The following is a 230,686-nucleotide window of genomic DNA, read 5'->3' on the forward strand; positions in this document are numbered from 1 at the left end:
CATTCAGCAGTGGGAGTTTTGGCTATCGATGGTCTGCTTTGTCGGCGTGGCCGTGCTGGGCGTGATCCCCGGAATAGGCCTCGCCATCGTGCTCGCGATCGTCGAATTCCTGTGGGACGGCTGGCGGCCACATTCCGCCGTGCTGGGCCGCGCCTCCGGCGTGAAGGGCTATCACGACATCACGCGATACCCGGACGCGCGCCAGATCCCCGGACTGGTGCTGTTCCGGTGGGATGCGCCGCTGTTCTTTGCCAATGCCGAGTTCTTCAAGGAACGTGCGCTGGATGCGGTGGCGAAATCTCCGACGCCGGTGCGCTGGCTGGTGGTCACGGCCGAGCCCGTCACCAGCGTGGACGTGACCGCGGGCGATATTCTCGCCGAGTTGGACGAGGCGTTGCACGCACAGAAGATCGAGCTGTGCTTTGCCGAGCTCAAGGACCCCGTCAAGGACAAGCTGAAGAAATTCGGCCTGCTGGCGCAACTCGGCGAGAATAACTTCTTCCCCACCATCGGCGTTGCCGTTGCGCGCTACCTCGAGATCAATGCTGACGTGACCTGGGAGGACTGGGAAGACCGCGCCGAGGCCTAAAGCGCGATGGGTTCAATCGTCAGCGCGCTATAAGCGCTTTTGTTTGAGCATGATCTCCGCGCAAACGCTTCGCGTTTGTCGCAGGGAAAACCGCTTCGCACTTTTCCGGATCATGCTTCCCAGCCGTCCGGGCGCATCACCACATCGTCTGTCGCGCGCGCTCCGGCCATTCCCGATCGTATTTTTCGCCGCCGACCGTGTGCTCGCTCATCTCGGCGAGGATCTGGCCCGGCGTCGGCAAGACCTTCGGATCGACCCGCTTGTCCGGATTCCAGAGATCGGAGCGCACGATCGCGCGCGCACACTGGAAATAGATCTCCTCCACATGCATTACGATCACCGTGCGCGGTGCCTTGCCTTCCATCATGAAGGAGGCGAGCAGCTCCGGTTCGGCCGTGACATAAGCGCGGCCGTTGACGCGCAGCGTGCTGCCTGAGCCCGGAATCAGGAACAGCAAGCCGACGCGGGGATCGCGAACGATGTTGCGCAGCGAATCGCAGCGATTGTTGCCGCGGCGATCCGGCATCATCAGCCTCTTCGCATCATGGATGCGCACGAAGCCCGGCAGGTCGCCGCGCGGCGAGCAATCGAGCCCTTCGGGGCCTGCGGTCGCAAGCGACACGAACGGCGACTTCTCGATGAGCACACGATAGAGCGGCGTCACGTGATCGGCGACCTTCACGGTCGACGCGTCGTTCGGGAAGCCGTAGATCGCCTCAAGCTGCTCGACCGTTTCGATCACCGACATTCGTGCCGTCTCCTTTTGGTTGTTATTCGTCCCAGCGTTCGCCCTTGATGATGCGGACAAGCTGTCGCGCATGATAGTCGGCGGTGCCGGAATTGACGATGGTGAAATCGGGCGTCGACGTGCCCTCGTCGACGGTGCGGGCCAGCCGCTGCTCGAGAAGGCCGTCGCTGCTGCGCGCCCGCATTGCGAGCCGCGCGGCCAGCACATCCGGCGGCGCCGTGACTAGCACCACGACAGCATTGGCATAGTTGCGGCGCGCAGCGGCGATCACGGTACGCGAGACGTTCGCGATCACGGTGCGCCCGGCGCCGATATCGTCGTTGATCGACCGCGACAGCGCGTAGCGATGGCCGTGCGCTTCCCAGTGCATGGCGTAGTCGCCGGCGGCTACCGCGCGCTGGAAGCTCTCCGCGCTGACCTCCTCATTGTCCTCCGACGCCGAGGCCTGGCGGGTGATCAGCCGGCGCGGAAACACGACATCGCGATCATCGCCACAGGCCGCCTTGGCGAACCCCAGCAGCGTATCCTTGCCGGCGCCGCTCGGGCCGACCACCAGGATCAGCCGGCCGGGACCGATTCCGGCGCGCCGATCGGCGACGACGGATGCATCGGTCATGCGACCCTCCCTCCCTCGCGCCAGACGCTGCGCACGACAGGCAGATCGCGCGCAACGTGCACGCGGATCAGGTCGGCGCGCCGGCCGACCGCGATCTCGCCGCGGTCGGTGAGCCCGACCGCTTCGGCCGGCGTCTTGGTCACGGTGCGCACGGCGGAAGCGAGATCGATCGCCGGCACATGCCGTGGCAGCTGCAGCGCCGCCATCAAAAGGCTGGACGGGATGTAGTCCGACGACAGGATATCGAGCATGCCCTCATTGGCGAGATCGACGGCCGCGATGTTGCCGGAGTGCGAGCCGCCGCGCACCACATTCGGCGCGCCCATCAGGATGTCGATGCCGGCGGCGTGCAAGCCTCGCGCGGCTTCCATCGTGGTCGGGAACTCTGCCACCGCGACCTTGTCGTTGACGGCGTCGACCACGTTCTCATCCGTGGTGTCGTCATGGCTCGCCAGCGGGATCCGGTATTCATGCGCCAGCGCGACGATCGCGCGGGTGTTCGCCACCGCATATTCCTTCTGATAGGCGAAGCGCCGTGCGAACAGCACGTCGAGCTGGGCGTCGGTCATGCCGCCGCCCTTGCCGCGATAGTAGTCGCGCAGCTTGACCTCGTCGCGGAACTGGCGCTGGCCCGGCGTGTGGTCCATCAGCGACATCAGCCGCACGTCCGGCCGGTCGATCAGCTCCTTGGCCTCGGCGACCACGTCCGGCATCGGGACCTCGCAGCGCAGATGTAGGAAGTGATCGGCGCGCAGCAGATTCTCCTCGCGCGCCGCCGCGATCGCCGCCGCCAGCACGCCGGCGCGGCCGTCGACATCCTCGGCGCCGTCCTCGCGCCAGACCCGCAGCGAATCCAGCACCGTGGTGATGCCTGAGGTCGAGAGCTGCCCGTCATAGGAGATCACGGCCGCGACCGGATTCCAGAACACCTTCGGCCGCGGCACATAGTGCATCTCGAGATGGTCGGTGTGCAGCTCGATCAGCCCGGGCATCAGGAGATCGCCGCCGGCATCCTCGGCGGCCTCGGGCGCACTGCCCTCGTCGAACTCGGCGATCTTGCCATCAGCAATCGCGACCCAGCCCTGCTCGATCACGCGATCGGCGAGGACCAGCCGGGCGTTGCCGATGATGGTGTCTTGCTTGGCGGTCATTTCAAACGGTCCTTCAGGCAGCAGCCGCGAACGAGGTCACATCGACGATGCGGTCGGCAATCAGATGACGGATTTCGTCGTCATGGACAATGGCGACCATCGCGACGCCCTTGGTTTTCTTCTCCGCGATCAGCTCGACCACCACGGCGCGATTCGCCGCATCGAGCGAAGCGGTCGGCTCGTCCAGCAGCAGGATCGGCAGGTCCGAGATGAAGCCGCGCGCGATGTTGACGCGCTGCTGCTCGCCGCCGGAGAAGGTCGAGGGCGGCAGGGTCCACAGCCGCTCCGGAATGTTGAGCCGGCGCAGCAGCTGGCCGGCGCGCGCGCGGGCCTCCTCGCGCGCCACGCCGTTGACGATCAAAGGCTCGGCGACGACGTCGATCGTCGCCACCCGCGGCACGGCGCGCAGGAACTGGCTGACATAGCCGATGGTCGAGCGGCGGATGCTCAGCACCTGGCGCGGCTCGGCGGTGGCAAGGTCGACAACCATGCCGTGATGGCGGATGCCGATCCGGCCGCTGTCGCAGCGATAGTTGCCGAAGATCATCTTCAGGATGGAGGATTTGCCGGCGCCCGACGGGCCCGACAGCACCACGCACTCACCCGGATCGGCGTGGAACGAGACGCCGCGCACCACGGGCAGTTCGACGCCGCCCTGCAGATGCATGGTGAAGGTCTTCTCGGCGTTGGCAAGTTCGATCATCGCGGTCATTGGCACGCTCATGGCGGAAGAATCGAGGAAACGAGCAGCTGCGTATAGGGCTCACGCGGATCGTCGAGCACCTGGTCGGTGAGGCCGGTCTCGATGACGCGGCCGCCCTTCATCACCATCACGCGATGCGAGAGCAACCGCGCCACCGCCAGATCGTGGGTCACGACGATCGCGGCAAGCCCGAGCTCGCTGACGAGGTTGCGCATCAGGTCGAGCAGGCGGGCCTGCACCGAGACGTCGAGGCCGCCGGTCGGCTCGTCCATGAACACCAGCCGCGGCTCAGTGACGAGGTTGCGGGCGATCTGCAGCCGCTGCCGCATGCCGCCGGAATAGGTCTTTGGCGCATCGTCGATGCGGCCGGTATCGATCTCGACCCGCTCCAGCCAGGTCGACGCGGTGTCACGGATGCGGCCGTAATGATTCCAGCCGACCGCCATCAGCCGCTCGCCGACATTGGCGCCGGCCGAGACGCCCATGCGCAGGCCCTGCGCCGGGTCCTGGTGCACGAAGCCCCAGTCGGTGCGGAACAGGAAGCGCCGCTCGGCCTCGCCGAGTTCAGCGAGATCGCGCAGCACGCCGTCGCGCATCCGGTAGCACACCCGGCCCGCGCTCGGCGCGAGCTGCGCCGAGAGCAGCTGCAGCAGCGTCGACTTGCCCGAGCCGGACTCGCCGACGATCGCCAGCACCTCGCCGGGATAGAGCGCGAACGAGACGTCGCGGCAGGCGGCAAGCCGGCCGTAATTCTTGGCAAGCCCTTCGGCCACCAGCAACGGCTCGTCGTTGTCGAGGCTCGCGAGCTCAGACATGCGCCTTCTCCTTGTGCGGCGCTGCGCTCTCGGTGCCGTGATGGCCGGCGGCTTGGCGCTGCTCGCAGAAGTCCGTGTCGGAGCAGACGAACATCCGCCCGCCCTTGTCGTCGGTGACGATCTCGTCGAGATAGGAATTGTCGGCGCCGCACAGCGCGCAGGGCGCGTTGAAGCGGTAGCGCGTGAACGGGTGATCCTCGAAGTCCAGCGACACCACGGTGGTGTAGGGCGGGATCGCGTAGATGCGCTTCTCGCGGCCGGCGCCGAACAGTTGCAGCGCCGCGCAATTGTCCATCTTCGGATTGTCGAATTTCGGCGTCGGCGACGGGTCCATCACGTAGCGTGCGTTCACCTTCACCGGATAGGCGTAGGCGGTCGCGATATGGCCGAAGCGCGCGATGTCCTCGTAGAGCTTGACGTGCATCAGCCCGTATTCGGCGAGCGCGTGCATGCGCCGCGTCTCGGTCTCGCGCGGCTCGAGGAAGCGCAGCGGCTCGGGGATCGGCACCTGATAGACCAGCACCTGTCCGGCATGCAGCGACGCCTCGGGAATGCGGTGCCGGGTCTGGATCACGGTCGCGTCCGTGGTCGAGGTCGTGGTCGCGACACCCGCGGTCTTGCCAAAGAATTTGCGGATCGAGATCGCGTTGGTGGTGTCGTCCGAGCCCTGGTCGATCACCTTCAGCACGTCGTCGGGACCGAGGATCGCGGCGGTCACCTGCACGCCGCCGGTGCCCCAGCCATAGGGCATCGGCATCTCGCGGCTCGCAAACGGCACCTGATAGCCGGGGATCGCGATCGCCTTGAGGATCGCGCGGCGGATCATCCGCTTGGTCTGCTCGTCGAGATAGGCGAAATTGTACGTCGGCGCGTTCATTCCGCGGCCTCCTGCATTTCCACGGCCTCGTTGGCTTCCGCGAACTCCTGCCGCAGCTTGCGCAACAGGCCGAGCTCGGACTGGAAGTCGACATAGTGCGGCAGCTTGAGATGCTCGACAAAGCCGGTCGACTGGACATTGTCGGAGTGCGACATCACGAACTCCTCGTCCTGCGCCGGCGCCGCCGCCTCCTCGCCGAGCTCACGCGCACGCAGCGCGCGATCGACCAGCGCCATCGACATGGTCTTGCGTTCGCTCTGCCCGAAGGCGAGGCCATAGCCGCGGGTGAAGCACGGCGCCTCAGTCGTCGAGCCCTTGAACTGGTTGACCATCTGACACTCGGTCAATTCGATCGAGCCGAGCGGCACGGCAAAGCCCGCGTCCTCGGCGAAGAACTCGACCTCGACCTCGCCGAAGCGGATCTCGCCGGCGAACGGGTGATTGCGACCGTAGCCGCGCTGCGTCGAGTAGCCGAGCGCGAGCAGGAAGCCCTCATCGCCGCGCGCCAGGTTCTGCAGCCGCAAATCGCGATCGGCCGGAAAGCTCAACGGCTCACGCGTGAGGTCGCCGACCGGCGTGTTGCTATCTGCCTGCGGCGAGGATTCGATCAGACCGTCACGGCCGAGAATGTCGGTCACCCGCGGCGTGGCGGCCTGCGAGGCCTCCGCGGTCGCCGGCTGCTCCGGCACAAAGCCTTCCGCGAGCTGCGGATCGAGCAGGCGATGGGTGTAGTCGAAGGTCGGCCCCAGGATCTGGCCGCCCGGAACGTCCTTGAAGGTCGAGGAGATCCGCCGCCGCACCTGCATCTCGCCGGTGTTGACCGGCTCGGTGGCGCCGAAGCGCGGCAGCGTGGCGCGGAAGGCGCGGACCAGGAAGATCGCCTCGATCATGTCGCCGCGCGCCTGCTTGATCGCGAGCGCCGCGAGCTCGCGGTCGTAGAGCGAACCTTCGGTCATCACGCGATCGACGCCGAGCGCGAGTTGCTCGGAAATCTGTGCCAGCGTCACCTCGGGCACCTCGCGGTCGCCGCGCCGCTCATGCGCGAGCAGACGATGGGCGTTCTCGATGGCGCGCTCGCCTCCCTTGACGGCTACATACATCGCTCACACTCCGCTTGCGATCAGCCGCGTGGTGCGCGGGATCGCCACAATGGCATCGTCATGGACCAGCACGACATCGATGCCGCGCGGGAACAGGGCTTCGTTGATCGCAAGCCGCTGGAACAGGTCGCGCGGCTTGATCATCGCCTGCAGCACGGCGCTGCCGTCGATGCCGGGCCCTTTCAGCTCGAAGGCCGGCCCCTGCGACAGGCTGTCGACCTGCAGGATCAGCGTGGTCGACCGGTCAGGATATTCGCTGCTGCCGAATGCAAAGCGATCGAGCGCCGGCAGGCTCGCGGCATCGCCGATCAAAGCGAAGCTCGCGATCGAGGAATCGGCCACCACCGGCGCGCTGGCGTGAAACTTCAGCCAGCGGGCGACGTCCGGCGTCGCCGACATCGCAGCGTCAAGCCAGATCGGCGTGTCGTGATCGAACAGCGTCAGCGCGATCGCGGCCGAGCCGCGCATCATGCCGGCGGGCGTTCCGACGCTCGCGGCGACGCGCTGCACGCTGCCCGGGCGCGCCATCGCATCCATCACGGAACGGAAAGTCGACTGCGCCGACAGCACCTTGTCGGCAAAGCCCGCGGGCATTTCGGCAATCGTCGTCATTGCATCATCCCTCACCGCGCACCATCGTGTAGAAATCGACCCGCGTCGCCGCGGTTTCCGCTGCCTTGCGGCCGCGTTCGGCGTTCATGGCGACGCGCAGCGGCGCGATCACCTTGGCCTCCACCTCGCCGGACAACTCCGCCGACTGCACCATGGCGTCGCACAGCGCGATCATCTGCGCCTTCCGCGCGTCGCGGCCGAGCGTGTAGCCGAAGCCGACCTCGCCGGTCGCAAGCCGCACCGCCGCGCGCGACACCGTCGCCTCGCCGAGATTGAATGGCGCACCGTCGCCGCCGATCCGCCCGCGCAGCATCACAAGGCCGTTTTCCGGCTCGCGCAGGTTCTCATGCGCGGGCACCGCGATCGCGGCCAGCCTGCCTGCGATGTCCGTAGCGGCGGCGTGCGCCAGCACCATCATCGCGGCCTTGCGCTGGGCCTGTTTGCTGTTTGGTCCGGTCGAACTCATGGTCGAACTCATGGGCAAACCTTTGGGCAACCTTGCTTGCATCAAGTTGTCTATGATACTAGACAACTTGATAGCGGAGCGCCATGACTGTTTCGTGACAAACCAAAGATTTCTGGTATCACCGCGCCATGAGCATGCAGGAAAGTTCCGGCGTCGCCTTGTGGCGGCAGGTCGCCGACGGCATCGAGCGCGGCATCGCTGACGGTCGCTTCGCCGCCGGCGAAAAGCTGCCCGGCGAGATGGAGATCGCCGAGACGTACCGGGTCAACCGGCACACCGTGCGGCGGGCGCTCGCCGCATTGGCCGAGCGCGGCCTGGTGCGCGCGGAACGCGGCAGCGGCACCTATGTCGAAGCCCAGCGCCTCGCCTATCCCTTGCGCTCACGCACGCGATTTTCCGAGATCGTCGGCGCCGGCGGTCACGAGCCGCGCGGCCAGCTGATCGATGCGAGCAGCGACACCGCCAATCGCGAGATCGCGCGCGAGCTCGGCCTGAAGATCGGTGCGCCGCTGATCCGGATCGAAGCGGTGCGGCTCGCCGACCGGACGCCGATCTGCGTCTCCACCACCTGGCTGTCGGCCGAGCGGTTTCCCGATGCCGGCAGCGTGTTCGCCAACGTCCGCTCGATGACGAAGCTGCTCGGGCATTACGGCGTCAAGGACTACCACCGCGCCTCGACCCGGATCACCGCGGCGATCGTCGATGCGACCGACGCCGCGCGACTCGACCTGCCGCTGGGACGGCCGGTGCTGGTGGTCGACGCAACCGACGTCGACATGCTGGACCAGCCGCTGGTGACCAAGCGCTCGCGCTTCGCCGCCGAGCGCGTGGAGTTTCTGGTCGAGAACGGCTGACAATCCCCTTTGTAATCCGAACTAAACGGTCGAGCCCTGCAAGGCCCGATGTCTTGTTACACACGCCCACCACGGCCAGTATGAACGTTGGTCGTCGTCAGGTGCCCGATATTGCCTCGCTGCGCAACCACGGCTCATCCATGAGCCGATCGAGCACCCCCCAGGTAAAAGCCCGGTACGATCCACTGCCCTCAGCGCGAGATCGACCAGCACGGTATCGCGCACTTGGCCCGCGCGTGTTTGCGGCTCCTTCAAGGACATGGCGGGGCTCCGACTGGCGTGCGGCCACGTCGCGGCCGGCGAACGATAGACAAAGCAGCCATCAGCTCCTGCCGGGAAGCGGTTGCGGGAGTGGTTGCGGACGCTGGATTCCTGGCCGCCCAGGTCTCGGAGGCCGAGTGACCGGGCGGTGGCCTGGCCGGCGCCATCCGTGCCATCCCGCCGGACCACCCCAACCCATGCCGCGCCTTGAACCAAAACCACACCGATACCAACCGCCGCCGCGCCATCCCCTGCTGTACCAACAGTAGCGGTGGCCCCTCCAGGTGAATTGGACAGTTTCCGCGAGACGAAGCTCGTCGGCGGCCTGGCGCAGACCCAGCGGCGCAATAAGGCCGGCCTGCGAACGACCGCTGGTCGCCGTGATCGCCACCGAAGCAATCCCAAGTGCTAGGCCCCATAGAAACAATTTGCGCATGATTTTCTCCCGGCTCCTGGCTGCGCGGAAGGGAAGCGACCGCGGAGCCGAACGCCGCAGCCAACCTCATCGCTGGCGATCCGCCCAAGGACCGATGCTGTTGCGCACTGATCCCCACGCAAGTCCGCAGCGTATTAGGCCGCCACAAGATCGGCGACTAGGCAGCCTTGGCCTGAGTTGCGGCTGCGAGCGCGTCGCGAAGGTGCTGCTCCTTCTTTTCATCGAGCGAGGTCGTCAGGACGATCCCTCCCGCATCCTTGATCGCATTGAGAACCTTGTCTGAGGTCATGGACTTGATCAGCAGGAACAGAACGGCATCTCCCGATTTCACCTTCGACGCGAGATCCTTCATGAACTGGTCTCTGATCCCGAAATCGGTCAGCGCACCGCTCAAAGCGCCTGCGCCGGCTCCGAGCGCCACGCCGAGAAGGGGATTCAGGAATACCATCCCCAAGAGCAGTCCCCAGAAGCTGCCACTGGCGGCGCCGGTCATGGTGGTGTTCACGAGCTGATTGAGCTTTACAGCGTCCCCGGTTTTGACTGCGATCACGGCATCGCTGATCGTGATCAGGTACTCGCTCTGAAGCTTGAGTATTTTTTGCCGAACTTCCTCTGCTTTGACTTCGGATGGGTACACGATCGCAACGAGATCTGACATTGAACACTCCCTGATGGCTCGAAGTGCTGCCCCTATTCCGCGCGTGATGCACGGCCGAAACTTAGCATAGACCCGAAAGTCTCTTGCCGCGCATGCAGGCAGCTTCACAATCCCGAGATGTTTTTAGCGCTCGGTGCAATTGAGTAAGCGACATTGTCGCATGTGTCTCGAACAAGGACTCGCCGCAAGCCTGTGTGCCGCGCCCTTCTGAGTTCGACCCGTGCGACCAAAAAGCCGTCGCGGGATCGGCCGGATGACAAATCCTCATCCCGTGCTGACTTCAGGGCGCCGCTGCTTTAGGTTGATTGGTTCAATTGTCGGTGCACTGCGAAGAGAGCACGCATGTCGACGGCGATCTCGGTCCTCGGTGGAGTTGGTTTGTTCCTGCTTGGCATGAGCGTCATGACCGCCGGCCTCAAGGGACTCGCCGGATCCAAATTGCGGACAGTCCTGAGCAAGGCAGCAGCGACCCCGCTATCCGGGGCGCTGTGGGGCGCCATCGTGACCTTGATCGTGCAATCGTCCAGCGCCACGACGATGACCACCATCGGTCTGGTAAGCGCGGGCGTGCTGACCTTTCCACAAGGGCTGGCCCTGGTGTTCGGTGCGAACGTCGGAACCACGGGAACCGGCTGGCTCGTTGCGCTGATCGGCGTTCGCGTCTCCCTCACGGCCGCGGCGCTCCCGATGATTTTCGTCGGCGCATTGATCAAGCTGTTGGGCGGTGGCCGTGTATCCGCAGCGGGAGCAGCCCTTGCGGGGTTCGCGCTGGTGCTGTTCGCGCTGACGACCCTGCAGCAGGGCATGGGAGGACTAGCCGAACGGTTGCACCCGGCGGACTTGCCGGCCGTTCTCGGCGCCACCTGGTGGGCCGGCTTGTACGGGGTGCTGGCGCTGGCCGTCGTCGGACTGGTGATGACCGCCGTGATGCAATCGTCGACCGCGGCTATCGCGGTGACGCTCTCGGCACACTATGCTGGAGCCATCGGCCTAGACCAGGCATGCGCACTGATCATTGGGCAGAACATCGGAACGGCGACCAGTTCCGCCATGGCGGCAATCGGCGCGAGCAGCACCGCCAAGCGATTGGCCTTGGCGTACATCCTGTTCAAGCTGATTGCGGCGGCTATTGCGCTGGTGCTCTTCCCCGTGACCATTCCCCTTCTGGTCCGCGCCTCAGACAGCATTGGTGGTGTAACGCTGCTTGCAGCCTATCACACCGCCTACAACGTCATCGGCGTCCTGGTGCTGCTGCCTGTGATCAATGGCTTTACCCGGTTCGTCGAGCGCATCCTGCCCGAACGAGGCTCACCGCTGACCAGGTGCCTGGATCCGGCAGCGCTCGCGACCCCGATCGCAACCGTCGAGGCAGTGCGACGCACGGTCGCGCGCGCGCTTGAAGCGATGTGCGGATCATTGGCGACAGCACTGTCAACAGCGAGTCAGGACGCCTCCGTCCCGGCGAGAAACACAGTGCCAGCGGGGGAAGCTGCCTCTGCCCTGCGCCAGGCGCAGGAGTTCATATCAGAAGTAAGTGGACCTCCTGAATCGCAGAATGAGCAGCGGCGGCTCACCAGCACGGTACATGCACTTGACCACGCGTCTCGCCTGGCCGAAACCTTCGGCGAGGAAATCGAACTCGGTCGGCTCCCCAGCGGCTCCCAGGACATGCGCGCGGTGGAACTCTGCGTGGAGGCCATGCGTAGCGCGGCATCGCTCGCCGCTGAAGTCGCTGTCGTGCCCGACGCTTCCGATTCCGCCAGAAAGATCAAGCCGAGAACAGCGCCGACGCGGTCGCACCACCCAGGGAAGGCACTCGCCACAGCCGGGACATCGACCGAGCAGGCCCTTGCGCATCTGGAACACTGCGCGAAAGCACTCGGCGAAGTGCGGAGAGACCACCGCAAGGCCACGCTCGACTCTGTGGCGGATGGAACGACGATCGCGGACGACGCAATCGCTCGCGTCGATACCGTACGGCGCCTTGAAACGCTCACGCATCACGCCTGGCGCTCCCTCGCGCATCTTCACGGTCGCAGCGCATAGTGCGGTACAAAACTCGAGGCGTCCCGCAAGAGCAGGGCGAGGCAAGGTTCTACACCACGGCACGCTGGCCGATGATCGCAAAGCGCAGCTTGCTCGAGATGAAGTCGATCGCGGCAACCGCGATCAGGATCATCAGGATCAGGAACGATACTTTCTGCCACTCCAGCACGCGGATCTGTTCGGCAAGCTGCAAGCCGATGCCGCCCGCGCCGACGATGCCGATGATGGTGGCCGAGCGGGTATTCGACTCGATGAAGTAGAGCACCTGCCCGGCGATCACGGGCAGCACCTGCGGCAGCAGGCCGAAGCGGATCTCGTGCAGCGCGTTGCCGCCGGACGCGCGGATGCCCTCGACCTGCTTGCGATCCGCGGCCTCGATCGCCTCCGAGAACAGCTTTCCGAACGCACCGAAGTCCGACACCATGATTGCGAGCACGCCCGCGAACGGGCCGAGGCCGACGACGTTGATCCAGACCAGCGCCCAGATCAGCGTATCGACGCCGCGGATCGAGTCCAGGAAGCGGCGCACCGGAAAGCGGATCAGGTTCGAGGGGATGATGTTGCGCGCCGCCAGCAGGCTGACCGGGAGTGCCAAAACCGCGGCAAGCGTGGTGCCGAGCACCGCGATCGACAGCGTCTCGCCGAGCGCCTGCATGTAGAGCGGGAACGACGAGCCCGGATTCGGCGGGAGCATCAGCATCGTGATCCAGCCGAGCTGGCCGAGGCCCGCGATCAGCCTGGACGGCGAGAAATCGAGATCGACCAGTCCGAACACGAAGATCGCGAGCGCCGCCACGATCATGGCCGGCATCGCCAGCCGTGCCGATGTGGGACGTTCGAAGACGTCGGGGTACTTCGCGCGCAGTTCCGCGGTGTCCGGCCTCGGCATCTGGCTCATCGACGGGTCTCCTTGCCGAACAGCCGGCCGCGCAGCCAGCCGGTCGAGATGTCGATGATGAAGACGGTGACGATGATGGTGATGAGGATGGCGCTGACGTCGGAATAGTAGAACTTGCGGATCGCGACCACCAGCTCCTGGCCGATGCCGCCGGCGCCGACGAAGCCCATCACCGACGCCTCGCGGACGTTGATCTCGAAGCGCAGCAGCGCATAGCTGGCATAGCCGGCCGAGACCTGCGGCAGCACGGCAAAGCGCATGCAGGACAGCCAGCTCGCGCCGGTGGAGCGGATGCCCTCGACCGGCTTCATGTCGGCATTCTCGACGATCTCGGCGAACAGCTTTCCGAGCGCCCCGGTGGTGTGGATCGCGATCGCCAGCACGCCGGCCATCGGCCCGAGGCCGAACGCGATCACGAAGATCAGCGCGAACACGATGCCGGGGACGGTGCGAGCGAATTCCAGCAGGCGGCGGATCGTGAAACGTACCCACGGGCCCGGCGACGTATTCTGGGCCGCGAAGAAATTGAGCGCGAAGGCGAGCACGGCACCCGTCAGCGTGCCGACATAGCTGATCAGGATCGTCTCGCCGAGCATCTTCAGCCACTTATGCCAACCCCAGAACCATTCGGCGGGATCGGTCCAGACCCGCGCGCCGGAATCCAGCGTCAGGATGCGATCGAAATAGCTGACGAAATTGCCGAAATAGGTGAACAGCGTGCGCAGGTTCACTTCCGCGCCGAACGCCGCGATCACCAGCACCGCACAGAATGCCGCCGTTGCCAGCGCGGCCTTCAACCGCTTGCGTGCGACGGACTTGCGGTAGGCGTCCCCCAGCGTCGCCAGTTGCTGCGCTGGAAGAATGGATACGGCGGTCGCCATCGACGCGTGCCAGTCCGGTTCGGAGTTGAGTGGAGAGAAAGGGCCGGGCTATACGCCCGGCCCTCGTGACGTCAGGCGTGCGATCAGCTCGCCTTCTTTCGCAAACCGTCGACGAACTTGATCAGCTCGGTGGTGCCGTCCCAATCCTTGGTGGTGGCGGGATGGAAGCCCTTCTTCTGACCGTCGGACAGACGGTCGAAGGCGGCCTTGTCCTTGGTCGGGGCGTCGAAGAAGGCCTTTGCGATCGCGGCCTTCAGGTCCTCCGGAAGATCGGTGTTGTACGCATAGGGGCCGTTGATGATCAGCGCCGACTTGTGGATGATGCGGAAATCATCCTTCTTCATCGCCGAGCCGTTGGCATTCTTCAGCATGCCCTTGGTCAGCATCTGGGCGAGCGTGGAATCATCCTCGTTGGTCCACTGGTTGGCGGCCACATCAACGGTTCCCTGCGACAGCGCCAGGACGGCATTCTCGTGGCTGCCGGTGAACACGACCTTGCCGAAAAAGCCTTCGGCGTTCGCGATGCCCATCTTGTTGAGTTCGAAGCGCGGCACGTTGTTGCCGGACGTCGAGTTCGGATCGACCAGGCCGAGATTCTTGCCTTTCAGGTCCTCGACGGTCTTGTACGGGCTCGACGCCTTGACGAAGAACACCGAGTAATAGCCGGTCGAACCGTCGGCGTTCATATCGTTGGCGAACGCGTCGGTCTTGACGCCGGTCAGGCGCGCGCGAGAGAACGAGGCCGAGCCGTAGCTGGCGATCTGGATGTTGCCGGCTCGCTGGCCTTCGATGACGGCCGCGTAGTCGTTGGCGATGCGCAGTGTGACCTTCACGCCGAGCTCCTTCGACAGATACGCCACGAACGGCGTCCAGCGCTCGGTGACGCCGGAGGCGTTCTCGGCCGGCACCACCGCGAAGGTGAGCTCCGGATACTTTGCCTTCCAGTCCTGCGCGGAGGCCGAACCGGCAAATGCCAGCGCGGCGGCGCCAGCCAGAATGATGCGACGAGTGAACATGACTACCCCTCTTTTGTTGTAGTTGCACCTGTTGGCCGGGCAAAATGCCCGGCCTCCCAGATTGAAAAATGCGCGACGCTCAGGCCGCGGCTGCGGTGCCGAGTGCCGACGCAGTTGCACCGTCGGGCGCGGGCAGCGGTGCTGCGCCGATGACGTCATTGGCCTCGAGGTCATAGAGCTCGCGGGCGATATGGTCGGTGAGCGCCGCGGGGGCGCCATCGAACACCACGCGACCTGCGGCCATGCCGACCAGGCGGTCGCAATAGGTCCGCGCCAGGTCGAGCGAGTGCAGATTGCAAAGCACTGTGATGCCGAAATGCTTGTTGATGCGCAGCAGCGCGTCCATCACGATCTTGGTGTTGCGCGGATCGAGCGAGGCGATCGGCTCGTCGGCGAGAATGATGTCGGGCTCCTGCACCAGCGCGCGGGCGATCGCGACGCGTTGCTGCTGGCCGCCGGAGAGCTGGTCGGCGCGCTGTGCCGCCAGCTGGGCGATGTCGAATTGCTCGAGCGCCGACAGTGCGAGCGCCCTGTCCTGCTCCGGCCAGACCTGCGCCAGCGAGCGCCATGACGGAATCTGGGCCAGTCGGCCCATCAGCACGTTGGTCAGCACATCAAGGCGGCCGACCAGATTGAACTGCTGGAAGATCATCGCCGAGCGCGCGCGCCACCGCCGCAGTTCCTTGCCGCGCAACGCGGTGACGTCGGTGCCCTCGAACAGGATACGGCCGGAGGTCGGATCGGCGAGACGGTTGATCATCCGCAGCAGCGTCGACTTGCCGGCGCCGGAGCGGCCGATCACGCCGACAAAGCTGCCCGGCGCGATCGAAAAGGACGCGTTGTCGACTGCGGCTTTCGTGCCGAAACGGCACGTCAAACCTTCCACCACCAGCATGTAATGCTCCAACCGCGCCTCGTTGGGTCATCGCTATCCCCGGCGTTTTACAGTTATGTGACGACAGCGCTGCGGTGCGGCGATCGTCCACACCCCTCCCTTGTCGCTCCCTTGCCGTCATCGCAACGTCATGATGTTGTCATCAAGCATCCCGATGACGAGCGCGCATCCCCCGGAAGCCCAAGATTCTTGAAGATTTGCGGAGGCCCTGATGGCCGGAAAAACACTCTCGGTTGTGCCGACCGTCGACCCGACCGCGTCGGTCCGTGAGAGCAAGCTCGGCAAATATACCGAGGTCGGCGCGCGCACGATCCTGCTTGAAGTCAGCATGGATGACTATTCCTACGTCGTGAACGACAGCCAGATCACCTACACCTCGATCGGCAAGTTCTGCTCGATCGCGGCGATGACCCGCATCAACCCCGGCAACCACCCGATGCATCGCGCGACTCAAGCGCATTTCACCTACCGCGCCAGCGCGTATTTCCCCGGAGAGAGCGACGACACCGACTTCTTCAACTGGCGACGTGCGCATCACGTGCATATCGGCCATGATGTCTGGATCGGGCACGGTGCGATCCTGTTACCAGGACGGAACATCGGAACCGGCGCTGTCGTCGCCGCCGGCGCGATCGTGACCAAGGACGTTCCCGCCTACACCATCGTTGCCGGTAATCCGGCGCGGCCGGTGAAGCGGCGCTTCTCCGAGACGATCGCCGACCGCCTCGCCGCGCTCGCATGGTGGGACTGGGATCACGAGACGCTCCGCCGCGTCCTGCCCGACTTTCGCAAGCTCGCGGTCGAGGAATTCCTCGACAAGCATGAGGCCGAGGCCGTATCCCAATCGCAAGCCAAACAACGGAGCGCCGCATCGTGACGGACATTTTCATCGAGGGCGGGCGCACGCTGGTTGACGGCGCCCTGGTCGAGACCTCGCTGCGGACCGCAGGCCGCGACATCGGCGCGCTCGACGCCGAGCAGGGTCGCGCCGTGCTTCACATCGATGCCAGTGGCCTCCTGGTGCTGCCCGGCATCATCGACCTGCATGGCGATGCGTTCGAGCGGCAGATGATGCCGCGCCCCGGCGTCGACTTCCCGACCGACGTGGCGCTGATCGACAGCGACCGGCAGGCGATCGCCAACGGCATCACCACCGTGTTCCACGGCACGACCTGGTCGTGGGAGCCCGGCCTGCGCAGCGCGGAGAATGCGCGCAAGCTACTCGATGCGATCGAGGCGCTGCGGCCGCAGCTCGCCGCCGACACCCGCCTCCACCTGCGTCACGAGACCCACAATCTCGAGGCCGAGGCCGAGATCATTCAATGGCTCGGTGAAGGCCGCATCGACCTGTTCGCCTTCAACGACCATAGCAACGTCAAGCCGAAGAAGCGCAACCAGCTGGCCGAGCGCACCGGGCTCTCCGTCGAGGCCGTCAACGACATGCTCGACCGGATCGTGGCGCGCCGCCCCGAGGTGCCCGCCTCGATCGCGCGACTGGCCGCCGCCGCGCGCGCGGCCGATATCCGCATGCTCTCGCATGACGACAACAGCCCGGCGATGCGCCAGGAGTTTCGCGCGCTGGGCGCTGTGATCGCCGAATTCCCTGTCAACGAGGAGACCGCGCGCGACGCCGCGGCGGCGGGCGATTTCATCGTGTTCGGCGCGCCCAATGTGGTGCGCGGCGGCAGCCATACCGGCTGGACCAAGGCATCCGACATGATCGCACAGGGCCTCTGCTCGGTGCTGGCGTCGGACTATTACTATCCGGCGCAGCTGCTCGCGGCGTTCCGCCTCGCCGCCGACGGGATCCTGCCGCTCGCCAGGGCCTGGGACCTGATCTCGTCGGCGCCGGCCCGCGCGGCCGGGCTCGCCGATCGCGGCGTGCTCGCCGCGGGCCGCCGTGCCGACATCATCGTCGTCGACGACAAGGCGCCGCTGCGGCCGCGCATCATCGCCGTAATAGCGGCCGGACGGCTGGTGCATCTGGCGGACGCGAGCTGCCTCGTTCATTCACTCGCGCCGCGCAAGACGGTTGCGGCGGCGTAGCCCAGTCCCATGGCCAGCACTCCGCGCTACGCGATCTATTATGCGCCGTCACCCGACAGCGTCCTGCACCGCTTCGGTTCGACACTGCTCGGTTACGATGCGGTGTCGGGCGACGACCTGCCGTTTCCCGAAGGCGTGACGCCGGACTGGCGCGAGGTCACCGAAGATCCGCGCAAGTATGGATTCCACGCCACGCTGAAAGCGCCCACCGCGCTCGCCGACGGTCGAAGCGAGGCCGAGCTTCTCGATGCCTGTGCCGCCTTCGCCGGCCGCGCGCAGCCCATTCCGGTGATCGAACCGGTGGTCGATGCGATCAGCGGCTTCATCGCGGTGATCCCGGCCAGCCGCTCGGATGATCTGCAGCAGCTTGCCGCCGATTGCGTCACCGAATTCGACGCGTTCCGCGCGCCGCTGACGCCGGAAGATCGCGCGCGCCGCAGGCCAGAGAAACTCACCGCGCGGCAGTGCGACTATCTCGACCGCTGGGGCTATCCCTACGTCATGGAGGAGTTCCGCTTCCACATGACGCTGACAGGGCGGCTGAGCGACGAGCGGCGCGGCCCGATCGTGGCGCAGCTGCGCTCACGGTTCGCGGCGGTCGACCTCGCGCGGCTCGCAATCGACCGCATCGCGCTGTTCAAGCAGACCGACAGCGCATCGCGCTTCCGCATCATCGGCAGCTGGCCGTTGCGGGCGTAGCGCGCGCTATTCCTCCGCCCGGGTGCGGGCGATGATCTCGGCGGCGCCCTTCTCCAGCAGCTCCATGCCCACGGCGCGGCCGAGTTCGCGCGGCCGGTCCGCGGGTCCGCGCCGCGTCACCTCGATGAAGCCGGCGCCGGCCTCGTCAAGCACGGAGGCGCGCAGCGTCATCTCGCTGCCCGCGAGCGTGGCGTGGCCGGCGATCGGTGAATTGCAATGACCGTTGAGCACCCACAGCACCTCGCGCTCGGCCTCGGCGGCGAGCCGCGACGGCACGTTGTCGATCCCGGCAAGCCGCGCACGCGTCGCCCAGTCGGTCTCGACGCATTCCACCGCGACAATGCCCTGGCCGACCGCCGGCGGCATCTCGCCGACCGAGAAATCATGCGCGATGCGCGCGGTCATGCCGATGCGCTCCAGGCCCGAGCGCGCCATCACCAGCGCATCCGCCGGCCCCACGTCGCCGCCGCCGGGCAGCCGCTGCTTGTCGCCGCGATCGAGCTTGGCCACGCGCGTGTCGGCGGCGCCGCGATAATGGATCACGGTCGCTTCCGGAAACAGCCGGCGCAGATAGGCGGCGCGGCGCACGGCGTTGGTGCCGATCATGAAGCCCTTGCCGCGCGCGGCGCGCAGCGTTTCCAGCGACAGGCCGGGACGCAGCACGAGGCTGTCATTGGCGGCATCGCGCGCCAGCATCGCGGCGATGACAAGACCCGGCGTCTCCTCGTTGCCCGGCACGTCCTTCAGCGAATGCATCGCCGCCTGCAAGGTGCCGGCACGCATGGCTTCGCGGATCTCGGCGACGAAGGCGCCGCCCTTGCCGCCATGACGCAACAGCTTGCTGGTCTGGTCCTGGTCGCCGCGGGTCTCGAACTTGACGATGTCGACGGCAAGGTCCGGCGCCGAAGCGCGCAGCAGGCGTGCGACCTCATCCGTCTGCGCGAGCGCCATCGCGCTCTTGCGCGTCCCAATCCGCAAAACCTGTCCCGACACGAAAGCTCCGCTACGCGTGATCATCAACGGTGGGGGATTAGAACAAAAAGCCAGTCAAAACAACGGTTTTTGCCCCTCTTTGGCGACGCTCAGACGAGCTCCTCGACAAGCTCCACCCCGGCCGCGCGCATCGCCGCGGTGGCGACGGCAAGCGAACTGCCGAGATCGATGGCGCGGCAGCCTGCCAGCACGACAATAGTCTCGAAACCGAGCCGGCACGCATCGAGCGCCGAATACTGCACGCAATAGTCCGTGGCGAGCCCCGCCATCACAATGCGCTTGAGGCCGCGCTCGCGCAGATAGCCGGCGAGCCCGGTCGGCGTCTTGCGGTCGTTCTCGAAGAACGCCGAATAGGAATCGATCGCGGCCCGGAACCCCTTGCGGATCACGAGCTCGGCCCGCTCGGTGGCGAGGTCAGGATGAAACGCGGCGCCCGCGCTGCCCTGGATGCAATGATCCGGCCACAGCGTCTGCGGCCCATACGGCATGGCGATCTCGGAGAACGGCGCCGCGCCCGGATGCGAGGTCGCAAACGAGCTGTGGCCGGCCGGATGCCAGTCCTGGGTCAGCACGACATGGTCGAACCGGCCGGCCAACCGGTTGACGACCGGCACGACGGCATCGCCGTCCGCGACCGCCAGCGCGCCGCCGGGGCAGAAATCGTTCTGCACGTCGATGACCAGCAACAGATCGTCGGGCGCAATCTTCATCAGGTGCCGATCCGCAACGATGCGCGCAGCTTGCGCAGGCAGGCGATCACCGACAGCGCGGTGATGCGGCCGGTCTTCGGGTTCTCCGAGGGAATGTTCTCGATCATCATCGAGAACCGCGCGGAATCTGAATCGACCTCGATCCGGTGGGTGTTGCGGGTCACGGTCGGATCCGCCCAGATCTCGACCCTCGTGCGGTCGGGGCCGATGCCGGCCAGCGACAGCGCCACCGCGACGTTGAGGTTGGCCGGAAAACCCTTTGCGGCGTCGCGCGCACTGCCCTCGAAGATGCGCAGCGGCTCGGTGATGCCTTCGATCCGGATGTTGTTCTCGACCAGATGCGGCGCGCCGACGAGGCCCGCGACCGGCTTGCGCGTCACCAGCCTCGCCGAATGGATGGTCCCGATCGCCGCGGCGGTCACCGCATCGAGCCCGATCAACGCCCCGGTCGGCACGATGATCTGGCCGCCATGGGTCTTCGCGAGATCGACGAGGTCCTCGTTCTGCAGCAGCGCGCCGACGCTGAGCACGACCGCGGTCTTGCCGCGCTCGACCACCGGCGCCACGATCGAACGGACCAGTTTGCTCGGCGCGCATTCGACCACGATGTCGGCAATCTCGGCCAGCTGCTCGATCGGCACCAGCTTCGGCGCAGACTTGAGCTCCGCCACCCAGCCGCGATGCTTGTCCGGGCTGTTCGCCGACACCGCAACCAGCGCGAGGCCCTCGATGCCCTGATCGAGCGCCTTGACGACGTCGGTGCCGATCGCGCCGAGGCCGGCGACCGCAACCCGTGTCCTTGTCTTGCTGTCAGCCATCATTTCCCGCCGGCGAGCATCTTGACCAGGCGATAGAGATACTCTTCGCCCTCGTAGAACGACTTGACGAGCACGCGCTCGTCCTTGCCATGGATACGGTTGTCGTCGACATCGGCGGCCAGCCCGGAGTGGCCATAGGTCGGAATCCCCGCGTTACGCAGATAGCTGCCGTCGGTCGCGCCGGTGCTCATGACCGGAACGATCGACGCATCCGGCCAGAACTCCTTCGACAGCTTCTCGATCGAACCTATGATCTCCTCGTTGAGGGGCGACGGCGGGCTCAGCACGGCCTTGCCGGTCGGAGCCACCGCGATCTCCTTGTCGGCGAGCACGCGCTCGATCGTCGCCTGCACGCCCTCGACCGGCTCGCCGGGCAAGATCCGGCAGTTCACCTTGGCGGTCGCCAGTTGCGGCAGCGCGTTGATGGCGTGGCCGCCCTCCAGCATGGTCGCGACGCAGGTGGTGCGGAGCTGCGCATTATAACCCGGATTCTCCGACAATCGCGCCAGCGCCGCCGGGTCGGGCTGCGGCGCCAAAATGGCCTTGATATCGTCGGCATGCGACGTGTCGACCTCGGCGGTCTTGGTGAAATAGATCCGGGTGGTCTCGTTGAGGTTCATCGGGAAGCTGTAATTGGAGAGCCGCACGAGGCCTTCGGCGAGATGATAGATCGCGTTGTCCTTGCGCGGCAGCGACGAGTGGCCGCCGCGATCCTTCACCGTGAGCTGGTAGCCGATCGAGACCTTCTCGCTGGTCTGCACGCTGTTGCGGATCGCCTTGCCGTTCTTGAGGCCGACGCCGCCGCCTTCATTGAGCGCGAACTCGGCATCGATCAGGTCGCGGTGGTTCTTGATCAGCCACTGCATGCCGAGGCCGTTGGCATCGAGGATCTCCTCGTCGGTCTCGAGCGCCACGATGATGTCGCGATCGGGCTTGTAGCCCTCCTTCTTGTAGCGGATCAGATTGGTGATGAAGGCGGACGCCATGTATTTGTCGTCGCTGGAGCCGCGGCCGTAGAAATAGCCGTCCTGCTCGGTGAGCTTGAACGGATCGACCGACCAGTCCTCGCGGTTGGCGGGGACGACGTCGATATGGGCGACCAGGAGGATCGGCTTGCGCGCGCCGGAACCGCGCAGCCGCGCCACCAGATTGCCCTTGTGCGGCGCCGGCGAGAACACGTGCACGTCGGCCTCGGGGAAGCCAGCCGCGCGGAGCCGCGCGCCCATCGCCTCCGCTGCCTTCTGGGTATCGCCGGTCGCGGTGGTCGTGTTGATCTCGACCAGCTCCTGGTAGATGCCGCGGGCGAATTGCTGCTGCTCGGTCAGCCCCTGCGCCGCAGCGCCGGCTGCCAGCAGCGCCGGCCCGAGCGCTGCCGCGAGCCGCAGCGATCGAACCGTGTCTCTAGCCTTGTGCAACATCATGCTCTCCCAGAATTCCGCCACCTGATTAGAGCGAATTCAGACAGGCGACATGCGCTTTGGCAAGACGGCGAGCCCTTCAATTTCCGCGCGCATGCTCCGCGGTTTCGCGCACGCTATTTGCAGTCCTTATTTCGAATCCTTGGCCGCGATCACCTCGATCTCGACCAGGAATCCGGGATTGGCGAGCGCGGCGACGCCGATCACCGAGCGCGCCGGCAGGTTCGGCTGGCTGCCGCCGAAGAACTGGGTGTAGCCCTCCATGAAGGCCTTGAAGTCCATCGGCGCGGATGCGTTGTGTACCAGGAATACCTGCATCTTGACGACGTCGCCCATGCCAAGGCCCTGGCCTTCCAGAATGGTCTTGATGCGGTTGAGCACGCCGACGGTCTGCGTCTTGGTATCGCCATAGGCCTGCGGGCTTGACGGATCGGCGTCCTTGTTGATCGCCGGCGGCACCTGGCCGCTGACATAGACGGTCGTGGTGTTGCCGGTGACGGTCACGGCCTGCGCGATCGGGAATGTCGAGTTGGGAATCGGATGCCTGACCACATCCGCGCAGGCGACCGTCGCCACCGCGGATAGCGCCGCGCCCAGTGTGATACCGATGAATTTCATCAAACTCTCCCCGAGTGTTTTTGTCAGCGGCGGGCGTCCTGGACATCCTTGGTCGTCACCGCGTCCTCATAGTTGTTGCTGAAGTGCGTCCGCAGATAATTCACAACGGCGGCGATCTGACCATCGGTCATCATGTCGCCGAACGCCGGCATGCCGCGGCGGCCGTTGATGACCAGGAAGACCGGATAGCTGCCGGCCTCGAGATTCTTGTTGCCGGCCAGCGACGGGTAGCTGCCCGCCCCGCTGGCGCCCGTCGCATCCGGCATGTGGCAGCCCTGGCACACATTGGCGAACAGCTCCTCGCCGGTCATCTCGACGAAGCGGTAGCCCGAAGAGAAGGTGCGCTTGCCCGCGCCGCTGTCCTGCCCAAGGGCTGCCGTCGCCCACAGCAGCGCCAGTCCAGCGACGACGGATGTTGCGGTCCGCATCATCATGTCTTCACCACGCGTTCGTGCAGCCGGGAGATGACGTCGAGCGCGGACAGGATGGCGCCCTCCTGCCAGGCCGGCAGCTGCGAGGCGTGCTCGCCCGCCAGCACGATACGGCCGTCGATCTGGCAGAGATTGCGGTAATGCTGCGCGCGGGTGGCTTCGGTCCATTCGCCGGCGCAGCCGAGCGTGAACGGCACGCGATGCCAGGCCACCGCGACGCCGTTCTCGAATTCGTTCCTGTACTGCGGATGGATCGCGGCGCCGAACTCGACCGCGCTGGCGACCCGCTCGGCCGGCGTCATCGCGGTGAACTCGAACGAATTGGCACCGCCATACATATAGGCGCCGAGCAGGATGCCGCGGCCGCCGCGGTTGAAGCCATAGTTCGGGTAGGCGATCTGCCGGATCGGCAGGTCGGTGTAGCTGATGCCGCCATAGATCGCGTCATCCTCCTCCCAGAACCGCCGCTTGAACTGCAGGCCGATCTTCACCGAGGCTGCATAGGGCACGGAGTCGATCGCACTCTTCATCGGCGCGCTGACATCGACCGGCAACTGGCTCAGGATCGGCAACGGGATGGTGCAGATGCACCAGTCGGCGGTGGCCTGCTGCACCGTCGATGGACTGGCGGTGTCGACATAGCTCACGGTGACGCCGGAGCCGTTCTGCTGGATCTGCGTCACCTTGGCGCCATAGCGGATGAGATCGCCGACCTCGCGCGCGAACGCCTTGCCGATCATGTCCATGCCGCCGACCGGCTGGAACATGGTGGTCTGGAAATCGTAGCGCGCAAAGGTCTGCAGATAGCGCCACATCCGCGACCGCAGCAGCTCCTGCAGCGGGATCGGCTCGCTGGGCAGCGGATCGCCCATCAGGCCGCCGCCGGGATCGCGCGCATAACCGCGGAACTCGGCCGACACCAGGTTGGCATTGTACTTGTAGTCGCGATCCAGCGCGCCCCAGTCGCGCAGCGACTGCAGCAGGATCTCCTGATCTTCCTTGCCGACGGTCTCGTCGAGCCGGCCCTGCTGGGTGATCTTTGCGAGCAGCTCCGAAACCCCGCCCTGGAAATCCGCCTTGATGCTGCGAAAGCGCTGCGGCTTGCCGCTGAATGCACGCGTCGCGTGCAGATAGGCGTTGTGATTGAGCTGGATGAAGGGTTCCAGCGTCACATTGAGCCGGCGGCAGTAGTCGAGCAGCGCACGGTGATGATAGGGAATCCGCCACGGGCCGGGATTGAGATAGAGCCCCTGCTCGAACTGGCTGGTCTGCCTGAAGCCGCCGAGCTCGACAAAACTGTCGCCGCCGCGGATCGACCAGTTGCGGCCGCCGGCGCGGCTGTTGAATTCGAGGATCTGGACCTTGTAGCCGGCCTTGCGCAGCTCCAGCGCCGCCGTCATCCCGGCAAGCCCCGCGCCGAGAATCAGCACCGAGGCGCCCTTCACATCGCCTGCGAGCTTCAGCGGCCCCTTGTAAGCGGATTCGGACGCGAAGCCGAGGCTCGTCATCGCGTGATACATCGCCGAACTGCCGGCAATGGTGCCAATCAGCGCCAGCAGATCACGCCGCCTGATCACAGATTCGTTCTGCACCCGCGCTCACCCAGCCGCTGACGTCGATGGCGAAGGGAAACGGTTGACGCGATCCGTGTCAAGAAAGGGCGCACGCTTCCACATGCACCCACACGCGCTTTTGATGCATCACGCGACCGCCACGTCACACCACGCGCTCGCGATGCACGCGCCGGCAATCCATTTCGAAGTCGAGGCCAACCACCGGCGGCCGGTCGAAATGCCAGGTCAAGCCGTTGCGCAGCACGCCGCGGCGGCCGAGCTCGCTTTCGAGCACCGGATAGGCGTCGTGCACAGTGTAGAGCTGCACCGCGGTGGTGTCCTGCCAACGGCCGCCGAACGCGCTCATCCGGCGTTCCATCTCGTCGGCCACGAATTTCGCCTTCGCCAGCAGGCCGGCCGGGCTGGTGTCGCCGAGGGCTACGGTATGATCGCGATAATTGGCCTTGCCCTCGACCGACTCGCCGCTGCCGGCGACGACAAAGCTGGCTGGTTCGTCCATGGCGGCCGGCACCGTGTAGCAGAAGGCGTGGAAGCTCGGCTCACCGGGCGGATCGAGCTTCGGACAGACATTGCTGCGCGCCACCGGATTGACGCCGTCCCGCATCGCACCCCAGGCCACGAGCGTCTTGATGTAGATCTCGTTGAAGGCCCTGAACCCGTCCTCGGTGAACGGCGCCGGGGAACGCAGTTCGCAGGCGCCAAATGACGTCAGCGGACGACCCGCCGCTTTGATGATGTCGGCAATCCTTGCAAAACCCGCGCCCAACGGCACCGGTTCAGAGAACCTGACGCGCTCGATGGCAAAGCCGGGCAGCGCAGCGATGCCGCAGGAATACTGGCTGACGCCGGGCATGAAGCGGTAGCCGCCGTCGGAAGCCTCGATGGTGTTGGTCATGGTGCCTCGTGAACACGGTGATGGGGCCGTCGCGATGACGCCTCGCTTGATTTCACCACAGCTGTCGTCCCTGCGAAAGCAGAGACCCATACTCCGCGGCCGAGGTTGTTAAAGGGACTCGTCATTTCGGCGTCGTGAAACAATGACGATCGGTGGTTATGGGTCCGTGCTCCGTGCGCAATTGCGCACTAGGCAGGGACGACACTGAACTTGTTGCACGACCACCGGTGGAAGGGCTCCCTTCCCTCTCACCGTCGTCCCGCGACGAGCCGGGCGGTCGTCGGCCGACAGCGATCGTCAGTCGGCAGGGATGAAGTGGAGTGTGCCTGCCCGGCGCGTCGGCTTGCCGGTGTCGTTCGTATGATTGACGCCGTCCATCACAGGCACCTCGGGGAAGTCGAACGGGCTTACACCATCCAGGCAGGCCACGTTGACGGCATACAGGTTCTGGTTCGATCGCCGTTGATGATGGGTGTAGATCCCGCAGCGCGAACAGAAGAAGTGCTGCACCGATCCGGTATGGAAGCGGTAGCTTGTTAGCGCATCCTCGCCGTGCAGGATCTTGATCCCGCCCATTTCGGCCATGGCAACGACGGCGCCCCGCATCCGGCAGTAAGAGCAGGTGCAGCGGCGGATCGAATTGAAGCCGTCGCTGAGCGTCACCTCGAAACGCACCGCGCCGCAATGGCACTGGCCAGCCCGAACACCCATGTCGCCCGTCATGTTGCTGCGTCTCCTGTCCAGATCGCCTCTGCGCCCGGTCTAGCCGGGCGGACGAGAAGGTCTCAGCGACGTCAACGCGCAGCAAGCCCGCAGTTCGCGCGGAACCGCGCAGGAGCATGATCCGCCAACTAAGACTGATCTCAATCCGAACGTATCGTCAGGATCGGCGCCGGACAACCGATCAAAACTCGCGCATGATAGGAGAAAAACTCACGCGAGGGCTCGATGCAAATTTCTGACAGGGCTAGTGCGACTTGGCAACGTAGGGGCAGCCGCCCTCATCGAGCGGACGGAAGGCCTGGTCGCCCGGCACCGTCGCGAGATACTCGTAGAGGTCCCACTTGCTCTTGGACTCTTCCGGCTTCTTGATGCGCATCAGATACATGTCGTGCACCATCCGGCCGTCCTCGCGCACGAGGCCGTTCTGGGCAAAGAAATCATTGACCGGGGTCTTGCGCATCTGCGCGATCACGGTCTCCGAATCGACCGAGTTGGTCGCGGCGACCGCCTTGAAATAGTGCCGAAGCGCCGAGTTGACGCCGGCCTGGTAAGCGGTCGGCATCGCCCCGTGCCGCTTGAAGAACTCCTGGGCGAACACGCGCGTCTCCGGCGTGCGATCCCAATAGAAGGAATCGGTGAACAGCAGATCTTGCGCATGCGCGAGGCCAAGCGCGGGCACGTCGGTGAGCGTCACCTGCAGCGCGACGACCTGCATGCTGGCGCGGATATTGAACTCGTCGGCCTGCGACACCGCGTTGCGGAAGTCGGAACCGGCATTGGCAAGCGCCAGGATCTTGGCGCCGGACGACTGGGCCTGCAGCAGGAACGACGAGAAATCGGCGGTGTCGAAGGGATGGCGGACCGCGCCCAGCACCTTGCCGCCGGCCGATGTCACGGCCTTGCTGGCATCGCGCTCCAGCGCCTGGCCGAACGCATAATCCGCCGTCAGGAAGAACCAGGGCGTGCCGCCGCGCGCAACCACGGCCTTCGCCGTCGCGTTCGAGGAGGCGTAGGTGTCGTAAGTCCACTGCACGCTGGTCGGCGAGCATTGCTTGCCGGTGAGGTCGGACGAGCCGGAGCCCGAGATCAGAAACAGCTTCTTGCGTTCGCGCGTCACGGTCTGGATCGCGAGCGCCACCGCGGAATTGACGCCTTCGGCGATCACGTCGACACCCTTGTTGTCGATCCAGTTGCGCACGATGCCGGTCGCCACATCAGGCTTGTTCTGGTGATCCGCCGAAATGATCTCGATCTTGCGTCCGGCGACCGTGCCACCGATTTCCTCCGCGGCCATCTGCGCCGCGATCACCGATCCCGGGCCATTGCCGTCGGAATATTGCCCGCTCATGTCGGTGATGATGCCGACCCGCAGCACGCCATCCTCCGCTCGGGCAGCGCCGGCCGCAAATGAGAGACACACGGCAATTGCGACCAGGACATGCGAGCGTTTCGTGATGGACATTTCGTTCCCAGGCGTTTCGACGTTTCGGACGATCTCCTGAAGCAATCAGGGATCGCCGACAACCCCGTCGCCGGCATGGCGCTCTGCGATTCCGCTCAGAAATTCCGGGAGAAGGAACACAGCTCGACTGCCAGCACGCTCGCGTTTCCGATCGTACGAACGCCGCGACGAAATTTCGCCGCGGCGTGCGCTGAATCATGCGAATGGATAATGCGTGGTGGCGTCGGGATCGCCTCAGCGCTGCTGCCACAATTGCCGTGCCAGAACGCCGGCCTTGCGTTCGATCGCCTCGGCGGCGTCGAGACACATGTCCTCGCGATAGCGCGAGCCGACGATCTGGACGCCGACCGGCAATCCCTCATCGAGACCCACCGGCACCACGGCCGCCGGCAGCCCCAGAACGTTCATCGACGAAATGAAGCGCAGGTCGTTCCAGAACAAATCCTTGACGCGCTGATCGCCGCCGAGATCGGCGTTGACCTCCGGCGTCTTGCGCACGGTGGTCGGCATCAGCACCAGCGGATACTGCTCGAGGAACGTCATCCAGTTCCGGATATGGCGCGAGCGCTCGGCGATCGCCTTCATGTAGCCGGCCTGGTCGAGCGGGTTGGCCAGCGCCATGAAGCCGCGGAACGTCTTCTGGAAGTCGGCGCTGGTGGTCGCCAGCATCTGGTCCTGCTGCAACACGCGAACCTCGGTCATGATCAGGTCGCACCAGAGCTGCCAGACCTTGTTGAGGTCGGGGACCTCGACCTCGCTGACCGCATAGCCGGCATCGGCGAGATGATCCGCCGCCTTGCGCTGAAGCGCAATCACGCTGCGATCGGTCGCCATGTCCTCGGGGATCTTTGCGAGCGCGACCTTGATCGGCCCGGCCGGCTTCGGCCCCGTCAGCGGCGCCGGCACATACCAAGGATCGCGTGGGTCGCGCTTCGCCATCACCTCGAGGCCGAGGCGCACGTCGGCGACGTGGCGCGCCAGCGGCCCTTGCGACGACATGAACTGCGCCATCAGCGGCCGCTCCGCGGTCGCGCTCGGATTGAACGCCGGGATGCGGCCCTGGGTCGGCTTGATGGTGGCGATTCCGTTGCAATGCGCCGGCCAGCGCAGCGAGCCGCCGATGTCGTTGCCATGCGCGATGGTGCCGATGCCGGCCGCGATCGACGCGCCGGCGCCGCCCGACGATCCGCCGCAGGTCACGTCGGCATTCCAGGGATTGCGCGTCAGGCCATGCAGCGGGTTGTCGGTGAAGCCGCGCAGCGAGAACTCCGGCGTGTTGGTGAGGCCGATGATGACGGCGCCGGCCTTCCTGAGATTGGCCGTCACCGGCGAGTCGCCCGGCGCGATGTTGTCCTTGAATGCCACCACGCCGTTCGAATTGGCCTGGCCCTCGACGTCGATGTTGATCTTGATCGTGACCGGCACGCCGTGCAGCGGCCCGACGGCGCCGCCTCCGCGCTTGCTCGCGGCCAGCGCCTCGTCCGCGGCCTTCGCCGCCTGCATCGCAGACGCGCCGAGATCGACCACGACGGCGTTGAGCGCCGGATTGGCGTCCTGCATGCGGTCGAGATGGGCGCGAACCACCTCCTCCGACGTCACTTGGTTGTTTCGGATCGCCGCGGCCGTGTCGACGGCGGACCAGTGCCAGATCGGTGCATTCGTCACGTGATGTTCTCCCATGATGGTCAGTGCTTGTTGTTGGTTCAGTCTCGCGGGTCGATCGGCGTCAGCTTTGATGCACGCGCCTCGATCAGCTCGGCCACTGCGAGACAGACGTCTTCCCGGAAGCGGCCGGCGATCACCTGCACGCCGACCGGCACGCCCTCGGCGGTCCCGGTCGGTACGACGACCGACGGAAAGCCGAGCGCGGGCACCGCAAGCAGCGGCCGCTGCGCGTCGAGCAGCGCGCGGACCACCGCCGCGTCTTCCTGATCCTGATCGAAACGGAACGGCAGTTGCGCCGAGACCGGCAGGATGATGACGGGATAGCGCTCCTGGAACAGCTGCCAGGCCCGCACGATCGCCAGCCGCTGCTCGAAGCAGGCGAGCACCTGATCGCCGTCGAGCTCGGGCGCGTAGGCGATATGGCACTCGAGATTGTAGCGGCTCCGATCGTCGCCGAACTTGCGGATCATCGGCGCCAGCACGCGCCGCTCCTCATTGATGACGAGGCGATGCCAGAGATCGGCCGCCTCCGCGAGCCGCGGCGGCACGGTCTCCTCCACGGCAAAGCCGGCCTCCGCGAGCCAGCGCCCGGCAGCGCGCACCGCCGCGCTCACCTCCGGCGCCTCGTCGCCGAACGGCGCGGGCGCGACCGCGACACCGATCGGACGCTTGAGCGGCGCACCTTGCAGGGGCACCGGCAGCCATGTGCCGTCGCGCGCGTCCGCCTGGGCCATCGCGGCAAGGCCGAGCCCGAGATCGGCGACCGAGCGGGCCAGTGGCCCCTGCACCGACATCATCTGCGCGGTGATCGGACGATCGCTGGTTGCCGACGGATTGAACGCCGGAATCCGCCCCGGCGTCGGACGCAGGCCGGCGACGCCGCAGGCGTAAGCCGGATAGCGGATCGAGCCGCCGAAATCATTGCCATGCGCGATCGCGCCCATCCCGGAGGCGACGGCCGATGCGGCGCCGCCGCTGGAGCCGCCCGGCGTCAGCCGACGGCTCCACGGATTGTAGGTCGCGCCGTGCAGATCGTTGTTGGTGAACCAGCGGTGCGAAAAGGCCGGCGTGTTGGTGCGCCCGACAATGACGGCGCCCGCCTTGCGAAGATTCGCGACCACCGGGCTGTCCTCGGTGGCGATCACCTCGCGGAAGGCCACGACGCCATTGGTGGTGGCGCAGCCGCGCTGGTCGACATTGACCTTGATCGTGACCGGAACGCCATGCAGCGCGCCGAGCTCCGCGCCAGACTTCACCGCGGCATCCGCCGCGTCCGCGGCAACCAGCGCTTCGTCGCCGAGCACAGCGACAATGGCGTTCAATGCCGGATTGACCTCGGCGATGCGATCGAGGCTGGATCGCACGGCTTCCCGGCTGGAAATCGCGCGCGTCGCGATCGCACGCGCCAGATCGACGGCCGACCAGCTCCACAACTCATTCTCGCGCCGCGTGTCCATTGTCGTTTTCTCCAGGGCGTGATGCAGCAGTCGGCCGATGCGGTTCAATCGAGCCGCAACGGCTGATGAAAGACGGGCAGATCGATGCGCCGGTCTTCCGCGGGAACGACCACCGCTTCGGCGCTCAGCACATGATCGAGCATCACGCGCCGGGCGCGCGCGGCATTGCCGGAGCGGAACGCGGCCAGCAGACGCTTGTGAAACTCGATATTCTCGCAGGTGAAGCTGGATGCGAATTCCTGCACGCCGAGCTTGCCGATCAGATGCCTGATGGCTTCGTTGACGAACCGGCACATCAGGCCGAGCAGCGGGTTGGGACAGGCCTCGATCAGGATGTCGTGGAAATCGATCTCGGCGTGGCGATGATGTTCCCAATCGGCATCGCCACGGGGATGATGCTCCTGGGCCGCGATCGCCTTTTCCAGTGCGGCGAAATGCTCCGCCGTGAGGTGGCCGACCACGCTGAAGGCGAGCTCCGGCTCGATCAGCCGGCGGATCTGGTAGATTTGCGCGGTAGAGACCGACTGGAAGTAGAAGTAGTTGCTGAGCAGGCCGACGATCCGGTTGATCGACACCGGCGCCACCCGCGCGCCGCCGCCGGGTCCGGTGGTGTTCTGCACCAGCCCCTGCACCTCCAGGGACTTGAGCGCCTCGCGGATGGTCGAGCGGCTGCAGCCGAACATCTCGATCAGCTCGCCCTCCTGCGGCAGCCGGTCGCTCGGCTGCAAGCCGGCCTGGAAGATGTGGCTGCGGATCAGGTCGGCGACGGCGTCCGAGCGCTTGCGCTTGATCGAGGCGCGGCGCGAAGGGTCGAGGGACGGGAGAGCCGATTTATCCATTTTATAATCATAAATAGGTCGGGCACGGTATGGCAAGACGTTTCCGCCGGCCGCCCGGGCTACATCGGTCAATAGTCCCGTTCCAGAAACGCAGAAATCGACGCTGCGGACTCGGGATCGATCAACATCTGATGCCTAGAATGCCACGGCAAATTCCAATGAGGCCGGCATGACAGGCGACGAAGTTCGAGATCAGGCTCAATCCGGTGGCGGCGTGGGACTGTCCGACGAAAACCTTGCGCTCCACCGAAGCGCCATCCAGAGCCGCATTACGTTTCAAGGCCTTGCGACCCGGCCATTCGAGGGGCTGTCGTGGGACTACTTCCTCGCGGATGTCGAGCTGGAAGCGCGCGCTGCGCGCATCGGGATGCGCGACACGACCATCGGGTCGTACTGCGACACCATACAGTTGCTGCCTGCGGCCGCGATCGTCCGCCTGGATGCAGCGCTTTCCGTCTACTTCCTGCCTCCCGAGCCCGAGAGCGAGGCTCACGTCGATTACCTCTTGCGACCGCTGGACGCCGCGACGGCAAAGCGGATGCGGCAGCGTCGGCATGCCGTTCACGCCATGCAGGCCGTGGCGCAACAGCAGGAAGAGGCCAGAAAAAAAGCGGCTGCGCCGGACGAAGAACTCAAGTCGCAATATTGGCCGTGTCCGCATGCGGCGCTGAGTACCGAGCCCGACGACTTCCTGCTCTGGATCAAGGATCAGACGCCCGACACCTGGCACGTCATCGTCGACAGCTGGGATCACAACAGCGACGATCGGGATAGCGTGATCGAATGGATCTTCGAGCAGCCGAACTGCGACCTCGGCACGGCCGCGCAATACTTTTTCATCGCGGCATTGGGGCTCGCCAACGAGGAGCCGGCGCAACTCAGTTCCGGCTATCGGCGCAAATGGCATCTCATGAAGCGCGTGGCCGACACTGGCAACGCGGACATTATCTGCGCAATGAATTGCAGCCCTCAATTCAGCCGTCCGACGTCCAATACTACGACGAGTTGGTGGCGCGCCGGGAGGCCAGTGGTCGTCCGCTGCCGTGGACAGTGCCGGGACCGAAACTGCGCCGGTTTGGCGGACGGCAGGCGAATTCAGCGTATTTCTACGAGGACTGCCATTTGAGGCTGGGCTTTACGGCTTGGAAACAGCAGCGCGAGCAATTCGGGTGCGGCAGGGACTTTCCGCGCTGTTGCCAAGAATGATCACGCCTCCTCAATTCGACAGGCGCTGCGCCTCGAGGCCGCGGCTGTAACGCGACATCGCAAAGCAGAACACGAAGTAGATCACGCCGACGAACAGCGTACCCCCAGGTCGCTTGGCATCGCCCCGAGGCAAAGCGCCTACGCGGTCAAAGGGCGACCGGACGCTGGACGATGGTGATGACGAGGAGCCCGCGGAACCGAGGCGGCGTCTCGCTTAAAGCGGACTATGGTTCACGGTGTGGCGCATCTGGCGACAAAAGCCCTCCACGAACTGCGCGAGCGCCTCGAAATTGACCAGCAGCCTTTCGGCCTGCTCCCGGTCAACCGAACCAGGGGCAAACGATTCCGCCAGACGCCGCTGGCGATCTGCGCGATCCCGGCAGGCCGCGGCCCTGCTTTCGGCAAACTCCAGTTGCTCGCGTCGGCGGCCGAGCTTGTCTTCTTCCTCAAGCAGCCGCCTGTTGAGCATCGATCTCGTGTTGGTTGGAACGTCCGGGCGCTTCAGCAGATCCAGATAGTGGTCGATGTTTGCGCGCGCGGTATACTCGTTCACGTATGTGCCTCCCGCCAGTCGCAGTCTCGGTCGGCGAGGCTTGGCTTCAACATTCAGGAGTTGCTCGATCTCCGCCAGGAGTTGGCGAAGCTCATCGGTCGAAAACCCTTGCAGGGCATCGTGGACCTGGTTTCGGGTACTCTCGGGATAGGAGGCGTTGTCTTCGGCCATTGGCGTACGGCAAAAATCAAAGTAACGCCCTGTCAGGGCCGAACCAAATCAACAAATCAACGGCAGCATTTGCGTTCAGTCCAGATCGAACGATGCCCGCGCGAACAATGATTTCTGTCATCGCGCGCGCTCGCGAATCCAATGGCGCTCAAGATAAGTTACGGGCGGAACATCGCCTAGTGCACTCTGTGCCAGCCGCGCCTTTGCGCCAACCATCGGCCAAGTCTTGGTTGCCGCATCGTTAAAGCCAGAACAGGCCGCTCCAGAAATCAAAGCAGACGGCCGCGGATGCGAACAGGCCGGCATCGAAGGATGCAGCATGTGAGGGAGGCAAGCGACGGAGAATCCGGACCGCTCAGCCGTGCGCGCGCTGCGCCTCGAGGCCGCGGCTGTAGCGCGACATCGCAAAGCAGAACACGAAGTAGATCACGCCGACGAACACATAGACCTCGACGCTGAAGGCCTGCCAGGCCGGATCGACGATCGCGGTCTTGGCGGTGGTCAAGAGATCGAAGATGCCGATGATCAGGACCAGGCTGGTGTCCTTGAAGAAGGCGATGAAGGTGTTGACCAGCGGCGGGATGACGTGGCGGATCGCCTGCGGCAGCACGATCAGCGCGTTCTTCTCCCAGTAGGACAGCCCGAGCGCGTCGGCCGCCTCATATTGTCCGCGCGGCACCGCCTGCAGACCGCCGCGCACCACTTCCGCAAGGTAGGCGCCGGCATAGAGGATGAAGGCGATCTGGGCGCGCAGCAGTTTGTCGATGTTGACGCCGTCGGGCATGAACAGCGGAAACATGACGCTCGCCATGAACAACAGGCTGATCAGCGGCACGCCGCGGATCAGCTCGACATAGAGCACGCAGAGCGAGCGGATCGCCGGTAGCTTGGAGCGGCGGCCGAGCGCGACCAGGATTCCGAGCGGGAAACCGAACGCCAATCCGAAAGTCGCCAGGATCAGCGTCACCGGCAGCCCGCCCCAGCGGTCCTGCGTGACAAAGGACATGCCGAGAAAGCCGCCCCACATCAGGCACCCGATCGCGATCAAGGCCGCAGCCCACAGCAGGAACAGCTCCTTGCGCCAGAAGCTGCGGCGGCTCGAGACCACGAACAGCGCAATGAAGATCACGACCGCGAGCGCCGGCCGCCACTGCTCGCTGAACGGATAGGTGCCGAACAGGATGAAGCGGTACTTCTCGGGGATCACCGCCCAGCAGGCACCGACGCCGCGCAGCGCGCGGCAGGCGCTGGTGTCGTTGCCCGAGACGATCCAGACCGCGTTGGCGATGCCCCATTGCCAGAGGCCGATGCACGCCTTGCCGAGCACGAACAGCAGCAGCAGCGTCATGATGCTCGACGTCACGGACGCGAACAGGTTGGCGCGCAGCCAGGCCACGATCTGGCCACCGAGCGTGCGCTGCGCGCGACGCCGGCCGATCGGCAGCGGATCCTGCGGGAGATGTGCGACCGAGCTCATGTCAGCGCTCCACCAGCGCGATCCGCGCGTTGTACCAGTTCATGAACAGGCTGATGCCGAGGCTGATGGTGAGGAACACCATCATGATCAGCGCGATCGACTCGATCGCCTGTCCGGTCTGGTTCAGCGTGGTGTTGGCGATCGAGACGATGTCCTGGTAGCCGACCGCGACCGCGAGCGACGAATTCTTGGTCAGGTTCAGATACTGGCTGGTCATCGGCGGGATGATGACGCGCAGCGCCTGCGGCAGCACGATGTGTTGCAGCACGAAGCTGCGCTTCAGCCCGAGCGCCTTGGCGGCGTCCGACTGGCCGCGCGGCACCGCCTGGATGCCGCTGCGCACGATCTCGGCGATGAACGCCGAAGTATACGTGACGAGCGCGATCAGCAGCGCGAAATATTCCGGCGCCAGGGTCAGCCCGCCGACGAAGTTGAAGCCGCGCAGCTCGGGCAGCATGACGCTCCAGCTTGCGCCCAGAAGCCACGACACCAGCGCCGGCAGCGCGATGATGAGGCCGAGCGCGTAGGGCCAGACCGGCCGCGCCTTGCCATCGAGCATCTGCTGCGCGATCAGGCGGCGCCTGACGATGAGGAAGACGATCACGCCGGCGACCAGCGCAACGAGCGTCCAGCCATTGGCCTCATGCAGCGGCACCGACGGCAGCACCAGGCCGCGGTTGGACAGATAGACCCCGTCGACCGGCTTCCACGCCTGGCGCGCCGCCGGCAGGCCCTGCATCAGCACGTACCAGAACAGGAGTTGCAACAGCAGCGGCAGGTCGCGCAGCACCTCGACATAGACGGCGGCGAGCCGCGCCAGCAGCCAGTTCGACGACAGCCGCGCGATACCGACCAGCGTGCCGATCACGGTCGCCAGCACGATGCCGATGACCGCGACGCGCAGCGTGTTGACGACGCCGACGATGAACGCGCGCAGATAGGTGTTCTTCGGCGTGTAGTCGATCCAGCTGTCGGCGATCGGCATGCCGGCTTCACGGCCGAGGAAGGCAAAGCCGGTCGAGATGCGCCGCACCGAGAGGTTATGGACCGCGTTGGACCACAGCCAGGCGACGACGGCGACTGCGATGGCGACCACCAGGATCTGCCAGAACAGGCCCGCGACGCGGGGATCGCTGAGCGAAAGCCGCCAGGGCCGGGCGGGAGGGCGTTTCGGCGTCGATGTCGTCACAGCACAAGGACCCCAGTGAGAAGCGATCTTCTGCCATGCGCAAGAGCGTTTTCGAGCGAAGCCTGTCCCGGACTTGATCCGGGATGGATACCCGGTTCGCGTGAAGAAGACGCGTCAACCTCAAATCCTGCGCGCGTCATATGTTGCACCAATTTAATATTTGTGCAACATATGTTTCATGGCCCAGGCCCAGCCGAAACCATCGCCCCTGAACGAATTGTGCAGCGCACTGCCGTCGCTGCCGATGCGCTTGCAGGAGGTCGGCCGGTTCGTCGCCGCCAATGATTACGACGCCACCACCCGCTCGATGCGCGAGCTCGCTTCCGTCGCCGGCGCCGATCCTGCCTCATTCACCCGTCTTGCCAAGGCGCTCGGCTATTCCGGCTGGGACGAATTGCGCGCCGCACTCACCGAGGCGCGCCGGCCGGCGCAGGGCTCGCCGTTCTCCGGCCGCGCCAGGAGCCGCCGCGCCGGGCCGAATGCCGATGTCAAACTGGTGCACGACAAATTGGAGGCCGAGGCCGCGGGCCTTGCGCGGATTTCAGCGAGCGCGATCGCGGAAGCCGCGCGTGCGCTGCACTCCGCTGACAGGATCTGGATATCGGGGTTTCGCAGCTGCCGCAGCGTCGCGGAACTGCTGACCTATCAGCTTCGCCTGTTCCGCCCCGATGCCGTGCAATTGGTCGGCGGCTCCGGCCCGTTCGATCTCGACCACGGCGCCTTCCGCTCAGGCGACGCCGTGGTCGTGATCGGCTTTGCGCCCTACACCCTGGTCAGCGTCGAGACGGCGCGCGCGGCGCATCAGGCGCGTGCTGCGCTGATCGCGATCGCCGACACCATCACAGCTCCGATGGCCGAAGGCGCCGATCATCTGCTGCTGTTCGAGGCCGCCTCCTCCCCCGGCTTCTTCCCGAGCCTGACCGGCGCGATCGCAGTCGCCCAGTCGCTGGCGGCCGTCGCTTTCACGCTGGGCGGCGCGAGCGCAAAACGCAAGCTGGAGGAGACCGAGGGCCGGCTTGCCGAGATGTCGCAATATTTCGTCGAGAAAGGATGACTGTCATGGCAGCCAACAAGAGCCGCGTGATGCATCGCAGCCTGCGCGAGACCCCGCCGAAAGCGGTCGGCGGCGACGGCGTCTGGCTGATCGCGGAGGATGGCCACCGGATTCTGGATTCCTCCGGCGGCGCCGCGGTGTCCTGCCTCGGCCATCAGCATCCGCGCATCCTGGCCGCGATCGCCAAGCAGGCTTCGAAGATCGCCTATGCCCATACCGGCTTCTTCTCCTCCGAGCCCGCGGAAGAGCTCGCCGAGCGGCTGGTCGGCCACGAGCCCGGCGGCCTCGGCTATGTCTATTTCGTCAGCGGCGGGTCGGAGGCGATCGAGGCCTCGATCAAGCTGGCGCGGCAATATTTCATCGAGCGCGGCGAGCGGAAGCGTGCGCGCTTCATCGCGCGCCGCCAGAGCTATCACGGCAATACGCTCGGCGCGCTGTCGGCCGGCGGCAATGCCTGGCGCCGCGAGCCCTACGCGCCGCTGCTGTCGCCCTCGTTCAGCCATGTCACGCCGGCCTTCGCCTATCACGAGAAGCGCGACTACGAATCGGAGGCGGCGTTCGTAGCGCGCCTTGCCGCCGAGCTCGAAGCCGAATTCCAGCGGCTCGGCCCCGATACGGTCGCGGCGTTCATCGCCGAGCCCGTGGTCGGCGCCACCGCCGGCTGCGTGCCTGCGCCGGAGGGTTACTTCAAGGCGGTGCGCGAGATCTGCAACCGCCACGGCGCCCTGTTGATCCTCGACGAGGTGATGTGCGGCATGGGCCGCACCGGCACGCTGCATGCCTGGGAGCAGGAAGGCATCTCGCCCGACATCCAGGCGATCGCCAAGGGCCTCGGCGGCGGTTATCAGCCGATCGGCGCGATGCTTGCCAGCGGCACCATCGTCGACACCGTGCGCAACGGCTCCGGCGCGTTCCAGCACGGCCACACCTATCTGGCGCATCCGCTCGCCTGCGCCGCCGCGCTCGAGGTGCAGAAGGTGATCGCTGAGGAGAAGCTGCTCGACCAGGTCAAGGAGCGCGGCCGCCAGCTCGAGCAGCGGCTCACCGAACGGTTCGGCAATCATCGCCATGTCGGCGACATCAGGGGCCGCGGCCTGTTCTGGGGGCTCGAGTTGGTCGCCGACCGTGCCACGCGGCAGCCGTTCGATCCCAAGCTGAAGCTGCATCAGCGGATCAAGTCCGCGGCCTTCGCCGGCGGGCTCGGCTGCTATCCGTCGGGCGGCACCGCCGACGGCCAGCGCGGCGATCATGTGCTGCTCGCCCCGCCCTATATCGCAACGTCCGGCGACATCGACATGATTGTCGAACGACTAGGCGCCGCGGTGGACAGCGCGCTGAAGGATATCGGTCACGGAGCATGATCCGGAAAAACGGGCACCGGTTTTCCCGCGACAAACGCGAAGCGTTCGCGCAGGGATCATGCTCAAACGTTAGGAGGAGGAGGAAAACATGCTGAGGGGTATCATCACTCTAACCGTTCTCGCCGCGGGCATCGCGGGCGCAAGCGCCGCGACGCTCGACACCGTCAAGCAGCGCGGCACGCTGGTGTGCGGTGTCTCGACCGGCTTTGCCGGATTCTCGGCGCCGGACTCGCAAGGCAACTTCAAGGGTCTCGACGTCGACTATTGCCGCGCGCTTGCCGCCGGCGTGCTCGGCGATCCCGCCAAGGTGCGCTACGTCGCGCTGACCGCGCAGAACCGCTTCACCGCGCTGCAGTCAGGCGAGATCGACGTGCTCTACCGCAACTCGACGCAGACCTTTCTGCGCGGCACCACGCTTGGGCTGCGGCAGGGACCGGTCAATTTCTACGACGGCCAGGGCTTTGTCGTGAAGAAGGACCTCGGCGTGAAGGAGCTGAAGGAGCTCAAGGGCGCCACCGTGTGCGTCGCCCAGGGCACCACGCATGAAGTGACGCTCGGCGACTACGGCCGCGCCAACGGCATCGACTGGAAGCCGCTGGTGTTCGACCGCGTCGACACCATGTACCAGACCTTCTTCGGCGGCCGCTGCGATGCCATGACCCAGGATGCTTCCGCGCTCGCCGGCGCGGTCGCGACCGCAGCCCCGAAGGCCGATGACTACGTCGTGCTGCCGCAGACCATCAGCAAGGAGCCGCTCGGTCCGTTCACCCGCAACGGCGACGAGGTCTGGAGCGACATCATCACCTGGCTGCATTACGGCCTGATCGAGGCCGAAGAGCTCGGCGTCACCCAGGCCAATGCCGACGAGATGGCGAAGTCGCAGGTCCCGGCGATCCAGCGCCTGCTCGGCGCGTCGGGCGATCTCGGCTCGCGCCTCGGCCTCGACAACAAATGGCTGCTCGCCGCGATCAAGGCCGGCGGCAATTACGGCGAGATCTTCGAGCGCAATGTCGGCAAGGCCAGCCCCTTGAAGCTCGAGCGCGGCCTCAACGCCACCTGGAGCAAGGGCGGGTTGATGTACGCGATTCCGTTCAAGTGACCGAAGTTACCTCGCCCCGCCTGCGGCAGGGGTGTCCGGGGAATGATTCACTGTGTCGCGGTGCATGCTCGGCAGGACCGAGGCAAATCGGTCTTTTCTGGTTGTCGAGACACAGAGGGCCGAGCATGCGATATCGCGGTAGCATTTTTGGAAGGCTGCTTGAACCGATCAATCGACGGCAGTTTCAGACGGTTGTGGATCGTCTGGACGGGGATGCCTACGACAAGTCGTTCAGGAGCTGGGATCATCTGGTGGCGCTGATCTATGCCCAGCTTAGCGGCAACAGCAGTCTGCGCGGGGTGGTGACTGGCTTCAACGCCAATTCGCAGCATCACTATCACTTGGGAACCGGCAAGCTGTCGCGCTCGACGTTGTCCGATGCCAATGCCCGCCGTCCGATCGGCATTTTCGCGCAAACCTTTGCGGCGCTGTCGGCGATGGCGCGTCGCCAGCTGCGGAGTGAAGGCATGGAGATGGTGCGTCTGATCGACGCCAGTCCGATCCCGCTCGGCAAGGTCTGCAGTTGGGCGACGTGGAACGGCCGCATCCGCGGCATGAAGCTGCATGTCGTCTACGACCCAAGGAGCGATGTCCCGACCTGCGTCGAGATGACGGCCGCGAACGTCAATGACATCGAGATCGGCCGACAGACCCCAATCCAGCCCGCCACCACCTATGTGTTTGACAAGGGCTATTGCCGTTTCGACTGGTGGCAGAAGATCAATGATAGCAAGGCTTTCTTCGTTACCCGGGCGAAGACGAGCATCCGTCTTCGCTCGCTCAGGCATCGCGCCATCCGCAAGCGTAACGGGGATGGCTTCGAAATCCTTGCCGATGACGAGGTGAAGCTCACCAGCAAGGGCGATTCGCGCCTTCCAATCCCGCTCCGCCGCATCAAGATCAGACGCGAGAAAGGCGGCAAGATCACACTCCTGACCAACGACCTTGCCCGTAGCGCCGTCGAGATCGCCGCCCTCTACAAGAGCCGATGGCAAATCGAGCTGCTGTTCCGCTGGATCAAGCAGCATCTCGATATTCGCAAGTTCCTCGGCGCCAACGACAACGCGATCCGCCTTCAGGTGCTCGCTGCGATGATTGCCTACCTGCTGCTGCGCATCGCCGCTCACACCAACTGCATCAAAATGCTCCCGCTCAGGTTCGCCGAACTGGTCGGCCAGCTCCTGCTCACGCGTCGATCCCTCGCTGCCATCGACAAACCTCCGCCCATCAACCCCAGCCGTCGGAAATCAACCATCTCACCTGACCAGATGGAGCTCCGCTATGCCTGAATTTCCCCGGACACCCCTGCGCCTGCGGGGAGAGGTCGGATTGCGAAGCAATCCGGGTGAGGGGGCGCCTCCGCATACCCTCCTCTCACCTGTTACGACGATAGAGCCCCTCACCCCAACCCTCTCCCCGCGAAAGAGCGGGGAGAGGGAGAGCAAGAAACATCGATGCGCATCACCCTGATTCACGCCCTGAAACACTCGATCGTGCCGATCGAAGCATCGTTCGCACGGCATTGGCCGGAGGCGCGGCTGATGAACCTGCTCGACGATAGCCTGTCGGCGGACCTCGCGCGCGACGGCAAGCTCACCGAGCGCATGACCGGGCGATTTCTGACCATGGGCCGCTATGCGGCAAGCACCGGCGCCAATGGCATCCTGTTCACCTGCTCGGCGTTCGGGCCGTGCATCGAGGCGGTGGCGCGCGCGCACGCGCCGATGCCGGTGCTGAAGCCGAACGAGGCGATGATCGAGCAGGCGGTGGCGAAGGGCAAGCGGATCGGCCTGCTCTCGACCTTCCCGCCGACGCTGGTGTCGATGCCGCCGGAATTTCCGCCACAGGTCACGCTGGTGCCGAAACTTGCCGATGGCGCGCTGGCAGCGCTCGACCGCGGCGACCGCGCCGAGCATGACCGCATCGTCGTCGAGGCGTCCAAGGAGCTGCGCAACTGCGACCTGATCGCGCTCGCGCAGTACAGCATGGCGCCGGCGGCCGAGCGCGTCGCCGAAGTCACCGGCCGCGAGGTGCTGACGACGCCTGATAGCGCGGTGCTGAAGCTAAAGGCGATGCTGGGGGTTTGATCTCCGTCATTGCGAGCCACCCGGTCGGCGCGAAGCGCCGCCGGATGACAGGCTCCGCGAAGCAATCCATTTCACCGCATACGCGGATCGATGGATTGCTTCGTCGCTTCAGCGCAAAATTGCTTCGCAGTTTTGTCGCGAGCTCCTCGCAATGACACAAGGTCGCGGCTCACGCCCCCGCGTCGTGCACGTTCAGATCGACGCCTTGCGGATCCCTAATCGTCGACACCGTGATGAGCGAGATCAGCGACAGCACCGCGATGTAGACGCCGACGCGCCAGGACTGGCCGTAGGTGCCGATGATCCATTGCGCGATCATCGGCGCGAAGGCGCCGCCGAAGATGGCGCCGAGCGCATAGCCGATCGAGACGCCGGAATAGCGCACCTTGGCCGGAAACAGCTCGGCATAGAGCGCCGCCTGCGGGCCATAGGACAGGCCGAGCGCGATGGTGAGCCCGACCGCGCTGACGAAGAACAGCAAGAGGTTCTTGCTGTCGATCAGGAACCACATCGGCACCGCCCACAGCACCATCAGGGTGTAGCCGATCTGGAAGCAGCGCACGCGGCCCATTTTGTCGCCGAGGATACCGCCGAGCAGCGTGAAGATGAACCAGCTCACCGCCGCGAGCGTGCCGATCAGCAGCAGCTGCTCCGACGGCACCTTCAGCGTGTTGGCGCCGTAGCTGATGATGAACGCGATCAGGATGTAGCCGGCTGCATTGTTGGCCATGAAGATCAACGCGGTGCGCAGGATCTCCTTGCTGTGATTGCGCATCAGCTCGCGCAGCGGTGCAGAGGATTCCTTGTGCCGCCGCTGCATCGCCTGGAACACCGGAGACTCTTCGACCGTGCGGCGGATCACGATGCCGACGACGATCAGCACGATCGACAGCAGGAACGGAATCCGCCAACCCCATTCGATCATCGCCTGCTTGCCAAGCGTCGCGGTGAGCACCCACAGCACGCCCGTCGCCAGGATCATGCCGAGCGGCGTGCCGATCTGCGGGAACGAGCCGAAGAAGCTGCGCTTGTCGACGGGCGCCGATTCCACCGCCATCAGCGCCGCGCCGCCCCACTCGCCGCCGGCCGAGAAGCCTTGCAGGATGCGCAGGAGAATAAGGAGTGCCGGCGCCCAGGCACCGATCTGCGCGTAGGTCGGCAGCAGGCCGACCAGCGCGGTCGCCGCCCCCATCAACAGCAGCGTGACGACCAGCATGTTCTTGCGCCCGAAGCGGTCGCCGAGATGGCCGCAGACGATGGCGCCTAACGGGCGGAACAGGAATGAGAGGCCGAGCGTCGCGAACGAGACGATCTGCGCCAGCAGCGGATTGTTCGCGTTCATCGGCGCGAAGAACAGCGCGCCGAACACCAGGCCCGCCGCCTGGGCGTAGACGAAGAAGTCGTACCACTCGATGGTGGTGCCGACGAGCGTTGCAGTGAGGACCTTGCGCTCCTCATCCGACAGTTCAGCGCCGCGCGAGCGCGCGGACAGTTCGATGGACATGTCGCCTCCCCCAAAACCCGTTCTTGAACCTGTTCTTGGCCGCGCGGGCGTGGTTGGCGGCGATGCGCCTGCCCCGCACGGATGCTGGGCCCGGGATTAGCAGAGGTTTCCGCACCACACGAGCAAAATAGTTGCAGCCGCAACGATATTCGGCGAATTGTGCTTTTGGCCCCGGTTCCCGACCCCGCTACCTCGACCGCGATCGGCGGGCAGCTATCCCGAAACGCCGATTGTGCATCGCAGCAAGATCGCTACGATGCGAGGATTCCCAAGAGGTTGCTAAGTGTCTGACATCAATGCCGATGCCTGGGTTTCCTCAGGCCACCGCCCGATGGGCTTTCCGGAATTCGTCGTCGTCATCGCCTCGATCATGGCGCTGAACCCGCTGGCGATGGACATGATGCTGCCGGCGCTGCCGAACATCCGCTCCGCGTTCCAGATCGCCGACGCCAACCGCCCGCAGATGGTGCTGTCGATCTTCCTGGTCGGCTTCGGCGTCGGCCAGTTCGTGATGGGCCCGCTGTCGGACCGCTTCGGCCGCCGCCCGGTGCTGCTCGGCGGCATGACCGTCTACACCATCGCCGGCCTGCTCGCGATCATGGCGCCCTCGTTTGAGACGCTGCTGCTGGCGCGCGCGCTGCAAGGGCTCGGCACCGCGGCGACCCGCGTGATCGCGACCTCGATCGTGCGCGACTGCTACGCCGGACGGCGGATGGCGAGCGTGATGTCGCTGGCGATGATGGTGTTCATCGCGGTGCCGGTGATCGCTCCGTCATTCGGCCAGGCGGTGATGCTGCTGACGCACTGGCGCGGCATCTTCGTGCTGCTGATGATCTACGGCGTGATCGCGCTGGCCTGGAGCGCGATGCGGATGCCGGAGACGCTGCCGCTGGAATTGCGCAAGTCGCTGGCGATCCCGGAAGTGCTGTCCGCGTTTCGCCAGACCGTCACCAATCGCCAGACGCTCGGCTACGCGCTCGCCGCCGGCGGCGTGCAGGGCTCGCTGTTTGCCTTCGTGTTCTCCTCGCAGCAGATCTTCACCGAGATCTTCAAGCTCGGGCATTACTTCCCGGTCGCCTTTGCGGCCTGCGCGGTCGGCGTCGCGATCGCCGGCTTCCTCAATTCGCGTATCGTCGGCCGCATCGGAATGCGCGTGATCTCGCACGCCGCGCTGACCGGCTTTGCCGTCGTCGCAGGCGCCCTGCTGCTGGCGGTGAAGACCGACACGCTGTCGCTGCCGCTGTTCATGGTGCTGTCGGGCCTGATGATGTTCGCGTTCGGGCTGATGATGGCGAATTTCACCGCGCTCGCGATGGAGCCGCAGGGCAAGATCGCCGGCACCGCCTCCTCGCTGTACGGCACGATCACGACGCTGCTCGGGATCGGCGTCGGCACCACGATCGGCCAGGATTACGACGGCACGCTGGCGCCGTTCGCGACCGGCTTCTTTCTCTGCACGCTGGCCGCGCTCGCCGTCGTCTTGGTGACGGAGAAGGGCCGGATGTTCCGGCCGCATCATCATCCGATTTGATCTTCGTAGCCCGGATGCAGCGCAGCGCAATCCGGGACGCTGTTACCTGCGGCACGAACCCCGGATTACGCGGAGCCTGTCATCGGGCGCGCGTTCGCGCGACCCGTTGGCTCCATCCGGGCTACAAATCTGACTGGTTGCATCACTGTAGCCCGCATGAGCACAGCGATATGCGGGACCACTGCTCCCGGATATCGCTTCGCTCATCCGGGCTACGATTCTGAGATCGCGTCAGGCTTCGCGAGTCCGTCCGACGCTGCTTTGCGCCCGGGCGGGCGCCACCGCATGCCGTCGGGTCGCCGCAAATCCCTCCATCCCCAGCTGCCACTGCAGGCCCACGATCGCGCCCTTGGTCGGCTGCAGCAGCGCCAGCGCGCTGAACAGCGTGAAGGGCAGCCAGATCGCCAGTTGCAGCCAAGCCGGCGGCGCGTAGTTCATCTCGAGCCACAGCAGCGCCGGCACCACGACGTGGCCGACCACGACGATCACGAGATAGGCCGGGAAATCGTCCGCGCGCTGCGGGGTGAAGTCCTCGCTGCAGACTTCACAGTGATCGGCGACCTTGAGGAAACGGCCGAACAGATGGCCACGCCCGCAGTTCGGGCACTTCATGGTGAAGCCGCGCCACATCGCCTTTGGCAGGGAAACCGTCTCGGTCATCGTCGTTTTCCTTTCGCCGTCGTCCTTGACCTGATCTGGATGATCCATACAATATGCATTCGAGCACCTACAATCAAAGACAAAGCGTCGAATTGCATGGATTGGATCCCTACAGTTTCGGAATGGCACGGCCCGATGTTTCTGCGCATCGTCGATGCGCTGGCCGCCGACATCGCGAGCGGCCGGCTGGTGCGCGGCCAGCGGCTGCCGACCCATCGCGCGCTGGCGTCAGCGCTCGATATCGATCTGACCACGGTGACTCGCGCCTATGGCGAGGCGCGGCGGCGCGGACTGCTCGACGCCCGTGTCGGCCAGGGTACGTTCGTCTCGGAGACCACCGCGCGCGCCGCGTCCGACCTGCCCGCGCCCGTCAACATCGACCTGTCGATGAACCTGCCGCCGCAGCCGGTCGAGGCCAATCTCGACCTGCGCATCGCGCAGGGACTTGCGACCATCCGCTCCGAAGCCGGGTTCTCCGCCTATCTCGGTTACACGCGTCCGGGCGGCACCACTGCGGAGCGCGAGGCCGGCGCCGCATGGCTCGCGCCGCGCGTGCCGCAGGCCTCGGCCGACCGCATCGTGATCTATCCGGGTTCGCAGGCGATCATCTTCAACACGCTGTTGGCGCTGACATCGCCGGGCGATGTCGTGGTGACGGAGGCGTTGACCTTTCCCGGCATCAAGGCCGCGGCGGCGCGGCTCGACGTCCGCCTGGTCGGTGTCGCGATGGACGCCGAGGGCGCACGGCCCGACGCGCTCGACGAGGCCTGCCGCAAGCACAAGCCGAAGGCGGTCTATCTGGTGCCGACGCAGCAAAACCCGACCACGGCGACGATGAGCGCGATCAGACGCAAGGCGGTCGCCGATATCATCAGCAAGCGCGGCTGCGTCCTGATCGAAGACGACGTCTACGGGCCGCTCGAACCGCAGATGGCGCCGATCGCTACGCTCATTCCGGAGCGCACCTACTACGCCGCGAGCATCGCAAAATGCATCGCGCCGGCCCTGCGCGTCGCCTATCTCCTGGCGCCCGATGCCGCCGCCGAGCAGCGCATGCGCGCCGGCATGCAGGCCACCATGCAGATGCCGCCATCGCTGATGGTCGCGCTGGTCACGCAATGGCTGCGTTCCGGCGTCGCCGCCGACATCATCCGCGCCATCCGCAACGAGGCCGCGGCGCGCCAACAGCTCGCGGCCCGCTTCCTCAAAGGCGTCAGCTATGCGGCGCGGCCGGCGAGCCACCATCTCTGGATGCCGCTGCCGAAACATTTCGACGGCACCGACCTGCTGTCGCATCTGATGCGCAACGGTCTCGCCGTGGTCGGCGAAGACGCCTTTGCGGCAGGCGATGCCGCGCCGCGCGGCCTGCGCGTGTCGCTGGGTGCGGCACGCAACCGCGCCGAACTGAGCCAGGCGCTGCAGGTGTTGTCGAATGCGGTGCGCACGCCCGTCGGCGCTACCCAAATCGTATAATTCCGGCGATCGCCGGGAATAAACTCGCCCCAAAATGATTATGGTGCGCGGGAGCGCGCGCCGCTAAAACTCTGCGCTCAGGGCATCAGGCAGGGGCAGGCTTTTCAATGTCGTGCGGGTATGATCGGGCAGTCCACCGTGCTGTGCTGTCGCTTCGCGGAGCAGTGACCGCGATCGGTTGTCTTGCAGTTGTCATATCAGGCGCGGCGCGCGCCTCCGATGCCCCTGCCCCGGTGCCGGAAAAACTCGAACGCATCACCGCATTCTTTGACAACGAGGTTGCGACAGGAAAAATTCCGGGCGCAGTCATCCTGATCCAGCAGCACGGCAAGCCGGTCTACCTGAAGACCTTCGGCTATCGCGACGTCACGACCAAGTCGCCGATGCGGCCCGACACGATGTTCGCGCTGCATTCGATGACCAAGCCGATCACCAACACCGCCGCGATGATGCTGGTCGACGAGGGCAAGTTGTCGCCGCAGGATCCGCTGTCGAAATACATCCCGGCCTTCGCCGACGTGAAGGTCGCCATCGAACCGGACGGTGGAAACGATCCGGCCAAGGTTGAGCTGGTGCCGCCGATCCGGCCGGTGACCATTGAAGATGTCATGCGGCACACTTCGGGCATCACCTACGAATATATCGGTGCCGACTGGATCCAGAAGATCTACCGCGCAGGACATCTGTTCGACGGCAAGTTCGACAACGAGGAATTCGTGGCGCGGCTGGCCAAGCTGCCGCTGTCGCGACAGCCCGGCACGCTGTGGCGCTACGGCCATTCCACCGACGTGCTCGGCCGGGTGATCGAGATCGTCTCGGGCAAGACGCTCTATCAGTTCGAGAAGGAGCGCCTGTTCGATCCCCTGAAGATGAACGACACCAGATACGTGCTCGATGCGGAGACCGAACGGACAAGGCTCGCCGAGCCGCTGCCCTCGGACACCATCCTGATCGAGGGCGAGAACGACCGGCGCGCGCATCCGGAATGGGAATCCGGCGGCGGCGGCCTGGTATCGACCATCCTCGATTATGCGCACTTCGCGCAGATGCTGCTCAACGGCGGCGAGCTGGACGGCAAGCGCTATCTCAACCCCGCAGCCTTCAAGACCATGACGACGGACCATATCGGGCCGGGCTCCGGTGTCGGCCGCGACTACTGGTACTTTCCCGGCGACGGCTTCGGCTATGGCTACGGCATCGCCGTGCGCACCGATCCCGGCATTGCCAAGCCACCACCGCCCGGCTCGATCGGCGAGTTGAAATGGGACAGCGGCAGCGGCACCTATTTCGGCGTCGATCCGAAGCTCGACATGATCTACATCATGCTCGAGCAGACCCAGAACGAGCGCCAGCGCATTACGCCCGCGTTCCGCAAGCTGGTCTACGACGCGTTCAGCCCGGATTGAGTTCCCACCGTCATTGCGAGCGCAGCGAAGCAATCCATGTCTCCGCATGGGGATAGATGGATTGTTTCGTCGCTTACGCTCCTCGCAATGACGCGGAAACCTTCCCGCCTTACGACTTGCGCCGAACCGGTTCCTGCCTGCGCCGTGCTGCGGCCGCGATCAGGCTCGCGGTGCATTCGTCGCAGACGAACGCACACCCGTCCGTAAACAGGCCGACCCGTGCATCGAGGCCGATCGCATCGTCGTCGACGATCCCATCGATGATGCCACCGCGACACACGCATTGGTGGTGCGACGCCAATTCCCGTTCCATGACGCGCTCTCCAGCCGTCGCAGCTTCCTCTCCGCTGCTTCCCTCACGCTATATACTATCGTATATATCGTGACGACAAGGCAGGCGGGTGAACAATCCGGTCGGGAACCCTGCAGACAACAACCATCGACCGGAGACGATCGCCAAGAAAATCCTGCCTGGTCCAACCAGGTTCATCGAGGAAACGCGATCATGATAAAAAACAATGGCGCCGCGGGACGTCCGCGCGCAACGGGAGAACTGCTCAAGATCCGCCGCGCATCGCTAGCGGCCATCATCCTTGCGCTCGGTGCGGCCGGCGCAGTGCGCGCCGAAACAGCTGCGGTCGGCGTTCCCGACAAGAGTTTTCCGGAGAGCGTGACCTCGACTTCCGACGGGACGCTCTACGTCGGCAGCTTCAACCATGGCGGCGTGACGAAGATCTCGGGCGGCAAGGCCGAGCAGCTGGTCAAGCCGGGCGCCGCCGACAGCCGCTCGACGCTGGGCGTGCTCGCCGACGAGAAGAGCGGCACGCTCTATGTTTGCTCCAACGACATCAGCGCTATGGGCGTGGCGGGGCCGAGCGACACCAAGGGCGCCTGGCTGAAGACCTTCGATCTCAAGAGCGGCGCGCCGAAGGGCAGCTTTGCCTTGAGCGATCCGAAATCGTTCTGCAACGACATCGTGGTCGGTGCCGACGGCACCGCCTATGTGAGCGATTCCTTTGCGCCGTTCGTCTACAGCCTGAAGGCGGGCGGCACGGCGCTGGCGACGTTCGCGACCGATCCGCAGCTCGCGCCCGCCAAGGACGGCGTCGGGCTCGACGGCATCGCGATCGGCGCCGACGGCAATCTTTACGTCACGACCTTCATTCCGGCAAAACTGTTCAAGATCGAGATGAAGGACGGCAACGCCGGCGCCGTGACCGAGCTGAAGCCGTCGCGGCCGCTCGACCACGCCGACGCGTTGCGGGCGCATGGCGGCGGCTTCCTGCTGATCGAGGGCAACGGCAAGCTCGACAAGGTCACGGTGAAGGGCAGCGAGGCTACCATCGACACCATCAAGGATGGCCTCGCCGAGCCGGTCTCGGTGACGCAGGTCGGCGATGTCGGCTGGGTCGCCGAGGGCAAGCTGTCCTACGTGATCGGCGACAACAAGGGCAAGGACCCCGGTCCGTTCAAGCTGACGCCGGTGGCGCTGCCGAAGTAGCGACGGGCTGGGTTACGCTTCGCAGCAAACTCGGTGTATCTCCCCGGCTTGCGGGGTCGAGACGAGCGAAGCTCCCTGTTAGGTCGGGTCGCATTGATAGATGCGATCCGACTCCTCACGGCGTTCGTGCTTAAAGGCCGCGCCGTACTGGATGCCTGTGCGGGTATGGCACCGGAGAGATGAGAGCCCGCGGCTCCCTCCAACACGTCGTCCCTGCCTAGTGCGCAATTGCGCACGGGAGCAGGGACCCATACTCCGCGGCGGACCTTGTTGAAGGAATTCGTCGTTCCAGCATCGCCCAGCAATTGGCATTTGTGGTTATGGGTCCCTGCTTTAGCAGGGACGACCATGCCGGCACGATTTCTGAATAATGGAAAAGTACCACTGATTTGCCCGACGAGTCAAGTTGCCGTGTCCGCCGGTGTCAGTAGCTCGTGATCTGTCGCCTGTTTGTAGCTCGTGAAGTGTCGTGTTTTCGGTGCTCCGGAACAAGGGGGGCACGATGGGCACGGCATCCATTCACGAGGGTGTACGACGGATGCGGTTTTCAGATTTGCTGGATCGGACGGAGGCGAAGGAACTGACGCAGGAGGCAGCTTCGGAGGTTCTTGGGATCAGTGTTCGGACGTTTCAACGCTGGGCGGAGCGCTATGAGGCGGAGGGCGACGACGGGCTTGTCGACCGCCGGCTGGGGCGTCGTTCGCCACGGCGGGCGCCGGAGGAGGAGCTGGAACGGATGCTTGCGCTGTACCGGGACAAGTACGCGGACTTCACGGTGAAGCACTTCCACGAGCAGATGCAAAAGCGGCACGACTATGTGCTGGGCTATACGGTGACGAAGCTGGCGCTGCACGCGGCGGGGCTGGTGCGGAAGGCTCCGAAGCGTTCGGCGCACCGCAAGAAGCGGCCGCGGCGGCCGCTTCGGGGCATGCTGCTGCACCAGGACGGATCGCGCCACGTTTGGATCGAAGGCCTGCCCGCGAGGGACCTGATCGTCACGATGGACGATGCGACCAGCGAGATCTACTCGATGGTGCTGGTCGAGGAAGAAGGAACGGCCTCGACCTTCCAGGCCTTGCGCGAAGTGATTGGCGAGCATGGCCTGTTCTGCGCGCTCTACACCGACCGCGGCAGCCATTATTTCCTGACCCCAAAAGCTGGCGAGAAGGTCTCGAAGACGCAACAAACCCAGGTGGGACGGGCTTTGTCGCATCTTGGGATCGAGCATATCGCAGCCTATTCGCCGCAGGCGCGCGGGCGCTCCGAGCGGGTGTTCGGCACCTTGCAAGACCGGCTGCCGAAGGAGCTGCGGCTTGCCGGGATCACGACGGTTGAGGCTGCCAACGCGTGGCTGAAGGCGCATTACATCCCCGGGCACAACGCCGCGTTTGCGATCAAGCCCGAACAGGAAGGCACGGCATTCGTGGCCGACCGGCATGAGGCCTGGCGCGAGGCGCTGTGCGTGATCGAGGAGCGAACCGTCGCCAACGACAATACCGTTGCATGGAACGGTCGGCGGCTGCAGTTGCCGCAGAGCCGGCTCAGACCTCACTTCGTCAAGGCCTTGGTGCGGCTCCATGAGTATCCCGATGGCACCGTCAGCGTGTTCCTTGGACCGCATCGATTGGCGAGGTTTGCGCCTGACGGACAGCAGATCAGCCCCGACGCGCTTCAGCCTGGCGGCGTGCTCGGAGCCGTCAAGGACAAGCCCTGGCGGGCGCGCAAGCGCGCGTCCTTGACCGCTCCTGCGCGCGCCGCCGTCGAGAAAGCGCGGGTCGGGACGGAGAAACGGGCTTCAAGTCGAACAAAGAAACTCACCCACAGGGCTAAAACCGCCACAACAGCCGTGGCATGATCAATCAGGGAAAGCCGTCCCCGCCTTCCGGCTCCCCTGCAAATCAGACACGAAGGCGACAGATCACGAGCTACAAAAACACGACATCTTCACCCGCTACGGACAGTTGCCGTGTCCGCCGGCAGCCACCGGCTCCTTTGCATGGGGTTGTTTTCGATATTTTGGCAGTGCGCCCCTGCGTCTCGGCACCGATGCGGTCGCCCCGCCGTCACCACGTCATCCGCTAGATCACATAGAACCCGTGCGTGCCGTCGCGGCGCAGCTGCTCGACGAGGCCGTACTCCCAATCGAGATAGGCCTGCATCGCCTGCTCCGCGACGCCGGTGCCCTCATAGGGTCGCCGGTAGCAGTGCGCGGGATCGGGCCGCGGCACGATGCGCGGCGGGCCGACTTCGAGCCGGCCGTCATAGCCGCCGTCGAGCACATAGACCTCCCAGCCCATCTGCGCGAGCCAGGACGCCGTCATGTCGGCGCGGATGTTTTTGTCGTCGCTCAGCACGATGCGCGCGCCGCGCACGGGCGCGGCCATGTCGATTTCCTGCACCAGCTGGCCGCCGGCATAGTGGCGGAAGCCGGCAAGGTGACCGGTCGTGTATTCCTCGGCATCGCGCACATCGAAGCGATACAGCGTACGGTGTGCGTCCTCGTCCAGCGCAGCGAGTTCATCGATCCCGATGTGACGGACGCCGGCGCGATAGGCGACGTCGCGCGCATTGTCGCCTGCGCCCTCGAACGGAGCAATGCCGCCGCGCTTGCCGGCGCCGTGCTCGAGATCGTGCTTCGCCAGCGTCCAGCCGATCGTGCCGTTGCGCAGCGCCCGCACCTTGTTGGGCAGTCCGGCATTGATCAGCGACTGCGTGCCGATGATCGAGCGGGTGCGGCCGGCGCAGTTGACGATGATGGTGGTGTCGGGATCCGGCGCCGCGCCGCCGGCCCGCAGCAACAGCTCGGCGCCGGGCACGCTGACCGAGCCCGGGATGTTCATGGTGGCATATTCGTCGAAGCGACGGACATCGAGGATCGCGATGTTGGCCTTGTCCGAAATCAACGCGGCGACCTCGTCAGCACTCAGCGACGGCGTGTGCCTGCGCGACTCGACCAGTTCGCCGAACGCCTTGGCGTAGGAATTGACATCCTCAAACACCTCGTAACCGGCCGCCTTCCAGCCTCCTAAGCCGCCGGCGAGCGCGGCGACATTGCCGTAGCCCAGCGCCATCAACTGCTCCACGGCGGCAGCGACCAGCCCCTCGCCATTGTCATAAAGAACGATCGGCACGTCCTTGCGCGGCAATCGCAGCTCGGCTTCGAGCGCGATCCGGCCGGCCGCCATGTTGGCGGCAAACAGCGGATGGCCGGTGGCGAATTCCGCCTCATGCCTGACGTCGAGCAACGCGATCTCCCGACGCAGCAGCAGCGTTGCGCGGATGTCCTGGGGCGTGACGGAAGCAAGTGTCATGGAATGCTGGCCTGACAGAAGAAAACGGCAGGCTTGCTCTAGGCCGAAATCACGCCTCGTCAATAGCTTTAACCGGCCCGCAACCCCGATCTTCACGAGCGGGGGTCCGGGGAACGAAAGCCCGCCATCCCGCTTTGCTCAACCGGGATGCACTTGCTACGTTCCCAATCGGCCCCGTTGGCGCCCGATCAGGCCTTCCGGACAAGAGAAGGTAGCGGGGCCAGCCTGAAGTTCTGGGAGGATGACCATGAGATCCGTCGGAAATGAACCCTTGTCGCGTCACGCCCTCGCCTTCGTGCTGGCCGGCGGACGCGGCAGCAGACTTCAGGAGCTCACCGACAAACGCGCCAAGCCCGCGGTCTATTTCGGCGGCAAGTCGCGCATCATCGATTTCGCGCTATCCAATGCGGTGAATTCGGGCATCCGCCGCATCGCGGTGGCGACCCAGTACAAGGCGCACAGCCTGATCCGGCATCTGCAAGGCGGCTGGAACTTCTTCCGGCCGGAGCGAAACGAGAGTTTCGACATCCTGCCCGCAAGCCAGCGCGTCTCCGAAACGATGTGGTATGTCGGCACGGCCGACGCGGTCTACCAGAACATCGACATCCTCGAAGCGCACGGCACCAAGTACATCCTGGTGCTCGCCGGCGACCACGTCTACAAGATGGATTATGAGATCATGCTGAAGCAGCATGTCGAAAGCGGCGCCGATGTCACGGTCGGCTGCCTTGAAATGCCGCGGGCTGAATCCAGCGCCTTCGGCATCATGCATATCGACGAGACCGGCCTGATCCAGTCCTTCCTCGAGAAACCCGCCGATCCGCCACCGATGCCCGGCAAGCCCGACAAGTCGCTGGCCAGCATGGGCATCTATGTCTTCAATTCGGAATTCCTGTTCGACGAGTTGCGCCGCGATGCCGTTGACCCGAACTCGGCCCACGATTTCGGCAAGGACATCATCCCCTATATCGTGAAGCACGGCCGGGCGATCGCGCATCAGTTCAACGATTCCTGCGTCCGCTCCGGCGACGATCCCCGCTCCTACTGGCGCGATGCCGGCACCGTCGATGCCTATTGGGGCGCCAATATCGATCTCACCGACGTGGTGCCCGAGCTCGACCTCTACGATCGATCATGGCCGATCTGGACCTATGCCGAGATCACCCCGCCTGCCAAGTTCGTGCATGACGAGGACGGACGACGCGGCCAAGCGGTGACCTCACTGGTCTCGGGTGCCTGCATCATCTCGGGCGCGTCGCTGCGCCGCTCCCTACTGTTCACCGGCGTGCACGTCAATTCCTACGCCAATATCGAGAATGCGGTGATCATGCCCTATGTCAATGTCGGCCGCGGAGCACGGCTCCGAAACGTCGTGATCGATCGCGGGGTGAGGATTCCGGAAGGGCTCGTGGTCGGCGAGGATCCCGAATTCGACGGCAAGCGCTTCCGCACCACCGAGAGCGGCATCACGCTGATCACGCAGTCGATGATCGACAGGCTGGGGACATGACGCCCATCCGCGTCCTCGCAGTCGCCTCTGAAGTCTACCCGATCGTCAAGACCGGCGGCCTTGCCGACGTGGTCGGCGCGCTGCCGGCGGCGCTGAAGCAGCACGGCGTCACGACGCGGACGCTGGTGCCCGGCTATCCCGACGTGCTCAAGGCGCTGGCTTCGGCGGAGACGCTGCTGCACTGGCCGGAATTTTACGGCGGGCCGATCCGCGTGCTGGGCGGCACGCATGATGGCCTCGATCTGTTCGCGCTCGACGCGCCGCATCTCTATGCGCGCCCCGGCAATCCCTATGTCGGCCCGGACGGACGCGACTGGCCGGACAACGGCATCCGCTTTGCCGCGCTGTCGCGGATGGCGGCGGAGATCGGCCAGGGCGCGATCACCTCCTTCGTCCCCGACATCGTGCATGCGCATGACTGGCAGGCGGGCCTCGCACCCGCCCTCCTGCATTATGCCGGGCAACCACGGCCCGGCACGGTGATGACCGTGCACAACCTCGCCTATCAGGGCCAGTTCTCGCCGGACATGCTTGCCGCGTTCGGCCTGCCGGGCGAATCCTACGCGCTCCATGGCGTCGAATATTACGGCACCATCAGCCTGTTGAAGGCCGGCCTGCAATTCGCCGACCGCATCACCACGGTGTCGCCGACCTATGCGCGGGAGATTCAAAGCGACGAGGGCGGCATGGGGCTCGGCGGCCTCCTGCGCGAACGCGCCGATGTGCTGAGCGGCATCCTCAACGGCATCGACATATCGGTGTGGAATCCGGCCACCGATCCCGACATTGCGGCACGCTTCAGCGCCGAGCAGCCGGCGGAGCGCGCGGTGAACAAGGCAGCGCTGCAGCGGCGCTTCGGGCTTGATCCCACGCCGGATGCGATGCTGCTCGGCGTCATCAGCCGGCTGTCATGGCAAAAGGGCCTTGACCTTCTGCTCGAGAACATCCCGACGCTGCTCGGCGAAGGCATCCAGCTCGCGCTGCTCGGCAGCGGCGACCGCGACCTGCAGGACCGCTACGCCGCGCTGGCGCGCGACAACCCCGGACGGATCGCGGTCGTGATCGGTTACGACGAGGCGCTGGCGCATCTGATCCAGGCCGGCGCGGACGCGCTCGCGGTGCCGTCGCGCTTCGAGCCGTGCGGCCTCACCCAGCTGTGCGCGCTGCGCTACGGCGCGGTCCCTGTTGTCGCCAATGTCGGCGGCCTTGCCGACACCGTGCTCGACTTCGACGAAGTCGCGATCACCGGCGATGCGCCGACCGGCGTCAAGTTCGCACCCGTCACCTCGGATGCGCTCGCCCACGGCTTGCGCAAGGCAAACCTGCTGTTCAACGACAAGGTGACATGGCGCCGGCTGCAGCAGGCCGGCATGGCCACCGATGTCTCCTGGCACAATCGCGCCGGCCGCTACGCCGCGCTCTATCGCGAGCTCGCGACGACGCGGCGCTAGAGCACAATCCGGAAAAGTGCCAACCGGTTTTTCCGCGACAAAACGCGAAGCGTCTTGCGCTGAGATCAGTTCAGCAGATCGCAGGACGCGATGCGGTTGATGTCGGCGAGGCGCCGGTCGGGATTTCCCTTGAGATCAAGGCTTGCGACGAGATCGAGCAGCCGGCCATAGGCGCGGTCGGCGACCGCGACCGGCAGCGGCTCCTCGTCGAAGGTTTCGACGTAGTTGCCGACGAGTCCGCTCAGCAGCCGGCAAACGCCGCGTTGCTCCGGGTCGTCCTTGCTCAGAATCTCGAGTTTTTGCTGGAAGGTCCTGAAGGTTCGCAACCCATGGGGCTGTTGCGAAAGCCAATTGTGCAAATCAGGATACAGATCGGTCATATCAGCCTCTTCAAAATGGAGAAGAAGCTACCGGCTTATACAGCTCATCACGGTTCCGCGCCATCGCGATTTTTGCATGCATCCTCTGCCCTGCCGCGCAGGCCGTGTCATTGGACTGGCACGTCCTGCGATTAAAGTCGCGCGAGGGCCGGCAAGATCCTGTAGCGCGCGATCTCGTGCGGATAGTCGCCGCGATTGGCGAGCAGCACGATGCCGAGCCTGCGCGCCGGCACCAGGCCGACATAGGCTGAGGCGTTATTGAGACCGCCCGGCTTGTCGATCACGGTGATGCCGTCCAGCCGCACATGCTCCCATGCCATCGCCTGGCCGAACTTTTCGTCGACGCGAAAACTCTCCCGCTCGGTCATCTGCAACGCTGCGCGCAATTCGGGATCGATCACCGCGCCGTCGAGGCAGGCGCCCAGCAATATGCCGAGATCGCGCGCCGATGAGAACATCTGGCCGGTGCCTGGAAAATCGTAATAGCGCTGCTGATTGCCCGGCGGACCGATCGCCGTGCCGTCGTGGGAGTAGCCCTGAACCACGCGCTGCATCAGCTCGGGCGCCATCCTCGCGCGGTTGTCCTCGCTGCGGTCCGGAACGAAGGTCGACGTCATTCCGAGCGGATTGAGGATGCGGCTCCCGATCAACGTCGCGATCGGCATCTCATAGCGCCGCTCCAGCACCAGCTGCAGCAGGACATAGCCGGCATGGCTGTAGATGCGCTGCTTGCCCGGCTGCTCTCCTGCCGGCGGCGTCCACGCGTTGAGCATCGCGATGAACTGATCACGGCTGAAGGTCCCGACCGGCCATGGCGGATGATCGGTCGGCAGCAGCAGCCCCGACGTATGATTGACGAGTTCGCCGATGGTGACGCGGCTGACGTAGTCGCCGTTGAGCTCGGGCAGATACTTGCCGACCGGATCGTCCAGCCGCAATTCGCCGCGCTCGGTGCCGAGCGCGACCAGCGTCGCCTCGAACAGCTTGCGCAACGAGGCAAGGTTGAACAGCGTGTCCGGGGTGACCGGCCGCTTCGCTGAGTCATCAGCGAAACCGTAGTTGAAGAACGCGACCCGGCCCCCGGCATAGACCGCCGCGGCGAGGCCGCCCGGGTCGGTCGCGGTCGCGGTCGGCGCGAGTTCCGTCGTGACGATGTCCCTGATCTGCGCGTCCATGTCGGAATCCGCGCGCGCTACCCCAAGCACGCTACCAGCGACCACGAACAGGACGGCCGCGATCCGGACGGTGAGCCATTGTCTCATGAAGAACGAAATCGGCACGATGTTGCGATGCGACCTGCAGACAATCTGTTCACCATCGAGAGATGGCGACATCACGATCCTAGCGGTGGAACCCAAGCGTCCGAATTCACGATTACGCGTCTTGCGCCGTTACCCGCCCGGCTGGGGACGGGGCGGCCCGATCGCTGTTCCGGTGGTCACTTCCGGAAGCCGCGATCGCGACCGCCCTCCCACTCCAGCCACGGTGCGGGAACTGCAATCGAACTAAAAAATGCAGGACGTTTGAAATGACGGGAGTGGGCTTCGACGAAACGGCAAGATCGGCGCTTGCCGATCGGGCCAAGGATATTTCTGACTTCGTCACATTCCGCTCCCAACCGGGGACGTTTCTTCCTAGCAACAATTCGTCAATCGAAGGTTGCATAAGCCGATCGGATTCGATTTTCAAGACACGGTCGTCCGCGACGTTTTGTCCTGTTCCAGATGCCGGATGCGCGCGATGACTGTTTAACCATTGGTTAACCATCGATGCGCGGCGCGACACCTATTTGGCGCGCAAGCGGACGATCGACCGCGGCAACGACGCCAACAGCAGCACGAGGCAGACGCACAGAAGCACGATGTCCTTGAACAGGAACTCGCCGGCCAGGTTCCAGGCCATCGGATCGGTCGACAGGCTCCATTTGACCACCCCCGGCGTCGTGAAGAAGAACGACCACGTCACCGCGAAGGTGAAGACGCCCATCAACGAGCCGATCGCCGAGAGAAGCGGGCTGAACGCGCCGGCGACGAGCAGCGCCGCAATGCCGAACTCGGCCACCCCGAGCACATAGGCCTCGCCCCGGAGACCGAACACCGACAGCCACGAGATGAACGGGCTGTTGCTGATGAACTGCGCGATGCCTTGCGCCGACTGCAGCGTGAATTTCTGCATGCCGAACGACACGAAGATCACGACCATGACCCAGCGCAGGATCGCGAGCGCTCGATAAGACCCCTCGCCCTGTTCGGCGATGTTGAACGACAGATTCATGTGGTTGTTTCTTCCCTCGCTGCGGAGCCACCATCGGCCGCTGTCGCGGCGTTCGTGGCAAAACTACGCGGCGCGCCGCGCGTGCGTTACGCGCGGGACAACGTCTCGGCCTTCACGATGATGTGCAGACGAGATGAGGAATAATCGCTGCGAGAGATGTCTTCGGCGCGAAGCCGCAGTGCGCGCCGCGTCGGCCTCACGCGCGCTGGCGCAGCGGCCGCGCGGCGTTCTTTGCCGGCACCGGCATGGTGAAGCCGTACAGGAACAGATCCACCACCATGTCGGCGAACTCCCCTGGATCGATCCCGCCCTTCGGATCGTACCAGGTGTGGCTGAAGTTCAGGATGCCGAACAGCATCATGCTGTAGATCTTCTTGGTCCGCTTGACGATCTTGCCTTCCTTGTCGAGCTTGACCAGAAGATCCGAGACCGTGTCGACGAGTTGGCGCTCCAGCGCCTTGATCGCATCCTGCTCGGTCTCGCCGAGGAACGAGAGGTCGTTGAGGATCACGCGCTGCTCGTCGCTCGAACGCGCATTCAGCGCGACGATGGCCTGGATCGCGGCGCGGAACTGCTCCAGCGTCGTCGCCTTTTCGGCCATCGCGGCTTCGACGTCCGCGATCATCTCGCGGATATGGGCGTCGAGGATCGCGAACAGGATCGCTTCCTTGGAATCGAAATAATGGTACAGCGCGCCGCGCGACAGCTTGCAGGCATCCGCAAGGTCGGCGATCGAGGCACGCATGTAGCCCTGCCGCGCGAACAGGCCGCAGGCAGTGGTGAGAATGTTCCGCTGAATCTCGTCGTAATTCTCTGAGCGCGTCCGCGCCATTGCCGTCTCTCTCGTGCACCATCGGCGCCGCCGGAATCGGGCGACTGCCTCTCTCTATACTACCGCCGCCTCACGCTCTCCTCCCCTTTGCGGGCACCATCCACCAGAACTCTTCGATCGCCCATGATGACGCGACCTGCGTCAAAAAATAATTTGAACGACCGGTCGGATTATATTAGACTGCGTTCCATCAAGCAAGCGGATTGCGCACGCCGGGAGCAACCCGGCGGCATCGCGGGAGGTTGCGCGTGGATTCTCAAAGGATCGATGCTGTCGTGATCGGAGCCGGTGCCGGCGGGCTGTGCGCCGCGGCGCGCCTCGTCCATGGCGGGCTGCATACGCTCGTCGTCGACGACAAGGACCGGCTCGGCGGGCGCGCCTCGACCGAGGAGATCGACGGCTTCAAGGTCAATATCGGCGCGATCGCGATCGAGTTCGGTGGCGTGTTCGAGGAAACCTTCAACACCATCGGCGCCCCGCTCGACATCCGCGCGCCGGAGCCCGCGAGCTCGTTCTTCATCGACGGTAAGGTGATCGATGTCGGCCGCGGCGGCTGGTCGCTGCTGCTCGGGCAGCTCACAAAACAGGCCTCACGCATCCTGGAGAAATTCGCCGACGCCCGCTCCGGCAACCTGCCCGACGGGCGGCAATCGACCGAGGACTGGCTGAAGGGCTACACCAGCAACGCCACCGTACACGCGCTGTTCCGCAATCTTTGCGCGGCGATCTTCGCCTGCAACGCCGCCGAGCTGCCGGCCCGCGCCTTCCTCACTTATTTCACCAGCAAGGGCGCCTTCAAGAAATTCGGCTTCTGCCCGCAGGGCACGATCGGGGTCTGGAACAGCCTGGGCAGCGCGATCAGGCGCAACGGCGACATCTGGCTGGAAACGCCGGCGACCACGATCCACACATCAGACGGCCGCGTCGAAGGCGTCACCGTTCTGCGCAATGGTGAACTGGTGCGGGTCGACACCGATCTCGTCATCAGCAATGCCGGGCCAAAGGCCACCGTCGCGCTCGCCGGCAGCGAGGCGTTCCCGGCGGATTATATCGCCAGGGTGAAGAACGACCTTCGCCCGGCCGCCAACATCGTCATCAATGTCGCGAGCCGCGAGCCGCTGATCAGTCATCCCGGCATCGTCACCTTCGGCAAGACGCGCCGGCTCTGCAACATGGCCAACCTCTCTGCCACTTGTCCGGAATTGGCGCCGCCCGGCTGGCACCTCTATGTCGCCTATGCCGTGCCGGTGCCCGCGCTCGGCGATTTCGATGCCGACGCGGAGGTCGCGCTCGCGCTCGAGGATCTTCGCGAGCAGTTCACTAATTTCGACCAGGCCAAAATCCTGTCGATCCGGGTGATGCGCGACGACTGGCCGGCGCAACGCAGCTGCGCCGGCTACGATCTGCCGCGCGAGACCGGCATCGAGGGCCTGTGGTGCGTCGGCGATGCGGTGAAGCAATATGGCAATGGCGGCACGCAAGCCTGCGCCGAGACCGCCAAGATCGTCACCGACGCGATCCTCGCCGCACGCCCACGCTTATCGGCAGGCCGGGTCTGAGCACGATGCCGACGACCATCCCGCATCCGATGCCGCAAGCAGCGCCGCAGGCCGCGCCGGCGCAGGATGGCTTGCTTGAATTCCGCAACATCCGGATCGTCTACGACAATGCGATCGAGGCGATCCGCGACGTCTCGATCGCGGTGCCCGAGGGCAACATCGTCGCCCTGCTCGGCTCCAACGGCGCCGGCAAATCGACGCTGCTGAAGGCGATGTCCGGCATCCTCTATACCGAGGAAGGCGTGATCGAGAACGGCAGCATCCGCTTCCGCAATGACGAGGTGCATCGCCTTGCGCCGGACGAGCTGGTCCGCCGCGGCATCGTGCAGGTGCCGGAGGGCCCGCCGCGTGTTCGCGGCGCTCACCATCGACGAGAACCTGCAAATGGGCGGCTACACCAGGACCAGCGCCGAGGCGCGCGAGCGCCGCGACAAGGTGTTTGCGCTGTTTCCGCGGCTATATGAGCGGCGCGACCAGATCGCCGGCTACATGTCCGGCGGCGAGCAGCAGATGCTAGCGATCGGCCGCGCGTTGATGACCGATCCCGTGCTGCTGGCGCTCGACGAGCCGTCGCTCGGGCTCGCGCCGCTGATCATCGACCGCATCTATGAGGTGATCGTCCGGCTGCGCGACGAACTGAAGATGACGGTGCTGCTGGTCGAGCAGAACGCGCAGCGCGCACTCGACATCGCCGACTACGGCTACATCCTGGAGACCGGCCGCGTCGTGCTCGACGGCACGGCAGCGAGGCTCACCGCCAACGAGGACGTCCAGGAATTCTATCTCGGCGTCTCCTCCACCGGTCGCAAGAGCCTGCGCGACGTGAAGCACTACAAGCGCCGCAAGCGGTGGCTGTCGTGACCGCGCTGCTCACGGTCGAGAACCTGTCAAAGCGCTTCGGCGGCCTGCAGGCAGTCGCCGATGTCAGCCTGCGCGTCGCGCCCGGCGAGATCTGCAGCGTGATCGGTCCGAACGGCGCCGGCAAGACCACGCTGTTCAACATGATCTCGGGCGTGCTGCGGCCGAGCGGCGGCCGCATCAGCTTCGACGGCATCGACCTCTCGACGATCTCGCCGTGGAAATTCGCCGCCGTCGGTATCGGCCGCACCTTCCAGAATCTGGCGCTGTTCAAGCACGGCACCGTGGTCGAGAACATCCTGACCGGCCGCCACACCCATCTGCGCTCGACCGTGCTCGATGCGGTGTGGTTTTACGGACGTACCCGCAAGGAGGAAATCGCGGCACGGCAACGCGTCGAGCACATCATCGAATTCCTCGAGATCGAGCACATCAGGGACGCCGTGGTCGGCATGCTGTCCTACGGCCAGCAGAAGCGCGTCGAGCTCGCCCGCGCGCTCGCCTGCGAGCCGAAGCTATTGCTGCTCGACGAGATGGTCTCCGGCATGAACCAGGAGGAGACCGAGGACATCGCGCGCTTCGTGCTCGACATCCGCGACGAGCTCGGCATCACTGTCGTGATGATCGAGCACGAGATGCGCATCGTGATGGACATCTCTGACCGCGTCCATGTGCTGAATTTCGGCCGCAAGATCGCCGAAGGCACACCTGGTGAGATCAGGCGCGATCCGGCAGTCGCGGAGGCCTATCTCGGCGGCCAGCGCGCTGACGCGATGTCAAAGGCGGGCGCGTGATGTCGACGCTGGACAGCCTGCGCACCGCTCATCCGCCGCTGCCAGCCAGCGCCGCACGCAGTGTGCCCGCAGCCGGCATCGACGCGTTGCAGGCTACGCTTGCGGATGCCGCCATCACCATCCCGCAATTGCTACGGCAGCGCGCCGCGATGCACGGCGAGGCGCAGGCGCTGCGCGAGAAGGACTACGGCATCTGGAATCCCTATTCCTGGCGGCACTATTACGACACCGCGCGCGCGGTGGCGCTCGGCCTGCTCTCGCTCGGCATCAAGCCTGGCGACCGGATCGCCATCGCCGGCGAGAACACGCCGGAATGGTTTTACGCCGACCTTGGTGCGCAGATGATCGGCGCGGTGGCGGTCGGCATCTATCCGACCAATCCCTGGGTCGAGCTGCAATATATCGTCAAGCATTCGGGCGCCCGCATCGTCGTCACCGGCGACCAGGAGCAGACCGACAAGGTGCTCGACGCGATGGCCAATAATGGCGGCCTGCCGGACCTCGAGGCCATCGTCTGCGTCGACATGAAGGGCCTGCGGCATTACCGGCAATCGGAGCTGATGTCGTTCGCCGCATTGTGCGAGCGCGGCAAGACCTACGCCCAGGAGAATTCGGAGGCCGACGCGACGCTCGACCGCCTGATCAGCCAGGGCGCGCCCGACGACGTCTGCATCCTCGTCTACACCTCAGGCACGACCGGCCCGCCCAAGGGCGCGATGCTGACCCATCGCAATCTCGTCTACGCCGCCTATGCCTACGCCAGGACCGTCGGCATTGCCGACAAGCCGTTCGAGGCGGTGAGCTATCTGCCGCTGTGCCACGTCGCCGAGCGCTGCTACGGCACCGTGACCCATCTGGTGCTCGGCGGCACCGTGTCCTTTGCCGAATCGATCGACACGGTCGCGATCAACATCCGCGAGATTGCGCCGACCTTCTTCGTCGGCGTTCCGCGCATCTACGAGAAGCTGCAGCAGGGCTTTCTGTTTCGCCTCGGCGAGAGCGGTCGCCTGCGCCAGAGTTTCACCAGGGCCTGCCTCGCCTGGGGCCGCACGCTGTCCGACCGTCGGCAGGCCGGCAAAGACAATTGGCTCGATCGCGCCGCCTACGGGCTGCTCTATCTCCTGATGTTCCGCAATTTGCAGCGCCATCTCGGCTTCGCCTACAGCCGGCACCGGCTGTGCGCCGGCGCCTCGATCTCGCCGGAGACGCTGCGCTTCTTCGACATCATCGGCCGTCCGGTGTCGCAGGGCTATGGCCTCACCGAAAGTGGCGGCGTCGCCTTCATCCAGACCGAAAACCATCACCGGATCGGCGGCTGCGGCGTGCCGCTGCCGCAGACCGAATGGAAGTGCGACACCGACGGCGAGATCCTGCTGCGCAACCCCGGCGTCTTCAAGGGCTACTTCCTCGACGAAATGGCCTCGACCGCCTCGCTGGAGCCCGGCGGCTGGCTGCGCACCGGCGACATCATCGATGTCCTCGACAATGGCGAGATCGCCGTGGTCGACCGCAAGAAGGCGATCATCATCACCGCTGGCGGCAAGAACATCGCCCCGTCCGAGATCGAGAACGCGCTGAAGGATTCCGAATTCATCAAGGAAGCGATCGTGGTCGGCGAGGCCAGGAAGTATCTCGGCGCCATCATCCAGGTCGATTACGACAATGTCGGCCGCTGGGCGCGCGAACGGGCGCTCGCCTACACCAACTACAAATCGCTGTCGCAGCTTCCCGAAGTGAATGAGCTGGTCGGGCGCGTCGTCAACGAGACCAACAAGCGGTTCGCCCGGGTCGAGAACATCAGGCGCTTCGCCATCCTGGAAAAGGAGCTCGACCATGACGACGGCGAGCTGACCGCCACCCAGAAGGTACGCCGCGCCATGATCGAGAAGAAGTTCGCCCGCGAGCTCGCCATCATCTACCGGGCGGAGGGCTGAATGCAGTATCTCATCCAGCTGCTGATCTCGGGGCTCGCGATCGGCGCGATCTACGGGCTGATCGCGATGGGCTTTGCGGTGATCTACAAGTCCACCGGGCTGGTCAATTTCGCACAGGGCGAGATGACCATGATCACCGCCTATATCGCCTGGACGATCTCGACCACGGTCAGCGGCAATGTGTTCGTCGTCGCGGTGGGTGCGATTCTCGCCGCTGTCCTGCTCGGCCTGATCATCGAGCGGCTCGTGATGCGGCCGATGCTGGGCGAGCCGGTATTCGCGACCGTGATGGTCACGATCGGGCTCGCCGTGATCCTGCGCTCCGCCATCAACTTCATCTGGGACGCCTATCCGCACGGCCTCGACATCGGCATGGGCCGCGGCATCGTGCATCTCGGCGGCATCGGCGTGCGTACCGGGCAGATTGCGGTCATCGCGACGCTGCTTCTGCTGATCGCCGCGATCTGGGCGTTCTTCCGTTACAGCAAGGTCGGGGTTGCGATGCGCGCGGTCGCAGCCGACGATCGCACGGCGCTGTTGATGGGCATCAGCGCAACAAGAGTTCATGCGCTGGCCTGGGCCGCGTCTTCGGTGATCGCCGGCATCGGCGGCGTGTTCTTCGCGCTGTCTTATGATCTATCGCCGGCGATGTTCCAGCTCGGGCTGAAGGCGTTTCCGGCCACCATCCTCGGCGGCCTCGACGCCGTGCTCGGTTCCGGCCTCGGCGGCCTCCTGATCGGCATCACCGAAAACCTGGCCGGCGGCTATATCGGCTCCGGCATGAAGGAGGTCGCGGGCTTTGCCATGATCATCATCGTGCTGATGATCCGCCCGTTCGGCATCTTCGGCGAACGCGACATCGAGAGGGTGTGATGCGCACCGGCGATTACAAGCAGAGCTACGGCGAACTGGTTGCGCTGATCGATTCCCCGCCGGTGTGGCTATGGTCGGCCGTGTTGCTGCTGGCGCTGATCACCGCTCCTTTTGTGCTGAACTCCTACGCGCTGTCGTTCCTGATGATCATCCTGATCACGGTCACCGGTGCGCTCGGACTCAACATCCTGACCGGCTACACCGGCCTGATCTCGCTCGGCCATGTCGGTTTCCTCGTCACCGGTGCCTATGCCTATGCGGTGCTGGTCTCGAAGTACCACATGCCGCCGCTGGTCGGCTTCTTCGGCGCCGGCGTGGTGCCGGCGCTGGCGAGCCTGATCGTCGGTGCGCCGTCGCTTCGGCTCAAGGGACTTTACCTCGCCATCACCACGCTCGCCTTCTCCTTCATCATCAACACCGTGATCCTGGAGATGCGCTGGCTCACCAACGGCGCACGCGGCATTCAGGTGCAGCGGCCCGAGATCCTCGGCATCAGCTTCGACGGCGACGCGGCCTTCACCTATCTCTGCCTCGGCATCGCGGCACTGACGCTGTTCGCCACCCTCAACATCCGCCGCGGCCGGGTCGGCCGCGCCTTTGTCGCGATCAGGGACAACGACACGGCGGCGCGCGTCATGGGCATCAACCTGCATGCCTACAAGCTGTTCGCCTTCGTCACCTCGGCGTTCATCACCGGCATCGCCGGCGCGCTGTACGGCATCTATCTCTCCTTCGTCAGCGTCGAGGGCTTTCCGTTCCTGCTCTCGATCGAGGCGCTGGCGATCCTGATCGTCGGTGGACTCGGCTCGGCGCTCGGCGCGGTGCTCGGCACCATCCTGATCGTGCTGCTGCCGGAGGCGACGCGGCTCGTCTTCAGCCTGTTCAGCGCGCAGATGGATGCGACCTTCACGACCGGCGCGCAGGAGCTGAAGAGCATGCTCTACGGCCTCGTCATCATCCTGTTCCTGCGCTTCCAGCCGCGGGGGCTGGTCGGCGCCTGGCACGACATCAGGCGGGCCTGGGTGCACTGGCCGCTGCGCTACTAATCAAAAAAAGACGCAACACCATGAGGAGGAGACAATGATCAAACACCTGGCGGCGGCCGCGCTGCTGCTTTCCACGGCCTGTCTCGCGACCGGCCCGGCTACTGCCGCCGATCCCGGCATCACCGACAGCGAGATCCTGATCGGCGACGTGGAGCCGCTGACCGGCCCGCCGGCGCTGCTGGGCGTCGCCGCCTCGATCGGCCACAAGATCGCGATCGCCGAAGCCAACGCCGCCGGCGGCATCAACGGCCGCAAGATCAAATATGTGCTGGAGGACGACGGCTACGTCACAGCGCGAACCATCCAGGGCGTCAAGAAGGTGATCGACGTCGACAAGGTCTTCGCGATGCTCGGCATCTCCGGCTCGGGCCAGTCGATCGCTGTGATGCCGGTGCTGGAGAAGTCCGGTATCCCGACCGTGATCGACGTCGCGCCGGTCAAATTCCTGTGGGAGCCGGCGCGCAAGAACGTGTTCGTGGTCGGCCAATCCTACGAGGAGGGAATCATCCATCTCGTCAACTTCCTCGCCGACAGGAACCCCGGCAAGAAATGGGGCCTGATCACCCAGGACGACGATTACGGCATCACCGTGCGCGACGGCTTCGATTCCGTGGTCAAGGCCAAGAAGCTGAACGTCGTCTACAGCGGCAACTACAAGAAGGGCCAGCAGGACTTCTCATCCGACATGCTGCAGCTGAAGGATGCCGGCGCCGAGGTGTTTTTGGCCGGCGGCATCATCGCCGAGAATATCGCGATGACAAAGGAGCTCGAGAAATTGAACATCAAGCCGGTGACCGGCATCTTCTGGCCCGGCCGCATCGAGCCGGTGCTGAAGCTGATGGGCCCGGCGGGCGATGGCATCTACGCGGTCGACTATGTCGAGCCATTCGCCGGCGCGGCGGGCAAGGCGTTCCTGGAGAAGGCCAAGCCGCTGGTGTCGGAGGCCGAGTTCAAGGGCATCAACCGCTACACCATGACCGGCTATGCCGCCGCGAAGGTCTTGATCGCGGCAATCGAGCGCTGTGGCAAGCAGCCGACCTGGGCCTGCACCATCTCGGAACTGGAGAAGACCAAGAATGTCGAGACCGGCGTGATGGCGCCGATCAGCTTCGGTCCCGGCGTCCGCTTCTCGAACCAGAAGCTGCAGATCATGCAGGCCGATGCCGCGACGCTCAGCTTCAAGCCGGTGAACTAGAGAGATGAAGGTCCTGATCGTCTTTGCCCATCAGGAGGCGCGGTCGTTCAACGCTGCACTGCTGGCGCGGTCGGTGGCGGAACTGACCGCGCTCGGGCATACGGTCAGGATCTCCGATCTCTACGCCATGCGGTTCAACCCGGTAGCGACCGCCGAAGACTTTGGCGCGCGGCGGTTTCCCGACCGGCTGCAATATGACCGCGAGCAGAAATACAATCTGCAGCACGGGGCGCTCAGCGGCGACATCGCCGCCGAGATCGAGAAGCTGCTGTGGTGCGACCTCCTGATCTTGCAGTTTCCGCTGTGGTGGTTCTCGGTCCCCGCCATCATGAAAGGCTGGATCGACCGCGTGTTCGTCAACGGCGCAATTTACGGCAGCGGCCGCCGCTACGACACCGGCGGCCTTGCCGGCCGCCGCGCCATGGTCGTGACCTCGACCGCCGCCTATCCCGGCATGTGCGCGCCCGACGGGCTGGTCGGTGCGCTCGATGTGGTGCTGTGGCCGATCCAGAACGGCATGCTGGCCTATGCGGGCTGCAAGGTGCTGCCGCCGTTCGTGTCGTATTCAGTGAACTTCGTCGACGAGGCCACGCGGCACCGCTATCTCAACGACTATGCCGAACGGCTGCGGCGGCTCGAGACCACCGAGCCGCTGTTCTTCCACCCGCTCGCGGATTTTGGCGAGGACTGGCGGCTGAAGCCGGGCATTGCGGCGCAGACTGTCGGCCAGGGCGCTCGTGCCCAGAAATGACATGACCCGGACGTAGGTCTGCTCCCTCGCCCCGTTCTTACGGGGAGAGGGTTGGGGTGAGGGGCCGCATCCGCAGACGCGCTGCCAGAAACGCTCGTGGAGACTCCCCCTCACCCGGATCGCATCTCACGATGCGATCCGACCTCTCCCCGCAAGCGGGGCGAGGTAAGAAAGAGCGCCGGCGTCACATCCTTTTCGCCACTTCCTCCAGCATCACCTCGGTGGCGCCGCCGCCGATCGTCAGCACCCGCGCGTCGCGCACCATGCGCTCGATCGGGGTGCCGCGCATGAAGCCTGAGCCGCCGTGCAGTTGCAGGCAGCCATGCACGACCTCGTGCAGCACCTCGGGCGACAGCGCCTTCACCATCGAGACCTCACGCAGGCAATCCTGCCCGGCCGCCGCGAGCTCGGCGGCCTGATAGGCCAGCGCCCGCGCCGCCGCCGCCTTCGCGGCAAGCTGGGCGAGCTTCAGCCGCACGCCCTGCTGATTCCAGAGCGGGCCGCCGAATGCCTGCCGCGTCTTCACGTAATTCGTCGTCAGCTCGATCGCCTTGGCGGATTCGCCCGCGCAGATGCCGCCGATGCAGATGCGCTCGTTCTGGAAGGTCTCCATGATGCCATAGAAGCCCTTGTTCTCCTCGCCGAGCAGGTTTTCCGCCGGCACGCGCACGTCCTGGAACGCGATCTCGGCGGTGTCCGAGCAGAGCCAGCCATGCTTGTCGAGTTTGGTCGCCGTGATGCCCGGCGTGTTGCGCTCGACGATGAACAGCGAGATGCCGCGGCTGCCCTTGGCATGCGGGTCGGTCCGCGCGGCGACGATCAGGATGTCGCCATAGACCGCGTTGGTGATGAACATCTTTGCGCCGTTGATCACCCAGCTGTCGCCGTCGCGCCGCGCCCGCGTCTTGAGGCCTGCGACGTCGGAGCCCGCATCGGGCTCGGTCACCGCGATCGAGCAGACCGTCTCGCCGCGGATAATCGCCGGCAAATACTTCTGCTTCTGTTCCGGCGTACCGCGCAAGGAGATGTGCACCGCCGACATGTCGGTATGCACGAGGATCGACGAGGTGAAACCGCCGAAGCTGGAGCGCCCCAACTCCTCGGCGAATACCATCGAGGCCAGCGGCCCCATGTCGGTGCCGCCATGGTCGACCGCGTGGCGCATGCCGAGAAAGCCGAGCGCGCCCATGCGGCGATAGATCTCGCGCGGGATCTTGCCGTCGCGCTCCCACGCCTCGGCATGCGGCACTACTTCCTTCTCGACGAAGCGGCGCACCTGCTCGCGCAGCATGCGCAGCTCCTCGGGCAGATTGGGCTGCTCCGAAAAGTGGAACTCGGCCTCAGTGAGCTGGCGCGGATCCGACGTCATGACGTTCATTGTGGCGCCCTCTCATGGCCGATGTGAAGATGGTTGCGCAAAAAAGCTGCCAGCGATGCGATCGCCTCGCGCGCCTGCGAAATCTCCGGGAACATCTGGAAGACGTGGATCATGCCGTCCCACACCTGGAGCTTGACGTCGACACCGGCAGCCTGCGCCCGGGCGGCCAGTTCCGTCGCATCGTCGCGCACGGTCTCGCGGTCGCCGACCTGCACCAGCAGCGGCGGCAGACGGGTGAGATCGGCATAAAGCGGCGAGGCCAGCGGATCGCGGACATTGCCGTCCTTGCCAAGGTAGTTCTTCGCCAGCGCCAGGATCATCGCGCGCTGGTGGATCGGATCGGCCTCGGCCCTGCTCTGATAGCTCGCGCCGCTCGCGGTAAGATCGGTCCAGGGCGACATCAGCGCGGCGGCGGCGGGCAGCGGCAAGCCACGGTCGCGCGCCGCCAGCATCGCGCACAGCACGAGATTGCCGCCGGCCGAATCCCCGGCGAAGGCGATATCCGCCGGATGCAGCCCCTGATCGCGCAGATATCGATAGGCAATCAGCGCATCCTCGAGTGCCGCGGGGAAACGATGCTCCGGGGCAAGCCGGTAATTGATCGAGAGCACGCGGCAGCCGGATGCATCGGCGATCCGTGCGGCCAGGTCGCGATGCGACGCGACCGAGCCGATACGGAAACCGCCGCCGTGAAAATGGAGGATCACCTTGTCGCGCGATGCGCCCGTCGGCACGAGCCATTCGCCGTCGACCCCGCCGGCGGCGACCGGTTGGCGCGTCACCGGCACCGAGCAGCCGGCAAAGGCGGCGTCCCAGTCGTCGCGCATCTGCGCCACCGATGTATCGCGGGTCCAGCCGCGATAGATCGCGCGCAAACGCTCGATCGCGCGATCGACCGGCGTGATTGCGATATCGTCGTCCGCGCTGCCCATTTCAGCCGCCGATGCCCATGCCGCCGGAAACGCCGAGCGTCTCTCCGGTGATATAGGCGGCCTGGTCGGAAGCCAGGAACAGCGCGGCAGCCGCGACCTCCTCCGGCTCGCCGAGGCGGCCGAGCAGCGTTGCGCCGGTCATTGCCTGCAGGATTCTGTCGCCGCCCTTTGCCACCGCCTGCTCCAGCATCGGCGTGCGGATCGGTCCCGGCGCGATCGCGTTCGCAGTGATGCCATAGCGTGCATTCTCCCGCGCGATGCTCCGGGTGAACGAGATCACGCCGCCCTTGGCCGCGGAGTAGACCGCGCCGCCCTTTGAGCCGAGCCGCGCCGCTTCCGAGGTGACGTTGATGATGCGGCCAAAGCGCGCCGCGTGCATCGCCGGCAGCGCGGCGTGGGTGCAGGCCAAGACCGAGGTGAGATTGACCGCGATCAGCCGCGCCCAATCCTCCGTCGTGGTATCGGTGAAGAAGGCGTGCTGATCGATGCCGGCATTGTTGACGACAATGTCGAACGGGCCGTCCTGCGCCATCACAGCCTGCACTGCCGTGGCATCGCTGACGTCTAATCCTGCAACGCCGGCGCCGGTCTCGCGCGCCAGCTCCGAGGCCGCGGCGACATCGAGATCGGCGATCACAATCCTGGCGCCCGCGCCGGCAAAGCTGCGCGCGATCGCAGCACCGATGCCCCGCGCGCCGCCGGAGACGAAGGCGCGGCGGCCATCGAGACGTCCGAATGGCAAGGTCGCCACCTCAGCGCCCCGTGAATACGGGCTGGCGCCGCTCGATCACCGCGGCGAGGCCTTCGCGTGCATCGGCCATCCCCGAGAGTTCGGCGACGGTGCGCGCCTCTTCCGACAGGCACTGCTCGATGCTGGTGCCGGTGCCGGCCCAGATCAGCCGCTTGGTCGCCGCCAGCGCCTTCGGCGCGCCGGCCGCAAGCTCGCGGGCCAGCGCGAGCGATGCATCGGCGAGCTCGGCATCGGGCACGACCCTGGTGACGATGCCGATCTGCAACGCTTCGGCAGCCGGGATCACCGGGTTGGTCAACAGGATCGACATCGCCCGCCGCAGGCCGACCAACCGCGACAGCGTAACGGAGACGCCGGCATCCGGCGCCATCGCCACCCGCGTCGCGCCGGCGAGGAACTTTGCCGATTCCGCCGCGATCACGATATCGGAAGCGCAGACCAGGCCGAAGCCGCCGCCGCCCGCCGCAAAGCCCTGCACCGATGATATGACCGGCGCCTCCAGCCGCAGCAATCCAGTCACCGCATTCTGCAGATACGCCGTCGCCTGACGGATATAGTCCGGCAGCTTCTCGCCCTTGGAGGCGAAGGCGCGGACGTCGCCACCGGCGCAGAAATTGGTACCCTCGCCGCTCAGCAGCACGACGCGCAGATCGGAATGACCATGACAGACCATGATGGCATCGCACAGCGCGCGGAGCAGCTCGACACTCATGCCGTTGGCCGCATCGGGGCGGTTGAGCCGCAGCCGCGCGATGCCGTCGGTGATGTCGAGCAGAACGGGGCCCTTGTCGATCATGGCGTGTTTTCCTCTAGACCAGGAACGAGAGCGTGTAGATCGCCTTGTCGTTGTTGACGAGGATGACCTTCTTGGCGGCCATCCGCAATTCGCCATCGACATGGCGCAGCCGGTATTCATTGCGCGCCGCCCACAGCGTGTCGTCACGCAGGCTCGATTCGAAGATGAGGCTGTTGCTGGCGACCGCGATGTCGCCATCATCAGGCTGGTCATCCATCAATTCGATATTGGAGATCAGCCGGCGCAAATTCGACTGCGGCGTCTGGGTGAAGTGCTTGCCGGTCATCAGCTGCCGGACGCGCAGCGCGATCCGCGAGCGGTTGTCGTAGATGATCGACATCTGCCGTTCCGGGTCGATGTCGGCGCCGTTGGCCGGCACCCAATAGACGCCGTCGTCGGTCCAGAGCTTTTCCCAGGCCTCGTATTGATGCTCGTCCTGCAGCCGCGCCTCGCGATAAAGGAAGGCGGTGATGGCGCTCATCAACGTGGCGCTGCTCTCGCGCGACAGCATCAGCTAGGCTCCATCAACTTGCGATAATGGGTCCAGATGCCGCGCGACGGCACCTCGTCGGTGACGTGGCCGACCGTGAAGCCGAGTTCGTCCTGCCGCTCGCGCTTCTCGCCGCGGCCGAGGAAGATCCACTCGGGATTGCGCGCCAGCACGCCGCGATGGCAGCGCTCGTACATTTCGGAATCGTCCGCGAGCAGGAAACCGGCTGGGCCGACCGAGCCCATGGTCTGCTGGCGCAGCCTTCGGTTCAGATCGGGCGCTCCCTTGAACTGCAACGCGGTGACGTGCTGCACGCTGTCGTCGACGCCGAGCGGCTGGATCACGAACATCTGGATCTCGGCGATGAACAGGTTCGGGAAGATCATCACATGCGGCGTGCCGTCGATCATGATCTCCCGCGCGGCGGTGTCGCCATGGGCGGCCTTCATGCGCGCCGTGTAGTCCGGCAGCCGGTCCTCGCTGGTGCCGAACCAGCTCATCGGTGCATCGCGCTTGCGGAACTCGGGTCGCAGGTCGATCTCGGTATGGCCGTTGCCGTAGTCGCGCGTCAGCGCGGTCGAGGCGCCGCCATAGAGTTTGCCGATCATGCTGTCGGCGACGCCGAAGATCGAGGTGTGCACGAAGGCCGGGTGATAGCCGTCACACTCGTTCTCCAGGATGAACTTCCAGTTCGCCTTGACGCGATGCTTGAGGAAGCCCGCCGTGATCTCGACCTCGCCCTCCGGCGAGGTGCGCACCAGGCGATCGATGGTCTCGGCGGCGCCGCCGAGATGCTCCTTCAGCGTCGGGCCATCGGCCGCGAACGAGCCGAACACGAAGCCGCGGTAAGACTCGACGCGCGTCACCCGCCCGAGCGCGAGCTGCGACTTGTCCTGCCCCTCATAGCCGTCGGGGAAGGCATAACCGACCAGGCGGCCGTCATTGGCAAAAGTCCAGGAGTGGAACGGACAGGTGAACGCGCGGGCATTGCCGCGGTCATAGGAGCAGACCTGGTTGCCGCGATGCGAGCAGCGGTTGAGTAGCAGATTGACCTTGCCCTGCTCGTCGCGCGTCATGATCACGGATTGCGGGCCGATCGACTTGACGACGTAGTCGTTGGCGTTCGGGACCTCGCTCTCATGCCCGACATAGACCCAGGTGCGGTACCAGATGTTCTTGAGCTCGGCCTCGAAGATGTCAGGGTCGGTGTAGAGCGATCCGTGCACCCGGTCGGGCCGGATCAGCCGCTCCCATGGCGGGACGCCGGTCATCATGTTCATCGCTCCGTCTCCCTCGCCGGCCGCTTGCCGCGGATGTCTATCGGCCATTCAATAATAATCCGAACGACCGTTCGGTGAATTAATAGCATGAGCGCCATGGACCGGCAAGCTTCTTCGTGAGCGTCGCCGCTGGTCGCGGAAGGCGTGCAACGATGCATCCCGGCGGCGGTCGGCGACGAAACCACGCTAGCCCTGCGCCGCACCACCGTCGCGCTCGCCACCCGCGATCTGCTGCAGCATCGACTTCGGCGTCGTCGCAAGCTCGATCTTGAGCTGGTCGCAAATCGCCCGCCGCAGCAGGCGCTCGATCTCGGTCGCAGCATTGGGATTAGCCGCCCGTGCGTGCTCCCCGCTCGCCCAGAGCAGAAGTTGCCCCAGCCGCCGGTCGCCATCGTCGCGCAATGCCTCGATCGCGGCAACGTCGGACGGGCCGCCCTGGATGCGCGGCGTCGAAGGAACCTCCGGATGCGTCATGCTGCCGGCCAGTCGCTCGACCATCGCGAAAGTATCGTCCTGCAGACGCACTTGCTCGAGCAGCGGCCCGGCCTTCCAGTCGGCTGCGAGCTTCAGCCCGTTCAGCGCGTAGACTGCAGAGAACACCTGCCCGCGAACGAAATCGTCATTGCTGTTCGGCACGACGTGGCTTTGCAGCGCATCGATTATGCCGTCGATCAACCGCTCGAAGGATGCACTCATGCCGCGGCCTCCAATGCGCGCTCGAAGGCCCGCACGATCGAGGGCATCTGGCTTGCCATCACCGCAAGCCGCATGTCGTTAAAACGATCGACCTCGAAGGCGCGCACCGCGCACATCTGGATCGCGGCTGCCTGATACAGCGCATAGGCCTCATAAAAGGCAAGACTCTTGTCCGAGACGACAATGCCGGAGGCACGCTGATAGAGATCGATCACCTCCGCGCGCTCGAGCACGCCATAGAGCTTGCGGCTCCTGGCGTTGAAGGTCGGCATCAGCGCCCAGGCCAGATCCTCGTGGGGATCGCCGAGATGAGTCAGCTCCCAATCCAGAATGGCGGCGATCCGCCCCTGGTGCTCGATGAAGTTTCCGATCCGGTAGTCGCCATGCACAATGGCACGGCGCGGCGGCTGCGGACAATTGTCGCGCAGCCAGCGCCCGCCCCAATCAAGCAGCGGATAATAGCGCGCAGTGGGACGCGCGAGAGAAGCGCGCCAGCCGGCGATCGCACGCAGCTCGGCGCGTTCCCCGCCCAGCTGCAGCGAAGCAAATGGGGTCGAGCCCGGGTCGATCCGGTGCAGCGACGCGAGGATCTCGATGAACTGCCGGGCGACCGCGCGCTTGTGGTCCGGATCGAGTTCGCTCGCCGCCCAGGGCGCCGGCACGTCGCCCTCGACATGCGCGCAGATGAAGAACGGAAAGCCGATCTCGGCGCCATCCTGTTCTGATGACACCAACGCCGGCACCGGTACGCCGCTGCCGGCCAGCGACTGCAGCGCATAAACCTGGGGCAGCACCGAGTAAGGCGCAAACAGCCCGCTCGGTGGACCGACGCGCAGGATCAGTTTGCGGTCGCCTTCAGCCGCAGTGCGGGCCACGAACGCATAGGTGATCCAGGAGAAACCCGATGATTTGCGGCCGAAGCCGACAATCTCCGTCCGGCTCCCGGATATCCGCGACAGATGCTGCGCCAGTGCGGCCCGCACTGTATCGTCATCCACCGCGACCGGGCGAACAGGCTCCGGCGCGGCCGGTGCATCATCGGATCGTTTCGCAGCCTCCTGCATCAATTGACCGACCTCGTATAGCCTTGCCACTTCTCCTCGCGCAGCGCCGACTTCATGATCTTGCCGGAGCCGGTCAGCGGCAATGGCTCGAGGCGGATATCGACAGAACGCGGGCACTTGTAACCGGCGATCAAGGTGCGGCAGTGCGCGATCACCATTTCGGAATCGAGACTCCTGCCGTCCTTCGGCACCACAATGGCGTGCACCGCTTCGCCCCATTGCGGATCGGGCACCGCGATTACGGCGCATTCCTTGACGTGCTCGTGCTGGAAGATGGCGTTCTCCACCTCGCCGGAATAGACGTTCTCGCCGCCCGAGACGATCATGTCCTTCAGTCGGTCGACGATATAGACAAACCCGTCCTCGTCCATCCAGGCGCCGTCGCCGGTGTGCAGCCATCCGTTGCGCAGCACGCGCGCGCTTTCCTCAGGCTTGCGCCAATAGCCGAGCATCACGCCGGCGCCGCGGATCGCGATCTCGCCCACCGTCCCGCGCGGCACCTCATTGCCCGCGGGATCGATGATGCGGATTTCAACGCCTGGCGCTGCCCGCCCCGCCGATTTGCGCTTGCCCGCCAGCGGCCCTTCCAGCGCGTGATACTCCCACGGCAGGATGGTCGCCAGCGCTGCGCTTTCGGTCATGCCGTAGCCCTGGTGAAAGCGCCAGCTCGGCAGCACGCGCATCAGCTTGACCAGCAGCGCGTCGGGCATCGGCGAGGCGCCATATTCGCAATCCTTGACGCTGCTCAGATCATATGTGCCGAAGGATGGATGATTGAGCATCATGTTGAGCATGGTCGGCACAAACAGGCAGTAATCCACCTTGTGCTCGGCGATGGTCTTCATCGCGAGCTCGGGCTCGAATTTCGCGATGGTCACGTGCGTGCCACCGACCAGGGTCAGCGCGATCATCGGCGAGGTGCCGGCCAGATGGAACATGCCGGCCGAGTGCAGATACCGGGTATCTTCACGGAACCGGAGCGCATAGATCCAGACCAGCGATTCATAGATGATGTTGGCATGTGACAGCATCACGCCCTTGGGAAACCCGGTGGTACCGCCGGTGTAGAAGATGCCCGCGAGATCGTTGTAGGCGCCGGAGGCGTCCTCGATCGGCGCATGCGCTATGAGCTCGTCATAGCTTTGCATACCGTCGGGCACTTGCCCCTCATCGAGATAGACCATTGCGCTGAGTGATTTTGCGCCGCGCAGCGCGGACGCAATCTCGGCGAAGGCCTTGTCGACCAGCAACAGTTTTGGCGTGGAATCGTCAATCGCATAGGCGTTCTCGGCGACCGCCCAGCGCGTGTTGAGCGGCACCGCGACCGCGCCAGCCCAGGCGACGGCATAGAGCGCCTCGATATAGAGGTCGCTGTTGTGCGCGAGGATGGCGACGCGATCGCCGGCATCGACGCCGAGCCGTCGCAGCCCGCCCGCGGCACAGGCGACGCGATGGCCGATCTCCTTCCAGCTCCGCGACCGTCCGGCGTGGATGGTGCCGGGTGCGTCCTTGCGCAATTGCACCGCCGCGATCAGCGCCTGCGTCAGCTTCATGTTTCCTCCACACCGTCATGCGGCCGCGCACGCCTGCGGATGTTTCCGTCACGCATGAGGCCGATACGCCGTCCGTAGATTCCAGTTGATAATCCGGACAGACGGTCTATTATTGCATAGCGGATGCGAGGGGTAAAGCCTTTCAAGGCTTCCATCGCCGGATCAACCAGCCCCGCAAAAGAGGGCGTCATGGGAGGGGAAGATGCGGAAGCCAATCGTCACGCTTGCGGTGTGGGCGTTCGCGCTCACCGGCGCGCTCGGAACGGCGAATGCCCAGAAGGCCTATGGCCCGGGGGTCAGTGACAGCGAGATCCTGCTCGGCGCCAACGCGCCCTACAGCGGACCGGCATCGATCTATGCGAGCTTCCCGAAAACGATGCTCGCCTATTTCACGATGCTGAACGAGAAAGGCGGCATCAATGGCCGCCACATCAACTTCCTGACCCGCGACGACGCCTATAGCCCGCCCAAGACCGTCGAAGTGACGCGCGCGCTGGTCGAGAACAACAAGGTGCTCGCGATCATGGCGCCGTTCGGCACGCCGACCAACGCCGCGATCCAGAAATATCTCAACAGCAATGGCGTTCCGCATCTGCTGGTGCAGAGTGGCGGCACCCGCTGGAACGATCCCAATCAGTTCCCCTGGACGACGCCCTACTCGCCGACCTACGTCAACGAGTCCCGGATCATCGCGCGCTACGTGCTGCGCGAGAAGCCGGATGCCAGGATCGGCGTGCTGCTGCAGGCCGACGACATCGGCAAGGACTTTGTGCTTGGCCTGAAGGAAGGGCTCGGCGCCAAGGCCGACACCATGATCGTCAAGGAGGCGATGTATCAGTCGACCGAGCCCACGATCGATTCCCAGATCGTGAACCTGAAAGCATCAGGCGCCGATACGATCCTGATCGCCGCACAGAACAAGTTCGCCTCGATGGCGATCCGCAAGATCCACGAGCTCGGCTGGAAACCGCTGATCTTCCTCGGCTCGACCGCGAATTCGATCGCCGGCGTGCTGGTGCCGGCAGGCATCGAGGCCTCCACCGGCATCCTGACCACGACTTCCTACAAGACGCCGAACGATCCGGCGTGGGCCAATGACAAGGGCATGACCGACTATCTCGCCTTCGCCGCGAAATATATGCCGGGGATGGATCCGAACGACGTGATCGCGGTGACCGGCTACACCACGGCCCAGCTCGGCGCGATCATCCTGCAGCGCTGCGGCGACAACCTCACGCGGGAGAACGTGCTGAAGCAGGCCACCAATCTCAGCGGCATCGAGCTGCCGATGCTGCTCCCGGGCATCACGATCCAGACCGCGCCGCAGGACTACGCGGCGATCACCGAGCGCCGTTTCGCCCGCTTCGACGGCAAGACCTGGGTGCTGTTCGGCGACATCGTGGGCGCCGGCCCGGCCAAGGACTGATCCCGCGCTACCCATCCGACCGAACCGGCTCAAACACAAGGACAAGAACAATGCTGACAGCCCAGGACGATCTCATCGGCCACCAGACGCCGCAGCCGTTTGCCAAGGCAGGCGGCGGCGATGCAAGGTTCACCGAACGCTACTGGTACACCGCGCATCCGATCGACGGCAGCGAACTGCTGATCGACATCGGGCTCGGCTATTACCCGAACCGCAACGTGATCGACGGCTTTGCCGGCATCACCATCGGCCGGCGTCAGCACAATTTCCGTGCCTCGCGCCGGCTCGGGACCCGTCCGCTGGAGACGGAAGTCGGCGGGCTCAGGATCGAGATCGTCGAGGGTAACAGCCTGCATAGGATCTCGCTCGCCGACAATCCGTCCGGCATCAGCTTCGCGCTCGAATTCAAGGCGAGCTTTCCGGCGGCGCAGGAGAAGCAGAATTTTCGCGAGCGCAACGGTGTCGTCGAGGAAGACCTCGCGCGCGTCTCGCAATTCGGCCGCTGGCGCGGCTGGATCGTCGCCGACGGCAAGCGTTACGAGATCGAGCCCGAGCTGTGGTGGGGGCAGCGCGACCGCTCCTGGGGCCTGCGATCCGAGATGCGCACCGACGAGACCAGGCCGCCGGTCGCGACCCATCGCAATTTCTTCTGGACCTGGTCGATGTTCCAGTTCCCGGAGTCGGCGCTATCGATCTTCATCAAGGAGCGCGCGCCGGGCAAGCCGCATTACCTCTCGGGCACCGAGTTCCACCGCGAAGCCGACGGATCGGTGTCGCATCGCGAGGTGACCTCGCTGGAGCACAAGATCGAGTGGGCTGACGATCCGCTCGGTCAGACCATCGCGTCGGCCGACTTCACCTTCACATTCGATCGCGGCGAGCCGCGCCGCGTCAGGATGCATGGACTGCCGACGCGATTCTATCTGAAGGCCGGCATGTATGGCGGCCTGCAAGGCTGGACCCATGGCGACGACCGCGGCGAGAGCCATGCCGGGCACGACATCTGGAACCTCGACGATGCGGCGACGCGCGCCATCGCACGGACGCTGTCGGATCATGTCGTCCGGCTCGAGAGCGGCAACGAGACCGGATTTGGCATCAGCGAATACGGTGTCGCCGCCGGCTATCCGCTCTATCCCGGACCACAGAAATTTCCAGCGATGTGATCGGAATGGACGGGCAACGCAAGCGCGTCGCGGAAGGCAGCGAATTCACTTGCGATCAATGGGACAATCAGGCAGCCGAGGCGCTGGTCTCGCTCGAGACGATCGCCCCGCTCCGCTATCGCAGCCGCTTCGGCGACGGCAATCTCAATGGCCGGTCCTATGGCGGCCAGATCCTTGGCCAGGCGATGATGGCCGCGACCCTCAGCGCGCCCGAAGATCGTCCCGCCGCGATGCTGCAGCTCCTGTTCCTGCGCGGTGCCGATCCCGGCCGCCGCATCACGTTCGACGCGCAGGTCCTGCAGGACGGTAAGCGGTTCTCCTCACGCCACGTCGTGGGCAGCCAGGGCAACGGGCGCACGGTCCTGAGCGCGCAGGCCACGTTCTGCGCAGCGCAACCGGGTCCGCGGCACGCAGCGCCATTCACCCCCTCAGAGGATCCGGAAAGCCTGCCAGATCTGACCATGATCCCCGACGGGCTGATGGCGCAGTTGCGACCGCTCGGTCCTTATTCCCAGCACATCAAGCCCAGCATGGATTTCCGCATCCCCGAGATCGAACGTCAGCTCTCGGCCGCGACGGCAGAGCCGCGCCTGCGCTTCTGGATCAGATCCAGGCAGCCGCTCACCACTGCTTCTCGCGCCCAGGCCGCGGTGTTCGCCTATCTCTCGGACTGGTGGCTCAACTTCTCCAGCGTCGGCGGCCATCTCGGCGATCTGCAGTCGCGCGCGCCACTCTATCTGTCGAGCCTCAACCATTGCATCTGGTTTCATCGCGTATTTTCGCCTGACGCCTGGATGCATGTCGAAACCGAGAGCCCATGCGCGGATGGCGGCCGCGGGCTGTCGATCGCGCGCGTCCACGACCGTGACGGCGCGATGCTCGCCACCGCGATCCAAGAGACGCTGATGGTCCATCCAGAGGGCGATGCGTAGACGCCACGACGGTTGAGCTGATGCCGCGATCGCGGCTTAGTTGCAGTGCCGAGCTACGGCAAGTTCCACCCGGTGTTGAATCCTGGCAACACCGGCCAACAAAATGAACAAACGTTCAGCTTAGCTCGATCGCGACCACGACTGTGCCGCATCCCTGTCAAATCCTGCCTGCGGGTGGCGCAACAAAAACACTTTGGGGAAAACCTACATGCAGCAGGCACCGCTGGCCGCACGGAGTGCGGAATCGTCTGGATATGTTCTCTACTTCCAGCTCGCCAGCAACGGCACGAGGCGCGCGTGCAGTCTGACGATCCAGGCGGAAAGCGCCAACGAGGCGGCGCGGATATTTCGCGAGAACTGGGGCACGATCGAATCCATGGCCCGCGACGGCGTGAGCACGGGAGTGGTCGGCAAGACGCCGATCAGCCTGGCGTTGTCGTGAGGCGCATCGCGCGGCCTACGGCGAACCGTACACCTGAGATGTGACAGGACGACGGCTGCAGCCTTAGGCGACGATCGCACGGCCATTTGACGCGCAGACGCGACAAGCAGGTCACGAGGTTCAGGGCTCGCGCACACGCGCGAGCCCTGTCGTGTCTTAGAATGATTCAAATCCATTCCGGTTAGAGAGATTCAAGTCTGCTCCGGTTCTTTTCGCGCACGCCGACTGCTAGAGGCGCGCCGTGAACGAGTTCGCGTGAATCGGAAGTCCAAGAGTGCCTGTGAATGCTGATGGCCGGGTTGTCGGCGACCGTCGAAATGCCGCCGACAAGGGCCGCACCCATCTGCTGATCGGCGCAGCATTCCTGCTCGCCGATGTCGCCTCCGTGGCGACGCAGGCAAACGCCCGATCGAGCGTCCCGTTGCCGCCTGTTTCGGTCGACCAACCGACGCCGAAGCGCAAGCCGGCCGCCGCGGCAAAGCCGGCGCAGCGAACGCTGGCTGCCGCCGCGGCACGGCAGCGCAGCCGGAATGCCCAACCGGCGCCGCCGACACCGTCGGAGCGCGCGGCAGCTGCCGCCGCGGCGCTCAACGAAGCCAAGCTGCACTACCGCGCGATGCCAAGCCCAACCACGCTGCGCAGCGGCGGCTCGCCGCTGGACACCTCGCAGACGGTCAACGTTGTGCCCGAGCAGGTGCTGAAGGATCAGCTGCCGCGCAACCTCGACGATGCGCTCGCCAATGTCAGCGGCGTCACCCAGGCCAATACGCTGGCCGGCACCCAGGATGCGGTGATGCGCCGCGGCTTCGGCGACAACCGCGACGGCTCGATCATGCGCAACGGCATGCCGCTGGTGCAGGGCCGCAGCCTCAACGCAGCGGTCGAAAGCGTCGAGGTGCTGAAGGGCCCGGCGTCGCTGCTGTACGGCATCATGGATCCCGGCGGCATCGTCAACACGATCAGCAAGCGCCCCGAGCTCTACCAGCATGGTTCGGTGACCCTGCTCGGCTCGACCTATGCCAACTCCAGGACCGGAGCCGACGGCACCATCGACATCACCGGCCCGATCGGCGATGGCGGACTCGCCTATCGCTTTATCGGCTATGGCGTGAGCGAGGATTACTGGCGCAATTTCGGGCGCCATCGCGAAATGCTGGTCGCACCGTCGCTGGCCTGGTACGGCGAGAACACCACCGTCCAGCTCAACTACGAGCACCGCGAATTCATCACGCCGTTCGACCGCGGCACCGCATTCGATTCCGTGACCAAGGCGCCGCTGGCGATCCCGGCGACGCGCCGGCTCGACGAGCCCTTCAACAACATGTGGGGCACCTCCGACCTGATGCAGGCGTCGGTCGAGCACCGGCTGAACCAGGACTGGAAGCTGTTCGCGGCCTACAGCTACAACACCGAGACCTTCAGCGCCAACCAGCTTCGCATCACCGGCGTCAACGCCAAGACCGGCGTCGAGACCCGCAGCAATGACGGCACATGGGGCTCGCTCAGCAATGCCAGCTACGGCACCTCCTATCTGCAGGGCAATGTCTGGCTCGGCAACATTCGCAACGAGGTGCTGTTCGGCGGTGACGGCCAGTACCGCACGATCTACCGCGACGACCTGATCCGGCAGGCGACGCCGAGCTTCAACTTCTACAATCCGATCTATGGGCTGATCACGCCGGGGACGACGGTGTCCGCCGCCGATAGCGCGCAGACCGACAAGCTCGGCCAGTGGTCGCTGTTCTTCCAGGACACGCTGCATCTGACCGAGCGCTTCGCGCTGGTCGGCGGCGTACGATACATGGATTACGACCAGCTCGCCGGCAAGGGCCGCCCGTTCATCACCAATACCAATGTCTCGGCCGACAAGGTGCTGCCGCTCGGCGGCGCCATCTTCAAGCTCACCGACCAGGTCTCGCTTTATGCGAGCTACACGCAATCGCTGAAACCCACCTCGACCATCGCGCCGCTTACCGGCGGCGTCGTGATCGGGTCCAACATCGCGCCCGAAGAGGGCACCCAGTGGGAGACCGGCGTCAAGTTCGACTTCAACAAGCAGATCTCCGGCACACTTGCGCTCTACGACATCGACAAGAAGAACGTGCTGGTTTCGCAGCTCAACGCCACGACTGGTATCGTCGAGTACCGTACGGCAGGCAAGGTTCGCTCGCGCGGCGTCGAACTCGACGTCACCGGCAGGCTGACTGACAATTGGAGCATGATCGGCAGCTATGGCTATACCGACGCACGCGTAACCGAGGACCCGACGCTCGCCGGCAAGGCCCTGCAGAACGTCGCGCTGAACACCGCATCGCTCTACCTCGTCTATGATTTCGGCACCACCCTGCCCGGCCGGCTTCGCCTCGGCGGCGGCGCGCGCTATGTCGGCGACCGGCCGGGCGATGCCGCGAACAGCTTCGTGCTGCCGGCCTACACGGTCGCTGACGTGTTTGCGACCTACGAGACCAAGGTCCAGTCGTTCTCGGTCATCTACCAGTTCAACGTCAAGAACCTGTTCGACACGGTCTACTACCCTTCGGCCAACAGCATCCTGACGGTCGCGATGGGCGACGCGCGGCGCTTCTCGCTCTCGGCGACGGTGAAATTCTGATGAGTGACGTTTGGCGCCCAATCAAGGCTGCACTGCTGCAGGTCCATTCCCTGGTTGGCCTCGTGCTGGCGCTGCTGTGGGCCGTGGTCGGCCTCACCGGCGCGACGATGGCCTTTGAGGATGAGATCGAGGCCAGCCTGAACAGTCGGATGATGCACGTCGAGGCCAGTGCAGCCCGGCGGCTCACGCCGGACGAGTTGATCGCGCGGCTGGCGGCGGCGGGCGATTTCGGCAAGGTCTCGGCCGTGACGATGTCGAGCGATCCATCGGCCGCGGCCCGCATCCGTTTTGCTCGCAGCGAAGGCGGCACGCGGCCGTCCTCGGTCTATGTCGACCCCTATGATGGGCACGTGCTCGGCTCGCCGCGCGGCGAGGACTTTTTCGCAACCGTCCGCAAGCTGCACCGCTGGCTGCTGTTGCCGGGCGACGGCAATGGCATCGGCCGCAAGATCACCGGCTCAGCCGCGATCTGCCTGATCGTGATGCTGATCACCGGCCTCGTGCTGCGCTGGCCGCGTCGTGCGCGCAGCGTCAAGATGTGGCTGAAGCCGAATTTGGGACTGCGCGGCCGCGGCCTGCATCGCTCGCTGCACGCCGTGATCGGGACCTGGGTGCTGCCGGTCTATCTGGTGATGACGCTGACCGGCCTGTGGTATTCGTTCGAGTGGTACAAGGCCGGCGCCAACTGGCTGTTCGCGCGGCCTCAGGCCACGGCAAACGCGATACAGTCCAAGCCGCCGCGCGGCGGCGCCGAGAGCAAGGGTGAAGCTAAGACCGAAGCGAAGGCCGAGGCAAAGCCGCTTGCCTTCGATCACGCCTGGTCGGCGTTCCTGCAGCAGGAGGACAACAGTTACGGTAGGGCCCTCCTGACCATGCCGGCCGGCGCGGGCACGGCCGTGCGCGTGCGGTCATGGCCGCGGGACTCGTCGCGCGAGGCCGTGCGTGACGAATTCCGTATCGATGCCCTCACCGGCCGCGTCATCTCATCGGATCGCTACGCCGACAAGACGTTTGGCGAACGCGTCCTCGCCAGCGTGCTCGACATCCACCGCGGCGCCATCCTGGGATGGCCCGGCAAGCTCGCCTTCATGCTGGCCGCCGCCATGATGCCGCTATTCGCCGTGACCGGCCTGCTGCTTTATCTGTCCCGTCGCAGGCACCGGCGGCTCGCGCGGCAGCCGGTCGGCCACCTCGTTCCGGGCGAATGAAGCCGTTCTATCAATTTGTCTCTCAGCCGAAATCGCACGCCGCGAGCCGGACACGTAACTCGGCGTCCGTTTCGGCCGCGAGCTCAAGCAATCCACGATAGGGATCGCCCGATATCCCGAGCACGGTAGCGAACGCAGGCTCGGTCTTGAGACCGCCCGCCCTCAATTCCCTGACGGCTCGCCGCAGCCCTCCATCATCAAGCGCAAGCAGCCGCCGTTCGACCTTGAAATGGATCCAGCCTCGTTGTTGCTCCACCAGACGCAGATCACCGTACAGTTCGAACGGCCAGCCATCGCACACAAAGCGCGCAATCACCGGCCGCGTTCCCGAGGTCCACCGGAAGAGGACGAAATCATCGCACGCTTGATAGTGAGCCCAAACGATGTCCGCGAATGCGTTCGGGTCGGACGCATGGCAGACGATATCGATGTCGCTGCCGGGCACGGCGAGGCCGAGCGGCAGCGTTCCGACGATACGGGGATCGAACGGCTTCAGCAGTTCCATCACGGCGGAGCTGGTGACGGCGGATGCGTAGTGCCCGACAGTCATCGCGTGGCATGCCCTCAAGATCGCAGCGACGCATTACCACACGGGCGTGGAACGCGCGAACCTCTGCAAATGGCGGGCTCGAGGGGAAGCGGGCCTAAAAAAGTCGCGGGGCGATCTCGACCGCGTTACCGTGGTCGAAAATCGCCCCGCCAAGGCGGACAGGCAAGGCTGCTCGCGCGCCAGCCTGTCCAGCCGATGTCGGAATGATCCGTTCGATCGATTAGCCGAACTGGTTCATCGTGTTGTGGGCGCCGCCCGCCTTGAGGGCAGCCTCACCGGCGAAGTACTCCTTGTGATCGTCGCCGATGTCGGAGCCCGCCATGTTCTGATGCTTGACGCAGGCGATGCCCTGACGGATCTCCGCGCGCTGCACGTTCTTGACGTATCCAAGCATGCCCTGCTCGCCGAAATACTCCCTCGCGAGATTGTCGGTCGACAGCGCAGCCGTGTGATAGGTCGGCAGCGTGATCAGATGATGGAAGATGCCGGCGCGCTTGGCCGAATCCGCCTGGAAGGTACGGATGCGCTCGTCGGCTTCCTTCGCCAGCGGCGTGTCGTCGTACTCCGCCTTCATCAGCTCGGCGCGGTTATACTTGCTGACGTCCTGGCCGGCTTCCTTCATCGCGTCATAGACCTGCCAACGGAAGTTGAGGGTCCAGTTGAACGATGGCGAGTTGTTGTAGGCCAGCTTCGCATTCGGAATGACCTTGCGGATGCGATCGACCATGCTGGCGATCTGCTCGATATGCGGCTTCTCGGTCTCGATCCACAAGAGGTCGGCGCCGTTCTGCAGCGAGGTGATGCAGTCGAGCACGCAGCGATCTGCACCGGTGCCGGGACGGAACTGGTAGAGGTTGCTGGGCAGACGCTTCGGACGCATCATCTTGCCGTTCTGGTTGATGATGACGTCGCCGTTGCGTGCGTTGGCGGCCGTCACTTCCTCGCAATCAAGGAAGCTGTTGTACTGGTCGCCGATGTCGCCGGGCTTGTGGCTCACGGCGATCTGCTGGGTCAGGCCGGCGCCGAGCGAGTCGGTGCGGGTCACGATGATGCCGTCTTCGACGCCGAGCTCGAGGAACGCATGGCGGCAGGCGCGGATCTTCGCGATGAACACCTCGTGCGGCACGGTCACCTTGCCGTCCTGGTGGCCGCACTGCTTCTCGTCGGAGACCTGGTTCTCGATCTGCAGGGCGCAGGCGCCCGCCTCGATCATCTTCTTGGCGAGCAGATAGGTCGCCTCGGCATTGCCGAAGCCGGCGTCGATGTCGGCGATGACCGGCACGACGTGGGTCTGGAAGTTGTCGATCTTCTCGATCAGCGCCTTTTCCTTGGCCTTGTCGCCTTCCTTGCGGGCCACATCGAGCGCGCGGAAGATATCGTTCAACTCACGCGAATCCGCCTGACGCAGGAAGGTGTAGAGCTCCTCGATCAGGGCCGGCACCGAGGTCTTCTCGTGCATCGACTGATCCGGCAGCGGGCCGAACTCGGAGCGCAGCGCCGCGATCATCCAGCCGGAAAGATACAGATAGCGGCGGTCGGTATTGCCGAAGTGCTTCTTGACCGAGATCAGCTTCTGCTGGGCGATGAAGCCGTGCCAGCAGCCGAGCGACTGGGTGTACTTGGTGCTGTCGGCGTCATAGGCCGCCATGTCGGCGCGCATCAGCGCAGCCGTGTAACGGGCGACATCCAGACCGGTCTTGAAGCGGTTCTGCAGGCGCATCCGCGCCACGGCTTCGGCGGTGACGCCGTTCCAGGTGTCCTTGCCCTTGAGCAGCGCTTCGGCCGCCTCGATCTCGCTCTGATACGAAGCCGGTCCCTGGATGGCCCGGTCGCTGATCCCGCGCGGTTGGAAGTTCATGTCCGTGATCCCTTCGGTGACGAAATAACTGCACCATTTGTGACGCGCGGCGTCATCGGGAGCTAGACCTGGCGCGGAAAACTTGTCATAACTTACAAGAAACCGATGTATTGTTGTAAGAATCTTACAAACCTTGGATAAGGCGATGGTAACCTCAAGCGCCCGTTCCGTTTTCATGGGCCCGCGGCTACGCCGGCTGCGGCGCGACCTCGGGCTGACCCAGGCCGACATGGCCGCCGATCTCGAAATCTCGGCCCCCTATGTGGCGCTGCTGGAACGCAATCAGCGCCCGGTGACGGCCGACATGCTGCTGCGGCTTGCCCGCACCTACAAGATCGATCTGGCTGATCTCGCTGGCGATGGCGGTGCCGATCACACCGCCCGCATGCAGTCCGTCTTGAAGGAGCCGATGTTTGCCGACATCGACATCCCCGCGCTCGAGGTCAGCGACCTCGCGGTCAGCTATCCCGGAATGACCGAGGCGTTCCTGCGCCTCTACACCGCCTATCGCGAAGAGCAGCTGGCGCTTGCGGAGCGCAGGGCTCCGGACATGGCGATCGCTTCACCGGGCCAGGAGAACTTTGACGCCAACGATCCCGTTGCGGAGGTCCGACGTTTTCTCGCCGCGCGCCGCAACAATTTTGCCAGCCTCGACGATGCCGCCGAGCGGCTCGTCCACGAACCTGCCGGGCCCGCCGGATTTATCGAGCGGCTTCGGGAGCGACATAAACTCCAGGTCCGCTATCTGCCGCCGAACGTCATGCTGGGTTCGATCAGGCGACTGGACCTTCATCGCAGACAATTGCTGCTCGAGGACTCGCTCGATACCGCGGGGCTCAATTTTCAGCTGGCCAAGCAACTTGCCTATCTGGAACTGGAAAACGAGATCGGCGCCGCCGTCGAAGCCGGCAAGTTCACGACCAAAAGCGCCGAGCTGCTGGCGCGCCGTGCGCTTGCGGCCTACGCCGCCGCCGCACTCATCATGCCGTATTCGGTGTTCGCGAAAGCGGTCGAGGCCCGCCGCTACGATCTGGAGGCGCTGGCGCGTCAATTCGGCACCAGCTTCGAGCAGGTCGCGCATCGCGTCACGACCCTGCAACGGCCGGGTCTCGAAAAGGTCCCGTTCTTCCTGATCCGGGTCGATCCGGCCGGCAACATTTCCAAGCTGCTTGACGGCGCCGGCTTTCCGTTTGCAAAGCACGGCGGTGCATGTCCGCTATGGTCAGTGCACGACATCTTCAAGACGCCGCGCCAGATCGTCACCCAATGGCTGGAACTGCCCGACGGACAGCGGTTCTTTTCGATCGCCCGCACCGTGACCGCCGGCGGCGGCGCGTTCGGCGCCATCCGCGTCGAGCGGGCGATCGCGATCGGCTGCGCCGCCGAACATGCGGGCCAGTTGATCTACACGCGCGACGGACAGGGACCGAATGCCGACGAGCCGACGCCGATCGGCGTCGCATGCCGGGTCTGCCATCGGCCGAGATGCGCGGCGCGGTCGGCGCCGCCGATCGGACGCGAGATTCTTCCGGACGATTTCAGGACCTCGAGCGTGCCGTTCGGCTTCTCGGCGGATTGACGAAGTCGATCACCCCTGCGGCCGGTTCGCGTCATACAGCACCCGCACGCGGATCGTGCCGTCAATCGCTCTCAAATCGGCCAGCAATCCCTCGCCCTCGCCGCCGACAACGTCGGTCTCGAGCACGACATAGCCGACTTCCGGATCGGTCTGCAGATATTGCGCCAGGATGTTGATCCCGTGCCGGGAGACCGCGTCGTTGACCTGGCGCATGACGCCGGGAACGTTGCGATGAACATGGATGAAACGGGTGCCGGTCGGTCGCGCCGGCAATTGCACCTGCGGAAAATTGACCGCGCCGAAGGTCGACCCGACATCGGAATAATCGATCAGCTTGCGTGCAACTTCGCCGCCGATCCGATCCTGCGCCTCTTCCGTCGAACCGCCGACATGCGGCGTGAGGATGACGTTGGGAAGACCTTGCAGCGGCGAGACAAAGCGCGCCTCGTTCGACACCGGCTCGACCGGAAACACGTCGACCGCGGCACCCGCCAGCCGGCCCCCACGCAGTGCGCTCGCCAGCGCATCGAGATCGACCACGGTGCCGCGCGAGTTGTTGATCAGATAGGCCTCAGGCTTCATCAGCTGGAGCTGGGCGGCGCCGATCATGTTGGCGGTGGCCGGCGTCTCCGGCACATGCAGCGATACGACGTCGCTGGCTGCGAGCAACGCGTCGAGCGATTCGGCGGGCTCGGTATTGCCATGGCGGAGCTTGTCGGTCTGATCAAAATAGATCACGCGCATGCCCATGGCTTCGGCGAGGTTCGACAGCTGCGAGCCGATGTTGCCGTAGCCGACGATGCCGAGCGTCTTGCCGCGCACCTCGCGGCTGCCTTCGGCGGACTTGTCCCAGCCGCCGGCATGTGCGGAGACCGAACGCGGAAAGATCCGGCGGAACAGCATCACGATCTCGGCGATGGTCAGCTCCGCCACACTGCGGGTGTTGGAGTATGGCGCGTTGAATACGGGGATTCCCAGCTTCCGCGCGGCGTCGAGATCCACCTGATTGGTGCCGACCGAAAAGCAGCCGACAACGAGCAATCGGTCGGCGGCCTCCAGGATGTCCGCGGTCAACTGGGTCCGCGAGCGAATTCCCAGCATGTGGATGCCCGACAGCGCCTGCCTGAGTTCTTTTGGTCCCAGCGCCTTGGGCAGACGCTGCAGCTCGGTATAGCCGTTCGCCTCAAACATCCGGGCCGCGGATTCGTTCACGCCCTCCAGCAGCAGCACGCGTATTTTGGTCTTGGGAAGCGACAGCATCATCGAGATCCGGATTCGTAAGGTTCGGGCAGATCCTGCCACGAGCGCAGTTTCGACGGATCGCGTGATAGCATGGAAAACGGTCGCGTCAGAAGCCGCCGTGGGCTGCCCGCTCTGCGATTCCCGATGAAGCCTCTCGATCCGCGCATCCAGGCACGGAGCGGGAACCCGTTCATCAAAGATCCTGGCCAATTCGCCGGCAGAAGCCGCGTTTGCGGCTCCTGGGGCGCTCGAACGCCTGCTCCGGCTCACGGGCCGGAGCTCCATTCGTGCTCAGCGTGGCGCCGAGGGCTATTGTCTGGAGCGGCGGGTTCGCTTCCTCCCCGTTCCGGCGCCGCAAGCCTGCGGCAGTCTCACTGGCAGGGATACCGCCGGCCGTCCTTTGCCTGGAACGTATTCGACGCCGCATCGTACGAGCGATAGCGCTGGGCGCAGGACGCCGCGTGCTGCTGGGCGGCGGCAGCTTCCTGCTGCGCGGCGGCGTTGGCTGCGCCGGCCGCGATGACGCCGCCGATGAGGCCACCGACCAGTCCGCCGACGGCAGCGCCGCCGCCATTGTCATAGCACTGCCCGTAACGGCACCAAACCTTCTCGGTCAACGATGGCACTGCCGCCGCAACGCCGGTACCGTGCTGCAACGGAGCCGAAATGGCGGAGGCCGAAAACACCACGGCACCGGTGGTCGCCATCAAAACAACTTTCACAAAGCGAGCCCTGCGCATCATATCTCCTGCTTCATTGCTGTGGGCGCAGGCCGGCACCTGCGTCCCGATTCCCTCGACTTGGATGAACTCGTCTGGTTCCGGACCGGACGACACCCGGACACGCGCGGCCGGTTACAATTCGCGCGTCAGCCCGCTTCACAGATGGGCGAAGTTCATTGGCCGGCCGCGTTCACGACGCGGCAGAGGTTATCGCCGACACCTGGAGCCAACTGTCCCGGCGGCAAGCTGAAGATCGCATCGACGCGGCTGCCTTTGCCGTCCTTGCGGACGACGACTTGCAGCGTTTGTGGGCGGCCGGATCCGGTGGTGTCCTGCTGGGTGGTCAGCGTGCCGAGTTTCTTGTCGACGTTCACACCGACAAAGCCCTCCGCCAGAACGGCGCGGGACACCTTGTCGAGGGCGGCACCGGGATTGACCGACGGGAAGATCATCCAGGTCTTGTGCGTCATGCCCGTTACCATGGGAACGCCGGTGCTCTGGACGTGATCTGCGCAACCATCGGCCAGCGCAGGCATGGACGAAAGAACTGTAAGCGCGAGTACGCAAGTAATCCTTGTAAGCATGCTTTCATAACCCGTTTGAGTTGGTCGTGACGATTTAGGCCAAATGGGCTACGAGTCCATGGACGACGTCGCATTCCGGATGCAGGCGTTCGGATTGTGGCTAGAGCAGTCGATCGCGAATGCTGTGCATCCGCTGGTGCTCTCGAACGTTGGCGCGGCGGATTGAATCGGAACGTTCGCGCGATGCCGGCGAGCGGATGAGATCAAATGTCAGCTTTCGCGGCTCGATTGCGCGACCTGGATATTCTGTTCGCTATTCGGATATTGAAGAAATTGTGAGAAAGGGCACGCGACCCGAAATCACCAAAGCTGTGCTAGTGTGGTGATGCGGTCTATGCGTGTGGCGGACGCCCTGAACAGCGGAAAACCGGTCTGATGGATCGGGCAATCCGCGAAACAGCAATCATCCGATGGTTGGGATTTGATGGTCGAAGACGTACTCGCTGCACCTCCCACGCGATCGGGATCTTCGTTCGAAGAACTCCTTGAAATGCTCCACCCCCACGGGATCAATGCGCATTCCTCGCCGCGGCCTGACGAATCGTTTCGCTGGCATGCGGACATAGCCATCGGCGCGGAACTTGACGTCGTGCGGGCCGATCTGTCGGCCGGTTGGGATTGGCGCTATTCTTACGAGAAATCTGCCGGAGAGCTTGCAATAAGCCTGCTGAATGCCGGCCAGGCCGAAATGCTCATCGCAGGAAAGAGCATCCAGCGGACCCCCTCCGAGATCGCCATCGTCCCCCTTCCGACGATGCAAGCGCAGCGGGTCGAAGCGGTCGATGGACGATACTCAAGCGTCACGCTCACCTTGCATACGGGCCTAGTTGCCAAGGTGCTGTCTGCGACGTTCGGGAGCACGGCGCTGGAAGATCTCAACCTAACGCCGATCGTCGACTTGTCGACCGGCGTTGGACAGACCCTTCTTCAGCTTGTCCGCACGAGCACCACCGGTCTGTATGACGGGATCCTGGTACGCTCTCCGAAAGCCAGCGCGCTGCTATCGGAAGCAGCCATACAGCTCATCCTTGAGAACGTTCCTCATCGGTTGACGGACCGGTTGAGCCGCCACCCGCGGGATGCGCCGCCGCGCTACATCAGGCGTGCGGTCGAGTATATGCGGGCCAATCCGCATCTGCCGCTGACGATCTCGGATATTGCCGCAACGGTTGGGGTCAGCAGCCGGTTGCTGCAATTGGGCTTTCGTAAAATCCACGGCACGACGCCGGTCGCCTATCTGCGACAAATTCGGCTGGAGGCCATCCACGACGAACTGTCGCGACCGGAGAACATGCTCCCGATCAGCGAAGTCGCGCTGAAGTGGGGTTTTACGCATATGGGCCGTTTCGCTGCGGTGTACCGCTCGGCCTTCGGCCTGTATCCGTCCGATACGGTCCGGCGCGCGCGAGGTTTCTTAAGCTAGGCAGGCGGTTGTCGAGCCAGGCTGCGGCGGATCAGCAAATAGCCGTCCCAGACGCCTTGTCGAATAAGTGCGTTCGCTCAAGATCGAGCGCGACGTCGATGACATGATCCGGTTCCGCGGCGACGCCGACCGGCATTTGCGCCGTGAACGCGAATGGGCCGACGGTCCCGATCACCAGAGTGTGCGGCCCGAGCGGCTCCACGTCTTTCACAAGGATTCGGACGGAAGAGCCTGTCGATGCGTCTTGCCGCAACACATGGTCGGGCCGGACGCCGAGCACCACGGGCTTGCCGACGCTGCCGGCATAGGCCGCCTCGCGTGACTTCGGCACTCTCAACGCAGTGCCCGACGGCTCGGTGAAAATGAGCGCGCCGTCGCGGGCGACTAGCTCGCCATGGATGAAATTCATGCTGGGCGCGCCCATGAAGCCGGCGACGAAGAGATTGCTGGGCTTCTCGTAGATCGTGATCGGATCGGCCGCCTGCTCGATGCGGCCGCGGTTCATCACCACGACGCGGTCGGCCATGGTCATGGCTTCGACCTGGTCGTGCGTGACATAGACGATCGTCTTGGCGAGACGGCGGTGCAGCGCCTTGATCTCGGTCCGCATCTCGATGCGAAGCTTGGCGTCGAGATTGGACAATGGCTCGTCGAACAGAAACACATCCGGGCTGCGCACGATGGCGCGGCCGATCGCCACGCGCTGGCGCTGCCCGCCCGAGAGCTGTTTGGGCCGGCGCTGCAGATATTGTTCGAGGTCAAGCACGCGCGCCACGTCATTGACGGCCTTCTCGATGCTGGCGCGCGATTCGCCCCGCACCTTCATGCCGTAGCCGATGTTCTCTCCGACCGTCATATGCGGATAGAGCGCGTAGTTCTGGAACACCATCGCGCAATTGCGCAAGCCAGGACGCAATTGCGTCACGTCGCGATTGCCGATGCGGATGGTTCCGCTCGTCACCGCCTCCAGTCCTGCGATCATGCGCAACGTCGTCGTCTTGCCGCAGCCGGACGGGCCGACAAGCACGACAAACTCCTCGTCGGCCACGTTGAGGTCGAGCCCTTCAATGATCTTGTAGGGCCCGTATGCCTTGCTGACATTCTCGATCTCGACGTGCGCCATGGATTCCTTTTCCGTCCCTTCATCGACGGCAAGTAAAGTCCCGGACGATGCTCGCGCATCATCCGGGGACGTCTCACTGGAAAGCTAGTTCTTCGGCGGAAGGCCCATCGCCGCGCGATAGGCCGCGAGCTGCTTGGCCCGGCCGAACTCGTCGGTCAGCCGATTCCACTCCTTGGCCATCGCGTCGAGCGCCGCCTGCGGCGTGGTCTGGCCGGCCAGCGCCTTGCCGAGCTCGATCTCGACCACCTCGGTGTAAGAGAAGTAACCGGGCAGACGCATGTCGAGCGCGACGTTCTTGGCATTGATGGAGTCCGATTGCGCGCCGAGATATTCCTTGGCCTCTTCCGGCGAGAAGATCTTGCTCCACAGTTGCAGATTGGCCGTGTGCGATTTGCGATAGGGATTGACGCCGCTGCCGCCGGTGATCGCCGCCTGGCCCGACACTTCAGGACTTGTCAGTGTCTTGACGAAATCCCACGCCGCCTTCTGGTTCTTGCCGGCCTTCGGCACCGCGATCTGCCAGCCGCCGAATGCCATGAACGGGCCCGGAAGCACGCTCGGGAACTTGTCCCACTTCTTGGTCTTGGCGTTCCAGATCTCGTCCGAACCGGGTAGCATCGCCGAACCGACCTTGCCCGAGATCTTCGATTGCTTCGGGTCGGCGGCGATGACGCCGGTGTCGCCCCAGCCGATCGATTCCGCAACCTGGCCGCCGGCCACGGCAGCGTTCACCTCACCGAACGAGAAATTCAGCGCGTTGGGCGGCCCGAGCTTCGATGCCCTGATGTATTCCTCGAGCCCCTTCACCCAGCCCGGATTGTTGATCTGCGCGTCCATCGTCTCGGGATCGAAGAACATCGCGCCCGGATAGTTCGGATTGTTGGTGTAGGCCGCCGCATGGCTGAAGAAGAACCAGAACTGCTGACCGCCGCGGCGGAAGGCTTCCGCCGTTCCCCACAGCCCCTTGTCGGGCCGCTGGAAGAACTCGGCAATGTCGAGATACTGCTTCCAGGTCTTCGGCGGCGCGAGGTCGTAGCCGTATTTGGCCTTGAAGGCGTCCTTCTCCTTGGGATCGCTGAACAGGTCGGTGCGGTAGGTATAGGTGTGGACGTCGCCGTCCATCGACTGCGAGTAGATCTTGCCTTCCCACACCATCAGCCGTTCGCGATAGGCCGGCTCGATATCGTCCCAGTCCTTGCCGGACTGCATCTCCTTCGGCATCTCGCTGAGATAGGGCACGAAATCCGGCAGCCAGGCCGGCGCGAAGCTGACGAGGTCGAACGTCGCGTCCGATGCGGTGAGCGACGTCGCGATCTTCGGATAGATCTCGGACCATGGAAACTCCACGACATTGACCTTGCCGCAGGTCTTCTTCGCCCATTCGTCCGCGCCGAGCTTGAGCGCAGAGGCGATATACGGCCCGGTTTGCGACGCCACCGTCAGGGTGACGCCGGTATAGTCCGGGCTGCAGGCGGCATTCGCCTGGCTCGCGGCACAGGCCATCGCGAGCGAGGTGGTCAGCATCAGGAACGTCCGTCGCAACATCGTCTAGTCCTCCCTACAAGGTTTTTTGCTATTTGATGGCCCCGAGCAGCAGGCCCGACCGCATCATCCGGCTGAGCAGGCCCGCCATGATCATCATGGGAACGATGGCGACGAGCGCCGCAGCCGATATCGCCCACCATTCGTCGCCGCGCTGGCTGTTCTGTCCCGCCACCAGGATCGGCAGCGTCTGCCATCTGGAATTGGTCAGGAACAGCGCGAACAGAAACTCGTTCCAGACGAAGGCCAGCGTGATCATGAACGTCGCCAGCAGCCCGTTCATCGACATCGGCACCACGATGCCGAAGAAGATGCGCCAGCTCGGCACATTGTCGACCATCGCCGCCTCCTCGACCTCGATCGGCACAGCCTCGAAGAAGTCGCGCATCAGCCAGACGACGATCGGCAGCGAGAAGGCGACGTAGCAGAGCGTCAGGCCGACAAAGCTGTCGATCAGCTGGAAGCCCAGCCGCCCGATCTCGCTGTAGAGCAGATACAGCGCGAAGGCGGTGACGATGGGCGGGAACATGCGCTGGCTGACGAACCAGAACAGGATGTCCTCATTGCCGAGGATCGGTCCGGGCAGCGGCAGGCGGTTGGCGGCGACGGCCACGATCAGCGCGATCGGAAAGGCCAGCAACAGGGCCTGCGGGCGGGTGAACCCGAACGTCGTGTTGAACAGCAGGTAGCCGCCGAGCGCGAGCAGGAAGAACGCGAGGCCCGCGCCGAAGCGGACCTTGAATTCGAAGCGCACCAGCGCATAGGCCGCCATCGCGCCAATCGCCGTGGCGATCGCTGCCGCGGATAGGCCAACGATGGTCGAGTTCAGGAAGGTCCGGAAGAACTCGCCGCGGATGCCCTGATAGAGATCGATGAAGGGCTGCAAGGTCGGCGTGAAGTCGATGAACGGCAGATAGGTCGGCCCGCCGACGACGCCGGGCGGCGTCTTGAATGCGGTCACCACCACCCAATAGAGCGGAAACACCGTGATCAGGCACCAGATGAGAACGCCGGCCGCGACCAGGCGGCGGCGCCATGGCGACAGTCCCGTCAAGCCCTGGCCGCTCATCGGCGCTTCTCCAGATGCGGCCGCAGCAGCGCCAGATAAGTCACGCCGATGATCGTGATCGCGATCAGGAACAGGAAACTGAGCGCCGATGTGTAGCCGAGATTGAACTTCTTGAAGCCTTCCTGATAGGCGAACAGCGTCAGTGTCTCGGTGTCGACGCCCGGCCCGCCGCCGGTCATCACGAACACCGTGTCCATGATCTTATAGCTCTCGATCAGGCGGATGAAGACGACGGCGGCCGAGATCGGCAGCATCATCGGAAAGGTAATGCCCCAGAACTGCTGCCAGGCGCTGGCATTCTCGAGCTCAGCGGCCTCGTAGACATCTTCGGGAAGCGTTTGCAGCCCGGCTAGCATCATCAGGATGACGAACGGGGTCCACTGCCAGACCTCGACCGCGATGATGCAGGCGAGTGCCCAATGTCCATTGGTAAGGAACGGCAGGTTGACCAGGCCGAACTTCGACAGGAACTGATTGAGCGGTCCCATCGTCGGATTGAAGATCATGCGCGCCACCAGCGCGACCGCGACGGGCGCCAGCAGCATCGGCAGCAGCAGGGCGACGCGGAACAGCCGCTCACCCGGCACCCGCGCATTCAGCGCCAGCGCGACGCCGAACCCGATCGCGTATTGCAACCCGACCGCGATCAGCGCAATCAGCGTCGTGGTGAAGAGCGCATTCCAGAACCGCGGCTCCTGCAACAACGCCGCATAATTGCCAAGCCAGACGACGCGCGGCGGGATCGGCGGAATCAGGCGGTAGCTGAGCAAGCTCGTGGTCAGCGAATAGATCAGCGGAAAGATCGAGATCGCCAGCACGACGAGCACCGCCGGCCAGATGAAGACATGCTTGATCGGATCATTCCGCATCATCGCAGCATCATCCCCTCAGCAGCGCTTCGATCTCCACGCGCCGCGGCATCGCGGGCGCGGTGCCCGGCCGGGTCACCGAGATTCCCGCCGTGGCCGAACCGAACCGCGCGGCCTCGAGCGGATCGACGCCGTCCGCGAGCGCCGCCGCGAAGCCGCCGACGAATGCATCGCCCGCGCCGGTGGTTTCGACGACCTTGCCGGACGCGAAGGGCGGCACGTGCAGCGAGCGATCCCGCGCATGGAATAGCGCGCCGCGTTCGCCGAGGGTGATCAGCGCGGTCCCGGCGCCTTTGGCCAACAGGGCGTCGCCGGCGCGGCGGGCGCCGGCGAGGTCGCCCACCGCGATGCCTGTGAGCGCTTCGGCCTCGGTCTCGTTGGGAACGACATAATCGCACAGCGCAAACAGGCCATCGTCGAATTGGATCGCCGGTGCCGGATTGAACACCGTGATGCTGCCGGCGGCGCGCGCAATCTCGAGCCCGCGCCGCGCTGCATCGACCGGCTGCTCGAGCTGCGTCACGAACACGCGGCTGTCGCGGATCGCGTCCGCCACCGCGTCGACATCGGCCGGGCCGATACCGCCCGCTGCACCCGGCACCACGATGATGGCGTTGTCGCCGCGCGTCTCATGGACATAGATAAACGCCGCGCCGGTCGGCGCATCCGCGGTCCTCGCCACGCGCGGCCGGATTCCCTCGGCCTCCCAGGTCCTGATCGCAAGCTCGCCGAAGGCGTCGCTGCCGATCCGCGAGATGAAGCTCACGCCGGCGCCGGCCCGCGCGGCCGCGACAGCCTGGTTGGATCCCTTGCCGCCGGGCCCCATCGCGAATCCCGAACCGGCGATCGTCTCGCCGATCGCCGGCATGTTGCCGGCGCGGAACGCCAAGTCGACGACGAAGACGCCGAGGACGGCGACGCCACTCTTGCTCATCTCGTCACTCCCCGTCCGGCCCGATCACGCCCTTGCTGAACAGGAAGCAGCCATAGAAGCGCCGCTCGCCCGTCGCGATCACGCAATAGGCCGTCTTGGCCTTCTCATAGAAAGCGTGGCGCTCGACGCCGACCAGCGGCCAGGACCGTCCCTCCGCGCGATCGATCGCGGTCTGCACCTCGCGCTGCACGGGTGGCACTTCCTGAGCCTGGCCGACAATCTCCATGCGGCTGGCCGCATCGTCGACGAAGGTGTCGAGCGGCATCACCGAGAGGATCGCCTCAACCGCCCTGGCCGCGTTGACATTGTCGATGCGCAGCAACCGGCCGAGAACCGTCTGGCGCGCGATCGAGTCGGCCGGAAAATTGGTGTCGCACACCACCAGACGATCACCATGCCCCATCGCCCGCAGGGCGTAGAGTACGTCGGCATTGAGCAGTGGATCGATGCCCTTGAGCATGTTGCGTCCTTCCCTTGTGTTCAAACTCGCCGGACTCTGACGGTCCGAACCCCATCGATATCACCGCGAGGTGACGTCGCTAGTCACCGTACGGAATCCAGATGTTCTTCACCTGCACCGCGTGGCGGAGCAGGATCGGGCCCTCGCTCGCGGCCTTGTCGTACCAATCGAGCGCGAGGCCATGATCGACCAGAGTCCGCTTGAGATTGCCGGTCGACAGCCGCTCGGCGGCCGCTGAGGCGTCCTGCGATCCGAATGCCCAGAGCGCGTCGACATCGTCGTGCTCGGCAAGCACCTTGACCAGTTCGCTGTGATCGCCGGTGACGATGTTGACCACGCCGCCCGGCACGTCCGAGGTCTCGAGCACCTGGTAGAAGTCGGTCGCGGCGAGCGGATGCCGCTCGCTCGGCACGGCGACGACCCGGTTGCCCATCGCAACTAGCGGCGCCACCAGGCTGATGAAGGCGAGCAGCGGCGCCTCGTCGGGACAGGCGACGCCGACCACGCCGATCGGCTCATGCATCGCGAGCGCCACGCCGCGCAGCGGCGGTGCGTGGACGGATCCTTCGAATTTGTCGGCCCAGGCGCCATAGCTGAACAACCGCTCGATGCTCGCATCGACTTCCGTGCGCGCCTTCGCAGCCGACACGCCGGTCATCTCGGCGATGCGCCGGGCGAATTCGTCGCCGCGCGCGGAAAGATTCTCGGCAAGGTAGTAGAGGATCTGGGCGCGATTATGCGCCGTCGCCCGCGCCCAGGACTCGGCGGAGCGCGCCGCGGCCACCGCATTGCGGATATCCTTGCGATTGCCCTCGCCTGCCTCGCCGAGGCGCCGGCCCTTCGGCGAGAGCACCGGGCGCGAATAATTGCCGTCCGGGCGCACCTGCTTGCCGCCGACGAACAGTTTTGCCGTCCGATCGATTGGCGGCACATCGAATCCGGCACTTGCGCCAAAAGCCGTCGGCAGCGTCGATGCCTTGGCCCGCGCCTTGCGCCCGCTCCAGGCCTTCGGCTTGAGATACTCGTACATGCCTTCACGGCCGCCCTCGCGGCCGAAGCCGGACTCGCGATAGCCGCCGAAGCCGACGCTGGCGTCGAACAGATTGGTGGCGTTGACCCAGACCACGCCGGCCAAGAGCTTCGGCGCGATATCGAGCGCCAGACCGATCGTCTCGCTCCACACGCTGGCGGCAAGGCCGTAGCGCGTGTTGTTGGCGAGCATCACGGCCTCGTCAGGGGTGCGGAACGTCATCGCCACCAGAACAGGGCCGAAGATTTCTTCGGTCGCAACCGTCGAGGATGGATGCACGTTCCAGAGCAAGGTCGGCGGATAGAAACATCCTTCCGCCGGGATGGCACCGGACGCCTGATATTTCTCGGCGCCTTCCTTCACCCCGGTCTCGACCAGCGACTTGATCCGTTCGAGTTGTACCGGTGCGACCACCGCGCCCATGTCGATCGCCTTGTCGAGCGGCATGCCGACGCGAAGCGTCTCCATGCGGCGGATCAGGCGCCGGCGGAAAGTCTCCGCGATCCCCTCCTGCAGCAGCAGCCGCGAACCGGCGCAGCAGACCTGGCCCTGGTTGAACCAGATGGCATCGACCACGCCTTCCACCGCGCCGTCGATATCGGCATCGTCGAACACGATGAACGGCGACTTGCCGCCAAGCTCGAGTGTCAGCGATTTGCCGGTGCCCGCGGTCGACTGGCGGATCAGCCGTCCGACCTCGGTCGAGCCGGTGAACGCGATCTTGTCGACGCCGGGACTTTCGACCAGCAGCGCGCCGGTGGCACCGTCGCCGGTCACGACGTTCAGCACGCCCGGCGGCAGGCCGGCTTCGGCCGAAAGTTCGGCGAACAGCAGCGCGGTGAGCGAGGTGAACTCCGCCGGCTTCAGCACCACCGTATTGCCCGCGGCCAGCGCCGGCGCGATCTTCCACGCCAGCATCAGCAGCGGAAAATTCCACGGAACGATCTGCCCGATCACGCCAACCGGCACCTGATCGGTGAATTCGCGCTCCTGCAGCTGCGCCCAGCCGGCGTGATAGAGGAAATGGCGCGCAGCGAGCGGCACGTCGAGATCGCGGGTTTCCCGGATCGGCTTGCCGTTGTCGATCGCCTCCAGCACGGCGAACAGCCGGGCGTGACGCTGCAGCATGCGCGCCAACGCATAGAGATGACGGGCGCGGCCGTGGCCGCCAAGCTTCGCCCACGCTGTCTGCGCGGTGCGCGCGGCGCTGACCGCCGCCTCGATATCGGCGGCGGCGCCCTGCGCGATGCGCGCCAGCGTCTTGCCGGTGGCGGGCTCGGTCGTCGTGAGGCGTTTGCCGGCATGCGGCGCCGTGAACTTGCCGGCGATGAAATGCCCGAAGGTGGCGCCATGCCGCGCCAGCCAGGCGCGTGCCTCGCCGTCCGCCTCCGGCGCGGGGCCATACTCCATGGTCTCGAAATAGCTTGCGACGCTCATCGCTGGAGTCTCATCCCACAGGGTGGCGGTTGAAAGCCGAGTAGTGGCCGGTCACGTGATGCTCGAGCTGCCGCTCGATATCGGCGAGCAGGCTGGAGGCGCCGATACGGAACAGGTCCGGCTCGAGCCAGTCGCGGCCCAGTTCCTCCTTCATCAGGAACTGATAGTTGAGCACGTCCTTTGCCGTCGAGATTCCGCCGGCCGGCTTGAAGCCGATCTGGTAGCCGGTACGCTCCTGATAGACGCGGATCATCCGCAGCATCGCGAGCGTCACCGGCAGCGTCGCGTTGACGCCTTCCTTGCCGGTGGAGGTCTTGATGAAATCGGCGCCGGCCATCATGCAGACCATCGACGCCTTGGCGACATTGCGCAGCGTCTTGAGATCGCCGGTGGCCAGGATCGTCTTCAGATGCGCGTCGCCGCAGGCGGCGCGGAAATCCTGCACCTCGGCGTAAAGCGCCCGCCAATCGCCGGTCAGCACATGCTCGCGCGTGATGACGATGTCGATCTCCTGCGCGCCGTCGCGGACCGACGCTTCGATCTCCTTCAGCTTCAGATCGTGCGGCACGAGGCCTGCGGGAAATCCGGTCGAGACCGCGGCGACCGGAATGTCCGATCCGCTGAGCGCTTCGACGGCCGTCGCCACGAACCGATGGTAGACACAGACCGCGCCGGTATGCAGCTCACGGCCGGCAAAGCCGAGCCGCTCGAGAAGGTCGCCGCGCACCGGCGCTTTGGCCTTGGCGCAGAGGCGCTTCACCCGTTCGGTCGTATCGTCGCCATTGAGCGTCGTCAGGTCGATGCAGGTGATCGCCTTGAGAAGCCACGCCGCCTGCGCGTCCTTCTTGACCGTGCGCCGGCCCGGCAGGCTCGCAACGCGGCGTTCGGCGGCCGACAGATTGATCCTGATCTCGTCGACCCAATCCATCTCGAGCGCGCGGCCGCTGTTGCGCGGGAGCTGATGCCCGCCGCCCGGGGAAGGCGACTGCGCGGCCAATGGGGACGGATTCTGCATGAAGACGCTCTGCGTCATGGAGGCGCCGTGCGTCCTAGCGAATCGACGAGATCGCCAGATAGACTGAATGTGTCGATCGCAACATGTGATCCTCCCCTGACCTTGCCGCGGGGTTTGCCGACTGCCTGAGGACGACATCGTCCCCGACCTTCGATCAGCCCGCCGGACTGGATGTTATTATTGTAACAAATCGACGTTGATAAACTCACAACATTGTAAGATCATTGTCAATCGGATAAGCAAGCCCGGCGATCAAAATGGCTGAAACATCGAACGCACGACCAAGCGAGACGCGCGTGCAGCGCCTGCAGAGGCTGCGCCGCGCCGTCGAATCGAGCGGCACGCTGCATCTGAAGGACGCCGCCGAGCTCCTCAAGGTTTCCGAAATGACGGTCCGGCGCGATCTCGCCGGGCCGGACGCCGCGCTGGCGCTGCTCGGCGGCTACGTCGTCAATGCGGCGTCGCCGACCGGGGTCAAGTACACGTTCGAGCAGGAGATCGATCAGCACACCCAGGACAAGCGCCTGGCCTGCCGGTCTGCCGCGGCCTCGATCAAGGAAGGCGATACGATCTTCATCGATTGCGGCACGACGATGCAGTCGCTGGCGGACTGCCTACCGGAGGACCTGCCGCTTTCGGTGATCTGCTATTCGATGAACGTGGCGTCGATCGTCACGCGACGGCCGGCCACGCAGGTGATGCTGATGGGCGGCCTCTACCATCCGTCGTCGCAGTCCTTTGCGTCGGACGACGGCCTATCCTATCTGCGGCGGCTCGGCATCAACAAGGCCTTCATCTCCGCGGGCGGCGTGCACTGGACCCGCGGCGCGAGCTGCTCGAATTTTCACGAGGTCGCCGTCAAGCAGGCCGTCATCGAGACCGCGATGGAAAGCATCCTGGTGATCGACGCCAGCAAGCTCGGCAGCCTCAAGTCGGCGTTCTTCTCCGATATCGGCGCGTTCTCGCGCATCATCGTCGGCGGCGCGGCGTCAGCGGACATGCGCAAGCACTTCCGTAGCCTTCCCGTCGAGTACGTGACCAGCGCAACCTAATCCGAGCGGGGGCTGGCACGCCCGGATCAGGCTGCTCACGATGCGCGGGCTCGCGGGACCACGCATCGCACTCCTGCGGCTCAGTTGCAGGCAGGCTTCGCCTTGTTGCAGGCGTCGGTCAGCTCCGGCGGCGGCTCCTTCTTGAACACCGTCTTGTAGGATTCCAACACGTTGGACTGCGTCACCGGCAGCGACTGCACACCGATCCAGCCCGGCGTTTCCTTGCCGAGCAGCGCGTTCATCATGGCCATCGCTTCGGCGACACCCTGGTCATAGGGGCGCTGCGATCCGGTCGCCTTCAGCGGGCCACCCTTGGCGATCTCGATCGCCGATTGCAGGCCGAGATCGACGGTGGCGACCGGAATGTCGATGCCCTGCGCGCGCATCGAGCTCAGCGTATCGAGCGCCGGCTGGTCCCAGACCGCGAACAGGCCCTTGATATCCGGATTGCCGGTGAGGAAGTCGCCCGCGATCTGCGACACCTTCGGCGGGTCGGTGAAGTCGACCTGCTTCATCTTGATGTCGGGACGATTCTTCTGCATCCACTCACGGACGCCCTTGGTGCGCTCGTTGGTGCTGAAATAATCGACGCCGAAATTGACGAGGCCGATGGTGCCGCCCTGCGCGACGCAGGACGCCAGGATCTGGGCCGCGATCAGGCCGTTGCCCTGGCTATCCGCCGAGATCATGGAGGCATATTCCTCCGGATGCTTCAGGCCGGTCGGGATGCTGTCCATCAGCACGAGCTTGATGCCGGCCTTGGCGATCTTCTTGTAGGTCGGTGCGGTCGCCGTGAAATCGACCGGGATCGAGATGATGCCATCCGGATGCTGCTGGATGGTGTTCTCGATATCGGCGATCTGCTTGTCGACCTGATATTCGGCGGACGCGACGCCGGTGACGGTCACACCGTACTTCTTCAGCGTATCGGTGATGCCCTGGATCTGCAGTTGCGCCCAGTCGAGATTGACGGTCTGCATGGAGATGCCGACCTTGAAATGCTTCTCCCTGATCTTGGCGGCATCGGCGTCCGACAGCGCCAGCACTTCGGGCGAGGCGGCCTTCTCGCCGTGCGGCCCCTGACCGACGATCGATTTCGGTCCAAGCGTCGCGAGATCGACGCCCTTGACGCAGGTTGCAGGCACTTCGGCGCGAGCCGAGGCGGCGATCGAAATGGCCGTCGCCGCGATCAACGCGGTCAGCGGCAGGGTTTGTCGCAAGATCGGCTTCATTGTTTCCTCCCGTTTTGGTCGCCGATTGACCGGAGGCCGGCGACCTTGCCCCTACCCTTGCAACGCCTGACCTTGCGGCCCATGCGCTGCACCGTCGTGCTCTAGCGTTTCGTGAAGGCGACCGCGGCCACGATGATCGCTCCCTTGATGACGAGCTGCAGCGGCGAGCTGACGCCGAGCAGCACGAGGCCGTTGTTGAGTGTGCCGATGATGAGGCTGCCGAACAGCGTCCCCAGGATGTAGCCGCGCCCGCCGAACAGGCTGCAACCACCGAGGATCACGGCGGCGATGACGTCGAGCTCCATGCCCTGCACGACGTCGGGCCGCGCGGCGTGCGAGCGCGCGGACAGCACCAGCGCCGCAAGCCCGGCGAGCGCGCCGGTCAGCACAAAGGCCGCGGTCGTTACCCATTTGGTGTTGATACCGGAATACAGCGCCGCGGTCGGATTGCCGCCGACCGCATAGATGCGGCGGCCGAACACGTTATAGTGCAGCAGCAGGATGCCGACGATCATCGCCGCCAGCGTCCAGGCGATCGGAACCGGTATGCCCAGGAACGAGCCTTCGCCGAAGATCGCAAAGTACGTCTCGTTGGTGATGATGACAGGCTTGGTATTGGTTACCATCATCGCCAAACCGCGCGCCATGCTCAGTGAACCCAGCGTCACCAGGAACGACGGGATCGAGAGCTGCGTGGTCAGGATGCCGTTGAGCAGCCCGACCAGCGCGCCGGTGCCGAGCCCGGCAACAGAGCCTACGATCCAGCTATTGTTGATCTGACTCATCGCGAGCGCCGCGGCCATGCCCGACAGCGCCAATGTCGATGCGACCGACAGATCGATCTGGCGCGCGATGATTACAAAGGTCATGCCGACCGCGATGATCGAGACCAGCGTGGTCTGGCGTCCGATGTTCAGGAAATTGTCGACCGACAGGAACCAGGGCGAGGACAGGCTGAACACGACCAGCAGCACCACGAAGGCGATGTACAGCATGTAGGGCCGCTCACCCCGCAGCAGATTCTGCAGCAGCTTGCGGCGTCGATCGGATCGGGTCGACGAGGCGACGAGGTTGGGCGCGGTCAGTTCGGTCATGCGGGCAGCTCTTGCAATACGCCTTGTTCGGAAGCCTGGTAGATCTGCAGCAGATGATGGAGCTCTTCGGCATCATCGATCTCCCCGCGCAGCAGCGTTCGCGCCACGCGTCCATCGACGATCACGGAGATGCGGTCGCAGAGCTCGATCAGTTCGACGAGGTCCGACGAGACCACCAGGACGCCGGTGCCGTCGCGAGCGGCATTGCGGATCACGCCGTAGATCTCCTCGCGCGCGCCGACGTCGACGCCGACCGCCGGCTCGTCGAGCAGCAGAACGCGCGGCCGCGGATCATTCCATTTTCCGAACACGACCTTCTGCTGGTTGCCGCCGGACAATGTCCTGACCAGGCTCGAAGCGCCTTGCGCCTTCACCGACAGCCTCGCCACCGCAGCGTCGGCACGCCGGGCGGCGGCGCGCTGCTGCATGAAGCCCCAGCGCGAGAAATGCGGAATCCGCGGCAAGGTGATGTTGCGCTCGATCGAATGATCCAGCACCAGGCCCTGCAGATGCCGGTCTTCCGGCACCAGCGCGACGCCATGGTCGATCGCATCGGCCGGGCTCCTCGGCAGCCAAGGCCGACCGTCGATCTGGCATGTGCCGCTGTCGACCGGCCGAAGGCCGAAGATGGTCTCCAGAATCTCGGTGCGTCCGCTGCCTATCAATCCGGCAAGGCCGTGGATCTCACCCTTCATCACGGACAGTTCGACGGCCGACAGGCGATCGTTCGACACGCGCGACAGCGACAGAACCGGCGACGGATCGAATGAACGCGCAACTGCAGGTTCAGCGCGCGACGCCGCGGGCGCCAATCGATCGGTGCCGATGATGGAGTTCACCAGCCGCTTCATGTCGGTCTCGGCGGTGACGAACGTGCCGGCATTGGCGCCGTCGCGGAGCACCGTGACACGCTGCGAGATCTCGAACACCTCGTTGAGCCGATGCGTCACATAGATCACGCCGACGCCGCGGCGCGTCGCCTTGCCGATCGCGTCGAACAGGATACGAACTTCATCCGAAGTCAGGGACGATGTCGGTTCATCGAGGATCAACAGGCGCACCTCGCCCATCAGTGCCTTGGCGATCTCGGTCATCTGGCGGTAGGCGAACGGCAGCGAGCCGACTGCTGCCTTGGTATCGAGGGGAATGCCGAGCTCGCTCAGGAACGCCCCGGCCCTGGCCATCAGTTCGCGCTTGCGGACAAAGCCGAACCGCGTACGCGGCTCGCGGCCGAGCAACAGATTGTCGGCGACGCTCAGCGACTCGACGAGACTGAGGTCCTGATAGACGACGGCGATGCCTGCCTCGCGCGATCTAGCCGGACTGTCGAACGTAGCTGGTTTGCCGGCGATCTCGATCGTGCCGCTGTCGGCCGCGTGGACACCACTAAGGATCTTGATCAGCGTGGACTTGCCGGCCCCGTTCTCGCCCAGCAGCGCGTGCACCTCGCCGGCCCGGACCTCGAGGTTGACGTCGCGCAACGCCCGCACGCCGCCGAAGCGTTTGTTGATGCCACCGACCATCAACAGCGCCGTCGACGGCCGAGGCTCGGCTGCGATCGAACCGGACAATTCCAAATTTTCCTCCCGTCGACCGCGCGCGGCGCTGGTACGATGGTGACATATTGTTATTTTTGCAACTTATCTTGTTATAATTCTATCACATCGGCCGACCTGTCAATGGGAGATCGCGCCAGCGGGCGCTCGAATTGAAGGCGGCGATCGGATCCTGCACCGCCATACGTGCGGCCGGCCTCCGCCAAGCACGATGGCAGCCGGAAGGTTGTGCTAAGCTGCAATTGCTCTCTTCATCAAAAACCAACTCCGGTGAATCACGATGAAACTGAGTGCTGCGATTGCCATCGCCCTGATCTCGTCTTGCCTGCCCGCCGCGGCGCAGCAAGCCGGTGCCGATCTCTACGCGCAACGCTGTGCGCAATGTCACGACAGCAGCAACGCGGCTGTTCGCGCGCCGAGCCGCACCGCGCTGCAATCCAGATCGTTCGACGAGGTGCTTGGTGCGATCACCACGGGCCCGATGGCATCCTTCGCGCAGGGACTGGCCAGCGACGAGCGGGCGGCGATCGCCTCACTCGTCACCGGAAAGGCCGCGTCGCTCGTGCCAACCGAGAGCGCAGGCCAATGCGCGCAGAACGAGACCGGCTTTCCGCAGCCGATCGATGGGCCGCGGTGGAACGGTTGGGGCACGGATATCAACAACAGCCGGTTTCAGCCGGCGGCAATGGCCGGCCTCGCGCAAGACCAGGTCCCGCGGCTGCGTCTGAAATGGGCGTTCGGATTTCCTGACACGTCGAACGCCAACGCGCAGCCGGCCGTCGTCGGTGGCTTGCTGTTCGTCGGTGGCGGCGACCGCAAGGTCCACGCCCTCGACGCCAAAACCGGCTGCACGCGCTGGGAGTTTCCGACCGAGGCGCCGGTGCGGACGGCCATCAGCTTTGCCCCACTGGACAACGACCAGTCTGCCATCTTCTTTGGCGATGTGCGCGCCAACGTCTACGCCCTGAATGCCGCGACCGGCAAGCTGATCTGGAAGAGCAAGGTCGACGATCATGTGGCCGCCCGGATTACCGGTGCGCCAGTGTTCTATTCCGGCGTCGTCTATGTCGGGGTTTCATCGATCGAGGAGGCTATCGGGTCTCGTCCCACCTACCAGTGCTGTACGTTTCGCGGCAGCGTCGTTGCGCTGAAGGCCGAGACCGGTGCGCAGATCTGGAAGGCCTATACGATTCCCGAGGCACCGCATCCGACACGGGCGAACGCCCTCGGGACCCAGCTGTTCGGTCCGGCCGGCGCGTCGGTCTGGTCCGCGCCGACGATCGACGTGCAGCGCCAGGCGCTCTATGTCGCGACCTCGAACAGCTATGCCGATCCGGCAACCGACACCAGCGATGCCATCCTCGCGTTCGATCTCGCGACCGGCCGAATGCTTTGGCACCAACAGGCCACACCGAAGGACAGCTTCGTCGTTGCGTGTTTCGGCACCGATCAGAGCAATTGTCCGGAAGACCGCGGCCCCGACCATGATTTCGGCCAATCACCGATCCTGGTGAGCCTGCGTAACGGACAGCGCGTGCTGGTGATCGGCCAGAAATCCGGCGTGGTCCACGCGCTCGATCCCGACCACGAGGGCAAGATCCTGTGGCAGACGCGGATCGGCAAGGGTGGCGCGTTGGGCGGGACCGAATGGGGTTCCGCCGCCGACCAGGACCGAATCTATGTCGCCAATTCGGACGTACGATTTCTCAGGGACGGCACGCGACGTCTGAATTCAAGCGAAGGTGGCGGCCTGTTCGGGCTCGATCTTGCGACCGGAAGGATCGCGATGCAGGTGGCGCCGGTGGCCTGTGGCGACCGCCCCCAGTGTAGCCCCGCTCTCTCCGCGGCGGTCACCGCCATTCCCGGCGTCGTGTTCTCGGGCGGCGTGAGCGGCTTCCTGCGCGCCTACGCGACCGATGACGCACGGCTGCTCTGGGAAATCGACACCGCCCGCGACTACGCCACGGTCAACGGCGTTGCGGCCCATGGCGGCGCCATGGACGGACCCGGCCCGGTCGTCGTCGACGGCATGCTGTACGTCAATTCCGGCTACGCGCAATGGAGCGGCCTGCCCGGCAACGTTCTGCTGGCCTTTGAGGTCGGCAACCCCTGACGGGTATTTGCGCCGGCAAGCTGAGCACTACTCGCGGCGGGCTATTCGTGCTTTGATGTCGGACAGGATCAGCCGAGAGGTCCGAAGGGAGACCGTGTGGTGCTTGGTGACGTGCTACGCATTTTCACGTCAGGGGCCGCTTCCCTCGCGCGCTCCAATGGTCCCGAATCGCCGATATCAGGGACCGGCGTCCCGAAATCGACCGACATGGCAGCCGCGCTTCAAATCGATGCGCATGTCGTTGCGCACGAAAAACACAGAAACTATAAGTGCTTGAAAGAATGGTCGGAGTGGCAGGATTCGAACCTGCGACCCCTGCGTCCCGAACGTAATCAGCGACCGAAAAAATCAACAAAAGCAACGAAGCTCGATCCGGATTGACCACTTTTATCGCTGTTCGTTCACGGTGTTTCGGTGGTCAATCGGTGGTTGGCGAAGTTTACTTCCGAACAACGAGTAGCAGATTTTTACTCCGCGGGTTGCAGGTTCGAATCCTGCACTCCGCGCAACACGGGTGCAACACGGCACTTCGTGATTTGTTCTACCGAAAGTCCGGGTGACGGTACCGAATTTGGGTCGGCTGCGGTGTTTGGACCCATACTCAACCGCTGATTGAAGGGTTAGTCTCGCGCCCAGGTGGTAATTTTTACCACCCCAAACCCCTAGGGAGGAATTTGCATGCCCTCCGTACTCGCAATAGGCAAGGTTGAGATTAAGAGCTTAAACCGAGAGTTTGGGATTGAGAGTGTTCCCGTCCCAACAATGAGAAAGGACGACCAGGTACTTCTGACCCCGCACATAACCAACGGTGGATCTGGTCCCGACAGAAAGGGACCCCTCTATTGTGCGTTCATTCATGAGAAAAAGGACGGCGGTTTCGAAGTCATGGCCTACGACATTCAGGCGGGAAGATTCGACGTAACTATATTTGTTGATTGGTGTGTATTGCGCGCCTGATTTGCGCAGACGCTGGAAATAACAGAACGCCGCCGGGACATGTATTTCGAGCCCGGCGGCGTAGCTTTCAAATCTAGGGCCTGCGGAACTGCTCGATCAGACCGTCGAGATCCGCGATACCCGACTCTGACGGATCCTCCTCAAGATCAGCGCCGCCGAAGGCTAGAGCGCCGAACCCAGCGAGCGAGGGCTCGGAATCTCCGTCCGAGACGTACGATCCTGCGCGGCTTGACACCGTGACGCCCTCCCCGTCGTCCAACCAAGGATCGTCATACCCGTTGGGGACATTGAGCTCGAGATCCTCGTCGCCGCTGAGCTCGTCCAGCACCGCCATGAGCCGCTCGATCTCGTCCGCGACTAAATGACGGGCGGCAAAAACAGCACGTGCCGCCGCGATCTGCTGCTCTGTGTAGATTCCCAGGAACGATACAGTCCTACCGTCGGGATCGAGGGTCGGGTTCACGACCGACTCCGTCTCATCGTGCGAGATCGGAGACGTCAGTAGCCGCTCGATTTGGTCGGCAGCCTCGTTGCGGGCACGTCTGAGGGCCGCGATCGCATCTTGGAGTCGTGGAGAGAGGCCGGCGAGAATGAACGCTGGGAGGCGCTCGCAGGCCTCTGGAGAGGGACTCCGAAAGGGACGGTTCATGGGTAGTTGCTCACTGGTTCGGCTTTCGACAGCCATCGCCGGTACCGGACCGGCAGCCGGGGGGTCGAAACCAGCCAGTGAGAAAGAAGGCCGGCTGCCGCCCCCTGCGATACTTTTCCGACCGGGACTCCTCGCTGGCGCTGGGAGGACGTTGACCGGATGCTGTCCGGCAAGACGCCTTCGGACACTACCGAGTATGCGATGCAAGGAGCGCTCCAGATGGCAGAAATGGCCAGAAAACGGCGCGAGGAACGGCTATCGAAATCAAAGAGCGGGCTCGAATGGAAAGCCCGCCGGACGAACCGGAAGGGCTCCGATAGCGTCACATGATGCCGCCTCCGCCGCCAGACCCGCCTCACCTGCCGCCCGGCCCAACGACAGCAGATGACAGCCAGCCGCTGCTGGAGCGTCTTCCCACTGACCTTCTCTCGAAGGTCGCGGAGGAGTTTGGCAATCGGATCCGGCGCCGGCGATCGCCCAGCCGGAAGCGGCTTAGGGGGGAGTGAGCTTGCGCTTCCGGCCTTGCTTTCGCTGCTCCTCGATCACGGCAATCATTCGCTCCGCATTATCGTCGGGCTTCGAAGCGTTGCGCTGCTGGTACCGTTCTCTGATTTTCCGGGCGAGACGCTCGCCTGGCGAAAGCCTTGGCTCTGGCGGTGACGGACGCGGCTCAGGCTCCGGTCGACTATGGCGCGCCGCGCGCCATTCATCGATCCGCTCGAGGTCGAACATGCCGGTGTCCGGATCGGCGGGCGGGAAGCCGCGCTTCAACAGATTGGGTAGCAGTTCGTTGAACCGGGCAAGCGTGAGATGCAGCCGGCGAGCGGCTTTTTCTGGGGGCACGTCACCAGGGTCGATCCGAAAGCGAATATCTGAACTCTTCACCATGCAGAGCAGTCTATCGACAATCACGACACGCGATAGAGTTGTCGCGGCATCCCTTCGAAAGCGGGTTGCCCTCCACTGGAAGCTGCGGTTGGATGCGATCGTTTCGCGGGGAGGTCAGCATTGATATGTTTCTGCTTCAAACGTGGCGCGAATGGCCTAAAACGCAATCCACTGAGGCCTCACGCTCCCAGACAATGAGAGAAAAAATGAATCTGGACAAGTTTAAGCCGGTGATTGAGTCGTACACTGTTGAGAAGACCATCGAAGTTGTTTGGGACCATCCGGACGGAACAACCGATCGCTTTCGAATAGAAGCGCTCCGCAATCACGAAACTGGCAAATACACCACGACGGTGTATCGTGACACCGACATTGTCATTCAACCTTCCACATTGGACGATCATGTCGTCGATCCGAGGAACGGAAGGGTTTGGGTGAACGCACAATTCCCCTGGACGCAGCGCGACACGGCCGATGCAGCCATAGAGCAATGTCTTTCACTGATTGAATGACCCGTGCTGCTTTTCGAGAGAGCAGGATTGTTCGACAGGTGCTTTGGATATGCCGCGCAGGATCGTCTCGAAAGCTGAACTAGCGGCCCTCCCGGGCTACGAAGCCATATCCGGAGGTCGAGGCTACTACTTCGATTCGCCTACCGGCCGGTGCGCTTTCATCGGCAGCATGCCCGGCGATGAATGCCACATGCATGATCGTTGGGGCATCATCAATATAGCGAAATGTAGGGACGAAATTTCGCGCGAAGGCGCAAGACCGCAGTTTAGCGTCATAGACGACGGGCTCAAACAGAACATCGCGGGTTACGAATACGATCAATCGGTGGTTGATGCCATGACCGTCGAGCGTCGAGACGAGCCCGTACTATTCATCATTGCCGGCGATGGCATCTGATCGATGGTACGCATCGTATCCGCCGCCGAATTCAAGATGGCTTAAGAGATGTGCGCCTCTTCGTATTGGCGCCCACTGTCCTACGGGACGCACGAGTCCTGTTTGTTCGGCAGCAAACCGACGGTAGCTGGAAACAAGAGATCGGAATGAGCGATGCGGACCTGGATCGCGAGATCCGCCTCGCAGAAGAAAATGTTGAGAAGTTTGTGAGACCTCACGACGAACCGTGATCTAACTTCAACAAGGGTATCTGCTGACTGACTTCAGCACGCCGTTGTCCCGTTGCGCATTGAGTCAAAGCGCCCCTCTAGGCCGCGTTCGAATGACGTATCACCTGCTGAGGTTCTGGCTGACCGTCGATGTCATCCCAACGATCGAAGGATCGATCAACGCCGGCTATATTCATCCCACAGAACCGATATAAACCGACGAGGCTGCGCAACTGACGCCTCCGAACGAACATCGCGCGACGATCGACGAGGCCAACAATCCACTCCTCGTCTGACCCAAGGTCGGCAGCATACCTTGCACAGGTCGCGATCATGACCTCGACGGTCACTCCGTCGTGCCCGTAGATTTCCTCGGAGCACCAACAGAGCTGGGCAAGTTTCCGTCGTTCCTTTTCCGAGAAGATGTACCCCTTCGGCTTCCGCAGCATGCTAGGCAGAAACTCCCACTCCTCCCACGGAGTCCAGTCCGCATCGGGCAAGTCGTGGAGTTCGCGCGCGATCGCCAGAAATGCGCTGGGATCCTCGCTGCGTTTAAAAGCATCGGCATAGATCGGCATCGAGCGGCTCCAAGATAAATGGAAACGCCAAACTCAACGAGCACTGTGGACAAGTGATTCGAAAACCTGGGGACAGCCTGAATCCGAACGAGCCAAATCGCCAGAAGCATCAAGGCGAGATCACAGTAAAAACCCTGTCGAAAACAAACGATAAAGATTGCGGGGAAGAATATTGGGTCTCGCAGAAACGCGACGAATCAACCGTTTCGCTTCAGATCCGCCGGCCTAACTCGTCGGGCCACGCGTGTATAATCCGCGTCGTGATGGAATCCGTCATCACGGTCGTGACCTGCGCGAAACCTCCAACGAAGCAGCAATCGCCGTTCTTTAGATGCGGGTTTTCGCGCTGGAGTTGGAGCACGGCCAGGCCGTCGACCTCGGGATCGATCGCATCGGGATGCTTGCTCCGTAGCCGCCCCTGGACGAGCTCCAGCAGGCGCTGATCGCACGGCAGCGGCACGAAGCCCGGCGAGGTCCGTCTGCGACCAGGGCGCGCCATAACGGTGCCTGGCATGACGAGGTGCACGACCGGCCGGCTCGCGGATGCGCTTGGCCCCCTGCGGTCGGGCGAATGGGCGTGTCGACGGTGCGATCCTCCTGAATTCACGGTCGTGCATCCGCCGTCCAATGGAAACGATAACCAGTGTTCGCGACAGAAGTCCAATTCGGCTGAAAGTTACGATTACACGGAAAACTCACCGTTCCTGCAACATCCGCAGCGGCTGAACCACTGTAGACCTTACCGGTTGCACCGCTAGTCGGGCTATAGAGCGTGACGGTAGGTGTAGAAACCAACGACGGTCGAAACGGCACCGAACACCACTCACTTGTTGACGCTACTGGCGGCAAAATGCGCTCGGAACCAACGTCGGTTATGGTGCCGACCGCCGTTCCAGCCGCCCAACTTTTTTGAAAACGAGTACGACACACGTCAAGCATTTCGCTTGCACGAACGCGCTCAAAACCACCGACCGAACCAACACGAAGATCAAAACCGGTCAACCATAGAGCATTACCGGACGTTCCCATAAACGCCGCTGTTCCAGTAGTTGAATTTACCGCGTTGACGTTTTGCCACGTGCCAGCGCCGATTTGCCAATTGCTAGCTGAAGCAAGGCAGAAATTCACAATCATGCCGCCTGCGTTGGTAAAATCCCACGCACCGGCGGTTTCCTGCGGTATGGCAATGCTAAATGGCGTCCATGTATTTGCTGCTGCGATTGTGACCGCGCCGACGATTGAGCGCGTTGCGGCAAAATTCCTGATCGCTAGACCATAGGTACCCGTGATTTGGGACGCCACCCATCCGGTAGCGACGACCTCCATGCCCGCCGACCTAATCGAGGGATGCTGGACTACCGACTGAAGAAGCTGCCACTTCGTAAGGAGGGTGATTGCCACCGTTGCCCCGGATCCGGTTCTCAGCCAACTAAGCTGCCGACGCGCTCTTTTCCGCCAATGCCGCAATCCGGGCCTTCTCGGCCTCCCGCTCGATGCGCGCGTAGTGCTCCGCGATGGTCGATTTACGTGCGTTCCAAGTTCTGCCGTTCTTGAAGCCAGGAAGCAGGTGGTTCTCGAGCAAATAGAACGCTTGCCTTTCGCTTTTGCCGATGAATTCGCCAATCGCCTTGGCTCCCGACAGCAAGTCATCCGACATGATCGTCATCGCGGTCTCCTTAAGTGGGTTGAGTCCATCTTAGTTACGATGGCTCTGCCATTTGATGGCGTCAGGATGTCCGAGGAGCTGCAGGATGCGATCCGCGCCTGGGCCAGCACGCAGGATGATGATCCACCGCTCGCCCCGGCCGTGCGCCGGCTGGTGGAGATCGGACTGAAAGCCAACACATAGCGCCCCTCACCTGTAGAATCGCCGTCGATTCGCAGGAGTGCCTAATGACACCGCAAACGTTCAGCGCCGGGCGACGTCGTGAGATTTCGCGCCTATACGCCGTGCTGCAAAAGCCGATTACGCGACCGGTACCCGCACTTGCTATACAAACCGATGTTCTAGTTTGTGGAGAGTGGGTCGACGTTGACTACGGCGGAGTGATCCGGCGAGGCGTCGTGACCGGGCGTCTTGAGCTCGTCCGGCGCGCGCCGAAAGATGCATATGCCGCGCGGTGGACCGACCATACCGACGAGGCTGATCTCCTGCGCGAGTGGCCGTGAGCAGAATCCGGCCATCACCGACGACACGACGCTACGCCTCGGCGGCCGAAATGTCCCCGGTCACGGCCAGTGCAGGGAAGAAGGAAGGACGCGACCATGAATGACAAGACGCAGAGCGACAAATCGATTGTTGCCTATGGTTTTAAGGACATCGGCGTTACCGGTGACGGTAATTACGCCAAGGTCGTACTGCTGGCCAAAGACCTCAAGACCGAGATGCCAATCCACATGGCGGCTGATCTCGTCGATAAGTTGCTACCGCACCTGATGAACCTAGCCGCAGAAAGCGAACGGCGCCGCAATGAGGGCACCAACCCGGCGAGGGTATTTCAAATCAAGCAGGGTGATGTTGGACAAACCTCCGAAGACAGCGTGATGTTCAACTTCAAGACTCCGCAGGGCCAAGATTTTCGATTCGAGATGGACAAGATCGGCGCAAAGCTCATCTGGGAGTCGCTCGGCGTCATTCTCGGATTGATCGAACAGCGGAGCGGTCCGATCGACAAGCCGACGCGGCAATAACTCCGAGTGACCTACATGAATGATCGCATGCCGCTATTCCCCGATGAGAAAATGATTGCGGCTGCGGTCATGGGCTCCGCGCGCGCCAAGGACTGGCCAGCGAAGGCGCGTTACCTCGAGGACAAGCACGGCCTGCCGGCGATCGATCCGCTCATGGGCGGGCGTTATTGGCCTGCGGTTGTCGACTTCTTCAACACGCGCCACGGACTGACGTCCAAGACCGCGCCCGTATCATCCAGCATCCGCGTCGTACCGCCGAAGCCAGACCGTAAGGAATAGGATCATGGCAAGGAATTTTGGCCCAAAGCGCCCGCGAGACGAGCTGATTCAGAAGTTCAAGAACCAAGTGAAAGCCCTCGATGCGTCGGCGGCAAGCTACGATGCTGGAGAGCATTGGGAAGCGGAGCGCTTGTCGTCAGCTGTCTTCACCTTGGTATATGACCACGGAAGCATCGCTTCGCTGCTCAGCCAGCTTGGAGTGAAGGATGAACTCGGGTTTGTTTCGTCCGGGGGTGTCAATACCAGACATGGCCTGGGGGCGCCTGACATCGCGTTCCCGTCCCTATTGATATTCGAGGCCGGCCCCGGCGGCCGTGGATTCGTACCTCAGCTTGGAGACGGCCCACGACTAGGATCCGGGCCCCCAGACTATTCCCGCATTCCGTTTGAAGACTGGTGGAAGAACCAATTGATCTATCTGCAAAAGGTAGGCGGACAATTGAATCGCGAGCGACTCGTGTGCTCGTTCCGACATCGAGATGGTGGCGGCCACGTCGGCGCCCTCTCCGACGGGACGTACATTCACCTCAAAGAGGGTAGCGGCTGGCAGTACCACCATGATGATGGACGCGTTGAGCCCATGCCAAACATCATTCCTGCTTTAATGCGTCAAGTGGCGTGGGAAGTCAGGCAGACGCTGAAGCAACTTAGTGGCGACCTTGATGTCTAAGCATAGTTTTATGATGTGAGACCCAAGAGGATCATGGGCGCGATTCTTTCCTATTTTGGGTTGGCAGCAACCGGCGTGATGGCCTGGTTTGCGGCAGAGTTTATTGGGCGGCCGATCAGGAGTTTCTTTGACTTGCGGATGGAGGTCCGCCGTCAAATGCTGTTCCTCGCTAATGTCCCGACGGAATTGCCGAAGCCATTCGTCACTCTCGAAGACCGAAGCCGCAAGAGATACGACGACATGGTATCGGCTCGGCGGGAAAAGAGCCGGACGCTTAGGGAGCTTGGCGCACGCATGCTGGCGCATGCTGAGGGCGAAAGATTTGCCCCACTAGTACTGCGCAAATTTGGCTATGACGCGCACGGAGCCGGTAGCGCCCTCATTGGCCTGTCGAGCAACTTGAGCACGCACAGCGACGAGCGGGCTAAATTCAGCATCGCCGTCGGCAAGACGCTTCGCTTCCCCGACTGAAAAAGCCCGCGCCGGTACATCCGCGGCGCGGGCTTGGGGGACTGGCACCGGTCACCGATTTTGGATAATCGGCCCGGGCTGCTGGTGTTGTTGCCATCACCGCCAGCTGGACGGCCCGACGGAAGCGATCTTCGTCGAGATGAGGCGCGCCGACCATCACGAAAGCGCGCGCTCACATTCAGAATTCCTTCACGGGATCGGCAACACCGGCGCGCCGAGATTGGTACCGTCCAGGATCGCGAACCAGTCACCGTGTGGCGTATTGGCCTGCAAACTGTAGTCGATCCAGATAATGACCCAAGGGCCCGCGGTTTCCGGAATGAGATCCTCCTTGATCGTCATGGTCGAGCGATAGGCGATCTCCCGGTGAAACTCATAGCGGACCTGCACGCCGTATTGCGTGAATGATGGATAGTCGCGTAGCCCGGTCTTCGGAGTGATCAGAAGATTGCCGCCGGCGTTGCCGTTCTTTGGCCAGACGAACAGGGTCTTGTGCTCGATGATGCCGTCGCCGACCGCGGCGTCGATGATCTCCTTCATCTGCTTCCAGGGCGAGCCCCAAAAGTACGGGTCCGCGAGTTTGCTTTTCAGTCCATAATTTTGAGATCCGAGCCCGGCTTTTTTGGCGAGCTGCTCCAGCATTGTTGCCGCGTCAGTCGGGCCAGCAAAACTCGTTGGCGTCGCCTTCATCACGGCGGCTTGGCCGCCCGCAGTCGCCAGCACGTGGAATGGGCAGTCCGGCATCGCCTTCATGTCGCCCCAGGCCTGCTGGATATTGCCGATGAAGACCGTCGACATGCCGTTGATGTCGTCGCCGGCGTCGACCTGCACCGAATAGTTGTAGTTCGGATGAATTGCCGTGCCGTAGGTGGACAGCGCCTTGATATGTTGCAGGGACAAACCCCTTAGCTCTAACTGGAGCTCGCTCTGATCGTAACCGCCGGCGCGTAGGATTCGCGCCGAGGTCCGCAGCGCGTACTTGCCGCGCTCCTTGAACGCGATGGTGCCGGCCTGCCCACCGGAAAACGTCACATCGATGTAGCGCCGCGTGAACATCAGGAGACTCCCGGTTCGAACGAGCCGATCAGTGTCTTCCAATCCGCGCAAGCGGGATGATCACGGGGTTCTTCTCCAGCCTTGCATCCGTACGTGAACGGCGGCGCACTCAAATAGTCCTCCACCGCTCGATCGTGCTCAGAGGGAGCGAAGCTATACAAAAAAATATAGCAGCTGGCGCGCCCCCTCCAATTGGGCATGCATGGTCTTTATCGAAGGGACGAGATCGGCAAGCGCCATCACGGCGAGTGAGCACGTGAGCGTCAGTCCCGAAGCCTTGAGGTTGGTGAGCTTGGCTTCTTCCTGAACAACCAGACTCTCCGCCAATTTCCGTACAGCGCCGGCCTCGGCGCGGTCGGCCAAACGCCGATAGGTCGCGATGGTGTCATGAGCCTTGTCGATCTCGGCAAGCACAGCCCCGAGTTGCTCCCGCACCTCGCGCTCACACGCTTTCGATGGATGAGCCGCGTTGTCGGCCATCAGACCATCCCCGTATTCGAATTCTGGACGTTGTTGTAATCGGACAGACGCCTCATGATGCCGTCACCGTAGGCGCTGGGATCGGCCCCGCGCGGGACCGTCACGTGCATGTTCTCGACATGCGTCTGAGTGCTGCTCGAATTGTCGATCGAGCTCTGGTCACCCCCGCGGATTAGCGCGCCGCGCTCGCCGAGGCCAAGCGCGCGCCAGTTGTCGAACGAGCGCTGGTTGCCGGTCTGGCCCGAGCCAACCCGTTGCCGGTCGGGATGACGACCCTCGGTCGCGACGTCGGCGCGTCGCCGGTCGGGACGTTGCTAGAGTCTCCCCTAGCAGCCGCCGCCGCTTCTGCGGCGATCGTGCTCTGGTGCCAATGATCCCATCGCACGGCGAGGCCAGGCTCTGCAGTGCCCGGCGCAAAGAAGGTTTCCATTCCGGGGGAGCCGGTGCCACCGCGGCCGCCGTACTCGGACCTAAACCTAAATTTGCCCGAGGCGCGCTCCCGCTGAGCGAGTCCCGCCGAGGCATTGTCGGTCGCGTAGTTCGATAGGTTTGCGCCCGCAAGCGCGTTGACGAGACTTCGCTCCAGGATCGTGCGGTGAGCCGGATTTTCCAGCGCGCCGCGGCCCTTGTTGCCCGGATCGTAATGACCGCCTCGCTCCATGCGGTACCAGCGCGCCTGCGTCTCCAAGTTTGTGCCGCGCACGATCGCCCGGTTCATCATCGATTCGATGACGGATTGGGTTCCGTTTGGATTGCGACCCTGACCGCCGGTCCTCAGGGAAGGCTCTTCGTACCGGTTCACGTACTCCAGAACCGGCAACAGCCGATCACATCCCATCTAAGGTATTGAAATAACAATCTTTAGTTTTCGCCCCGTCGAGCAGCCCACCAGTCAGCCCACAAATGAGAACCACTCCAGCGCGAGCTGGCGCGCCGAGGTCACGCCGCCCGGGTTGACCCAGGAGAAAAGAAGTCCGTCTGTCAAACCAATGGCTTAGAGCCTTATTCTGGGCAAACTTCGGCGGAAGTCTCTGGTTCGCTGGGTTGTCGAGGATCAATCAGGTGTGGATTAGGGTCGTAGCCGTCGGAGTAATCGGCCTGGTAGGAATGGGCGCTGTTGCAGCCTTGGGGAGGAATCCCGCGCCAGCACATCCATTTGCCTACCCGGTGGCGGAGACCTCGAGTAAAAGCGACCGTCTACCGCTGAAGCCCGCACCCGCGACAGATGTGGCTGCCGTCGAGAACGAAGTCGCGCCAGCAAACGAGGTTGCTGCCGTCACAACGGGTGCTTCAGCTTCGGCAACGATCGCTGCCCCAGCAGCCCGCCCAATAGCTGTCGCGCCCGGTCCGAACGATCGATTGAAGGCGCCGGCCAAGATCATTTCTCGACATTGGCATGATCCTGCGGACACCAAGTACAAATCAATGCCGAATGCGAGTAGCGGAAGCAGTTCGCCAGTTACCCGCCCCGAAGCGGAGAAACAGGTTGGCGAAGTTAAGAACTGCAGCCAGAGCGGGCTGGACACTTTCCTGCGGTCGGTCAATCTGAAGCCGCGCTGCGCTTCCTAGAGAGTCATGAAGAACGGCCTCCCCGCGGGGGAGGGGCTCACCGGCGGCGTCTTTTCCTGGGACTTGCGGCAGATCAATAGGAGCTTTTGCACAAGTTGTAAGTTGACGCGCAGCACTGGGGCAGGTCCGAGACCGAGGTCGAGCCATGAGTACTGTCCCTCTGGACGTTGAAAGAAAATGCGAACAGCGGTGGGCCGCCAGGCGTAAGCAGCCGGTCCTAGCGGGAGCACCTGAAAGGCACTGGTCCGAAAGCCCGATTGAACCGCCCGCTGGGCATACAAAGGCTGAGCAAGAAGCTGTTGATTTAACCCTTCAGCCCACGAAGCAGCGACTATCGGGGCCAGCTGAAATCCCACCGCCGCGACAAAACATTTCGAGCCCGGCGGCGTCACCCAAGCCGGATTCTGATTAATGGAACAGCAACGTCGCTTGCATAAGATGTAGTCCACTCGCTGCAGGACGCTCGAAAATGACCGAGTACGTCATCAGGGAAGTTGGCCTCCGCCAGTGGCTCGTGTTTGCCGATCGGCGAAGCATCGCTTTTTGCGCCGACGAAGATGAGGCGGTGAAAGTCATGACCGAACATAGCGCGCGCCGCCGTCGACCACCTGAAACAATGGAAACTGCGCCAAGGGAAAACCCGCCGGTGTGAACCGGCGGGCTGCATATGACAGGTGGCTCAATTGTGGTTGCAGGCGACGGTGTTCGTCGTCACGCCGCCGCGAGGTTGGCTGCCGCAACGGCCATCGCTTGTCGCAGTTGATAATGCCGTCCGGGCCGATGGTGTCAGTGACCGGCCATTCGTCGCCTGCGTCTTCCACCTCGTTCGCGTACTGGAGAACGGCAGCGATGCCGGCGATAGTCGTGGGTATCGTTGACGCCAGCTCCCACGCAGCATCCATCGCGGCGTAACAACAGGCCTCGTTATGGTCTCGGGCGGCGTAGTAGGCGTCTGTGCCGCGCTCCGCCCAATCGTATGGTTCGATGGAAGCCAAGTGGTCCGCCGAGGCCTGACGATGTTTGGGAATGCTGGATCAACGGAAGCCTCGGCGACTCCGGCTGATCCACTGAGCGCTGAGCCGGCAGCACCCGCAATCATCTGCAGGCCGAACCTTCGGGTTATCTGGGTCATTCCATGCTCCCGTGTTGCCAATCCTGCGACCCGATCTGCTCGAGTAGGCCGTCCAGATCCGCGATGCCGGTCTCGAACCCCTCCTCAAGGTCGCGGGCATCACCGGCCGCCCAATGGGTCTGGCTGGCCCATAGGAGGCTGCCGAGGCTCGGCTCGGAGCGCGCTTGGTCCTGCTCGGCGTCGACCTCAAATGTCTCTTCACCGAGACGCTGGCGGGAGGCGTACCGCTGGTCCAGCATGCGGTCGAAGGTGCCGAGGTCCATTTCCCGGTCGTCACCACGGCCGCCCGCGCCGCGGCGTGGCGTTCGTCTTACGCCAACATCACGATATGTGAGGAACAGGCTTTCTCAAAATGGCAGGGCTGCCTCAGCGCAGGTGCCATCTCACCGGGGTTTTGCGGGCCGCAAGTTCCTTGCAACCATCTCTGTTCAGGATCATTGTTCCAACATCACCGGCCAAGGCTTGCCGTAGGCGTCGGTGGCTGAGAGACCAATAGCGCTCCCGCCTGCATACCAGGGAGGGGAGCGCATGACCGAGCTCCGACTTTCCAAGCGAATTGATCCTCTCGATAAGAGCGTCTGCGCGGAAGCTGAGCGGCTGCGAAAAGAGGCGCGCGGCACCCCACCAGGAGTCGAGCGCGACCGGCTTATTCGGCGGGCGCGGCAGGCTGAAGCAGCCTGCCGGATGACGCGATGGCTGGCTTCACAGGAGTTACAGCCACCAGCCTGAGAGCGTGACGTTCGTGAGAATGCTGCAGGGCTCGCAAAGACCTGTTCGCGCGACAACGAAACGGCCCCAGCACTTCCGGGGGCCGTGGAGGCCAGTGCCGGGGCCGCTGCCGACGCAGCCCTATCCTGTCTCGCCAGGCCGATTCGCAAAACCGGCATCTGATAGCTACCTTCCGGGCATGCCAATCACCCGGAAGCCGCTCGAGATCCCGCCGGCGGTGGCCCGGCAGTTCGTTGCGGACATGCGGCCATATCACGCCGAGCAGGATGACATCCGCCGCGACCGGATCGCAGTCGACACCAGGCACATGCTACTAGAGTACACGCCGGCCGGCACGAAGCCGCGGCTGAGCGAGGTGAACGAATTATTCGAGATAATGAGAGGTGAACGAATTATTCGAGATAATGAGATGAATCGAGGGCTCGCAATATTCGCTGCGGTGCTGGGATTGTCGTTTCTCGTCTTCGTCGCACTCGATTATGCGCCAGCGCTTCTCGGCTGCCCCATCAAGGGAAATCTAAGCGCAGCCGGCGAGCGGACATATCACCTTCCGCGGCAGATGTACTATTCGCAGACACGGATCAATTTGTTTCGCGGTGAGCGCTGGTTTTGCTCGGAAGCAAGTGCGCTTGCAGCCGGATGACGCAAGGCGCGGATCTAGCCGACACCCAACCCCGCTTGAGCAAGCGTCCACCACGCCTCTGTTGTGCTCATCGGCACCGACAGTATTCTAACGGGACCGCCTCTGGCAGACAACTTGCGATGCGTGCGTGAATCGTTCGGCCACCAGCTATTCGGTGTGCCGAACTCAAACATTCGGAGCACGCAAATGAATATGCATCCTCGTTTTGAGACAGCCCGCGAAAGCACGGTACGAGAATTGACGATCAGCAAGATACTGGCTGATCTCGTCCGCACCCTCCAACTGATCGAAGCTGAGATCGCGGCCGAAGAAGAACGCGCGAGGATTTTCGACCGATCCAACGTGAGGTATCCGATTTTTGCAAAGTCGCTGAACGATCGGCGCGACAATCTCAGGGTGACCATTGCCGCACTTGAACAGCGTCTCACCGAGAGAGACTCAGCACCACACAGCGTCGCCGACAAGGACGAAACTCAGCGCCGCATCGTAGGCGTGTTCAGGGCGTTGTGACCCGCTGCCTTCAAGTCATCTATTGAGAGTCGACCGTTTGCCGCGGCTTCGAGGATCTTGGAAGCAACGTGCGTCCTGACGCCGGTTTCAAAGACGGAAATGTTCTCGCAAACTTCCTCTAGCACCGCTCTTAGCAGCGTGGTCGTTTCGGCGTCGAACATGCGTTTCCCTCCAATTGGAGATTGATGCTGAACTCCGCGCGAGCGGAGTATGTTCGCTCGGCGGCGATCGCCACGCATTCCAGTCTGGGCCATGAAATCCCAACTCCGAGAGGTTGGCACTTGTCCGCCAAGGTTTTGTGACACGCGTGTTCATCGTTGCGCTCCCAAGGCCGCTTCAATGCCCTTGAAAAAACTACGCCGTCGGGCTCGAAATACCGCGTCCCGGCGGCGCCTGTCACTGAGCCCCTTAAATCCCTCAGCGAAAACACGATCTAGCAGCCATTCACCCGCACATTTGTGAACCAGATCACACCCCCCCGTAAGAACCCGGCCCTTTACACCGGCCAAGAGGTCAAGAAGATATGGGGGTAGGTGTCAGCTAGCTTTTAGCCACGAGCGCTTGGGTACATGCGAAGAACCGATTCAGCACTGTGTTTGATGATCGGAGCCGTTATATGGCTTCTTCCAATGCTGCAGTCTGCGAAATCCGCTGAGAACGAAGCCAACAATACGCTGCGTACGACACATTCGACCTACACAATTTCAGAAACACCCGAACATGAATACACGCAGTGCCTGTTCCGCAACGGCGAGCGCCTCTTCTGTTCGACTGCAGGGGGTGTTCTCTATTTCGGCGAACCGGTCAAAACTAGAAGCTACACTCTCTTGCCAATTTCCGATTCTTGCGGCGGTAACGGTTGCCCTCCGCGGGCCGTTCGACTCGTTGTCGAACGGGGTTCAAAAATAACGGTCAAAAATGTTGTAGAAGATTGTTATTGGTGTGAGCTAACTGTCCTCCATACAAACGCTCGAACCGACACGGCGACCTTCAAGATCGGCAATAAGCAGGGTTATCGGCTAGCTGGGCGTTTTCGAAGAGGCACGCTGTCAGTTCATCGCTCGAAGATCACCTCGAAAATCGACGCCAGAACATGCAGCGATTTGCATGCGACGATAAAAGCATGCGCGTCCAGTGAAACACGACCTTGCTTCAATCCATACAACTCGTCCGCCAGCGGCAACCGCATGATGCTTTCTATTGAAAATGACCATCCCAGTTTTTCGAGAAGCGCTTTCAACGAAACGTGCGACAACATTTGCGGTAGCGGAAAGGAAATTACGTACCGGCAATTTTCAAGCAAGTTCTGCCGTGGGTGAAGGCGCGCGCCGCCACAGTGGGAGCGAACAGCCCCCAGCACTTCGGGGGCCATGGCCAGTGTTGGAGCCGCTGCCGCGCAACCGCTCCTGCCCCGCCAGTTCCATTCGCGAAGCCGGGCCCGCTGAAGCGTGATGAGAATCGAGGCCCATACTCGGTACCCGTTCGCACATGCAGAAGGGCACGAAGCGGCTTGCCAATGTACTCAGGCGGTTCCGGGCTTAACCAGTGACGACCCCATAGAATTCCGGCTTGTTCTCCACCGTTGGTTGCGGAAGGATGCCGTTTGAGACCGGGTAGACCCTGACGCATGGCTTTGATTACATGCGAGTTGTGGAAAATCCATTAGCGATCGGGCGCGGGTTGCAGGTTCGTATCCTGCCGGGATCGCCACGACTTATGCCGATAAAATAAGGGTTTCGTGCAGTTTCGGCTTCGTTCCAGCGCCCGTTTTCATGTTGCAAGGCGCTGCGACTCCACACCAGCAGAATCAACACGTTTATCAGCCGCTACAAATCACTCCGCGCAACATGGGCGCAACACGGCGGTTTAGCGTTTGTTCTGAAAATGGGGCGCAATCAAAAGCGACCCCAGCGCGGGCGCGCCGGGGCCACCACTAAGCTCCCGGTCGAGGGCGCCACCTGTCCGGGAGCAATGAAGGGACTCATTGGCCCGGCCACTTGTTCCTGAAACATGGCAATGCAGCATAACAAGGATGGCGGCCCTGGCGCGGGGAACGCCAAGGCCGCTCTAAACTCCCGGTCGGGGGGCAACCTATCGCGGGAGCTTATGATGACTCCCGGCATTGCCGCTTGTTCCTGGTGCGTCAGCCCACCCGCAGATTTTCGGCGGATGTTTTTCCGCGATTGTCCTTCGCTTCGTAGCTGACTTTCGCGCCCTCATTTAGGCTGCTCAGGCCCGCCCTTTCGACCGCGGAAATATGCACAAAAACATCCTTGCCTCCGTCATCGGGCTGGATGAATCCGTAACCCTTCGTCGGGTTGAACCACTTCACAGTACCTGTAGCCACAGACAAAACCTCCTTTGGTCCTAGTGCGGGAAACCTAAGCGCTGAGCGTCATGTCCCGCAAGGACAAAGACGCGTGGAGAAACAGCCGTTGGCAAATCAGCAACCAAACTGGCCCTTAAAAAATAGCAACTCGGGCGGGGGCACTGACGTTTGCTCGCGCTTGGGAAATTTTCAGGGCCCAGGTTTTGGAATGAACGCCGCCGGGCGCATATTTCTGAGACCGGCGGCGTATTTTCTGGCTGGCCCAGCGGTTAAACGTCGGGCGTCACCGTGTCGATGCCGAGCGAGCCGAGCACGCCGCGGGCACGGTCACGCTCAACACCGTGCTCGAGATCCACCACGCGACCGCGACGCAGCCAGGCCACTTTCTGACGCTGTTCGATGGGCGCCGCGGCGGCATTGAACTGCTCAATCGTCATGCCGGTATCAATGTGAACGCTCTCGCGTCCGGCCTCGACTGCCGATGTTGCCACGCTGATCGCGTCCTCCAACTGGGCGATGTCATCGATCAGCGAGCCATGCACTTCGCGCAAAACCTTCTCTTTCAGCACGGCTAGATGGCTGTCAGCCACACCCGTCAAAGCGAGCGCTGCCTCGATGATGGCCGCGCGGACCTGCGGATCGAGGTTCTCTGCCCTGGTGATCTTGTCGCGTTCGACCTGCGGCAAACCGCGCAGCCATGTCCGGAGTTCCATCTTCGCGATGGCCCCTGCCGCGTCGGCTGGATCGGCCTTCGGAAGTTGTAGACGAGCGCGCATGCGGTCGAGCTCCTGCTTGGCTCTCGAGATCGCGCGGCGCCCCTGATGAAATACGGGCACGGCATGGTGCAGGATGTGATCGCGGTACTGATCCTGTCGGCCCTGATCGGTGTATCGATTATCCGCATGAAGCTGTTTGCCGATGTTCTCGGCGAGATCGACAGACGACAAGGCGTCCAGGCAGCCCTTTTCCAAGCGCTCGATGGTGGAGTCTGGCTTTGATGTCAGCGTCCACATCCGGATTGTCGCAAAACTCTAGTTCTGGGTGGTCCAAAGTTCGGTCTCGCTACAGCTCATATTGCTTACAACGATGTTCCAGCGAGGGCCCACTTAGACGGTCCGGCCTCTTTCGGTCTTCTTTGCTTTGCTCGTTCTCTCACAGACGCGCTTTATGAGCGATCGAGACAGGGCTTCGAAAGTCTGAAAGCGCTCTATTTTGTGAACCGCGCGCGTGTCTTCAGAAAACCGGAATACCCGACTTTTGAACGAAAGCGACGCCGACGGCAATAATAAATAGTCCAGGACTGCCTCGTTGTTCTCCCCCATCCTTAGCGCAACTACCCATCCCTTCGGCCATCGCACGCGACTACTCAACAACCAGCGTATCGGCTCGCGCCCATATTTGCGCCATTTAGCCACACGGAAGCAGATGTTCACGGCGTTATCTATCCGTAAACATTCGATCGACAGATCAAGTTTGGCGTTCCTACCCGCCCCCTCAAAGGCGTCCCGAAGACGGTAGGCATTCTCGAGGTGGAAATTGACCCACTGTCTGTGCTCGGCGAGTTTATCCAGGCGGCCTTGGTTGCCGGTGTAGCCAATCAACCGATAGATATTTCGAAGGGTGCCAAAGTGATTCAAATATGAGGTGAGTGAAGGTAATCCGGAGCTTTCATCAATAATCGAAGCATTGAGCTTGCCTTTCTTCATCAGAACCTTACGGAGGCGCACCAGCATCTCCTCCTCGGAAATGCAGACTTGACGCTCCTCCATCGCCTTTTTTACTCGCAGAAATGTGTCACACTTGATGATTGGCTCAATCGAGTCATCACTTCTAACCCAGAGTTCTCTGGGATTGCGCGTTCGCTTCGCCCCTAGTTTCTCGGTACAGCGATTGTAGATGAAGTTGCCGATATAAGCTTCGTTATGAAGAATTACGCCTATCGAACTCGAACGCCATCGGCTCCCTCGGTTCGTGAGGACGCCTCGTCGGTTAAGCTCTCGCGCAATTCTCGCCTGCGATTTGCATCGTAGATATTCATCGAAGATCCATTTAACGACGGCGACTTGATCTCGCGAACCTGGCCCAAGTTTTACACGGTCGGTGGTAAGAGACTTCCGCTCACCGCTATGCAGAACTCCTTTCGCCCTACATTTGTCGTCAACGAGCCGTCTCTCTAGCCCATAAGGTGCTGGGGCACCCATCTTGAACCCGCGATTTGCCAGGCGTAAAGCTCCTGCAAGAACCTTGACTGATAGCTCCCGGCTGAACTCCGCCGCCATGACCCTCTTGATATTCTTGACAATGCTCGAAAGCAGGCCTCCGTCGTTATCGAATTGCTCGGCGCAATAGGCAACGTTGATGCCGGCCCTTCGGCAGATGAATTCGTAGTGCGCACTCTCATCTACGTCTTGAAAGCGGCCCCAGCGGCTGACATCGAAAATTAGCAAATGACCGAAGTCCGTGTGACCAGTCTCGACGTCATTGATCAGTTCGGTTAAGCCTGTTCTATTCTCGATTTTGAGACCGCTTTCCCCTTCGTCACGATAGGTGCGAACGATCCTGAGTCTGTGGAGTTCGGCATAGGCGGCGATTGCCACCGCCTGATTTTCAATTGAGTATTGCTGGTAATCGGTGGACATGCGGACGTACTGTGCCGCGCGATAAATCTTCTGCGACTCGGGTACCCGATCCCTGTGTACAACGAGAGACCTCGCCATGGTGCGGCCCTCCGCGCGCGGCGGTAATCCTGACTACAGCCCGACGCAAGCGATAAAGCTCGACAGCGCCGCCCCTGGGTTACAGTCATCATAGGGACGGTCAGGTGCGCTGTCGTATCGACAGCGTGTCACCGCGCGCCCTGCGCAGCAGCCGGCTCATCCTCAGCCATAACCACGTTCAACGCAGCCACTGCTGCGCGAACCTCCTTGCCGGCCATGCTCGGCGCATATTGGCCGCCGAATCCCAGATAACTCGCCGATCTCGCCAATCCTACCGGGATCGCCAGCATTTGTGCCGATAAAATAAAGGTCTGTTGCAGTTTCGGCTTCGTTCCATTGCCCGTCTCCGTGTTGCAAACCGTCGTCAACCGATATCAGTAAAATCAACGAATTACCGACGCCTACGGATCACTCCTTGAGCGCGACACGACAGTTCGATTTTCGTTCAGGGTGCTGGATGCAAAACACCGCACAGCGACAGAATCACTTCTGGGAGCGGGTGCCAGTACTATGTCGCGGGCAGGCACGCCGTGACCGCTGGCCTCAACCCGATCTGCGGCAACTTTCTTCATCACGCAATCGAATGCATGTTGAAGGGCGCGATGGTGAAGACGATGACCCTTCAGGAATTGAAAAAGCTCCGCCAGGGCTTGCCGCAGCTCTGGCAGACCTTCAAGTCCGATGTTGGCGATCCTGACCTCTCCAAATTTAATGTAGCCGTCGTCGCGCTCGATAACTACGAGGATCTCCGATATCCCGACGATGCTCTGAAGAACGTCATGGAGTCGGTGATCATAGACGCGTGGGCAACGACAATTAAGATTGGGCACGCTTAGCGACGCGCACATCTTGAATGTCATTGAACCAAGGACGCACGGCATCCGCCTTATCGGTGGTTCTATTTGTCTAGAGAGGGACTTGGCGTTGTATCACTACGCGTGGGCAGTCTCGGATATTCGATCTTGGGCAGTTGCCCAGTTAGCGAATTTAGAAACGCGACAATGTCGTTTTCCTCTTTATCGCTGAGCTTCGCGCCGAGCTGGGTCTCACTCATCACGCCAACCGCTTGCTTAAGGGTCCAGGCTTGGCCCGAGTGGAAGTACGGGGCCCGCAACGCGACGTTGCGCAACGGCGCGGCGCGGAAAACGTACTCATCGCTGGCTACCTTGGTAACCGCTAAACGGCCCTTGTCGGCGGATGGAAGCAGCGTTCCGTCCGGCCTTTCAACCACGCCGAACGGGAAGTAATCCTGTCCACCGACGTTGATTCCATTGTGGCAAGACGAGCATCCTTTTTCCATGAATAGCTTTAGTCCTGCCTTCTGCTGATCATCGAGAGCATGCTCATCGCCCTTGAGGTACTGATCAAACGGGGCAGCGGGTGTAATCAGAGTCGCTTCGAAAGCCTCGATCGCCTTGGCGGAATTGTCAAAGGTGACGGGCCTCGCCTCGTTCGGGAACGCTTTCTGGAACATGACGACATAGTCGGTCATCGAATTCAACGTATTGAGTACCCTGTCCGGCGTGGCATTCATTTCGACACTCGCCTGGATGGGGCCGGTAGCTTGCTCCTTGAGATCTGCCGCGCGCCCATCCCAGAACTGCGCCACGTTGAATACTGCGTTATAGACGGTAGGTGCCCGACGTGGACCCCGCTGCCAGCCATGCCCCACCGACGTTGGACCGGCATCTACGCCGCCCGCGCCAAGGTTATGGCACGTATTGCAGCTAATGATCCCGCTCGCCGATAGCCTCGGATCGAAGAACAGTGTCTTGCCAAGTTCGACCTTTTCGTGGGTGACTGTGTTGTCCTTTATCGCAGGAACGACCGAAGGAATCGGTTTGAATGCCTCCTTGGCAGCGCTCATCAAATCGTCAGTTGCGCCAGCTGCCGAGGAGACCAGCACCCCAACGCCCAGAACGCACAGCTTGTAGACGAGGGAAAGCTCTCGTATCGTTGACTTCTTCATTGCTTGCATCACCAATTTCATAGATGCCGGAAACGGCCGAAAAGCTGCACGCGGGCCCCTCCAGGAAAGGCACAGCTCCACCGGAAGCAAACGTCGCAACGCAGCTCTCGAAGCCGCCGGCCACCTCGCGTGCCACCGACGAACAATGAAGAGGCGGTCAACTACAGCGGTTATGATCCAGGATCGCCGAACACGCAGCCTCATTAGCCCACCGCAGCACTTTCTGCCGGTGCAAAGACGTCTGCGAGAGATCTGGGTCGTCGAAGCTGTTGATATTGTCAAAGCAATCCATCCGATTTTCCTCCCCCAGATCTGGGCAAATCAAGCCGGACCTGTCAGTCTAGCTAGAGACCTTCCCATGCTGTGATCCTTAGCTGTCGACAAGCTGACGAGCCCCGGAACAATTCACAATGTAGGTCTTGCAACTTTCGTGTAACGCCGTTCGGGTTTTTCAAGCGGGTCGACGGCAAAACTACGCGGCAACTGAGCGAGCGCAACGCCGCCATTAAGAAGCTCAATCTCATGATGTCCCTCAAGGCACCGGCCTTGAAGGCGAATAGCTGAGCGGCGGCTGTCGCGGTGTTCGCGCAATCGGATGGCGGTAGCTTGATAGCTGAGTAGCAGCGAATGTTGAGGAACGTCGCATTGAGCCGGCGACGTCCGGCTAGTAGGTAAGCGGACTTCGCTCTCCTAGGTGGGCGTGCGCCGTTCGCGCTCAGCCCTATTTGCAGCCCTGAGCCGCTCTCCAATGTGCTCAGAGATATCGCTCATCTCAGCCCGCAACTCGGCTTCGGAAATATCCTGCTCTTTGGCAGCCTCGACAAGGCGCTCAGTGAGTTCCGCAACATCCTGCGACGCGCCGGGAGTCCGATACTGCTCGACGGCGTGAACGCTATTCTCGATCCAGAAGTCGATAAATTCCCGGGCTTTGCTCACTGTATTCCCTTTAACCAAACTAGTGGCCCAGCGTTAACGCCAGTAACGAAACGGAGCAAGGCCGTCTTAGCGGCGTCGGTATATACCAAGGTTTGACGGAGGCGAGAGTTAGGAAGTGACAATCGAACGGCGGATGGCCGATGATTGAACGCGATCAGAAACAAAGGAATTGCCGCAATTGCGACGGCCAAAAGCCAAACAGAACGATTCCTGCGCTGAAAATAAACTCGCTCATGGCAACCCTTCGCCTCGGACACACTCTGCCCTAAAGAACCAGACTAGTTATGCGTCGCGCATAATCCATCGGCCATAACAGGTTGTCCTTCCGCACTTCACCTCGATTAAATCAAACAGATCGGAATCTGCGACATTCATGAAATCTCGACCCACCGCAAGTGCCACGAGAGATATCGAGGTGGCTTGAGGGAGTTATCGGCGCAGCCAGCGGAACGTTGTCAGCACCGCTGTCCGCTCTGCTCTCGGTAAGCCGGCCGTTGGTAGGTTCCAGGTTGAACGTGGCACGCACCAATCGGTAAGCAGCCGCCCCAGACGTTCAGAGCAGTGAATGAAAGCGAACGCCCCATGGAACCGGACTGGCGCGTCATAATTGCCTCGCTCGGTTACATCACGGCTCCAGGAACACGTCAGCGGGCGATCATGAGGCGGCCAAGCCACGAGCAAGGCGGCCGGATCCAACGGCGAACCTCCAAAGGGGTGACTGAAACTGGCATTTTTCTAGCATGTTGGTCTGGGTTCATCTCGACGACATCCCAACCGGGGGCGCCCTTCGTGTACATACCGTCCCCCTTCCGAGATGATGACCTCGAGAACATGCGAGCGACAATCCGCTGCGCTCGATTGGCCAACCTGATCACGGCCACGTCGGGCGGGCCCCTTGCGACGCCACTTCCGCTCTTGCTCGATGAGAGCGAAGGCGAGCACGGCACGCTGTACGGGCACCTTGCGAAGCGCAATCCGCAATGGCGCATCGCCACGATCGGAGATGCGATGGCGATCTTTACTGGCCCGGAAGCTTACGTGACGCCATCCTGGTATCCCAGTAAACGACAAGCTGAGCATGTGGTGCCGACATGGAATTACATCGCGGTCCATGCCCATGGGCCGATTGAGTTCTTCGACGATCCCGATCGCCTGCTCGAGATCGTGACGCGCCTGACGAATATCCATGAAACGTCACGTGCGACGCCTTGGGCCGTCAGCGATGCTCCCGTGGATTTCATTGCCGCCCAGTTGCGTGAAATCGTCGGCGTGCGCATCCCGATCACCAGGGTCGAAAGCAAGCGCAAGATGAGCCAAAATCGCCCCATGCCTGACCGCATTGGTGTCGCCACCGGCCTAGCCGCGAGCAAGCTGGCACGAGACCAAGAAGTTGCACCTCTTATCCTGGTTCAGGACTGAGACGATCATATGCATGACCGTTGTCAAGAGCGGCGGTCGACACGCAGCTCTCACGGGATCCAGCAGCAATAGTTAGCCGCTACGCCGCTCAAGGTATTTTTGCCTTGTGGCATCAATGGTTGCTCGCGCCAGATTGGAAGAGTGAATGTTGAGCATTGGCTGCAGTCTTCTCAATCGGAAGCTGTTCAACGCTCCCGAGCTTCGACTAGCAACTCAGGGTATCGAGAAGCCCATTCGCCTCACCAGAATTGCGACCAATACTCACGAATGAATCAGTCGGCTCGGACTTATCGCACCTGGTAGACTCTTGTCCGCATTCTGACAGAGGCACAATCTCATGTCAGGTCCAGTACAGCGCGCATAGCACGCGTTCAGACCTTCCAAAGCCCGTTCGGCCTTGATCGTCGGCTGGCATGACCATTGCTTCAAGTAAATCGATCCAGAAATAGGGCCACAAAAGCAGCAATGCTCATGCTCTGCGCCCCCATCTCGCCTCAGAATAACGGTCCGCCCGCTCAGCTCACTAGCGCGCGTTGTTCCGCTGACCACTCTGTCCGACCATACCCACCAGGATCGCACCGAACACGTAGACCAGCAAACAGCCAGTCTCGAACACGTTAATATCGCACGATTACTTGTCTAGGTTCACGCATGAAATCCGCCGTTGTATTCGACTGGAATGGCACGCTGCTCGATGATGCCAATGCCGTGCTGCAAACCATCAATGCTATTTTGAGCCGCTTCGGTCGATCAGCCGTCGATATGCACCGACTTCGAGAGGAGTTCGAACTCCCTCTTTCGGTTCTTTTCCGCAACCTAGACATGTCGGAAGATGAAATCGAAGTCGTGCATAGTAACGACAGCGCCATTTTTCACGACGCCTACGAATTCTTGGCGCGCAACGCTGCCTTACGTAAGGGGGCACGAAACGTCTTGCTCGCCCTTGACCAGAGATCCGTTCAAACCGTCATTGTCAGCAATCACATTATTGCACCGATTCGCACACAAGTGAGAAGACTCGGAATCAAGACTCACGTCACGGATATTTTGGCATTTGAGAGCCGCGCAACCCAGTTTAGGAGCATGAGCAAGCAAGAACGGCTGCGTTTGTATATGCAGGCCAACGATCTATCCCCAGAAAGAACCGTCATCGTAGGCGACATGCCAGTTGAGACGGAGATCGCCCGCAATCTCGGTCTTATCAACGTGTCAATCACGGGGGGATTTGTTTCCGAAGCGCGCCTGTGCGCCGCGGGGCCTGACTACATGATTCACGACCATCATGAACTATTACCGGTTTTGCGGAAGCATTGCATTGTTCAGAGCAGTTAAGTGACCACAAGAACATAACTGAAGATCCGCGGCTGGCCCGCTGCTGCTATCCGCTTCGTCTTCGCGATCCGGTGATATTCGAGGTCGGAGATCGAGTTCCTTCACTCGGTCGAACCGACGGCTCAGTCCGATAAGTCGCGTCAAATATCGCGATCCGCTTAGTGCGATCCGGCTACACGTTCGGTCTTTCGCCTGGCATGATGCTTGCTGCAGATCATTCGCGAACCGAGAGGCGAGGAAGAACTGCAAGGTCTTGGAAAATCAACAGGAGCACAACGGCTTTGATCGATGACGTCATTCCGGGCACCGATGTTGTGAAACGTGCGGCGCGCATCGGTGCCGAAGTCAACAATATCAAGCTATCGGGCGATCTACCGGACCACACGATCGCTGCGATAAACAGCTTGTTGCTCGAGCACAAGGTGATCTTCTTTCGCAATCAAGGACATCTCAACGACGCCGAGCAGGAGCGTTTTGCCGCTCGTCTCGGAAAGCTAGTGCCGCATCCGATGCTCGGTGCTACCAAGGGGACGACGTCGCTCCTCGAACTGGACTCCACTCGCGGCGGCGGTCGCGCCGATGTTTGGCATGCGGATGGAACCTTCGCCGAAGCCTATCCCAAGGTTTTAGTCTTGCGAGCCGTTGTAATGCCAACGTTCGGAGGCGATACCGTTTGGTCGAACACAGCAGCCGCTTATCTTGATCTGCCGCCGCCGCTACAACGCCTTGCCGAGGAGCTATGGGCCGTTCACAGCAACGTTTTCGATTACGCTGGGATCGCGCGCGTCCGTGACATCGACAAGAAACACTTTGACGATGTGTTCACCAGCAGGATTTTTGAGACTGAGCATCCCGTGGTGCGCGTCCACCCCGAGACAGACGAGCGGACGCTAGTGCTCGGCGCCTTGGTGAAGCACTTTGTTGGGGTGCCCAAATATGACGGACAAAAGCTGTTCGAGCTGTTCCAGTCTCATATTACCGCGCCCGAAAACACTGTGCGGTGGAACTGGTTAGAGGGCGATATCGCGATATGGGATAATCGCGCAACACAGCATTACGCCGTCAACGATTACGGGGACCAGCATCGCGTGGTACGTCGGGCCACGATCGATGGTGACGTGCCCGTCAGCGTGGATGGCAGGAGAAGTGTGACGCGCCTGAAGTGACCGAATAGGTGTCCGCCACGACCAGCGCTCTCGCATCCGAAAATGGACAAAGCCTGGCTACCGGAGTTGTTTAGGGCGGACGTGGGAACGCTAAACGATATCTCAACTGTCAAAACAAACTCAGCAGCCTAAGTTGACATCGCAATTATTTAGCGTCCTGCGAAAGATTCGATAAGCATTGACCATCACTTCCCTTCGCCGGCGGCCGGTACGTGCCCCTCACGTTTCAGTTTAGAAAACCCTCGATCCGTGGCCATAAAGCGCGCCAACATGGGGGCGATGAGCTTAGTCGGTTCAACCACTTGACCACCTTCACGCGTAAGGGCTTCTGCATATGCAATGAGATCACGATGCACGGCCGCCGGCAGCTCCGTACTCACTTTGACCGGCTTGTCGTCGGGAAGCTCTCCTAACTTGAGCTTTGGCATGTTCTCACCTTCCATACGGCGCAAGTATGAGGTCACGATTGACCAGAACACGAACCGGAAAGCCAGGTCGCACGGTCAGGGTAGGCTGGATGCCGAGACTACGGCGAACGACCTGCTGTCCGGTTTGATTCAGTGAGTCGGAGGCGCCGTGACGCAACGCTTGGATAATCGCGCTGTCGTTGCTGTTTGTGTCGGATCCCGCGCCTACTTCCGTCGCAACAGCTAGAAGCGTCGATAGTGCCGCAGCCTTGAATAGTTCTGCCCAGTGATTGTCGACTTGGTCTTCCAGACCCGCATAGCCAGCCTTATCAGCGCCAGGCTGCCGCTCAAGAACGATAGAACGCCCATTCGGCATGATCAGCCGCGTCCAGACCAGCAGGACGCGCGACTGGCCGAATGAGACCTGATTATCGTACATACCGATGAGACGCGCTCCCTGGGGCACAAGCAGAAAGCGGCCTGTCGGCGTGTCAAAGATATTCTCGGTTACCTGCGCTGTGACCTGGCCTGGAAGGTCTGATCGAATCCCGGTGATTAGGGCTCCCGGAATGACCGTCCCAGCCTGCACGATGTATGGTGAAGCCGGGCGGCTGATGCGGTCCGGGCTGACCGTGCGACGGTCCACAGACGCGTTCGCGAAGGCAAGCTTCCGGTCTTGACCGTTCTGTGCCAATCCGTCATCGCCAGAGCTCGTCGCGCTCGGAGACGCGATGCGGTCGGTTCCAGCGGCCACAGCGGCGGGCGCGCGCATTTCGCCGCCATTGTTCGCAGCGAACAAGCGACTGATGCGGGCTGCTTCGGTCTCTTGGTCTCGGCGCTGCTGTTCGGGATCAGAGCCGATGGTTGGCGACTGCCCCTGAGCAGCAAGGATCGGCCGCCCCAGGTCTCCTGGGAGCGGCGGACCGAGCTGCGGAGCCGCTTGGCGTGGAGTGTCAGAGTAGTCCTTCGGCAGAGCCGTGATCCCGTCGGCCACATTATGATGGTCTGTGCTGTAAAGCTCCTCGGCCGCCTGGTTTAGGGGGCGGTTACTTTGCAGCGCCCACAACACAGTTCCGCCAATGACGAGCATGACAACCGCGCTCCCTCCGGCCAGGACCTTCCGTGACAACCGTGTCACGCGCGGATGCTCCGCTCTCAAGCGGAAACTTCCGGATCGCCCGTCTCGTGCCTGCTGCGGAGCCGCCTGATCGCGATCGTTTCCGACCTCGGTATTCATGACGACGGCCTCCCATCTTTCCTGACAATCCTGACTTTCTGCTGGTGCTCACCGCCGAGCCGCAATTCGGCAGCCGCAAACAGCCGATCGACGATCAGGACGTTGCCGTAGGCACGGTAATTGGCGAGTTCGGTCATGCCGTCTGAACCGATGATAAAGAGTGGTGGCATCTCGCCTTGCACGATGCCTTGGGGGAATTCGACATAGACCTTACGGCCGTCGTCATAGACAGCCAGCGGCCGCCAGGGCGGGCTGTCGCCTTCAATTGCGTAGCGGGAGATGCGTTGCGCCGGCTCCGGAAGCAAGGGTCTCAGAGCGACTGCACGCGATCGTTCGCGCACTGTTTCCGGATAGTACCAGGCAACCGATGGCATGTATGGCCGCTCGCGTGAGCGGAGCTCGATCAGGTAGGTGCGCCGGTCAGTATTGACCACCAGATTGGTCTCGAGCGATGCGCGGGTCGGCTTGACCAGGACATGGACCCTTCGCGTATCGCCGCTTCCACTCTCGGTATCGCCCACGACCCAGCGCACGGTATCTCCGGCGGCGATCGGTCCAGATCCCGTCAACTGCTCTCCCTCCTCAAGCGCGATATCCGTAATCTGCCCCGGTGCGGCGTAGATCTGATAAAGCGCCCCGGGACTGTAGGCGTAGATTTGCGCAGCGTTGAAATACCCCCGCTTGCGCGGTTCGACCCGGGCTGCGCTGTTTGCCGTCTCAATCCGGCTGATGGGTTCAGGCGCTTCCTTCCCGGCCGCCTTGCCGCCGAGAGCCGGCTTCCAGAGGGGCGGAACGTGTAGCGGTTGCGACTTGTCGTCCAGAGGCGCTGGCGACGCTGGCATCGAAGGAACTTCCGCATCATAGCTGATCTGTGGCGGTATGTAGGTCGCGCACCCACCGAGCGCTGACGAACAAAGCAGTAGAGCGGGTAGAAATGCTCTCTTCGCGGTCACCAACTCGGGCCAAGCCGAATTGAGCTTGCTTTGCTGGAGAGAACGTTTCGAATGAACGTCAGACGGCGTCTTGGTCACTGACTCAACTCCTTTGACCAGTTGATGGCGCGGACGTAGACGCCAAGGGGATTCTTGCGCAGGCGTTCGGCATCGCGGGGTGTCTCGATCACGATCGAGAGAATTGCAGTCCAGCGCTCGGTCGAGCTCAACGAGCCGTTGTCGTAGACGCGCTGGGTCCAAGCGACCCGAAAGCTTTCCAACGACGCGCGAATGACGCTCGAGACGTCCACGGAAATTTGGGCCTTGCCCAGCTTGGCAAAGGGGTCATTGTTGCGCGCATAGTCGTTGAGCGCAGCAGCACCACGATCGGTCGTAAAATCATAGGCCCGGAGCCAATTTTGGCGCAGAACGATGCCGTCGGCCGGTAGGCCTCTGACATCCTCTATAAAGCGCGCTAGATGGTAGGCGATCTGCGCATCAGTAGGTTGATAATCGATGTTGGCCGGCGCCACCCTTTGGGCCTGGCCGAGATGGTCCACTTCGACCACCCACGGCGTGATCGAGCCTTGGCTCGATTGCCAAACGAGGCTACCCGCGAGACCGGCTGATAACATCAAGCAGCCGAACGCCATCAAGCGCCAGTTCCTGGCCTGCACGCGGGCAGATCCAATGCGTTCGTCCCAAACCTGCGCTGCCTTTTGGTAAGGCGTGATCGGCTCGGGCATGCGCCCGTAGTGTACGGAAGGTCGCTTGAACATCGATAGTTGCCCTTGAGATCAAGTAATCGTTTTCGAGTTGTTCGGTGTCCGCGTTTCAGTCGGTCGCGCAGCGGCTGGCGAAGGCGCAGTGGCTAAGTGTCAGCGCTCTCCTTCAGACAAATCGACGGAAGAGCCGCCGCCACCGTGATCACCTGAGCGGACCGTGTGGCTGACTGCCGACGCACCGTGCCGAACAGTCTCGGCACGCGTCATGCGCCGCGCCCAATCGGGCTGCCCTTCGGCCGAAGCGCTCGCGCCCTGCGCGCCGGCTTCCCCACCTCCGCCGAGCGCAGCCGCTGAACGACGCAACGGGCTCATCGCAGCGGTAGCGCCGGCCTCCGCGACACCGGCAAGGCCGCCGCTCCGATAGGCCGCTGATGCTCCGCTCATGGCAGCGCCGCCACTACGCGCGGCGCCAGCGATCGCGCCGCCAGCGAGACCAGCACCGCCGGCGGCGAGGCCTGCGCCGGCGGCAACAATACCGCCAGCGGCAAGGCCCGTTCCAATCGCCGCACCGGCGCCGAGTTGCGGTCCGCCGGACACCAGGCCGTTGGCGATTCCTGGACCGAAGATGCCCAAGCCCAGCAAGGAGAGCGCCGCAAGCACCAGTGTCATCGCGTCTTCGATGGTCGGCTGATTGCCACCAAAGCCAGCGGTGAACTGCGAGAACAGGGTCGATCCAATGCCGACGATGACGGCCAAGACGAGGACCTTGATCCCTGAGGAGATGACGTTGCCCAAGACCCGCTCCGCCGCAAAGGCGGTCTTGCCAAACAGACCAAATGGGATGAGCACGAAGCCAGCCAGCGTTGTGAGCTTGAACTCGATCAAGGTGACAAAGAGCTGGATCGCGAGAATGAAGAAGGCGAGCAACACCACGACCCAGGCGAACAGGAGAACGACGATCTGGACGAAATTCTCGAAGAAGCTGATGTAACCCATCAGGTTAGAGATCGAGTCGAGCAACGGTCGGCCGGCGTCGAGCCCGACTTGAGCGATCTTTCCAGGTCTCAGAAAATCGGATGCGGACAGGCTTGCGCCCGATGCTTTCAGTCCAAGACCGGCGAAGCTCTCGAAGACGATGCGCGCCAGGCTGTTCCAATTGCCGATGAGATAGGCGAAGACCCCCACGAAGAGCGTCTTCTTGACGAGGCGCGCGATGATGTCCTCGTCAGTTCCCCAACTCCAGAACAACGCGGCAAGCGTGATGTCGATCGCAGCAAGGGTCGTTGCGAGATATCCGACATCGCTGCCGAGCAGCCCAAAACCGTTGTCGATATAACGCGTGAACGTTTCCAGGAACTGGTCGATGATCCCGGTACCGGTCATGGCCTGCTCGCCTCAGGTGCCGCCAGGTTCGGATATCCCTGCGGAATTCGGCTTTGATCCTTTGGGATGGGTATCGAGCTGGACGAATCATCGTGGCCGGAAGCTATGGCGCTGTCCTTCTTGCCAAAGAAGCGACGCCGGTTTTCGTCCCAAACGCGCTTACAATGCCGATAATCCGCTGCTTCCTCAGGAGTAACGCTGCGGCAGCCTGCGAGGTCGAACTTGGCTGCATCGGTCGCCTGCGCCGCCCTCGGTGCCGGCGGAGAATCGTCTCCGCCACGCAGTCGGATCGTGCAGGCAGCGACGACCACCAGGCCGATTGTTGTAAGTAGCGACAGGGCCTTGAATGCCTTTACGTCGGTCATCAGTGAAACATCTGCACGTTGGAGGATTGATAGCCCTGCCCCGGTGTCAGGAACCGCCGAAGCTGCTCTCGTCCTTGATCTTGAGCCGAGGCGCGCCGAGCGGCCTCAAGGCTCTGCGCCCTGCCCTGCGCCGCGGCGGCCGCCGTGAGATCGGCAAGTTGTTGCGCTTGAGGTGCGAGGATCTGGTTGCCGGCCTGTGTTGCCTGCAGGGTGCCGCTGGCACTCTGGCTCGACGTTACGAGGGCAGACGTCTGGATGCGATTGTTGTCGAGGTTGCCAACGATGCCGGCCTGGACACGAAGCGCGTCTTGCGTCGCTGCATAGGAATTCTGCCATCGCGATTGGAGCGTTGGAGATCAGCAACTGGCTCGACTGGCTGCTGGTGGCCGGCGCGTAGCTGGTCGAGAAGGCGCGGTCGATCTGCTGCACGTCGTAGGCGATGCGCTGGGCCTGGGCCAGCAATTGCTGGGTCCGCTGGATCGAAGATTGCAGTTGCTGCAGCGACGAATACGGCAGGTTGGCCAGATTTTTCGCCTGATTGATCAGCATCTGTGCCTCGTTCTGCAACGAGGTGATCTGATTGTTGATCTGCTGGAGCTCCCGCGCGGCCGTCAGGACATTCTGGACGTAGTTGTTGGGATCAAAGACGATCAATGCCCGTGCAGGCATCGTAACGCCAAGCGATAGAGCGATGGTGCCAGCAGCCAGCAATGAGCCAAGTCCCCTCATAGCGATTTCTCCAGATTGACGAGATTGGGGATCAGATCCGTCGCCCATGCGACGCCACGGTGTTGAAGCCAGGCCGGCACGAAGCCATCAGATCCATGCTCAGCCAGGAGCCGCGTGACGTTCGCTTGGTCAGTCTTCGAAGCGGCGGCGGTGAAGGCGAGTGCCACCTCGCCAAGCCCGAGCTCAAACATACGGTTGCCGCGACGAGACTGGCAGTAGTAGTCGCGCTTCGGTGTCGCGCGGCTCAGAAGCTCGATCTGGCGATCATTGAGGCCGAAACGGCGGTAGATGGCAGTGATCTGCGGTTCGATCGCCCGTTCGTTCGGCAGCAACAAGCGTGTTGGGCAGCTTTCGATGATCGCGGGCGCGATCGCAGAGCCATCGATGTCCGAGAGCGACTGTGTGGCGAAGATGACGGACGCGTTCTTCTTCCGAAGCGTCTTCAGCCATTCCCGGAGCTGCCCCGCAAAATCCTCGTCATCGAGGGCAAGCCAACCCTCGTCGACAATCAGGAGTGTCGGCCGGCCATCGAGGCGATCACCAATACGATGGAAGAGGTACGCCAGCACGGCCGACGCCGCACTCGTTCCGATCAAGCCTTCGGTCTCAAACGCCTGGACCGACGCCTCGCCGAGACGTTCGAATTCGGCATCGAGCAAGCGCCCGGAAGGTCCGCCCAGGCAGTATGGTTGCAGGGCGCGCTTCAGGGAGTTCAATTGAAGAAGGACTGACAGGCCCGTGAGGGTGCGTTCCTCTCTCGGTGCCGAAGCGAGAGATGTTAGCGCCGACCACAGATGATCCTTGACCTCAGGGGTGATCTCGATCTTTTCCCGTGCCAGGATCGCGCCGATCCATTCCGTGGCCCATCCGCGCTCGGAAGGATCATCAATCCAGGCCAGCGGCTGCAGGGCGACGGGTTGTTCACCTCCGTCGGACAATGCGCCGCCGAGATCATGCCAGTCGCCACCCATGGCGAGGGCGGCCGCTCGAATCGAACCACCGAAGTCAAACGCGAAGATCTGCGAGTTCGGATAACGCCTGAACTGTAGCGCCATCAGCGCGAGCAGCACCGACTTGCCAGCACCTGTCGGTCCCACCACAAGGGTATGACCGACGTCGCCAACGTGGAGCGAGAATCGGAACGGCGTCGATCCCTCGGTCTTGCCGAACAACAGAGGCGGGCCTTTGAAGTGGAGGTCCCTCGCCTCGCCCGCCCACACGGCCGACATCGGAATCATATGCGCAAGGTTGAGGGTCGAGACCGGCGGCTGCCGCACATTGGCGTAGACGTGCCCGGGCAGACTGCCGAGCCAGGCTTCGACGGCGTTCACGGTCTCGATCATGCAGGTGAAATCTCGGCCCTGTATGACTTTCTCGACCAGCCTCAGCTTTTCATCAGCAGTGTTGGGATCGCGGTCCCAGACAGTGATGGTCGCCGTAACAAAGGCTTGTCCGATCTGATCCGACCCCAGTTCCTGCAACGCCGCGTCGGCATCAAGCGCCTTGTTGTGGGCGTCGGTATCAAGCAGCGTCGATGCCTCGTTCGTCATGACCTCCTTGAGGATGGCGCCGATGGACTTTCGCTTGGCAAACCACTGCCGGCGAATCTTGGTCAGCAGCTTGGTGGCGTCGGTCTTGTCGAGCATGATCGCCCGGGTCGACCAACGATAAGAGAATGGCAGGCGATTCAGGTCGTCCAGGATCCCCGGGGTCGTGGCGCCCGGAAAGCCCACGATCGTCAGGACCCGCACATTGGCCGAACCCAGCATCGGCTCGAGCCCGCCGGTCAGCGGCTGGTCGGCCAACAGCGCATCGATGTACATAGGAATCTCGGGCACTCGAACCCGATGACGCTTGGTCGAGATCGTCGAATGCAGATAAGTCAGCGTATCCTGATCATCGAGCCAGGCGCATTCTGGCATGAACCCTTCAAGGAGACTGAGCACGCGGTTGGTTTGGTCGACAAACCCGCGCAGCACCTCCCGGGCATCTGCTCCAACGGTGCGGTCGCGACCTTCATAGAGCAATCGCTCCGCCTTAGCCGCTCCCTCCTCGGGAGGCAGATAGAGGAGGGTCACGAAGTAGCTGGACTCGTAATGCGCCCCCGCCTCCTCGAACTGAGCCCTGCGTTCCGCGTCGACCAGTGCGGAAGCGACGTCCGGAAAGGAGGCAGGTGGGTACGCCCCCGCAAAGTGACGCTGCGCCTCGATGAACACGGCCCAGCCGGATCCGAGGCGACGCACGGCGTTGTTCAGACGGCCGGCAACGGCGACGAGTTCGGCCGGCACTGCACTATCCAGGTCGGGTCCGCGGAACTTTGCTGTCCGCTGGAATGAGCCGTCCTTGTTCAGGATGATTCCCTCGTCGACAAGGGCTGCCCAAGGCAGGAAGTCGGCAAGACGTGTATTGGAATGGCGATATTCGGCAAGGTTCATCATGACCAAGAGCTCAGAGGTTGAGATGACCGGGAATGCGCAGATGTCGGCGCACCACATCGACAAAGGCGGGATCGCGCTTGGCGGCCCAGACGGCGGCCATGTGGCCGATGAACCAGAGAACAAGACCCGCGATCCAGAGCCGCAATCCCAGCCCAAGGGCTGCCGCAAGCGTGCCGTTGACAATCGCAACCGACCGCGGCGCGCCGCCCATCAGGATTGGCTCGGTGAGCGCACGGTGAACGGGCACGACAAAGCCTGTAACCTGATCACCCATCAGATCACCACGCCGCCGCCGAAGGAGAAGAACGACAGGAAGAAGCTCGAGGCGGCAAACGCGATCGACAGACCGAACACGATCTGGATCAGCCTGCGGAAACCACCTGACGAATCCCCGAACGCGAGTGTGAGCCCGGTCACGACGATGATGATGACGGCGATGATCTTGGCGACCGGACCTTCAACCGACTGCAAGATCTGATTGAGTGGCTGCTCCCACGGCATGTTCGAGCCAGCCGCCCACACTGGTGCTGACGTCAAAAGCACCGCGCCGAAGGCGACCAGCGATGCACCTCGAAGAAAGCGAAATTGCTGACGCATGTCAGTCTCCTGCTGATGAAAGGTTGTAGTCACCGGCGGCCCCAAGGCCCGTGACTATGGTGAGTTCAGCGAGGCGACGATCACCGCCGCGACCCGCAAGCACAGCAACGAGATTGATGGTCTCCGCGATCAGGGCGCGCGGAACCGTGATGACCGCTTCCTGGATGAGTTGCTCGAGCCGCCGCAGCGCGCCGACCGCGCTGCCCGCATGGATAGTCCCGATGCCACCGGGGTGACCGGTGCCCCAGGCCTTGAGCAGGTCGAGCGCTTCGGCACCGCGAACCTCGCCAACCGGAATGCGATCCGGACGTAATCGCAGCGATGAGCGAACCAGGTCGGAAAGCGTGGCCACGCCATCTTTGGTCCGCAAAGCTACAAGATTGGGCGCCTTACACTGGAGTTCGCGCGTATCTTCGATCAGCACGACCCGATCGGAGCTCTTCGCGACCTCGGCCAGGAGTGCGTTCGTCAAGGTTGTCTTGCCGGTCGATGTCCCGCCGGCGACGAGGATGTTCCTCCGTGCGGAGACCGCGTCCTTCAGGGTCCTGGCCTGCTCCGAGGTCATGATCCCCCTGGCGACGTAGTCGTCGAGTGTAAACACGGCCACGGCCGGTTTGCGGATAGCAAAGGCCGGTGCCGCAACGACCGGAGGCAACAGGCCTTCGAAGCGCTCACCGGTCCCAGGCAATTCGGCCGAGACCCGCGGCGAGCCGGCATGCACCTCCGCACCTACGTGGTGCGCTACCAGACGAACAATGCGCTCGCCGTCCGCCGCCGACAGAGTTTCACCTGTGTCGATCAGGCCATTCGACAACCGGTCGATCCACAACCGCCCATCTGGATTGAGCATCACCTCGATGATCGCATCGTCTTCGAGGTAGCCGGCAATCGCAGAGCCAAGCGCGCTGCGCAGCATTCGCGCGCCGCGCGAACTCGCTTCCGATTGAATGGAATGGATTGCCATCGTTCGTCCCCCGAATGAGGACGCCCAAAGAGCACCCTCAGATGGGGATGATTAGAAAAGGCACCAATGCACCTGGCGCAACAAGCGCTTTCGGTGATCGTAGGCTGGCGTAGAAAAAGGAAGAGTGCGAACTGGCATTTGACGGCTACTTAATCGTATCCGTTCGTCTTGAGTTGTTGCTCACCACTCCGCATCGTCATCCGCGGGCATGAGGATGACCGAATCCTCATACAGCCCAACTGACCCGACAGCGTAGGTAACATCCGCCTGCTTGAAGACGAGGATTGAACTTATCCACGAAGCGATGGATCGGCGCCAGGGCACCGCGAACCAGACCAACGTCGCGATCTGCAGTGCTACGTTGAGACCGAACGCGACTTGATAAGCTTGGACGGACCTATGGCCATCATTCATGGACCATTGTTCCAGGACCAGACCTGTCGCGTATTGGGCCAGAAATGCCCAAACAAAATGCAAGACGTTCAACGCCCCATTGGCGCGACCGGCAAGTTCCGGCGGATAGTAATCCGCTATCACCGCGAAGCTGACCACGGTTGCCGTTCCGACGATCGCGACGACGGACCAGGGCAAGATGGACGGCAAAGGCACGCGCAGGATCAACGCTAACTCCGCTGTGATAAACAGTATTGCGACCATCGCTAATATTGTCTCGGCCCCGAGACTTCTTCGTTTAATGTAATGAACAATCGTACCGAACAACCAGGCCCCGCCGCTAAGTATGATCGACATCATGAACAGCTGTCCTACGAGGCCCGCACGATCGAGACCTTCCACGTCCATCAGCCATGGTGAGGCCCACAATCCCTGCAGAGACCAGGCCGAACCAACGCACGACGCCGACAGCGGGGCAATACGCCAGAAGCGTTTATCGCCGAAAACCGCGCTAAGGTTGGCGGACATTGACGGGGTCGAAGGGACAATAGCTCGCTCGGGAACCACGACATAGATGAGCATGGCCGTCGCAGCGGTCGCAGCCGCCAAGATTTCAAAGAGTTGGCGCCAGCCCATCCAGGCGAGTAGATACTCGGCGGGAGCCGTGGCGGTTACCGCCCCCAGTGATCCGAGCATCACCATGTAGCCATTAAGCAGGGCCGATCGTTCTCTGGGGAACCAAAGGACTATGGATTTTAGGCCCGCCGTCAAAGCCGCTGCCACGCCCAGCCCAATCATCGCGCGTGCGATCAAGAATGACAGGAAACCCGTGGATACCGCGAACAATCCAGCGCCCACTGCTGCGAGCACGAGCAGCGCACTCTGGACGCGACGCGGACCAAACCGGTCCAGCAAAATGCCAACTGGGATCTGGACCGCCGCGAGAACAAGGAAATAGACCGACGTAAGCAGCCCGAGGTCGGCGGTCCCAAGCCCGGTATCCGAGCTGAGACGACCGGCAATCAAGGCGTTGATCGTTCGAAACAGATACGAAAGATAGTATCCAGCAGCAAACGGGAAAAATACGCGCGCCGTAAGACGCCATGCCCCTAGAATTTGCATGCTGGCCCTTCTTGCTCCTCAGCTCATTCGAGCCGATAGCGCGTCCAGCTTTTTAAGGGCTTGGCTAAATTGCTGCGATCGTGGGCTGGCGTAGAAAAAGAAGGACCGCCGAAATGGTCTATGTACACGGTTCAATCAGGTTTGCTCGGCCGGGTTCTGACGGCGGATATCTTCTGGAATCTCGCGTAGAAAGCTTTGCCCCTTTTGCAAGCGACGCCCGAGCGCCTCGACGAATCCTTCAAAGCGTTCCCTACCCTTTGCCTGCGCGGCCGCCTGCGCATCGTTGGGTAGCGGCGGCGTGATGGTCAGCCAGAAACGGATGAAGAGGGCCAAGGTCTCGGCCGTCAAACCAACGTCACGCTCCAATCGCTGCATCTGACGGGACAACCGGTCGAGGCGACGGGTAAACGCTGCCTCCCGCCTGTCCGCGCCGTCCGGTGACAGAAATGAAGCGACGGCCGCTTCCACGATCGCAGACCGGGAAAGCTTCTTGCGATCGGCGAGCTCCGAGATCTGTTTCAGAAGCTCTGGCGGGAAATAGACATTCATCCGGTCGCGCATATCGCCTCAGAGCTCCATACCGTCATTCGGGTCCATGGCGACCTGACGGGCGACGCCGCGCATCTGTTGGCGCATGAGCCGGGACTGGCGGGCCGCATCCTCATCATCGTCAAGAACCGCGGCAAATTCCTCCGCCGGGGTCGGCTCGCTCGTCTCCTTGGCGATCGCAACGTGATCGGGGAGTTCGGGCTCACGACGGAGACCGCTGTTCTCCGTGTCTTCCTTTCCTTGCCCCCTGTCGATTGGAGGCGGTGCCGGCTTCAGCGTTCCAAGCGTCGACCATCCGTCCGTTCGCGAAGATCGACCGGATGACGCCGGATCGGGCGGCGGCAAGACCCGCTCAGTAAACCGCGCATCCTCATAATAGCGGACCTTCTTCGCCCGGATCGGCGGCGTGCCCGCTACCATGACGATCTCGTCCATCGGCGGAAGCTGCATGACTTCGCCCGGGGTCAAAAGCGGCCTCGCCGTCTCCTGGCGCGAGACCATCAGGTGCCCCAGCCAGGGGTTCAACCTATGACCGGCATAGTTTTTCATGGCCCTCATCTCGGTCGCGGTACCGAGCGCGTCGGACACACGCTTGGCGGTCCGCTCGTCGTTGGTCGCGAAGCTGACGCGGACGTGGCAATTGTCGAGAATCGCGTTGTTCGGCCCATAGGCCTTCTCGATCTGATTGAGCGACTGCGCGATCAAGAAACTCTTGATGCCGTACCCCGCCATGAAGGCAAGCGCGGACTCGAAGAAATCAAGCCGACCCAGCGCCGGGAACTCGTCGAGCATCATCAGAACTCGATGCCGCCGGTCACGGGCGTGCAAATCCTCGGTCAGGCGCCGACCGATCTGGTTCAGCACCAGGCGGATCAGTGGCTTGGTCCGCGAGATATCGGAGGGCGGCACCACGAGGTAGAGCGTCGTTGGGCCGCAATCTGAGATCAGATCGACGATCCGCCAGTCGCACCGGCAGGTCACGTGGGCCACCACGGGGTCGCGGTAGAGCCCGAGAAACGACATTGCGGTGGACAGAACGCCGGAACGTTCGTTCTCGGATTTGTTGAGGAGTTCGCGCGCGGTCGAGGCGACGACCGGATGAGCACCTTGCTCGCCGAGGTGCGGCGTGGTCATCATCGCCCTCAGAGTCGCCTCGATCGGCCGCTTCGGGTCGGACAGGAAGGCGGCAACGCCAGCCAAGGTCTTGTCCGACTCGGCATAGAGGACATGGAGGATGGCGCCGACCAGGAGCGAATGACTGGTCTTCTCCCAATGGTTCCGCTTGTCGAGCGAGCCTTCCGGGTCGACCAGGACGTCGGCGACATTCTGGATGTCGCGAACCTCCCATTCCCCGCGCCGGACCTCGAGCAGCGGATTGTAGGCTGAGGACTTTGGGTTGGTCGGGTCGAACAACAGGACGCGGCCATGCTGCGAGCGAAAGCCCGCGGTCAGTTGCCAGTTCTCCCCCTTGATGTCGTGAACGATGGCCGAGCCGGGCCAAGCCAGCAGGGATGGGACGACAAGACCGACGCCTTTGCCAGACCGGGTGGGCGCAAAACACAAGACGTGCTCTGGTCCGTCATGCCGGAGGTAATCGCGGTCGAGTTTACCGAGCACCACACCATCCGGACCGAGAAGTCCGGCCGCTCGAACCTCTTCCGGATCAGCCCAGCGCGCCGAACCATAGGTCTCGACATTCTTGGCTTCACGCGCGCGCCACACCGACATGCCGATCGCCACCGCGATCGACACGAAGGTCCCTGACGCTGCGATGAAGGCTCCCTCGACAAAAACCTGTGGCGCGTAGGCGTCATAGACGAACCACCACCAGAAGAAGATCGGCGGGTAGTAGATCTTGAAGCCCAACAGCTCGAACCAGGGTCGCCCAAGCTCCGGTTGCCAGGCAAGTCGCCAAGCCGTCCACTCGGTTGCTCCCCATATGGCCAGCAAGACGATCAGACCGACCACGATCACCTGCCCCCAAAGGATTTTGGTTCCGGACATCCCGACGACCCTTCCGCAACTGGATTGGTGAGATTGCTAGAGACCGAGGTCGCGCTTCCGACCAAAGCCCCATTCGATGCCACCGCCGTCCTTCACGACACCGGTGACGTGTTGGCCGAGTCTCCTTTCGAGTTCGCGCGACCAGGGCACGAGTTGGAAGCCGAGCCCATTATCGATCATGGCGAAGCGTCCCGAGGCGAGCGTCAGCCGCTGGCGATACGTGCCCGCCACATGCTCCCCGGAGGCAGCGTTCACGTGAGGCAGGCGAGTGTCGGCCGAAACCTTTGCTGCCACTTCGTCCAGCTCGCGCCAGCGCAACGTGTTCAGGAGGTCGCGCTGCAGGATGACGCGTTGGCCCTGCCGCCGCGCCAGGCCCTCCTGAACCAGATGCTCGGTACGGGCTTCCATGGCGTCGCCGGTCTCGCGGCCGAAACCGCCCATGGCGAGCGGCATGGGGTCGCGTTCAACCAGCCGGTGGTCGAGCCAGGTTGCCCCTCGTGCCGTGATCTGGCTACCAAGATCGAGATCGGAACGGATCGCCAGCACTATGGTCGGCCACCGATCGCCGGCTTGACCGAAGCGTCTGACCTCAACGATGCCGCCGATCGGCGGTGCGTGGTCGAAAGCTTCGAGTCCTCGGAAGCGCACGTGGTGAGCGCGTCCATCTGTTCCGTCGATCAGGGCGTAGGCCTCGCCGGTCAGTTCGTCATGCAATCCACGGTCGATCAGTCGTCCGATAATCTGGGACATCGGCTGTCCACCCTCGATGACGAAGTCGGCAACGCCGCGCGCTTCCCCACGCTCGGTAAAGGCGCGGTGCATGGTCTTGATGATGTCGCCACGCATGCCGAGGTCGCGCAAGCTCCGCTCGGCCTCGAGGCCTACCATCCATTCCCCTGGTGCGGCGGATGCGGCGAGCCCCATCTTCTCCAGGTGCTGAAGGCGACCGACCATCAGGCGCCGGATCTCGGGATCGGACCTGCCGGGATTCTCTGGGCGAAGGTCGATAGTGCCGGTCTCGTCGGCCGCCAGCCGGATCTCCCGATCGAGCCGCGTCCATCGTTCCGCCGTGACTTCCCTTTCCAGCGAATTGCGGATTTCGTGCTCCGGTTTTGGACCCAATTCGAAGGCGACCAGTTCCTCGGCGCGGGAGCGCAGGCCTTGGCTGATGTAGTCGCGGGAGATCACGAGATCCGCCCCCTCCACATCTACTCCCCGAACGAGAAGGTGGACGTGAGGGTTGTCGGTGTTCCAATGATCGACAGCAACCCAATCGAGCCGCGTGCCGAGATCGGTCTCCATCTGCTTGGCGAGATCCCGGGTGAAGGCCTTCAGGTCGGTCATCTCGCCGGCGTCCTCGGGAGAGACGATGAACCTGAAATGATGCCGGTCGTCCTTGCACCGTTCTGCGAAAGCCAGGCCATCAGCACGGTTGCTGCCGGCATCAAACATCTCGGCCCGCTCACCACTCCGGGTCACGCCGTCGCGCTTCAGATACGAGAGGTGGGCGGTCAGTGGTGCTGAGCGGAAAGCTCGCCCTTTGTGCCGGACCACGCGCGCTTTCAGCACAACGCGCCGCGTCGAGCTGAACAATCTTGCGCGGCTAAAGGCGAAGCGTCCACGGCCAAACGTCGAGCGCCCATGAGCCGCCGAACGCCTGCCGGCGACGGTCTGACCCGAGGTATGTCCGGCTTTCTTCGCCGCCCGCAGCACCTGGTTGATGAAGCTCTTGGGCTTCGGCGCGCGTGTACTGCGGATGCGCCCAGGCCGAATTCGCAGGTCGCTATCGCCTGCGGTCATGACCGGGCCTCGAAGAACGCAGCGAGACCTAGAGTGCCGAAAACATGTTTGAATGTTCTGGGGAAAGTCTTAGGCGCGGCACGCACCCCGACCGACTGGCACGCCGGAACCCAAGCCATGTCAATGGCTTGTGGTTCGACCGGTGAGCCCCTTTTATCTCGCCTTCCTAATCGGGCGTTCAAAGTCAACTCATTCCTACGCCTTTTTTCGACTCGTCGCACTTCAACCATGACGGACTCCCTGCATCGACAACGCACAAACGTCACCACACCGCGCTTGCGGTTGCATTCACCAGGCGGGGTCCATGCGTTCCTTCGCGTTCAGCACTAGGCCGTCGCATGCTCTTCATCAGATTCGTAAACAGGGCTGTCCAAGCAGTCCGGCGCTCTCGCCCTCGAAGGGCGGCAGCAGGCAAGAGATAGCGGACATTCCCCGTTTCGCGCACCCGCCAGGGGACGCTCACCGCACGCGGATCTCTAATTTCGTTCCTCCCTCAACATGCCGGGCGCAAACCCAGCGCTAATCCGTCGTCGCCCGCACCGCGGCTACCGTGCAGGTTTCAACCGCAGCCGCTGCGTGACTTTGGCGCCAAAACCAACGTGGAAATCGGTCTCGCTGCCCCACATTCGGTGCAGAATGCTTGCGGAGCTTGCGCGCGACGGCGGTGATCGCGCACAGCATGCTCGACCGTTTGGCGATCCGCAGGCCCCACGCTCGCGGTGCCGACCATGTCCTGACCCGCAGCAGCAGGCTTGCGGCCGGCTCGCGCACTGCGACGTCACCCAGTTTGCTGATGCGCCCTTCGTAATCGATCGACGTGCCGGACTGTTGCCGCCTCGGCGCCAAACCAAAATGCTCACCTGCCGTTCGCGATCTGGCAAAGCGCCAAGGATCATCGACGCCGACCTTGTACGACAGGGCAGCAACGGGACCGACGCCGGGAACCGTCATCAGGCGCCCCGCCACACATCATCACGCTGGACGACCTGGAGCAGCACACAGTGCAGCCAATCGTACCCCTCTAGGATGGCGCGACGCACATCCAACATGGCCTCGATGGTGATTACGAAGATCGGATCGGTGCGCTCGATCAGCTCGCGGACGCGCGCCTCAAAGGCGCCACGGGCAATCGCTCCAACGAGCAAAGCATAGGCCCGCAGCGCACCACGAATGTGGTTCTCGAGGTCGCTTAGTTTGCGCTTGAGCAGCCTTTGGCTGGTCAGCAGCGTGCACATCTTCTGCATGTCGATGTTCTTGACATGAACGGCGCGATACCAGTCCGACCGCATCATCCGCCCGATGCCGCGCGCGTCATTCCGGTCGGTCTTATTCCGCATTGTCGACAAGCTGCTCTCCGAAGCCGTTGCGGTACTTCGCGAGTTGGTCTCACGCGCGCAAGACACCACGAACGAGTCGTACGATGACCGCCATTCGGTTGATACTTGGAAGAGCGAGGAATGCCGCGCCGCGATAGAGCGCGCCGAAGCAGTGATTGCGAAGGCGGTAGCTGCCATGGCAGGGCCCCGCACAGAGTAGGAGTTCGCCGAGTCGACGCATTGCCGGCCGAGGCCGCTAGTCTCGTCAAGACATGACGTCATGTGCAGCCCCCGGACGCACATGTCGTGCCTGCCCATTGCTCTCGCTCCTCCACCGATTGCTTGCTGAAGCGAGCCATTGTGGTCATCGTAATGCCCTCGCGTCCGATCGAGCTACAAAAACGCCAGTACGCCTGGGGGCCATCTGCGTAACATCGCGCGGCGAGATTGCGATCGTTGCGTAGCGCGAGAGCATGAGCGCTGTCGGCCTACTTCGCGCTTCCATCTGGTCAGTTCGCTCAACGAACAGCGTCGCGGCTGCTGATGACCTCCAGCTCGCGGTACACGACGGTGGCGGTTGGATGCCAAGCAAATTTGCAAGCTTTGCCACATATGCTCGCGTCTCGTCAGGTAAAGCTGCTCCCGCGAGATGTTCTTCGTAGCGAGTTGGTCCCGCGTTGTACGCAGCAAAGGCACCACGCGAACCGTAGCGGTCGAGCAATTCACGGAGATACGCCGTGCCGGCCAGAATGTTGTCACGCGGATCGTACGGATCGTTCCCTAGATCATAGCGTTGGCGCAGTTCCGCCCAAGTTGACGGCATGACCTGCATCAGTCCCATTGCGCCCTTGGGCGACTTGGCGTGCATGTCTCCAGCAGTTTCGATGCTCAAAACCGAGCATATCCACCGGGCCGGGATCGCAAAGCGTTGTGAGGCTTCTTCGATGAAGGCCGAAAGCGTGTGGGTGGTTCGACAGATCGCTGGGAGCGCAGCGGACCCGTTTTGGGCCAGAGCGGTCGTGTCAGATGCGGTCAGAGCAAGCAGCAGCGACACGACCACCCAAACAGGTACACCTGACCGAGCCAAGCCTGCCGTCGTGCTCGCGCCCGTGCAGCGTAAAGCCGCTTCGCGCCGATCATTTGGACCACCGCTGGGCGCGTGAGGCTTGCCAGCGTTGGCTGGGACGGAGGAACGGTCCCGCAACCAATTTAACCGAGGAATGGCGGGATGAACACGTAGAACACGCACGGTTACTCCTCCCAGGTCCAGACCGGGAGCGCACCGCCGATCACCGCCGACGCCGGAAGAAATCCAAAATATCGGCCGTCCATGGAGTCGTCCGACTGCCAATTCATGAGAAAGAGCTCGCCGTCGCCGACGACGCGGCAGCCCTGCCATTTGGGCAGCGGCCGGCCGCGTCCGTCGCGATCCTTCGCCTCGCCCACCGCAACATCATCCACCAAAATCGTCCGTCCGCTTCTGCAGACCGTCTGCCCGGGCAATGCCAAGATCCGCTTAAGCATGGGGACGCCGACCGGCAGATAGCCGTTCAAATCGAGGAGGGTCGCAAGCGGCTCCGGCGGCTGAACGGCGACCAGCTCGGTGACATGGAAGCGCTTCGTCGGTCGTAAGCTGTAAAGACCGATTGGCACGCTTGCTGATGCATTCCAAATATAGAGTGGAAGTGGCTCCAGGACGATCGTCGCGATGAGCGCGGCAGCGACCGCAAGCATCGTGGTCAGCGTCATCAGGCGGCTCGTCATCGCATCACTCTGCGACGATGGAGCCAGGCCTGGTGGCGTGTTTTCGTGTATGGACGCGGGTTTTCGTTGACGGACAGACGGTTATGAACATGATGCCAATGATCGGGAGCGACGTCAGCCGGATCGATTCCAAGCGCCTCGACGGCATCAACCATCTGCAACACTCGCTCGACCTTCGGCCAGCCAGAGAGCCGCAGCACGATCTCTCCGCCGGGCCTCACATACGGTACGGTCGAGCAGCGCTGTCCCGGTGCGACAGCGCGCAAGATGTCAATCCGCGACATGATCGTGCCAAAGTCGTTGGATGTCCAACGGACGAAGGCAAAGATGCTACCCGGTGCAAATGATAGGACACGCCGGTGACGATCAAGCTTTCGTTCCTTGACAATACGACCGAACCGAATGCGGTTTTCGATACGCTTCTCGAGCCACAAAACTTCCACTTCCGTGAGATCGTTCATGCCGCCGCTCCCTGACGCTCGAATCGGGAACGATATGCTTTGGGCTGAGCGAACCGCGTGTGTCTCTTCTGAGGGTGAGCAGACCTGGCGGCCTGACGTTGCCAGTCAGTTCCCATGAAAGTTGAGGCCTGGTCCGCCAGAAAGAAGCCCAAGTATTTATGGCTAGCAGCAGTACTGAGCTGTGCCTCCTTGCATGCTGCGCTACGGCGACGATGCCGCGCAACGATTCGCGGCTGGAGCGCACCGCGCATTCCAGCCGTCGGCGACGAAGTCGAACGATGGACTTGCACGCGGGGTTCGACGTGTCGCTGGATCCGAGACGATCTAGAAAGTCGACCAATGTCCAGGCCCATTTCGGATTGGCGCCACGGCGCCATCAATCCGGGCAAACCGGTCGCATCGGAAGCATCACCAAATGCGGCGACGAACTGACGCGGGCGATGCCGCAAAAGGCGGCCATCACGATCCTGACCAGCATTCCCGACAATTTCAAGCCGCGTCTCGGGAGCCCGTAGCTCGCCGGGAAAAGGGGTCTGAAGTGCGCAGCGACACCGGCGGCGGTGCGCTGAGGATTTGCTAACGGACATGGCCTAGCGCCGCTCTTTACCCGCATAGGGAATTGGCGCACGCCGTTTTGCGGGCAGTACGGTGCCGACACCAGGATCCGAGGTCGACTTCTTCTTGCCGAGTTTGGCCCATGCTGTCAGGTCAGCTACTGAATAGACCACGCGTCCGCCAATCTTGTGATACTCGGGACCGGTTCCGTAGGTTCGGTGTTTCTCCAACGTGCGGCCGGACAAACTCAAGAAGCGCGCGGCTTCGGACGTGCGTAAGTAACGCGGCTTATCCGTGTTCGGATCGGACATTTGAATAGCTCCGTCCTCCTTTGGAGCGCGTACGAGGTTCGCCGCGCGTCGACTGCCACGATCGCGGAGTAGAGGTGCTTAGGGGGATGCCGAAGATGATGCGGTGATTTTCGACACCCCCATCGAAGGCGCTCGCCTCAGAAGCCTTGCAATAGCCGGCGATTATCAGGGCGAGGCTCAGCTCCTCGGATGGTCCGATTGCGAGGAACCGTGTCTTGCGCGGCCGGGATGCGTTTTTGCCGAGCAGCGCTCCGGCGATGATTCGATAGACGCTCATCGCAGCAATGAGCGGCGAGCGCTCGGATAACAGCAGCACGTTGCAGAGGGCGAGCTGCCGCTATGGGAGCGTCGGCCGTCTGAGATGTCATGCCGGCGAAGTGGGCCTCGACGCCGGTACACGCTTCTACAATCGCAATTCCTCGTGACGCCGACGTAGCAGTATTCCGCGGCGCGCGACCTGAGATGATCGAGCAATATTTCCGCAGGACCGTGGCACGGTCATGCTCGGAAGCAAGAGTGAGACGCGACGTGCGGCCACACTCAGCTGCTATCTCTTGAATGATCCGCTCGGATCGAGGCCGTGCCCTGGCACCGGCTTGCCAATCGATCGAATCCTTATGGAAGCAGATGGCTCAGTCAGATTGACAGAAATTGCAGCCAGTCCGCCGATGTGAAAGCCAGAGGGAGGGGGGCCGCGGTCGGAACTCAAGGCCGACACCCGCGAATGAGGTAAAATCGAACCTTCGATCATTCGGCTCATCTAGGAAAATTGTGACCTTCGTGCTACATATTCCTTGAATATGAAGCATGAAGACGTCAACAATGCCTACTCCACACAATCCTCCCGCTGCGGTACGGCGCGCGCTGCGCAAGCTTGGGGCGGACATCCATGACGCCCGTCGACGCCGACGGCTGCCGATGGCGGTCGTGGCCGAGCGCGCCTTCACGTCCCGGTCGACCCTGCAAAGGGTCGAAGCTGGTGATACCAGCGTCAGCATCGGCATCTACGCTGGCGTGCTGCAGGCGCTCGGCCTGCTCGACGGCCTGGGTCAGGTCGCCGACATCAGCAACGACAGCGTCGGCCAGGCCCTCGCCAGCGCGCACCTTCCCAAGCACGTCCACCTCAAGCGGCCAACCGGACCATCCCACGATGGCTGACTTCGAGGTGCACATCGATCTGGACAGCCGCACGCGCCCGATAGGGTTGGCGAGGAGCAATCGCGTCAGAGGCGCGGAGACCATCCTCTTCGAGTACGACGCTGCATGGCTTGAGGATCCGGATCGCTTCTCGCTGGAGCCGGCACTTGCGCTGACACGCGGCGCATTCGCTCCTCCTGCCCGACTAGCCATCTTTGGCTCCATTGGCGACTCGGCGCCGGACACCTGGGGCCGCCGTCTCATGCAGCGCGCCGAGCGCCGCCTCGCCGAACACGAGGGCCGTGCCGTCCGCACCCTCGCGGAAAGCGACTACCTGCTAGGCGTCGCCGACGAGAGCCGGCTGGGCGCGCTCCGTTTCCGCTGGGTTGGCGACGGTGTTTTCCAGGCGCCGACCCGGGCCGGCGTTCCTGCCCTGATCGAACTCGGCCGGTTGCTCCAAATCACCGAGCGGATTCTCCGGGATGAAGAAACAGATGAGGAACTCCAACTCATCTTTGCCCCCGGCTCTTCGCTCGGCGGCGGGCGTCCGAAGGCCTCAGTCATTGACCAGCATGGTCGCCTCTCGATCGCCAAATTCCCGAAGGAGACCGACGACTATAGCATGGAGACCTGGGAAGAGATCGCGCTGCGGCTCGCTGGCCAGGCAGGTATCGCCACTCCGCAGCACGAGCTGATCGACGTCGGCGGCAAGCCGGTCATGCTGTCGCGGCGCTTCGATCGTGACGGTACGATCCGCATCCCGTTCCTGTCGGCGATGGCGATGATGGGCGCCAAAGACGGAGAGCGCGGCAGCTATCCGGAGATCGTCGATGCCCTTGCTCAACACGGCGCACAAGGGAAAACGGATGCCCATGCCCTTTATCGGCGTGTCGTCTTCAACGTGCTGATCTCCAATGTCGACGATCACCTCCGCAACCACGGTTTCCTGTGGCTGGGAAAGGCAGGATGGTCTCTCTCGCCGGCATACGACCTCAATCCCGTTCCAACTGATCTCAAGGCCCGCGTGTTGTCGACGAACATCGATCTGGACGAGGGCACCTGCTCGCTCGATCTGCTGGAGGCCGCATCGGAGTTCTTCGCACTCACGCTGCCGCAGGCCCGCGCAATTATCAAAGAAGTCGCGAGCGTGACGGCAACCTGGCGCGAAGCCGCCAAGGGGGTCGGCGCCCGCCCGGCCGAAATCAACCGCATGGCCAGCGCCTTCGAGCACGATGATCTAAAACGGTCGCTGGCGCTGTGACGAGAACGTTCCTTCACAGCTTCAAGCCAGCGACAGTGGTCAGATCACCGGCGGCCGACAAAGCTCGAGGCAGCCGACATCAAGCGCTGGTCGCGATCTGCAAGGGCGATGCGGCGACCGCCTCGCTCGAGGCGAGCCGTGTCAGGGACCCTGCAGCCGGCCACGTCATCCCTCGGCTGGGCGCCCTCGCAGCCTGTCTCATGTCAACACGCTGGCGCCGCGTGAGCGCCTCTGGTTCGGGAAAACGGGCCTGATCGTCATTGACGGCGACAATGGCGCCGGCAAACCCGGCTGAGCGCCCGCCACGTCGGCGCGACCGCCGGCGCCAAGCAGATCGCAGGGCCTCTCAGGCCGCCGCGAAGCGCCCCGCGGATCAGCGGGGCGCCAGCACTCGGCTAAGTTACTCGCGGTTCTTGCGCGGCCGCGACCAGAGAAGCGTGTAGCCTTCGCCGCCTTCGTCGTCGAACAAGTTCGCGTAGATCGGTGCATTGAACGAGGGGTCGTCCAGCTTGAGCGATAGGTAATCGCGGCCCTCTTCGGAACGCTTCGACCAGGCTGCGCCGATCTCAACTCGGCCGACATAGACCCGGTGGCTCGGTGCATTCTCGCCGGAGCGGTTGGTTTCGGGGACGATCCGGATGCTCCTGGCCTGGAGCGAGAGGGTGACGATCTCGCCAGTGAACTCGTCGTTGCCGGTCTTCTTGAAGGTGCCGATGGTCGCCATGGTAGTTCTCCTTGATCTGAAGTTTTCCGAGCCCGCACCTTGCGGTCTCGATGGTGATCGACAGGCCGGAGGCGATCGACGGCGCACCCCGAAGGGGCCTGACAGCAAAGGAGCAACTTTCTTGGCTCGCGCGAGGAATGACGGCGCAGCCGGCAGGGGAAGAAAGTTATGACGCCGCTGTTGCGCCATAGGCGGTCGAGGCGCAGCCGTCCTTCGGGCAGATCCATCCATCGAAGAGGCCGTTTCGTGCGCTCGATCCGAACAGAGCTGGCATCAAGGACAACGTGACGAGGCCGAGTCCCGCCGAGAAGCAGGCCAACGAATTCAGTGGTGATTGGCTCTTTGTGCTGCCAGGCGCAGATTTCCGATTCCGCGATCAACGCCTCGGCCCTACGCTCGGGCTCACAATAGTCGCCGGCCGTATCTGTGATCCGCTGCTATTTGGTTGATCGCTCACAACGGTCGCCGCGTATCTATCTCCTGCGGCAATCGGTCAAGCCGCGACGCTTGGGCTGCTCTGAGTGACGTATCAATGACGAGGACGGCGAGAGCTCCAGCTGCGTGATCCAGTCAACCTCACGCGATGTGACGTTATCAGCCCATCACCGAGCACCTTGCCCCGCGGGTCCGGGCGCGGTCACTCGCAGGGCTCGGCATCGACAAATCCAGCCAGAGCGTGGCCGCTCAATGGCAGCGGCCGGGCGAGCGATCACCTTGCCGAAAACACGCAATTCCCTGCGGCCTGTGCCACGTGCGCATTCTGTCGGAATACAAGCGCGCTTCATGTCTGAAACCCGCCCGCGACTGTCTTCGAAAGCCACATTGCGTAAAAACGACGCGGGAGCGCCCCTTCTATAGTGCTGGCCCAAATCCTGCACCGGCTCTCTGCGCCAGGAAGTTTGACGACGGCAACAAGATGGGAGTCGCGTTTGGGCCTCGATCCGTCAATCGACAATGCGGTTGCCGCACCCGAGGTCGTTTGTCCGCACCACGCCGGGAGAACGCAAGACGTTCCTGCTTGCCACGACCTCGCACGGCATCGGTCATGCGACCGGACAACTGCTTTCAGAAGAGGGTCGGCGTATCTTCACTTGCATGCGGCACCCCTTCGGTGGCGGGCGATGTCGGTGGGATTCGGAGACAGACAACCCTGTCCGCGTAACTCCAAGCATTCGTCGGACGGTGCGGCGGGCCATCGTCAAGGCCGCGGAACGGCTTGCTGGCGCACCGCTACACTTATTGAGCCGCGACGCGGGCATTTCGCCATAGACACCGGACCGTACGCGGCAGATGCCGTTGATGGCGTCATTCGAAAGCTGGATGAGGCTGCTCCATGTCAATCTGCCTGGCCTACCCCTCCTCCCGCAAGACCTCTTTCCCGAGTTCGAGGCGGCTTCGGTAATGATCGTCGACATGGCTTGATCAGCAACCTGGCCGTGCGCAACGGTTTCCCGGCACCGCCATTGCCTCCCGCGTCAAGGCTGACGGTTGCCTGCTCACCCTGAAGCAAGGCGTCAATACATGATCGATGAACTGGACCTGCGAACCTTCACGCCACATCCGCAACGCGACGCTGTGCTCGGCGAAGTGCACGCGCGCCCTTTTACGCGCCTGGTTTCGCCCTTCAGCGTGATCCACTTCGCTTTTCTTGCACAGGGCGAGGCGGCCTCAAGCGATCGCTGCCGTTTTATCGATTTTTGCCTCGAGCGTAATCTTGCGCCGCCTGAGCAGTCGGCGAAACTTCATCAGATTGTCATCGGGCCCGCTACGCTACGATGGGAGCAGCATTCGGAATTCACAACATTCACCTGGATCTGGACCAACGCAAATTGTTCTGCCGCAGACCGATTTGACAAGGTTGATGGTACCGTCCGATCGCTGATCCGCGCGTTGCGTCAGACCGGGCAGTTGCTGGTCGCGATCAGGCTAGAGGTCGAGCAGGACGCCTCGCCGACCAGACGGGCCGAACAGATTTTTGACAAGAACAGCCTGGCCATGGTTGCCACAAAGAGCGGCGCAGGCGTAGCGGCCTCAGACTTCCGCGTAGACGAAAAAGGCTTCACGAAAATCCTAGTCTGCGACCTCGGGTTGACGTCGCACGATCTCGGAGCGCTGGTGCAACGACTCCTGGAAATCGAGACCTACCGTCCATTGGCGCTTCTTGGCCTGTCGGCGGCCCTTGAGCTTGCACCATCTGTTGATCGTATCGACCGCCGTCTTGTTGAGGCACTCGAGAAAATGCAAAGCGGTGAAGGGCTGCAGTTCAACAACCATCTGCTTGCCGAGCTGACAGCGCTGGCCGCATCCTTCGAAAGAGGCGCGACCGGCAGCCTGTTTCGCTTCGGCGCCAGCAGGGCCTATAACGAGCTGGTCCAATCGCGACTGTCCATCATTGAAGGCACCGATGTCTCGGGCTATCCAACCTGGTCGTCGTTTCTGGCGCGCCGCATGGCCCCGGCGATGCGAACCTGCGCGACCGTGGAGGATCGTCAGGCGACTCTCTCGGTCAAGCTCGCGCGTGCCGCCGATCTGTTGCGAACTCGGGTCGACGTCGAAATCGAACGACAGAATCGTGACCTGTTGCAGGCCATCAACGAGCGCGCGAGACAGCAACTTCGGCTGCAGTGCACGGTCGAAGGATTGTCGGTCGGGGCGATAGGGTACTATGTGGTCAGCCTGTTTAGCTATCTTGCCAAGGGCGCGCATGATGTCGGACTGCGAGTAGAGCCCTCGTTCCTGACCGCAGCCTTCGTGCCGATCGCGGTCGGCGTCATCTGGCTGGTGAGTTATAATGTCCGAAAGCGACACCTCAAGCACGACGACGCGCCCTCGGTGGCTTGCGACTAGAGCTCCTTGAGGGGATCGGTGCGTCCGTCCGGCGAAGCTCGCGTCGTCGTGCTGCGACGCTGCCGCAAGATCGCGGCCGCCTCCTGCGCAAGGTAATGCCCCGCCCGGACCAGCCGGGCGAGGCATCGTGGATCGGGTCAGTCGCCGTTGCGACGGGTCGGACGGGACCAGATCAGGCTGAAACCCTCACCTTCCTCGTCGGCGAAGAGGTTGGCGAAGATCGGAGCGGTGAAGCTCGGATCGTCGAGCTTGAGGCTCAGATAGTCGCGCCCCTCGTTGGAGCGCTTGGACCAGCCGGCCCCGATCTCGGCCCGGCCCACGTAGATGCGGTGGCTCGGAGCGTTGTCGTTGGAGCGGTTGGTCTCGGCGACGATACGAACGCCCTTGGCTTGCAGGCTCAGGGTGACAATCTCGCCCTGAAAATCGTTGCCCACCTTCTTGAAAGTACCGATGTTAGCCATGTCACTTCTCCTGTTGTGTTTCGAGCCCGCGACCACCGCGGCCTCGATGGCGATCTAAAGGCCGAGGACGATCGGCGACGCACCCCTTGCGGGCCGGAGCGCAGCGGAGGACGCCGTTGTGGCGACTTTCTTGCCTCGCGAGGAATGGGCGAAGCCCAGGGGAAGAAAGTCGCATCAACGGCGTTGCGGCTCAGACGATCGAGGCGGAGCCGGTCTTCGGCCAGATCAAGCCATCCAAGAGGCCACGTGCGTCCGCGGGCTGGATCGCAAGCTCGGGAGACGACTTGGCAAATCTCGGTTGGGCTGCACAAGAGGTTGGAACGACTCGGCGAACAAAGAGAAGCAACCTGCCGCAAAGGGCGGTGTCGTCATGAGAGAACAATCGAGAACGAATCAACGTGCCAAACGACGAGGTGGGCCGGACCGAGATCGGCGCAGCCTGGTCGAAGCGTTCCGAAGAGGGTCGCGATATCTCTCGCTCCAGTCACTTGCCCCCCGTTCAATACGACGATCCCGCGCAACCTTTTCGATGAGGAAGGTGACGAGGGATCATCCTTCGCACGTGGCGGCCATGAGAATGGGTTGAGACTGTTGCTCCACCAGTTCAGGCGGCTCCAGCAGGCGGGTCTTCGCAAGCAGGAACAGTCACCTGCGTCCATGTCGCGCCGCCAACGCAAAACGCGTCAGCAGCCCGATCTGCTGCAAGCGGGAGCACCAGGTGCGACGAAGAGGGCCATGCCGCCACTGACCGCCCGGCAGAACAAGCCAATGCATGATGTGGTAACAACAAGACCAGGCGCGAGCATGGTGGCGGCTTCATCCGGATGGGTGACGATCGCGTCTTGCACCACCATCGCAAGCCGCAATTTCGGATACAAGGCTGGACGCGCCGGGGTGCCAGGCGTCCAGCTCCGCTCGATGGTTTGAAACAGACGGCGCTCATGCGCCGCCGAATTTCCAGACGGGGATGCCGAAACGCCTCGCCTTGTCGGCGAGGTTGTCCTGGATTCCCGAACCCGGAAAATGCATGACGCCGATCGGCAAGAGCTCGAGCATGGCATCATTGCGCTTGAAGGGTGCCGCCTTGGCGTGCTTCGTCCAGTCGGGCTTGAAGGCGATCTGGGGCACCTTGCGGGTCGTCGCCCATTTGGAAGCGATCAGTTCGGCCCCCTTGGGTGAGCCGCCATGGAGGAGGACCATGTCAGGATGCTTGGCGTGGACCTTGTCGAGGCGATCCCAGATGAGGTGGTGGTCGTTGAAGTCGAGCCCGCCGGTGAGTGCGATCTTTGGTCCTGCCGGCAACATGACCTCGGTCTGGGAACGGCGCTTGGCAACGATGAAGTCCCGGGAGTCGATCATGGCTGCCGTGAGCGTGCGGTGGCTCACCAGCGAGCCCGACCGAGGACGCCAGGACGAGCCGGTGTGAACCTCAAATTGCTCCATCGCCTGGTCGCGGAAGAGTTCCAGGCAATTTCGGCGCTCGATCAAGGTGATGCCCTCCGCCGTGAGGCGCTCGAGCTCAACCGATCGCACCTCTGACCCATTCTGCTCCCGCTGGCTCTTGTGCTGCGCTTGTTCATTGTCGTCGAGCTGGCGTTCGATGCGATCGACGGCCCGATGGAACAGATTGACGGTTGACCAGAGGAGTTCGCTGAGATCCGGTTCGAGCCGTGTATTGCTTAGCGCGGCAACCATGGCGTCGAACATATCGACGATGGTAGCGGCGATCATCTGGCTCTCGGGGAGAGGTCTTGGATCTGGCTGATCGTCGAAGGGGCGATAGCCGAAGAGCTGCAATTCGGTGAGGACGTGTTCGGTCGGAGACGGGGCGTGCGTCGATTCGATGTCGTCGTGGTCGGTCATCGCAAGAGATCCTTTTGGCGGAGCGGCCGCGCCCATCGCGGCCTTCGTGGCGATCACTCAGACGGCGGGCGGAGCGGGCCAGAACCCGGAGCGGCTTGTCCGCCCAGGCCCGCAGGGCGCGGGCGGTAGCGCAGGGCCGAAGCGGCAGCGGAGGATGGCGAAGACCGGCTATTTTGCTTCGCGATGCAAAGCGCGCTCGCCAAGTCGCGATCATGTCTTCTCATTGCCTGCGCGCGGCGGAAAATAGCCGGACGCAGCCATTGCCGGCCCGGGCCGCTCGCCGTCCGATCGCCCACTAGAAGGCCGAAGGTCGCGTCCTCTCCGCCAATTGAGTTCGGCTATGACCGATCTTTCGCCATCGGTCGAATTACCGCGACTACCCGGCCTCGATCGTGGACGAGCGCAGGAAGCGGGCGGCATCGTCAGGAACAAGTTGAAGCCGCAACGCTGCCCGGAGAGCCTCAAGGCCGAAGATTTGCAGATCTTCATTGAAGTCGCCGAGCCGAGGCGACAGCGAGATCGCTTCGACGCCGGCCTCCTCCGCGCGCGCCGGGTAAGGATGGCCCGTACGGCGTCTCCGGCGGCATCAGCGTCACGGGCGATATAGAGCCGACGCAAGCCAGCCGGCAGCAACATGGCTGAGAGATGATTGGCCGAAAGCGCAGCAGCCATCGGCAAGGTCGGCAGGACGCAGCGCAGCGACAGCATGGTCTCGATGCCCTCGCCGGCAGCAAGCACATCATCCACCAGGCCGAAACGAACAGCGTTACCGAGCAGGTCGCCCATGGCCCGCCGTGGGGTGTCGATGGGAGCCTTGCCGAGCCGGATGCGATCAAAGCCGTCCGGATCGAGCCAGGTGCGATGCACGCCGCAGATCCGGCCATCAAGATTTGTGACGCTGGCTATCATTGCTGGCCATGTCTCCATCGGCAAATGCTCGTCCGGTCGATAATAGCAACGTGGATGGAAGCGCAAGCTGCCGCCATGGTGGATACTGACCATTCCGCGACGCCGCAAATAAGCTTCGACCACCGTACCGTCGATGGGGCTGGACATTGCAAACAGGCGACGGGCGGCTTGCTGCGATCCAGCTCGCGCTGCTGGACTGTCGGCTTTCGGGGCGGGTTGCTGCTCGCAACGAGGTAGCGTTAGAAAGCGTCTTGCCTCCTCGGCCACCTCGCGAAAATCTCGCAAAGCCATACTTTCGCGGATGATGTCGAGCAGGTCCCCATGTTCTCCGGTGGCGGCATCGGTCCACTTTCCGGCGGGCCCCTTCGTCGATTCCTGGAGCCGCACGAACAACGAGCGTCCTGGCGTGTTGCGGACGTCGCCAACCACCCAGTATCGCCCCACCCGCTTGCCATTGGACAGATAGTGTCGACATACGCCCTCGGCCTCGCGTGCGAGGCGGCGTACCAATTCTGAGACATCGAAGACCATCACGCGCCCTCCCGCTCAACGAAACGGCTCAAGACGAGTTTGCTTAAGAGGATGTCGCGCGACGGCGACGGCTTGATCTTCCAAACGGCGCTTGCCATGTCAGCTTCTCCGAACCGGGCGGCCGGGAGCCTCTCTCTCGGCCTCCAACCCGTTTGCGGACAAGCCTGTCAGGCTCTCGCTCTGGCTTTCGGCGGCAAATGGCGTTCGTTGGCGGCTGCCGCGCTATCGGAAAAACCAGGTCGCGCCATTCAAATCCCGGATCGGATGACACTCAAAATGGCCGGCGGCGATACCAGAGGCCGTTATGTTGACGGCCCCTGAGCCAATACGCTTGCGTGGACGCGAAGCCGAACGCGCGAAGGCGGTTCGTGGCGGCAATTGTATGAGTCAGCCGATCGTGTTGGCGCGAAAAGCCAGATATTCCGGATGTCGTCGTCGCAATCTTACTCGCGGGTCTCAATCCCGCGGGAATCCGAAACCGCCAGGACCTGTCCGCCGCGATGGACATGACGACGAGAAAGCAACGCCCATCACCTGTGAATCGAAAGCGTAGACGTACCAGGCCGGAGACCTGGATCTCCGGCCTGGCTGACATTACGCCGCCCGGTCGAGCAACTTCTTGGCCTTGGCCTCCATGTCCAGGCGGACATCTTGATGCGGCTTGTCACGCGCGACGGCGGTGATGCCCTGCACGAAGTCGAAGATGCTTTCAGGCGGGCGGCCCTCCTCCGCCAGCACTGCGTCTATCACCTTGCCTGTCTCGGCCTTGGAGAAGCCGCGGCGGCGCAAGAACTCGGTGCGATCCTCGTCACTGCGTGCCACGATCCGCTCGCGAGCGGCCTTGATGCCGTTGATGAAAGGCATGGGTGAGGAGTTGGCGAAGTTCGACAGCGCCGGGGCTGCCTCGTGAGCAAAGCGTGCGGCTGCGTATTTGGAATGGCGGATGGTGATCTCCTCGAAATCTTCCACGCCCCACAGATTGCGATTCTGGCAAACCGCACGAAGATAGAAACTCGCCATGCCGAGGGTCTTCGCACCGACTTCCGAGTTCCAACAATAGAAACCTCGGAAATAGAGGTCGGGCGAGCCGTCACGAAGACGACCGGCTTCGATCGGATTCAGGTCATCGACCAGAAAGAGGAAAACGTCCCTGTCTGATGCATACAGGGTCGTCGTGGCCTTGGAAATGTCGACACGGGGATTGTAGATGCCGCTCGACCAGTCGAGCACACCGGGCACCTTCCACCTTGTATCGCCTGTGCCATTGCCGGCAATGCGGTGTACGGCCTCGACCAGCTCGTGGTCGTAGATTCGGCCATAGTCGGGGCCGGTGACGGCGCGAAGCTCGACACGGCTATCCTCGGTCTCGAGCGTTTTGATCTGCTCGAGACGATTGGCGTTCAAGCCATATTGCAGGTTGATGGCTGCGAGTGACGCGGGGAGCTGCCGCAGGTAAGCGGCCGGAGCGCCAACCTGGCTTGCGAGCTGACCGAAGCTCCAATGCGTCGGCGCAACCGGTGTGTCGGAGCCGGGCAACATCAAGGCCAGCCGCTCAGGGTCCGCACGGCTTGCGTTGACATGGATGAGCGCGCTTTCGACCACGCGTGTCCGGCTGCGGTTCGCGCGATCGTGCACCGTGCGCGCCAGTGCGTCGAGGGACAGGTAACGCTCATCCGCCGGGCGAGAAAACCATTCCGAGGACACCCGACCGACGCGCTCGCCGCGACTCACATCCACTCTGTATCCGCCGCTCGCAATGCGGCCGGCATCAACCATCTGCGTATTCATGGCAGCAATCTCCATGACGGGCGCCGGAAGACTCTCCTCCGACCTTCAACCCGTCATGGCCAAGGCCACCCCACTCTGCCTCTCCTTTTTCTTCGGCCGCCGAGGTCCAGGACATTCCGCGCCGCCGCAGCTACCGTCAGGGATGGAAGCCAGAAGGGTGAAAACCCGGCGCAAGCCGGGGTTTCAGCGTGAGCCGACAGCCCGCTCCCGCAGGGAGACGGCAATGAACCCCGGACCTACGGTCCATGGATGCTCACGGCGTGACGATGCCAGATTGCGGCGGCGGAACATACCGATTACGGAAAAGGCGAATGTCCCGTGACCCTCCTGGCCCCCGCACGACTGTATAGGCCACACTATTGATCTCGATGGTCGTCTGTCGCTGGTTCGAACTCGGCAGTAAGCCGTGCTGATGCAACTGAAGAATCAGGGAAGCAGGGGCCGGTTGATCGCGATGGACCCAGTTCGGGCCGACAACAGGGCCGAAGTCCAGATGCCCGGAGTCATTTATAGGACCTGTTGTTGCGCGATCCAGTCGCTGGTGATGGCGTGAAGGCTCGGCGGAAGACGAGGGTCCGGCGGCTTCTTGATTCTGAAAGCCGAGTCCGCGCAACGGACCCACGACAGACGGCCCGGCTTGTTGGCCGCGCTGAATCGCGAATACGTGGGCGACTTCGCGTACCGTTGAGTCGTCGCTGTGTACTCTGTCTCGGGGCGGCACCGGTCGAGTCAACTCGAGGAGGGCGCGCTGGCGACGCAGGTTCTCCTCTGAAGCAGTGAAACCCGCGCTGTCGCTGGTATCATCTCGGCTCTCGATGAAGTTATCGAAAGTGTCGACGGTGTCGTGTCGACGCCGCAGTTCCTGGGCCCCTTGAGGACGCACAGGCTCGACGGGAAATGACGAGGCGGCTTGCTGACCCGGAGTGGTCGGTTCACGGGCGCTATCATGCCGCACAAAGCGAGAATCGACGGGCAACGCAAGCGGCATCCGCTCCGCCGAAGCTCCCTGCCTATTGGCGTCCAACCGCGCAAGGCACCACTGCCGATATTCGTTAATATCCGCCTCGGAGGCAATACCGCCCGAGCTATCTAAAATGCCGTTGCGGTCGACTATCCCCGCAAGGCCGTCAGTGGGGCGGCCCTGCGACGGATTTCGCACAAAGCGAGGACCGTCGCGCAACGCAGACTCACGATAGGCACGATTCAAGCGAGACTCCGGGCGACGTTCCCCTATCGCGGCCAGCACCGCGCGAAACTCCTGCGACATACTGCCCAGGGAATTATCGCCCGCGTTGGATGATCCGACTCTTCTGAGTGCGACTGGTTGCTGGCGAAAATCCGTTGGATCAGCTGATGGAGAGGCTTCCGTCCTCGGGTGCTGGATTTCTTCATCCTCTATGATTGTTGGCATAGCGTGCGTAGACAAAGCTCGCTCGATAGAATCCATACCTAGTCTCCCGTTGAGGACGCCAAAGCCGGCTTTCGGATTGCGGTAGACTGCCGAGCTTATCTTACAGGATGCTGACAAGCTCGACGACAAAAGCGGTGCCTGCCTTGAGACGACTCCAGGCGTGTGAACTTCAAAGCCGCCAGTCGCGCGCGTCTATCTCCCCGACCGGGGCGAATTCAGCAGCGCAGATCTTGGACTCGTCCCTCCGGTCGTGAGCAGTGTTCGACGATACGGACCGTTGTATCGCCACAGGTAAGACAACAACTACGCGAATTTACCCCAAGTCTCCTAAACGATGACCACACAAGAGAGATTAGATGAAGCCGCGCTGCACGTACGCCTAACGCGATGCAAGCGGCGCAGGCGGGCGGCACGGCGTCGAGCCGAACTCGCTCCGTCAAGCAAATCGATCCAGGAGACGTGAATGAAATTGGTGAAGACCTCTGTACTCGCATGCGGCCTTGCGGCTTTCCTTGCTTACCCAGTCATTGCGCAAAGCCTTGCCGCAGATGCCAAGGCTCGCAAAGGCGCGCAAGGATCAAGCGTACAGAGCGGGATAAGCGATGATGAGGACTCCTCGCCTAAGCTCAGGGCCGCTGGCGCAAAAGCGGGCAGGAAGTCGACCAAGGGCGCAAAGAATGCAGACGGCGGCAACGCGTCCGACAATGAGGCAGTTGACGACCCTGCGTCCAACAGCCCGCCGATAAGCAGCAAGCGGCACTGACGCGAAGCCCTGTTGGGGCCAACCTCCGGTCGCGCCCAGCGACCGGAGGTTCAGCTGACGCGCCGCAACATGAATGGCTACATTGTTATGGTCGCCAGCCTCCAGGAAGACGGCGAAGGAAGGAAGGGCCCAGGCCTGAACTTGAGCGGCTGTCCCGGACGGACGCCCTGGCCCTGATCAGCTGCGGCGCAACGGCCGCGATACCCAAGAACACGAACAGCTAGATGATCTCGAAGTACCGCCGACGTTCAAAGTCAGTCACCCGATGTTGAACGGCCTCCCACTCCCAGCGCCGGGAGCAGGAAAAGGCTTCAACAAACCTTTCTCCGAACACATCATTGGCCGCCGGAGACTGTGCAAACCGATATGTCGCCTCTGACAGGCTTTGAGGCAGCCTTCCGGAGCGAGGACACATCTCCGTGCTTGCATCACCGACGATCGAAGCCGGCAAGTCCGCATCTGTCTCGACGCCCAGCACACCCGAGCCGATGGCGCATGAGAGAGCGAGATATGGGTTCATGTCTGCACCAGCCAGCCTGTACTCAAGGCGATGTGCAGACGGCTCCCCCGGAATGGCCCGAACCGCGCAGGAGCGGTTGTCAATTCCCCAGCTTGGGCAGACCGGCGCCCAGTAACCGGGGACCAGTCTCTTGTAGCTATTGAAGTTCGGCGCGGCGAGCACACAGAACTCATTCATGTAGTTCAGTTGTCCGCCGAGAAATTGCCTCATGATCTTTGAGACGTTGCGAAACGCGTTACTGTCGTAGAACACGTTCTGACCGTCCGAGGACATCGAGATGTGAATATGGCCTGACTGGCCGGGCCACTCCTCACAAACCTTGGCCATGAATGTTGCCATCATACCTTTCGTCTGCGCCCAGGCTTTTATCATTGCCTTGAAGATGATCGCCCGATCCGCAGCCTCCAGGGCATCACAATGATGAAGTGATGCTTCAATCACGCCTGGCCCTGTCTCGAAGTGCAAGCCGCTGAGAGGTATTCTGGCCTTTTCACAAAGCGCCAGGATCTCGCCGAACAGCTCCTGGTGCGCGACAGAGCGCGCAATCGAGTAACCGAAAGGGCCTCGCGTGAACGGAGCCCATTGGCCGAACGGCTTGTCCTCAATCGTGTCGGCGTTCTCATTGAACAACATGAACTCGAACTCGAACCCGGCCGTGCAGCCGTATCCGTGATCGGCCGCCCTTTTCAGGACTTTGCGCAGAATACCTCGCGGGCAGATGTCCTCATGTGCGCCCATAAACTCCGCAAGGTAGAGATCCTGATCGCCGAGATAGGACACCAAACGGCCGGTGCCAGACAGAACACGCAGATCGGCATCTCCAAATGCTGAGAGCGGCTTATGGGTAAATCCTGCGGGAATGACCCGGTCCGCACAATCCCACGCCAGCACCGCCTCAGAGAACTTGACGACTTTATCCCCGTCCGAGAGATCTTCACCCAGGACGTGCTTACCTCGAAGGATGCCGTCAAAGTCGCTCACGCCAATCATCGCCGCACGAGCTGAGTTCGCGCGAGGCACACGGATGTCGATCATTCGCCGCCTTCCTGCGCCATCAGATCGAACACCTGGTTCATCCGCAGCGCACGCAATTGGCGATAGTCATCCTCAAGCTGTACCAAGTCGTTGTTGACGAGGTACACGATGCCCGGTGTGGACACCAGGTCGATCGTCGGGACCAGCTTTTGGCCTATGGGAACGAATGCGATGGCATCAGCGAAGCTCGCGAGGTTACGGATTGCAGCTAATCCGGAGTATCCGGCAACGACACCGCTCATATCGGAAATCAACGAGACGCACAGTGCATGAGCCTGTCGCTTGTAGGCCCCACGCAACCTCATACACTCACCAAATTCCTTGGGATTTGCGTACCGCCAGGCCGTTAGCGACATATGATTGTCACCCAACGCCATGGTCCGGGCTTTTGCCGACATGGTTCCTTGCAGTCTCGCTCCGAAGTCGACCAACACTGGTCCGCGATCATCGACGATGATCTCTGCATGCGAGGGTCCGTGGATGATCCGAAGCGCCTGCAACGCACGCACAAGGTAATCGGACAGCTCCAGAACGATTGGCTCCCTGGCTCCCAGCAACCACTCGCGTGAGCAGACCGATGACGCGCCCTCGACGGGAACGGTCTCATAGGTCCAGGCCTCGGTGACGAACGCTTCTCCATCGATCGAGATGGCATTCACGGTATATTGCTGACCCTTTATTCTCTCCTGTGCAAGCGCCAGATCATTGAACGCTCCGACCCGGTTCGTCTTTCCGACGATGGCAGCCAGAGCGCGCTCGACATCCGCATCAGCCGAGCAAAAGAACACGTCCTCCGTGCCTGTGCTGTTCAGCGGCTTGATCACGATTTCATCGAAGTTCTCTTGACGTTTCCAGCGAGCGATCTCAACGGCATTGTCAGACACGACCTGTCTGATCGATCGCACGCCTGCTGCGGCCAACGCTTCGGACATCCGCGATTTGTCGCGCCGGGCGGCAGACAGAGCCGTCCCATTCGAAGGCAACCCCAGCCGTTCCGAGATGGAATCGGCGAGCTCAACTCCGGTCTCGGACCCCGCAATAACGAACTCCAGCTCCCTGCCGCGGAGCGCCTGAAGATGAAATTCAACGAGCTCGTCGTGGGTCATGCATTCGCGGGGACGAATGACTTCATCATACAGGTCCGCGTCGAAATGCGACTGGAAGATGGCTGGGATCTGTGCAGCCGACATCACGTGCACCGTTCCAATTCCGTACCGCCTGAACTCTTCAGGTAGAAATCTGCCAGTCGAATATGCGTCGACGATTACACATTTGCGTTCGTTCATGCGGTCCTCCGATATTGCGAGTAGACGTTGCCGACAGCGACAATCGTGATGAGAACATTTCCAATGAACGTGTGGAGCGAAGGCACGATACGAGAATCGAAGTACTGGAACAGGAACGTGATGACAGGCGCGGTGGACAGCACCATGTTGACGGTGAAGGGCTCGACGCGGCGGATGCCCTCCTGGATCAAGAGCAGCGGAACAATGATCGTGGAAAGCCCAATCGCCGCGATCGCACGCCAATGTTGCGAGATCTCAAGCATCATGGAGGAATAGTCGACCAGTCCCAGCAACAGGAGAATCGTTCCATAGAACCGATGCGCCAATACCTGTCGGCCGGAAAACCCGCAATCGAACAGTAGTTTGACCAGTATATTTGTAAGCGCCAGCGATAGGCCGGCCACGATTGCGAGGACGATGCCGAAGGACGATTGCGGTCCCCACTGCACGCCCGCATTGCCGCTGACCGAGATCCAGATCATGTAGCCGCCAATCATCGCAATCGTGGCGCTCACGACGATGTCGGATGCTGGAGGGATACCCTTCCGCCTGATTAGCGCATTCAACCACACCGTTGCGGCGGGTCCTAGCGCCACCATGAACGCGACGACGATCGCAGGTTCGGCGTATTTCAGGCCGACAAACAATCCGATCCAGCTGATCGCGGTCACGAGATTGAGCGACACAAAAGCCACGAGCGCTGGCTTCGTCACTCGTGCCTTGCCCGTGCCGTGACCAGCCAGCAGATTGAACGACAGACATACCGCGGCAAAGGACACCAGCAGAGCGACGAACAGGTCCGCCTGCTGAAAGTACGATGCCGCATACACCTCGCCCGCCGCGCTCAGAACGACGTAAAGCGCCACAAAGAGAACTCCCAGAGCGAAGCGGCCTGTCGATCGCCCGCCGTTCGTTTGAGGCTGTCGCGGCGCAGCACGCCCCCCGAACCATACCGGCGCGTCGGTGCCGGTGAACTCCTCTTTCGATCTGGGCGGACCGCGCTTGGTTTGAAATGTCACTGTCCACCTCTCGTGCTTCTTTGTTCGGCGAACGCAAGACACGCCTCTCCGAACGCCGTAAATAGTCGCTTGCTCAGCAGATCGGTTGAGGCGTGCCATTCGGGGTGCCATTGCACGGCGATCTGCAGCGTCGGCGCGCCCACCACCGAGACCGCTTCGATCAGACCGTCAGGCGCCCACGCCTCCCGTCTTAGCGCACTGGCCAGCACCTCTATGCCTTGATTGTGAAGCGAGTTGACCTGTGCTTCGACGGTGCGCGCGATCGGAAAGAGCGCACCGTCCGGACATACCCTGATACTATGCGCGACATCGTACTGGCGATCTCTCGGGCGGTCTGTCTTCTCGGCATGCATCCGGCCACTTCCCAGACTCCACTCGCTAAGGGATGAGCGAAGTGTGCCGCCGAAATAGACGTTGAGCTCCTGCAGACCGCGGCAAATGCCCAGGATCGGCATTCCCTGGGCAATGGCGTTCCTGATCGCTACCCCGGATAGCCTGTCCCGGGGACGATCACGGATTCCATTCTCGATGTCCTCCTGATCAGCCCTCGGACGGGACGCAGGCGCCCTCAGAACGGCAGGATCGACGTTGGATTCGTCTCCTGTCAACATGAGCCCGTCGAGAGCCCGCATGATCGCGGGTCCGGTCTCAACCGACGCATCTTCAGCGTCGATCGTCGGCAATATGACGCACGCCACTCCCGCATGATGAAGCAGGGCCTCGACGTACTTGCGTCGCAACCAATCGCGATGCACACCATCGACCAACAGACGGTTCGAGGTGATGCCGACCACGGCGCGGGCTTGGTCTGGCCGTTGCAATGTCACGCGAGGTGTCCGCTCGTGCTGGCACCGCGCATAGACTGCTCATACAGACGGCGGTTTCGCTCCTTCAGCTGAGTGATGACGCTCGGCTGACCTTGCGGCCCCTTGACGAAGAGCCCTCCCCAGCTTGCGGCAACCTTTGCGTAAGCCGGATCCTGCATCCTGATTTTCTGGGCTTTGTGCAACAGCCAAAACGGGATGCCGGGCGAGAGGTGATGCTCGAGGTGATATTCATCCAGGTTTTGCCCCAGGATGGCCCGCTCCAGGAAATTTCCTTTGCGATTCCTGGTCAGATAGACGTTCTGCGTCTCGGTCTCGCACATCGGTGAGTGCTCGGCGAGTTCGACAAACCAGCCAAGCACCTGGAACGTGGTGAGATAGGGCACGATCCAAAACAGGATCACGATGTGGAGCAGCCCAAGGGCATATGATCCGCCCAGGATGCAGATCCAGAAGAGATAGAAGCCATACTTGTCGATAAGTATGCCTGAGCGGCTCTCGTCCTCGGCATCTCTGATCGAAAACCGGTTGGTCCAGAGATACTTCAGGTACGCCACCGTCGCACCGCCAAATATCGGCTTCCAGATCAGGTTGAACGCGTACCGCTCAGGCGGCTGCACGTCGTAAACACCATTGGCCAGGAAGAACTTCAGATCAGGGTCCTTGTCCGGGTCGCCGAGATAGGGATGATGCAAATAGACGTGTGAGATCCGGTAGGCCCAGTGGCGCTGGAACAAAGGATAGGCAGCGAACAGAATCCCGAGGACGTAATTCCAGGTGGTGTTCTTCGCGAGCGTGCGATGGGCCGCATCATGGGCGATCGTCGTCAATCCGCGCTGGTAGGCGCCGATCAGAAGGACCGCGAGCGGATACAACCACCATGAGACCGACACGGTCGCGAGCGTGCACGCCGCGATCACGACGTAGTCTTTCAAGATATACGCAGCACCCATTATGTTATCGGGCCTCAGCTCGGAGAGCTGCCTATTGATCTCGCGGCTGAATGGAACGGCCTCATAGCGTGACGACCTCAGTTTCCAAGCTTCTGGCTGATTCATGAGAATCCCTTCCTGATCACCTTCTAGGTTGTCAGATTGCGGAGAGCGCCTTGTGCAGATCGCGGACAATGTCGTCGACGTCCTCGATGCCGACGCAAAGCCGGATCGAACCGCCAAATATGCCCGCGGCCTCGCGCTTCTCCCGTGGAACGGTTGTGTGTGTCGTGGAGACGGGATGCGTCACCAGGGTGCGAGCATCCCCAACGTTCGAAACGTGATACATCAAGTCGACGTTCTGGATGAACTTGCGTCCGGCCAGCTCGTCCTCCACCTCAAACATGACCATTGCGCCGTGCCCATATGCCGGGTTGAGCGTCTGGTCGACGGTTTCCCGATCGGCGCCTTCAAAGAGGCCCGGATAGAAGACACGGCGCACCTTTGGATGCTTCTTGAGGGCGTCTGCGACGACCCTGGCGTTGGCGCAGTGCTGCTTCATGCGAAGCGGCAGCGTCTCAAGCCCCTGGATCAGTTGGAAACTCGCAAATGGAGCGATCGCAGCCCCCGTATCGCGCAACCAAGTCATGCGAGCCTTCAGCAGAAACTCGCTTTTTCCAAGATCGTCGACATCCTGCAGCGCGCTGCGCCAGATAATCCCGCCATGCGCCTCGTCAGGACCGTTGAACAACGGAAAGCGGGAGGCTCCCCGGTAGCTGAACTTTCCATTGTCGACAATCAGCCCGCCCAACGTGGTGCCATGGCCGCATATGTATTTCGTCGCGGAGTACGTCGTGATCGCAGCACCGAGATCTGACGGCCGGCATACCAGTGGCGTCGTGGTATTATCCACCACCAGGGGAACGCCATACTTCCGACCGATCTCCGCCAGCTGCTTGACCGGTAGCGGAATTAGACAGGGGTTCGAAATCACCTCTCCGAACAGGCATATCGTGCGATCATCGATGGCACGCTCGAATGTCTCAGGCCTTCGAGGGTCCGCCGTCCTGACGCTGATGCCAAGACGCTTCAGCGTGTTATGGAGCAGGTTCCAGGTATTGCCATACAGATAGGGCGAGGCGACGACATTATCCCCGACCTGCCCGCTTGCCAGGTTGACGATGGCAAGGAAGGTTGCCGCTTGCCCTGATGCGACGGCGAGCGAATCCCTTCCCGTATCGACCGCCGCATACCTTCTTTCCAGCGCGCGGGTCGTCGGATTGATGATCCTTGTATAGGTGAACCCATCAGCCTTTACGTTGTAGACGTCCGCAATGTGGTTCAGGTCGCCATCGAGTTCATACGCCGTGTTCTGATATATCGGCACGGCCACAGCTTTCGTCACCGGGTCGCGGCGGTAACCCGCGTGCAGAACGGCGGTCTCGGGGGACCATGGCACCTGCGCGCCCGCTGCCACGCGAGGCGGCACCTTGGCGAGCGCCTGGGATGTCTCCTGGGCGGATATAGGTCGCGCTGCCGCACCCTGACCCGGGCGGAAGTATGTCCGGAAGGCGCAACCCAACTGCTGGATCCAACTGGATTGAATTTCCCCGATGCAACCGACCCGAAAACTCCGCGTCGCAACGTGCAGCCTGGAGTAGATGTAAAGGTTGTGGCTCGCCAGGTGGCGATACAGCCCATCAAATGCTGCCTGATCCGCCATCCCCGACGGCGCAACGAACGCAACGCAGACCGGTGACTGCACGTTCGGGGCTAGCAGCGGGGAGACCACTCCCTCGAGCTCCTTGATGAGATTGTCCCTGACCTTCTCATACCTGCGGCAGCGGGCAGGAATGCCCTCTTCCTCCAGGATCTCCAGTGCCCTGGTCGTTGCCTGAACGATATGGGTGGGAGGTGTCGAACGCCATTCACCTGTGCGCTCCAGCGAGAGCCATTGATCTCTCACGTCGAGCACAAATGACCTCGGCTCTTGAGCCGCTTTCTCCAACAGTTCGCGAGAGGCGACCACAAACGCTACTCCCGGAGGCCCCTCTATGCACTTGTTGCTCGACGTGACCAGGACGTCAGGCCCCCCCTTGCTCAGGTCAATATCGATGCCGCCAAAAGAACTCATCCCGTCGACGATCGTCTTCACGCCACGTCGCCTCGCCTCCTGCACGATCGCATCCAGCGGATTGACGATGCCGGTCGTGGTCTCGCAATGCACGAAACACAGGTGCGTAACGCCGGGATTTCGGTTCAGATGCTCGCCGATTTCCTGAGGATCCAAAGGGTCGGTCACGCGCTTGGTAAGCGTCACCGCCTCGACACCCCATAGCCGCAGCATCTTGTATATACGCTCGCCATAGATGCCATTTACGCAAACGAGCGGCTTGTGGGCTGAACACACGAATGTTGACAGAGCGGCTTCCATCGCAAAAGAGCCGCCGCCCTGAATCGGGACCACCGAATAGTCATCGGCATTTGCCAGCAAATTGAGCAGTAGCCGCCTCATGCGGGCGGTTACTTCCTTGAACTCGCAATCGCGCGATGCAAGGTCGAGCTGCATTTGGCTCCTGACGTCCAGCGATAACGACAATGGACCAGGCGTCAGCAAAGAGCGCTGTCTTGTCACACTATTCCCCCTCAGTTGTATTCATCGATGACCTGGAGCAAAACCGCCCCAGCAAAGAGACGACGAGCGCCGTTCAACAGCCTGGAGCCCTGCGCGACAGAGCCTCGAGCGATGTCATTCACATCTCTGACCGCTCCTCGAACCCATTTGGCGCGACGGCTCACTCTGATCGCATCCCGAAGATTTGAGCGCGCGTGCCGGCTCGTCGCCGCGCATCGGCAGTCCAACTGACCGGCTTACGTGCGTCGTGTGCCACTCCGGCAATGTTGAAATCGAACTAGCAGCGCGCGTCGGACGGTGGCGACCGGCCCCGATCCCGGCATGGCGCCTTTGATGATTGCCGCTTCCTGCGTGAGCCTAAGACTTGAGACATTCGCACACTGTCGCTCGTTGGAGGTTTTTGTACGCTGACGACCCTCGCCGTCCATTTTTCAGATCGTACAACTTGACGTTAGGTGCGTTTCAACCCTCTCTGGAATTTTCTCGTGTGAATTTTTCCTGACGTACGCCTCCACCTTCGGAAGACAAGGTGACGGGTGCGGAGATTCTCGGACGAGCCCGGTAGTAGCCTGGAGTTCAATGACACTGCTGGAATTCACTTGAGCTCGATGGCCACGGACAGGTCAGCTGACCTGCTCCGCCCGCCTTGCGCGCGCGGCGCTTTGTCACATCGGCAAACAGATACACGGGGTCTGTTTGCGTTCGATGGAGCGTCCGGAAAGCGGACTTTGGAACGAGACGATGAGCGCATGGCCGGATAGCGATGAGTAAGCAGCTTGCGCGGGTTCGATGGCAGGTTTTCTGACAGAACGATGATGGTCTAGAACGCGGGTTGCTGAGGAAATCGCTTGTTGATTAAACCTCCTGAGTGCCGCACGTTTGGATCGCAAGTCATGCGCGGTCTGTCAGCAACCGACCGCACGATTTTCCGTCCTGTCTGTCCGGTCACTACGCTCTGTCGAGTACTGTCTGTTTGCTACTCTTGCATCGTGACCCACTTGGCACATGAATTGCTGCGAACCTTAACGGCTTGGCTGTTTATCTTCACGCCCCCCAAGGCGGCCAAGCTGGCGAAGCAAACTTGGCGCGGGTGGCTCCTCCAAACACCCGCGCCTTCTTTCCGAAGTGTTGTAAAAGTGAAGAGTTTCGGCAACAGACGCGCTGAGAAGATTAACTCATGGCCCGTAGGAGCCATATAAAATGCATGCCGGTTCTGGGTAGTCGAAAGGACGAATCGAAGCTCGCCTGGTACTTGCGGCGAATAAAAGCTTGCTTCATGAGCCAGCCCCTCACGATCACTTCACGAAAGTGTGCCGCAAGGGAAGGGCTCAAATTCATTTCGGCTCTCCAGGAAGCGCTTCGTTCTACGAATTCCGAAAAGCGCGTCTCACAGGGAAAGCGATTCGCGAGCCTTGAGGCCGAACAAAATTCGCTGAGCCTGTGGCAACAACACTGTCGAGAAGTGGTTCGGATCATCGTTGACGACCCCGGTGATAACATCGGCGCGGTAGGTCCGCCGTCGGTATAATTCAGCACTTACAGGTGTTGGCCGAGGAGACGATGACAGCGCGGTGTTTGGCTTCGCCGTCAGGATCTACGAATGATGCGCTCTTCCGTGAAGGCGATCGGGCGGCGCGCGGCAGCGTTATCGTTGAGCTCGGTTCGGCCATCCTCGGCGAAGCGCGTCACGCCCGCCCCGCCCAGCATGAGAGCGCGCATCAGATGGTGTCCGCCAGCTTGCTGCTTGGCTGATCAAGCCGGGTTTTGTTCGCAGCCATTTTGGGACTGCGTCGTCTAGCGGCCGGACGACGCAATCCACGCCCTGATCGCAAAAGACCGGCCCATTGTGCTCTGTCCCGTAGCATCAGCGACATTATGTTTGTGCGAAGGCGGGCTTGTTCATGACCAGGCCTGGTGTCGTCCTCATTTCATCAGCGCTTCGACCTCTGCTCGCAAAGCGTGGCGCGAAGCGTCTCGTGAATAGAACATGTGGCCCCCCGGAAAAACGACAAGTTTGACGCGCGGTGTGGAGGCAAATGGCGGCAGTTGATCGAGCACGATCTGTGATCCGAAATATGGCGTGGCGAGGTCAAACAGCCCGTGCGCGACCAGCAATTTCATATTCCGGTCCGTCGCCAAGATCTTGCGCAGCTCCGAAACTGACTCCGGAGGGCTACGGCCGAAATCCCAGGCCTCCCTGACCTTGCGATTGGCCAATTCGTAGGAGCCCTCCGGCCGCCAGCCAAGCTTGCGCGTAAGGAGATCGACAGTGGCGCTGGTCAGAGGCGCCACCAGCGTATCGCTTGAGGGATCGCCTGAAAGCTGGAAATTCGACTCCGGATATGGATCGAGGCCACGCACCGAGGCGTCAAACCTGCCGATTAACTTGCCATTCTTGCGATCGAACTCACGGCGGAACTCGGCCACTTCGAAACGGCCAGCGAGCCGGCGGCTGACGGCTTGGTCGATGCCGGTCAGCACAGCGACCTTGTCGGCCAGACGCGTGGTGGCTTCCTTGTCGGCCTGGCCTTTGATGAGATCGACCAGAAACTCGCCGCGCGCATAGGCTTCCACGTCGGCGAGATCTGTTCGGTTTACCGAACCTTCGGCTTCACGCAGGGTCGCGACATAGCTCGGCAGCGTGGCGACGTACTGCAGCATGCTCCTGCCGGCGCTGTAGTCGAACACTGGCGAGACCATGATCAGGCCCCTGACGCCTATCCCCTGCCGCGTCTGCAACTGGTCGACGACCTTCGGCCCACGAATGCCGCCATAACTTTCGCCCGCGATGTACTTCGGCGACAACAGCCGGTCATGCTTTTCGAGCCAGCGGCGGATCACCAGCGCGAGCGCGTTGAAGTCGCCCTCAACGGAATAGAGCCATTTGCGCGCGTCATCGCCGGCCGCCACGAAACGGCTATAGCCGGTGCTTACAGGATCGAGAAACACCAGATCAGTGAAATCGAGCCACGTTTCCGCGTTTGGCCTCACCTCGGGAAATGTCGATGGCGTGACCTCGTCAGCATTGATCGGCAGCCGCCACGGTCCGGCATTGCCAAGCTGCAGCCACGCCGATGATGAGCCTGGTCCGCCGTTGAAGAAGAATGTAACCGGGCGCGTGCCGAGATCAGTGCCTTCAAGCTGATAGGAGGTATAGACGATATCGGCCTGCGGCTCACCCTTATCGTCGAACAGGCGGATGGAACCGGCGGTCGCGATGAAAGAAAGCGTCCGCCCGGGCAGCTCAAGCGTGTGCCTGGTGCTGGAGTCCGGCGGCAGGCGATGCTGCTCGGTCAGCGACGACATACTCGGGGTTTGACCGCCGCCACCTTTCTGGCCGGCCGGTATTGTGACCTGGGCGGGGGCAGGATTGTTGGCCCGAGCGCTCTCCGTTGCCCCGCAGGCGAACAGGATCAGTGCAAGAGAGGTGAGACCCGGAGCGGTCAATTTCATCGCGTTTCTCCTGCCCTGGCGCGCCCCCTTGTGCGCGAGGCGTGTCTGTCAAAACGGCCCTAACGACTAGCTCATGCGGCTGAACGACAAAGCTACCGGATCGAGTAGTCGTCACCGTCGCCCGAGGCGCAAAATTCGTCATTCCACACACTTCCAAGAGGTGCTCGTCACGGTTCAGCCTCCAGAGGGCGATGATCGTGCGCGTGGACATTGCGCACAAGGCGAGGCTGTGGCTCGAGATCGACGATGGGCAGAGCAACTGCTTCGAGAGTAGTTCGAGAGCAATGCGACATCAGTGAAGCGCATTGTAGATCTGCGTGCTCAAGGGCAATCGCAGTATCCGGCCGTTGGATGCCAATCAGCTCGCTGATTTAAGAGTAGGATGTCGGCGGCGCGTCACGCCATCAGGACAACGTAGCGTGGACGGCCACGTGCCAGACAAGTCTGTAGCGACCTTAGACTACTGCATCCGACCGGATGAGCACCCGATGACTGGGCGCGGGAGCCCTTCCGCCGCGGCAGGCCAATGGGGATCAGCGGCACGGCCGATGTATATCTATCTGTCGAGTTCCATGCCTAGGCACGCGCGGACGCCGCCGAACACCGGCCATTGCTCGGCATCCATAGTGCACTTGCGTTGGCGTTTCACCGCCCCCGACTAACTCGGCGTGCCTTTTGGACTGCCGCCATAGGCCGCAACCTCCGCCCAACAATCGGCGGTCTCATAAATCCGCACACTCGCGCAATTGGGAATGCGATCAAAGAACCAACGGGCGATGATCTCGGCGGTTGGGTTTTCCAGTCCATCGACATCGTTGAGCAGTCGGTGATCGACGAGCTTCAGCAGCGGCTCAAGTTCGGCATCCATCTCAGCGAAATCCTTTACGAAGCCCCTTGCATCTACCCCTCCGCGCATCACCACTTCCATACGGTAGTTGTGGCCGTGTAGGTTCTTGCATTTGTGGCCATCGGGGAGATTGGGAAGGCGATGAGCTGATTCAAAACTATAGGTGCGGCCAATCAGCGTGAGCACAGCATCATCGTCGTTCATTCCGTAAGTCTCTCGCGCCGACAACTTGCTCCGCAGAAAGGGGCCTACCCCTCGCCGGCCCTTCTTTATCAGATTGACGGAGCAATGCCAGGCCGAGCAAGGCGGAGAGAGCAGAGCCAAGGCCCGGCAGTATCAGCGTGACAGCATAACCGAACCTCGCCACGGCAAACCCACTCGCCGCGAAGCCCACCAACGCTGACGCCGACATTACCGAAGTCAGAAACGTGACATCTGTCCCCGCCTTGCCCGGCCGCGCGAGCCCGAGAAACCAGTTCGTGAATGTAACATGCTGAACAGCGAGTGCCGCGAACACGATGCCGACGCTCACAACGGCGCTCAGGCGAACGCTGACGTAGCGATCAACCGTCGCAAGCACGCCGAAACTTATGGCCATGACTGCGCAGCCCCAGATCAAGCCTCGCTGCGGTGCCATTCGGCCGATGATTGCGCTGGTCAACGGCGCCACCAGCGTATACGTCAATACGTTCGAAAGCGCTCCGATCCATCCAATGGATGCTGCGGCGAAGCCGAGGTCAACAAGCCGCAACTGAACCGTCGCGAACGCCACAGCGATCCCGATAACCGCTGGCGCGATCAATGCGGCCGTCGTCCACAGGCCACGGTAGCGAAAGATCGCGGAGATCGAGGGGCGTTGCGTCGCGCTCGATCGGTCGCCGCGTTGGAGCGGTTCAGAAATAGCGAACACCCAACCAGCGAAGACGGCTAGCAGCAGCGCCAAACCCAACAAAGCTGGACGCCAACCGACCATCTCGATCAATTGGAGGCAGACGGCGCCACCGATCACATGGCCGATGGCCCGGCCCCAACCCAGCAGCGCGGCCCCGAGCGGCCGTTCGCTGGAATCGAGAGCTTCAGCTATATAGCCCAAAGTTGCGATCCGCTGCGTGGCAGCAATGGTCGCAAGTACCAGGGAAACAAGAAAAAGCGAGACAAAATCGGTTTTTGGATTCAAGAATGCCATCGCTGCCAGCACGATGGTACTGCCAACTTGGGTCAACAGTATCCACGAACGTCTCAGCCCGAGACGATTGAGGCTCCATCGATCCACCACCGGGGCCCAAAGGAAGTTAACGGTGAATGCAAAGAAAGCGGTGCCATATAGGCCGACTAGTTCCAAGCTGGCACCGTTGCCCCGAAGGATCACGGGAATGGCCGAATAGATGAACGCGATGGCCAGATACTGCTGACTAGCCAACGCAACCATCCCAATATATGGCACGTAACGATTTTCCATCCGCTTACTTCTCCCGAAATCGATTTCGCACATGCCTTAAGAGAACTGTTTGAAAGGACAGCGGCGGCCCGTTATCCGTTCGGATCGGGCCATACTCAATTGAATGCACCCCGCGCCTGACCTTCATCTTGTTCAGCCCAGTTGCCTTCCCAGTAGACGGCGCTATCGATGTCAAATTGGCAAGCAAGGCTCCCTGGCGTACGCCGGTCGTAACCATCGCCGACCCAGCGCGTCTCCAGCTCCGCAGGGAGGTCGACAGCTTCGTCGCTGGTTGAAGGTCCACAGTCCGAGGAAAAGGTGCGCTTGCCGTTGGCGTTGTCCTCTCCAAAGGTCGCGCTTGCCGGCAGCAGCGCCAGCGCAGGGATGACAGCTGTTCCTGCATCAGGTCTTCACCACGCGCTCGTGCAATCGGGTAGTGGCGTCGAGCGCGGACAGGATCGCGCCCTCCTGCCATGGCAGCTGCGAGGCGTGCTCGCCCGCCAGCGCGATGCGGCCGTCGATCTGGCACAGATTGCGGTAGTGCTGCGCGCGGGCGGCCTCGGTCCACTGGCCGGCGCAGCCGAGCGTGAACGGCACGCGATGCCAGGCCACCGCGACGCCGTTCTCGAACTCGCTCTTGTATTGCGGATGGATTGCGGCGCCGAATTCAACCGCGCTGGCGACCCGCTCGGCCGGCGTCATCGCGGTGAACTCGAACGAATTGGCGCCGCCATACATGTAGGCACCGAGCAGGATGCCGCGGCCGCCGCGGTTGAAGCCATAGTTCGGATACGCGATCTGCTGGATCGGCAGGTCGGTGTAGCTGATGCCGCCATAGATCGCCTCGTCCTCCTCCCAGAAGCGGCGTTTGAACTGTAGCCCGATCTTCACGGAGGCTAGGTAGGGCAAGGAATCGATCGCATTTTTCATCGGCCCGCCGACATCGACCGGCAGCTGGCTCAGGATCGACAGCGGAATGGTGCAGATGCACCAGTCGGCGGTCGCCTGCTGCACGGCGGACGGGATGGCGGTGTCGACATAGCTCACGGTGACGACGGAGCCGTTCTGCTGGATCTGCGTGACCTTGGCGTTATAGCGGATGAGATCGCCAACCTCGCGCGCGAACGCCTTGCCGATCAAGTCCATGCCGCCGACCGGCTGGAACATGGTGGTCTGGAAGTCGTAGCGGGCATAGGTCCGCAGATAGCGCCACATCCGCGACCGCAATAGCTCCTGCAGCGAGATCGGGTCGCTGGGCAGCGGATCTCCCATCAAGCCGCCGCCGGGATCGCGGGCATAACCGCGGAATTCGGCGGCGACGAGATTGGCGTTGTACTTGCAGTCGCGATCCAGCACGCCCCAATCGCGCAGCGCTTGCAGCAGGATCTCCTGGTCTTCCTTGCTGACGAACTCGTCGAGCCTGCCTTGCTGGCCGACCTTCGCGAGCAGCTCCGATACGCCGCCCTGGAAATCCGCCTTGATGCTGCGACAGCGCTGCGGCTTGCCGTCGAAGGCGCGCGTCGCGTGCAGATAGGCATTATGGTTGAGCTGGATGAAGGGTTCGAGCGTCACATTGAGCCGGCGGCAATAATCGAGCAGCGCCCGGTGGTGGCAGGGAATTCGCCACGGGCCGGGATTGAAATAGAGCCCCTGCTCGAACTCACAGGCCTGTTTGAAACCGCCGAGCTCTGTAAAACTGTCACCGCTGCGGATCGACCAGTTGCGGCCGCCGGCGCGATTGTTGAATTCGAGGATCTGGACCTTGTAGCCGGCCTTGCGCAGTTCCAGCGCCGCCGTCATGCCGGCAAGACCAGCGCCGAGAATCAGCACCGAAGCGCCCTTGACATCGCCCGCGAGCCTGAGCGGCCCCTTGTAGGCGGACTCGGATGCGAAGCCGAGGCTCGTCATTGCGTGATACATCGCCGAACTGCCGGCGATGGTGCCGATCAGCGCGAGCAGATCCCGCCGCCTGATCACAAATTCATTCTGCACCTGCGTTCACCCAGCCGTTGATTTCGAAGACGAAGGCAAACGGCTCGTGCGATCAGTTTCAAGAAAGTGCGCACGCTGCGGTGCAGACTGGTAGCGCTGCCGCGGTGCGCCTGCGAGATCGTCTTCGATTATCTCATTCCCACATTGGTCGTGCACCGCGTCGATCGCCGTCGATAAAACAATCATAGCTATCTATCCGCAGTCTTGAGGTAGGCAGGCCGATCCGCGGTCGCAGGAGCTGGTCAGTACACCTGAGTTGATGAACCAACGTCCGGTCACCTCCGGCGACGATTAGCGAGCCGTCGATCATATCTCGACGCGTCGAAGATGCGGACGTTTCGTTCAGCGAGGCGCTTGCCGGACATGTATAGCCGTTCGACGAAAAACGAAGCAGTTAATCACGCGGCACGAGCCCCTCGAGCGACTTCTTAAACATTCGACTGAGTCTGTTGTGCACCAGCAAGAGCGATGCCAACATTTTACGACATCGATAGGCGGAGAAGCCGACTAGCCCAGATGTGCGGTAGGCCAGACGATAACTGATCTCCTCAGAGATCTTGCCGCTCTTTCATTGGCGACTTTCGAGCTCGATATCGGAGGTTTCTGGTTCTAGTCGCACAACCAAGCCGCTCCGCCGGCGATTGCGGACTCAGCGAACCAGTGGAGCGCCGGGACTAACCGCGCTTGGCCAGAGCGTAAACTATTCGCAGTTTTGAACGCCTGCGATCGGCTATTTCGAAGTCGCTTTTGCGCTGGTGGTATTGAACCCAACATTGTTCGATGTCAGACGCACGGAGCTAATGACGCCGAAGACGTGCGATGATTGGTTGTATGAGTTCACCCCGGCTTGAGCGGGTTTTCGAGTCCTTGCCAGCGATAGATCGCAAATGACAGCGCCCAACTGACCAGGAAGACGCCGACGACGAGATAGCCGAAATTGGCCAAGCTGCCGTCGAGATCGTCCACCGCGCTCCAGAAGGTGCCTTCAAGCGCTAATTTGTTGGCGAGCAGGCCAAGTGCCTCGATGCCGCCGATCAGCAGCGCCACGACGACTGAGATCGCCGTAATGGTCAGATTGTACCAGATCTTGCGGGTCGGATTGAGGAAAGCCCAGCCATACGCGCCGACCATCAAGACGCTGTCGGTCGCATCGACGAGCATCATGCCGGCGGCGAAGAGAGCCGGAAATATCATCACCGTAGTGAAGTCTAGCCCTCCCGAAGCTTGCCCGGCTGCGACGGTGAAAAGGCTGATTTCCGTCGCGGTATCGAATCCGAGGCCGAACAACAGATCGATCGCGAACATCTGCCAGCTCGCCGTCACCATGCGAAACAGTGGGCGCAAGAGCCGGGACAGCAAGCCACGACCAGACAGAAGCAGATCGAACTCATGCTCTCCAATTCGTTGGCCACGCCGCGCAGGCTGAAAGCTCCGCCAGACATCCCGTAGGATCACAAGGTTGATGGCGGCAATCGTCAGTAAGAAGAAGGCTGATGCACCGGTGCCGATGATGCTGCCAACCGCCCGGAACTCCTGGAAACCGCTTTGCAGGGCGAGCGCCGCAGCTGCGATCGCGGCGACCGCCACTGCAACCGACAAGGAATGGCCAAAGGCGAAGAAAAGTCCGACCGCGAGAGGGTGCCTGCCATCCTGCATCAGCTTGCGAACGACATTGTCGATGGTCGCGATATGATCGGCATCGACGGCGTGCCGAAGGCCGAGCACATAGGCCAGCAAGGCTGTCGCCAGCAGCGTCGGCCTGTCGGACAGCGCTACGATGGCCCAGGTCCAGGCCAAGCAATTGATGGCCAACAAGAAGGCATATAGCGAGATGATTCGACTACGCGAGGCCGCCGATCCGTCGTCTAAGGCAAGCTTTAGATATGAGAACATGATCTTGCTTCGGTAGCGCATCTAGATGAGTTTGGTTACGAACGTCCCTCGTTGCATAGGCGCCGCGCACGCCAAAGCCGGTCCGGTCAGACTGAAGACGAACCGACGGATACAGCATACGATGATCATGACCATTCGCAGCACGAGGTGGACAATAGCGCTGGTCGCAACGGCAGTGGAGTTGAGTGGCATTTCCTACTTTTCATGGCTGGTGCCTCCTTCGCGGTGCAGGTTTCGTGCCGCTCTGCTGGGCTAACGTGCTGGACCGCTTCGTGCGGCTTATATCGGCCGTGAGCTCGTGTCGCGCGATTGCGCCGCCGCGTTGACGTTGCAACCTCGATCTGAGCCGTAGTCAAGTTTAACGGGCCAACCAGTGCCTCAGAGCACCCCGCCCGACGCATTGCGCATGACAATGGCTGCTAGCAGGTTTCCTGGCTGCGGCTCGCCGCTCTTGCCCCCTTCTCGGGATTGCGAATCCCGGTGGCGTGGAATGGTCATCGCCTCGCCACTTATAGTTGCGCCGGGCCGCTCCCGCATTGTCCTGCCAGAACCGACCGAACGCCCTTGAATAGCCTTTCGAACACTACCGATGACAAAGCGAAATGGCCTCAAGGGCGCGTCAAGTAGTCGCCGGCGAACAGCGTGAGACACCGTGGCTGAGGAAAAAGAGGTAACTTTGCCTCTCAATCTCGGAGTTGCGGACGAGATCGAGGCTCCAAGACACTGCGGCTCTGCCTGCACAGCAACTCGGCGCGGCGCTAGCCCCACGCAGAAAAAAGGACGCTTGAAGACACTTAGGCGACTGGAAGGCTGACTTCGTCTCTGTCCTTCGTCATGGCGTCATAGACTCTGATCTGGAGCATGGGACGGCGCTTCTTAAGCTCTTGCGCTCCTGCCCAGGCGCCGTCTCTTGTCGTGAACTCGGTTTTCAATTGACCGTCGACTTCGAGCACATAACCGGAAGCGGGCAATCGACGAGTGGATGCAACCATCTTAATCCCTTAGCATCGACGAATCCGATCGATGCTCGCACTTAACCCGAGTCGCCTTCGGCAAGCCAGTAGGCAGGAGAGCGGCATCCGCGACCACGAATCGGCAGGTTTATCGCCGCTCGTCGCAGAAGACTGCGCGCGCCATCACGGCGTTGACGACGACTTCCGCTGCTTGCTCTGGCGCCTGCTCCATTGTCCTGAGATGAATTTCGGGCGTTATCGGCGCTTCGTAGGACGCATCGATGCCCGTGAAGTTCTTGATCTCACCGGCTTTTGCCTTTGAGTAGAGACCCTTTGGATCCCGCCTTGCGCATTCCTCGATTGGCGTATCGACAAAGACTTCGATGAACTCGTCCTTGCCAATCAGGCTGCGAACCATGTCTCGTTCGGACCTGTAGGGGGAGATGAACGAACAGATCACGATCAAGCCGCTGTCCAGCATCAACTTGGCAACCTGTCCGGCACGCCGAATGTTTTCCACCCGCGCAGCCTTCGAGAAGCCCAGGTCCGCGTTCAATCCGTTCCGGAGGTCGTCACCATCCAGCAGCATGGCATGCCGCGACATTGCGAGCAGCCTCTGATCAACCATGTTGGCGATCGTCGACTTTCCCGCGCCAGACAGACCGGTGAACCAGACGACGCAAGGCTTCTGATCCTTGAGCGCGGCGCGCTCACTCCTGCCCACCGAAAGCGCCTGGCAGGAAACATTGGTGGCCCGCCGCAGCGGAAACGCAATCATGCCGGCGCCGACGGTGCGATTGGTGCAACGATCAATGACGATAAATGATCCGGTTTTCCGGTTGACGTCGTAAGGATCGAATGCGGCGGGCAGTGCAGTCGCAATATTGCAGAACGCGATCTCATTGAGAGAAAGCGTCTCGGCAGCCAGGTGCTCACATGTGTTGACATCGATCCGATGCCTGATCGCGGTAATGCTGCCGGCGACCGTTTGCAAGCCAATCCGCAGGATGTAATTTCGTCCGAGAGCGAGCGACCCGTTGTCCATCCAGATCAGATAAGCGGCGAATTGATCGGCGACGCTGGGTCGTTCGGTTGGTCGCGTCAGAAGATCGCCACGGCCAATGTCGATCTCGTCTTCCAGCGTAATGGTGACGGCATCGCCGGCTTCGGCGTCGACAAGGTCGCCATCATGGGTCACGATCCGCTTGATGCGGGTGGTACGTCCGGATGCGGCGACAACGATCTCGTCGCCTGTCGAGATCCTGCCGGAAGCCACCGATCCGGCGTAGCCGCGAAAATCCGGATCGGGCCGGTTCACCCATTGGACTGGAAAGCGGAAAGCCTGGCTTGCGGTGTCGGACTGGATATCGACGCTCTCCAAATGCTCCATCAGGCATTGACCATGATACCACTTGGTATGAGCGGACCGGTCGACGACGTTGTCGCCGTGGCGGGCAGAGATCGGGATCGGAACAATCGAGCTAAAGCCAAGGCCGGCGGCAAAGGCCAGATAGTCGGCGACGATCCGATCGAAAGCAACCTTGCTGTATGCGACTAAGTCGATCTTGTTCACTGCCAGCACAACATGGCGAATGCCAAGCAGCGAACAAATGAAGGAGTGGCGGCGGGTCTGAACCAACACGCCCTTGCGGGCATCGATCAGGATGATTGCGAGCTGCGCATTCGAGGCGCCGGTCGCCATGTTGCGGGTGTACTGCTCGTGACCGGGAGTGTCAGCCACCATGAAAGAGCGCCGCGGCGTCGTGAAGAAACGGTAGGCGACGTCGATCGTGATACCCTGCTCCCGTTCGGCCTCGAGCCCGTCCACGAGCAGCGCGAAGTCGATGTCGGCGCTGCCATGCCTGACGCTGTCGCGTTTCACTGCCACAAGCTGATCTTGGTAGATCATCTTGCTGTCGTGCAACAACCGCCCGATCAGGGTCGATTTTCCATCGTCCACCGAGCCACATGTTATGAATCGCAGCTGGTCCCTTGCACTAGGGTGGATGGGTTTCGACAATGCTATGGAAGTCATCAGAAGTAACCTTCCCGCTTCTTCTTTTCCATCGAAGCGGCTTCATCGGTATCAATCAGGCGCCCCTGACGCTCGGACACCGTCGCAGTCTGCATTTCTGCGACCACCTCTTCTATCGTCGTCGCATCGGATTCAATGGCCCCGCTCAAGGGATAACATCCCAGCGTGCGAAAGCGGATCATGCGCATTTGCGGCGTCTCATCGCGGTTGAGCGGCAATCGCCTGTCGTCAACCATGATCGTCGCGCCATTTCGGCGCACCGTCGGTCTTAGCTTTGCGAAGTAGAGCCGGACGACCGGGATTTTTTCGAGCATGATATATTCCCATACATCGAGCTCGGTCCAGTTTGACATCGCAAACACGCGCATGCTTTCGCCCTGGCGTATCCGTGTGTTGAACAGGCTCCAGAGCTCCGGCCGCTGGTTGCGGGGGTCCCATACGTGTCCGGCCGAACGGAACGACAGTATCCGTTCCTTGGCGCGGCTCTTTTCCTCGTCACGCCTGGCTCCGCCAAGCGCGGCATCAAATCCGTAAAGCTCGAGCGCCTGCTTCAGGGCGTCGGTCTTCATCACCTGGGTATGAAGCGCCGAGCCGGAGTCGATCGGATTGATTCCGCGCGCAATGCCCTCCTCATTAACATGGACGATCAGCTCGACGCCGAGCCGCTTGGCCGTCGCGTCCCGGAAGCAGATCATCTCGCGGAACTTCCAAGTCGTGTCGACGTGAAGCAGGGGGAAAGGCAATTTTGCCGGATAGAACGCCTTGATCGCAATGTGCAGCAGCACGCTCGAGTCTTTTCCGATCGAGTAAAGCATGACCGGCCTTTTGAACTCGGCGACCACCTCACGCATGATTTCGATCGATTCAGATTCAAGACGGCGCAGATGTTTTGGCAGCATATATGTTATTTTCGATGCAGGATCTCGGTTCTGCAGCGCCGGCCCAGAGGAGGACGTCGGGTGCGGAGCGAGCTCGCCGGTGCGCGTGGCTATCCAAGTGATCAAGTGCCGGTTGGGCAGCAGACCGACTGACACACCCCGGGCATGTCGCGTTCTACCGTGGTGCCGCCGGCGCCTGCCTCACACGCTATTGGCGTAGATCAGTTCGTTGGGGGGGCCTGGCTAAATCAGCCAGCGTGTTTTGATCGCAAGCATCGAGATCACTCTAAGCCATATTGACGATCTGCTCAAGCCGCGCGACCTCACCTCGCAAGATCTCGATCGCCGCATCACGAGTCAGAATAGCATCCAGCCCTGCAGCTCGATCAGCTTCTGACGCCAACAGTGCCTGCTGCAACTGCGCTCTCATTGAATCGGCCAGCCGCAAGTTTTCCGCAATACTGGCGGCGGACAGATCCTGCGGCTGGACCACGGACATGTCGCACGTGGAACGAACGCTCTCCGGAACCTGCGGAGCAGGGTGGACTTGCCCGGATTGAGATGGCTGGGACGATGCTCCCGCCTTCCCAGTTCGCAAATCCCGCCAGGTTCGGAATATTTGTCGATGGAGTTCAGTTAACCGAGGTCCTCTATCCACAACTCCGGCTTGCTGTGCTTGCAGCAGCTCCGCCTCATATCCCAGTTCTGTCAAAAGCCTGGTGCCGACCAGATCGGTCACAGTTTGCATCTCTTCGATGCTTAGTTGGGATTGCCATGTCTTGACAGAGCTTTGATCGACCGCATTTCGTTCCAGGATTTTGCGATCCCCAAAGCTGCTGGATCGAAGATAATCTACTTGGCCCATGCTCGCCGCTGCGGCCGCCGCGGGATCACAGTCGAGCCCGCTTAGCAGGCGCCTAATCTCTTCGTCTGGATGCGTCACAAGCAGCTCATATCGCACCAGCTGCGTGCGCGGGCGCGCGCGGTGCGCAGCGAGCATCGGAAGGCCCAGAACCAAATCGGCAAGTGAAGATATTAAGGCATCGGGCAGACGGAGCACGAGATCGGCGAGACTAGATACGCTGACCGAGTAGGAGCTTTTGGCTCGAAGCGGGATGCCCCACGTGGATTTCAGTGAAGCCGCGATGGCATAAGGATTGCGTATCAAAAGGATGTGTGGTGCCTCTGGATAGACACGTTCAAGGAATTCAAGCGCCGCCCAATAGCGGGGCGTTTTGTCTATGATGATCCGCTTGCCCGCTGTTGCCAGATACTGACCGTATGCTGCATCGGCAAAAGCGCGGCTGGCAATCGTCCGATCGATGCGCCCCAGGAATTCGGAGGTTGCGCTCTCAATCAGCAAAGATCCTGCCGGGTGGCGCTGATCCACCCTGCCAAATGCCTCGAGCGCCAGCATCAACCAGGGTTCAGGCGGAGCTACAATATCTGGATGTTGCTGGAGCAGGTGCGCCAGGAGTGTCGTCCCGGATCGTGGAAGTCCGAGGAGAAAGCAGACCGCGGGCGAACGGTCAAAAGCATCGCTCATAATTCGGACCTCATGCTTGAAAAAATGAACCGCGCCGCTCGTCTGACTTCGAAGAAGAGGTAGGCGCAGAACAGTTAGGGACGACTGCTTGCGCACCAGCTAATGCTGCGACAGGGATTTGACCTGCCACTCATGATTCGAGAGCCGTTCGGTTCGATCGATTGGGCGAGATCGCAGACGCATTTGACAGCTGCGATGCCCCCGATTGCTCGACAGTCGAGATGAAGTCAAGGGGCCAGCTCAATTGCGCGAAGACTGGCTGCGGATTCGAAAGGCTGCAAAGAATTCTAATGTTCAGCAGGTACCTGCGCGCGGCACATGGGAAGTTGCTATGTACAGTCGACGTGGTGCGTTTTCCTCGACCATTGAAAGCATAAATGCGGCATGCACCATGCACTTCGCTGTCTTGGCATAGGCCGGAAAAGCTCGGCACTAGAACGGAGAGCTCGGCGAGAGGGACAAGAAAGCACACAGGCGGACATCTGAAATGTCAGGCGGATCAGACCTTTCAGCGCGCGATATCGCCCCCGCCGCAACTGCCTGCCGCTGGCCGGTCAACACAACGAGCGTGTAGCGCCTCTCCCCGCCTTGCTGTCGCAAGTCCCACAATCCGTCCGATCTGTACCAAGTATCGGAGTTGCTGCTCTTGCGGCGTTGTCCCGATTTCTAATCCGCGGTAATGGAAGTCTGTAAAGGATGGAACCTGGCCCACGATGCCGCCGGATTTACCTAGTCCAGCAAACGCGCCTTATCGTATCTCCGCTGACGGACAGGAGGTATTCCGGCCGTTCATGTGGGAGATCAGATCGATCAGTGCCTGCCTCGAAGAACTCGCCAAATTCCGTGCCAATATGCTTGGCATCACTGGGCCACAGTGGATGATCCTGATGGCAGTGGACTACCTGGGCAAAGAAAAAGGTGTGTCCGTCAACCTGGTGTCACGGTTGATGCACGTCGATCCTTCTTTCGTCACGACCCACTCAAAAGTCTTGGAGAAAAAGGGATTCCTGAGGCGCAAACCCTCCACAGCCGATGCGCGAGTAGTTCAGATGTCGCTGACCGCCAAAACGCGCAAGCATCTCGCTAGTTTGACGCCTCGAGAGGAAGCGCTGGATGTACAGGGTTTTGACGAATTCGGCCCTGACGGATCAAGCGAGTTCATTACCGGGCTGGCCGCAGTGAGGCATCGCTTGGAGAAGGCCCGCTCTGGCATCCAGAAGACCAAAACGAGCAATCGTCAGAAATGAAGCTGGCTAACCATCCGACTCTCCCGGCCTTCGAATATTTCGTGAGGCGGCGCGGTCGAAGGTGGTTATGGTCCCTCCACACCGCCGAAGGCGCGCAGGTGATGATGGGTTTCGCACGCAACCGCTCCGCCGCCGTCTATCAAGCCAACAGAGCGCTTTTTCAGTTGCTGCTGAGCGCGCCTTATCGCTTGGGAGTTCAAGTTCACCAACAGGCTCCGCGGCCACCGCTTACGCCAAAGCTTTAGCCAGGCATGAGCTTCGGCTGTGGCGGCGTGGGTCTCAAGACTTGCAGCGATCCGGTTTGCTAATTGGAGCGTCCCGTCTAGCCGTCACCAAGAACAATCGCGGCCCTTAACAGCGATCCGCCGCATTCCTCGACCCCTTAACGGGAACGAGCGACCATCGAAACAATTTCCAGCCTGGAAACATTCGAAGCAGGACCGGTCGTACGATTGTCTCGTCGCTCTCGATCATACCGGGCAAAGCAGCCTTCGCGGCCGTACTCCTTTAACCTCAAGGGATCACGAAGCACTGGGGCCCTTCCTCGAGAGTGACAAACCAAGCGCGTGAAAAGTTCTTTCCACAAAGCAATTGGCAGCCCGTGGAAAACAATTGCAACGGCCGTAAAGGGCGGCCTGCGAGCCGCCCTTTTGTGCCGGCTACCGGCGCTGCTAAGTAAGCTACCGCTGATGTCCGAGTCCTATTCCGAGATTTAACGCCTTCTGGCGCAACGCACCGACGCTGCGTTTGGTCATTTTTGCAATTTTTATGACGGGAGTCCGAGCCTTCGAATGGACTTTGAGCTCCTTGATATCTGCCTTGGTCCACTCGCGCCGCTTAACGCGTTTCTTGGTTGCTTTTTTCACAGTGAATGCTCCTTTTGAGAGGAGCGGCTTGTAACATAGTTTTTTAGGAGCGACGACCGTAAAAAAAAGAGGCAATCATGGGAACTCGCGCCATGATATGTGTGCAGAAGACAACGCAGCTCGACTATTGTAAATTTAGTTCAGATGCCGTCTTGAGAGGCTTCGCCTGGTTATTCGAAGCTAAGCCCGCAGACTGACATGTTGCTGGAAGGAAGTGAGCAAGCAGGGTGTGGTAAGCTTGAACAAACTCCGAATCAGGCATGTTCGTGATTTGTATTAGGCGGGGAGGCACAACGCTCGAGGACTATGAGATATCGTATCAGTCTCTACCACGGTCGCCCTACTACGCTTGGCGCGCTGCGCTGTCTGGACTGTCGGAGTCTCCTTGCGCTGGCGAGAACACCAGATCGAATCTCCTCTTCGTACCCGTCGTCCGGTCTCGGCTCAAGGTTGGAGGGACAAGTGTGTTCTTATGAGCAGGCAGCTTTCACCTCTTTTGACGCGGGCCGAGAACGGCAAACGCTGGATTGACCGCCCGCGATGATCTCTCATAGAGAGGCTTCGGTTGACATGAAGATGAGCGGCCACCGCTTCAGCCTTGATGGCGCGATCCCTCCAATTTTCTTTTGATGTGGCGTATGCATATTTGGCGAAAGAAGGATGAGGCCGACGCCTGATGGTCCGCGATCGGTGTTGTTGCGCCGCGAAAAATGCGGCCGCCTTATTGGGCCAAGGCGCGATAAGATGGCTTAGCGGACCGATCCAAAGCTGACCGGCGTTATCGATCGACTTTTTCCTCGCCGCGAGGCCGGCCTCAAGCTTGCCGGACAATGCGACCTCGCGGTGTCTCGGTAGCCAGACGTCCTGCCGAGGATTTGTTGCGATCATGGCGCATTGCTGCCCTGACAATGGAAGCTCCTGCGCCGAGGCGGCAAGCCCGCCGATCAGCAGGCCGCCTGACCTTCACGCAATGCCATCCATGGAGCTCGCCGCGCCCGCGTTCATGCGTCGCTCAGGTGGTCTCGTCGTATGCGCCCTCAGCTCCTCACGTGAGACACTATGATGCTTTGCGAGCACACCGATTGCGGATTTTCGATCGGCGAGAAGCGCATTTACACGGGCGCGCGCCCTGTTCAACTGAAGCCGAAACCAGCGCCTAGTCGGTCCAGCAGTGCCGGTCGACTGATGACAAGATCGTTGAGGTTCAGGTGCGGCCGTCCTACTGCCAATCGTCTTACAAGTTCCCGGGTGCCGTCCACGACAAAGACGCCGCAGTCATAACCGTTCTGCTGCTGTCTTATCGGGGCCTGTTGCAGGTTAGCGTCGAGCCGTCCTGCGAGTTTCGCGGCGGGCCTGTCATTGTATCCCTGGGCGGAGTCATAGTGATATGCGACCGGCCGGCCCCGATCGCGGCGATCAACCAGCAGCAGCGACCAGTGACTGCCGCGCTGATGTCTATCCGTATCGCTGGCATCACTTACCGGCAGAAACAGGAAGTCGGCGGTATCATGGCGAACCCACCCTAATGCTCGTGCGGCTACCTCCTTGGAGGGAGATCGCAACATTTGGGCTATCAGAGGATCCACGAACCGCGTCCGGGCGGCGAGATCCGGATCGTTCTGCAGCAACTCATGCGCCAGGAGCTCATAGTCCCGCTGGATATGCTCGTCACCCAGCCACTGCGTGGGGCCGAGGACGGCCTCGCTGCGCTGGCCGGAAGAGGCAACGGTAGCCGAGGGGCGGATTTGAGCACCCGGGACGGGAGACGGGCGAGGATGATGGATGAACTGCGCACCGCGGCGTCCTCGCGGCTCCAATGGGATCGAGCGGGTCTCGCCATTGACGGAGACCTGGGTTGGGCCGCTGGACTGGGGCGGCAGGACCCCGATGTTATCCCGGACATCGCGTAAGAAATCCGGCACTGGCTGGCGACCATCCTGCCAATCCGCGTCAACTCGGTGTCCGATGTCCTCAAGCGAGTGAAGTACGCCCGACCGCCCGACAAAGAAGGCGGGTTTACCGGCAGGGCTGAGCACCGGCGCTGACTGAGCATCGTCGCGCATCTGCTGCGGCGTGTACGGCAGATCAGCGAAAGACTGAAGACCGCGGAAGGTGTCTGCCGACTGAGCTGGCGCGTCCGATGGTCCGGTGAAGAGCGGCGGTCTGGCGGCAGCCCCGCCCGCCGGCGCTGACTGAGCATCGTCAAGCATCTGCTGCGGCGTGTACGGCAGATCAACGAAAGAGTGAAGACCGCGGAAGGTGTCTGCCGACTGAGCTGGCGCGTCCGATGATTTGGTGAAGAGCGGTTTGGCGACAGTTCTACCCACCGGCGCTGACTGAGCATCGTCAAGCATCTGCTGCGGCGTGTACGGCAGATCAACGAAAGACTGAAGAGCGCGGAAGGTGTCTGCCGACTGAGCTGGCACGTCCGATGGTCCGGTGAAGTGCGGCGGTTTGGCGACAGCCCTACCCACCGGCGCTGACTGAGCATCGTCAAGCATCTGCTGCGGCGTGTACGGCAGATCAACGAAAGACCGAAGACCGCGGAAGGTGTCTGCCGACTGAGCTGGCGCGTCCGATGGTTTGGTGAAGAGCGGCGGTTTGGCGACAGCCTCACCCGCCGGCGCTGACTGAGCATCGTCAAGCATCTGCTGCGGCGTGTACGGCAGATCAACGAAAGAGTGAAGACCGCGGAAGGTATCTGCCGACTGAGCTGGCGCGTTCGATGGTTTGGTGAAGAGCACCGGTTTGGCGACAGCCTCACCCGCCGGCGCTGACTGAGCATCGTCAAGCATCTGCTCCGGCGTGTAAGGCAGATCAACGAAAGACTGAAGTCCGCGGAAGGTATCTGCCGACTGAGCTGGCGCATCCGATGGTCCGATTAAGAGCCGCGTTCTGGCGGCAGCCCTACCCACCGGCGCTGACTGAGCATCGTCAAGCATCTGCTGTGGCGTGTACGGCAGATCAACGAAAGACTGAAGACCGCGGAAAATGTCTGGCGATTGAGCTGGCGCGTCCGATGGTCCGGTGACGAGCGGCGGTCTGGCGACTGTTCCACTCACCGGCGATGACTGAGCATCGTCGCGCATCTCCTGCGGCGTGTACGGCAGGTCAACGAAAGAGTTGAGACCTCGGTAGATCGCCGACGACCCCTCTGGTACCGCTTCCGGCGTCGGCCGCTCAAAATCGTGCGGCAGGTGCGGCGACCACGTTGAGCTCGACTCGTCACGCCGCGGCTCCCCACCCGCCTGCTCAGGGGAGACGCCCAGCGCAGCGTTCGCCTCGACGAGGCATAGGTAGCTCCGAAGACGATCGAAGCCCATGTCGGCGTTTCGACTGGCTTTTTTGAAGTCCCTGTGATCGTTATTCAACGACTTTTGCTGCTCACTGGTGCCGGTGAGCCGGCTCACTATGCTCCCTCGCCCGTTCCTTTGTAGCCAAGCACCGAATCTTCGTTGGTTGCCGGCCAGATTTTGAACAACTTTTCTCCTAGTATCCTCGGAGTTGAGCAGGCTCAGCTCCGCCTTTTCCAGGCTATCAATGATGCGGGCGTCGTCGGGATAAAGATGCAATGTGGGCGACGGGACAGTATGACCGCGGGGTTTCCGGGACGCACCCGCTCCGGAAACGTGCTCGGCATCGCCGACCTTGCCTAACGCGAACAATAGATGCTCGTCCTTCGGGAACAACTTCTGAGCAAATTCAATGCGCGCAGCGTGGTCTAGCTCGGATATCGAGCAGCCTTCAACTTTAAGCGCGTTAGAAAATCTGCGAAGACTACGATCATGACGAGCAGCGCTGCCCGACGTCATGCCGCTGGCATTAAGCCGCTCTGAGAGGGGCGCGTCTTCCGCTGAGGGGATCGTGCGCGGCCGCCCGCCAGAAGCTACATAGCTCGAATCATGATACGAACGAAGGATATTCAACCCCTTCTTCATGTCTTCGTCCTTTGGGAAGTAAGTCTTGACGTAACGGATCAAGGACTCGTGTTCCTCCAGAACAATCGTTTGACGATGAGCGCCAAGATGATTTCCAAGTCGGCGAAGCGCCTGAGTATAGCGCTTAACCGTCTTCTCGCTTGGCTTTTTCTGATCCGCATATTGGGCAATCGCCTTATCGATAATGTTTCGATGTTCTGCAGAGAGATCGGGATGGTAGTTGCGGCCGCCACGGGAGACAGGACCCGGATCGGGTGGGCGCGCCTCGGCCAAGTGCTGCTCAAAGCCCGCTTGCCCGGCCTGGCCGCCCTGGTTCTCTTCCAAGACGGCGTGATGCACCTGGGACCAAGCTGTTACATTGGATGGATCGGAATTGTACGGGTCCACGCTAGCCTCACATCCAAGAAATCAATTGAGCTGATCCTATCTGGATAGGCTTTCCGGAAGCTGACGAGGCCGTCGCTTGTGGAACAATGCACCGCCACATCCGCAACATGAAACGCCCCCGCGGGCTCTCAATCGTCGCAGGCTTCATGGGTTTCAGGACCCGCCTTCCTTGCCGCCGATGACGCCTTCCGCCGGCATGGGAGCCGAGGACTCGTCAATGCTCTGGTTGCAAAGCGGCATACGGCGGCGCCGCAGGTGCACGCATAGGTGCCAAGCCACAGTTGATCCGTGGATCGCTCTCGCAAATCCGCAACGAGCCTTCCGCGGTTCGCTTCTCCTTCATTCGCTCTCTCATCGGCTATTCACGGAGAGGGCGCTGGGACAACCTCGCCTGCTTCCTCGACGATGGCGGGATCTGCATGACCACAATTGTGCTGATGCGTGCATTGAGAGGCATCGTTTTGGAAGGTGGAACTGAATCTTCGCCGGCAGCCAGCGCGGCACCAAACGGGCCGCCATCATGTTGACGATGATCACGACCTGTCGCCTTAACAAGGTCAACCCAAGGCTTGGTTCGCCCACGTCCTCGCCGGTATCGCCAAATCTTCCCGCATCGCATCTCCACGAATAGCCCTGATCAACAAGTTGTCGCTGCCCGTCCCTGCAACCGCGCGTCTCTAGTTGCGCCGCGGACCACCGGAACGGCCGAGCTAGCACTCTCGTCCCAGCGGGGACCGTCGCAATTACGCTGCCCCATCTGCACTATTTGGACTGGCGCCTCGTCGGGCTCGTCATCCGCGAGGGCGCGCCAGGCCGCGCCATCGAGATCGTCATACTGACCACTGTTCAGCGACCACAGAAAGCCGAGCAGGCCAACGAAGCCCAATGCAAGAGCGAGTGGAACCAGATAGAGCAGAACCTCCATCAGACTGCCTCGCCCCTTCGCGCCCGCAGCGCATTGAGCATGACCAGCACGGATGAACCTGACATCGCCGCGGCGGCAATCAGCGGCGTCACCAGGCCGGCGATCGCAACCGGGACTGCCAGGACATTGTAGACGACAGCGAGCAAAAGGTTCTGCCGCATCAGCCGCAGCGCCTTGCGCGAGGTCATAACCGCCGTCATCACGGGCCGAAGACGCTCACCGAGGAAGACCGCATCAGCGACCGCCTGGCTCATATGAGTGGCCGTAACAGGCGACATCGAGGCATGAGCTGTTGCGAGTGCGGGCGCGTCGTTCAAGCCATCGCCGACCATCAGCACCTTGTATCCCTCGTCCGTCAGGCCTTCGACCCGCGCGACCTTATCCGTCGGCGAGACGCCGGCGCGCCAATTTTGAATGCCGAGCGTCTCGGCCGTGCGCCGAACTGCTGGCTCGCGATCTCCCGACACGATCTCTACCACGACCCCAAGGCTCGCGAGGCCCGCGACGACCTCGGGCGCGTCTGGCCGCATGCGTTGGCGGACGGCGAAGACGTGCTTGCTGTCGCCGTGTCTAAAGGCGACGATAGAAGCCTCTGGATCTCGGCAAAGAGCCTCGTCGGCGAGGCTGTCAGCGCCGCAGAAGGACGGGCGGCCGAGCCGGATCTCTGACCCTTGATAGTAACCCCTAACACCCTGCCCCAGCTCCTCCTCGATATCGGCCAGCGGCTCGCTTGCGCCAGCAGCTCGCGCCACGGCCGTGGCGACCGGATGGCGGCTCGATAATGCAAGCCGGCCCGCCAATTTGACGACATCTTCCGGAATGTTGGCGAGATTGGCGACATCGAGCTCCGGCAACGTCAGCGTTCCGGTCTTGTCGAAGACCACCCGGTTCACTTCGGCCATGCGCTCGATCGCATCCCCGGCGTTAAGCAGCACTCCGGACCTGAACAGCACGCCGGACGCCACGGTCTGCACCGCCGGTATAGCCAGACCCAGCGCGCAAGGGCACGTGATGATCAAGACCGCGATCGCCGTGACGATCGCATCATGGAAGGTTGCGCCAGAGGCAAGCCAACCGAGCATCGTCAGAAAGGCAGTTGCATGGACGATCGGAGCATAGAGCCGCGAGGCGCGCTCGGCCAGGCGTAGGTAGCGCGAGCGGGCCTGCAGGGCATGATCAAGTAGTCGAGAAATCTCGGCGAGCAGCGTGTCCTGCGAGGCTGCCACCGCGCGAACGCGCAAGGTACCCGATCGCACCAATGTACCGGCGAACACTGCGCTGCCGGGCACCACCAGCGCGGGCAAGGTCTCACCCGTAATGAGGCCTTGATCAACCTCGGAGCGGCCGTCGATCACGTCGCCATCGACGGCACAGCATTCGCCGGGTCGGACCAGCACGACGTCGCCCGGTTTGATCGTTGATGCCGGAACGGTTCTGATCTCCGTCGGGCTTATGAACTTCGCGGCGGTCTCCGCCTTGAGCGCGGCAAGATTGCCGGCGACGGCGCGGGTGCGCCGCCTCACGTTCTGGTCGAGATAGCGGCCTGCGAGCAGGAAGGCGATCAACATGATCGCCGCGTCAAAATATGCATGCTCGGCATGAGCGATGGTCTCGATCAGCGAAGTCGCCAACGCGAGCACGATGCCGATGCTGATCGGCACGTCCATATTGGCCCCGCGCGCCCGTAGCGCGGTAAAAGCTGAGAAGAGGAACGGCTGCGCCGAATAAGCCGCGGCGGGAAGCACGATCAGCGCGGAGAGCCAGTGAAAGAAGTCGCGCTGCTCCGGCAGCATGTCCGAGACATTGCCGGACCATACCGGGATCGAGAGCATCATAACGTTCATCGCGGCAAAAGCAGCCACGCCCAGCCGCCGCAGCAAGTCCCGCGCCCGCTCCGATTCCAGTGTCTCCGCATTGTCCCGTTGAAAGGGATATGCGCGATAGCCCAGTTCAGCGAGCCGCTTGATGAATAGCGCTGGATCGAGCGCGCCGGCTTTCCATTCCACCGCCAGTCGGTTGTCGGTGAGATTCACGCGCGCCGAGGTCACGTCCGGAATGCTCGATAGATTGCGCTCGATCTTGGCCATGCAGCCCGCGCAATTGATCCCTTCTACCGCGAGGTCGAGTTGGACGAAGCCCGAGCCTGTCCTCTTCAAATAGTGCGAAAAGTCGATGTCCGCCTGCATGCTCATGTGTCCTCAGTCCAAGACGATGCGATTTTTCGACAAAAACATGCGGCGGCCGTCAGCGCCGCCTTCGATCACGAGATCCCACCTTCCGACAGTGACCCCCGCGGCGTCTCCTCGGTAGGTTCCAGCACTGCGCTCAGCCACGTTGATCGCGAGATCGGCCCGGCGGTCCACCGGTCGCTCGAGCCGGGCCTCGAAATTCATTCCTACGAGAGGCGCGCCTGCGCGGTCGCGCGCCTCGATCGCAAGCACCGCCCGGCCGTCGAACTGCCGTTCCACATGTACCTGCACCTGCCAGCTTCGCTCGTTCTGGTCCCGCGCCGCCAGGATCTCGCGCTGATAGGCGAGGCTCGCGCTGTAGGCGCTGTCAACCTCAGTTCCTGGCAGCGTCGTGATGGCAAAGCGCATCATGATCAAATTGGCGCCAATCACGACCGAGAAGAAAGCCAGTATGGCGATCAGGACAAAGCGTCCGGTAATGGGCCGTGCGACTGGAGTTGATGCGGTCATTGGCAAGATCTCGTCAGTAATTCTTAGGGGAAGACGAAGTGGTCCGTTGCGGTGGCGACCTCTCCGAGGCCAATGTCGGTGACCCGAAATGTCACCGGCATCGACCGTTCCGGCGTGTCGTCGGCCGGCGCGGTCACCAATAAGCGGAGTTCTGTCGTGGTATCGCGAGCCAAGACAATCGTCGGTCGTTCCACGGTCACAGAATCTACGCCGACGACGTGGACGGACGTTTGGGGCGGTCCATCGATGTCGATCGCAATGACGCGGTCGAACGCGAGTTTGTTAAGCAAGCGTACCGTGTAGCCGTTGCGAATGGAACCATCGCTGAGCCTGACCGCTATCGGATTACGATCGTGCAGCACGTTGACGTCGAGCAGTGTTCTGGACAACACCCCATAAAGCATCATCGCACAGACGACCGAGATCAAAGACGCATATACGATCGTCCGCGGGCGTACCGGCTTGAACACCTCCGACTTGCCTTCCATTCGGCGCCTGATATTGATGTCGTTGTCGTAACCAATCAGGCGACTTGCGCGCCCGATCTTCTTCATGACGGCATCGCAGGCGTCGATGCATAGCCCGCACTGGATGCAGCCGAGCTGGGCGCCGTTGCGAATGTCGACGCCGGTCGGACAGACCGCCGCGCATTGATTGCAATCGATGCAGTCTCCAATCTTTTCGCCCCGCGCGCGCAGATCGAATGACTTCTTCAACGAGCAGCGCTGTTCGCCGCGATCGTACTTGTAGGTGACATTGAGTGCCCACTCGTCGGTGAGCGCGGCCTGGATGCGCGGCCAGGGGCACATATACACGCAAACCTGTTCGCGCATGTAGCCGGCCAACAGGTACGTCGTAGCGGTCAGGATCCCGATCCAGATATAGGCGATCGCGGGCGCCTGAAATGTCGCCAGATCGCGCACCAATGTATGCGCGTCGGCGAAGTAGAGCACCCAGGCACCACCGGTCCACCAAGCGATCATCAACCAGACCGCGTGCTTTAGCACGCGCTTTGCCGCCCGCCCCACTGTCATCGGGCGTGCGGCGGCCCTCAGTCGGTCGCGACGATCGCCCTCGATCCAACGCTCTACCGCATAGAACAGATCGGTCCATGCCGTTTGCGGACAGAGATAGCCGCACCAAATACGTCCGCCCAGCGCGTTCATCAAGAATAGTGCCAGCGCGGCAAGCACGAGCAGCCCGGTGAAGTAATAAAGCTCCTGCGGCCACAACTCGATGAAGAAAACGTAGAACCGCCGGTTCGGGAAATCGAGCAACACCGCCTGGTCAGGAACGCTTAAGCCACGACGCCAACGCACGAACGGCAGCAAATAGTAGATGCCCAGACACACCACCATCAGCCGCCATTTGATCGTGCGGAAAGTGCCGCAGACGCTCTGCGGCTGGACCTTCTTATGAGTTGTATAGAGAGGCCCGTCTTCGCCGATCGGCGGGTTATCGCGCGCACCAGTCTTGTTCAGGGCTAGCTTCATGGCCGACCTTACATCTGGCACGGGTGACTGATTTAGAGCCTCGTCGATGGGCCGGTGGCTTCTCGGCTCATCTCACCTATTGTCCGCCACCGAGCGAGTGCACATAGACCGCAAGTGCCTTGATCGTGATGGAATCGAACCGCCCGCTCCAGGCCGGCATGATGCCCCCACGGCCATAGCTGATCGTCTCGATCAGCGTCTCCTCGTCCGAGCCGTACAACCAAATGTGGTCCGTCAGATTCGGCGCGCCGAGCTCATGGTTGCCTTTGGCGTTCTCGCCATGACAGACCGCACAATTGTCGGCAAAGATCCTTGTGCCGGCCGCGGCATCGAAATTGCCGACTGTTGACAGGCCGGACAGCGATCGCACGTAATTCGCTACTGTGGCGATCTCATCTTTCCTGAGGATGCCGTCGCGGCCGAAGGCCAGCATTTGCCCCTCATGAGCCTGGGCGTGCCCGGACCGTGCGCCGAACTGGATGGTCCGCTGGATCTGATCGAGCGATCCGCCCCACAACCAGTCATCGTCGTTGAGATTGGGATAACCCTTGGCACCTGCGCCGCCGCTGCCATGGCATGGCGCGCAATTGTCTGCGAACACCGTCTTGCCCCGGGCACGGGCCAGTGCCAGCAGGGCCGGATCCGTCTCGATCTCTGTCAGAGACGCTTTGCCGAGAACCGCCATCTTCTCGCCCCGCAGCCTCTCGAGCCCGGCAAGATCGTTGACGATACTCGCGCGGGTCGAATGTTGAAATACGCCGGTCGTGTAGCTGGAGAGGAGCGGCCAGGCCGGATAGACGACCCAATAACCGATCGCCCAAAGGATGGTGGCGTAGAAGGTCGAGATCCACCAGCGCGGCAGCGGCGTGTTGAGCTCCTTTATGCCATCCCATTCGTGTCCCGTCGTGGAGCGGCCGGAGATCCGATCGAAGTCGTTGCGGTCAGTCATGGTCTGTCAATCCCGGCACAGCGGCATGCGCGCCGCAGAGTCAAAACGCCGCCTATTGCCGGGCCACAGCGCATAAACAACAATGGCCATGAAGATGCCGACAAACAACGGCGTCCAGAGGCTCACGACGAAGCTTGACGCCAGGTTCTCGATGGAAATGACGGCTTTCATCACAGGATCCTTCAGCGCAGATTGGCTTTTTCGTCGTAGAGCTTGAAATCGATCAGCGTTCCGAGCATCTGCAGGTAGGCGATGAGCGCATCGAGTTCGGTCGGATTGCCAACGCTTCCGTCGAAATTGCGCACAGCTGCCTTCGGATAGCGTTTCTGGAACGAGGCGAGGTCCGCGCTGTCAGGATCGAGTTGGGCCTTCAAGTCAGTGACCGCGTTCTTGATCTGATCTTCGGTATAGGGGACACCGACCACCCGGTTGGTGCGCAGATGTGCAGCCACGTCGGTCAGGTCGAGCTCGGTGCGCGCCAGCGTCGGGTATCCGGGCATGACCGACCGCGGGACGATGGCCCGCGGATTGGTCAGATGCGTGACGTGCCATTCATCGGAGTATTTCGCGCCGACACGCGCGAGGTCCGGGCCGGTACGCTTCGAGCCCCATTGAAACGGGTGATCATACATGCTCTCGGCGGCCAGCGAGTAATGTCCGTAGCGCTCGACCTCGTCACGCAATGGCCGGATCATCTGCGAGTGGCACACATAGCAGCCTTCGCGTATGTAGATGTTGCGGCCCGCAAGCTCAAGCGGGGTATACGGTCGTACGCCATCCACGGCCTCGATCGTACTTTTGAGGTAGAACAGCGGCGTGATCTCGACCAGCCCGCCGATCGCGATCACGGCAAGGATGCCTGCGATCAGGATGATCGAGTTCTTCTCAAAGATCTTGTGTCGGTTCCAAAGAGACATGCGATGACCTATTCCGCGACTTGGAGCGCTCCAGTGTCCTGGATTTGATCGGTTTGCTTTGCATTCACGGTCATCCAGAGATTGGCGGCCATGATCAGCGCTCCAATCAGGAACATTGCGCCTCCCGCGGCGCGGATGATGTAGAAGGGATGCATAGCCTCGACCGACTCGATGAACGAGTATTCGAGGAAACCTAGCGGGGTATAGGCGCGCCACATCAGGCCTTGCAGGACACCAGACACCCACATCGCCGAGATGTAGAGCACGATCCCGATCGAGGCGATCCAGAAGTGCCAGTTGACGAGCTTGAGGCTGTACAGCTCGCGCTTCCAAAGCCAGGGAACCAGGCAATAGAGCGCACCGAACGATACAAAACCGACCCAGCCCAGCGCACCGGAATGCACGTGGCCGACCGTCCAGTCGGTGTAATGACTGAGCGAGTTGACCACCTTGATTGCCATGGTGGGGCCCTCGAACGTCGACATGCCATAAAAGGCCACCGAGACCACGAGCATGCGGAGCACCGGGTCAGTGCGCAGCTTGTCCCACGCACCCGAGAGCGTCATCAGGCCGTTGATCATGCCGCCCCATGAGGGCATCCACAGCATGATCGAGAACGTCATGCCGAGGGTCTGCGTCCAATCCGGCAGCGCGGTGTAATGTAGATGGTGAGGGCCGGCCCAGATGTAGAGGAAGATCAGCGCCCAGAAGTGGATGATCGAGAGGCGGTAGGAATAGACCGGGCGCTCGGCTCTTTTCGGAATGAAATAGTACATGATGGCCAGAAAGCCGGCGGTCAGGAAGAAACCGACCGCGTTGTGGCCGTACCACCACTGAAACATGGCGTCCTGCACACCGCCCCAGGCGATGTAGGATTTCGAACCGAACACGGAGACCGGTAATGCGGGATTGTTGCCGAGGTGGAGCACCGCAATGGTGACGATAAAAGCGAGATAGAACCAGTTGGCGACGAAAATGTGCGGCTCCTTCCTTTTCACCAATGTCGCCAGGAACACGATGAGATAAGTGACCCAGACGATGGTGAGCCAGAGATCGGCGTACCATTCGGGCTCGGCGTATTCCTTTGACTGGGTGGCGCCGAACAGATAGCCGGTGCCCGCGATCAGGATGAAAAAATTATAGCCAACTACCACGAACCACGGCGCAAGATCGCCGGCGAGGCGCGTGCGGCAGGTTTTCTGCACGACGTAGAAGGAGGTCGCGATGAGCACGTTTCCGCCGAACGCAAAGATCACGGCCGACGTATGCAGCGGGCGGAGTCGGCCGAAGCTCGTCCAAGGCAGATCGAAATTCAGTGTGGGCCACGCAAGTTGCGAGGCGATAAAAACGCCGACCGAGAAGCCTGCGATACCCCAGAACATCGCCATCACTGAGGCGAATTTGATCGGAGCGAGATTGTAATTCGGCCGGCCTTTGATCTGCGCCGGTGGCAAATGCGCCGGGCGTTCATAGTACCGATTGAGGATGACGGCTGCGGCCGCCAGACTTGCGGCAGACGAGATCAATGCGTGGAACGTAAACGCAGGATCGCGCCCCATCGCCCCCGCGAAAAAGCAAACGTAGGCAGAAACAGCGAATACCGAGAATAGGCCTGCTTCACCCATAGTCATGGATTTCGAGGCGAGGGGTGGGCTTTTCATGTCTTGGCCTTCTTTGAAAGCGGGCTTGCCAGGAGATCACATTTTCCGGGGACGGGGCGATCGAGCGCGATCAATCGTCAAAACGGCGCGGAGCGCTGCCGATCTCACGCGCGAGCGCGCGCAGAGTATGTTCGTTCGGGCAGTCTTTGAGGGGATCTACAGACTTATACCGCTCGAGGTCGGCGGCGCAGCGGATCTTGGTCTGACACAGGCCGCATACCCGCTGCAAATCGCGCAACACGTCTCCATGGCGGGAGGCTAGCGCATTCTCGGAAAAGCCGGCAAGTGCGAGGCGCTTGCTTAAGGGTTCAGGATAGCCCGGACTTTGCGCCATCTTTCGAAAGTCGGACGTGGACAGATTAAGTTCACGTGCGATCGCGTCGATGTCCTGCGCGCTCAAATAGGCCAACTCGGCTGTCCGGGACAGGTTGGCTCGTAACCGGGTGAGCAGATTCTTGAACCCCCAAGGGCGACCGACATATCCAGATTGGCTAACCATGTGTCATACCCCTCAAAGCAGCCATAGCTGCCGGCGGCAGACTTGTTTTTGACATGCATCAAATAAGGCGCATCTGTAGGAGAAAATCGTCGATCCGGATCGCTCCTGCCGGACGGCGATGCGCTGCGAGCCCGCAGAAATGCAGGCCAGCAAATGTCGGGCGAGGTCTACCAGTGTGTCACGGACAAGAGGGCCGCCTGCTCAATTGGCGGCAGCATCGCTGAGCTGTTCTCTCGATCGACGCTCGGGAAGACGTTTTGTAAGTCTCGTCTGGATTCTCCACGATCAGAATTCGCGGACTTCCCTAGCCGAGCTCAACCACCCCATGCCGGGGGCAATGCAGGCGGGGTTCGAAGCTCCATCGCATCGGCGAAGATGGTCCAATCACGGACACCTTTTTGCTTGCAGAAATCGGTTTCTGCCTGCTGTGCAGCAGCACTCAGCGAGGCTGCATGCACCCGGAACGCCGCCTGACAGGCACGATGCTCGTGACCGGTATCGTCACAAACGGTTTTGATGAACCGAACGTTAAATGAAGGCATGATACCCTATTCCTGTGCGTTTTCTTATCTCGCATTCTGCCAGCCGCGCCAGGCGAGTGTTTGATTTGTCTCAAGCAGCACCCAAAAAGATCTCGCTCCATCGAGATAAGGTCGAGAGTGATGCGAGTGCTCTTTCGCCCCGAAGAAGCTGCAAATCACCAAACGTCCAGGTTTGGCGGATCACATTGGTTGAGTTGCTCAGCAACAGTAGCTTCTCGTCTTCTCACGCCTTGGGCCGGCAGAGTTAAGGCGCTGATCCAGAAAATTCTCATGAGACGGTTGGGAGCAGAATGAACCGTTACGCCCGCGTTGGCGATCATCGATCAATTCCAACTTCAGCCGCCGGCAATGGAAGTTTGTGACGCCGGGCAGTGTCACAAAGCATTCCCGACAGCTCTGGCTGATTGCCGGGCAGCGGGCAATGGCATTTCTGACCAGCGCCGGCGGCCGAGGACTACCGGCGGCGAGAATTGCCCGCACGTGAGCAAATGAGGCGAACCGGCCTCATCTCGCTCCTGATGGTCCACCCTGCCGCCGCAACGGCAAAGCCAATGATCAGGCTAGCCGCAGCCAAGGTTTCGATAAGCCCAAGGTTGAAGACTTCGGCGCCGTAGCCGATCGCTGCGATCAGCGCGGGCAAGACCAACGACAATGTAAGGCGAGCAATCAACTTACCATCTCCTTCGCGACTCTCGCAGCTCAATGACGCGGGTTGTCATGGTGCAATGCCCGTGCGCTGCGCAGCCTCAACATTTGCACATTGCGCGTCCTGCATTTTGATTTCCATCAAACTCGCTACACGCTGGCGATTGTGTCGATCGACGCGCGGCTCTGCCGAATGACTCGATTTAGTGCGTGCGACCGGCAACGCACTGGTAGTGGCCGCTCGCCCTCGCCCCGTTTCTAAACGCGCATCAGCTTCTTTTTGACCTGCATCAATACAGCGGTGGCGGCTTGCGGATAGAAACGACCTTCCAGTCAAGCTTAGACACATGGCAGATAGAAAGCCTTGGCGCCCGATGATCTTTTCGTATCCAGGTACCAGCGAGTGGGCTCAAGCACTGCTGCCGGACGCACCCGACCCGGCTGCACCCGGTCACCTGCGCCGCGTGTGATGCAAGCCACGTCATCGACTCGCGGATCGGCGCGGTGCTCGGACCGAGCGCAGCTGGCCCATCCGAATGCCATCAAGCGAATTCCGGCGTCATACCGTACCCGCACGGACACGCCGCCAGACTCGCAAGAGCGCGCTGGAGGGCATCAAGAATCCACGCCCCACGTTGAATTCGTGGGACGGGGAGACTTCCGACGGACAAAGGATGTTCGACATGATAGACCACGGCGACAAATGTCCCGCCGCGGGCACGCTTGCGGGAACGGCAGTCCACTCCAGCTGCAGTACAACAGTAATCAACACCAACCGGCGCTGGCTTGAACTGGTCCGGTTCGATTCGACCGGATCCCGGGAACTGCTTCGCAGCCCTAATACTTCGGTCGGCGATCGGATCACGTCCCAGCACGACAGGATCGGCGACGCTCCGCCCCAAAGCATCCGGACCGCAACTGGCGTGATCGAGATGCGCCGCTTGGGCGAGATCAGACTGAGCCTGCTGGCGCAGCGGCCGAGCGATCTCGCCCGTAGTATTCGAAAGGTTGCCTGATTTTGTCAGCCAGCGGCGATGAACACCGTACAGGATCTGTGACGTGGGAACGCATTGAAACGGCGCCCTTTGACCGGGAGCTGGAGATCGCGGTGATCGAGGGTAATACCATTCACCGGTTGGTCTTTCCTTGCCGCCGGATCTTCGGCGGCTGGATCAAGGCCATGACCGGAGAGCACGTCGCTGTGCAGCCCACGCACTGGCGCATCTGGCCGAGATAGCGGCGGCCGCCCTGCACAATAGGTAGCGCAACGAAACGCGGCTGCATCCGGTCGCCTCACATAGACAAACTATGTACAGTCGATCGATGAGAGGGGTTTGCCGGGAAACATGTCGAACCACATCTGGTACCGCTATGGCACAGCCGCGGCGGGCGCCGCGCTGGCGCTCGTGCTTCGTGCGGCGCTGGATCCGTATCTTCAGGACCGCACGTTCACGATCATCTACCTTCCAGTCATCGTTTTTGCCGCTTTCGCTGGTGGCCGCGGACCGGCCATCTTCGCTACGCTGCTCTGCCTCACCATCAGCGCGGCATGTCTTGGGAACAACCTCATCTCCGATTCCGCAAACATGATCGATATAGCCGGGCTCGCGGTACTTGGCCCCCTGCTCGGCTTCATGGGCGATCGGCTGCGGCGAGAATCAGAGCAGGCGCGGTACCGGCAAGCCCATCTGCAGTCGATCCTGGACACCCTGCCGGAAGCCATGATCGTGATTGACGAGAAGGGAATCATTCGATCGTTCAGCGCCGCGGCAGTGCGTTTATTCGGATTGTCTCCAGACGAAGTGGTCGGAGCGAATGTATCCAGGTTGATGCCGCAGCCCTACCGCGCCGAGCATGACCGCTACATTGAACGCTATCTGACTACCGGAGAGCGGCGCATTATCGGCCTCGGCCGTATTGTGGTCGGCGAGCGAAGCGACGGCTCGACCTTTCCGATGGAGCTTGCCGTCGGTGAGGCCAAGGTGCGCGGTGAACGATTCTTTACCGGTTTCATCCGAGACCTCACCGAACGACGAGCGCAAGAACGCCGATTGCAGGAACTACAGTCTGAGCTCGTGCACGTCTCACGGTTGACCGCCATGGGTGAGATGGCCTCGTCTATTGCCCACGAGATCAACCAACCGCTCTCCGCAATCACAAACTACATGCGCGGCGCCGAGACGCTGCTGGCGTCAGACAAGCCGAATGCCAACCGTATTGGTGATGCCATCGAACATGCTGTCCAGCAAGCTCTGCGTGCCGGCGATATCATCAAGCGCCTGCGGGAATTCGTTGCCAAAGGCGAGACGGAGCACACAACGGAGAATCCGCTCACCCTGCTTGAAGAGGCGGTCGCTCTGGCCTTGCTCGGCGCCAAGGAGCAAGGCGTGCGGGTGACGATCCGCGGCGATCGCGATCTGCCATCGATGATCGTGGACAAGATCCAGATCCAGCAGGTCGCGCTGAACCTGATACGAAACGCGATCGAGGCGATGGCATCCAGCCCACGTCGCGAATTGACCGTCGGAGTTGCCAAAGTCGATGGCCTCGCCAGGTTTACCGTCGCCGATACCGGCTCTGGCATCAGTCCTGATATCGCCGACCGCCTGTTCCAGCCCTTTGTCACGACCAAAGAGCATGGCATGGGTGTTGGACTATCAATCTGCCGGACGATCATCGAGTCCCATGGCGGCCACATCGTTGTAGAAGCCAATCCGGGCGGCGGCACGGTCTTTCAGTTTACGCTACCATTCGCGGAGGGTAATGAAGAAGCATGACCATGCGGCGCATTCTTGTGATCGACGATGACGCCGCGATGCGGGACTCGCTCGCGTTTCTGCTTGATGTTAGAGGCTTCTGCGTGGCAACCTATGAGACGGCGAGCGGCTTTCTCGGTGACACCGCGAGCGGTCCGGTTGACTGCATTGTGTCGGACATCCGCATGCCGGGCATGAGCGGTCTGGAACTGGTCCGCAAACTGAAGGCCGATCGCGCCGACTGTCCCGTCATTCTGATAACCGGTCATGGCGACGTAACGCTGGCAGTCGAAGCGATGAAAGCGGGTGCGGTCGACTTCATCGAGAAGCCCTTCGAAGACGAGGTGCTATTGCGTGCGATCAATAACGCCTTGGAAGCAAGGCCAATCAAGCCAGCGGACGATGTGGCGAAACTGCAGGCCGAAGCCCGCCTGGCAGACCTCTCCTCGCGCGAGCGTGATGTCCTGCAGGGACTACTGGCCGGCAAGATCAACAAGGTGATCGCCCATGATCTTGGTATCAGCCCAAGAACGGTCGAGGTTTACCGGGCGAACGTCATGGCAAAGACCAATGTTCGCAGCATGTCCGAATTGATGCGAATAGCCATCGCCGCCGGACTCTAGCAACATCGCAAGCGGCGGCATATGAAGCGGATCAAATGCGGGCTCGGATTGTGCTCCGAGGCAGCGGGTCTTGACTCCGGAGAACTACAATGCTCGGGAATATACTGGTTCACCTTCCGACGGAGCTCCCGGTCCGGGCTGCAATCAACGGGTCGATTTCCTTCGCACTGAGCACCGGCGCGCATCTTGACGTTGTAGCCATCGGTTACGAGAGGACCATCATTCCGCTTCTTGCAATCGGCGTAACGGCCGTCACTTCTGTCTTCGACGACGAGCAGGCGCGCGCGTTGGACCGAGCCGAAGCGGCACTTCATATCTTCGATCTGCAGGCACGGAATGCCGGCATTTCCTATACGAGTCGCGCGCTGAGCGCGCTTCCAACAGACGCGCGCCGGATCATCTGCGCGAGCGCGCGAGTCCACGACATGACCATCGTCACACAGCCTCAGAGCGGCTACGATAGTTACGATAATCTGATACCCAGGAAGATCCTTTGCCAGGCTGGTCGACCTGTTCTGTACCTGCCACATATCTTCCACGGCGCTTTTTCGATCAGACGGGTGGGGATTTGCTGGGACGGCAGCCGCCGTGCGGCCCGCGCGTTGCACGATGCGATGCCATTTTTGTGTAAAGCCGATGCCCTCACCATCATAGCGACCACCGCTCCGGACAAGGTTCCGGCAGAAAGTTCCACCGCCTGTCTGGGAGAGTACCTTGCGAAATCAGGACTTCCTGCGAAAGTCGTCTCACTTCCGACATCCCAGGCAGCGCAGCGTGCCCTCGTATCGCTTACGACCGACGAGAGCCTCGACCTTCTGGTGATGGGAGGATACGGCCGCCCTCGGCTGCAGGATAGGCTGCTCGGCGCCGCGGGGCATATGCTTCGCGGGATCAACATCCCGGTCCTGATGTCACACTGAGGGCAAGACCGTACGGGCGGCATGTCGCCAAATCCGCTAGGATGCCATCAAGATGCTGTCGCGATCGCGTCACCGGCGTCCGACGATGCCCGAGTTCAACATCAGGCTAGATCACGATTTTCCTTTGGTTTCTAAAATTGCTGGAGTGCAGCAGAGCCGGCTGTTGAGCCAGGTCAATATGTCGCGCGAGCCCAGCTCTATGATTCAGCTTCCAACTCGGACCACATGAAATAGCGACCCGGCCGTCGTCCACGTCGACGTCCCAATGACCCCGCCTCGTCACTCCGCGGCCGACCCGGGCTGACCAGGATCAGAGGCATGATTTGCGAAGGAGACTTCGGCGGGCTGAAAGTGACGGTGGACGACTGCTCTTGGATCTCTTCACCTGTGCGGCCGTGCGCTTTCGATTGTTTCCGTGGCGGGCGACCAAGTCAGCATACAGCTTCCGATCCAAAGCTGGCCCAGTCTGATTTGAGCATGTTCGAGTAATGGGGGACCCGCGTCGTTCAAGAGGATCTCATCATGAACTTACGTGTAAATACCTAGTGGCTTCTACTTAGGTAAAATATCCAGATTTCACAGTTCGTCAGGAGCGACCAATCTGCGTCACACCGACGTTTGCAAGCAGAGTCCGCCATGTACGCCCAGGCCGCCAGCCTTACTGAGACCAGCCGCCATCCACCCAACGTCTTGCGTGAGCAATCTGACAGTCGTGGACCGCTTGGTATGATTGCGACACCGATGCGGTTCACACGCAATAGCGAGATTTACGGAGAGGACGAAGCAGCCGAATACCTTTATCAGGTGGTATCGGGTGCTGTGCGAACCTACAAGATTCTGGAAGACGGACGTCGTCAGATCGGCGCGTTTTATTTGCCCGGTGACATCTTTGGCTTTGAGGCCGAAGAAAGCCATATCTCTTCGGCCGAGGCGATCTGCGAGACGCATCTGCTAATGGTGAAGCGCACCGCTGTCATCTTTCGCGCCAGCCACGAGAGGGAACTCGCAAGGCAACTCTGGGACGCGATGGCGCTTGAGCTCCGCCGTTTCCAGGCGCATTCGATGCTCCTGATCAGCAGCGCAGAAGAACGGGTCATCGCGTTCCTGCTCGACATATCTCGCCGCACTACGAAGGGCGCGGCCATCGACCTGCCCATGTCCCGGCAGGATGTTGCAGATTACCTTGGCTTGACCATTGAGACGGTGTCGCGCACTTTCACTCAACTTGAGCAGAATGGCGCGATAGCTCTGCCGAAAACTCGCCGAGTCGAGCTCCGCAAGGACACATTGCCCAAGCGCTTTGCGCAGAACTTTGGCTAACGTGATTTGCGCCAGCTCCAGGCAGGGCGGCGCACTCCTTCTGTGCGCCGAGCAGTGCCGGAAAATACAGCGCAGAAGGACATCAAACTACGGCTTGGGCGATCCGGGCACAGATCGCCGCTAGTTTACATTGTTCCCCCATGGAGCACCGCAATGATCATCGATCGCCTGCTTCGAGAGCATCGCAATATTGATATGCTTCTGGTCGCCCTTCAACGCGAATTGGAGATTTTTGAGCAAGGACATCGTCCGGACTATGAGGTGATCCGCGCGATTATCAGCTATTTCGAGGTTTACCCTGAGGTGTATCATCATCCTCAAGAAGACTTGATCTTTTCCAAGCTCAGGAGGCGCGATCCGGATGCGGCCGCAATGGTCGGCGATCTCGCGCATGAGCATCAGGAAGTCATGGACCGTTTGCACCACTTCGCTCGCGCCATTGATGGCGTCCTGGCAGATCGTGAAGTCCTTCGGCAAGACGTCGGCAACATCGTGCGCGACTTTATAGTACGCGAGCGACACCACATGATGTGGGAAGAACGAGACTTCTTCCCCGCTGCGCGTGAGGCCTTATCGGCTCAAGATTGGGGCGAAGTCGCCTCCGCCCTCACCGATCACGGAGATCCGCTATTCAGCGAGACAGCTGAAGCGGCTTCCGACGTGCTAAGAGCGCATATTCTACAATTGGAACAAGAAGCTGAAGCCGAACGGAGCGCACTCGCGTTTTCGAGCGCGTTGGCCGGCAACCAGCGACACAATGCGGGGAGGGATGGACCACATTGATCGCTGCCGCTTTCGGCAGGAAAGTGGACATCATTTCATGGGACCCGAAATGAAGGTTGCCTCGCCTGCTCTCAGGTTGCGCACAGGCGATATGCTTCTCCGCCCGACGGTCGTTTGCTTCAACTGGCGGCGCAAGCGGCATGGCCGAACGTCAAAAGCGGTCTGATTCAAACGTAATCGGCAGTGACCAGGCTCGACCATACCGTATCGCTATCGCGCGAACGGGCATTTCACATCTCCGCGAGCCGATGGAGACGCGTGATGGCGGCCAGGCGGGTGGCGAAACAATCTCCATCCGCAAGCCTTGCCTGGCACGGGCTGAATTCGTGGGCTCGGGGCGGGTTCGGATTGCTGCACGCCATCGCGAGATACAGCAAATCCCGGAATGTTCGCTCTGAACAGCAGAGCTGTCGGATGTCAATTTCGATAAAGATCCGTTTGCTGCTTCGTTTCGTCTCGTTCTCGCTCGATTGACCATGATGAGCCATGGGGGGTGCCTTGCCAAGGAGGCTCATTCCTGCCGTGCGACCACTTCATCACAATTCAAAGCATGATGTATGCGCCACTGGCATGACCTACCGGCAAGCCCATCAGAAACCGCGATATTTGAGGCAGCGCAAAGCTTACCATGCACCCATCCGATAATCGAGCGCCCAGAGAGCGAGAGAGGCATCCCAATGCGACCGGACCTAGCACGATCCTACGGGCAGCACCGACTACCGCGCTACACCAGCTATCCGAGCGCCCCTCATTTCTCATCATCAGTTCGGGAGTTCGACTATCAAGCTTGGCTCAAGTCTCTCGACGGCCAGCGGTCCGCCTCGATCTACGTGCACGTCCCATTCTGCCGAAGCATGTGTTGGTACTGCGGCTGCCATACATCTGTCACGAAACGCGACGATCCGATCGCGATCTATACGGCTGGATTGCGCACTGAAGCCTACCTCGTTGCAGAAGCCGTCGGCCAACGACAGCCAATCTCTCATATCCACTTCGGCGGCGGCACGCCGACGATCCTGACACCTGAAGCATTCGCGGATTTGGTCGGCTCGTTGCGTTATTCGTTCGCCGTCCTGCCTGATGCCGAGATCGCCGTGGAGATCGATCCCCGCATGTTGAGCAATCCGATGGCCGAAGCCCTGGGCTATAGCGGGGTCAACCGGGCAAGCCTTGGCGTGCAGAGCTTCGACCCGGTCGTCCAGCAGGCCATCAACCGCTCGCAGAGCTTCGAACAGACCGCAATTTCGGTCGAGCGGTTACGCCACGCCGGCATTTGCCGGATCAATTTCGACCTGCTGTATGGGCTGCCCGGACAGACGGTCGATTCGTGCCTGGATACCGTCGACAAGTGCCTCGAGTTGCATCCGGACCGGTTTTCTGCCTTTGGTTACGCGCACGTTCCGACCTTCAAGAAGCATCAACGCAAGATCGACGAATCCACTCTGCCCGACAGCGTCGAGCGCTATCTCCAATCCGAAATGCTAGCTCACACTTTGGTTGACGCTGGATACGTGCGTGTAGGCCTCGATCACTTCGCCCTGCCGCATGACAATCTCGCTGTGGCGGCGAAGCAAGGCAGGTTGCGCCGCAATTTCCAGGGATATACTGACGATTGCGCAGACACGCTTATCGGCCTCGGTGCCAGCGCCATCGGCCGCCTGCAACAGGGGTTCTTAGCAAATGCTGTCTCGACCAGGGATTACATCGCTCGCATCACCGAGGATCGGCTCGCGACGGCGAAGGGCTATTTACTGACTGATGATGATCGCTACCGGGCGGAGATCATCGAGCGAATTATGTGCGACATGACAATCGATCTCTCCGAGATGTCTCGCCGTCACGGCAGGGATCCGGATTCGGCCGTTGTCGATCATTTCCGGCTTGACAGCCTTATCGCAGATGGCGCCGTCGTGGTCGACAATGGCCGACTCTCCGTAGCTGACGACGCCCGGTTCCTGATCCGGTGCGTCGCCTCCGCGTTCGACGCTCACCTCGCTCGGTGCGGGGCTACGCACAGCGCGGCGGTCTAATCGTGTGAACGGCGGGCTTGCCACTCTGGCAATCCCGCACTTCAGTCACCAGTGAGAGCATCCTATTTGTCCGCCACGTTCATGGTCGCGCGTCGATCCGCCCATCCATTCCAAACAGAGTCCCAAACCTTCGCCAGAGTGGAACCGGACAGACTGCCTGCACAGCCAGATCAACACGAAGCCACTCATGTATTGGTTGCTTGAGTGATTCTTGGGTCGCGTTTGCTCGCATGGTCGCGCCGATCCAGCGGCAGGAAAGCGCCGTTAATTGCACTTCGCCTCGATCGGTACCAACGCGGCCGGGCGTCGCCAGCCACGGACTTTTGTCGCCTCGGCAAGCCGTTGTGAACGATGCTCATTGCAGACAAACCTTAGTCTAGTCTTCCAATACTCGACTACATCGGTCGCATACCACAGCATGATTGAGCTATGCTGAGCCGTGCTTTAACTCGGGTTCAGATTTACGGCGAATGCCCTCGCCGGCAATCGGATCATCGGCTGTCCTCCCTCCGCCGATGGGAGTCGGCGACGTTTAGCGTCGCTCTTCTCAGACTTAACTTTTGCCCGGCCTGCTAAGCGTGGCCGGGCTTTTTTCTGTCGTGCAAGCTCGGTCGAGATGATCCAGAGCGCAAACGCCCTATGAGCGGATCAGCGCCCTGGAGGAGAGAGCCAAGCGCTGGATCAACGACTTGGCCGATCAGATGCCGCGCGAAGTTGCCGGGCGGCGGCGACCATGTTGATCAGCGCCGGGCGAACCTCCTCCCATTTGCGCGTCTTCAGACCACAATCCGGATTGACCCAGAGCTGCGAGTCCTGCAACCGCTGCCGAGCCAATGCCATCAGCTTCTTCATTTCCCCTGCCTCGGGAATGCGTGGAGAATGGATGTCGTACACGCCCGGCCCGATTTGATTGGGATATTTGTAGTTCCTGAACGCGTCGAGCAGCTCCATCTTCGAGCGCGACGTCTCGATCGAGATCACATCCGCATCCATTGCAGCAATGGCGTCGATGATGTCGTTGAACTCAGAATAGCACATATGCGTATGAATCTGGGTTTGATCTGCAACGCCTGATGAGCAAATGCGGAAGCTATCGACGGCCCATTGAAGGTAGGCCCCCCACTCCAATCGGCGCAACGGCAATCCTTCGCGGAGCGCAGCTTCGTCGATCTGGATCATGCTCGCACCGGCTATCTCGAGATCGCGGACTTCGTCGCGTATCGCCAGTGCGATCTGCCGGCAGACCTCGCCTCTTGGAATGTCATCGCGAACAAACGACCAATTCAAGATCGTTACTGGCCCGGTCAACATCGCCTTCACCGGCTTGCTGGTCAGTGATTGCGCGTAGAGCCACCAATCCACAGTGATCGGTTTTGGCCGCGAAACATCTCCGAATAGCATCGGTGGCCTGACACAGCGCGACCCATAGGATTGCACCCAACCATTCCTGGTAAATGCGAAGCCGGCGAGTTTCTCGCCGAAGTACTGCACCATGTCATTGCGCTCAAACTCGCCGTGCACGAGGACGTCTAGACCAATGTCCTCCTGCCAACGCAGAGTGCGCGCAGTCTCCTCCTTGAGAAATTTGTCGTATTGCTCGTCGCTCATGACGCCTTGCGAATGTGCCGCGCGGGCATTACGGACCTCTGGGGTTTGCGGGAAGGATCCGATCGTCGTGGTAGGAAAGGCCGGTAGTCCAAAGCGCTTGCGTTGGATCTCGGCCCGATGGACAAATGGGCTGGCACGCCGGCGCATGGCTTCGTCGATCGCTCGCATCCGCACCGCGAGATTGGCATCACGGATCTTTGGTGAAGTCCGGCGGACCGTCACGGCCAACTGCGATTCAGCAAGACTTTGAGCAACATTCTTATCACCCGCGAGCGCCCGCGCTAGGATCGCAAGCTCACGCATCTTCTGTACCGAAAAGGCAAGCCAACTCTTGAGATCGGATGCAAGTCCGGTCTCCAGTTCAACATCGACGGGCACATGGAGCAGCGAGCAGGACGGAGCGATCTGAACACGATCCCTGCCCAGCTTCGCAATGGCGGGATCCAGTTGCTGGCGGAGCGTCGACAGGTTCGACCGCCATACATTTCGTCCGTCGACGACGCCGAGAGACATGACGAGATCACTTCGCCGCGCAGCAATGATCCGGCTCAACAGATTCGGTGCGCGAACCAAATCCACGTGCAGTCCGGCAACGGGCATGTTCAAAGCTATGTCCAGATTATCGCCGAGATCACCGAAATAGCTCGCGACCATGATCTTGACGTCTGGTACTTCCCTGGCGAGCCGATCGTAGACACGCAGCAAAGATCTTCGCGCTTCCTCCTCCAGATCAAGGACCAGGCAGGGCTCGTCGCATTGAACCCAGCTTGCTCCCCTTTTGCCTAGTTCTTGCAGAACCTCGATGTAGACCGGTATTAGCTCATCCAGGAGAGACAGCGGCTGAAACGCGGGATCCGCACTCTTGCCAAGCTTCAAGAATGTGACCGGCCCGATCAGGACAGGGCGCGTCTGGAACCCCAGGGCCTTGGCTTCCTCATACTCCTCGATAGGCTTGCGAGAGGATAGGCGGAACCTCTGTCCCTGATGAAATTCAGGAACCATGTAGTGGTAGTTGGTGTCGAACCACTTGGTCATCTCCTGTGCGGGCGCGCTAGATCCGCCCGATCCGTGGCCGCAACTCGTATTCTGGCGATCGCATTGTGAACCGCGCGCCATGTCGAAGTACGTCTTGAGCGAAACCGATTCGATTTTCGACGCATAGACTTCCGGGATGGCACCAACCATGACAGAGGTGTCGAGCACTTGGTCGTACAACGAAAAATCGTTGGACGGAATGACGGTGACACCGAGGGATTTTTGGCGGGCCCAGTTCGCAGCACGCAGGCCAGCTGCGGCCTCGAGCAATTGCTGTTCGCTGATTGCGCCGGCCCAGTAACTTTCAAGCGCGCGTTTGAGCTCGCGTCTTGGACCGATCCGAGGCGTTCCAAGCGTGGCAACCGGAAGGGAGAGAAGAGACATAGCGCTAACCCCGTAGTTGGGGGCAAAGGCCAAGGCGGACGCAAGCAGGATCGCCCGAGCGGCGGCGGCTTGGCGCACCACCGGGACACCCCGCCCGTGGACGTATATGTGGTCGAGGTAGGTCTCCTGGCTCGCGGGTCATCGCTGCTGTCCGGCCTTCCCGAAGCCGCACGGGCTTCAGTGACTTTGTTGGACGGCGGCTCGCCGCTTACAGTTGCGGGGGCAGCGCCGGCATGTTCACCGGCTTCCCTCTTAGCTCCGAATCCAGCGGGACCGGAGAACCTCTACGATTTGGATTATCGGCAAGAGACCTCTTCCGTCAACCTCTCAGATGACTCTCTCACGTCAATGCTGCCATCATCAGTGACTCAAAATGATAAACGTCGAAAGTTGATCACGCGATTGGAAGCTTATCCAATAGACGCAGTCTGCAATATATGTGTCGAAAGGATTGTCGAAGGCGCAGGTCGCGGCGCTTCGAGTGTATTTCGGTCTCTCGACAGTCAAGAGCCGCGCCAGGGACAACACACCTGCGAAAACTCCATCAGCAACCGGTCGCCATATTGATCTACGAGCCAACCAATCCTGGTAGGCGATTTGCGGTCTCTGATGACGCTAATACTCGGGCATGCATATCGATTCGCCTCGACGAACACCGGAAGGCCCGCAATGACAATGGCTGTTTGGAGCGCTGTCGGCGTCCTTGCTGTCACCCTCTTTGCGGTCGGCCCGTTCGGGGGCTGGTAAGAGTTCATGAATCAATCCGTCAGACAACTGCTCTCGAGAATGTTGAGCAACTCAAGAGGAAGCTAGCGCGACTTGATCGTTTCTCGCTTGCCGCGTGTCGCGACTGGAAACGGTCATCCCACCATGAATGCGGAGCCGAGGCAGCTGGACTGAGCGGACTGCAACATCGTGCGCGTAGGTAGAAACCCGCGCACCATATCATCTGCCTGCCCCAGAACGCGCTTTCGACGATTCCACACGCCCGGCGGTGACGAGTGGTTTTGCTTATCATCATTACAAGCCGATAGCGATCGCAGGCGTTCGGGTGACCGCGCCGGACCAGACGGTTCAACAGCACTCCAAAGTGCGCCCCGATTTCTCATCCGTAAATCGGCAGCGGCCTTCGCTTTGGCCTCGAAGATCGGCACGACAAAAGCTGAACAAGCTCGAGCGGATCGGCTGAATGGAAACATAGAAACGAGCGTAGGTCGGAAAGCCGACAAACACTGCACGAATCTGGCGGGATTTGCCGGCTATTTCCTGGCACGAAGAATGCAAGCTCAAGGGTGCCCAGGCTTCTCCTCCTGGGCAGGTCCAGCACAGCAAATTGGGGTTGTGGCTGGCCCACTGAAGTTAGCGGCGCGTGACCCGAGGGGACAGCGCCTGCTCGCGCGGGACATCGGCAGGTGCCCGCGTCACGTTGCCGCTAACTTCTTCCGATCGAGCATAGCATTGAAGGCTGCCGCTTTGACGTGTGGATGAAAAATCGATGGTCCGGCCGTTATGAAGAGAATGTCTGCAAGAGGCGTGCTTTGCCTCTGTCAATCGCTAATTTTCGTTGCTGGGCTTGTTGCGACGGGCAACACTGCGCGAGCCGTCGAAAGCGCGCTCGTCGAACGAGTCAAGTCAACCTGGCGAGCGCGAGACGGTGAGACAATCGAGCACATTGTCTCCAAAGTTTCGAAAGTGGCGCAATTCGTCCCTCGAAACTGGGGAATCGCCGAAAGCGTCGACCACACTGAGTATGTTTACCTTTCCTGGACCAGGCATCAGGATAACAGATCAGACGAACATTACGTTATTACCTGGAAAGTCGGGACCGACGGAAAGATTGAAGTTGCGTCTCCCTATGCAAAGCCTATCGAACTCGGCTGGCGCGCCCTGGCGCTTTCACTCATCGCCAGTGAAGTCACCGACGGCGAAAAAGACGCAAACCTTCGTTTTCTGCATAATCCGGTCAATTTCAACTTTGTCGCGACTGCGCAAGGCAAGCTCGGCGATCTGCTCCGGCACGGCCGCTGTCATATCATCGAACCTGTAATCGTGGATTACGTTCGAGCGACAAATGACAAGCCGACCGAGAAAGAAGACCGGTGGCGCGTTCTGCTGTTGGTGAACTGCAACATACCAGGGCCCCGCTATTTCACCCAAAATGGGGTCATCACCTTCGACAAGCGCGAGGGACACGATTGGGAGCCGCAATCCTTCCTTGCCAAGAGGATTGCGACTTTTCCTCCGGGGTCCTGGTTCCATCACATAGATCAAAATGAACGGGACGCGTTGGAGGGGGTGCGAAGGGCATCGAGAACTGATCAGGGTGGCAGCGCTACTCATGAGCGTTGAGCGCCTCGGCCCCACACCAAGATCCATCCGCCGGAAAATTTAATTCATCGCTCTGAAATGGCATGCGGATCGCCGCTCGCAACAATGCGGGGACGCCTTGGCACCGCAAGCCCGTAAAGCCGACCGCGTCAGTCCCCACGCCGCCATTATGCCGAGCTTCTTGCTTTCTTCCATTCGAGCATCGAAGGCCAGTCAGGCGTTGTCGGAGTCATTCGCGCAGCGTTTGTTGCGGATACGGTCGCAGATACAGGCCACCGTGTGAGTCAAGCATGGTGGTTTTGTAGCGTAGGATCAAGCGGGAGGCCGATCTCTTTTGAGCAATCACTCTTATCGTGAGTTGTCCCGACTTCCGCTTTCCCCACCATGATGAACCTCGCGTAGCCCTGTCGAACGATAACAATCATAGGAGGCCTAGCATCGCCGCTTCTTCCGCTCGGCGGCGAAGCGCCCCGCTTCTTCCGAGCCTTTGGAGAAATGGCGTACCAAGAGCCGTATTCCTGGGTCGCGAGTGCAGCGCTGAAACATGCGGGATCTCTTCCTTCAGGTCCAGAGCAGGAGACATGTCGGGGGAGAGGGAGGGGCAGCTGGAGATGCCAGAAGCACATCGAAGAAAGCCCCCAAAGAAATCTCTTGAATCTCACCCAGCGTCAGGTCGTAGGCTGAAAATATAAGCAAGCCTCCACAACAGCATCGTCGAACGATGCAGACCCGATGACGTATGTGCAGTCAAGCAGTCGGCTGTGACGACACCGGATCGCTGCGATTTTGTGAGCCGATGAACCATGAGCGAAGGGATATTAGGATGAAGTACCGCGTAATGATGGCAGCATTGCTCGCCATCATCGCGTCTCCTGTTTGCGCGGCGAAACTGAGCGGTGCTCCCCAAATCCTCGACGCCAATACGATAGAGATCGAACGAACGCGAATTCGGCTCTCGGGTATCGAGGCCCCCGAGACTGATCAGATTTGCCTGGATGCTCATGGCCGGAAATGGGCCTGCGGGGTAGCGGCTCGCGACGCCCTTATCAACTACTCGAAAGGACGAATATGGGATTGTCAGACCGCAGGAGTAGACAAGTACGGTAGGTCTCTTGGCAGTTGCTTCATCGAGGGCCAGGACGTGAACGCCTGGATGGTAAGCTCCGGTTGGGCACTGTCATCCGAGCCATCCGCCCATGTTTACGTCATTAATGAGGTGGCGGCGAGCAGCGCCTTTGCCGGCCTGTGGTCGGGGGCATTCATCACCCCCTGGGACTGGCGCCGCCGCAACAAGAGCACGATCATTGTCGGCGCGAGCTCGGTGCCGAACGATGCCCAGGAACTCCTGCTCGGATCCGCTCTGCTATCTGACCCACCCTCGCCCGACTGCCTGATAAAGGGCACCGTCGAACGTAACGGCGAGCGCACGTATCACTCTCCTGGGCAACTCAGTTACGGACAAATCGACATGACGAAGAAACCGGCTGAACGCTGGTTCTGCAGCGAAAACGAGGCCGAAGCCATGGGGTGGCATAGAGCCGCGCGATAGAGGTCCTATCCATGTATGCAGACCGTTCACAGGGCAATCCCCATCCGACCAAGCTCGCGCCTTCGCGCCGCTCGCTGTTGCTGTTCGCTATTTCGGCATTTGTCGTGCCGTTTGGCGGCAACATTGTCGAGGCGAAGCAAGCAGCAGCGCCGCCGAAGCCGGATAATCAGCTCTCGCCCGATGCTGCGTTGAAGCGGCTGATGGAGGGTAACGATCGTTATGTGCAGAGCGTGTCGCGAGGGCGCGATCTGGAACGCGAGCGCCGACTTTTAGTCGATAGTCAGAATCCATATGCGGCGGTTCTGAGCTGCGCCGATTCGCGGGTAGCGCCCGAGCTTGCCTTTGACAGCGGACTTGGTGATTTATTCGTATGCCGCATCGCCGGTAACTTCGTCAATGATGACACGCTAGCTAGCCTGGAGTATGCGGTTGCCGTACTGAACGCGCCGTTGATCCTGGTACTCGGTCACGATCACTGCGGCGCGATAGACGCCACGATCAACTCGCTTGACGAAGGCAAGCCGGCACCGGGACATATGCGCTCCCTCGTCAGCGCGCTCGCGCCTGCCGTGAGAGGGTCGGGCCACCAACCAGGTGATAGCTCCGCCGATGCGATCCGGCAGAACGTGATCGATAACGTCAATAAACTCAAATCCGCCAGCCCGATCCTGAACCCGGCGGTTGAGCAGAAAACACTAAAGATCATCGGCGGTCTATATCGGCTCGAAACCGGCAGGGTCGACGTATTGGGCTGACGCTGGTGCCTTCTCGCGCTCGCCCAGCCGGCATTTGTAGGTCCATCGGGCTGCATCAAGTACACCGGACGTGATCCGCTTCACGATTGTCATAGCTTCGGGATAATGTTTTGCGTGGTCTCCTGATACTGGTCATATTCTTCGTACGTGTGTTGGCAACGCGCGGGCCAGCACCAGGAATCACGATATCGCGGCCGACGGTGTTCATTATCGCTGTCTGCAGCAGCGCTGCGACGGCCACCCGGATTCAGCCGCGGCCATCGCCGCCCGTGGAGAGGCTCTCCTTCGCGTAATTGTTTTGTGGCCTTATGGCCCGTTCGAAGACGATGCCGACGGCGATCTCACGGAACTGGTCCATGCCGACGCTTCGGCGGCTCTCTGAAGCCGCGATCCACCAGGGGCCGATGCTGTCCACTCGCTGGCGGCACGCGGCAGTCGGTTGCTGAGCGATGAACAGTCGACACAGTTGGAACCGAATGACCGCAAGACTGTAGCGGCCGGCTCCGCCGGTTCTATCCCCGGTGTCTCACCCAGCCCGCCTGAGCCTAACGAACCCTCCTTCCATTAATTCTGCATTGTAAGCTCGGCCGTTGAGGGCAATGGTTGTTGTGTTGTTTGGACTAGGCATGAAGCCCGTTTCCTGCAGCTTCTCGAGTAGGGCTGGGGGCGCCCACTGCTCCGGAAGCGGAAAACCTCTACGCGACGTCTCGAAGATGAATGCTCCGAAATCTGGTAGCCCCGCCGGCCCGGCTCCAATATTTTGGTCCTCCGGAGGGTTATGAATGAGACGCACGCCGCTGGAGGCGTGCATCGCGGCCGTATAGCGATGCCCTTTGATTTCATAGGTCATACTCGGCTGGTCGGCGTCAGGCAGGAGACCCAAGTGGTTCAGTCTCTCGACCATTTGCCCCGGGGCGGATTGGGTGCCGTGGGAAAACTTGCGGGGAACGGCGAATGAGACATCGTATGCCGCCTCCTCGGGCACGGCGGACGACAATGGACCGGGTTCATTGATGATCCGATTAAATAGATCATGATCCTCTTGTGTCCAGGCGTACTCTCCTGGAGACCCTTGGGATCCGCCGCCGTTGATCTCATTGAAATCCATGCAGCTCTCCTTCTGTGCAATCCCTTGCAGATCCGCCCGCCAGTACTGCCACCGGTTCGGTCTAAGCGGCTCGACATCGAGAGAGAAGGTCTAAGATGCTTGGCTTTCGAGAAGCTGACGAGTTTCGGGGAGATTGAGCACACCGGCGCGCGCGGCGGTCGTGGATCACAGGAAAGGAGATGTCTCGGGTCCGGGCCTCGAACTTAGGTCGATAAGCCCAAGCGAACGACTTACAATCATCGACTTAGGCCGACATCGAGAAAGGGTCGGGGTGCCACCCTAAACCTTCCTGCAATCCCTCCCGTGGACGAGGGCTCCACTGCGACATGGGTCGATCCGGCGATCGGTCGGCATGCTGTTGGACGCAATGTCGAACGGGTTCAGGAAGCTATACGAGCCGGATCGTCCGACCTTGGCGATCAAGCAGGGCTGAAGATTACATAGAGGAGAATTGCGACGACGATGGCTGTCCAGCCCACCGATGAAAGGAAAAGCGCTACTCGCGTCGGCATGTGTCGATTTCTCATGTATCAGTCAACGAAGAGGGCCGCCAGTGTTGGAAACGCAGCCTCGTCGAATTTGTGTTGAGCTCACGTGCGCCGCACAAAGCGGCACTAATGCGTCAGAACATCGTGATCACCGATCGGAGCAATTTGCACGCACCGGTGCATCCCTCGGATATCGCTTACCGATCCGGATATCCGCGTCACGTCATGATTTTGCGACGTCACCGTACCTCACCCCAAGTCTCTTCAACCAAGGCATCAATCATATCGGATACATCATCTTGCCCGACATTAAGCGTCAGCGAAATCCGCAACCTTGCCGTTCCCACTGGCACTGTTGGTGGCCGTATGCCGCGGATATCAAAGCCGCGCGCCTGCAGTGCAGCGGCGAGCCGCATCGCGCGGACGTTGTCACCCACGATGTAAGGAACGATCTGTGAGCTCGAACGGATCGGCCGGCCGCACATGGCAAACTGCCGATGCGTAAAATCGACAAGATCGGTCAGGCGTTGCTGTCGATCAGGCTCCTCCTGTAGGATCAAGAGCGCCTCCCGAGCAGCGACGGCCATCAGGGGCGATGGCGCGGTGGCGAAAATGAATGGACGGCACCGATTCACCATGAAGTCGCGCAATACGCCGGAAGCGGTGACAAGCGCGCCCTCCGTTCCCAACGCCTTCCCGCAGGTGTGGACCACCAGGAGATTTTCGCGCCCCGCATAGGGCGCGGTGAGCCCCCGTCCCTGGTCGCCGTAAACACCTGTGGCATGAGCCTCGTCCACGACCAAGAACGCCTCGCAGCGCTCGGCGATTGTAACCAGATCCTTGAGGGGCGCGAAGTCTCCGTCCATACTGTAGAGGCTCTCCACCACGATCCAGACGCGTCCCTTTCCGCCCTTGGCGCGCCAGTCGCCAATCGCATCGTCGACCGACTGGGGATCATTATGGTCGCTTATCCGGAACTGGGCTCGGCCCGCTCGTGCGCCTTCATGAATACTGGCGTGCACGAGCGAATCGAGAATAAGCAGATCGCCCCGCTGCGGCAGCGTTGTCAAAAGAGCGAAATTTGCGATGTAACCGCCGCCGAAGAACAGCGCTGTCTCCGCGCGGAAGAACCGCGCCGCCTCCGCTTCGAGAGCTTCGTGTTCCTTACAATTGCCGCGCAGGAGCCGTGACCCACCAGCACCGATCGGCGTGCCTGCATCGAGCGCCGTGAGCAGAGCCTTCTTCATACGTGGCGCGCTCGCCAGCGCCAGATAATCGTTCGAAGAAAAATCACTTCCTGCGCGCGACTTCAGTCCGCGCAGCCGATCGTCTTCTTTCAAGGCTTGCAGGGCCGCGACATAGCCATTCAGCGGCGTGTTCATTGATCAACATCCTGCCGCCCCGCCGCAGGGCGCGACCAATCGATTCTTCGTGGCACGGATCAGTGCTTGTATCACCGACATGCGATGGATTCGCAAGCAGATCAAGCCACGCAGGCCGAAGACGCGCCGCGCCTTCACCCCGTCGGTCACGGACTGCCGTCCAGCCAAAACAAGCCTCATGAATAAGCAAGCAGGACGAGCATGCCGACGCGATTCTCGACACGCCCGCCCGTGCCGGTGATGCCGACGCGGCTCACCCTGATGCCAGCGTCGCGCGGAGACACCTGCGCTCCTAATTTGTTCCGCACCTAAAGGTCCTCCCGGACGGCCGATGAGAGAATGAACCAGTTGCATGCGCGGACCATTCTGCCTTCGTGTAGCTATTTGGCAGATTTGGCACCCTCATGCGCGCACAAACTTTGTACAGAACGGACAAGCGCGCACACTCAGCGAGCGTGATCTGATTGCACCAAAAGCGCACGCTCCGTACCCCTAGCGATCGCGACGTCGCACGCGATTTCAGGTGCGCCCCCTTTGCGCGCCTCGCCGCACCTGCACCGGCGTTGCGGCGCGGCCAATCTCACGATGTCATTTGGCCGATTTACAACCAAAGCTCGGGTCAACTATGCTTCGTCACATCGTCTTGGATGCTTTTATCGTCGCTTGTAAGAAAGGATAGACTCTCGCACGTCTAGGACGGCGACTTGATCGCAGAATGACACCAAGGGCGGTACGAGCTCGTCTTGATCTTCGTCATATCCTGCGTCTATCGTCGGCTTCTCACTGTAGCTCAAGTATGCATCACCGTGGCGGAGATCGATTTTTTCCCCGCGGCTTTACGTCGTGAACCGCGCTCCCTGGAGATGAGCTCCATCAAAAACGGGTACTCGAAGGCCGGTTTCAAGCGACACGCAGGGACGAATTGCATTTAAACATCGCGCTCAGTGAAGATAATGATGCGATCAAATGCGTATCGCTGGCTCGTTGGCGAAAATCGAGCAGGAACAGGAACATGGTCAGTCATTTCTACCGACTGCTTTACCGATTCCGCATGCGCGCATATACTGAAGCTCTGCTCCTGCGTAGCAGGCACGAGAAGCAGGAAAAGCTCTGGCTGCAGTGCAGCCTGATGCGCCTTGGGAGCGAACTACGGCAATCCGAGCACTGGTCCAGTGCAGCGGGTCGGCCGGTCCAGGACGTGGCCGAAGCTGTCGGTAGCTCCATCTGAGGACGCGGCAACTCGGCCTGCAATAGCGCGTTACGGCGGCAACAAGCGGTCCTGATGGCCGTGCATCAACGTGCACAACGG

203 protein-coding genes, 1 tRNA gene, 6 pseudogenes and 1 riboswitch (1 of these 211 cut by a window edge) are annotated in these 230,686 nt (G+C 62.1%); of the genes and pseudogenes, 70 read left to right on the forward strand and 140 right to left on the reverse strand.

Features of this window, described 5'->3' with window-relative positions; genetic code table 11:
- Positions 1-589, forward strand: the end of a protein-coding gene (locus tag ACVWZM_RS07120; protein WP_168857212.1) for a SulP family inorganic anion transporter. Its footprint begins 1,136 nt before the window's first position; 589 of the gene's 1,725 nt are visible here — the last part of the coding sequence; its start codon lies off the left edge, out of view; it ends in the stop codon at positions 587-589.
- A 136-nt stretch (positions 590-725) separates the two neighbouring features.
- Here the strand turns inward: ACVWZM_RS07120 and ACVWZM_RS07125 are convergent, their stop codons facing one another.
- Genes ACVWZM_RS07125 through phnG form a run of 9 tightly spaced genes read right to left on the reverse strand, consistent with a single transcriptional unit; the run spans position 726 to position 7,677 of the window.
- Positions 726-1,337 (reverse strand): pyridoxamine 5'-phosphate oxidase family protein, encoded by a 612-nt coding sequence (locus tag ACVWZM_RS07125; RefSeq protein WP_168857213.1) that lies wholly within the window; start codon positions 1,335-1,337, stop codon positions 726-728.
- A 22-nt stretch (positions 1,338-1,359) separates the two neighbouring features.
- Positions 1,360-1,953: a phosphonate metabolism protein/1,5-bisphosphokinase (PRPP-forming) PhnN gene (gene phnN, locus ACVWZM_RS07130; RefSeq protein WP_168857214.1), complete on the reverse strand. Its 594-nt coding sequence runs from the start codon at positions 1,951-1,953 to the stop codon at positions 1,360-1,362.
- The gene (locus tag ACVWZM_RS07135; protein WP_168857215.1) at positions 1,950-3,104 is read right to left on the reverse strand and encodes an alpha-D-ribose 1-methylphosphonate 5-triphosphate diphosphatase; all 1,155 of its coding nucleotides are present in this window, start codon (positions 3,102-3,104) and stop codon (positions 1,950-1,952) included. The genes phnN and ACVWZM_RS07135 overlap by 4 nt, the downstream gene beginning before the upstream one ends.
- Before the next feature lie 13 nt (positions 3,105-3,117).
- The gene (gene phnL, locus ACVWZM_RS07140; protein WP_057015437.1) at positions 3,118-3,816 is read right to left on the reverse strand and encodes a phosphonate C-P lyase system protein PhnL; all 699 of its coding nucleotides are present in this window, start codon (positions 3,814-3,816) and stop codon (positions 3,118-3,120) included.
- Between the two features lie 8 nt (positions 3,817-3,824).
- Entirely contained in the window at positions 3,825-4,622 is a 798-nt protein-coding gene (phnK, locus tag ACVWZM_RS07145) for a phosphonate C-P lyase system protein PhnK (protein ID WP_076829003.1), read from the reverse strand.
- Entirely contained in the window at positions 4,615-5,499 is an 885-nt protein-coding gene (locus ACVWZM_RS07150; protein WP_016846424.1) for an alpha-D-ribose 1-methylphosphonate 5-phosphate C-P-lyase PhnJ, read from the reverse strand. The genes phnK and ACVWZM_RS07150 overlap by 8 nt, the downstream gene beginning before the upstream one ends.
- Positions 5,496-6,599, reverse strand: a complete 1,104-nt coding sequence (locus tag ACVWZM_RS07155) for a carbon-phosphorus lyase complex subunit PhnI (protein WP_076829004.1) — start codon at positions 6,597-6,599, stop codon at positions 5,496-5,498. The genes ACVWZM_RS07150 and ACVWZM_RS07155 overlap by 4 nt, the downstream gene beginning before the upstream one ends.
- 3 nt (positions 6,600-6,602) lie before the next feature.
- Complete coding sequence (phnH, locus tag ACVWZM_RS07160; RefSeq protein ID WP_076829005.1) at positions 6,603-7,211, reverse strand: phosphonate C-P lyase system protein PhnH; 609 nt, start codon at positions 7,209-7,211, stop codon at positions 6,603-6,605.
- Between the two features lie 4 nt (positions 7,212-7,215).
- Complete coding sequence (phnG, locus tag ACVWZM_RS07165; RefSeq protein ID WP_076829110.1) at positions 7,216-7,677, reverse strand: phosphonate C-P lyase system protein PhnG; 462 nt, start codon at positions 7,675-7,677, stop codon at positions 7,216-7,218.
- 128 nt (positions 7,678-7,805) lie between these two features.
- Between phnG and phnF the strand changes: the two genes are divergently transcribed.
- Positions 7,806-8,531: a phosphonate metabolism transcriptional regulator PhnF gene (gene phnF / locus ACVWZM_RS07170; protein WP_028334541.1), complete on the forward strand. Its 726-nt coding sequence runs from the start codon at positions 7,806-7,808 to the stop codon at positions 8,529-8,531.
- Between the two features lie 100 nt (positions 8,532-8,631).
- On the opposite strand, the pseudogene ACVWZM_RS07175 reads toward phnF, so the two are convergent.
- Positions 8,632-8,820, reverse strand: a pseudogene (locus ACVWZM_RS07175) (patatin-like phospholipase family protein); the annotation flags it as partial.
- A gap of 565 nt (positions 8,821-9,385) precedes the next feature.
- Positions 9,386-9,886 (reverse strand): DUF1269 domain-containing protein, encoded by a 501-nt coding sequence (locus ACVWZM_RS07180; protein WP_076829007.1) that lies wholly within the window; start codon positions 9,884-9,886, stop codon positions 9,386-9,388.
- Between the two features lie 342 nt (positions 9,887-10,228).
- On the opposite strand from ACVWZM_RS07180, the gene ACVWZM_RS07185 reads away from it, so the two are divergent.
- Positions 10,229-11,932, forward strand: a complete 1,704-nt coding sequence (locus ACVWZM_RS07185; RefSeq protein WP_168857216.1) for a Na/Pi cotransporter family protein — start codon at positions 10,229-10,231, stop codon at positions 11,930-11,932.
- A gap of 49 nt (positions 11,933-11,981) precedes the next feature.
- On the opposite strand, the gene phnE (ACVWZM_RS07190) is transcribed toward ACVWZM_RS07185, so the two are convergent.
- The 4 genes from phnE (ACVWZM_RS07190) to phnC form a co-directional block, all read right to left on the reverse strand.
- Positions 11,982-12,830, reverse strand: a complete 849-nt coding sequence (gene phnE / locus ACVWZM_RS07190; RefSeq protein WP_057018812.1) for a phosphonate ABC transporter, permease protein PhnE — start codon at positions 12,828-12,830, stop codon at positions 11,982-11,984.
- A complete protein-coding gene (phnE, locus tag ACVWZM_RS07195) occupies positions 12,827-13,711 on the reverse strand; it encodes a phosphonate ABC transporter, permease protein PhnE (RefSeq protein WP_057018813.1) in 885 nt (294 codons plus the stop codon). The genes phnE (ACVWZM_RS07190) and phnE (ACVWZM_RS07195) overlap by 4 nt, the downstream gene beginning before the upstream one ends.
- A gap of 83 nt (positions 13,712-13,794) precedes the next feature.
- Positions 13,795-14,727 (reverse strand): phosphonate ABC transporter substrate-binding protein, encoded by a 933-nt coding sequence (gene phnD, locus ACVWZM_RS07200; protein WP_076829010.1) that lies wholly within the window; start codon positions 14,725-14,727, stop codon positions 13,795-13,797.
- A 79-nt stretch (positions 14,728-14,806) separates the two neighbouring features.
- A complete protein-coding gene (phnC, locus tag ACVWZM_RS07205) occupies positions 14,807-15,622 on the reverse strand; it encodes a phosphonate ABC transporter ATP-binding protein (RefSeq protein WP_076829012.1) in 816 nt (271 codons plus the stop codon).
- Between the two features lie 211 nt (positions 15,623-15,833).
- On the opposite strand from phnC, the gene ACVWZM_RS07210 reads away from it, so the two are divergent.
- From ACVWZM_RS07210 to ACVWZM_RS07220, 3 genes are read left to right on the forward strand one after another with little or no spacing between them, the layout of a single operon-like run.
- A complete protein-coding gene (locus ACVWZM_RS07210) occupies positions 15,834-16,499 on the forward strand; it encodes a transferase hexapeptide repeat family protein (RefSeq protein WP_076829014.1) in 666 nt (221 codons plus the stop codon).
- Positions 16,496-17,668 carry an alpha-D-ribose 1-methylphosphonate 5-triphosphate diphosphatase gene (locus ACVWZM_RS07215; protein WP_347340116.1) on the forward strand — a complete coding sequence of 391 codons (1,173 nt, stop codon included), beginning with the start codon at positions 16,496-16,498 and terminating at the stop codon, positions 17,666-17,668. Before ACVWZM_RS07210 ends, ACVWZM_RS07215 begins: the two co-directional genes overlap by 4 nt.
- 9 nt (positions 17,669-17,677) lie before the next feature.
- A complete protein-coding gene (locus tag ACVWZM_RS07220; protein ID WP_168857217.1) occupies positions 17,678-18,367 on the forward strand; it encodes a DUF1045 domain-containing protein in 690 nt (229 codons plus the stop codon).
- Between the two features lie 6 nt (positions 18,368-18,373).
- Here the strand turns inward: ACVWZM_RS07220 and hemC are convergent, their stop codons facing one another.
- The 13 genes from hemC to ACVWZM_RS07285 form a co-directional block, all read right to left on the reverse strand.
- Positions 18,374-19,384 carry a hydroxymethylbilane synthase gene (hemC, locus tag ACVWZM_RS07225; RefSeq protein ID WP_456852298.1) on the reverse strand — a complete coding sequence of 337 codons (1,011 nt, stop codon included), beginning with the start codon at positions 19,382-19,384 and terminating at the stop codon, positions 18,374-18,376.
- 65 nt (positions 19,385-19,449) lie between these two features.
- Complete coding sequence (gene pncA / locus ACVWZM_RS07230) at positions 19,450-20,070, reverse strand: bifunctional nicotinamidase/pyrazinamidase (RefSeq protein WP_168857219.1); 621 nt, start codon at positions 20,068-20,070, stop codon at positions 19,450-19,452.
- Positions 20,070-20,888, reverse strand: coding sequence for an aspartate dehydrogenase (locus tag ACVWZM_RS07235; RefSeq protein ID WP_076829023.1), 819 nt, complete (start codon positions 20,886-20,888; stop codon positions 20,070-20,072). Before ACVWZM_RS07235 ends, pncA begins: the two co-directional genes overlap by 1 nt.
- Positions 20,888-22,309 carry a M20/M25/M40 family metallo-hydrolase gene (locus ACVWZM_RS07240; protein ID WP_076829119.1) on the reverse strand — a complete coding sequence of 474 codons (1,422 nt, stop codon included), beginning with the start codon at positions 22,307-22,309 and terminating at the stop codon, positions 20,888-20,890. The genes ACVWZM_RS07235 and ACVWZM_RS07240 overlap by 1 nt, the downstream gene beginning before the upstream one ends.
- Positions 22,310-22,435: 126 nt before the next feature.
- The gene (locus tag ACVWZM_RS07245; protein ID WP_083715065.1) at positions 22,436-22,924 is read right to left on the reverse strand and encodes a Rid family hydrolase; all 489 of its coding nucleotides are present in this window, start codon (positions 22,922-22,924) and stop codon (positions 22,436-22,438) included.
- Positions 22,925-22,947: 23 nt separating this feature from the next.
- Positions 22,948-23,358, reverse strand: coding sequence for a c-type cytochrome (locus tag ACVWZM_RS07250; protein ID WP_244558863.1), 411 nt, complete (start codon positions 23,356-23,358; stop codon positions 22,948-22,950).
- Positions 23,355-24,947 carry an NAD(P)/FAD-dependent oxidoreductase gene (locus tag ACVWZM_RS07255; RefSeq protein ID WP_082653918.1) on the reverse strand — a complete coding sequence of 531 codons (1,593 nt, stop codon included), beginning with the start codon at positions 24,945-24,947 and terminating at the stop codon, positions 23,355-23,357. The genes ACVWZM_RS07250 and ACVWZM_RS07255 overlap by 4 nt, the downstream gene beginning before the upstream one ends.
- 124 nt (positions 24,948-25,071) lie before the next feature.
- Positions 25,072-25,824 carry a 2-amino-5-chloromuconate deaminase CnbZ gene (gene cnbZ, locus ACVWZM_RS07260; protein WP_057018823.1) on the reverse strand — a complete coding sequence of 251 codons (753 nt, stop codon included), beginning with the start codon at positions 25,822-25,824 and terminating at the stop codon, positions 25,072-25,074.
- 297 nt (positions 25,825-26,121) lie between these two features.
- Positions 26,122-26,547 (reverse strand): GFA family protein, encoded by a 426-nt coding sequence (locus ACVWZM_RS07265; RefSeq protein WP_076829027.1) that lies wholly within the window; start codon positions 26,545-26,547, stop codon positions 26,122-26,124.
- A gap of 244 nt (positions 26,548-26,791) precedes the next feature.
- The gene (locus ACVWZM_RS07270; protein ID WP_456852301.1) at positions 26,792-28,009 is read right to left on the reverse strand and encodes an ABC transporter substrate-binding protein; all 1,218 of its coding nucleotides are present in this window, start codon (positions 28,007-28,009) and stop codon (positions 26,792-26,794) included.
- Between the two features lie 234 nt (positions 28,010-28,243).
- Positions 28,244-29,689, reverse strand: a complete 1,446-nt coding sequence (locus tag ACVWZM_RS07275; RefSeq protein ID WP_168857221.1) for an amidase family protein — start codon at positions 29,687-29,689, stop codon at positions 28,244-28,246.
- Between the two features lie 23 nt (positions 29,690-29,712).
- Positions 29,713-31,131 (reverse strand): amidase family protein, encoded by a 1,419-nt coding sequence (locus ACVWZM_RS07280; protein WP_168857222.1) that lies wholly within the window; start codon positions 31,129-31,131, stop codon positions 29,713-29,715.
- 44 nt (positions 31,132-31,175) lie between these two features.
- Entirely contained in the window at positions 31,176-31,970 is a 795-nt protein-coding gene (locus tag ACVWZM_RS07285) for a FadR/GntR family transcriptional regulator (RefSeq protein WP_168857223.1), read from the reverse strand.
- Between the two features lie 169 nt (positions 31,971-32,139).
- Between ACVWZM_RS07285 and ACVWZM_RS07290 the strand changes: the two genes are divergently transcribed.
- Complete coding sequence (locus ACVWZM_RS07290) at positions 32,140-33,096, forward strand: DUF4274 domain-containing protein (RefSeq protein WP_168857224.1); 957 nt, start codon at positions 32,140-32,142, stop codon at positions 33,094-33,096.
- 90 nt (positions 33,097-33,186) lie between these two features.
- On the opposite strand, the gene ACVWZM_RS07295 is transcribed toward ACVWZM_RS07290, so the two are convergent.
- The 4 genes from ACVWZM_RS07295 to ACVWZM_RS07310 all read right to left on the reverse strand — a co-directional run bounded on the left by ACVWZM_RS07295 (position 33,187) and on the right by ACVWZM_RS07310 (position 36,566).
- Positions 33,187-33,309 (reverse strand): hypothetical protein, encoded by a 123-nt coding sequence (locus ACVWZM_RS07295; RefSeq protein WP_256520758.1) that lies wholly within the window; start codon positions 33,307-33,309, stop codon positions 33,187-33,189.
- A gap of 81 nt (positions 33,310-33,390) precedes the next feature.
- Positions 33,391-33,900, reverse strand: a complete 510-nt coding sequence (locus tag ACVWZM_RS07300) for a hypothetical protein (RefSeq protein ID WP_168857225.1) — start codon at positions 33,898-33,900, stop codon at positions 33,391-33,393.
- A gap of 355 nt (positions 33,901-34,255) precedes the next feature.
- Positions 34,256-35,377 carry an amino acid ABC transporter permease gene (locus tag ACVWZM_RS07305; RefSeq protein WP_057018832.1) on the reverse strand — a complete coding sequence of 374 codons (1,122 nt, stop codon included), beginning with the start codon at positions 35,375-35,377 and terminating at the stop codon, positions 34,256-34,258.
- Between the two features lies 1 nt (position 35,378).
- Positions 35,379-36,566, reverse strand: a complete 1,188-nt coding sequence (locus ACVWZM_RS07310; RefSeq protein WP_456852305.1) for an amino acid ABC transporter permease — start codon at positions 36,564-36,566, stop codon at positions 35,379-35,381.
- Positions 36,567-36,744: 178 nt separating this feature from the next.
- On the opposite strand from ACVWZM_RS07310, the gene ACVWZM_RS07315 reads away from it, so the two are divergent.
- The 5 genes from ACVWZM_RS07315 (at position 36,745) to ACVWZM_RS07335 (ending at position 42,167) form a co-directional block, all read left to right on the forward strand.
- Entirely contained in the window at positions 36,745-37,620 is an 876-nt protein-coding gene (locus ACVWZM_RS07315) for a MurR/RpiR family transcriptional regulator (protein ID WP_057018834.1), read from the forward strand.
- 5 nt (positions 37,621-37,625) lie between these two features.
- A complete protein-coding gene (locus tag ACVWZM_RS07320) occupies positions 37,626-38,981 on the forward strand; it encodes an aspartate aminotransferase family protein (RefSeq protein ID WP_168859111.1) in 1,356 nt (451 codons plus the stop codon).
- 88 nt (positions 38,982-39,069) lie between these two features.
- Positions 39,070-40,080: an amino acid ABC transporter substrate-binding protein gene (locus ACVWZM_RS07325; RefSeq protein ID WP_168859112.1), complete on the forward strand. Its 1,011-nt coding sequence runs from the start codon at positions 39,070-39,072 to the stop codon at positions 40,078-40,080.
- A 125-nt stretch (positions 40,081-40,205) separates the two neighbouring features.
- Positions 40,206-41,369, forward strand: coding sequence for an IS4 family transposase (locus ACVWZM_RS07330; RefSeq protein ID WP_057015126.1), 1,164 nt, complete (start codon positions 40,206-40,208; stop codon positions 41,367-41,369).
- A 165-nt stretch (positions 41,370-41,534) separates the two neighbouring features.
- Positions 41,535-42,167, forward strand: a complete 633-nt coding sequence (locus ACVWZM_RS07335) for an aspartate/glutamate racemase family protein (RefSeq protein WP_168859113.1) — start codon at positions 41,535-41,537, stop codon at positions 42,165-42,167.
- Between the two features lie 169 nt (positions 42,168-42,336).
- Here ACVWZM_RS07335 and ACVWZM_RS07340 read toward each other — a convergent pair whose 3' ends face one another.
- A complete protein-coding gene (locus ACVWZM_RS07340) occupies positions 42,337-43,671 on the reverse strand; it encodes an MFS transporter (RefSeq protein ID WP_168859114.1) in 1,335 nt (444 codons plus the stop codon).
- 331 nt (positions 43,672-44,002) lie between these two features.
- Between ACVWZM_RS07340 and ACVWZM_RS07345 the strand changes: the two genes are divergently transcribed.
- Complete coding sequence (locus ACVWZM_RS07345) at positions 44,003-45,202, forward strand: multidrug effflux MFS transporter (RefSeq protein ID WP_210263058.1); 1,200 nt, start codon at positions 44,003-44,005, stop codon at positions 45,200-45,202.
- Positions 45,203-45,433: 231 nt separating this feature from the next.
- On the opposite strand, the gene ACVWZM_RS07350 is transcribed toward ACVWZM_RS07345, so the two are convergent.
- Positions 45,434-45,862, reverse strand: a complete 429-nt coding sequence (locus ACVWZM_RS07350; protein WP_233475831.1) for a DUF983 domain-containing protein — start codon at positions 45,860-45,862, stop codon at positions 45,434-45,436.
- A 135-nt stretch (positions 45,863-45,997) separates the two neighbouring features.
- On the opposite strand from ACVWZM_RS07350, the gene ACVWZM_RS07355 reads away from it, so the two are divergent.
- Positions 45,998-47,335: an aminotransferase-like domain-containing protein gene (locus tag ACVWZM_RS07355; protein WP_233475832.1), complete on the forward strand. Its 1,338-nt coding sequence runs from the start codon at positions 45,998-46,000 to the stop codon at positions 47,333-47,335.
- 107 nt (positions 47,336-47,442) lie between these two features.
- A complete protein-coding gene (locus tag ACVWZM_RS07360) occupies positions 47,443-48,741 on the forward strand; it encodes a serine hydrolase domain-containing protein (protein ID WP_456852308.1) in 1,299 nt (432 codons plus the stop codon).
- A 109-nt stretch (positions 48,742-48,850) separates the two neighbouring features.
- Here the strand turns inward: ACVWZM_RS07360 and ACVWZM_RS07365 are convergent, their stop codons facing one another.
- Positions 48,851-49,054 carry a hypothetical protein gene (locus ACVWZM_RS07365; RefSeq protein ID WP_168859118.1) on the reverse strand — a complete coding sequence of 68 codons (204 nt, stop codon included), beginning with the start codon at positions 49,052-49,054 and terminating at the stop codon, positions 48,851-48,853.
- A gap of 192 nt (positions 49,055-49,246) precedes the next feature.
- Between ACVWZM_RS07365 and ACVWZM_RS07370 the strand changes: the two genes are divergently transcribed.
- Together ACVWZM_RS07370 and ACVWZM_RS07375 are read left to right on the forward strand one after the other, a co-directional pair.
- Positions 49,247-50,242, forward strand: a complete 996-nt coding sequence (locus tag ACVWZM_RS07370) for an NHL repeat-containing protein (RefSeq protein WP_168859119.1) — start codon at positions 49,247-49,249, stop codon at positions 50,240-50,242.
- 538 nt (positions 50,243-50,780) lie between these two features.
- Positions 50,781-52,097: an ISNCY family transposase gene (locus ACVWZM_RS07375; RefSeq protein WP_456852136.1), complete on the forward strand. Its 1,317-nt coding sequence runs from the start codon at positions 50,781-50,783 to the stop codon at positions 52,095-52,097.
- A gap of 223 nt (positions 52,098-52,320) precedes the next feature.
- Here ACVWZM_RS07375 and ACVWZM_RS07380 read toward each other — a convergent pair whose 3' ends face one another.
- Positions 52,321-53,553: a rhodanese-like domain-containing protein gene (locus ACVWZM_RS07380; RefSeq protein WP_168859120.1), complete on the reverse strand. Its 1,233-nt coding sequence runs from the start codon at positions 53,551-53,553 to the stop codon at positions 52,321-52,323.
- A gap of 247 nt (positions 53,554-53,800) precedes the next feature.
- On the opposite strand from ACVWZM_RS07380, the gene glgC reads away from it, so the two are divergent.
- A complete protein-coding gene (gene glgC, locus ACVWZM_RS07385) occupies positions 53,801-55,063 on the forward strand; it encodes a glucose-1-phosphate adenylyltransferase (RefSeq protein ID WP_057018901.1) in 1,263 nt (420 codons plus the stop codon).
- Positions 55,060-56,514 carry a glycogen synthase GlgA gene (gene glgA / locus ACVWZM_RS07390; RefSeq protein WP_168859121.1) on the forward strand — a complete coding sequence of 485 codons (1,455 nt, stop codon included), beginning with the start codon at positions 55,060-55,062 and terminating at the stop codon, positions 56,512-56,514. Before glgC ends, glgA begins: the two co-directional genes overlap by 4 nt.
- Positions 56,515-56,579: 65 nt before the next feature.
- On the opposite strand, the gene ACVWZM_RS07395 is transcribed toward glgA, so the two are convergent.
- From ACVWZM_RS07395 to ACVWZM_RS07410, 4 genes are all read right to left on the reverse strand, one after another.
- Positions 56,580-56,894 (reverse strand): hypothetical protein, encoded by a 315-nt coding sequence (locus ACVWZM_RS07395; protein ID WP_057018843.1) that lies wholly within the window; start codon positions 56,892-56,894, stop codon positions 56,580-56,582.
- Between the two features lie 131 nt (positions 56,895-57,025).
- Positions 57,026-58,156: a serine hydrolase gene (locus tag ACVWZM_RS07400; RefSeq protein ID WP_082653927.1), complete on the reverse strand. Its 1,131-nt coding sequence runs from the start codon at positions 58,154-58,156 to the stop codon at positions 57,026-57,028.
- 523 nt (positions 58,157-58,679) lie between these two features.
- A complete protein-coding gene (locus ACVWZM_RS07405) occupies positions 58,680-59,168 on the reverse strand; it encodes a DUF417 family protein (RefSeq protein WP_076829046.1) in 489 nt (162 codons plus the stop codon).
- A 196-nt stretch (positions 59,169-59,364) separates the two neighbouring features.
- Entirely contained in the window at positions 59,365-60,000 is a 636-nt protein-coding gene (locus tag ACVWZM_RS07410; RefSeq protein ID WP_076829047.1) for a TetR/AcrR family transcriptional regulator, read from the reverse strand.
- A 248-nt stretch (positions 60,001-60,248) separates the two neighbouring features.
- Here ACVWZM_RS07410 and ACVWZM_RS07415 point away from each other — a divergent pair, with 248 nt between their 5' ends.
- The 8 genes and pseudogenes from ACVWZM_RS07415 to ACVWZM_RS07450 all read left to right on the forward strand — a co-directional run bounded on the left by ACVWZM_RS07415 (position 60,249) and on the right by ACVWZM_RS07450 (position 69,010).
- On the forward strand, positions 60,249-61,559 hold the full coding sequence (locus ACVWZM_RS07415) for an FAD-dependent oxidoreductase (RefSeq protein ID WP_253587679.1): 1,311 nt from the start codon (positions 60,249-60,251) through the stop codon (positions 61,557-61,559).
- 5 nt (positions 61,560-61,564) lie between these two features.
- Positions 61,565-62,420, forward strand: a pseudogene (locus ACVWZM_RS07420) (ABC transporter ATP-binding protein).
- On the forward strand, positions 62,417-63,211 hold the full coding sequence (locus tag ACVWZM_RS07425) for an ABC transporter ATP-binding protein (protein ID WP_456852312.1): 795 nt from the start codon (positions 62,417-62,419) through the stop codon (positions 63,209-63,211). Before ACVWZM_RS07420 ends, ACVWZM_RS07425 begins: the two are co-directional and overlap by 4 nt.
- Positions 63,211-65,145 (forward strand): AMP-dependent synthetase/ligase, encoded by a 1,935-nt coding sequence (locus ACVWZM_RS07430; RefSeq protein WP_168858857.1) that lies wholly within the window; start codon positions 63,211-63,213, stop codon positions 65,143-65,145. Before ACVWZM_RS07425 ends, ACVWZM_RS07430 begins: the two co-directional genes overlap by 1 nt.
- Positions 65,146-66,018 carry a branched-chain amino acid ABC transporter permease gene (locus ACVWZM_RS07435; RefSeq protein ID WP_168858856.1) on the forward strand — a complete coding sequence of 291 codons (873 nt, stop codon included), beginning with the start codon at positions 65,146-65,148 and terminating at the stop codon, positions 66,016-66,018.
- Positions 66,018-67,064 (forward strand): branched-chain amino acid ABC transporter permease, encoded by a 1,047-nt coding sequence (locus ACVWZM_RS07440; RefSeq protein ID WP_456852314.1) that lies wholly within the window; start codon positions 66,018-66,020, stop codon positions 67,062-67,064. The genes ACVWZM_RS07435 and ACVWZM_RS07440 overlap by 1 nt, the downstream gene beginning before the upstream one ends.
- 34 nt (positions 67,065-67,098) lie before the next feature.
- On the forward strand, positions 67,099-68,259 hold the full coding sequence (locus ACVWZM_RS07445) for an ABC transporter substrate-binding protein (RefSeq protein WP_076829054.1): 1,161 nt from the start codon (positions 67,099-67,101) through the stop codon (positions 68,257-68,259).
- Positions 68,260-68,263: 4 nt separating this feature from the next.
- Positions 68,264-69,010 (forward strand): NAD(P)H-dependent oxidoreductase, encoded by a 747-nt coding sequence (locus ACVWZM_RS07450; RefSeq protein WP_076829055.1) that lies wholly within the window; start codon positions 68,264-68,266, stop codon positions 69,008-69,010.
- Positions 69,011-69,194: 184 nt separating this feature from the next.
- On the opposite strand, the gene ACVWZM_RS07455 is transcribed toward ACVWZM_RS07450, so the two are convergent.
- The 9 genes from ACVWZM_RS07455 to ACVWZM_RS07495 form a co-directional block, all read right to left on the reverse strand.
- Positions 69,195-70,388, reverse strand: coding sequence for an acyl-CoA dehydrogenase family protein (locus ACVWZM_RS07455; protein ID WP_092083745.1), 1,194 nt, complete (start codon positions 70,386-70,388; stop codon positions 69,195-69,197).
- Entirely contained in the window at positions 70,385-71,320 is a 936-nt protein-coding gene (locus ACVWZM_RS07460) for an alpha/beta hydrolase (RefSeq protein ID WP_168858855.1), read from the reverse strand. The genes ACVWZM_RS07455 and ACVWZM_RS07460 overlap by 4 nt, the downstream gene beginning before the upstream one ends.
- Before the next feature lies 1 nt (position 71,321).
- On the reverse strand, positions 71,322-72,071 hold the full coding sequence (locus ACVWZM_RS07465) for an SDR family NAD(P)-dependent oxidoreductase (RefSeq protein ID WP_456852316.1): 750 nt from the start codon (positions 72,069-72,071) through the stop codon (positions 71,322-71,324).
- Between the two features lies 1 nt (position 72,072).
- Entirely contained in the window at positions 72,073-72,867 is a 795-nt protein-coding gene (locus ACVWZM_RS07470) for an enoyl-CoA hydratase/isomerase family protein (RefSeq protein ID WP_057018855.1), read from the reverse strand.
- Positions 72,868-72,880: 13 nt separating this feature from the next.
- A complete protein-coding gene (locus ACVWZM_RS07475) occupies positions 72,881-73,378 on the reverse strand; it encodes an aromatic-ring-hydroxylating dioxygenase subunit beta (protein ID WP_168858853.1) in 498 nt (165 codons plus the stop codon).
- A complete protein-coding gene (locus ACVWZM_RS07480) occupies positions 73,378-74,637 on the reverse strand; it encodes an aromatic ring-hydroxylating oxygenase subunit alpha (RefSeq protein ID WP_168858852.1) in 1,260 nt (419 codons plus the stop codon). Before ACVWZM_RS07480 ends, ACVWZM_RS07475 begins: the two co-directional genes overlap by 1 nt.
- Before the next feature lie 186 nt (positions 74,638-74,823).
- Complete coding sequence (locus ACVWZM_RS07485) at positions 74,824-75,333, reverse strand: hypothetical protein (RefSeq protein ID WP_253587681.1); 510 nt, start codon at positions 75,331-75,333, stop codon at positions 74,824-74,826.
- Positions 75,330-76,427 carry a phosphotransferase family protein gene (locus ACVWZM_RS07490; protein ID WP_143270973.1) on the reverse strand — a complete coding sequence of 366 codons (1,098 nt, stop codon included), beginning with the start codon at positions 76,425-76,427 and terminating at the stop codon, positions 75,330-75,332. The genes ACVWZM_RS07485 and ACVWZM_RS07490 overlap by 4 nt, the downstream gene beginning before the upstream one ends.
- On the reverse strand, positions 76,397-77,950 hold the full coding sequence (locus ACVWZM_RS07495; RefSeq protein ID WP_076829064.1) for an acyl-CoA synthetase: 1,554 nt from the start codon (positions 77,948-77,950) through the stop codon (positions 76,397-76,399). Before ACVWZM_RS07495 ends, ACVWZM_RS07490 begins: the two co-directional genes overlap by 31 nt.
- A 202-nt stretch (positions 77,951-78,152) precedes the next feature.
- On the opposite strand from ACVWZM_RS07495, the gene ACVWZM_RS07500 reads away from it, so the two are divergent.
- From ACVWZM_RS07500 to ACVWZM_RS07525, 6 genes are all read left to right on the forward strand, one after another.
- Entirely contained in the window at positions 78,153-79,376 is a 1,224-nt protein-coding gene (locus ACVWZM_RS07500) for an ABC transporter substrate-binding protein (protein ID WP_076829065.1), read from the forward strand.
- Between the two features lie 50 nt (positions 79,377-79,426).
- On the forward strand, positions 79,427-80,542 hold the full coding sequence (locus ACVWZM_RS07505; RefSeq protein WP_057018861.1) for a hypothetical protein: 1,116 nt from the start codon (positions 79,427-79,429) through the stop codon (positions 80,540-80,542).
- Positions 80,543-80,547: 5 nt separating this feature from the next.
- Positions 80,548-81,474, forward strand: coding sequence for an acyl-CoA thioesterase (locus tag ACVWZM_RS07510; protein WP_168858850.1), 927 nt, complete (start codon positions 80,548-80,550; stop codon positions 81,472-81,474).
- 208 nt (positions 81,475-81,682) lie between these two features.
- Complete coding sequence (locus ACVWZM_RS07515; protein WP_158074205.1) at positions 81,683-81,916, forward strand: hypothetical protein; 234 nt, start codon at positions 81,683-81,685, stop codon at positions 81,914-81,916.
- Between the two features lie 280 nt (positions 81,917-82,196).
- Positions 82,197-84,527 carry a TonB-dependent siderophore receptor gene (locus ACVWZM_RS07520; RefSeq protein ID WP_253590486.1) on the forward strand — a complete coding sequence of 777 codons (2,331 nt, stop codon included), beginning with the start codon at positions 82,197-82,199 and terminating at the stop codon, positions 84,525-84,527.
- The gene (locus ACVWZM_RS07525; RefSeq protein WP_076829068.1) at positions 84,527-85,735 is read left to right on the forward strand and encodes a PepSY-associated TM helix domain-containing protein; all 1,209 of its coding nucleotides are present in this window, start codon (positions 84,527-84,529) and stop codon (positions 85,733-85,735) included. The genes ACVWZM_RS07520 and ACVWZM_RS07525 overlap by 1 nt, the downstream gene beginning before the upstream one ends.
- A 22-nt stretch (positions 85,736-85,757) precedes the next feature.
- Here ACVWZM_RS07525 and ACVWZM_RS07530 read toward each other — a convergent pair whose 3' ends face one another.
- Both ACVWZM_RS07530 and ACVWZM_RS07535 read right to left on the reverse strand, forming a co-directional pair.
- Positions 85,758-86,285 carry a DUF4269 domain-containing protein gene (locus tag ACVWZM_RS07530; protein WP_168858849.1) on the reverse strand — a complete coding sequence of 176 codons (528 nt, stop codon included), beginning with the start codon at positions 86,283-86,285 and terminating at the stop codon, positions 85,758-85,760.
- A 220-nt stretch (positions 86,286-86,505) separates the two neighbouring features.
- The gene (locus ACVWZM_RS07535) at positions 86,506-88,143 is read right to left on the reverse strand and encodes an isocitrate lyase (protein WP_168858848.1); all 1,638 of its coding nucleotides are present in this window, start codon (positions 88,141-88,143) and stop codon (positions 86,506-86,508) included.
- Positions 88,144-88,288: 145 nt separating this feature from the next.
- On the opposite strand from ACVWZM_RS07535, the gene ACVWZM_RS07540 reads away from it, so the two are divergent.
- Entirely contained in the window at positions 88,289-89,722 is a 1,434-nt protein-coding gene (locus ACVWZM_RS07540; protein ID WP_076829069.1) for a helix-turn-helix domain-containing protein, read from the forward strand.
- 9 nt (positions 89,723-89,731) lie between these two features.
- On the opposite strand, the gene serA is transcribed toward ACVWZM_RS07540, so the two are convergent.
- The 3 genes from serA to ACVWZM_RS07555 form a co-directional block, all read right to left on the reverse strand.
- On the reverse strand, positions 89,732-90,985 hold the full coding sequence (serA, locus tag ACVWZM_RS07545; protein ID WP_057018869.1) for a phosphoglycerate dehydrogenase: 1,254 nt from the start codon (positions 90,983-90,985) through the stop codon (positions 89,732-89,734).
- 350 nt (positions 90,986-91,335) lie between these two features.
- A complete protein-coding gene (locus tag ACVWZM_RS07550) occupies positions 91,336-91,671 on the reverse strand; it encodes a BA14K family protein (protein WP_229192251.1) in 336 nt (111 codons plus the stop codon).
- 188 nt (positions 91,672-91,859) lie between these two features.
- A complete protein-coding gene (locus ACVWZM_RS07555; RefSeq protein ID WP_229192252.1) occupies positions 91,860-92,156 on the reverse strand; it encodes a hypothetical protein in 297 nt (98 codons plus the stop codon).
- Between the two features lie 538 nt (positions 92,157-92,694).
- Here ACVWZM_RS07555 and ACVWZM_RS07560 point away from each other — a divergent pair.
- Complete coding sequence (locus tag ACVWZM_RS07560; protein ID WP_233475793.1) at positions 92,695-93,693, forward strand: helix-turn-helix transcriptional regulator; 999 nt, start codon at positions 92,695-92,697, stop codon at positions 93,691-93,693.
- Positions 93,694-93,724: 31 nt separating this feature from the next.
- Here the strand turns inward: ACVWZM_RS07560 and ACVWZM_RS07565 are convergent, their stop codons facing one another.
- The 8 genes from ACVWZM_RS07565 to deoC form a co-directional block, all read right to left on the reverse strand.
- Positions 93,725-94,816, reverse strand: a complete 1,092-nt coding sequence (locus tag ACVWZM_RS07565) for a sn-glycerol-3-phosphate ABC transporter ATP-binding protein UgpC (protein ID WP_253587685.1) — start codon at positions 94,814-94,816, stop codon at positions 93,725-93,727.
- Between the two features lie 84 nt (positions 94,817-94,900).
- Positions 94,901-96,340, reverse strand: coding sequence for an extracellular solute-binding protein (locus ACVWZM_RS07570; protein ID WP_456856633.1), 1,440 nt, complete (start codon positions 96,338-96,340; stop codon positions 94,901-94,903).
- 49 nt (positions 96,341-96,389) lie between these two features.
- Positions 96,390-97,427, reverse strand: coding sequence for a carbohydrate ABC transporter permease (locus ACVWZM_RS07575; protein ID WP_057018873.1), 1,038 nt, complete (start codon positions 97,425-97,427; stop codon positions 96,390-96,392).
- Positions 97,424-98,299, reverse strand: a complete 876-nt coding sequence (locus ACVWZM_RS07580; RefSeq protein ID WP_057018874.1) for a carbohydrate ABC transporter permease — start codon at positions 98,297-98,299, stop codon at positions 97,424-97,426. Before ACVWZM_RS07580 ends, ACVWZM_RS07575 begins: the two co-directional genes overlap by 4 nt.
- Positions 98,300-98,306: 7 nt before the next feature.
- The gene (locus ACVWZM_RS07585; protein ID WP_076829081.1) at positions 98,307-99,230 is read right to left on the reverse strand and encodes a ribokinase; all 924 of its coding nucleotides are present in this window, start codon (positions 99,228-99,230) and stop codon (positions 98,307-98,309) included.
- A 4-nt stretch (positions 99,231-99,234) separates the two neighbouring features.
- Entirely contained in the window at positions 99,235-99,690 is a 456-nt protein-coding gene (locus ACVWZM_RS07590) for an RbsD/FucU family protein (RefSeq protein WP_057018876.1), read from the reverse strand.
- Between the two features lie 79 nt (positions 99,691-99,769).
- The gene (locus ACVWZM_RS07595) at positions 99,770-102,157 is read right to left on the reverse strand and encodes an aldehyde dehydrogenase family protein (protein ID WP_456852320.1); all 2,388 of its coding nucleotides are present in this window, start codon (positions 102,155-102,157) and stop codon (positions 99,770-99,772) included.
- A 10-nt stretch (positions 102,158-102,167) separates the two neighbouring features.
- Positions 102,168-103,172 carry a deoxyribose-phosphate aldolase gene (deoC, locus tag ACVWZM_RS07600; RefSeq protein ID WP_076829160.1) on the reverse strand — a complete coding sequence of 335 codons (1,005 nt, stop codon included), beginning with the start codon at positions 103,170-103,172 and terminating at the stop codon, positions 102,168-102,170.
- A gap of 257 nt (positions 103,173-103,429) precedes the next feature.
- On the opposite strand from deoC, the gene ACVWZM_RS07605 reads away from it, so the two are divergent.
- Positions 103,430-104,224: a DeoR/GlpR family DNA-binding transcription regulator gene (locus tag ACVWZM_RS07605; protein ID WP_057018878.1), complete on the forward strand. Its 795-nt coding sequence runs from the start codon at positions 103,430-103,432 to the stop codon at positions 104,222-104,224.
- Between the two features lie 80 nt (positions 104,225-104,304).
- Here the strand turns inward: ACVWZM_RS07605 and ACVWZM_RS07610 are convergent, their stop codons facing one another.
- The 3 genes from ACVWZM_RS07610 to ACVWZM_RS07620 all read right to left on the reverse strand — a co-directional run bounded on the left by ACVWZM_RS07610 (position 104,305) and on the right by ACVWZM_RS07620 (position 108,127).
- Positions 104,305-105,456, reverse strand: a complete 1,152-nt coding sequence (locus ACVWZM_RS07610) for a substrate-binding domain-containing protein (RefSeq protein ID WP_057018879.1) — start codon at positions 105,454-105,456, stop codon at positions 104,305-104,307.
- A 101-nt stretch (positions 105,457-105,557) separates the two neighbouring features.
- Complete coding sequence (locus ACVWZM_RS07615) at positions 105,558-106,550, reverse strand: ABC transporter permease (RefSeq protein WP_076829084.1); 993 nt, start codon at positions 106,548-106,550, stop codon at positions 105,558-105,560.
- Positions 106,547-108,127, reverse strand: coding sequence for a sugar ABC transporter ATP-binding protein (locus tag ACVWZM_RS07620; protein WP_168858450.1), 1,581 nt, complete (start codon positions 108,125-108,127; stop codon positions 106,547-106,549). Before ACVWZM_RS07620 ends, ACVWZM_RS07615 begins: the two co-directional genes overlap by 4 nt.
- Before the next feature lie 259 nt (positions 108,128-108,386).
- Here ACVWZM_RS07620 and ACVWZM_RS07625 point away from each other — a divergent pair, with 259 nt between their 5' ends.
- The 4 genes from ACVWZM_RS07625 to ACVWZM_RS07640 all read left to right on the forward strand — a co-directional run bounded on the left by ACVWZM_RS07625 (position 108,387) and on the right by ACVWZM_RS07640 (position 111,176).
- The gene (locus ACVWZM_RS07625) at positions 108,387-110,219 is read left to right on the forward strand and encodes an outer membrane protein assembly factor BamB family protein (RefSeq protein ID WP_076829086.1); all 1,833 of its coding nucleotides are present in this window, start codon (positions 108,387-108,389) and stop codon (positions 110,217-110,219) included.
- 99 nt (positions 110,220-110,318) lie between these two features.
- Positions 110,319-110,600 carry a hypothetical protein gene (locus tag ACVWZM_RS07630; protein WP_456852322.1) on the forward strand — a complete coding sequence of 94 codons (282 nt, stop codon included), beginning with the start codon at positions 110,319-110,321 and terminating at the stop codon, positions 110,598-110,600.
- 51 nt (positions 110,601-110,651) lie between these two features.
- Positions 110,652-110,725 (forward strand) — tRNA-Lys (locus tag ACVWZM_RS07635).
- 172 nt (positions 110,726-110,897) lie between these two features.
- A complete protein-coding gene (locus ACVWZM_RS07640) occupies positions 110,898-111,176 on the forward strand; it encodes a hypothetical protein (RefSeq protein ID WP_456852324.1) in 279 nt (92 codons plus the stop codon).
- 73 nt (positions 111,177-111,249) lie between these two features.
- Here the strand turns inward: ACVWZM_RS07640 and ACVWZM_RS07645 are convergent, their stop codons facing one another.
- Both ACVWZM_RS07645 and ACVWZM_RS07650 read right to left on the reverse strand, forming a co-directional pair.
- Positions 111,250-111,825, reverse strand: coding sequence for a hypothetical protein (locus ACVWZM_RS07645; RefSeq protein WP_456852326.1), 576 nt, complete (start codon positions 111,823-111,825; stop codon positions 111,250-111,252).
- 492 nt (positions 111,826-112,317) lie between these two features.
- The gene (locus ACVWZM_RS07650) at positions 112,318-112,713 is read right to left on the reverse strand and encodes a hypothetical protein (RefSeq protein WP_456852328.1); all 396 of its coding nucleotides are present in this window, start codon (positions 112,711-112,713) and stop codon (positions 112,318-112,320) included.
- A gap of 206 nt (positions 112,714-112,919) precedes the next feature.
- Here ACVWZM_RS07650 and ACVWZM_RS07655 point away from each other — a divergent pair, with 206 nt between their 5' ends.
- Together ACVWZM_RS07655 and ACVWZM_RS07660 are read left to right on the forward strand one after the other, a co-directional pair.
- On the forward strand, positions 112,920-113,225 hold the full coding sequence (locus tag ACVWZM_RS07655) for a hypothetical protein (RefSeq protein WP_456852330.1): 306 nt from the start codon (positions 112,920-112,922) through the stop codon (positions 113,223-113,225).
- 49 nt (positions 113,226-113,274) lie between these two features.
- Positions 113,275-113,622: a hypothetical protein gene (locus ACVWZM_RS07660; RefSeq protein WP_456852332.1), complete on the forward strand. Its 348-nt coding sequence runs from the start codon at positions 113,275-113,277 to the stop codon at positions 113,620-113,622.
- Between the two features lie 307 nt (positions 113,623-113,929).
- Here ACVWZM_RS07660 and ACVWZM_RS07665 read toward each other — a convergent pair whose 3' ends face one another.
- The 4 genes from ACVWZM_RS07665 to ACVWZM_RS07680 all read right to left on the reverse strand — a co-directional run bounded on the left by ACVWZM_RS07665 (position 113,930) and on the right by ACVWZM_RS07680 (position 116,075).
- Positions 113,930-114,409 carry a hypothetical protein gene (locus ACVWZM_RS07665; protein WP_456852334.1) on the reverse strand — a complete coding sequence of 160 codons (480 nt, stop codon included), beginning with the start codon at positions 114,407-114,409 and terminating at the stop codon, positions 113,930-113,932.
- Between the two features lie 211 nt (positions 114,410-114,620).
- Complete coding sequence (locus tag ACVWZM_RS07670) at positions 114,621-114,935, reverse strand: hypothetical protein (protein ID WP_456852336.1); 315 nt, start codon at positions 114,933-114,935, stop codon at positions 114,621-114,623.
- A 77-nt stretch (positions 114,936-115,012) separates the two neighbouring features.
- The gene (locus ACVWZM_RS07675) at positions 115,013-115,735 is read right to left on the reverse strand and encodes a hypothetical protein (RefSeq protein ID WP_456852338.1); all 723 of its coding nucleotides are present in this window, start codon (positions 115,733-115,735) and stop codon (positions 115,013-115,015) included.
- A 103-nt stretch (positions 115,736-115,838) separates the two neighbouring features.
- Positions 115,839-116,075 (reverse strand): hypothetical protein, encoded by a 237-nt coding sequence (locus ACVWZM_RS07680; protein ID WP_456852340.1) that lies wholly within the window; start codon positions 116,073-116,075, stop codon positions 115,839-115,841.
- Between the two features lie 599 nt (positions 116,076-116,674).
- Here ACVWZM_RS07680 and ACVWZM_RS07685 point away from each other — a divergent pair.
- The 4 genes from ACVWZM_RS07685 to ACVWZM_RS07700 are packed head-to-tail and all read left to right on the forward strand — an operon-like array spanning position 116,675 to position 118,520.
- On the forward strand, positions 116,675-117,100 hold the full coding sequence (locus tag ACVWZM_RS07685) for a hypothetical protein (RefSeq protein ID WP_456852342.1): 426 nt from the start codon (positions 116,675-116,677) through the stop codon (positions 117,098-117,100).
- Between the two features lie 15 nt (positions 117,101-117,115).
- Positions 117,116-117,379, forward strand: coding sequence for a hypothetical protein (locus ACVWZM_RS07690; protein WP_456852344.1), 264 nt, complete (start codon positions 117,116-117,118; stop codon positions 117,377-117,379).
- A 4-nt stretch (positions 117,380-117,383) separates the two neighbouring features.
- Positions 117,384-118,049, forward strand: coding sequence for a hypothetical protein (locus ACVWZM_RS07695; RefSeq protein WP_456852346.1), 666 nt, complete (start codon positions 117,384-117,386; stop codon positions 118,047-118,049).
- A gap of 33 nt (positions 118,050-118,082) precedes the next feature.
- Positions 118,083-118,520: a hypothetical protein gene (locus tag ACVWZM_RS07700; RefSeq protein WP_456852348.1), complete on the forward strand. Its 438-nt coding sequence runs from the start codon at positions 118,083-118,085 to the stop codon at positions 118,518-118,520.
- Positions 118,521-118,709: 189 nt separating this feature from the next.
- Here ACVWZM_RS07700 and ACVWZM_RS07705 read toward each other — a convergent pair whose 3' ends face one another.
- The 5 genes from ACVWZM_RS07705 to ACVWZM_RS07725 all read right to left on the reverse strand — a co-directional run bounded on the left by ACVWZM_RS07705 (position 118,710) and on the right by ACVWZM_RS07725 (position 123,020).
- Entirely contained in the window at positions 118,710-119,576 is an 867-nt protein-coding gene (locus tag ACVWZM_RS07705) for a baseplate hub protein (RefSeq protein WP_456852350.1), read from the reverse strand.
- 153 nt (positions 119,577-119,729) lie between these two features.
- Positions 119,730-120,056: a hypothetical protein gene (locus tag ACVWZM_RS07710; RefSeq protein WP_456852352.1), complete on the reverse strand. Its 327-nt coding sequence runs from the start codon at positions 120,054-120,056 to the stop codon at positions 119,730-119,732.
- Positions 120,057-120,228: 172 nt separating this feature from the next.
- Positions 120,229-120,876 (reverse strand): hypothetical protein, encoded by a 648-nt coding sequence (locus ACVWZM_RS07715; protein WP_456852354.1) that lies wholly within the window; start codon positions 120,874-120,876, stop codon positions 120,229-120,231.
- Positions 120,877-122,197: 1,321 nt separating this feature from the next.
- The gene (locus tag ACVWZM_RS07720) at positions 122,198-122,620 is read right to left on the reverse strand and encodes a hypothetical protein (RefSeq protein WP_456852356.1); all 423 of its coding nucleotides are present in this window, start codon (positions 122,618-122,620) and stop codon (positions 122,198-122,200) included.
- 133 nt (positions 122,621-122,753) lie between these two features.
- Positions 122,754-123,020, reverse strand: a complete 267-nt coding sequence (locus ACVWZM_RS07725) for a hypothetical protein (protein ID WP_456852358.1) — start codon at positions 123,018-123,020, stop codon at positions 122,754-122,756.
- Between the two features lie 644 nt (positions 123,021-123,664).
- On the opposite strand from ACVWZM_RS07725, the gene ACVWZM_RS07730 reads away from it, so the two are divergent.
- Positions 123,665-124,129 carry a sunset domain-containing protein gene (locus tag ACVWZM_RS07730; protein ID WP_456852360.1) on the forward strand — a complete coding sequence of 155 codons (465 nt, stop codon included), beginning with the start codon at positions 123,665-123,667 and terminating at the stop codon, positions 124,127-124,129.
- Positions 124,130-124,315: 186 nt separating this feature from the next.
- The gene (locus tag ACVWZM_RS07735) at positions 124,316-124,639 is read left to right on the forward strand and encodes a hypothetical protein (RefSeq protein WP_456852362.1); all 324 of its coding nucleotides are present in this window, start codon (positions 124,316-124,318) and stop codon (positions 124,637-124,639) included.
- Between the two features lie 1,054 nt (positions 124,640-125,693).
- On the opposite strand, the gene ACVWZM_RS07740 is transcribed toward ACVWZM_RS07735, so the two are convergent.
- From ACVWZM_RS07740 to ACVWZM_RS07760, 5 genes are all read right to left on the reverse strand, one after another.
- Positions 125,694-126,011, reverse strand: a complete 318-nt coding sequence (locus tag ACVWZM_RS07740; RefSeq protein WP_253640490.1) for a hypothetical protein — start codon at positions 126,009-126,011, stop codon at positions 125,694-125,696.
- Between the two features lie 771 nt (positions 126,012-126,782).
- Complete coding sequence (locus tag ACVWZM_RS07745; protein WP_028336518.1) at positions 126,783-126,986, reverse strand: cold-shock protein; 204 nt, start codon at positions 126,984-126,986, stop codon at positions 126,783-126,785.
- A 251-nt stretch (positions 126,987-127,237) separates the two neighbouring features.
- On the reverse strand, positions 127,238-127,981 hold the full coding sequence (locus tag ACVWZM_RS07750; RefSeq protein ID WP_456852364.1) for a hypothetical protein: 744 nt from the start codon (positions 127,979-127,981) through the stop codon (positions 127,238-127,240).
- Positions 127,982-128,074: 93 nt separating this feature from the next.
- The gene (locus ACVWZM_RS07755) at positions 128,075-129,685 is read right to left on the reverse strand and encodes a recombinase family protein (RefSeq protein WP_456852366.1); all 1,611 of its coding nucleotides are present in this window, start codon (positions 129,683-129,685) and stop codon (positions 128,075-128,077) included.
- A 128-nt stretch (positions 129,686-129,813) separates the two neighbouring features.
- Entirely contained in the window at positions 129,814-130,053 is a 240-nt protein-coding gene (locus ACVWZM_RS07760) for a hypothetical protein (RefSeq protein WP_456852368.1), read from the reverse strand.
- Positions 130,054-130,215: 162 nt separating this feature from the next.
- Between ACVWZM_RS07760 and ACVWZM_RS07765 the strand changes: the two genes are divergently transcribed.
- Positions 130,216-130,521 (forward strand): hypothetical protein, encoded by a 306-nt coding sequence (locus ACVWZM_RS07765; protein ID WP_456852370.1) that lies wholly within the window; start codon positions 130,216-130,218, stop codon positions 130,519-130,521.
- A 62-nt stretch (positions 130,522-130,583) separates the two neighbouring features.
- Here the strand turns inward: ACVWZM_RS07765 and ACVWZM_RS07770 are convergent, their stop codons facing one another.
- Both ACVWZM_RS07770 and ACVWZM_RS07775 read right to left on the reverse strand, forming a co-directional pair.
- A complete protein-coding gene (locus ACVWZM_RS07770; RefSeq protein WP_456852372.1) occupies positions 130,584-131,654 on the reverse strand; it encodes a cytochrome-c peroxidase in 1,071 nt (356 codons plus the stop codon).
- 690 nt (positions 131,655-132,344) lie between these two features.
- Complete coding sequence (locus ACVWZM_RS07775; protein WP_028336511.1) at positions 132,345-132,590, reverse strand: hypothetical protein; 246 nt, start codon at positions 132,588-132,590, stop codon at positions 132,345-132,347.
- 789 nt (positions 132,591-133,379) lie between these two features.
- Here ACVWZM_RS07775 and ACVWZM_RS07780 point away from each other — a divergent pair.
- From ACVWZM_RS07780 to ACVWZM_RS07790, 3 genes are all read left to right on the forward strand, one after another.
- Positions 133,380-134,009, forward strand: a complete 630-nt coding sequence (locus ACVWZM_RS07780; protein ID WP_076829171.1) for an FMN-binding negative transcriptional regulator — start codon at positions 133,380-133,382, stop codon at positions 134,007-134,009.
- 651 nt (positions 134,010-134,660) lie between these two features.
- Entirely contained in the window at positions 134,661-135,341 is a 681-nt protein-coding gene (locus ACVWZM_RS07785; protein ID WP_456852374.1) for an HAD family hydrolase, read from the forward strand.
- 281 nt (positions 135,342-135,622) lie between these two features.
- Positions 135,623-136,507 carry a TauD/TfdA dioxygenase family protein gene (locus ACVWZM_RS07790; RefSeq protein WP_310881385.1) on the forward strand — a complete coding sequence of 295 codons (885 nt, stop codon included), beginning with the start codon at positions 135,623-135,625 and terminating at the stop codon, positions 136,505-136,507.
- A 185-nt stretch (positions 136,508-136,692) separates the two neighbouring features.
- Here ACVWZM_RS07790 and ACVWZM_RS07795 read toward each other — a convergent pair whose 3' ends face one another.
- The 20 genes and pseudogenes from ACVWZM_RS07795 to ACVWZM_RS07890 form a co-directional block, all read right to left on the reverse strand.
- Positions 136,693-136,935 (reverse strand): DUF2274 domain-containing protein, encoded by a 243-nt coding sequence (locus tag ACVWZM_RS07795; RefSeq protein ID WP_456852376.1) that lies wholly within the window; start codon positions 136,933-136,935, stop codon positions 136,693-136,695.
- Positions 136,936-136,939: 4 nt separating this feature from the next.
- Positions 136,940-138,151, reverse strand: coding sequence for a TrbI/VirB10 family protein (locus tag ACVWZM_RS07800; RefSeq protein ID WP_456852378.1), 1,212 nt, complete (start codon positions 138,149-138,151; stop codon positions 136,940-136,942).
- On the reverse strand, positions 138,148-139,182 hold the full coding sequence (gene trbG / locus ACVWZM_RS07805; RefSeq protein ID WP_456852380.1) for a P-type conjugative transfer protein TrbG: 1,035 nt from the start codon (positions 139,180-139,182) through the stop codon (positions 138,148-138,150). Before trbG ends, ACVWZM_RS07800 begins: the two co-directional genes overlap by 4 nt.
- Entirely contained in the window at positions 139,179-139,862 is a 684-nt protein-coding gene (gene trbF, locus ACVWZM_RS07810; RefSeq protein ID WP_076829101.1) for a conjugal transfer protein TrbF, read from the reverse strand. Before trbF ends, trbG begins: the two co-directional genes overlap by 4 nt.
- 99 nt (positions 139,863-139,961) lie before the next feature.
- Positions 139,962-141,191, reverse strand: a complete 1,230-nt coding sequence (trbL, locus tag ACVWZM_RS07815; protein WP_456852382.1) for a P-type conjugative transfer protein TrbL — start codon at positions 141,189-141,191, stop codon at positions 139,962-139,964.
- Positions 141,188-141,556, reverse strand: a complete 369-nt coding sequence (gene trbK-alt, locus ACVWZM_RS07820) for a putative entry exclusion protein TrbK-alt (protein ID WP_076829103.1) — start codon at positions 141,554-141,556, stop codon at positions 141,188-141,190. The genes trbL and trbK-alt overlap by 4 nt, the downstream gene beginning before the upstream one ends.
- Positions 141,556-142,285: pseudogene (gene trbJ, locus ACVWZM_RS07825) on the reverse strand (P-type conjugative transfer protein TrbJ). Before trbJ ends, trbK-alt begins: the two are co-directional and overlap by 1 nt.
- Positions 142,282-144,723 (reverse strand): conjugal transfer protein TrbE, encoded by a 2,442-nt coding sequence (gene trbE, locus ACVWZM_RS07830; protein WP_456852384.1) that lies wholly within the window; start codon positions 144,721-144,723, stop codon positions 142,282-142,284. Before trbE ends, trbJ begins: the two are co-directional and overlap by 4 nt.
- Positions 144,724-144,733: 10 nt before the next feature.
- Complete coding sequence (locus tag ACVWZM_RS07835; protein ID WP_253624253.1) at positions 144,734-144,997, reverse strand: VirB3 family type IV secretion system protein; 264 nt, start codon at positions 144,995-144,997, stop codon at positions 144,734-144,736.
- Positions 144,997-145,320: a TrbC/VirB2 family protein gene (locus tag ACVWZM_RS07840; RefSeq protein ID WP_050387944.1), complete on the reverse strand. Its 324-nt coding sequence runs from the start codon at positions 145,318-145,320 to the stop codon at positions 144,997-144,999. The genes ACVWZM_RS07835 and ACVWZM_RS07840 overlap by 1 nt, the downstream gene beginning before the upstream one ends.
- 1 nt (position 145,321) lies before the next feature.
- On the reverse strand, positions 145,322-146,284 hold the full coding sequence (gene trbB / locus ACVWZM_RS07845) for a P-type conjugative transfer ATPase TrbB (RefSeq protein WP_456852386.1): 963 nt from the start codon (positions 146,282-146,284) through the stop codon (positions 145,322-145,324).
- A 180-nt stretch (positions 146,285-146,464) separates the two neighbouring features.
- On the reverse strand, positions 146,465-147,799 hold the full coding sequence (locus ACVWZM_RS07850) for an MFS transporter (RefSeq protein ID WP_456852388.1): 1,335 nt from the start codon (positions 147,797-147,799) through the stop codon (positions 146,465-146,467).
- Positions 147,800-147,934: 135 nt separating this feature from the next.
- On the reverse strand, positions 147,935-148,360 hold the full coding sequence (locus ACVWZM_RS07855; RefSeq protein ID WP_456852390.1) for a ribbon-helix-helix domain-containing protein: 426 nt from the start codon (positions 148,358-148,360) through the stop codon (positions 147,935-147,937).
- A gap of 6 nt (positions 148,361-148,366) precedes the next feature.
- Positions 148,367-150,352, reverse strand: a complete 1,986-nt coding sequence (locus ACVWZM_RS07860) for a conjugal transfer protein TraG (protein ID WP_456852392.1) — start codon at positions 150,350-150,352, stop codon at positions 148,367-148,369.
- 36 nt (positions 150,353-150,388) lie between these two features.
- Positions 150,389-152,152, reverse strand: a complete 1,764-nt coding sequence (locus tag ACVWZM_RS07865; RefSeq protein WP_456852394.1) for a relaxase/mobilization nuclease domain-containing protein — start codon at positions 152,150-152,152, stop codon at positions 150,389-150,391.
- Positions 152,153-152,671: 519 nt separating this feature from the next.
- Positions 152,672-153,103, reverse strand: a complete 432-nt coding sequence (locus ACVWZM_RS07870; protein WP_456852396.1) for a transposase — start codon at positions 153,101-153,103, stop codon at positions 152,672-152,674.
- Positions 153,103-153,489, reverse strand: coding sequence for a hypothetical protein (locus ACVWZM_RS07875; protein WP_456852398.1), 387 nt, complete (start codon positions 153,487-153,489; stop codon positions 153,103-153,105). The genes ACVWZM_RS07870 and ACVWZM_RS07875 overlap by 1 nt, the downstream gene beginning before the upstream one ends.
- Positions 153,490-153,832: 343 nt before the next feature.
- On the reverse strand, positions 153,833-154,522 hold the full coding sequence (locus ACVWZM_RS07880; protein WP_456852400.1) for a lytic transglycosylase domain-containing protein: 690 nt from the start codon (positions 154,520-154,522) through the stop codon (positions 153,833-153,835).
- A gap of 197 nt (positions 154,523-154,719) precedes the next feature.
- Positions 154,720-155,232, reverse strand: a complete 513-nt coding sequence (locus ACVWZM_RS07885) for a S26 family signal peptidase (RefSeq protein ID WP_456852402.1) — start codon at positions 155,230-155,232, stop codon at positions 154,720-154,722.
- Positions 155,229-155,693, reverse strand: a complete 465-nt coding sequence (locus tag ACVWZM_RS07890) for a DUF2840 domain-containing protein (RefSeq protein WP_253624263.1) — start codon at positions 155,691-155,693, stop codon at positions 155,229-155,231. Before ACVWZM_RS07890 ends, ACVWZM_RS07885 begins: the two co-directional genes overlap by 4 nt.
- A gap of 278 nt (positions 155,694-155,971) precedes the next feature.
- On the opposite strand from ACVWZM_RS07890, the gene ACVWZM_RS07895 reads away from it, so the two are divergent.
- Positions 155,972-156,208, forward strand: coding sequence for a transposase (locus ACVWZM_RS07895; RefSeq protein ID WP_456852404.1), 237 nt, complete (start codon positions 155,972-155,974; stop codon positions 156,206-156,208).
- 75 nt (positions 156,209-156,283) lie between these two features.
- Here the strand turns inward: ACVWZM_RS07895 and ACVWZM_RS07900 are convergent, their stop codons facing one another.
- Positions 156,284-156,559 carry a helix-turn-helix transcriptional regulator gene (locus tag ACVWZM_RS07900; protein ID WP_456815708.1) on the reverse strand — a complete coding sequence of 92 codons (276 nt, stop codon included), beginning with the start codon at positions 156,557-156,559 and terminating at the stop codon, positions 156,284-156,286.
- An 822-nt stretch (positions 156,560-157,381) separates the two neighbouring features.
- Here ACVWZM_RS07900 and ACVWZM_RS07905 point away from each other — a divergent pair.
- Both ACVWZM_RS07905 and ACVWZM_RS07910 read left to right on the forward strand, forming a co-directional pair.
- Entirely contained in the window at positions 157,382-157,717 is a 336-nt protein-coding gene (locus tag ACVWZM_RS07905) for a helix-turn-helix domain-containing protein (protein WP_253624266.1), read from the forward strand.
- Entirely contained in the window at positions 157,710-158,957 is a 1,248-nt protein-coding gene (locus ACVWZM_RS07910) for a type II toxin-antitoxin system HipA family toxin (protein ID WP_253640521.1), read from the forward strand. The genes ACVWZM_RS07905 and ACVWZM_RS07910 overlap by 8 nt, the downstream gene beginning before the upstream one ends.
- A 400-nt stretch (positions 158,958-159,357) precedes the next feature.
- On the opposite strand, the gene ACVWZM_RS07915 is transcribed toward ACVWZM_RS07910, so the two are convergent.
- Positions 159,358-159,681, reverse strand: a complete 324-nt coding sequence (locus tag ACVWZM_RS07915) for a DUF736 domain-containing protein (RefSeq protein ID WP_456852406.1) — start codon at positions 159,679-159,681, stop codon at positions 159,358-159,360.
- A gap of 1,521 nt (positions 159,682-161,202) precedes the next feature.
- On the opposite strand from ACVWZM_RS07915, the gene ACVWZM_RS07920 reads away from it, so the two are divergent.
- A complete protein-coding gene (locus ACVWZM_RS07920) occupies positions 161,203-162,528 on the forward strand; it encodes a DUF3422 family protein (RefSeq protein ID WP_456852408.1) in 1,326 nt (441 codons plus the stop codon).
- Between the two features lie 137 nt (positions 162,529-162,665).
- Here ACVWZM_RS07920 and ACVWZM_RS07925 read toward each other — a convergent pair whose 3' ends face one another.
- From ACVWZM_RS07925 to ACVWZM_RS07945, 5 genes and pseudogenes are all read right to left on the reverse strand, one after another.
- Positions 162,666-162,989 carry a DUF736 domain-containing protein gene (locus ACVWZM_RS07925; RefSeq protein ID WP_253624270.1) on the reverse strand — a complete coding sequence of 108 codons (324 nt, stop codon included), beginning with the start codon at positions 162,987-162,989 and terminating at the stop codon, positions 162,666-162,668.
- 939 nt (positions 162,990-163,928) lie between these two features.
- Positions 163,929-164,852, reverse strand: coding sequence for a DUF2493 domain-containing protein (locus ACVWZM_RS07930; protein ID WP_456852410.1), 924 nt, complete (start codon positions 164,850-164,852; stop codon positions 163,929-163,931).
- 376 nt (positions 164,853-165,228) lie between these two features.
- Positions 165,229-166,292 (reverse strand): annotated as a pseudogene (locus ACVWZM_RS07935) (DUF7146 domain-containing protein).
- Positions 166,293-166,886: 594 nt separating this feature from the next.
- Entirely contained in the window at positions 166,887-168,080 is a 1,194-nt protein-coding gene (locus ACVWZM_RS07940) for a DUF932 domain-containing protein (protein ID WP_456852412.1), read from the reverse strand.
- A 253-nt stretch (positions 168,081-168,333) separates the two neighbouring features.
- Positions 168,334-169,527 (reverse strand): hypothetical protein, encoded by a 1,194-nt coding sequence (locus ACVWZM_RS07945; protein ID WP_456852414.1) that lies wholly within the window; start codon positions 169,525-169,527, stop codon positions 168,334-168,336.
- Between the two features lie 427 nt (positions 169,528-169,954).
- On the opposite strand from ACVWZM_RS07945, the gene ACVWZM_RS07950 reads away from it, so the two are divergent.
- Positions 169,955-170,254 carry a hypothetical protein gene (locus ACVWZM_RS07950; RefSeq protein WP_456852416.1) on the forward strand — a complete coding sequence of 100 codons (300 nt, stop codon included), beginning with the start codon at positions 169,955-169,957 and terminating at the stop codon, positions 170,252-170,254.
- A gap of 220 nt (positions 170,255-170,474) precedes the next feature.
- Here ACVWZM_RS07950 and ACVWZM_RS07955 read toward each other — a convergent pair whose 3' ends face one another.
- The 15 genes from ACVWZM_RS07955 to noeE form a co-directional block, all read right to left on the reverse strand.
- The gene (locus ACVWZM_RS07955; protein WP_456852418.1) at positions 170,475-171,809 is read right to left on the reverse strand and encodes a glutamine synthetase family protein; all 1,335 of its coding nucleotides are present in this window, start codon (positions 171,807-171,809) and stop codon (positions 170,475-170,477) included.
- Positions 171,806-173,095, reverse strand: coding sequence for an ATP-grasp domain-containing protein (locus tag ACVWZM_RS07960; RefSeq protein WP_456852420.1), 1,290 nt, complete (start codon positions 173,093-173,095; stop codon positions 171,806-171,808). Before ACVWZM_RS07960 ends, ACVWZM_RS07955 begins: the two co-directional genes overlap by 4 nt.
- Positions 173,092-174,114, reverse strand: a complete 1,023-nt coding sequence (locus ACVWZM_RS07965) for an EamA family transporter (protein WP_456852422.1) — start codon at positions 174,112-174,114, stop codon at positions 173,092-173,094. The genes ACVWZM_RS07960 and ACVWZM_RS07965 overlap by 4 nt, the downstream gene beginning before the upstream one ends.
- Positions 174,111-174,941: a gamma-glutamyl-gamma-aminobutyrate hydrolase family protein gene (locus tag ACVWZM_RS07970; protein ID WP_456852424.1), complete on the reverse strand. Its 831-nt coding sequence runs from the start codon at positions 174,939-174,941 to the stop codon at positions 174,111-174,113. The genes ACVWZM_RS07965 and ACVWZM_RS07970 overlap by 4 nt, the downstream gene beginning before the upstream one ends.
- Positions 174,938-175,996: a dhydrorhizobitoxine desaturase gene (gene rtxC / locus ACVWZM_RS07975; RefSeq protein ID WP_456852426.1), complete on the reverse strand. Its 1,059-nt coding sequence runs from the start codon at positions 175,994-175,996 to the stop codon at positions 174,938-174,940. The genes ACVWZM_RS07970 and rtxC overlap by 4 nt, the downstream gene beginning before the upstream one ends.
- A gap of 31 nt (positions 175,997-176,027) precedes the next feature.
- The gene (locus tag ACVWZM_RS07980; protein ID WP_456852428.1) at positions 176,028-178,439 is read right to left on the reverse strand and encodes a 2-aminoethylphosphonate--pyruvate transaminase; all 2,412 of its coding nucleotides are present in this window, start codon (positions 178,437-178,439) and stop codon (positions 176,028-176,030) included.
- Positions 178,440-180,092: 1,653 nt separating this feature from the next.
- On the reverse strand, positions 180,093-180,224 hold the full coding sequence (locus tag ACVWZM_RS07985; protein WP_456852430.1) for a hypothetical protein: 132 nt from the start codon (positions 180,222-180,224) through the stop codon (positions 180,093-180,095).
- A 204-nt stretch (positions 180,225-180,428) separates the two neighbouring features.
- On the reverse strand, positions 180,429-181,958 hold the full coding sequence (locus tag ACVWZM_RS07990; RefSeq protein WP_456852432.1) for a S10 family peptidase: 1,530 nt from the start codon (positions 181,956-181,958) through the stop codon (positions 180,429-180,431).
- Positions 181,959-182,616: 658 nt separating this feature from the next.
- Positions 182,617-183,009 (reverse strand): 6-carboxytetrahydropterin synthase QueD, encoded by a 393-nt coding sequence (gene queD / locus ACVWZM_RS07995; protein ID WP_076829223.1) that lies wholly within the window; start codon positions 183,007-183,009, stop codon positions 182,617-182,619.
- Positions 182,996-184,264: an MFS transporter gene (locus ACVWZM_RS08000; protein WP_253624281.1), complete on the reverse strand. Its 1,269-nt coding sequence runs from the start codon at positions 184,262-184,264 to the stop codon at positions 182,996-182,998. Before ACVWZM_RS08000 ends, queD begins: the two co-directional genes overlap by 14 nt.
- 381 nt (positions 184,265-184,645) lie before the next feature.
- Positions 184,646-186,235 (reverse strand): FAD-dependent oxidoreductase, encoded by a 1,590-nt coding sequence (locus tag ACVWZM_RS08005; protein ID WP_456852435.1) that lies wholly within the window; start codon positions 186,233-186,235, stop codon positions 184,646-184,648.
- An 837-nt stretch (positions 186,236-187,072) separates the two neighbouring features.
- On the reverse strand, positions 187,073-188,149 hold the full coding sequence (locus tag ACVWZM_RS08010) for a HoxN/HupN/NixA family nickel/cobalt transporter (protein ID WP_456852437.1): 1,077 nt from the start codon (positions 188,147-188,149) through the stop codon (positions 187,073-187,075).
- A 1,080-nt stretch (positions 188,150-189,229) separates the two neighbouring features.
- Positions 189,230-191,116 (reverse strand): sulfate adenylyltransferase subunit CysN, encoded by a 1,887-nt coding sequence (gene cysN, locus ACVWZM_RS08015; protein WP_456852439.1) that lies wholly within the window; start codon positions 191,114-191,116, stop codon positions 189,230-189,232.
- Entirely contained in the window at positions 191,116-192,015 is a 900-nt protein-coding gene (gene cysD, locus ACVWZM_RS08020; protein WP_456852441.1) for a sulfate adenylyltransferase subunit CysD, read from the reverse strand. The genes cysN and cysD overlap by 1 nt, the downstream gene beginning before the upstream one ends.
- A 265-nt stretch (positions 192,016-192,280) precedes the next feature.
- Entirely contained in the window at positions 192,281-193,540 is a 1,260-nt protein-coding gene (noeE, locus tag ACVWZM_RS08025) for a nodulation protein NoeE (RefSeq protein ID WP_456852443.1), read from the reverse strand.
- Between the two features lie 791 nt (positions 193,541-194,331).
- Here noeE and ACVWZM_RS08030 point away from each other — a divergent pair.
- A complete protein-coding gene (locus ACVWZM_RS08030; RefSeq protein WP_456852445.1) occupies positions 194,332-194,787 on the forward strand; it encodes a MarR family winged helix-turn-helix transcriptional regulator in 456 nt (151 codons plus the stop codon).
- 680 nt (positions 194,788-195,467) lie between these two features.
- Here ACVWZM_RS08030 and ACVWZM_RS08035 read toward each other — a convergent pair.
- A complete protein-coding gene (locus ACVWZM_RS08035) occupies positions 195,468-195,653 on the reverse strand; it encodes a hypothetical protein (RefSeq protein ID WP_076829490.1) in 186 nt (61 codons plus the stop codon).
- 1,133 nt (positions 195,654-196,786) lie between these two features.
- Positions 196,787-199,978, reverse strand: a complete 3,192-nt coding sequence (locus tag ACVWZM_RS08040) for a Ulp1 family isopeptidase (RefSeq protein WP_456852447.1) — start codon at positions 199,976-199,978, stop codon at positions 196,787-196,789.
- Positions 199,979-200,352: 374 nt separating this feature from the next.
- Here ACVWZM_RS08040 and ACVWZM_RS08045 point away from each other — a divergent pair.
- A pseudogene (locus ACVWZM_RS08045) lies at positions 200,353-200,609 on the forward strand (transposase domain-containing protein); the annotation flags it as partial.
- Positions 200,610-200,744: 135 nt separating this feature from the next.
- Here the strand turns inward: ACVWZM_RS08045 and ccoS are convergent.
- The 10 genes and pseudogenes from ccoS to ACVWZM_RS08095 all read right to left on the reverse strand — a co-directional run.
- Positions 200,745-200,903, reverse strand: a pseudogene (gene ccoS, locus ACVWZM_RS08050) (cbb3-type cytochrome oxidase assembly protein CcoS); the annotation flags it as partial.
- Positions 200,903-203,089 (reverse strand): heavy metal translocating P-type ATPase, encoded by a 2,187-nt coding sequence (locus tag ACVWZM_RS08055; RefSeq protein ID WP_456856635.1) that lies wholly within the window; start codon positions 203,087-203,089, stop codon positions 200,903-200,905. The gene ACVWZM_RS08055 and the pseudogene ccoS, both read right to left, overlap by 1 nt.
- Positions 203,090-203,101: 12 nt before the next feature.
- Positions 203,102-203,602, reverse strand: coding sequence for a FixH family protein (locus ACVWZM_RS08060; protein ID WP_456852449.1), 501 nt, complete (start codon positions 203,600-203,602; stop codon positions 203,102-203,104).
- A gap of 23 nt (positions 203,603-203,625) precedes the next feature.
- Positions 203,626-205,095, reverse strand: coding sequence for a cytochrome c oxidase accessory protein CcoG (gene ccoG, locus ACVWZM_RS08065; RefSeq protein ID WP_456852451.1), 1,470 nt, complete (start codon positions 205,093-205,095; stop codon positions 203,626-203,628).
- Between the two features lie 76 nt (positions 205,096-205,171).
- Entirely contained in the window at positions 205,172-206,044 is an 873-nt protein-coding gene (gene ccoP, locus ACVWZM_RS08070) for a cytochrome-c oxidase, cbb3-type subunit III (protein ID WP_456852453.1), read from the reverse strand.
- Between the two features lie 6 nt (positions 206,045-206,050).
- Positions 206,051-206,215, reverse strand: coding sequence for a cbb3-type cytochrome c oxidase subunit 3 (locus ACVWZM_RS08075; protein WP_253624292.1), 165 nt, complete (start codon positions 206,213-206,215; stop codon positions 206,051-206,053).
- A gap of 11 nt (positions 206,216-206,226) precedes the next feature.
- Positions 206,227-206,961 (reverse strand): cytochrome-c oxidase, cbb3-type subunit II, encoded by a 735-nt coding sequence (gene ccoO, locus ACVWZM_RS08080; RefSeq protein WP_456852455.1) that lies wholly within the window; start codon positions 206,959-206,961, stop codon positions 206,227-206,229.
- A gap of 8 nt (positions 206,962-206,969) precedes the next feature.
- Positions 206,970-208,592, reverse strand: a complete 1,623-nt coding sequence (gene ccoN, locus ACVWZM_RS08085) for a cytochrome-c oxidase, cbb3-type subunit I (RefSeq protein WP_456856637.1) — start codon at positions 208,590-208,592, stop codon at positions 206,970-206,972.
- Between the two features lie 100 nt (positions 208,593-208,692).
- On the reverse strand, positions 208,693-209,031 hold the full coding sequence (locus ACVWZM_RS08090; protein ID WP_253624294.1) for a hypothetical protein: 339 nt from the start codon (positions 209,029-209,031) through the stop codon (positions 208,693-208,695).
- Positions 209,032-209,435: 404 nt separating this feature from the next.
- On the reverse strand, positions 209,436-209,663 hold the full coding sequence (locus ACVWZM_RS08095; RefSeq protein ID WP_229158196.1) for a hypothetical protein: 228 nt from the start codon (positions 209,661-209,663) through the stop codon (positions 209,436-209,438).
- Between the two features lie 1,319 nt (positions 209,664-210,982).
- Between ACVWZM_RS08095 and ACVWZM_RS08100 the strand changes: the two genes are divergently transcribed.
- From ACVWZM_RS08100 to hemN, 8 genes are all read left to right on the forward strand, one after another.
- A complete protein-coding gene (locus ACVWZM_RS08100; protein ID WP_456852457.1) occupies positions 210,983-211,324 on the forward strand; it encodes a hypothetical protein in 342 nt (113 codons plus the stop codon).
- 2 nt (positions 211,325-211,326) lie between these two features.
- On the forward strand, positions 211,327-211,545 hold the full coding sequence (locus tag ACVWZM_RS08105; protein WP_256520875.1) for a hypothetical protein: 219 nt from the start codon (positions 211,327-211,329) through the stop codon (positions 211,543-211,545).
- Between the two features lie 109 nt (positions 211,546-211,654).
- Positions 211,655-213,085: a PAS domain S-box protein gene (locus ACVWZM_RS08110; RefSeq protein ID WP_456852459.1), complete on the forward strand. Its 1,431-nt coding sequence runs from the start codon at positions 211,655-211,657 to the stop codon at positions 213,083-213,085.
- Positions 213,082-213,687, forward strand: coding sequence for a response regulator FixJ (gene fixJ / locus ACVWZM_RS08115; protein WP_253624298.1), 606 nt, complete (start codon positions 213,082-213,084; stop codon positions 213,685-213,687). The genes ACVWZM_RS08110 and fixJ overlap by 4 nt, the downstream gene beginning before the upstream one ends.
- 89 nt (positions 213,688-213,776) lie before the next feature.
- Complete coding sequence (locus tag ACVWZM_RS08120) at positions 213,777-214,607, forward strand: universal stress protein (RefSeq protein WP_456852462.1); 831 nt, start codon at positions 213,777-213,779, stop codon at positions 214,605-214,607.
- Between the two features lie 636 nt (positions 214,608-215,243).
- Positions 215,244-215,927 carry a helix-turn-helix domain-containing protein gene (locus ACVWZM_RS08125; RefSeq protein ID WP_253624300.1) on the forward strand — a complete coding sequence of 228 codons (684 nt, stop codon included), beginning with the start codon at positions 215,244-215,246 and terminating at the stop codon, positions 215,925-215,927.
- Positions 215,928-216,080: 153 nt separating this feature from the next.
- Positions 216,081-216,710 (forward strand): hemerythrin domain-containing protein, encoded by a 630-nt coding sequence (locus ACVWZM_RS08130; RefSeq protein ID WP_253624301.1) that lies wholly within the window; start codon positions 216,081-216,083, stop codon positions 216,708-216,710.
- Between the two features lie 677 nt (positions 216,711-217,387).
- Complete coding sequence (gene hemN, locus ACVWZM_RS08135) at positions 217,388-218,740, forward strand: oxygen-independent coproporphyrinogen III oxidase (RefSeq protein WP_456852465.1); 1,353 nt, start codon at positions 217,388-217,390, stop codon at positions 218,738-218,740.
- A 681-nt stretch (positions 218,741-219,421) separates the two neighbouring features.
- Here hemN and metE read toward each other — a convergent pair.
- Entirely contained in the window at positions 219,422-221,767 is a 2,346-nt protein-coding gene (metE, locus tag ACVWZM_RS08140; protein WP_456856639.1) for a 5-methyltetrahydropteroyltriglutamate--homocysteine S-methyltransferase, read from the reverse strand.
- A gap of 99 nt (positions 221,768-221,866) precedes the next feature.
- Positions 221,867-222,068: riboswitch (cobalamin riboswitch) on the reverse strand.
- A 1,391-nt stretch (positions 222,069-223,459) separates the two neighbouring features.
- On the opposite strand from metE, the gene ACVWZM_RS08145 reads away from it, so the two are divergent.
- The 3 genes from ACVWZM_RS08145 to ACVWZM_RS08155 all read left to right on the forward strand — a co-directional run bounded on the left by ACVWZM_RS08145 (position 223,460) and on the right by ACVWZM_RS08155 (position 226,399).
- Entirely contained in the window at positions 223,460-224,116 is a 657-nt protein-coding gene (locus tag ACVWZM_RS08145) for a nodulate formation efficiency C protein (protein ID WP_456852467.1), read from the forward strand.
- A gap of 802 nt (positions 224,117-224,918) precedes the next feature.
- Positions 224,919-225,644 carry a thermonuclease family protein gene (locus tag ACVWZM_RS08150; RefSeq protein ID WP_253624304.1) on the forward strand — a complete coding sequence of 242 codons (726 nt, stop codon included), beginning with the start codon at positions 224,919-224,921 and terminating at the stop codon, positions 225,642-225,644.
- A gap of 11 nt (positions 225,645-225,655) precedes the next feature.
- Positions 225,656-226,399, forward strand: coding sequence for a carbonic anhydrase (locus tag ACVWZM_RS08155; RefSeq protein ID WP_253624305.1), 744 nt, complete (start codon positions 225,656-225,658; stop codon positions 226,397-226,399).
- Between the two features lie 526 nt (positions 226,400-226,925).
- Here the strand turns inward: ACVWZM_RS08155 and ACVWZM_RS08160 are convergent.
- On the reverse strand, positions 226,926-227,507 hold the full coding sequence (locus ACVWZM_RS08160; RefSeq protein ID WP_456852469.1) for a hypothetical protein: 582 nt from the start codon (positions 227,505-227,507) through the stop codon (positions 226,926-226,928).
- A 727-nt stretch (positions 227,508-228,234) separates the two neighbouring features.
- Positions 228,235-229,377 carry an 8-amino-7-oxononanoate synthase gene (locus ACVWZM_RS08165; protein ID WP_456852471.1) on the reverse strand — a complete coding sequence of 381 codons (1,143 nt, stop codon included), beginning with the start codon at positions 229,375-229,377 and terminating at the stop codon, positions 228,235-228,237.
- Between the last annotated feature and the right edge of the window lie 1,309 nt (positions 229,378-230,686).

Source organism: Bradyrhizobium sp. USDA 4501 (assembly GCF_054062115.1).

What these genes read in the sequence shown, in the direction of transcription:
- ACVWZM_RS08110 (WP_456852459.1), top strand. Translation starts at nt 211,655, where the DNA reads ATGTCGAACCACATCTGGTACCGCTATGGCACAGCCGCGGCGGGCGCC.
- ACVWZM_RS07355 (WP_233475832.1), top strand. Translation starts at nt 45,998, where the DNA reads ATGTTTCTGCGCATCGTCGATGCGCTGGCCGCCGACATCGCGAGCGGC.
- phnD (WP_076829010.1), bottom strand. Translation starts at nt 14,727, where the DNA reads ATGTTCACTCGTCGCATCATTCTGGCTGGCGCCGCCGCGCTGGCATTT.
- ACVWZM_RS07290 (WP_168857224.1), top strand. Translation starts at nt 32,140, where the DNA reads ATGACAGGCGACGAAGTTCGAGATCAGGCTCAATCCGGTGGCGGCGTG.
- ACVWZM_RS07785 (WP_456852374.1), top strand. Translation starts at nt 134,661, where the DNA reads ATGAAATCCGCCGTTGTATTCGACTGGAATGGCACGCTGCTCGATGAT.
- ACVWZM_RS07360 (WP_456852308.1), top strand. Translation starts at nt 47,443, where the DNA reads ATGTCGTGCGGGTATGATCGGGCAGTCCACCGTGCTGTGCTGTCGCTT.
- ACVWZM_RS07450 (WP_076829055.1), top strand. Translation starts at nt 68,264, where the DNA reads ATGAAGGTCCTGATCGTCTTTGCCCATCAGGAGGCGCGGTCGTTCAAC.
- ACVWZM_RS07895 (WP_456852404.1), top strand. Translation starts at nt 155,972, where the DNA reads ATGGACTTGCACGCGGGGTTCGACGTGTCGCTGGATCCGAGACGATCT.
- ACVWZM_RS07300 (WP_168857225.1), bottom strand. Translation starts at nt 33,900, where the DNA reads ATGGCCGAAGACAACGCCTCCTATCCCGAGAGTACCCGAAACCAGGTC.
- glgC (WP_057018901.1), top strand. Translation starts at nt 53,801, where the DNA reads ATGAGATCCGTCGGAAATGAACCCTTGTCGCGTCACGCCCTCGCCTTC.
- ACVWZM_RS07885 (WP_456852402.1), bottom strand. Translation starts at nt 155,232, where the DNA reads ATGACGAGCCGCCTGATGACGCTGACCACGATGCTTGCGGTCGCTGCC.
- ACVWZM_RS07680 (WP_456852340.1), bottom strand. Translation starts at nt 116,075, where the DNA reads ATGACGATCATGTCGGATGACTTGCTGTCGGGAGCCAAGGCGATTGGC.
- ACVWZM_RS07265 (WP_076829027.1), bottom strand. Translation starts at nt 26,547, where the DNA reads ATGACGGGCGACATGGGTGTTCGGGCTGGCCAGTGCCATTGCGGCGCG.
- ACVWZM_RS07245 (WP_083715065.1), bottom strand. Translation starts at nt 22,924, where the DNA reads ATGAAATTCATCGGTATCACACTGGGCGCGGCGCTATCCGCGGTGGCG.
- ACVWZM_RS07370 (WP_168859119.1), top strand. Translation starts at nt 49,247, where the DNA reads ATGATAAAAAACAATGGCGCCGCGGGACGTCCGCGCGCAACGGGAGAA.
- ACVWZM_RS08030 (WP_456852445.1), top strand. Translation starts at nt 194,332, where the DNA reads ATGTGGGAGATCAGATCGATCAGTGCCTGCCTCGAAGAACTCGCCAAA.
- ACVWZM_RS07580 (WP_057018874.1), bottom strand. Translation starts at nt 98,299, where the DNA reads ATGATGCGGAATGATCCGATCAAGCATGTCTTCATCTGGCCGGCGGTG.
- ACVWZM_RS07485 (WP_253587681.1), bottom strand. Translation starts at nt 75,333, where the DNA reads ATGAGTGCATCCTTCGAGCGGTTGATCGACGGCATAATCGATGCGCTG.
- trbB (WP_456852386.1), bottom strand. Translation starts at nt 146,284, where the DNA reads ATGGCAATCCATTCCATTCAATCGGAAGCGAGTTCGCGCGGCGCGCGA.
- ACVWZM_RS07185 (WP_168857216.1), top strand. Translation starts at nt 10,229, where the DNA reads ATGTCGACGGCGATCTCGGTCCTCGGTGGAGTTGGTTTGTTCCTGCTT.
- ACVWZM_RS07430 (WP_168858857.1), top strand. Translation starts at nt 63,211, where the DNA reads ATGTCGACGCTGGACAGCCTGCGCACCGCTCATCCGCCGCTGCCAGCC.
- ACVWZM_RS07350 (WP_233475831.1), bottom strand. Translation starts at nt 45,862, where the DNA reads ATGACCGAGACGGTTTCCCTGCCAAAGGCGATGTGGCGCGGCTTCACC.
- ACVWZM_RS07135 (WP_168857215.1), bottom strand. Translation starts at nt 3,104, where the DNA reads ATGACCGCCAAGCAAGACACCATCATCGGCAACGCCCGGCTGGTCCTC.
- ACVWZM_RS07660 (WP_456852332.1), top strand. Translation starts at nt 113,275, where the DNA reads ATGCCGCGCAGGATCGTCTCGAAAGCTGAACTAGCGGCCCTCCCGGGC.
- ACVWZM_RS07985 (WP_456852430.1), bottom strand. Translation starts at nt 180,224, where the DNA reads ATGCGCGCTCTCATGCTGGGCGGGGCGGGCGTGACGCGCTTCGCCGAG.
- phnH (WP_076829005.1), bottom strand. Translation starts at nt 7,211, where the DNA reads ATGACGACGATTGCCGAAATGCCCGCGGGCTTTGCCGACAAGGTGCTG.
- ACVWZM_RS07455 (WP_092083745.1), bottom strand. Translation starts at nt 70,388, where the DNA reads ATGAACGTCATGACGTCGGATCCGCGCCAGCTCACTGAGGCCGAGTTC.
- ACVWZM_RS07445 (WP_076829054.1), top strand. Translation starts at nt 67,099, where the DNA reads ATGATCAAACACCTGGCGGCGGCCGCGCTGCTGCTTTCCACGGCCTGT.
- ACVWZM_RS07650 (WP_456852328.1), bottom strand. Translation starts at nt 112,713, where the DNA reads ATGGTGAAGAGTTCAGATATTCGCTTTCGGATCGACCCTGGTGACGTG.
- phnG (WP_076829110.1), bottom strand. Translation starts at nt 7,677, where the DNA reads ATGAGTTCGACCGGACCAAACAGCAAACAGGCCCAGCGCAAGGCCGCG.
- ccoN (WP_456856637.1), bottom strand. Translation starts at nt 208,592, where the DNA reads ATGACTATGGGTGAAGCAGGCCTATTCTCGGTATTCGCTGTTTCTGCC.
- trbL (WP_456852382.1), bottom strand. Translation starts at nt 141,191, where the DNA reads ATGACCGGTACCGGGATCATCGACCAGTTCCTGGAAACGTTCACGCGT.
- phnN (WP_168857214.1), bottom strand. Translation starts at nt 1,953, where the DNA reads ATGACCGATGCATCCGTCGTCGCCGATCGGCGCGCCGGAATCGGTCCC.
- ACVWZM_RS07665 (WP_456852334.1), bottom strand. Translation starts at nt 114,409, where the DNA reads ATGCCGATCTATGCCGATGCTTTTAAACGCAGCGAGGATCCCAGCGCA.
- ACVWZM_RS07530 (WP_168858849.1), bottom strand. Translation starts at nt 86,285, where the DNA reads ATGACTGTCGGGCACTACGCATCCGCCGTCACCAGCTCCGCCGTGATG.
- ACVWZM_RS07285 (WP_168857223.1), bottom strand. Translation starts at nt 31,970, where the DNA reads ATGGATAAATCGGCTCTCCCGTCCCTCGACCCTTCGCGCCGCGCCTCG.
- ACVWZM_RS07920 (WP_456852408.1), top strand. Translation starts at nt 161,203, where the DNA reads ATGATCGATGAACTGGACCTGCGAACCTTCACGCCACATCCGCAACGC.
- ACVWZM_RS07280 (WP_168857222.1), bottom strand. Translation starts at nt 31,131, where the DNA reads ATGGACACGCGGCGCGAGAATGAGTTGTGGAGCTGGTCGGCCGTCGAT.
- phnC (WP_076829012.1), bottom strand. Translation starts at nt 15,622, where the DNA reads ATGCTGGTGGTGGAAGGTTTGACGTGCCGTTTCGGCACGAAAGCCGCA.
- ACVWZM_RS07270 (WP_456852301.1), bottom strand. Translation starts at nt 28,009, where the DNA reads ATGTCCATCACGAAACGCTCGCATGTCCTGGTCGCAATTGCCGTGTGT.
- queD (WP_076829223.1), bottom strand. Translation starts at nt 183,009, where the DNA reads ATGAACGACGATGATGCTGTGCTCACGCTGATTGGCCGCACCTATAGT.
- ACVWZM_RS07375 (WP_456852136.1), top strand. Translation starts at nt 50,781, where the DNA reads ATGCGGTTTTCAGATTTGCTGGATCGGACGGAGGCGAAGGAACTGACG.
- ACVWZM_RS07155 (WP_076829004.1), bottom strand. Translation starts at nt 6,599, where the DNA reads ATGTATGTAGCCGTCAAGGGAGGCGAGCGCGCCATCGAGAACGCCCAT.
- ACVWZM_RS07400 (WP_082653927.1), bottom strand. Translation starts at nt 58,156, where the DNA reads ATGAGACAATGGCTCACCGTCCGGATCGCGGCCGTCCTGTTCGTGGTC.
- ACVWZM_RS07655 (WP_456852330.1), top strand. Translation starts at nt 112,920, where the DNA reads ATGAATCTGGACAAGTTTAAGCCGGTGATTGAGTCGTACACTGTTGAG.
- ACVWZM_RS07955 (WP_456852418.1), bottom strand. Translation starts at nt 171,809, where the DNA reads ATGATCGACATCCGTGTGCCTCGCGCGAACTCAGCTCGTGCGGCGATG.
- trbE (WP_456852384.1), bottom strand. Translation starts at nt 144,723, where the DNA reads ATGATGAACCTTGCCGAATATCGCCATTCCAATACACGTCTTGCCGAC.
- ACVWZM_RS07555 (WP_229192252.1), bottom strand. Translation starts at nt 92,156, where the DNA reads ATGACGCACAAGACCTGGATGATCTTCCCGTCGGTCAATCCCGGTGCC.
- ACVWZM_RS07470 (WP_057018855.1), bottom strand. Translation starts at nt 72,867, where the DNA reads ATGATCGACAAGGGCCCCGTTCTGCTCGACATCACCGACGGCATCGCG.
- ccoP (WP_456852453.1), bottom strand. Translation starts at nt 206,044, where the DNA reads ATGACTGACCGCAACGACTTCGATCGGATCTCCGGCCGCTCCACGACG.
- ACVWZM_RS07395 (WP_057018843.1), bottom strand. Translation starts at nt 56,894, where the DNA reads ATGACCGATCTGTATCCTGATTTGCACAATTGGCTTTCGCAACAGCCC.
- ACVWZM_RS07915 (WP_456852406.1), bottom strand. Translation starts at nt 159,681, where the DNA reads ATGGCGACCATCGGCACCTTCAAGAAGACCGGCAACGACGAGTTCACT.
- pncA (WP_168857219.1), bottom strand. Translation starts at nt 20,070, where the DNA reads ATGAAGATTGCGCCCGACGATCTGTTGCTGGTCATCGACGTGCAGAAC.
- ACVWZM_RS07890 (WP_253624263.1), bottom strand. Translation starts at nt 155,693, where the DNA reads ATGAACGATCTCACGGAAGTGGAAGTTTTGTGGCTCGAGAAGCGTATC.
- ACVWZM_RS08000 (WP_253624281.1), bottom strand. Translation starts at nt 184,264, where the DNA reads ATGGAAAATCGTTACGTGCCATATATTGGGATGGTTGCGTTGGCTAGT.
- ACVWZM_RS08155 (WP_253624305.1), top strand. Translation starts at nt 225,656, where the DNA reads ATGTATGCAGACCGTTCACAGGGCAATCCCCATCCGACCAAGCTCGCG.
- ACVWZM_RS08150 (WP_253624304.1), top strand. Translation starts at nt 224,919, where the DNA reads ATGAAGTACCGCGTAATGATGGCAGCATTGCTCGCCATCATCGCGTCT.
- ACVWZM_RS07535 (WP_168858848.1), bottom strand. Translation starts at nt 88,143, where the DNA reads ATGAACTTCCAACCGCGCGGGATCAGCGACCGGGCCATCCAGGGACCG.
- ACVWZM_RS07640 (WP_456852324.1), top strand. Translation starts at nt 110,898, where the DNA reads ATGCCCTCCGTACTCGCAATAGGCAAGGTTGAGATTAAGAGCTTAAAC.
- noeE (WP_456852443.1), bottom strand. Translation starts at nt 193,540, where the DNA reads ATGAGCGATGCTTTTGACCGTTCGCCCGCGGTCTGCTTTCTCCTCGGA.
- ACVWZM_RS07725 (WP_456852358.1), bottom strand. Translation starts at nt 123,020, where the DNA reads ATGGACCTCGGCACCTTCGACCGCATGCTGGACCAGCGGTACGCCTCC.
- ACVWZM_RS07700 (WP_456852348.1), top strand. Translation starts at nt 118,083, where the DNA reads ATGGGCGCGATTCTTTCCTATTTTGGGTTGGCAGCAACCGGCGTGATG.
- ccoG (WP_456852451.1), bottom strand. Translation starts at nt 205,095, where the DNA reads ATGAAGCTAGCCCTGAACAAGACTGGTGCGCGCGATAACCCGCCGATC.
- ACVWZM_RS07330 (WP_057015126.1), top strand. Translation starts at nt 40,206, where the DNA reads ATGCGATATCGCGGTAGCATTTTTGGAAGGCTGCTTGAACCGATCAAT.
- ACVWZM_RS07500 (WP_076829065.1), top strand. Translation starts at nt 78,153, where the DNA reads ATGCGGAAGCCAATCGTCACGCTTGCGGTGTGGGCGTTCGCGCTCACC.
- ACVWZM_RS07695 (WP_456852346.1), top strand. Translation starts at nt 117,384, where the DNA reads ATGGCAAGGAATTTTGGCCCAAAGCGCCCGCGAGACGAGCTGATTCAG.
- ACVWZM_RS07435 (WP_168858856.1), top strand. Translation starts at nt 65,146, where the DNA reads ATGCAGTATCTCATCCAGCTGCTGATCTCGGGGCTCGCGATCGGCGCG.
- ACVWZM_RS07730 (WP_456852360.1), top strand. Translation starts at nt 123,665, where the DNA reads ATGCCAATCACCCGGAAGCCGCTCGAGATCCCGCCGGCGGTGGCCCGG.
- ACVWZM_RS08120 (WP_456852462.1), top strand. Translation starts at nt 213,777, where the DNA reads ATGCTCGGGAATATACTGGTTCACCTTCCGACGGAGCTCCCGGTCCGG.
- ACVWZM_RS07940 (WP_456852412.1), bottom strand. Translation starts at nt 168,080, where the DNA reads ATGAATACGCAGATGGTTGATGCCGGCCGCATTGCGAGCGGCGGATAC.
- ACVWZM_RS07735 (WP_456852362.1), top strand. Translation starts at nt 124,316, where the DNA reads ATGAATATGCATCCTCGTTTTGAGACAGCCCGCGAAAGCACGGTACGA.
- glgA (WP_168859121.1), top strand. Translation starts at nt 55,060, where the DNA reads ATGACGCCCATCCGCGTCCTCGCAGTCGCCTCTGAAGTCTACCCGATC.
- ACVWZM_RS07860 (WP_456852392.1), bottom strand. Translation starts at nt 150,352, where the DNA reads ATGTCCGGAACCAAAATCCTTTGGGGGCAGGTGATCGTGGTCGGTCTG.
- ACVWZM_RS07525 (WP_076829068.1), top strand. Translation starts at nt 84,527, where the DNA reads ATGAGTGACGTTTGGCGCCCAATCAAGGCTGCACTGCTGCAGGTCCAT.
- phnL (WP_057015437.1), bottom strand. Translation starts at nt 3,816, where the DNA reads ATGACCGCGATGATCGAACTTGCCAACGCCGAGAAGACCTTCACCATG.
- ACVWZM_RS07855 (WP_456852390.1), bottom strand. Translation starts at nt 148,360, where the DNA reads ATGCGCGACCGGATGAATGTCTATTTCCCGCCAGAGCTTCTGAAACAG.
- ACVWZM_RS07980 (WP_456852428.1), bottom strand. Translation starts at nt 178,439, where the DNA reads ATGCAGCTCGACCTTGCATCGCGCGATTGCGAGTTCAAGGAAGTAACC.
- ACVWZM_RS08060 (WP_456852449.1), bottom strand. Translation starts at nt 203,602, where the DNA reads ATGACCGCATCAACTCCAGTCGCACGGCCCATTACCGGACGCTTTGTC.
- ACVWZM_RS07645 (WP_456852326.1), bottom strand. Translation starts at nt 111,825, where the DNA reads ATGAACCGTCCCTTTCGGAGTCCCTCTCCAGAGGCCTGCGAGCGCCTC.
- serA (WP_057018869.1), bottom strand. Translation starts at nt 90,985, where the DNA reads ATGATGCTGTCGCTTCCCAAGACCAAAATACGCGTGCTGCTGCTGGAG.
- ccoO (WP_456852455.1), bottom strand. Translation starts at nt 206,961, where the DNA reads ATGTCTCTTTGGAACCGACACAAGATCTTTGAGAAGAACTCGATCATC.
- ACVWZM_RS07335 (WP_168859113.1), top strand. Translation starts at nt 41,535, where the DNA reads ATGCGCATCACCCTGATTCACGCCCTGAAACACTCGATCGTGCCGATC.
- ACVWZM_RS07550 (WP_229192251.1), bottom strand. Translation starts at nt 91,671, where the DNA reads ATGGCGACCACCGGTGCCGTGGTGTTTTCGGCCTCCGCCATTTCGGCT.
- ACVWZM_RS07690 (WP_456852344.1), top strand. Translation starts at nt 117,116, where the DNA reads ATGAATGATCGCATGCCGCTATTCCCCGATGAGAAAATGATTGCGGCT.
- ACVWZM_RS07340 (WP_168859114.1), bottom strand. Translation starts at nt 43,671, where the DNA reads ATGTCCATCGAACTGTCCGCGCGCTCGCGCGGCGCTGAACTGTCGGAT.
- ACVWZM_RS07365 (WP_168859118.1), bottom strand. Translation starts at nt 49,054, where the DNA reads ATGGAACGGGAATTGGCGTCGCACCACCAATGCGTGTGTCGCGGTGGC.
- ACVWZM_RS07240 (WP_076829119.1), bottom strand. Translation starts at nt 22,309, where the DNA reads ATGATGTTGCACAAGGCTAGAGACACGGTTCGATCGCTGCGGCTCGCG.
- ACVWZM_RS07475 (WP_168858853.1), bottom strand. Translation starts at nt 73,378, where the DNA reads ATGCTGTCGCGCGAGAGCAGCGCCACGTTGATGAGCGCCATCACCGCC.
- ACVWZM_RS07740 (WP_253640490.1), bottom strand. Translation starts at nt 126,011, where the DNA reads ATGGCCCCCGAAGTGCTGGGGGCTGTTCGCTCCCACTGTGGCGGCGCG.
- ACVWZM_RS07595 (WP_456852320.1), bottom strand. Translation starts at nt 102,157, where the DNA reads ATGAGCGTCGCAAGCTATTTCGAGACCATGGAGTATGGCCCCGCGCCG.
- ACVWZM_RS08095 (WP_229158196.1), bottom strand. Translation starts at nt 209,663, where the DNA reads ATGCCTTCATTTAACGTTCGGTTCATCAAAACCGTTTGTGACGATACC.
- ACVWZM_RS07625 (WP_076829086.1), top strand. Translation starts at nt 108,387, where the DNA reads ATGAAACTGAGTGCTGCGATTGCCATCGCCCTGATCTCGTCTTGCCTG.
- ACVWZM_RS07875 (WP_456852398.1), bottom strand. Translation starts at nt 153,489, where the DNA reads ATGCGGAATAAGACCGACCGGAATGACGCGCGCGGCATCGGGCGGATG.
- ACVWZM_RS07590 (WP_057018876.1), bottom strand. Translation starts at nt 99,690, where the DNA reads ATGCTCAAGGGCATCGATCCACTGCTCAATGCCGACGTACTCTACGCC.
- ACVWZM_RS07930 (WP_456852410.1), bottom strand. Translation starts at nt 164,852, where the DNA reads ATGACCGACCACGACGACATCGAATCGACGCACGCCCCGTCTCCGACC.
- ACVWZM_RS07380 (WP_168859120.1), bottom strand. Translation starts at nt 53,553, where the DNA reads ATGACACTTGCTTCCGTCACGCCCCAGGACATCCGCGCAACGCTGCTG.
- ACVWZM_RS07235 (WP_076829023.1), bottom strand. Translation starts at nt 20,888, where the DNA reads ATGGCTGACAGCAAGACAAGGACACGGGTTGCGGTCGCCGGCCTCGGC.
- cnbZ (WP_057018823.1), bottom strand. Translation starts at nt 25,824, where the DNA reads ATGACCAACACCATCGAGGCTTCCGACGGCGGCTACCGCTTCATGCCC.
- cysD (WP_456852441.1), bottom strand. Translation starts at nt 192,015, where the DNA reads ATGCTGCCAAAACATCTGCGCCGTCTTGAATCTGAATCGATCGAAATC.
- ACVWZM_RS07345 (WP_210263058.1), top strand. Translation starts at nt 44,003, where the DNA reads ATGGGCTTTCCGGAATTCGTCGTCGTCATCGCCTCGATCATGGCGCTG.
- ACVWZM_RS07610 (WP_057018879.1), bottom strand. Translation starts at nt 105,456, where the DNA reads ATGAAGCCGATCTTGCGACAAACCCTGCCGCTGACCGCGTTGATCGCG.
- ACVWZM_RS07575 (WP_057018873.1), bottom strand. Translation starts at nt 97,427, where the DNA reads ATGAGCGGCCAGGGCTTGACGGGACTGTCGCCATGGCGCCGCCGCCTG.
- ACVWZM_RS08165 (WP_456852471.1), bottom strand. Translation starts at nt 229,377, where the DNA reads ATGAACACGCCGCTGAATGGCTATGTCGCGGCCCTGCAAGCCTTGAAA.
- trbK-alt (WP_076829103.1), bottom strand. Translation starts at nt 141,556, where the DNA reads ATGACCGACGTAAAGGCATTCAAGGCCCTGTCGCTACTTACAACAATC.
- ACVWZM_RS07460 (WP_168858855.1), bottom strand. Translation starts at nt 71,320, where the DNA reads ATGGGCAGCGCGGACGACGATATCGCAATCACGCCGGTCGATCGCGCG.
- deoC (WP_076829160.1), bottom strand. Translation starts at nt 103,172, where the DNA reads ATGCAGAATCCGTCCCCATTGGCCGCGCAGTCGCCTTCCCCGGGCGGC.
- ACVWZM_RS07990 (WP_456852432.1), bottom strand. Translation starts at nt 181,958, where the DNA reads ATGAAATTGACCGCTCCGGGTCTCACCTCTCTTGCACTGATCCTGTTC.
- ACVWZM_RS07615 (WP_076829084.1), bottom strand. Translation starts at nt 106,550, where the DNA reads ATGACCGAACTGACCGCGCCCAACCTCGTCGCCTCGTCGACCCGATCC.
- trbF (WP_076829101.1), bottom strand. Translation starts at nt 139,862, where the DNA reads ATGTTCAAGCGACCTTCCGTACACTACGGGCGCATGCCCGAGCCGATC.
- ACVWZM_RS07705 (WP_456852350.1), bottom strand. Translation starts at nt 119,576, where the DNA reads ATGTTCACGCGGCGCTACATCGATGTGACGTTTTCCGGTGGGCAGGCC.
- rtxC (WP_456852426.1), bottom strand. Translation starts at nt 175,996, where the DNA reads ATGAATCAGCCAGAAGCTTGGAAACTGAGGTCGTCACGCTATGAGGCC.
- ACVWZM_RS07405 (WP_076829046.1), bottom strand. Translation starts at nt 59,168, where the DNA reads ATGAATCTGTCGTTCAACATCGCCGAACAGGGCGAGGGGTCTTATCGA.
- ACVWZM_RS07440 (WP_456852314.1), top strand. Translation starts at nt 66,018, where the DNA reads ATGCGCACCGGCGATTACAAGCAGAGCTACGGCGAACTGGTTGCGCTG.
- ACVWZM_RS07835 (WP_253624253.1), bottom strand. Translation starts at nt 144,997, where the DNA reads ATGGGTGATCAGGTTACAGGCTTTGTCGTGCCCGTTCACCGTGCGCTC.
- hemC (WP_456852298.1), bottom strand. Translation starts at nt 19,384, where the DNA reads ATGATCACGCGTAGCGGAGCTTTCGTGTCGGGACAGGTTTTGCGGATT.
- ACVWZM_RS07565 (WP_253587685.1), bottom strand. Translation starts at nt 94,816, where the DNA reads ATGGCGCACGTCGAGATCGAGAATGTCAGCAAGGCATACGGGCCCTAC.
- ACVWZM_RS07710 (WP_456852352.1), bottom strand. Translation starts at nt 120,056, where the DNA reads ATGGCCGACAACGCGGCTCATCCATCGAAAGCGTGTGAGCGCGAGGTG.
- ACVWZM_RS07510 (WP_168858850.1), top strand. Translation starts at nt 80,548, where the DNA reads ATGGACGGGCAACGCAAGCGCGTCGCGGAAGGCAGCGAATTCACTTGC.
- ACVWZM_RS07870 (WP_456852396.1), bottom strand. Translation starts at nt 153,103, where the DNA reads ATGACGGTTCCCGGCGTCGGTCCCGTTGCTGCCCTGTCGTACAAGGTC.
- ACVWZM_RS07865 (WP_456852394.1), bottom strand. Translation starts at nt 152,152, where the DNA reads ATGACCGCAGGCGATAGCGACCTGCGAATTCGGCCTGGGCGCATCCGC.
- ACVWZM_RS08010 (WP_456852437.1), bottom strand. Translation starts at nt 188,149, where the DNA reads ATGCGCTACCGAAGCAAGATCATGTTCTCATATCTAAAGCTTGCCTTA.
- ACVWZM_RS08075 (WP_253624292.1), bottom strand. Translation starts at nt 206,215, where the DNA reads ATGAAAGCCGTCATTTCCATCGAGAACCTGGCGTCAAGCTTCGTCGTG.
- ACVWZM_RS07795 (WP_456852376.1), bottom strand. Translation starts at nt 136,935, where the DNA reads ATGCCAAAGCTCAAGTTAGGAGAGCTTCCCGACGACAAGCCGGTCAAA.
- hemN (WP_456852465.1), top strand. Translation starts at nt 217,388, where the DNA reads ATGCGACCGGACCTAGCACGATCCTACGGGCAGCACCGACTACCGCGC.
- ACVWZM_RS07905 (WP_253624266.1), top strand. Translation starts at nt 157,382, where the DNA reads ATGCCTACTCCACACAATCCTCCCGCTGCGGTACGGCGCGCGCTGCGC.
- ACVWZM_RS07480 (WP_168858852.1), bottom strand. Translation starts at nt 74,637, where the DNA reads ATGAACATGATGACCGGCGTCCCGCCATGGGAGCGGCTGATCCGGCCC.
- ACVWZM_RS07210 (WP_076829014.1), top strand. Translation starts at nt 15,834, where the DNA reads ATGGCCGGAAAAACACTCTCGGTTGTGCCGACCGTCGACCCGACCGCG.
- ACVWZM_RS08055 (WP_456856635.1), bottom strand. Translation starts at nt 203,089, where the DNA reads ATGCAGGCGGACATCGACTTTTCGCACTATTTGAAGAGGACAGGCTCG.
- ACVWZM_RS07180 (WP_076829007.1), bottom strand. Translation starts at nt 9,886, where the DNA reads ATGTCAGATCTCGTTGCGATCGTGTACCCATCCGAAGTCAAAGCAGAG.
- ACVWZM_RS07305 (WP_057018832.1), bottom strand. Translation starts at nt 35,377, where the DNA reads ATGAGCTCGGTCGCACATCTCCCGCAGGATCCGCTGCCGATCGGCCGG.
- ACVWZM_RS07515 (WP_158074205.1), top strand. Translation starts at nt 81,683, where the DNA reads ATGCAGCAGGCACCGCTGGCCGCACGGAGTGCGGAATCGTCTGGATAT.
- phnK (WP_076829003.1), bottom strand. Translation starts at nt 4,622, where the DNA reads ATGTCTGAGCTCGCGAGCCTCGACAACGACGAGCCGTTGCTGGTGGCC.
- phnF (WP_028334541.1), top strand. Translation starts at nt 7,806, where the DNA reads ATGAGCATGCAGGAAAGTTCCGGCGTCGCCTTGTGGCGGCAGGTCGCC.
- ACVWZM_RS08160 (WP_456852469.1), bottom strand. Translation starts at nt 227,507, where the DNA reads ATGGATTTCAATGAGATCAACGGCGGCGGATCCCAAGGGTCTCCAGGA.
- ACVWZM_RS08100 (WP_456852457.1), top strand. Translation starts at nt 210,983, where the DNA reads ATGTTCGACATGATAGACCACGGCGACAAATGTCCCGCCGCGGGCACG.
- ACVWZM_RS07275 (WP_168857221.1), bottom strand. Translation starts at nt 29,689, where the DNA reads ATGGGAGAACATCACGTGACGAATGCACCGATCTGGCACTGGTCCGCC.
- ACVWZM_RS07495 (WP_076829064.1), bottom strand. Translation starts at nt 77,950, where the DNA reads ATGAAGCTGACGCAGGCGCTGATCGCGGCGGTGCAATTGCGCAAGGAC.
- ACVWZM_RS07570 (WP_456856633.1), bottom strand. Translation starts at nt 96,340, where the DNA reads ATGCTGACCACCTCGCTCGCGATGGCCTGTGCCGCGAGCCAGGCGAAT.
- ACVWZM_RS07675 (WP_456852338.1), bottom strand. Translation starts at nt 115,735, where the DNA reads ATGGAGGTCGTCGCTACCGGATGGGTGGCGTCCCAAATCACGGGTACC.
- ACVWZM_RS07325 (WP_168859112.1), top strand. Translation starts at nt 39,070, where the DNA reads ATGCTGAGGGGTATCATCACTCTAACCGTTCTCGCCGCGGGCATCGCG.
- phnE (WP_057018813.1), bottom strand. Translation starts at nt 13,711, where the DNA reads ATGGCGACCGCCGTATCCATTCTTCCAGCGCAGCAACTGGCGACGCTG.
- ACVWZM_RS07900 (WP_456815708.1), bottom strand. Translation starts at nt 156,559, where the DNA reads ATGTCCGATCCGAACACGGATAAGCCGCGTTACTTACGCACGTCCGAA.
- ACVWZM_RS07585 (WP_076829081.1), bottom strand. Translation starts at nt 99,230, where the DNA reads ATGAGCAAGAGTGGCGTCGCCGTCCTCGGCGTCTTCGTCGTCGACTTG.
- ACVWZM_RS07220 (WP_168857217.1), top strand. Translation starts at nt 17,678, where the DNA reads ATGGCCAGCACTCCGCGCTACGCGATCTATTATGCGCCGTCACCCGAC.
- ACVWZM_RS07750 (WP_456852364.1), bottom strand. Translation starts at nt 127,981, where the DNA reads ATGTGGACGCTGACATCAAAGCCAGACTCCACCATCGAGCGCTTGGAA.
- cysN (WP_456852439.1), bottom strand. Translation starts at nt 191,116, where the DNA reads ATGACTTCCATAGCATTGTCGAAACCCATCCACCCTAGTGCAAGGGAC.
- ACVWZM_RS08130 (WP_253624301.1), top strand. Translation starts at nt 216,081, where the DNA reads ATGATCATCGATCGCCTGCTTCGAGAGCATCGCAATATTGATATGCTT.
- ACVWZM_RS07840 (WP_050387944.1), bottom strand. Translation starts at nt 145,320, where the DNA reads ATGCGTCAGCAATTTCGCTTTCTTCGAGGTGCATCGCTGGTCGCCTTC.
- ACVWZM_RS07320 (WP_168859111.1), top strand. Translation starts at nt 37,626, where the DNA reads ATGGCAGCCAACAAGAGCCGCGTGATGCATCGCAGCCTGCGCGAGACC.
- phnE (WP_057018812.1), bottom strand. Translation starts at nt 12,830, where the DNA reads ATGAGCCAGATGCCGAGGCCGGACACCGCGGAACTGCGCGCGAAGTAC.
- ACVWZM_RS07950 (WP_456852416.1), top strand. Translation starts at nt 169,955, where the DNA reads ATGAAATTGGTGAAGACCTCTGTACTCGCATGCGGCCTTGCGGCTTTC.
- ACVWZM_RS07250 (WP_244558863.1), bottom strand. Translation starts at nt 23,358, where the DNA reads ATGATGATGCGGACCGCAACATCCGTCGTCGCTGGACTGGCGCTGCTG.
- ACVWZM_RS07410 (WP_076829047.1), bottom strand. Translation starts at nt 60,000, where the DNA reads ATGGCGCGGACGCGCTCAGAGAATTACGACGAGATTCAGCGGAACATT.
- ACVWZM_RS07505 (WP_057018861.1), top strand. Translation starts at nt 79,427, where the DNA reads ATGCTGACAGCCCAGGACGATCTCATCGGCCACCAGACGCCGCAGCCG.
- ACVWZM_RS07770 (WP_456852372.1), bottom strand. Translation starts at nt 131,654, where the DNA reads ATGAAGAAGTCAACGATACGAGAGCTTTCCCTCGTCTACAAGCTGTGC.
- ACVWZM_RS07315 (WP_057018834.1), top strand. Translation starts at nt 36,745, where the DNA reads ATGGCCCAGGCCCAGCCGAAACCATCGCCCCTGAACGAATTGTGCAGC.
- ACVWZM_RS07925 (WP_253624270.1), bottom strand. Translation starts at nt 162,989, where the DNA reads ATGGCTAACATCGGTACTTTCAAGAAGGTGGGCAACGATTTTCAGGGC.
- ACVWZM_RS07755 (WP_456852366.1), bottom strand. Translation starts at nt 129,685, where the DNA reads ATGGCGAGGTCTCTCGTTGTACACAGGGATCGGGTACCCGAGTCGCAG.
- ACVWZM_RS07910 (WP_253640521.1), top strand. Translation starts at nt 157,710, where the DNA reads ATGGCTGACTTCGAGGTGCACATCGATCTGGACAGCCGCACGCGCCCG.
- ACVWZM_RS07800 (WP_456852378.1), bottom strand. Translation starts at nt 138,151, where the DNA reads ATGAATACCGAGGTCGGAAACGATCGCGATCAGGCGGCTCCGCAGCAG.
- ACVWZM_RS07150 (WP_016846424.1), bottom strand. Translation starts at nt 5,499, where the DNA reads ATGAACGCGCCGACGTACAATTTCGCCTATCTCGACGAGCAGACCAAG.
- ACVWZM_RS07960 (WP_456852420.1), bottom strand. Translation starts at nt 173,095, where the DNA reads ATGAACGAACGCAAATGTGTAATCGTCGACGCATATTCGACTGGCAGA.
- ACVWZM_RS07560 (WP_233475793.1), top strand. Translation starts at nt 92,695, where the DNA reads ATGGTCGAAGACGTACTCGCTGCACCTCCCACGCGATCGGGATCTTCG.
- ACVWZM_RS07540 (WP_076829069.1), top strand. Translation starts at nt 88,289, where the DNA reads ATGGTAACCTCAAGCGCCCGTTCCGTTTTCATGGGCCCGCGGCTACGC.
- metE (WP_456856639.1), bottom strand. Translation starts at nt 221,767, where the DNA reads ATGTCTCTTCTCTCCCTTCCGGTTGCCACGCTTGGAACGCCTCGGATC.
- fixJ (WP_253624298.1), top strand. Translation starts at nt 213,082, where the DNA reads ATGACCATGCGGCGCATTCTTGTGATCGACGATGACGCCGCGATGCGG.
- ACVWZM_RS07125 (WP_168857213.1), bottom strand. Translation starts at nt 1,337, where the DNA reads ATGTCGGTGATCGAAACGGTCGAGCAGCTTGAGGCGATCTACGGCTTC.
- ACVWZM_RS08125 (WP_253624300.1), top strand. Translation starts at nt 215,244, where the DNA reads ATGTACGCCCAGGCCGCCAGCCTTACTGAGACCAGCCGCCATCCACCC.
- ACVWZM_RS07605 (WP_057018878.1), top strand. Translation starts at nt 103,430, where the DNA reads ATGGCTGAAACATCGAACGCACGACCAAGCGAGACGCGCGTGCAGCGC.
- ACVWZM_RS07685 (WP_456852342.1), top strand. Translation starts at nt 116,675, where the DNA reads ATGAATGACAAGACGCAGAGCGACAAATCGATTGTTGCCTATGGTTTT.
- ACVWZM_RS07945 (WP_456852414.1), bottom strand. Translation starts at nt 169,527, where the DNA reads ATGGATTCTATCGAGCGAGCTTTGTCTACGCACGCTATGCCAACAATC.
- ACVWZM_RS07850 (WP_456852388.1), bottom strand. Translation starts at nt 147,799, where the DNA reads ATGCAAATTCTAGGGGCATGGCGTCTTACGGCGCGCGTATTTTTCCCG.